This is a genomic window from Parabacteroides sp. KHUB-03 (assembly GCF_056640975.1).
This window is the reverse complement of record NZ_CM153257.1, coordinates 2,677,501-2,908,186: the sequence shown is the minus strand read 5'-3', so window position 1 is coordinate 2,908,186 and position 230,686 is coordinate 2,677,501. Positions and strand designations below refer to the sequence as shown.

General features: G+C 38.7%; 208 protein-coding genes, 6 tRNA genes, 2 rRNA genes, 1 other RNA gene and 4 pseudogenes (2 of these 221 running past the window's edge). 118 read left to right on the top strand and 103 right to left on the bottom strand.

Annotation, left to right across the window (positions count from 1 at the left end; translation table 11 throughout):
• On the top strand, positions 1-958 hold the 3' portion of the coding sequence (locus ACYIB7_RS12545; RefSeq protein WP_480337302.1) for a tyrosine-type recombinase/integrase. 248 nt of this gene lie to the left of the window's left edge; 958 of the gene's 1,206 nt are visible here — the last part of the coding sequence; its start codon lies beyond the left edge, outside the window; its stop codon occupies positions 956-958.
• A gap of 60 nt (positions 959-1,018) precedes the next feature.
• On the opposite strand, the gene mobC is transcribed toward ACYIB7_RS12545, so the two are convergent.
• Genes mobC through ACYIB7_RS12530 form a run of 3 tightly spaced genes read right to left on the bottom strand, consistent with a single transcriptional unit; the run spans position 1,019 to position 4,544 of the window.
• A complete protein-coding gene (gene mobC, locus ACYIB7_RS12540; protein WP_480337301.1) occupies positions 1,019-2,974 on the bottom strand; it encodes a conjugal transfer protein MobC in 1,956 nt (651 codons plus the stop codon).
• A 20-nt stretch (positions 2,975-2,994) separates the two neighbouring features.
• On the bottom strand, positions 2,995-4,191 hold the full coding sequence (gene mobB, locus ACYIB7_RS12535; RefSeq protein ID WP_480337299.1) for a conjugal transfer protein MobB: 1,197 nt from the start codon (positions 4,189-4,191) through the stop codon (positions 2,995-2,997).
• The gene (locus ACYIB7_RS12530; protein ID WP_480337297.1) at positions 4,176-4,544 is read right to left on the bottom strand and encodes a plasmid mobilization protein; all 369 of its coding nucleotides are present in this window, start codon (positions 4,542-4,544) and stop codon (positions 4,176-4,178) included. The genes mobB and ACYIB7_RS12530 overlap by 16 nt, the downstream gene beginning before the upstream one ends.
• 576 nt (positions 4,545-5,120) lie before the next feature.
• Here ACYIB7_RS12530 and ACYIB7_RS12525 point away from each other — a divergent pair.
• From ACYIB7_RS12525 to ACYIB7_RS12420, 22 genes are all read left to right on the top strand, one after another.
• A complete protein-coding gene (locus ACYIB7_RS12525) occupies positions 5,121-5,447 on the top strand; it encodes a hypothetical protein (RefSeq protein WP_480337295.1) in 327 nt (108 codons plus the stop codon).
• A 104-nt stretch (positions 5,448-5,551) separates the two neighbouring features.
• Positions 5,552-5,761, top strand: a complete 210-nt coding sequence (locus tag ACYIB7_RS12520; protein ID WP_480337294.1) for a hypothetical protein — start codon at positions 5,552-5,554, stop codon at positions 5,759-5,761.
• Positions 5,762-5,903: 142 nt separating this feature from the next.
• Positions 5,904-6,704, top strand: coding sequence for a ParA family protein (locus ACYIB7_RS12515; RefSeq protein WP_480337292.1), 801 nt, complete (start codon positions 5,904-5,906; stop codon positions 6,702-6,704).
• Positions 6,670-6,906 (top strand): DUF3408 domain-containing protein, encoded by a 237-nt coding sequence (locus ACYIB7_RS12510; RefSeq protein WP_480337290.1) that lies wholly within the window; start codon positions 6,670-6,672, stop codon positions 6,904-6,906. Before ACYIB7_RS12515 ends, ACYIB7_RS12510 begins: the two co-directional genes overlap by 35 nt.
• Entirely contained in the window at positions 6,857-7,423 is a 567-nt protein-coding gene (locus tag ACYIB7_RS12505) for a hypothetical protein (protein ID WP_480337288.1), read from the top strand. The genes ACYIB7_RS12510 and ACYIB7_RS12505 overlap by 50 nt, the downstream gene beginning before the upstream one ends.
• 13 nt (positions 7,424-7,436) lie before the next feature.
• Positions 7,437-7,775, top strand: a complete 339-nt coding sequence (locus ACYIB7_RS12500; protein ID WP_480337287.1) for a DUF4134 family protein — start codon at positions 7,437-7,439, stop codon at positions 7,773-7,775.
• Positions 7,775-8,119 carry a DUF4133 domain-containing protein gene (locus ACYIB7_RS12495; RefSeq protein ID WP_480337285.1) on the top strand — a complete coding sequence of 115 codons (345 nt, stop codon included), beginning with the start codon at positions 7,775-7,777 and terminating at the stop codon, positions 8,117-8,119. The genes ACYIB7_RS12500 and ACYIB7_RS12495 overlap by 1 nt, the downstream gene beginning before the upstream one ends.
• Positions 8,094-10,625, top strand: coding sequence for a TraG family conjugative transposon ATPase (locus ACYIB7_RS12490; RefSeq protein ID WP_480337283.1), 2,532 nt, complete (start codon positions 8,094-8,096; stop codon positions 10,623-10,625). The genes ACYIB7_RS12495 and ACYIB7_RS12490 overlap by 26 nt, the downstream gene beginning before the upstream one ends.
• Before the next feature lie 11 nt (positions 10,626-10,636).
• Positions 10,637-11,239, top strand: coding sequence for a DUF4141 domain-containing protein (locus ACYIB7_RS12485; protein ID WP_480337282.1), 603 nt, complete (start codon positions 10,637-10,639; stop codon positions 11,237-11,239).
• 17 nt (positions 11,240-11,256) lie between these two features.
• The gene (locus tag ACYIB7_RS12480; RefSeq protein WP_480337280.1) at positions 11,257-12,279 is read left to right on the top strand and encodes a TraJ family protein; all 1,023 of its coding nucleotides are present in this window, start codon (positions 11,257-11,259) and stop codon (positions 12,277-12,279) included.
• Positions 12,279-12,911, top strand: coding sequence for a conjugative transposon protein TraK (gene traK / locus ACYIB7_RS12475; protein ID WP_480337279.1), 633 nt, complete (start codon positions 12,279-12,281; stop codon positions 12,909-12,911). The genes ACYIB7_RS12480 and traK overlap by 1 nt, the downstream gene beginning before the upstream one ends.
• The gene (locus ACYIB7_RS12470; protein WP_480337277.1) at positions 12,908-13,096 is read left to right on the top strand and encodes a hypothetical protein; all 189 of its coding nucleotides are present in this window, start codon (positions 12,908-12,910) and stop codon (positions 13,094-13,096) included. Before traK ends, ACYIB7_RS12470 begins: the two co-directional genes overlap by 4 nt.
• 11 nt (positions 13,097-13,107) lie before the next feature.
• Positions 13,108-14,310, top strand: a complete 1,203-nt coding sequence (gene traM, locus ACYIB7_RS12465; protein ID WP_480337276.1) for a conjugative transposon protein TraM — start codon at positions 13,108-13,110, stop codon at positions 14,308-14,310.
• A 7-nt stretch (positions 14,311-14,317) separates the two neighbouring features.
• On the top strand, positions 14,318-15,181 hold the full coding sequence (gene traN / locus ACYIB7_RS12460) for a conjugative transposon protein TraN (RefSeq protein ID WP_480337274.1): 864 nt from the start codon (positions 14,318-14,320) through the stop codon (positions 15,179-15,181).
• Positions 15,178-15,732: a conjugal transfer protein TraO gene (locus ACYIB7_RS12455; RefSeq protein ID WP_480337273.1), complete on the top strand. Its 555-nt coding sequence runs from the start codon at positions 15,178-15,180 to the stop codon at positions 15,730-15,732. The genes traN and ACYIB7_RS12455 overlap by 4 nt, the downstream gene beginning before the upstream one ends.
• An 8-nt stretch (positions 15,733-15,740) precedes the next feature.
• Positions 15,741-16,151 carry a TraQ conjugal transfer family protein gene (locus ACYIB7_RS12450; RefSeq protein WP_480337271.1) on the top strand — a complete coding sequence of 137 codons (411 nt, stop codon included), beginning with the start codon at positions 15,741-15,743 and terminating at the stop codon, positions 16,149-16,151.
• Positions 16,152-16,242: 91 nt separating this feature from the next.
• The gene (locus ACYIB7_RS12445) at positions 16,243-17,541 is read left to right on the top strand and encodes a hypothetical protein (RefSeq protein ID WP_480337269.1); all 1,299 of its coding nucleotides are present in this window, start codon (positions 16,243-16,245) and stop codon (positions 17,539-17,541) included.
• A gap of 53 nt (positions 17,542-17,594) precedes the next feature.
• Positions 17,595-18,059, top strand: coding sequence for a restriction endonuclease (locus tag ACYIB7_RS12440; protein WP_480337268.1), 465 nt, complete (start codon positions 17,595-17,597; stop codon positions 18,057-18,059).
• A 26-nt stretch (positions 18,060-18,085) separates the two neighbouring features.
• Positions 18,086-18,733, top strand: coding sequence for a DUF3575 domain-containing protein (locus tag ACYIB7_RS12435; RefSeq protein ID WP_480337267.1), 648 nt, complete (start codon positions 18,086-18,088; stop codon positions 18,731-18,733).
• Positions 18,734-18,744: 11 nt separating this feature from the next.
• Positions 18,745-19,638 carry a hypothetical protein gene (locus tag ACYIB7_RS12430; RefSeq protein ID WP_480337266.1) on the top strand — a complete coding sequence of 298 codons (894 nt, stop codon included), beginning with the start codon at positions 18,745-18,747 and terminating at the stop codon, positions 19,636-19,638.
• Positions 19,639-19,681: 43 nt separating this feature from the next.
• Positions 19,682-20,692, top strand: a complete 1,011-nt coding sequence (locus tag ACYIB7_RS12425) for a fimbrillin family protein (RefSeq protein ID WP_480337265.1) — start codon at positions 19,682-19,684, stop codon at positions 20,690-20,692.
• Positions 20,693-20,715: 23 nt separating this feature from the next.
• The gene (locus ACYIB7_RS12420; RefSeq protein WP_480337263.1) at positions 20,716-22,833 is read left to right on the top strand and encodes an InlB B-repeat-containing protein; all 2,118 of its coding nucleotides are present in this window, start codon (positions 20,716-20,718) and stop codon (positions 22,831-22,833) included.
• Positions 22,834-22,984: 151 nt separating this feature from the next.
• Here the strand turns inward: ACYIB7_RS12420 and ACYIB7_RS12415 are convergent, their stop codons facing one another.
• Positions 22,985-23,287, bottom strand: a complete 303-nt coding sequence (locus ACYIB7_RS12415; RefSeq protein WP_480337262.1) for a helix-turn-helix domain-containing protein — start codon at positions 23,285-23,287, stop codon at positions 22,985-22,987.
• The gene (locus ACYIB7_RS12410) at positions 23,253-23,666 is read right to left on the bottom strand and encodes a type II toxin-antitoxin system RelE/ParE family toxin (RefSeq protein ID WP_480337260.1); all 414 of its coding nucleotides are present in this window, start codon (positions 23,664-23,666) and stop codon (positions 23,253-23,255) included. The genes ACYIB7_RS12415 and ACYIB7_RS12410 overlap by 35 nt, the downstream gene beginning before the upstream one ends.
• A 441-nt stretch (positions 23,667-24,107) precedes the next feature.
• Here ACYIB7_RS12410 and ACYIB7_RS12405 point away from each other — a divergent pair, with 441 nt between their 5' ends.
• A complete protein-coding gene (locus ACYIB7_RS12405) occupies positions 24,108-24,284 on the top strand; it encodes a histone H1 (protein WP_480337258.1) in 177 nt (58 codons plus the stop codon).
• 71 nt (positions 24,285-24,355) lie between these two features.
• On the opposite strand, the gene ACYIB7_RS12400 is transcribed toward ACYIB7_RS12405, so the two are convergent.
• The 3 genes from ACYIB7_RS12400 to ACYIB7_RS12390 form a co-directional block, all read right to left on the bottom strand.
• A complete protein-coding gene (locus ACYIB7_RS12400) occupies positions 24,356-24,628 on the bottom strand; it encodes a Txe/YoeB family addiction module toxin (RefSeq protein WP_480337256.1) in 273 nt (90 codons plus the stop codon).
• On the bottom strand, positions 24,616-24,909 hold the full coding sequence (locus tag ACYIB7_RS12395) for a prevent-host-death protein (protein WP_480337255.1): 294 nt from the start codon (positions 24,907-24,909) through the stop codon (positions 24,616-24,618). Before ACYIB7_RS12395 ends, ACYIB7_RS12400 begins: the two co-directional genes overlap by 13 nt.
• Before the next feature lie 134 nt (positions 24,910-25,043).
• The gene (locus tag ACYIB7_RS12390; RefSeq protein WP_480337253.1) at positions 25,044-25,421 is read right to left on the bottom strand and encodes a hypothetical protein; all 378 of its coding nucleotides are present in this window, start codon (positions 25,419-25,421) and stop codon (positions 25,044-25,046) included.
• 425 nt (positions 25,422-25,846) lie between these two features.
• On the opposite strand from ACYIB7_RS12390, the gene ACYIB7_RS12385 reads away from it, so the two are divergent.
• The 5 genes from ACYIB7_RS12385 (at position 25,847) to ACYIB7_RS12365 (ending at position 28,807) form a co-directional block, all read left to right on the top strand.
• A complete protein-coding gene (locus ACYIB7_RS12385; RefSeq protein WP_480337251.1) occupies positions 25,847-26,083 on the top strand; it encodes a hypothetical protein in 237 nt (78 codons plus the stop codon).
• Positions 26,080-26,271: a hypothetical protein gene (locus ACYIB7_RS12380; protein ID WP_480337249.1), complete on the top strand. Its 192-nt coding sequence runs from the start codon at positions 26,080-26,082 to the stop codon at positions 26,269-26,271. Before ACYIB7_RS12385 ends, ACYIB7_RS12380 begins: the two co-directional genes overlap by 4 nt.
• A 104-nt stretch (positions 26,272-26,375) precedes the next feature.
• Positions 26,376-27,527: a DUF6383 domain-containing protein gene (locus tag ACYIB7_RS12375; protein WP_480337248.1), complete on the top strand. Its 1,152-nt coding sequence runs from the start codon at positions 26,376-26,378 to the stop codon at positions 27,525-27,527.
• A gap of 2 nt (positions 27,528-27,529) precedes the next feature.
• The gene (locus ACYIB7_RS12370; RefSeq protein WP_480337247.1) at positions 27,530-28,111 is read left to right on the top strand and encodes an ORF6N domain-containing protein; all 582 of its coding nucleotides are present in this window, start codon (positions 27,530-27,532) and stop codon (positions 28,109-28,111) included.
• Between the two features lie 30 nt (positions 28,112-28,141).
• On the top strand, positions 28,142-28,807 hold the full coding sequence (locus tag ACYIB7_RS12365) for a hypothetical protein (RefSeq protein WP_480337245.1): 666 nt from the start codon (positions 28,142-28,144) through the stop codon (positions 28,805-28,807).
• Between the two features lie 291 nt (positions 28,808-29,098).
• Here ACYIB7_RS12365 and ACYIB7_RS12360 read toward each other — a convergent pair whose 3' ends face one another.
• The 10 genes from ACYIB7_RS12360 to ACYIB7_RS12315 form a co-directional block, all read right to left on the bottom strand.
• On the bottom strand, positions 29,099-29,326 hold the full coding sequence (locus ACYIB7_RS12360; RefSeq protein WP_480337243.1) for a hypothetical protein: 228 nt from the start codon (positions 29,324-29,326) through the stop codon (positions 29,099-29,101).
• A gap of 17 nt (positions 29,327-29,343) precedes the next feature.
• Positions 29,344-29,976 (bottom strand): glycosyltransferase, encoded by a 633-nt coding sequence (locus ACYIB7_RS12355; protein WP_480337241.1) that lies wholly within the window; start codon positions 29,974-29,976, stop codon positions 29,344-29,346.
• 198 nt (positions 29,977-30,174) lie between these two features.
• Positions 30,175-30,567, bottom strand: coding sequence for a hypothetical protein (locus tag ACYIB7_RS12350; RefSeq protein WP_480337239.1), 393 nt, complete (start codon positions 30,565-30,567; stop codon positions 30,175-30,177).
• The gene (locus ACYIB7_RS12345; RefSeq protein WP_480337237.1) at positions 30,560-31,156 is read right to left on the bottom strand and encodes a hypothetical protein; all 597 of its coding nucleotides are present in this window, start codon (positions 31,154-31,156) and stop codon (positions 30,560-30,562) included. Before ACYIB7_RS12345 ends, ACYIB7_RS12350 begins: the two co-directional genes overlap by 8 nt.
• 11 nt (positions 31,157-31,167) lie before the next feature.
• Entirely contained in the window at positions 31,168-31,641 is a 474-nt protein-coding gene (locus tag ACYIB7_RS12340) for an RNA polymerase sigma factor (RefSeq protein WP_480337235.1), read from the bottom strand.
• 292 nt (positions 31,642-31,933) lie between these two features.
• Entirely contained in the window at positions 31,934-32,800 is an 867-nt protein-coding gene (locus ACYIB7_RS12335) for a thiopeptide-type bacteriocin biosynthesis protein (RefSeq protein WP_480337233.1), read from the bottom strand.
• Between the two features lie 2 nt (positions 32,801-32,802).
• Positions 32,803-35,013 carry a lantibiotic dehydratase family protein gene (locus ACYIB7_RS12330; protein ID WP_480337231.1) on the bottom strand — a complete coding sequence of 737 codons (2,211 nt, stop codon included), beginning with the start codon at positions 35,011-35,013 and terminating at the stop codon, positions 32,803-32,805.
• 103 nt (positions 35,014-35,116) lie between these two features.
• On the bottom strand, positions 35,117-36,331 hold the full coding sequence (locus ACYIB7_RS12325) for a lanthionine synthetase C family protein (protein ID WP_480337229.1): 1,215 nt from the start codon (positions 36,329-36,331) through the stop codon (positions 35,117-35,119).
• A gap of 345 nt (positions 36,332-36,676) precedes the next feature.
• A complete protein-coding gene (locus tag ACYIB7_RS12320) occupies positions 36,677-36,913 on the bottom strand; it encodes a hypothetical protein (RefSeq protein WP_480337227.1) in 237 nt (78 codons plus the stop codon).
• 779 nt (positions 36,914-37,692) lie between these two features.
• Entirely contained in the window at positions 37,693-37,824 is a 132-nt protein-coding gene (locus ACYIB7_RS12315; protein ID WP_480337225.1) for a hypothetical protein, read from the bottom strand.
• Positions 37,825-38,457: 633 nt separating this feature from the next.
• Between ACYIB7_RS12315 and ACYIB7_RS12310 the strand changes: the two genes are divergently transcribed.
• The 5 genes from ACYIB7_RS12310 to ACYIB7_RS12290 all read left to right on the top strand — a co-directional run bounded on the left by ACYIB7_RS12310 (position 38,458) and on the right by ACYIB7_RS12290 (position 40,883).
• Positions 38,458-38,694, top strand: a complete 237-nt coding sequence (locus tag ACYIB7_RS12310) for a hypothetical protein (protein WP_480337223.1) — start codon at positions 38,458-38,460, stop codon at positions 38,692-38,694.
• The gene (locus ACYIB7_RS12305) at positions 38,691-38,882 is read left to right on the top strand and encodes a hypothetical protein (protein WP_480337221.1); all 192 of its coding nucleotides are present in this window, start codon (positions 38,691-38,693) and stop codon (positions 38,880-38,882) included. The genes ACYIB7_RS12310 and ACYIB7_RS12305 overlap by 4 nt, the downstream gene beginning before the upstream one ends.
• A 104-nt stretch (positions 38,883-38,986) precedes the next feature.
• On the top strand, positions 38,987-40,186 hold the full coding sequence (locus ACYIB7_RS12300; protein ID WP_480337220.1) for a hypothetical protein: 1,200 nt from the start codon (positions 38,987-38,989) through the stop codon (positions 40,184-40,186).
• A 114-nt stretch (positions 40,187-40,300) separates the two neighbouring features.
• On the top strand, positions 40,301-40,570 hold the full coding sequence (locus tag ACYIB7_RS12295; RefSeq protein ID WP_480337219.1) for a type II toxin-antitoxin system Phd/YefM family antitoxin: 270 nt from the start codon (positions 40,301-40,303) through the stop codon (positions 40,568-40,570).
• Complete coding sequence (locus tag ACYIB7_RS12290; protein WP_480337218.1) at positions 40,545-40,883, top strand: addiction module toxin RelE; 339 nt, start codon at positions 40,545-40,547, stop codon at positions 40,881-40,883. Before ACYIB7_RS12295 ends, ACYIB7_RS12290 begins: the two co-directional genes overlap by 26 nt.
• Positions 40,884-41,094: 211 nt before the next feature.
• On the opposite strand, the pseudogene ACYIB7_RS12285 reads toward ACYIB7_RS12290, so the two are convergent.
• From ACYIB7_RS12285 to ACYIB7_RS12270, 4 genes and pseudogenes are all read right to left on the bottom strand, one after another.
• Positions 41,095-42,152, bottom strand: a pseudogene (locus tag ACYIB7_RS12285) (phage integrase SAM-like domain-containing protein); the annotation flags it as partial.
• Positions 42,153-43,021: 869 nt separating this feature from the next.
• Positions 43,022-43,513, bottom strand: a complete 492-nt coding sequence (locus ACYIB7_RS12280) for a hypothetical protein (RefSeq protein WP_480337217.1) — start codon at positions 43,511-43,513, stop codon at positions 43,022-43,024.
• Positions 43,514-43,765: 252 nt separating this feature from the next.
• Positions 43,766-44,224 (bottom strand): topoisomerase C-terminal repeat-containing protein, encoded by a 459-nt coding sequence (locus ACYIB7_RS12275; protein ID WP_480337216.1) that lies wholly within the window; start codon positions 44,222-44,224, stop codon positions 43,766-43,768.
• Positions 44,225-44,372: 148 nt separating this feature from the next.
• Positions 44,373-47,063, bottom strand: coding sequence for a calcium-translocating P-type ATPase, PMCA-type (locus ACYIB7_RS12270; RefSeq protein ID WP_480337215.1), 2,691 nt, complete (start codon positions 47,061-47,063; stop codon positions 44,373-44,375).
• Between the two features lie 200 nt (positions 47,064-47,263).
• Here ACYIB7_RS12270 and ACYIB7_RS12265 point away from each other — a divergent pair, with 200 nt between their 5' ends.
• The gene (locus ACYIB7_RS12265; protein ID WP_480337214.1) at positions 47,264-47,755 is read left to right on the top strand and encodes a DUF4251 domain-containing protein; all 492 of its coding nucleotides are present in this window, start codon (positions 47,264-47,266) and stop codon (positions 47,753-47,755) included.
• On the opposite strand, the gene mnmL is transcribed toward ACYIB7_RS12265, so the two are convergent.
• A complete protein-coding gene (mnmL, locus tag ACYIB7_RS12260; RefSeq protein WP_103982615.1) occupies positions 47,745-48,677 on the bottom strand; it encodes a tRNA modification radical SAM protein MnmL/YtqA in 933 nt (310 codons plus the stop codon). The two genes, ACYIB7_RS12265 and mnmL, sit on opposite strands and share 11 nt — an antisense overlap.
• A gap of 92 nt (positions 48,678-48,769) precedes the next feature.
• Here mnmL and ACYIB7_RS12255 point away from each other — a divergent pair, with 92 nt between their 5' ends.
• Genes ACYIB7_RS12255 through ACYIB7_RS12245 form a run of 3 tightly spaced genes read left to right on the top strand, consistent with a single transcriptional unit; the run spans position 48,770 to position 52,979 of the window.
• Positions 48,770-50,944 (top strand): S9 family peptidase, encoded by a 2,175-nt coding sequence (locus ACYIB7_RS12255; RefSeq protein ID WP_480337213.1) that lies wholly within the window; start codon positions 48,770-48,772, stop codon positions 50,942-50,944.
• The gene (gene lipA, locus ACYIB7_RS12250; RefSeq protein WP_099464236.1) at positions 50,944-51,789 is read left to right on the top strand and encodes a lipoyl synthase; all 846 of its coding nucleotides are present in this window, start codon (positions 50,944-50,946) and stop codon (positions 51,787-51,789) included. Before ACYIB7_RS12255 ends, lipA begins: the two co-directional genes overlap by 1 nt.
• Positions 51,790-51,848: 59 nt before the next feature.
• On the top strand, positions 51,849-52,979 hold the full coding sequence (locus tag ACYIB7_RS12245) for an NUDIX hydrolase (RefSeq protein WP_099464842.1): 1,131 nt from the start codon (positions 51,849-51,851) through the stop codon (positions 52,977-52,979).
• Positions 52,980-52,990: 11 nt separating this feature from the next.
• On the opposite strand, the gene ACYIB7_RS12240 is transcribed toward ACYIB7_RS12245, so the two are convergent.
• On the bottom strand, positions 52,991-53,485 hold the full coding sequence (locus ACYIB7_RS12240; RefSeq protein WP_099464235.1) for a metallophosphoesterase family protein: 495 nt from the start codon (positions 53,483-53,485) through the stop codon (positions 52,991-52,993).
• A 58-nt stretch (positions 53,486-53,543) separates the two neighbouring features.
• Between ACYIB7_RS12240 and ACYIB7_RS12235 the strand changes: the two genes are divergently transcribed.
• The 3 genes from ACYIB7_RS12235 (at position 53,544) to ACYIB7_RS12225 (ending at position 57,488) form a co-directional block, all read left to right on the top strand.
• Positions 53,544-55,616: an RNA degradosome polyphosphate kinase gene (locus tag ACYIB7_RS12235; protein WP_103982617.1), complete on the top strand. Its 2,073-nt coding sequence runs from the start codon at positions 53,544-53,546 to the stop codon at positions 55,614-55,616.
• A gap of 11 nt (positions 55,617-55,627) precedes the next feature.
• Positions 55,628-56,299 carry a hypothetical protein gene (locus tag ACYIB7_RS12230; protein ID WP_480337212.1) on the top strand — a complete coding sequence of 224 codons (672 nt, stop codon included), beginning with the start codon at positions 55,628-55,630 and terminating at the stop codon, positions 56,297-56,299.
• Between the two features lie 181 nt (positions 56,300-56,480).
• Positions 56,481-57,488 carry a DUF4837 family protein gene (locus tag ACYIB7_RS12225; RefSeq protein WP_103982619.1) on the top strand — a complete coding sequence of 336 codons (1,008 nt, stop codon included), beginning with the start codon at positions 56,481-56,483 and terminating at the stop codon, positions 57,486-57,488.
• Here the strand turns inward: ACYIB7_RS12225 and ACYIB7_RS12220 are convergent.
• The gene (locus ACYIB7_RS12220) at positions 57,478-58,860 is read right to left on the bottom strand and encodes a methyltransferase RsmF C-terminal domain-like protein (RefSeq protein ID WP_480337211.1); all 1,383 of its coding nucleotides are present in this window, start codon (positions 58,858-58,860) and stop codon (positions 57,478-57,480) included. The genes ACYIB7_RS12225 and ACYIB7_RS12220 overlap by 11 nt on opposite strands.
• Positions 58,861-58,912: 52 nt before the next feature.
• Here ACYIB7_RS12220 and ACYIB7_RS12215 point away from each other — a divergent pair, with 52 nt between their 5' ends.
• Positions 58,913-59,617 carry an SAM-dependent methyltransferase gene (locus ACYIB7_RS12215; protein ID WP_103982621.1) on the top strand — a complete coding sequence of 235 codons (705 nt, stop codon included), beginning with the start codon at positions 58,913-58,915 and terminating at the stop codon, positions 59,615-59,617.
• Between the two features lie 12 nt (positions 59,618-59,629).
• The gene (locus ACYIB7_RS12210) at positions 59,630-60,205 is read left to right on the top strand and encodes an acyltransferase (protein WP_099464231.1); all 576 of its coding nucleotides are present in this window, start codon (positions 59,630-59,632) and stop codon (positions 60,203-60,205) included.
• 72 nt (positions 60,206-60,277) lie between these two features.
• On the opposite strand, the gene nadC is transcribed toward ACYIB7_RS12210, so the two are convergent.
• Both nadC and ACYIB7_RS12200 read right to left on the bottom strand, forming a co-directional pair.
• A complete protein-coding gene (gene nadC / locus ACYIB7_RS12205) occupies positions 60,278-61,117 on the bottom strand; it encodes a carboxylating nicotinate-nucleotide diphosphorylase (protein ID WP_103982622.1) in 840 nt (279 codons plus the stop codon).
• Between the two features lie 5 nt (positions 61,118-61,122).
• The gene (locus ACYIB7_RS12200) at positions 61,123-61,494 is read right to left on the bottom strand and encodes a DUF4783 domain-containing protein (protein ID WP_099464229.1); all 372 of its coding nucleotides are present in this window, start codon (positions 61,492-61,494) and stop codon (positions 61,123-61,125) included.
• An 88-nt stretch (positions 61,495-61,582) separates the two neighbouring features.
• On the opposite strand from ACYIB7_RS12200, the gene rlmH reads away from it, so the two are divergent.
• Entirely contained in the window at positions 61,583-62,056 is a 474-nt protein-coding gene (gene rlmH, locus ACYIB7_RS12195) for a 23S rRNA (pseudouridine(1915)-N(3))-methyltransferase RlmH (protein ID WP_480337210.1), read from the top strand.
• Positions 62,057-62,165: 109 nt separating this feature from the next.
• On the opposite strand, the gene aroC is transcribed toward rlmH, so the two are convergent.
• The 3 genes from aroC to ACYIB7_RS12180 form a co-directional block, all read right to left on the bottom strand.
• A complete protein-coding gene (gene aroC / locus ACYIB7_RS12190; protein ID WP_103982624.1) occupies positions 62,166-63,242 on the bottom strand; it encodes a chorismate synthase in 1,077 nt (358 codons plus the stop codon).
• Between the two features lie 97 nt (positions 63,243-63,339).
• Positions 63,340-63,915 carry an FKBP-type peptidyl-prolyl cis-trans isomerase gene (locus ACYIB7_RS12185; RefSeq protein WP_480337209.1) on the bottom strand — a complete coding sequence of 192 codons (576 nt, stop codon included), beginning with the start codon at positions 63,913-63,915 and terminating at the stop codon, positions 63,340-63,342.
• A 305-nt stretch (positions 63,916-64,220) separates the two neighbouring features.
• The gene (locus ACYIB7_RS12180; RefSeq protein WP_103982626.1) at positions 64,221-65,402 is read right to left on the bottom strand and encodes a MalY/PatB family protein; all 1,182 of its coding nucleotides are present in this window, start codon (positions 65,400-65,402) and stop codon (positions 64,221-64,223) included.
• 409 nt (positions 65,403-65,811) lie between these two features.
• Here ACYIB7_RS12180 and ilvD point away from each other — a divergent pair, with 409 nt between their 5' ends.
• Genes ilvD through ilvC form a run of 5 tightly spaced genes read left to right on the top strand, consistent with a single transcriptional unit; the run spans position 65,812 to position 71,758 of the window.
• Positions 65,812-67,647 carry a dihydroxy-acid dehydratase gene (gene ilvD / locus ACYIB7_RS12175; RefSeq protein WP_480338478.1) on the top strand — a complete coding sequence of 612 codons (1,836 nt, stop codon included), beginning with the start codon at positions 65,812-65,814 and terminating at the stop codon, positions 67,645-67,647.
• A 23-nt stretch (positions 67,648-67,670) separates the two neighbouring features.
• Positions 67,671-69,371, top strand: coding sequence for a biosynthetic-type acetolactate synthase large subunit (ilvB, locus tag ACYIB7_RS12170; protein ID WP_099464224.1), 1,701 nt, complete (start codon positions 67,671-67,673; stop codon positions 69,369-69,371).
• A gap of 12 nt (positions 69,372-69,383) precedes the next feature.
• On the top strand, positions 69,384-69,938 hold the full coding sequence (gene ilvN, locus ACYIB7_RS12165) for an acetolactate synthase small subunit (protein WP_099464223.1): 555 nt from the start codon (positions 69,384-69,386) through the stop codon (positions 69,936-69,938).
• Positions 69,939-69,949: 11 nt separating this feature from the next.
• Positions 69,950-70,675 (top strand): acyl-[acyl-carrier-protein] thioesterase, encoded by a 726-nt coding sequence (locus ACYIB7_RS12160; protein WP_480337208.1) that lies wholly within the window; start codon positions 69,950-69,952, stop codon positions 70,673-70,675.
• A 39-nt stretch (positions 70,676-70,714) separates the two neighbouring features.
• Positions 70,715-71,758, top strand: a complete 1,044-nt coding sequence (gene ilvC / locus ACYIB7_RS12155; RefSeq protein ID WP_099464221.1) for a ketol-acid reductoisomerase — start codon at positions 70,715-70,717, stop codon at positions 71,756-71,758.
• A gap of 425 nt (positions 71,759-72,183) precedes the next feature.
• Here ilvC and ACYIB7_RS12150 read toward each other — a convergent pair whose 3' ends face one another.
• On the bottom strand, positions 72,184-73,029 hold the full coding sequence (locus ACYIB7_RS12150) for a DUF134 domain-containing protein (protein ID WP_455628800.1): 846 nt from the start codon (positions 73,027-73,029) through the stop codon (positions 72,184-72,186).
• A 277-nt stretch (positions 73,030-73,306) separates the two neighbouring features.
• On the opposite strand from ACYIB7_RS12150, the gene ACYIB7_RS12145 reads away from it, so the two are divergent.
• From ACYIB7_RS12145 to leuB, 18 genes are all read left to right on the top strand, one after another.
• Positions 73,307-74,413 carry an efflux RND transporter periplasmic adaptor subunit gene (locus tag ACYIB7_RS12145; protein ID WP_103982630.1) on the top strand — a complete coding sequence of 369 codons (1,107 nt, stop codon included), beginning with the start codon at positions 73,307-73,309 and terminating at the stop codon, positions 74,411-74,413.
• Between the two features lie 11 nt (positions 74,414-74,424).
• Positions 74,425-77,619, top strand: a complete 3,195-nt coding sequence (locus tag ACYIB7_RS12140; RefSeq protein WP_103982631.1) for an efflux RND transporter permease subunit — start codon at positions 74,425-74,427, stop codon at positions 77,617-77,619.
• A 3-nt stretch (positions 77,620-77,622) separates the two neighbouring features.
• The gene (locus tag ACYIB7_RS12135) at positions 77,623-78,984 is read left to right on the top strand and encodes an efflux transporter outer membrane subunit (RefSeq protein WP_103982632.1); all 1,362 of its coding nucleotides are present in this window, start codon (positions 77,623-77,625) and stop codon (positions 78,982-78,984) included.
• Positions 78,985-79,357: 373 nt separating this feature from the next.
• A complete protein-coding gene (locus tag ACYIB7_RS12130) occupies positions 79,358-79,909 on the top strand; it encodes an RNA polymerase sigma-70 factor (protein ID WP_158228513.1) in 552 nt (183 codons plus the stop codon).
• A gap of 78 nt (positions 79,910-79,987) precedes the next feature.
• On the top strand, positions 79,988-80,944 hold the full coding sequence (locus ACYIB7_RS12125; protein ID WP_480337207.1) for a FecR family protein: 957 nt from the start codon (positions 79,988-79,990) through the stop codon (positions 80,942-80,944).
• Positions 80,945-81,094: 150 nt separating this feature from the next.
• Positions 81,095-84,526: a TonB-dependent receptor gene (locus ACYIB7_RS12120; RefSeq protein WP_103982634.1), complete on the top strand. Its 3,432-nt coding sequence runs from the start codon at positions 81,095-81,097 to the stop codon at positions 84,524-84,526.
• Positions 84,527-84,543: 17 nt separating this feature from the next.
• Positions 84,544-86,133: a RagB/SusD family nutrient uptake outer membrane protein gene (locus ACYIB7_RS12115; protein WP_234999284.1), complete on the top strand. Its 1,590-nt coding sequence runs from the start codon at positions 84,544-84,546 to the stop codon at positions 86,131-86,133.
• A gap of 18 nt (positions 86,134-86,151) precedes the next feature.
• Entirely contained in the window at positions 86,152-87,555 is a 1,404-nt protein-coding gene (locus tag ACYIB7_RS12110; RefSeq protein WP_103982636.1) for a DUF5018 domain-containing protein, read from the top strand.
• A gap of 115 nt (positions 87,556-87,670) precedes the next feature.
• On the top strand, positions 87,671-89,275 hold the full coding sequence (locus ACYIB7_RS12105; protein ID WP_480337206.1) for a DUF4434 domain-containing protein: 1,605 nt from the start codon (positions 87,671-87,673) through the stop codon (positions 89,273-89,275).
• Positions 89,276-89,403: 128 nt separating this feature from the next.
• Complete coding sequence (locus ACYIB7_RS12100; RefSeq protein WP_103982638.1) at positions 89,404-90,948, top strand: ADP-ribosylglycohydrolase family protein; 1,545 nt, start codon at positions 89,404-89,406, stop codon at positions 90,946-90,948.
• A gap of 64 nt (positions 90,949-91,012) precedes the next feature.
• The gene (locus ACYIB7_RS12095; protein WP_480337204.1) at positions 91,013-92,482 is read left to right on the top strand and encodes a DUF4434 domain-containing protein; all 1,470 of its coding nucleotides are present in this window, start codon (positions 91,013-91,015) and stop codon (positions 92,480-92,482) included.
• A gap of 319 nt (positions 92,483-92,801) precedes the next feature.
• Positions 92,802-94,304 carry a 2-isopropylmalate synthase gene (locus tag ACYIB7_RS12090; protein WP_099464210.1) on the top strand — a complete coding sequence of 501 codons (1,503 nt, stop codon included), beginning with the start codon at positions 92,802-92,804 and terminating at the stop codon, positions 94,302-94,304.
• Between the two features lie 15 nt (positions 94,305-94,319).
• Complete coding sequence (gene leuC, locus ACYIB7_RS12085) at positions 94,320-95,723, top strand: 3-isopropylmalate dehydratase large subunit (RefSeq protein WP_480337202.1); 1,404 nt, start codon at positions 94,320-94,322, stop codon at positions 95,721-95,723.
• Between the two features lie 66 nt (positions 95,724-95,789).
• On the top strand, positions 95,790-96,380 hold the full coding sequence (gene leuD / locus ACYIB7_RS12080) for a 3-isopropylmalate dehydratase small subunit (RefSeq protein WP_480337200.1): 591 nt from the start codon (positions 95,790-95,792) through the stop codon (positions 96,378-96,380).
• The gene (locus ACYIB7_RS12075) at positions 96,377-96,781 is read left to right on the top strand and encodes a GxxExxY protein (protein WP_103982642.1); all 405 of its coding nucleotides are present in this window, start codon (positions 96,377-96,379) and stop codon (positions 96,779-96,781) included. The genes leuD and ACYIB7_RS12075 overlap by 4 nt, the downstream gene beginning before the upstream one ends.
• 57 nt (positions 96,782-96,838) lie before the next feature.
• Positions 96,839-98,350 carry an alpha-isopropylmalate synthase regulatory domain-containing protein gene (locus ACYIB7_RS12070; RefSeq protein WP_200817941.1) on the top strand — a complete coding sequence of 504 codons (1,512 nt, stop codon included), beginning with the start codon at positions 96,839-96,841 and terminating at the stop codon, positions 98,348-98,350.
• A 26-nt stretch (positions 98,351-98,376) separates the two neighbouring features.
• Complete coding sequence (locus ACYIB7_RS12065; RefSeq protein ID WP_099464206.1) at positions 98,377-98,820, top strand: methylglyoxal synthase; 444 nt, start codon at positions 98,377-98,379, stop codon at positions 98,818-98,820.
• A 15-nt stretch (positions 98,821-98,835) separates the two neighbouring features.
• Positions 98,836-99,903: a 3-isopropylmalate dehydrogenase gene (gene leuB, locus ACYIB7_RS12060; RefSeq protein WP_099464205.1), complete on the top strand. Its 1,068-nt coding sequence runs from the start codon at positions 98,836-98,838 to the stop codon at positions 99,901-99,903.
• A gap of 63 nt (positions 99,904-99,966) precedes the next feature.
• Here the strand turns inward: leuB and ACYIB7_RS12055 are convergent, their stop codons facing one another.
• Positions 99,967-100,788, bottom strand: a complete 822-nt coding sequence (locus tag ACYIB7_RS12055; RefSeq protein WP_099464204.1) for a tetratricopeptide repeat protein — start codon at positions 100,786-100,788, stop codon at positions 99,967-99,969.
• A 154-nt stretch (positions 100,789-100,942) separates the two neighbouring features.
• Here ACYIB7_RS12055 and ACYIB7_RS12050 point away from each other — a divergent pair, with 154 nt between their 5' ends.
• From ACYIB7_RS12050 to ACYIB7_RS12040, 3 genes are all read left to right on the top strand, one after another.
• Complete coding sequence (locus ACYIB7_RS12050; protein WP_099464203.1) at positions 100,943-101,788, top strand: mechanosensitive ion channel family protein; 846 nt, start codon at positions 100,943-100,945, stop codon at positions 101,786-101,788.
• Positions 101,789-102,414: 626 nt separating this feature from the next.
• Positions 102,415-105,228: a DUF6383 domain-containing protein gene (locus tag ACYIB7_RS12045; RefSeq protein ID WP_480337197.1), complete on the top strand. Its 2,814-nt coding sequence runs from the start codon at positions 102,415-102,417 to the stop codon at positions 105,226-105,228.
• A gap of 207 nt (positions 105,229-105,435) precedes the next feature.
• Entirely contained in the window at positions 105,436-108,042 is a 2,607-nt protein-coding gene (locus ACYIB7_RS12040) for a DUF6383 domain-containing protein (RefSeq protein ID WP_480337196.1), read from the top strand.
• Between the two features lie 129 nt (positions 108,043-108,171).
• On the opposite strand, the gene ACYIB7_RS12035 is transcribed toward ACYIB7_RS12040, so the two are convergent.
• Positions 108,172-108,999 (bottom strand): hypothetical protein, encoded by an 828-nt coding sequence (locus tag ACYIB7_RS12035; RefSeq protein WP_103982644.1) that lies wholly within the window; start codon positions 108,997-108,999, stop codon positions 108,172-108,174.
• Between the two features lie 93 nt (positions 109,000-109,092).
• Between ACYIB7_RS12035 and ACYIB7_RS12030 the strand changes: the two genes are divergently transcribed.
• Complete coding sequence (locus tag ACYIB7_RS12030; protein WP_099464200.1) at positions 109,093-110,520, top strand: CCA tRNA nucleotidyltransferase; 1,428 nt, start codon at positions 109,093-109,095, stop codon at positions 110,518-110,520.
• 323 nt (positions 110,521-110,843) lie between these two features.
• Here the strand turns inward: ACYIB7_RS12030 and ACYIB7_RS12025 are convergent, their stop codons facing one another.
• Both ACYIB7_RS12025 and ACYIB7_RS12020 read right to left on the bottom strand, forming a co-directional pair.
• Positions 110,844-112,508, bottom strand: a complete 1,665-nt coding sequence (locus ACYIB7_RS12025; RefSeq protein WP_480337193.1) for an Lcl C-terminal domain-containing protein — start codon at positions 112,506-112,508, stop codon at positions 110,844-110,846.
• 483 nt (positions 112,509-112,991) lie between these two features.
• Positions 112,992-115,205: a RelA/SpoT family protein gene (locus tag ACYIB7_RS12020; RefSeq protein WP_103984307.1), complete on the bottom strand. Its 2,214-nt coding sequence runs from the start codon at positions 115,203-115,205 to the stop codon at positions 112,992-112,994.
• A 173-nt stretch (positions 115,206-115,378) separates the two neighbouring features.
• On the opposite strand from ACYIB7_RS12020, the gene ACYIB7_RS12015 reads away from it, so the two are divergent.
• The 4 genes from ACYIB7_RS12015 to ACYIB7_RS12000 all read left to right on the top strand — a co-directional run bounded on the left by ACYIB7_RS12015 (position 115,379) and on the right by ACYIB7_RS12000 (position 120,046).
• Positions 115,379-116,899, top strand: a complete 1,521-nt coding sequence (locus ACYIB7_RS12015) for a DUF4301 family protein (RefSeq protein ID WP_103984306.1) — start codon at positions 115,379-115,381, stop codon at positions 116,897-116,899.
• Positions 116,900-117,176: 277 nt separating this feature from the next.
• Positions 117,177-118,271: a PCMD domain-containing protein gene (locus ACYIB7_RS12010; RefSeq protein WP_480337191.1), complete on the top strand. Its 1,095-nt coding sequence runs from the start codon at positions 117,177-117,179 to the stop codon at positions 118,269-118,271.
• A gap of 11 nt (positions 118,272-118,282) precedes the next feature.
• Positions 118,283-119,065, top strand: coding sequence for a porin family protein (locus ACYIB7_RS12005; RefSeq protein ID WP_099464837.1), 783 nt, complete (start codon positions 118,283-118,285; stop codon positions 119,063-119,065).
• Positions 119,066-119,107: 42 nt separating this feature from the next.
• Positions 119,108-120,046, top strand: a complete 939-nt coding sequence (locus ACYIB7_RS12000) for a sugar phosphate isomerase/epimerase family protein (RefSeq protein WP_103984304.1) — start codon at positions 119,108-119,110, stop codon at positions 120,044-120,046.
• 345 nt (positions 120,047-120,391) lie between these two features.
• Here ACYIB7_RS12000 and ACYIB7_RS11995 read toward each other — a convergent pair.
• Positions 120,392-120,465: transfer RNA gene (locus ACYIB7_RS11995), tRNA-Ala, on the bottom strand.
• A 78-nt stretch (positions 120,466-120,543) separates the two neighbouring features.
• Here ACYIB7_RS11995 and ACYIB7_RS11990 point away from each other — a divergent pair.
• Genes ACYIB7_RS11990 through ACYIB7_RS11980 form a run of 3 tightly spaced genes read left to right on the top strand, consistent with a single transcriptional unit; the run spans position 120,544 to position 123,092 of the window.
• Positions 120,544-120,858, top strand: a complete 315-nt coding sequence (locus ACYIB7_RS11990) for a DUF4286 family protein (protein ID WP_103984303.1) — start codon at positions 120,544-120,546, stop codon at positions 120,856-120,858.
• Positions 120,855-121,415 (top strand): crossover junction endodeoxyribonuclease RuvC, encoded by a 561-nt coding sequence (ruvC, locus tag ACYIB7_RS11985; RefSeq protein ID WP_099464194.1) that lies wholly within the window; start codon positions 120,855-120,857, stop codon positions 121,413-121,415. The genes ACYIB7_RS11990 and ruvC overlap by 4 nt, the downstream gene beginning before the upstream one ends.
• Before the next feature lie 48 nt (positions 121,416-121,463).
• Complete coding sequence (locus tag ACYIB7_RS11980; RefSeq protein WP_480337188.1) at positions 121,464-123,092, top strand: glycoside hydrolase family 172 protein; 1,629 nt, start codon at positions 121,464-121,466, stop codon at positions 123,090-123,092.
• Positions 123,093-123,247: 155 nt separating this feature from the next.
• On the opposite strand, the gene gdhA is transcribed toward ACYIB7_RS11980, so the two are convergent.
• Positions 123,248-124,582: an NADP-specific glutamate dehydrogenase gene (gene gdhA / locus ACYIB7_RS11975; protein ID WP_103984301.1), complete on the bottom strand. Its 1,335-nt coding sequence runs from the start codon at positions 124,580-124,582 to the stop codon at positions 123,248-123,250.
• 386 nt (positions 124,583-124,968) lie between these two features.
• Between gdhA and ACYIB7_RS11970 the strand changes: the two genes are divergently transcribed.
• A complete protein-coding gene (locus ACYIB7_RS11970; protein WP_480337186.1) occupies positions 124,969-127,920 on the top strand; it encodes a PEP/pyruvate-binding domain-containing protein in 2,952 nt (983 codons plus the stop codon).
• Between the two features lie 17 nt (positions 127,921-127,937).
• Here the strand turns inward: ACYIB7_RS11970 and ACYIB7_RS11965 are convergent, their stop codons facing one another.
• From ACYIB7_RS11965 to ACYIB7_RS11910, 12 genes are all read right to left on the bottom strand, one after another.
• Entirely contained in the window at positions 127,938-128,672 is a 735-nt protein-coding gene (locus tag ACYIB7_RS11965) for a nucleotidyltransferase family protein (RefSeq protein WP_480337185.1), read from the bottom strand.
• Complete coding sequence (locus tag ACYIB7_RS11960) at positions 128,669-130,099, bottom strand: RapZ C-terminal domain-containing protein (protein WP_480337183.1); 1,431 nt, start codon at positions 130,097-130,099, stop codon at positions 128,669-128,671. The genes ACYIB7_RS11965 and ACYIB7_RS11960 overlap by 4 nt, the downstream gene beginning before the upstream one ends.
• A gap of 171 nt (positions 130,100-130,270) precedes the next feature.
• A complete protein-coding gene (locus ACYIB7_RS11955) occupies positions 130,271-131,605 on the bottom strand; it encodes an NADP-specific glutamate dehydrogenase (protein ID WP_103984296.1) in 1,335 nt (444 codons plus the stop codon).
• A 163-nt stretch (positions 131,606-131,768) separates the two neighbouring features.
• Entirely contained in the window at positions 131,769-131,951 is a 183-nt protein-coding gene (locus ACYIB7_RS11950; protein ID WP_103984295.1) for a hypothetical protein, read from the bottom strand.
• Positions 131,952-131,965: 14 nt separating this feature from the next.
• Complete coding sequence (locus ACYIB7_RS11945; protein WP_103984294.1) at positions 131,966-132,355, bottom strand: putative signal transducing protein; 390 nt, start codon at positions 132,353-132,355, stop codon at positions 131,966-131,968.
• Between the two features lie 36 nt (positions 132,356-132,391).
• Complete coding sequence (locus ACYIB7_RS11940) at positions 132,392-134,722, bottom strand: TonB-dependent receptor (protein WP_480337181.1); 2,331 nt, start codon at positions 134,720-134,722, stop codon at positions 132,392-132,394.
• A gap of 83 nt (positions 134,723-134,805) precedes the next feature.
• The gene (locus tag ACYIB7_RS11935) at positions 134,806-135,381 is read right to left on the bottom strand and encodes a response regulator transcription factor (RefSeq protein ID WP_480337179.1); all 576 of its coding nucleotides are present in this window, start codon (positions 135,379-135,381) and stop codon (positions 134,806-134,808) included.
• A gap of 14 nt (positions 135,382-135,395) precedes the next feature.
• A complete protein-coding gene (locus ACYIB7_RS11930; RefSeq protein ID WP_200817982.1) occupies positions 135,396-136,073 on the bottom strand; it encodes a helix-turn-helix transcriptional regulator in 678 nt (225 codons plus the stop codon).
• A gap of 27 nt (positions 136,074-136,100) precedes the next feature.
• On the bottom strand, positions 136,101-137,051 hold the full coding sequence (locus tag ACYIB7_RS11925) for a sugar phosphate isomerase/epimerase family protein (RefSeq protein ID WP_103984290.1): 951 nt from the start codon (positions 137,049-137,051) through the stop codon (positions 136,101-136,103).
• A gap of 11 nt (positions 137,052-137,062) precedes the next feature.
• The gene (locus ACYIB7_RS11920; RefSeq protein ID WP_103984289.1) at positions 137,063-138,445 is read right to left on the bottom strand and encodes a Gfo/Idh/MocA family oxidoreductase; all 1,383 of its coding nucleotides are present in this window, start codon (positions 138,443-138,445) and stop codon (positions 137,063-137,065) included.
• A 36-nt stretch (positions 138,446-138,481) separates the two neighbouring features.
• Entirely contained in the window at positions 138,482-140,068 is a 1,587-nt protein-coding gene (locus ACYIB7_RS11915) for an SUMF1/EgtB/PvdO family nonheme iron enzyme (protein WP_103984288.1), read from the bottom strand.
• A gap of 216 nt (positions 140,069-140,284) precedes the next feature.
• Positions 140,285-140,357: transfer RNA gene (locus ACYIB7_RS11910), tRNA-Trp, on the bottom strand.
• Positions 140,358-140,793: 436 nt separating this feature from the next.
• On the opposite strand from ACYIB7_RS11910, the gene ACYIB7_RS11905 reads away from it, so the two are divergent.
• From ACYIB7_RS11905 to ACYIB7_RS11875, 7 genes are all read left to right on the top strand, one after another.
• Complete coding sequence (locus ACYIB7_RS11905) at positions 140,794-141,606, top strand: radical SAM protein (RefSeq protein WP_480337177.1); 813 nt, start codon at positions 140,794-140,796, stop codon at positions 141,604-141,606.
• A gap of 98 nt (positions 141,607-141,704) precedes the next feature.
• Positions 141,705-142,457 carry a helix-turn-helix transcriptional regulator gene (locus ACYIB7_RS11900; RefSeq protein WP_103984286.1) on the top strand — a complete coding sequence of 251 codons (753 nt, stop codon included), beginning with the start codon at positions 141,705-141,707 and terminating at the stop codon, positions 142,455-142,457.
• A 287-nt stretch (positions 142,458-142,744) separates the two neighbouring features.
• Entirely contained in the window at positions 142,745-143,389 is a 645-nt protein-coding gene (locus ACYIB7_RS11895; protein WP_480337175.1) for a galactosyltransferase-related protein, read from the top strand.
• A gap of 101 nt (positions 143,390-143,490) precedes the next feature.
• Positions 143,491-143,727, top strand: a complete 237-nt coding sequence (locus tag ACYIB7_RS11890) for a TIGR04149 family rSAM-modified RiPP (RefSeq protein WP_103984311.1) — start codon at positions 143,491-143,493, stop codon at positions 143,725-143,727.
• Between the two features lie 84 nt (positions 143,728-143,811).
• Positions 143,812-144,924, top strand: a complete 1,113-nt coding sequence (locus ACYIB7_RS11885) for a 6-bladed beta-propeller (protein WP_480338477.1) — start codon at positions 143,812-143,814, stop codon at positions 144,922-144,924.
• Between the two features lie 12 nt (positions 144,925-144,936).
• Positions 144,937-145,353 carry a radical SAM protein gene (locus ACYIB7_RS11880; protein WP_103984282.1) on the top strand — a complete coding sequence of 139 codons (417 nt, stop codon included), beginning with the start codon at positions 144,937-144,939 and terminating at the stop codon, positions 145,351-145,353.
• Between the two features lie 299 nt (positions 145,354-145,652).
• Positions 145,653-146,138, top strand: coding sequence for a hypothetical protein (locus ACYIB7_RS11875; protein WP_103984281.1), 486 nt, complete (start codon positions 145,653-145,655; stop codon positions 146,136-146,138).
• A gap of 56 nt (positions 146,139-146,194) precedes the next feature.
• Here ACYIB7_RS11875 and ACYIB7_RS11870 read toward each other — a convergent pair whose 3' ends face one another.
• From ACYIB7_RS11870 to ACYIB7_RS11860, 3 genes are read right to left on the bottom strand one after another with little or no spacing between them, the layout of a single operon-like run.
• Positions 146,195-146,905, bottom strand: coding sequence for a glycosyltransferase family 32 protein (locus tag ACYIB7_RS11870; RefSeq protein ID WP_103984280.1), 711 nt, complete (start codon positions 146,903-146,905; stop codon positions 146,195-146,197).
• A gap of 6 nt (positions 146,906-146,911) precedes the next feature.
• Positions 146,912-147,760: a glycosyltransferase family protein gene (locus ACYIB7_RS11865; protein ID WP_103984279.1), complete on the bottom strand. Its 849-nt coding sequence runs from the start codon at positions 147,758-147,760 to the stop codon at positions 146,912-146,914.
• Positions 147,750-149,147 (bottom strand): glycosyltransferase, encoded by a 1,398-nt coding sequence (locus ACYIB7_RS11860; RefSeq protein WP_480337172.1) that lies wholly within the window; start codon positions 149,145-149,147, stop codon positions 147,750-147,752. The genes ACYIB7_RS11865 and ACYIB7_RS11860 overlap by 11 nt, the downstream gene beginning before the upstream one ends.
• A gap of 358 nt (positions 149,148-149,505) precedes the next feature.
• On the opposite strand from ACYIB7_RS11860, the gene ACYIB7_RS11855 reads away from it, so the two are divergent.
• The 7 genes and pseudogenes from ACYIB7_RS11855 (at position 149,506) to ACYIB7_RS11825 (ending at position 157,516) form a co-directional block, all read left to right on the top strand.
• Positions 149,506-150,399, top strand: coding sequence for a hypothetical protein (locus ACYIB7_RS11855; protein WP_480337171.1), 894 nt, complete (start codon positions 149,506-149,508; stop codon positions 150,397-150,399).
• Between the two features lie 68 nt (positions 150,400-150,467).
• Positions 150,468-151,748 (top strand): TIGR04157 family glycosyltransferase, encoded by a 1,281-nt coding sequence (locus tag ACYIB7_RS11850; RefSeq protein WP_480337170.1) that lies wholly within the window; start codon positions 150,468-150,470, stop codon positions 151,746-151,748.
• Positions 151,749-151,847: 99 nt separating this feature from the next.
• Complete coding sequence (locus ACYIB7_RS11845) at positions 151,848-152,021, top strand: hypothetical protein (protein ID WP_480337169.1); 174 nt, start codon at positions 151,848-151,850, stop codon at positions 152,019-152,021.
• 209 nt (positions 152,022-152,230) lie between these two features.
• Positions 152,231-153,478 (top strand): 6-bladed beta-propeller, encoded by a 1,248-nt coding sequence (locus ACYIB7_RS11840; RefSeq protein ID WP_480337168.1) that lies wholly within the window; start codon positions 152,231-152,233, stop codon positions 153,476-153,478.
• Between the two features lie 3 nt (positions 153,479-153,481).
• Positions 153,482-153,973, top strand: a complete 492-nt coding sequence (locus tag ACYIB7_RS11835) for a hypothetical protein (protein WP_480337167.1) — start codon at positions 153,482-153,484, stop codon at positions 153,971-153,973.
• Between the two features lie 26 nt (positions 153,974-153,999).
• Positions 154,000-156,200, top strand: a pseudogene (locus ACYIB7_RS11830) (peptidase domain-containing ABC transporter).
• Positions 156,200-157,516 (top strand): HlyD family secretion protein, encoded by a 1,317-nt coding sequence (locus ACYIB7_RS11825; RefSeq protein WP_103984273.1) that lies wholly within the window; start codon positions 156,200-156,202, stop codon positions 157,514-157,516. Before ACYIB7_RS11830 ends, ACYIB7_RS11825 begins: the two are co-directional and overlap by 1 nt.
• Positions 157,517-157,656: 140 nt before the next feature.
• On the opposite strand, the gene ACYIB7_RS11820 is transcribed toward ACYIB7_RS11825, so the two are convergent.
• The 4 genes from ACYIB7_RS11820 to ACYIB7_RS11805 all read right to left on the bottom strand — a co-directional run bounded on the left by ACYIB7_RS11820 (position 157,657) and on the right by ACYIB7_RS11805 (position 160,483).
• Positions 157,657-158,265, bottom strand: a complete 609-nt coding sequence (locus tag ACYIB7_RS11820; protein WP_103984272.1) for a glycosyltransferase family 4 protein — start codon at positions 158,263-158,265, stop codon at positions 157,657-157,659.
• Positions 158,266-158,496: 231 nt separating this feature from the next.
• Positions 158,497-159,717: a 6-bladed beta-propeller gene (locus ACYIB7_RS11815; RefSeq protein WP_480337166.1), complete on the bottom strand. Its 1,221-nt coding sequence runs from the start codon at positions 159,715-159,717 to the stop codon at positions 158,497-158,499.
• A gap of 149 nt (positions 159,718-159,866) precedes the next feature.
• Positions 159,867-160,070 carry a TIGR04149 family rSAM-modified RiPP gene (locus tag ACYIB7_RS11810; protein WP_103984269.1) on the bottom strand — a complete coding sequence of 68 codons (204 nt, stop codon included), beginning with the start codon at positions 160,068-160,070 and terminating at the stop codon, positions 159,867-159,869.
• A gap of 260 nt (positions 160,071-160,330) precedes the next feature.
• A complete protein-coding gene (locus ACYIB7_RS11805) occupies positions 160,331-160,483 on the bottom strand; it encodes a helix-turn-helix transcriptional regulator (RefSeq protein ID WP_480338476.1) in 153 nt (50 codons plus the stop codon).
• A 115-nt stretch (positions 160,484-160,598) separates the two neighbouring features.
• On the opposite strand from ACYIB7_RS11805, the gene ACYIB7_RS11800 reads away from it, so the two are divergent.
• Positions 160,599-161,051, top strand: a complete 453-nt coding sequence (locus ACYIB7_RS11800) for a beta-barrel domain-containing protein (protein ID WP_480337165.1) — start codon at positions 160,599-160,601, stop codon at positions 161,049-161,051.
• A gap of 123 nt (positions 161,052-161,174) precedes the next feature.
• Here ACYIB7_RS11800 and ACYIB7_RS11795 read toward each other — a convergent pair whose 3' ends face one another.
• From ACYIB7_RS11795 to ACYIB7_RS11750, 10 genes are all read right to left on the bottom strand, one after another.
• Complete coding sequence (locus tag ACYIB7_RS11795) at positions 161,175-162,413, bottom strand: TIGR04150 pseudo-rSAM protein (protein ID WP_480337164.1); 1,239 nt, start codon at positions 162,411-162,413, stop codon at positions 161,175-161,177.
• A gap of 14 nt (positions 162,414-162,427) precedes the next feature.
• Positions 162,428-163,675, bottom strand: coding sequence for a radical SAM peptide maturase (locus tag ACYIB7_RS11790; protein ID WP_480337163.1), 1,248 nt, complete (start codon positions 163,673-163,675; stop codon positions 162,428-162,430).
• On the bottom strand, positions 163,675-164,994 hold the full coding sequence (locus tag ACYIB7_RS11785) for a radical SAM/SPASM domain-containing protein (RefSeq protein ID WP_103984264.1): 1,320 nt from the start codon (positions 164,992-164,994) through the stop codon (positions 163,675-163,677). Before ACYIB7_RS11785 ends, ACYIB7_RS11790 begins: the two co-directional genes overlap by 1 nt.
• A 28-nt stretch (positions 164,995-165,022) precedes the next feature.
• On the bottom strand, positions 165,023-166,255 hold the full coding sequence (locus tag ACYIB7_RS11780) for a PDZ domain-containing protein (RefSeq protein WP_480337161.1): 1,233 nt from the start codon (positions 166,253-166,255) through the stop codon (positions 165,023-165,025).
• A 118-nt stretch (positions 166,256-166,373) separates the two neighbouring features.
• Complete coding sequence (locus ACYIB7_RS11775) at positions 166,374-166,625, bottom strand: TIGR04149 family rSAM-modified RiPP (protein ID WP_480337160.1); 252 nt, start codon at positions 166,623-166,625, stop codon at positions 166,374-166,376.
• Positions 166,626-166,858: 233 nt separating this feature from the next.
• A complete protein-coding gene (locus ACYIB7_RS11770; protein WP_480337158.1) occupies positions 166,859-168,091 on the bottom strand; it encodes a PDZ domain-containing protein in 1,233 nt (410 codons plus the stop codon).
• A gap of 118 nt (positions 168,092-168,209) precedes the next feature.
• Positions 168,210-168,461, bottom strand: a complete 252-nt coding sequence (locus ACYIB7_RS11765; RefSeq protein WP_103984263.1) for a TIGR04149 family rSAM-modified RiPP — start codon at positions 168,459-168,461, stop codon at positions 168,210-168,212.
• A 215-nt stretch (positions 168,462-168,676) separates the two neighbouring features.
• Positions 168,677-170,176: a glycosyltransferase family 2 protein gene (locus tag ACYIB7_RS11760; RefSeq protein ID WP_480337156.1), complete on the bottom strand. Its 1,500-nt coding sequence runs from the start codon at positions 170,174-170,176 to the stop codon at positions 168,677-168,679.
• Positions 170,173-171,399: a hypothetical protein gene (locus tag ACYIB7_RS11755; protein ID WP_480337154.1), complete on the bottom strand. Its 1,227-nt coding sequence runs from the start codon at positions 171,397-171,399 to the stop codon at positions 170,173-170,175. The genes ACYIB7_RS11760 and ACYIB7_RS11755 overlap by 4 nt, the downstream gene beginning before the upstream one ends.
• A gap of 281 nt (positions 171,400-171,680) precedes the next feature.
• On the bottom strand, positions 171,681-172,859 hold the full coding sequence (locus ACYIB7_RS11750) for a 6-bladed beta-propeller (RefSeq protein WP_480337153.1): 1,179 nt from the start codon (positions 172,857-172,859) through the stop codon (positions 171,681-171,683).
• Positions 172,860-173,273: 414 nt separating this feature from the next.
• Between ACYIB7_RS11750 and ACYIB7_RS11745 the strand changes: the two genes are divergently transcribed.
• Positions 173,274-174,233 (top strand): glycerophosphodiester phosphodiesterase family protein, encoded by a 960-nt coding sequence (locus ACYIB7_RS11745; protein ID WP_103984261.1) that lies wholly within the window; start codon positions 173,274-173,276, stop codon positions 174,231-174,233.
• Between the two features lie 49 nt (positions 174,234-174,282).
• A complete protein-coding gene (locus ACYIB7_RS11740; protein ID WP_103984256.1) occupies positions 174,283-175,785 on the top strand; it encodes a glutamine synthetase family protein in 1,503 nt (500 codons plus the stop codon).
• A gap of 62 nt (positions 175,786-175,847) precedes the next feature.
• Here ACYIB7_RS11740 and ACYIB7_RS11735 read toward each other — a convergent pair whose 3' ends face one another.
• From ACYIB7_RS11735 to nhaD, 6 genes and pseudogenes are all read right to left on the bottom strand, one after another.
• Positions 175,848-176,438 (bottom strand): uracil-DNA glycosylase family protein, encoded by a 591-nt coding sequence (locus ACYIB7_RS11735; protein ID WP_103984255.1) that lies wholly within the window; start codon positions 176,436-176,438, stop codon positions 175,848-175,850.
• Complete coding sequence (locus ACYIB7_RS11730) at positions 176,422-177,066, bottom strand: hypothetical protein (RefSeq protein ID WP_455628947.1); 645 nt, start codon at positions 177,064-177,066, stop codon at positions 176,422-176,424. Before ACYIB7_RS11730 ends, ACYIB7_RS11735 begins: the two co-directional genes overlap by 17 nt.
• Before the next feature lie 65 nt (positions 177,067-177,131).
• Positions 177,132-177,530: pseudogene (locus ACYIB7_RS11725) on the bottom strand (MgtC/SapB family protein); the annotation flags it as partial.
• A gap of 1 nt (position 177,531) precedes the next feature.
• Positions 177,532-178,362, bottom strand: coding sequence for an N-acetylmuramic acid 6-phosphate etherase (gene murQ, locus ACYIB7_RS11720; protein WP_480337151.1), 831 nt, complete (start codon positions 178,360-178,362; stop codon positions 177,532-177,534).
• A gap of 6 nt (positions 178,363-178,368) precedes the next feature.
• Complete coding sequence (locus ACYIB7_RS11715) at positions 178,369-179,214, bottom strand: ATPase (protein WP_480337149.1); 846 nt, start codon at positions 179,212-179,214, stop codon at positions 178,369-178,371.
• An 11-nt stretch (positions 179,215-179,225) separates the two neighbouring features.
• Positions 179,226-180,656 (bottom strand): sodium:proton antiporter NhaD, encoded by a 1,431-nt coding sequence (nhaD, locus tag ACYIB7_RS11710; protein WP_480337147.1) that lies wholly within the window; start codon positions 180,654-180,656, stop codon positions 179,226-179,228.
• A 129-nt stretch (positions 180,657-180,785) separates the two neighbouring features.
• Here nhaD and ACYIB7_RS11705 point away from each other — a divergent pair, with 129 nt between their 5' ends.
• Together ACYIB7_RS11705 and ACYIB7_RS11700 are read left to right on the top strand one after the other, a co-directional pair.
• Positions 180,786-182,666: an ABC-F family ATP-binding cassette domain-containing protein gene (locus ACYIB7_RS11705; protein ID WP_480337145.1), complete on the top strand. Its 1,881-nt coding sequence runs from the start codon at positions 180,786-180,788 to the stop codon at positions 182,664-182,666.
• 108 nt (positions 182,667-182,774) lie between these two features.
• A complete protein-coding gene (locus ACYIB7_RS11700; RefSeq protein ID WP_480337144.1) occupies positions 182,775-183,953 on the top strand; it encodes an MFS transporter in 1,179 nt (392 codons plus the stop codon).
• 133 nt (positions 183,954-184,086) lie between these two features.
• On the opposite strand, the gene ACYIB7_RS11695 is transcribed toward ACYIB7_RS11700, so the two are convergent.
• Positions 184,087-184,419: a hypothetical protein gene (locus ACYIB7_RS11695; protein WP_099464155.1), complete on the bottom strand. Its 333-nt coding sequence runs from the start codon at positions 184,417-184,419 to the stop codon at positions 184,087-184,089.
• On the bottom strand, positions 184,419-184,724 hold the full coding sequence (locus ACYIB7_RS11690; RefSeq protein ID WP_103984247.1) for an FtsB family cell division protein: 306 nt from the start codon (positions 184,722-184,724) through the stop codon (positions 184,419-184,421). Before ACYIB7_RS11690 ends, ACYIB7_RS11695 begins: the two co-directional genes overlap by 1 nt.
• 71 nt (positions 184,725-184,795) lie before the next feature.
• Here ACYIB7_RS11690 and ACYIB7_RS11685 point away from each other — a divergent pair, with 71 nt between their 5' ends.
• The gene (locus tag ACYIB7_RS11685) at positions 184,796-186,550 is read left to right on the top strand and encodes a DNA polymerase III subunit gamma/tau (protein WP_480337142.1); all 1,755 of its coding nucleotides are present in this window, start codon (positions 184,796-184,798) and stop codon (positions 186,548-186,550) included.
• 161 nt (positions 186,551-186,711) lie between these two features.
• On the opposite strand, the gene ACYIB7_RS11680 is transcribed toward ACYIB7_RS11685, so the two are convergent.
• The 3 genes from ACYIB7_RS11680 to queC all read right to left on the bottom strand — a co-directional run bounded on the left by ACYIB7_RS11680 (position 186,712) and on the right by queC (position 188,715).
• The gene (locus tag ACYIB7_RS11680) at positions 186,712-187,494 is read right to left on the bottom strand and encodes a 3-keto-disaccharide hydrolase (RefSeq protein WP_103984245.1); all 783 of its coding nucleotides are present in this window, start codon (positions 187,492-187,494) and stop codon (positions 186,712-186,714) included.
• An 89-nt stretch (positions 187,495-187,583) separates the two neighbouring features.
• On the bottom strand, positions 187,584-188,051 hold the full coding sequence (queF, locus tag ACYIB7_RS11675) for a preQ(1) synthase (protein WP_103984244.1): 468 nt from the start codon (positions 188,049-188,051) through the stop codon (positions 187,584-187,586).
• A gap of 1 nt (position 188,052) precedes the next feature.
• A complete protein-coding gene (gene queC / locus ACYIB7_RS11670) occupies positions 188,053-188,715 on the bottom strand; it encodes a 7-cyano-7-deazaguanine synthase QueC (protein ID WP_480337139.1) in 663 nt (220 codons plus the stop codon).
• Between the two features lie 116 nt (positions 188,716-188,831).
• Between queC and ACYIB7_RS11665 the strand changes: the two genes are divergently transcribed.
• Positions 188,832-190,016, top strand: coding sequence for an AAA family ATPase (locus ACYIB7_RS11665; protein ID WP_103984243.1), 1,185 nt, complete (start codon positions 188,832-188,834; stop codon positions 190,014-190,016).
• 18 nt (positions 190,017-190,034) lie between these two features.
• Positions 190,035-190,784 carry a nitroreductase family protein gene (locus ACYIB7_RS11660; RefSeq protein WP_099464148.1) on the top strand — a complete coding sequence of 250 codons (750 nt, stop codon included), beginning with the start codon at positions 190,035-190,037 and terminating at the stop codon, positions 190,782-190,784.
• Between the two features lie 6 nt (positions 190,785-190,790).
• On the opposite strand, the pseudogene ACYIB7_RS11655 reads toward ACYIB7_RS11660, so the two are convergent.
• The 5 genes and pseudogenes from ACYIB7_RS11655 to ACYIB7_RS11635 form a co-directional block, all read right to left on the bottom strand.
• Positions 190,791-190,948, bottom strand: a pseudogene (locus tag ACYIB7_RS11655) (ribose-5-phosphate isomerase A); the annotation flags it as partial.
• Positions 190,949-191,074: 126 nt separating this feature from the next.
• Positions 191,075-191,944: a nucleoside phosphorylase gene (locus ACYIB7_RS11650; RefSeq protein ID WP_480337136.1), complete on the bottom strand. Its 870-nt coding sequence runs from the start codon at positions 191,942-191,944 to the stop codon at positions 191,075-191,077.
• A 3-nt stretch (positions 191,945-191,947) separates the two neighbouring features.
• Positions 191,948-192,940, bottom strand: coding sequence for a flotillin-like protein FloA (floA, locus tag ACYIB7_RS11645; protein WP_099464145.1), 993 nt, complete (start codon positions 192,938-192,940; stop codon positions 191,948-191,950).
• 24 nt (positions 192,941-192,964) lie between these two features.
• Complete coding sequence (locus tag ACYIB7_RS11640; RefSeq protein WP_099464144.1) at positions 192,965-193,444, bottom strand: NfeD family protein; 480 nt, start codon at positions 193,442-193,444, stop codon at positions 192,965-192,967.
• Positions 193,445-193,462: 18 nt separating this feature from the next.
• The gene (locus tag ACYIB7_RS11635; protein WP_103984240.1) at positions 193,463-194,902 is read right to left on the bottom strand and encodes a tetratricopeptide repeat protein; all 1,440 of its coding nucleotides are present in this window, start codon (positions 194,900-194,902) and stop codon (positions 193,463-193,465) included.
• Between the two features lie 286 nt (positions 194,903-195,188).
• Here ACYIB7_RS11635 and ACYIB7_RS11630 point away from each other — a divergent pair, with 286 nt between their 5' ends.
• A complete protein-coding gene (locus ACYIB7_RS11630) occupies positions 195,189-195,929 on the top strand; it encodes a tRNA 2-thiocytidine biosynthesis TtcA family protein (RefSeq protein WP_103984260.1) in 741 nt (246 codons plus the stop codon).
• Here ACYIB7_RS11630 and miaA read toward each other — a convergent pair.
• Positions 195,911-196,804 (bottom strand): tRNA (adenosine(37)-N6)-dimethylallyltransferase MiaA, encoded by an 894-nt coding sequence (gene miaA, locus ACYIB7_RS11625; RefSeq protein ID WP_480337133.1) that lies wholly within the window; start codon positions 196,802-196,804, stop codon positions 195,911-195,913. The genes ACYIB7_RS11630 and miaA overlap by 19 nt on opposite strands.
• A 150-nt stretch (positions 196,805-196,954) precedes the next feature.
• Between miaA and ACYIB7_RS11620 the strand changes: the two genes are divergently transcribed.
• Positions 196,955-197,326 carry a DMT family protein gene (locus ACYIB7_RS11620; RefSeq protein WP_099464141.1) on the top strand — a complete coding sequence of 124 codons (372 nt, stop codon included), beginning with the start codon at positions 196,955-196,957 and terminating at the stop codon, positions 197,324-197,326.
• Between the two features lie 39 nt (positions 197,327-197,365).
• A complete protein-coding gene (locus tag ACYIB7_RS11615; protein WP_103984238.1) occupies positions 197,366-198,094 on the top strand; it encodes an SDR family NAD(P)-dependent oxidoreductase in 729 nt (242 codons plus the stop codon).
• Positions 198,095-198,112: 18 nt separating this feature from the next.
• Here the strand turns inward: ACYIB7_RS11615 and ACYIB7_RS11610 are convergent, their stop codons facing one another.
• The 9 genes from ACYIB7_RS11610 to ACYIB7_RS11570 form a co-directional block, all read right to left on the bottom strand.
• Complete coding sequence (locus ACYIB7_RS11610; protein WP_103984237.1) at positions 198,113-198,379, bottom strand: GNAT family N-acetyltransferase; 267 nt, start codon at positions 198,377-198,379, stop codon at positions 198,113-198,115.
• 189 nt (positions 198,380-198,568) lie between these two features.
• On the bottom strand, positions 198,569-199,129 hold the full coding sequence (locus ACYIB7_RS11605; protein WP_099464138.1) for an IS1096 element passenger TnpR family protein: 561 nt from the start codon (positions 199,127-199,129) through the stop codon (positions 198,569-198,571).
• A gap of 141 nt (positions 199,130-199,270) precedes the next feature.
• Entirely contained in the window at positions 199,271-200,056 is a 786-nt protein-coding gene (lpxA, locus tag ACYIB7_RS11600; RefSeq protein ID WP_103984236.1) for an acyl-ACP--UDP-N-acetylglucosamine O-acyltransferase, read from the bottom strand.
• Between the two features lie 11 nt (positions 200,057-200,067).
• Positions 200,068-201,453, bottom strand: a complete 1,386-nt coding sequence (locus ACYIB7_RS11595; RefSeq protein WP_103984235.1) for a bifunctional UDP-3-O-[3-hydroxymyristoyl] N-acetylglucosamine deacetylase/3-hydroxyacyl-ACP dehydratase — start codon at positions 201,451-201,453, stop codon at positions 200,068-200,070.
• A gap of 10 nt (positions 201,454-201,463) precedes the next feature.
• Positions 201,464-202,504, bottom strand: coding sequence for a UDP-3-O-(3-hydroxymyristoyl)glucosamine N-acyltransferase (gene lpxD / locus ACYIB7_RS11590; protein ID WP_103984234.1), 1,041 nt, complete (start codon positions 202,502-202,504; stop codon positions 201,464-201,466).
• A 90-nt stretch (positions 202,505-202,594) separates the two neighbouring features.
• Positions 202,595-203,437: an orotidine-5'-phosphate decarboxylase gene (gene pyrF / locus ACYIB7_RS11585; RefSeq protein WP_103984233.1), complete on the bottom strand. Its 843-nt coding sequence runs from the start codon at positions 203,435-203,437 to the stop codon at positions 202,595-202,597.
• A gap of 39 nt (positions 203,438-203,476) precedes the next feature.
• A complete protein-coding gene (gene prfA, locus ACYIB7_RS11580; RefSeq protein ID WP_099464133.1) occupies positions 203,477-204,586 on the bottom strand; it encodes a peptide chain release factor 1 in 1,110 nt (369 codons plus the stop codon).
• Positions 204,587-204,594: 8 nt separating this feature from the next.
• On the bottom strand, positions 204,595-205,761 hold the full coding sequence (locus tag ACYIB7_RS11575; protein WP_480337129.1) for an AIR synthase related protein: 1,167 nt from the start codon (positions 205,759-205,761) through the stop codon (positions 204,595-204,597).
• Positions 205,762-205,808: 47 nt separating this feature from the next.
• Entirely contained in the window at positions 205,809-206,723 is a 915-nt protein-coding gene (locus ACYIB7_RS11570) for a glucosaminidase domain-containing protein (protein ID WP_103984231.1), read from the bottom strand.
• A 246-nt stretch (positions 206,724-206,969) separates the two neighbouring features.
• Between ACYIB7_RS11570 and cdd the strand changes: the two genes are divergently transcribed.
• Complete coding sequence (gene cdd / locus ACYIB7_RS11565; protein WP_103984230.1) at positions 206,970-207,446, top strand: cytidine deaminase; 477 nt, start codon at positions 206,970-206,972, stop codon at positions 207,444-207,446.
• 2 nt (positions 207,447-207,448) lie between these two features.
• On the opposite strand, the gene ACYIB7_RS11560 is transcribed toward cdd, so the two are convergent.
• The 8 genes from ACYIB7_RS11560 to hisH form a co-directional block, all read right to left on the bottom strand.
• Positions 207,449-208,618, bottom strand: a complete 1,170-nt coding sequence (locus ACYIB7_RS11560; RefSeq protein ID WP_103984229.1) for a glycosyltransferase — start codon at positions 208,616-208,618, stop codon at positions 207,449-207,451.
• A gap of 5 nt (positions 208,619-208,623) precedes the next feature.
• Positions 208,624-209,781 carry a diaminopimelate decarboxylase gene (lysA, locus tag ACYIB7_RS11555; protein WP_103984228.1) on the bottom strand — a complete coding sequence of 386 codons (1,158 nt, stop codon included), beginning with the start codon at positions 209,779-209,781 and terminating at the stop codon, positions 208,624-208,626.
• 65 nt (positions 209,782-209,846) lie between these two features.
• Positions 209,847-211,163, bottom strand: a complete 1,317-nt coding sequence (locus ACYIB7_RS11550) for an aspartate kinase (RefSeq protein WP_103984227.1) — start codon at positions 211,161-211,163, stop codon at positions 209,847-209,849.
• Between the two features lie 117 nt (positions 211,164-211,280).
• Positions 211,281-211,955, bottom strand: a complete 675-nt coding sequence (locus ACYIB7_RS11545) for a cell division ATP-binding protein FtsE (protein ID WP_099464126.1) — start codon at positions 211,953-211,955, stop codon at positions 211,281-211,283.
• Between the two features lie 8 nt (positions 211,956-211,963).
• On the bottom strand, positions 211,964-212,560 hold the full coding sequence (gene hisIE / locus ACYIB7_RS11540) for a bifunctional phosphoribosyl-AMP cyclohydrolase/phosphoribosyl-ATP diphosphatase HisIE (protein WP_103984226.1): 597 nt from the start codon (positions 212,558-212,560) through the stop codon (positions 211,964-211,966).
• A 13-nt stretch (positions 212,561-212,573) separates the two neighbouring features.
• On the bottom strand, positions 212,574-213,329 hold the full coding sequence (gene hisF / locus ACYIB7_RS11535) for an imidazole glycerol phosphate synthase subunit HisF (protein WP_103984225.1): 756 nt from the start codon (positions 213,327-213,329) through the stop codon (positions 212,574-212,576).
• A 15-nt stretch (positions 213,330-213,344) separates the two neighbouring features.
• On the bottom strand, positions 213,345-214,064 hold the full coding sequence (hisA, locus tag ACYIB7_RS11530; RefSeq protein WP_103984224.1) for a 1-(5-phosphoribosyl)-5-[(5-phosphoribosylamino)methylideneamino]imidazole-4-carboxamide isomerase: 720 nt from the start codon (positions 214,062-214,064) through the stop codon (positions 213,345-213,347).
• A gap of 7 nt (positions 214,065-214,071) precedes the next feature.
• The gene (gene hisH, locus ACYIB7_RS11525; RefSeq protein ID WP_103984223.1) at positions 214,072-214,662 is read right to left on the bottom strand and encodes an imidazole glycerol phosphate synthase subunit HisH; all 591 of its coding nucleotides are present in this window, start codon (positions 214,660-214,662) and stop codon (positions 214,072-214,074) included.
• Between the two features lie 296 nt (positions 214,663-214,958).
• On the opposite strand from hisH, the gene ACYIB7_RS11520 reads away from it, so the two are divergent.
• From ACYIB7_RS11520 to ACYIB7_RS11505, 4 genes are all read left to right on the top strand, one after another.
• Positions 214,959-215,032, top strand: a tRNA-Asp gene (locus ACYIB7_RS11520).
• A gap of 31 nt (positions 215,033-215,063) precedes the next feature.
• A tRNA-Asp gene (locus tag ACYIB7_RS11515) sits at positions 215,064-215,137 on the top strand.
• A gap of 412 nt (positions 215,138-215,549) precedes the next feature.
• Positions 215,550-217,196, top strand: coding sequence for a diphosphate--fructose-6-phosphate 1-phosphotransferase (locus ACYIB7_RS11510; RefSeq protein ID WP_103984221.1), 1,647 nt, complete (start codon positions 215,550-215,552; stop codon positions 217,194-217,196).
• 152 nt (positions 217,197-217,348) lie between these two features.
• Positions 217,349-217,948, top strand: coding sequence for a riboflavin synthase (locus ACYIB7_RS11505; protein WP_103984220.1), 600 nt, complete (start codon positions 217,349-217,351; stop codon positions 217,946-217,948).
• A gap of 483 nt (positions 217,949-218,431) precedes the next feature.
• Here the strand turns inward: ACYIB7_RS11505 and ACYIB7_RS11500 are convergent, their stop codons facing one another.
• The 3 genes from ACYIB7_RS11500 to rnpB all read right to left on the bottom strand — a co-directional run bounded on the left by ACYIB7_RS11500 (position 218,432) and on the right by rnpB (position 221,588).
• Complete coding sequence (locus ACYIB7_RS11500; protein ID WP_480337127.1) at positions 218,432-219,844, bottom strand: MATE family efflux transporter; 1,413 nt, start codon at positions 219,842-219,844, stop codon at positions 218,432-218,434.
• A gap of 10 nt (positions 219,845-219,854) precedes the next feature.
• A complete protein-coding gene (locus tag ACYIB7_RS11495) occupies positions 219,855-221,213 on the bottom strand; it encodes a YihY/virulence factor BrkB family protein (RefSeq protein ID WP_103984258.1) in 1,359 nt (452 codons plus the stop codon).
• A gap of 15 nt (positions 221,214-221,228) precedes the next feature.
• Positions 221,229-221,588, bottom strand: an RNA gene (gene rnpB, locus ACYIB7_RS11490) — RNase P RNA component class A.
• A gap of 383 nt (positions 221,589-221,971) precedes the next feature.
• Here rnpB and ACYIB7_RS11485 point away from each other — a divergent pair.
• From ACYIB7_RS11485 to ACYIB7_RS11445, 9 genes are all read left to right on the top strand, one after another.
• Positions 221,972-223,513, top strand: a complete 1,542-nt coding sequence (locus tag ACYIB7_RS11485; protein WP_480337126.1) for a trypsin-like peptidase domain-containing protein — start codon at positions 221,972-221,974, stop codon at positions 223,511-223,513.
• A gap of 140 nt (positions 223,514-223,653) precedes the next feature.
• Positions 223,654-224,514: a sigma-70 family RNA polymerase sigma factor gene (locus ACYIB7_RS11480; protein ID WP_099464115.1), complete on the top strand. Its 861-nt coding sequence runs from the start codon at positions 223,654-223,656 to the stop codon at positions 224,512-224,514.
• Between the two features lie 211 nt (positions 224,515-224,725).
• A complete protein-coding gene (locus ACYIB7_RS11475; RefSeq protein WP_480337125.1) occupies positions 224,726-225,625 on the top strand; it encodes a metallophosphoesterase family protein in 900 nt (299 codons plus the stop codon).
• A gap of 350 nt (positions 225,626-225,975) precedes the next feature.
• Positions 225,976-226,404, top strand: a complete 429-nt coding sequence (locus ACYIB7_RS11470; protein WP_103984217.1) for an HU family DNA-binding protein — start codon at positions 225,976-225,978, stop codon at positions 226,402-226,404.
• 28 nt (positions 226,405-226,432) lie between these two features.
• Positions 226,433-226,858, top strand: a complete 426-nt coding sequence (locus ACYIB7_RS11465; RefSeq protein ID WP_103984216.1) for a D-Ala-D-Ala carboxypeptidase family metallohydrolase — start codon at positions 226,433-226,435, stop codon at positions 226,856-226,858.
• A 463-nt stretch (positions 226,859-227,321) separates the two neighbouring features.
• Positions 227,322-228,849 (top strand): 16S ribosomal RNA (locus ACYIB7_RS11460).
• A 189-nt stretch (positions 228,850-229,038) separates the two neighbouring features.
• Positions 229,039-229,112: transfer RNA gene (locus ACYIB7_RS11455), tRNA-Ile, on the top strand.
• A 22-nt stretch (positions 229,113-229,134) separates the two neighbouring features.
• Positions 229,135-229,211 (top strand) — tRNA-Ala (locus ACYIB7_RS11450).
• Between the two features lie 138 nt (positions 229,212-229,349).
• A 23S ribosomal RNA gene (locus ACYIB7_RS11445) occupies positions 229,350-230,686 on the top strand (it continues 1,542 nt past the right edge of the window).
• Together the 16S and 23S rRNA genes with 2 tRNA genes alongside form the textbook arrangement of a ribosomal RNA operon.

Below are 230,686 nucleotides of genomic sequence, written 5' to 3'. Positions count from 1 at the left end.
TTATACATGCTCCCAACTAAAAGAAAAATTAATAGATAATCCGAGGAATAGCACGCTTATTACAATAAAGGAATATATGGAATATCGCATAGATTCGCTTAAAAAGGAAAAAAGGTTTAGTTATGCGGAAATGAATGTGTATACTTTAAATAAGTTACTGGTTATTATAGGTGATATATCACTTCAAAGTATAACGCCGCAAACTGTTAACAAGTTTGTGAAAGGAATGGCTAATTTAAGTAATGCCACAAAACAAATGAGGTTGAGCCATTTTAAAGCATGTCTGAATGAAGCAATCGGTGAAGGTATAGTTAAATATGAGGTTCATCCATTCGCTTATATAAAGATGCCAAAATCTCCAGCAAAATTATTGGATTTAACTGTGGAAGAGTTTGTTAAAATCAGAGATTATAAGTCATCTAATAAACGACCATTATTAGCAAGAAATTTGCTTCTTCTATCGTTTTATCTTGGAGGTATGAATTTAGCAGATATTGTAGAAGCTAATTTTAAAGATGATAAAGTTTCTTATGTAAGAAGGAAAACTGCAAACAAAAGAATTGGGGAAAAGTTAATTATATTTTCAATACCTAAAGAAGCGAAAGAAATAATTGATTTATACATTCGTCCAAATGGAAAATTAGATTTTGGATATAAATTTACATATAAAAACTTTTTACGTTATGTGAATGGCTGTTTGAAAATATTAAAGGAGGAATTGAAGATGGAATCAAATTTGTCTTTTTACTCAGCAAGAAAGACCTTTTCTCAGTTTGCTTTTGACCTCGGGATAAGGACAGAAGTGATAGAATATTGTATGGGGCAATCCATGAAGGAAAATCGTCCAATTTATAATTACGTAAGAGTTATGCAGCGGCAAGCCGATCTTGCTATTAGAAAAGTAATTGATTATACAATAGATCCAGAGGCTTATGAACTATCAGTTATTACAATATGATTAGATTTTTCCACTGAAAGAAAAATGAGCATTGTTTTTTCTTTCAGTGGAAAAAAGTTATTATGAAGAAATCTTCCAGCGTTTACATTCAGACTCAATGATGTCTAGGACATCTTGCTTGACTCTCATAAAATTGTTCGAAATAGCTTGTGACTCTATATCTTTGTCTTGCCAATCAATAATTGGTGGTATTGGTGTATATTTCCTTTCTTTAGGTTCGGGATCTACTATAATTTCACAATGAAACATTTTCTGTTTAATCGGCTGATCGTAATTATCAGCGATGGCACCAACAAACCAACCTTGCGTAAGGGTGCTGATCTTAGATACAGGAATAAGACTATCCATTTGTGTAGAAATAGAAGTCGATTTATCATTTCTATTAATACTAATGGATTGCCTCTCTTGTAAAATCTTTCCGAATCTTTTACTAAGCATGTCTGCCGTGTCTCCAATAACCTGACCTGAGAAAAGGTTACCGACCGTATTTTCAATAACCTTACTTTCTTTATCTCCATAGTCTCTCCTGAGCTGGGAATAATCCTGAAAGCCTAATAATGTGGCCACTTTGTTACTTCTGGCAGTAGCAATCAAGTTATCCAGCCCCCTAAAGTAAATGGTTGGAAGTTCATCGATAGCTAATAAACATTTGAGTTTGTTCTTTTTATTCACTAGTTTGGAAATACGCAAATTATATAAACCTAAAGCAGCAGAATAAATACTTTGCCTGTCCGGATTGTTGGCAATACACAATATTTTAGGGTCTTCGGGGTTATTAATATCCAAACTGAAATCATCCCCTGTCATGACCCAATATAAAGAAGGTGAAATCATTCTTGATAATGCAATTTTAGCTGACGCGATTTGCCCCATCAATTGGTCAGAAGCATTACCTTTCCATGCATCTATAAATGGAGAAATATAGTTTTCCAATTCCGGGTAATTAGCAAATATCGGGAAAGTCAGTTCATAATCTTTGTTCAGCAGTTCGATGGCATGGGGTAATGTGCAGTATTTCCCATCCTTGTAGATTTTGAGATACCAAATAACTGCTGTTAAAAGATTGATAGCGGATTCAACGAAAAAATCCCCCTGTTTCTGTATCCACGTTTTATTAAGGTTAAGCATTATTGTATATGCACTCTCATAAGCATCTACAATGTCTGTCATTAGAGAAGATTTGATCGGATTACTTCTGTGGCTTTGACTAGGGTTATCTAAATTTATTTGATAATATTGGGGTTTTACCTTATAGCCATCAAGATGTGAAACAAGGTAATTGTATATAATCTTAGAAAGATCAGGATATTTAAAATCATAGCAATAAATAGTATATCCTTTATTAATTGCCTGTTTTAGTATAGGTATTAAAATGGCATAACTTTTACCAGACCCGGGTGTACCAAGAACGCTTATTGCCCTGAATGGGTTTATTATGTTTATATAACCATCATATTCTTTTCCTCTATATTGGAATCGGGTTTTCAGATTAAAAGAATCAGAATTTTCGATGATTTTAATTTCTTGCATGAAAGATTCGTTTTCTTCATTAAAGACGTCTTTCATCAAGTCAACGTTAAGTAATCTATTTATCCATCCTCCGGCAGTGAGTAAAGCGATAAAACCTAGGGACGAAGTAATAATATAAGCTAAAGCATTATGTTCAATATTATTTGACCAGGTTAGAGCTCTTGTGTTCAGAAAAAATAGTATTATTCCGGAAGAACCGGTAATAATTATCTTAGTCCATGTTATTTTTTCACTTTTCACACCTCTTGTTCCTAAGCATGATAAAATAAGTAGTACAAATATGATTATCTTATCCCTTATACAATCATGGAACAGCCCTACTTTTGCTACTTCTTTTAAAAGTTCATTCGTGGAATTACTATAAAGACCTAAACTGTAAAAATATTCATAGCAGAACCAATAACAATGTAATATTAAAGTTGTAACGGCTGCAGCCCGAAAGAAATCTACAATTTTTCCTAATGCCCTTAAATCATCTTCTTGCATTTTATCTAAATTTTATGTGATTAAAACTTTTTTCTTTTTCTCATTTTTCTTTTGAATGCTTCTTCGCTCGCATCATAGTTGTTATAAGGACGTAAAAATGTTCCATCAATTTCATTTTCTTTTGTTGGGGCATCAATGCCTTTGTTCTCTAATTGTTCTGTGATAATGAAATACGGATTATCGAAGAAATTATTCATGACGTTGGCTGAGTATTCCTTTCCCAGATCGGAACCTTTTATTACGGTTTTTGAATGATGGTCAATGTATGTTATTCCGTATGTCCTACCGTCTTTATTTGTATTTAAAACCATATCTATACCTCTGTTTTTAAGAAGGCTTTTTAGTTCTTCCCGGCTTCTTTCTTTACACTGATACATGCATTGAATAGTTACTTTTCTAATAAAATCCAAGTTTCTATTAGTAATTGCTTTTTTATTTCTAAAAAACAACTTTTTCAGTTCGCTATTCTGAAACTTTTTATCCAAATAGGTTGCTTTTAATGGTTTTCCAACTTTACTACCATTATCATCAAGGGCTGAGTACGTTATGCCATCAATCTCTTTAGATTCAATACGTCCCTTGATTTCAGAAATTGATACATTATGAAGTTCAAGAAGTGTTTTAAATTCAGACATACCCTTGAACTTATAATTATTAATCATTCCGAAGATCGTATTTCGTAGCTGTTTCGATAAATCTCCTTTGGTATAATCGACTGGTTTAATAAGAGACTCCTCAAATAGTTGTTTTTTTGTAGGAAGTGATAGATTAAATTTTTTCTCCAATGATCGACAAGTATTCATTGATCGCCTTTTTTCAAATTTATCATTAATCTTATTGCCATTTTCATCAACACAAACAGTGACAATATGGTAATGAATTCTTTCGATATCCTTATGTTTATATAAGATATATGGTTGATTACTGTATCCCATTTTACTTAAATATTCATTTGCAATTTGTTGAGCTTTATTATCGTCAATATTATCTTTCGGATCGGGATTCAGAGATATATGAATCGCTGGATTTTTTGTTCGATTGTTGGCAATAAGTTGTATATCGAAAGACTTTAGGCAATCTGAAACATTGTATTTGTTATCGGGAGAATGAAATATGTCTTTACTGTAAAGCACTTCAGCTTCTCCTTGATCCACTTTGTTCTGATTGTACAATAAAATGCCGTATAGGTTGTCAGAATGACTTATTTTTGCAACCATAATTTGTTTGTTAGTTCTATAATTTGTTTGTTAACTCGGATTAATTCTTTCGTATATTCTTGCAGTTTGTAGGTAAAAGGGATGGCTTTCTTTTCTGTGAAAATACTATTTAATGCTTTAACCGCCTGGTTGTAGTTGTTGCCAATTGCTTTGTATTCGGATTGTAAGCCGACTAATTTTTGAACGTATTTTTGTGTATTTGGGTCTGTTTTTACTATAGAAATAGACCGATTGAAAATAAGAGATTTGACAAATGCTGTTTTATTATTCATATCAGAAGAGTTGAATAAACGCTCAAATTCTATCTGTTCATTATCCGTTAATCTGAGATTAATTCTGTTATTATTACTCATAGTTCTTATTATTTTGTTATTACTGTTTTTATTTCAATTATTTTAGTGGACTACTTTTCAGTTATTATCTACATCAATTATTTCTTTTAGTTGCTTTTTTGTTCTGTTTTTTCTGTTTTGTTTATGTATGTTAAATTCTAAAGAATACGACTTGGGAGTATTGTGTCCTAATTTGTGTATGCAAATTAGGTCTTTGTATGACAAAGACACAACTCGCCAATTGCTGGAGCAATTGAAATCCTTTACTTCGTTTCGGATTGTGATACCACTACCTTATTATTCCTGAAAATTTTCCGAACTAAAGAAAAAATAAAATTCGTTTACACTCCTACTTGACAAAGGTAGATTGAAAAGAAGGTAAGATACAAGGGACAAAACAGCCCTAAAAGGGACAAAACGCCCTATAATTTGCAAAACAAAGAGACATCAGTTTATTTTGTCGACAACGTTACAAAGTGACAAGTAACAGAAGTTACAACGTTACAAAGTGACAAGTAACGGAAGTTACAACGTTACAAAGTGACAAGTAACAGAAGTTTGAAATTACATAATACTAAAATAATAACTAAAATAATTATGAGTAGTTTTTTAGAAAATTCCATCGAAACGGAAATAGCATCATTTACGAATGCAGTTTCAAAGAACTTAAACAAGGATTTAGTACTTAATAATGTAAGTCCGGAAGAGGAGCAGCTCTCTAATTTGAAGAAAAAAAAGTCTTTAAAGAAAAAAAAGTCTTTTATGAATCAGACTGATAGCACAATTCAAATAAGAATATCCATTTCTGTTGAGCAATCTATCCGTGCTACTCTTTTAGATTACTACCAAAAAACAGGTAGTAAAATAAGCATGCGTGAATTCGCTGATCTGGCATTGACCGAATACATTAGAACGTTCAAATAGGTAGGATGAATATCCTATTTATAGGAATCAGAACATGAAAACTTCCATATACGTAGTATTTAGAAGTGTGCGATATTCAGAAGCCTCAAATAAGAATAAACAGAATGAAAACAAAGATTATACATGTTCATTTGATTTTTGAAAGACGGGACTTTTATTTTGGAAGTATATCCGCCGTTTTTTCAATATTAACGGAAGAACGTATTGGAATAAAGAAAAGTACATTGTTACACGCTGGATTAACTGACGGATCTTCAAAGGTCACAGGACGGGCCATTATAAAACAATCTTTTCTGATAAGGAGTAAAAGATAGAATAACTTGTAATAGCAGAAAAGCCGATAGAAATTTGTGTTTTCTATCGGCTTTTTTATCACCAAAAGGGACAAAACGCCCTTTTTTTTGGATTCTCTTGCATATCTCTATTTATTTGTCCTCAAATAAAAAAATGCACGCTATGCACAAACCAATTTATGTAAGTTTTTGTAACCAGAAGGGTGGTGTAGGAAAATCTTCTTTCACCACAATTGCCTCCTGCTATATGTATCATAAGGGATTTAATGTGGCGGTAGTTGATTGCGACTATCCCCAGCATACAATATTCAATTTCCGGAAATGGGAGGTAGAGCAGATAAAGACGAATGATTTTTATAATAGTCAAGCGGAACGACTTTATAAAAGTCTTGAAAAACCGGTTTTCCCTATTTTTTCATCCAAGGCGGAAGATGCTCTTTCTACTGTAGAAAACGTATTGTTAAAATCGAAAGCTGATTTCGATGTTGTTTTCTTCGATCTTCCGGGTACGATTAACAATATCGGTGTCTTGAACATACTAAAAAATTTAGATTACTTTTTCACACCTATGGAGGCGAGTTTACCGGTACTGGAAAGCTCATTGAATTTTGCCTGCGGTATTAAAGATATTCTTGAAAAGAGAGGTATCTATAATGACAATATTCATTTATTCTGGAATAAAGAAGACAGAAGGGAGAGAAACGAATTATATTCCGTTTATGAAGAAAATGTTATCACTCCCCTGGCTTTGCCTTTGCTTAAAACCAGGATACCACTTTCATCCCGGTTTCGTAAACTAATGAACGGAGAAAACCGTCAGTTTCTTATCTCCACCATTTTCCCTCCGTCCCCGTCTTCTATTCGGGATACGAATATAGATATGGACAGCTTTATGAATGAAATCATTGCAATTTTAAAACTTAATTATAATGACACGAGAGCAATACAAAAAGAAGTTTCTTGAAAAAAATCGCGTAAAAGACCCTACTCGTCTTTCTCTTATTGTCTCAAGGGAGACACGAAACAGATTGAAGCAATTATGCAGTGCCTCAGACAATGGCCGGGTAGCAACAGGAAATTTAGTAGAAAAAATTGTAGAGGAACATTGTTCGACACATGAGAGAACTATTCAGGAATTGTATAAACACGATATTCCCGTTTATTGAAAACCTGAAGGAACAGTCCTGCCAGGAGAAATCGCAGTCGGAATTCCGGGTAATGGGAGCCAGCAAAACCGACCTGTCGGTTTACAGAGTAATACAGAATGTTATCGGGGCGAGCCTAACGGATATAAGCCAATTTCTGGATAAGTCGAAAGATCCTGAGCAGGAAGAAGAAACAAACCCGTTTCAAACAGGTGAAGTCGATACTTTCCTCTTAGATGAGAGCGATGCTGAAATAAATCTTGAAAATGAATCTATCGTATTGGAAACGGTAGAGCCATCAATGGATATAAATGACTTTGGAGCATTGGAAGAAAGTTTTAACTCACCTGATTCAGATTTGGAAATAGAGAGTGTAGGACATATGCTTCATGAGATAGAGGGTACAGAGCTCTACCATGCATTATCAGGAAATACCAGCATACGAGAAAGGATCGCTTCCCTGATATCCAGCGTGCAGGAAAAAGAATATTCATCAGATACCTTATTGTCTGATATGTCAGCATTTTTAACAACATAAACATAAATAAGAAATGTCAAGGGTAAAATTAAAAAAAGAATTACAGCGGAAGGGCTGGTTGGTTTGTGCCTTTCTGTTTACTTGTTGGGAAGGGTTTAATGTCCTTTATGCCCAAATGGGAGGTTCGCAAGCTATCTCAGAAGCTACAAGCGAACTGAAGGGCTGGTATGATCCGTTTAAAAAATTCATATGGATTGTCGCCGGTTTGCTCGGGTTAGTCGGAGCTATTAAGGTCTATAATAAATTTAATTCCGCAGATCCGGAATCATCCAAACATGCGGTTGCCTTTGTTGGCAGTGCTGTAGCTTTGTATGTAGGTGAATTATTCATCCGAAAAATGTTTATTGAATAATGGCATATTATCCTACCATACGTGGTGTTGACAAGCCATTAGAATTTGCAGGCGTAAAAGGCCAATACATATATATTGCGGGAGGTGTTATCGTCTTTCTGTTTATAATAGCAGTATTCCTGAGCAATACAAGTGTGAATGTCTTTTTAACGATATTGGTAGTAGGATCTCTACTATTTGGGGCAATCTCCGGTCTGGTCTATATAAGCCAGCATTACGGCGTGCATGGCTTAATGAAATTACAGGTACGTTACCTGTTACCTTGCTTTGTCCGCAATACCCATAAACCAACGGAAATAATTTTAAATCATAAACAAAATGAGGAATATCTCAAAAGGAATTGATATAGGTAAAGCTTTCCCTGTCTATGCGGTAGAAAATGGTTTTATAATCAATAAAGCTGCAGAATATACGGTCGGATTCCGTGTCCTGTTACCAGAAATATTTACAATCTCAGGTGCAGAGTATGAAATGTTCCAAATGTGCTGGGTGAAAGCATTTAAGGTTTTGCCGGATTACTGTGTCATCCATAAACAGGACTGGTTTACGAGTTCTATGTATTCAATTGAAGAAAGAGAAACCGGGGAAAGTTTTTTGACACGTTCATTCGAGCGCAATTTTAATGAACGTCCTTATCTTGACCATACCTGTTACCTTTTCATAACTAAAACACGGAAGGGCAGAAGCCATGTTGAAAGTATAAATTCCCTGCTTTTGCGTGGTAATTTAATACCGGAGGCGGTGGATGAAAAGACGATCCAGGAGTTTGCCGACGCTGTCAGCCAAATGGAACAAATCATAAATGATTGTAGCCTTGTAAAACTGGAACGGTTAACGGAAAGTGAAATTCTGGGAACAGATACTTCGGCAGGTATCTTTGAAAAACACATGCGTTTGGATCAATCCCCGGAACTTAAACCATTGGAGGATATAATCATATCGGATGACGGATTGAAAGTAGGGGATAAGTATGTTTGTTTCCATGAAATCTCTTCCTCTGACGATCTGCCCCAGGAGGTTGGAACCGATTTACGTTATGAGCCGTTTTCAACGGAAATGAGTGATTGTTCTTTGAGCTTTGCTGCCCCATTAGGTCTATTGCTAGGCCGGAACCATATATATAACCAGTATATATTTAAAAATAGTACGTCAGACGATATAAGGGAGTTAGAAGGACGTGCCAAAAAAATGCACTCCTTATCCAATGTGAGCACCCAGAACGTGATAAATGAACAACATATTAGTGAATACCTTGAGAATGCGCTTTCCCACCAGCTTATAACGGTACATGCGCATTACAATATCATCTCCTGGAGTGAATCGCCTCAGGAATTGGGGGTGATACGTAACGAAGTCGGTTCAGCCCTTTCTCAGTTGGGGTGTAAAACAATCCGTCATAATACAATTGATTGTCCTGTATTGTACTGGTCATCCATACCGGGTAATGCCGGTGATTTTCCACGTGAAGAATCTTTCTGTTCTTTTCTTGAAAATGCTACCTGTTTGTTTACAGGGGAGACAAATTATAAGGATAGCCTGTCTCCTTTCGGCATAAAAATGACAGACCGGTTAAGCGGTCGGCCGGTGCATGTTGACCTTTCCGATGAATGGATGCTGAAAGGTATAATTACGAACCGTAACAAGTTTGTACTCGGTCCATCAGGGACGGGGAAGTCTTACTTAATGAACCACCTATTGCACAATTATTGGGTACAACAAAGCCACGAGATAATTGTCGATATGGGTAACAGTTATAAAGGCCTGTGCCAATTGATCAATAATAGAACAAAAGGTAATGATGGCATTTACTTCACTTACACCGAAGATGAACCAATCAGTTTTAATCCATTTTACACTGATGATGGTGTCTATGATATAGAGAAAAGGGATAGTTTGAAAACCCTCATTATTTCATTATGGAAACGTGAGGGCGGTGAACTGAAACCATCGGAAGACGTAGCCGTAGAAAGGGCAATGAGCCTTTATATCGAAAAGATACAAAAACGGGAGGTGAAAGCCTGTTTTAATACTTTCTATGAATTTGTCCGCGATGAATTTGATGTTGCCGGAGATTTGAAGGAACTGCTGGAAAGGGAAAAAGTAGAACCCAAAGCTTTGTTTGATATTGTCGATTTTCTCTATGTGCTGGCACCATTTTATAAGGGTGGTACATATGATTATCTTTTAAATTCAGATAAGGATCTTGACTTACTTAATAAGCGTTTCATTGTATTTGAGATCGATAAGATCAGAGATAATAAAGTCCTGTTCCCCGTAGTGACACTTGTAATCATGGAGGCATATATTAATAAAATGCGCCGTCTTAAAGGGATTCGTAAAGTGTTGGTTTTGGAAGAGGCTTGGAAAGCCATCGCAAAGGAAGGTATGGCAGAATACGTTAAGTACCTCTATAAAACGGTTCGTAAATATTTTGGAGAAATAGTGGTTGTCACCCAGGAAATGGATGATATTATTTCATCGCCTATTGTAAAAGAGTCCATCATCGCCAATGCCGATTGCAAGATACTTCTTGACCAGCGGAAGAATATAAACAAGTTTGATAAGATCCAGGAAGTTCTAGGATTAACAGATAAGGACAAAGAGCAGATATTAAGTATTAACCTTAACTACCAAAAAGGGCGTGGTGATTACCGGGAGGTTTGGTTTGGCTGGGGAGGTACTCATGGTGCAGTATATGCTACCGAGTTAAGTCCTGAAGAACACTTATGTTATTCTACAGAGGAAAAAGAAAAAATGCGGATAGAAGAACGTACGGACAAGTTAGGTGGCAATATCGAATTAGCCTTACGCCAGTTAGCCGAGGAAAAGCGTCAACAGAAAACAACTTAAATTTTAAAAGTATGGAACAAATAAAACGAATATTAATCATTGCATTTATTTTTTCGTTCGTTGGGGTAAAAATGGATGCCCAATGGGTCGTACATGACCCTGCATCGCTTGCACAAAGCATATTGAATTATGCCCAACATTGTAATACGGTAACAAATACGTTGGATGAGATAGCGGAAACAAATAAGATCTTCCAGCAAGGAAAAGAATATTACGAGTCATTACAAAATGTACACCACCTTATCCGGGATGCCCGCAAAGTAAAGGATTGCGTAACGATATCCATTAATGTGATTGATGAATTTAGCAAAACACGGCAAAAAGTAATGTCTGACCCGTACTATTCGGCAACACAGATAAACGTATTCAACCGGCAACAGAGTAATTTGATGTCAGCCGTAGCTAGTGTGATTTCTGATATGAACAATGTCATAACTAATACCGGAATGTCCCTTTCCGACAAAGAACGATTAGACGCAATAGATACATACTACGCCCGTCTGTCTTCCTTGTCAACAAAATCTTACCGGCTTAACCAACAAATGTTGGGGGAGAGTGAGAGTGTAAAGATACGAAAGGAGCAAAAACGCCTGGAAAGGGAACTGCTCAGATGATCAAATTGTAAAATATCATGTTTGAACAATTATTACTAACACTGAAATCCGATATGATGCAGCTCTGCACACAAATGATGGTTGTGGCAAAGGCCTTGGCTGCATTAGGTTGCCTGACGGCTATTGGGATGTCCTGTATAAAATCTATGGCAGACAATCAGCCGATAGACTTTTGGAGTTTCCTGAGGCCTGTTTCGTTGGGATTTTGCATAATGTATTTTGATATATTGGTAGTGGGTGGCCTTGATGGAATCTTGCAACCGATAGCCAAAGCGACATCCCGGTTAGCAGAAAGCCAGGAAACAGAGTTTTATGAAAAAAGCGACAAATTGGAAGATGCCAAGTCAAAATTACCCCCAAACCCACAAGTAGTGTATTATCTGACTAAAGACGAACAGCCTGCAGGAGATGTAAAGACGGAAGAAGATTTGAAAGAGGTACAAATAAAAGACTACGATGAGATAGCACGGAAGGAACTGGCTGCCGATATGGAATATAAAAAGACATGGATAATGGGCGTGTTCGAGTCTATCCTACAAGTGTTTTCGTATGCGGCAAAATTAATTATCAACATAGTCGGTACTTTCTTTTTAATAATTCTGGCAATCCTTGGTCCGTTAGCCTTCGCAGCCGCTTGTTTTCCTCCCCTGGCAAATTCATTTACGAATTGGTTGTCGCATTATATAACCATTTCCCTATGGTTGCCCATCGCGAACCTTTTAACAGCAGCTCTCTCAAAGGCAAATAATTTGCTATGCGATCAACAGTTGGAAGCGTTAAGTGTTTCGGGCACGGCCAATTCCGTTTTGATGCTTGCCATGATGGTTGTCGGTATCTTCGGGTACTTCTCGGTGCCTTCTGTGGCAAACTGGATTGTCCAGGCTGGTGGTTCGGGGTCTTATACCCGTAATTTGACACAACAGGGTAAAAGTTTATCTAAAAGTGCCGGTTCTGCGGTCAGGAGTGGATTAGGCAAACTCTCTCACGTTTACGGGGGAGGTTTTAAGTCAATTGGTGATATAATTAAAAATGGAAAATGATGGAATTTAAAACACTAAAAAATATAGAAACCAGCTTTAAGCAGATCAGGGTGTTTTCGCTAGTCTTTCTGGTTGCATGTACCCTGGTTACTATATATGCAGTTTACAGTGCCTACTCTTTTGCTGAAAACCAACGAAAGAAAATCTACGTCCTGGATCAGAATAGCCAGATATTGGTGGCAGGATTGTCGGAAGATGCCGAACAGAACCGTCCGGCAGAAGCCCGCGCCCATGTAAAGGATTTCCATGAGCTTTTTTTTACACTCTCACCGGATAAGAAAGCTATAGAATACAATATCGAACGTGCCTTGTACCTGTCTGATAAGTCGGCTTATAAATATTATAAGGACTTAATGGAACAGGGATATTACAACCGTCTGATCCGGAATAATATTTCCCAGATTATTAAAGTTGAAAAAATAGATTGCGACTTTAAAGCATATCCTTATAAGGTAACCACTCATGCCCGCCAGATTATTATCCGCGAAAGTAATGTGACCGAACGAAGCCTTGTAACCAGTTGTACACTGATCAACACTAAAACGCGCTCGGATAATAACAGCCATGGTTTTATGATAGAGAATTTTGAAGTGTTGGAAAATAAGGAATTAGGAACCTACGATAGAAAATGAGAAAACTGATAATACCAACATCCCCCAAAGAGCGGATAAAACTCGTGGTTTTGTGCATGTTTATGCTCCTGCTCCTTAGTTATGGCATATTCTATTTAGCGGATGGCATATCAAAACTATCCGTGCCGGAATTAGGCAAGGATCTGGAACCTGTTAAAGAGATGGTAAATAAACAATTAGAATAAGGAGGAAACGTATGGATTTAAAAAAAACAGATAAAAAGAAACTGCGTGAATACCTTGTAAAAGGTAGCATGGTGCTGATCTTCCTATTGGTAATGTATTACGCTTTTTCTTCTGACGATGTGGCAAAGGAAAAGATTGTTTCCGGATTGAACACTGAATTACCTGAAGGTAAATCCGAGCCTTTGGCAGATAAGATGAAAGCGTATGAGAATGCCGCTCTAGATGATTCGAAAGGTGTAAAATCGTTGGATGATTATATGTTCTCATTAAAGACGAAAGGAGAGGGTGAAGCGGATAAAAGCGGAAAGTTTGATGTTGAATTGAAAACGCCTTCAAACGGTATAGAAGATAATTCAGGTCTTGAAACACTGAAAACTCGTTTAAAGAATCAAGATAACGATGCCGTGAGTGATTGGGAATATAACCGGTTGGCAAGGGAAAAAGCGGAGTTGGAGGCAAGAGTGTACCAGCTTGAGAAGAAACAGGAAAGGGAGAGCCATGAAAATAACCAATTGGAATTAATGGAAAAATCCTATGCGATGGCATCAAAATATATGGGGACTTCTGCTCCGGGTACCCCAGCTGTAGCAAATCGGGAAATGGAACAGGCCGATGATGAAACGGTTGATGTAGCCCGTAAGGGTAATGACGTTGTAAGTACCCTGTCAGAGGAATTACTTTTGGATGCTCCTTATAATTATGGGTTTAATACGGCTGTTGGCAGTAGTTACCAGGTCGGTACAAATACCATCAAAGCTGTTGTCAGCGGAGACCAGACGGTAACAGCCGGCCAGCGTGTTAAGTTACGGCTTATCGAGCCTTTGCAAGCCGGGAATATAACGATACCGCGTAACCATGTCATTTCCGGGCTAACGAGTATTCAGGGTGACCGGTTGAATATACAAATAGAAAGCCTGGAGTACTCAGGAAATATTATTCCTGTAAGGATGAAGGTCTACGATACGGATGGTATGCCGGGTATTTATTGTCCCGGCAGCGTTGAACTCGATGCCCTGAAGGAAGGGGCAGCCAATATCGGTTCCGGATTGGGTACTAGTATTTCGTTTGCCCGTAGTGCCGGCCAGCAGATTGCGATGGATGTTACCCGCGGTGTAATGAATGGTGCTTCCCAATACATGTCTAAAAAACTCAGGGCGGTAAAAGTTACATTAAAGTCAAACTACGAAGTTTTATTACTTCCTCAAAAACAATAATTATTCCATGGAAAGAAAAATAATCTTGTTCATAACGGGCTTGCTCTTGTATGCATGCACAATCAAGGCACAACACGATGACTATTACCATATAGAAGTCGGGTTTGTCAAAACGACACACCTTGCATTTCCAAGCAAGGTAAAATATGTAGATCTTGGCAGTAATTACTTGATAGCGGGTAAAGCTGATGAAACAGAGAATGTTGTGCGTGTCAAGGCAGCGTATAAGGATTTCAAGGAGGAAACAAACTTTTCTGTAATTTGCGAGGATGGTAGCTTCTACACATTCCTTGTCACATTCAATGATCATCCTGAAACGCTGTTCTATGAAATGAAACCGATCGTATCAGTGAATGGTAACCGCCCCATCAATCGTGAAAATCTTATCCTCAAAGACATCGAAGGCGAGTCACCTTATATGCTTGAAATGATTATAGGATCAATCTATGCCAAAAATGAACGCCAGATTACCCATTTGGGTGAAAGGTGCAATAAAATAGAAGCTACCCTCCGGGGTATCTACGTGCATAATGACATTATGTATTTCAATATCAATATGAAGAACTTATCAAATGTTTCTTACGATATAGATTATATCAAATTTTCTGTGCAGGATAAGAAGAAGTTGAAAAGGACAGCCAGCCAGATTCAGTCTGTTGACCCGGTAAGGGAATATATGGGTCGTAATATAAAACGGATCAATCCTAAAACAGGCTTCCGGATTGTTTATGCCTTCCAGAAATTTACGATCTCCCCTGATAAGATATTAGTCGTAGAAATAATGGAGAAAAACGGCGGCCGCCATATCCGGTTTACCGTTAAGCATAGTGATATCATATCGGCAACATCAATTAAAAATATCAATCTATGAGAAAATTATTGTTTTTTGGTTTTGTCTTTTTCCTGTTCTCCGGAAATATAGTGGCGCAACGTTATCTTCCCGGCATGAAAGGCATTGAAGCTTCCGGCGGTATTGTTGACGGGACTAAAGGTTACTATACGGGCTTAAATTACTCCAGGTATGATAGCCATTCCAATAGATGGGTAGCCGGGTTAAGTTTTTTAAACCGGGACATACAGGATCAGACAGGTAAAATTCCGGTATCACAATTTACTGCAGAAGGAGGGTATTACATTAATTTTCTATCAGATGTCAGAAAGATATTTTTCTTTTCGGTGGGAATTTCCGCATTGGCCGGTTATGAAACTGTGAATTGGGGGAAGCGTAGCCTTCCTGATGGCGGGATTATCCAGGCAAAGGATAATTTTATCTATGGTGGTGCGGTATCGCTTGAAATAGAAACTTACTTGACGGATCGTTTTGTCCTGTTGCTTTCATGCCGTGAGAGGGGACTATGGGGAAATGATACGGACAAGTTTCATAATCAGATAGGTTTAGGCATCAAATATATCATAAATTAGAATAAGTCATGAAGTATAAAATTTATATTATCAGTTTATTATCATTTATAGCGTTTGTGGGGGTATCCTGCGAACAAAATCTGGAAGTGAAAAGGGACTACGGATTTGAAGTAAATGTAGAGAAGTACCATGAAGAAGTCAGGGAAGGCGAAACCGTGTCATTAAATATCCGTTTGGAGAGAGATGGAAAGTGGGACGGTGCGGAATATTATATCAGTTATTTCCTGCGCCAGGGTGAAGGCGTGGTATCTGATGAAGACTGGAATGTCTTGGAAGAAAATACATACTATAAGGTATCACCTGAAAATTTTGTGATACGTTATACAGCCTCTTCCTCCAACCAACATAAGATTGAATTGCAGGTAAAAGATTCATTTGGAAATGAAAAAGAAACAGTGATCAATCTATCAGGGGAATAATTAACTAACAAGGCTTAAAAAAAGTATGGTTGCACTTGTATAAGACAAGTGTGATAGACCTTTTATGTGCCTGGATATTAAAAAATAAGATATGAGGATTGTTTTTATATTATTGATAATTAATGCATTATTCGTTTCTTGTACTACGCGGAGACAATTAAAATCAGCTAAAGAAACGTCTGTCGATATTGTATTGCCTTCGGATTATACCCGATTCGAAAGTGTCAGTTTCGGAGAAGCCGATACACTATCAACCTATACTGATAAAGAAGGTGTTGAGCATACTATAGGACGGAATACGCTCGATGAGAAAACTGGCGAACAGTTATTGACGGTTGGCTTGCAGGAAATCAAGGTAACCGCCCGTTTTAAGAATGTTGCCGAGCGGAGCGGGTTTGTCCGGGTAGCCTTTAATGTACATGCTCCTTTGGAGCTGTTAAATGATAATTGGGAATTATATCTCTACCCCCGTTCTAAAGTAGTACTTCCCGGCATTACAGTTACCGGCATCAACTTCCGGAAAAAGCAGGACAGCCAATATGCGTATTATAACCATCTCCGTAAAGTGATCTTACCGGAAGATGACCTGTCAGAGTACCTTCACCACCAAGAGTTGGAAAAAGAGATTGCCCGTCATAACCGCCAAATTCTGCGAGAGCTTAAATTATCTTACCGTAGGACGGTTAATAAGGCAAATTATGAGTTACAGACCCGCCAGGATACGGCCATGTTCGTTTCCCGCTTCATGGATAAAAAGAAAGTAAACCGGAATGAATACTTTAAAAGAGTTCTGTCAGAACGTTTCAGTCAGATAGTTAGCTTAAAAAAACGGGATAATATAAAGTCTGATTTTATCGCTGCTCCTGACAGTACATTCGATTATACATATACGGCCGAAATACCTGCAACAGATTTAACCGGACGTATCAGTTTTTCAATGGGTGCTGAAATAAGGACGTTGAATGCAGATACCTATCCGATAAACATAAGTGACAGCCTTTCTTTCGTTGTAAGCTCTCTGCGAAACTTCGTTCAAAATTCACCTTACGGGATGGAAGAAAAATACAGGGAAGGTTTAGAACTATTACGTAATGGCGATTATAAACCATCTCTTGAGTTACTCCGTCCGTATGCGGATGTCAATACCGCTATAGCTTATTTGGCATTGGGATTTGATCAGATAGCCTATAATACGCTTAAAAAACTTCCTGACACAGCCACCAACCTGTATTTGCTTTCTATAGCTGCCTGCCGGCTAAAAAAAGAAAAAGAGGCAGTAGAGCTGTACACAAGATCCTGTAACCTGGATGGTACAAAAAAATGGAGGGGCAATCTTGATCCTGAGATCAGCCGGCTAATAAAAAAATACCAACTCAATCAATTCGATTAATGGAATGGCTGGTTACACTCTCCGTTTTTTTCCTCTTTTTCTCATTATTCTTTTTGAAAAAAGGAAAAGTCAGGAAAAAACAAAAGAAAAATATTGAAACTGCAGAAAAGGTTATCCGGCACTTTTCTGACTTTAAAGGAGAAAACAGGCAAGCCCGGATCATGGGATACCTTAGGAAAATTGATCCTTTTGTTTTCGAAGAACTCCTACTGACATCATTCGAGAAACATGGATACATGATTGAACGTAATGACAGATACACCGGTGATGGAGGCATCGACGGCCGCGTATATCTTTCGGGCGAACTATATCTTCTGCAGGCTAAGAGGTATAAATCTTATGTCAATACCAGGCATCTGTCGGATTTTTTATGTCTGGTGGAACAAACGGAAAAAGCGAAAGGCGGGTATTTCATCCACACTGGTAAAACCGGTAAAGATACCTATAACCGCTATCGGCATACGAATATTGAAATTATCTCCGGTGATAAGCTGTTATCCCTGATTTTAGGAAAGTAAAGAATTGAATATTAAAAAGAAAACAAATGAAAAAGAAACTTATTACAATGCTTCTAATCCTGATCCCGCTATCTGGCTTGATGGCTCAGGAGAACACTCAAAAAAAGGTGATGGCTGCCCCCCTTTATTTGTCCACGATAGACACTACGGAGTGTTATTTCGGAAATCCGAAGCCTTCATTTAAGACAAATTTGCTCGGTTGGGCTATGTTGGTTCCCAATATGGAAGTTGAATTTTATCTTGGAAAGGATTATACCATAAATCATTATTCCATCAATCTGGAAGGCCACTATACCCGGCTATCCTTTAAGGGTGGCTCCCGTACTTATCGTTTTTGGACTTTCTCTCCGGAAGTACGGTACTACCTGGCTGAAGATAACAGTTTCACGGGACATTATTTCGGTCTGTATGCACACGTTGGAGAATACTCTTTGATGATGACTAAAAAAGAAAATGGTTATCAAGGCGATTACATCGGTGCAGGTTTTTCATACGGTTGGATAAAACCTATCAGCCGGCATTTCGATCTGGAGTTGGGAATCTCTGCCGGTTGGGTAAATACGAAATATGATAAATACGGATGGTACGATCCGTGTTATCCCTACAAAAAGACGGTACATAAAAATACATTCATTCCAACCAAGGCAAAAATTGCATTAATCTACAGATATTAAAAAATAAGAAGATGAAAAAGAAACAACTATTAATAACCCTGTTGTCAGTAATCATATTTGGCTTTACAAGCTGTATAGACAGGGATTTATGCTATTACCATGACCATCCTCATACGGGCTTTATTAAGCCTGTGTTTAATTGGAAAACGGCAGAATGGTCAACATCCGAAATACCCACGAAAGGCATGTCTTTTCTTTTTGTTGGGGAAGGGAATGTATACCACCACGATACGATAGGGGTATATAAGCTTTTAACCGGGGGGTATAATTCTATTATTTATAATAGCCAGAATGTAAAAGCTTCTTTCCGTAATGAAAAAGAGATCGGAAAATTGGAGGCTTATACGGATGTACTGGGAGGGACAACCTCAGAACCGGGTGTCATCTTTTGTGATATGGCTTCGGCTACCGTGTATCCTGACGATACAACAAGTATGATCATTGAGCCCAGAGCTGTAGTAAAGGGCATCAACCTGATTGTAAGGGTAGATGGTTTGGATTCTCCTTCGCATATAACAGGTATCAATGGTTTTTTGCAAGGTTGCGCTTCAGGTATTGTCTTGTCGGAAATGGAAAGGCTTAGTCCTTCCGGGGTAATTGTATTTCCATGCAGGAGGATTGCTTCGGGTACAACTGATTTCAGTGCCCGTGTCACCACATTTGGTCCGTTGGAAGAAACAGGAAATATACTATCCCTTGATTTGAACCTGTACTCAGGTGGCACAGTCACTTTCAAATATGATTTATCAGAATACTTTAAGGATGCAGAAGAAAACAATATGGATGTGATAAACTGCACCCTTACGGTACATATAACGCGCCTTGGAGTATCAGCAGGTGACACCGAGGGTGATATTTCCATAGACCAATGGATTTCCGGAACCTGGGATTCCTTAGTACGGTAAGATATTCAACTAACATATTATTAATCATTTAAAAAATTACAAGATGAAAAAGATTTTTTATGCAGTCGTTATTTTTTGTGCAGCACTAGGTACTTCTTCCTGCAGTAATGAAGATGTTGAAAAAGAGACATCCCAGATTCAGCCGGAAGGACAAAAAACACCGTTAAACGTACTCACAGACATTGGAGGGAATACGCGTGGTATTTCTATCGGCCCCGTAAACCTGTTTTCTGACGGTGACCAGATCGGTTTGTTTGCAACCAGAGGTAATTTAGGCGAGAATTACAATGATTTTGCAGGCTACACAAATGTAAACTCAAAACGAACCGGAGGAAAATGGATTCAAGAGCCTAACGTGTATTTAACGGGCGAAGCCTGTACTATTTATGCTTACTATCCTTACAAGAAAACCATTACAGACGGGGCTAATATAGCGATAGAAAGTACTACCCAGACAGATTATATGTATGGTACGCATTCCAATCCCGGTACAGTAATCAACAGTGACAATCCGGACGTATACATAACCATGAAACACGCGTTGGCTTTGGTTCGTTTCAATATCTTCAAGAAGAATTACAACGCAACGGCTCGACTTACAAAAATTGCTATCAAAGGCAATGGCGGTTTCTTATTTAAGACCGGACGTTTGAATTGCCAAACGGGGAAAGTCTCAGTTGTTGACGAAGCGGACGCTTCAGGTATTTATGTACAGGACAATGTAAATGGCCTTGTTCCTTCCATCGGTACAGATATGAATAGTGATGAATCAACATTCCCCGGTATTATGTCATTGCCTACGGGTACAACACTTAGGGATGGTGACCTGACTGCTACATTCACAATTGACGGCAAGGATTACACTTATAAATTCGCATCAGGTACAAATTGGGAAAGTGGCAAGAAGTATACTTATACAATTACATTGAACGGCACTGAAGTTGAGTTTGGCGGCGGTGACGGTAGTGGTTCCGGATCTGGTGCTGGCGGTGGAGATGTCGATATTGACGAATGGACTCAGGGCACGATAACCGGTACAGGAGATTTAAAATAACAAATTAATACTAAATAATAAGCATGCAAACTATTTTTAGTAAATTCTGCATAGTAGCCCTGGGGGCTGCTATGCTATTTTCCACCTTCGCTTGCGAAGGAGATGAAGATCTTCGTGGAAAAACAGGAGAGAATAATAAGGAAAATATATCAGGCTTGGTTGATGATGGTGGAATCCTGATCAGTCCGACAACGGTAATGACGCGGACGGAGTATGAAGGAATGGGTACTACATTTTCGGATGGTGACGAAGTCGGTGTTTATGCCGTTTCACGTAAAGAAAATGAAGTTGGCAGTCTATTGGAGAAAGGGAATTATGCTGATAATGTGCGTTATAAATATGTAGCAGCAAGTAATAGTTTTGTCCCTGTAGATAAGAAGCAAACGATCTATCGTTATCCTGTGGGAGTTTTGGATATATATGTTTACTATCCGTATAATTCAAATATAGTGGATGCAACGGCAATACCTCATTATGTTTTCGGAAACCAGACAACGAAGTCGAATTTTGCAAAAGGGGATATGATGGTGGCCGAATATATCGGTTATAAAGAAGGGTTGGTTTCCCTGCAGTTTAATAAAATGATGGCCTGTTTGGAAGTGATTATCAATAAGCGGACGGAGAATGGGGTAGAAGGGGTAACCCTGAAAGCTTGTAATAACGGCAGTGTCGTAAATATGATTACAAAGAATGTGGAGACAATTGAAAATGCCCAGCCTTTCCGTATGTACCTGTTTTCAGAGACAGATACAGAATATCATTTCAGGTCACACCTTCCGGCTCAGACGATTAAAGAGGGAACATACTTTGTTGATGTTGCATTGAAAGATGGGAAAGTAAAACAGTATAATAATGCCAACGCTTTAACCCTGGCAAAAGGTACATTGACGAAATACGACATTACTTTGCAGTCACGTATAAAAGTATTAGCCGGAACAGGAGGGTCAGTATCAGTTACAAGTCCTGATAAAACAGGAAATGTATATAATGACGGTACAAGCATAGAGGCTTTAGCCCAGCCAATTCCCGGATGGTTATTCAAAGAATGGCAGGAGGCGGGTGCTACTGCTGGTACAGACAACCCTTACACTTTTGTATCGGAAGCCAACCGTACTATCACGGCTATCTTTCAAAGGGGTTACTTTAGTATAGGAGGGGATTTGACTTATACCAATGGTACCCATCCCCGTTTAGGTGGGAATGGATGTAGTGTCACTCCTGTTCGTTCGTATGTTTTCGAAACAAAAGCACAGCTCACAGCTACGCCTGGTAATGGTTTTTCTTTTAGTGGTTGGACGGATGGGAATAGTAGTTCCCAACGTTGGGAAACTGCGGGGCCAACTGATATGATATATACTGCTAAATTCTCTCGTAACAGTTATAGTGTCTCCGGTACTGCCAGTCCTTCAAATGGCGGAACTGTTTCCGGTGGTGGTAGTGTATTATTTGGCGATGCTGCCAGTCTTAGTGCTACTGCTTCATCCGGTTATCATTTTACGGGCTGGAGTAACGGTTCTTCCTCCAGTACGATAACCATAGATGAAGTAAACAGCAATATGAGTTATACGGCTTATTTTGAAGCTGACCCGGTAGCACCACCTACACCTGATCCTGACCCTGAAAATCCCGGAAGCGGTGGAGGGGGGACTGATCCAGACCCTGAACCAGAGAAGCCACCAGTTGTAACACCAGGTGGAGATGTTTTCTGTATCTTTTGTGACATTACTGGTTCCGGAACGGTATCTGGCACTGGATGTGAAAAACCTAACGGAACTTACACATTAACAGCGACTCCTGCTCCTGGTTGGAGTTCCTCCTGGACTACTAAACAAGTAACCATTAATGGAGGGAACGTAAATACCTCTGTTACTTTTACAAAGAATCCTGAACCGGAAAAGAAAACTTATACTGTAACAACAGAAGTTGAAACAGACGGCGGAATTTCAGGCTGTGGTGTTATTGGTGGTGGTACTTATGAAGAAGGAACAACAGTAACATTACGGGCACGTGCCGGCTTCACTGCTGTTTTTGCAGGTTGGTACGAAGGTGGAAGATATTTAGGATCTGATCCAACCCTAACCTTTGTTATTACTTCAAATAGGTCTATTAGGGCTTCATTTCAAAAGAAGCCTGGAAGCTAAGATATAAATGTACTACTTAACTAACTGAACATATTAGTGGCCGCCTGCAATTCTAAAATTAGACGGCCACTTTTATCATAAGTTCTACTCATTTGGCTTAACTCTATAATTCTCATGAATTGTAAATCGCCGAAGATGAATTATTAATTATTTACAAATTCATTGTAAACTCAATCTGGCAATTCAGCGCATTCATAATTCGATAGAATGTTGAAACCTTTGGTTCGGTCTGTCCGCTTTCCACATGGGAAATATAAGATCGGTCAGAACCAATCCGTCTGGCAAGTTCTGCCTGACTTATCTTCGCTTTCTTCCGAGCATCTTCGATTATCTGTCCGGTATAAAAAGCATATGCTTTTTCTTCTGCTTCGATGCGTTGTGGAGTCCCTGGCTTCCCAAACTCAGCATCAAGCACATCGCTATAATTTACTAGTTGATGATTGTTTTCGTGCATAATATTCCTCCTTAATTTTTTCGGCTTTCTCTATTTCAGATACAGGAGTTTTCTGTGTCTTTTTATGAAAGCCATTAAACAATACAACAATATTTCCATTGTCAAATATGAAAAACACCAGGTCTATATTACTGCCGTACTCTGTTCGAAGCTCAAATTCGGCGGACGGTGTGTGCCGAATTCCCGAACCCGACATAACATAGCCTAAAACCTCTTCTTTTAACTGTGGATAAACAAGATACAAGCGTCTGAATTCCCGGAATCGACGTTCATTCAGACCTTTGGCATTCAGTCGTTTTTCCAGCTTCTTCAAAAGTTGCTCACCATAGGCAGCACGGTCTTCACCGTTTTGTTCAAATTCCACGATATAACAGCCCATAAGCCAGTTGCGGGAAGTTAGTGCAAGGTTTACAGAATGTGCTGCCTGTGCTTGCAGCGTGTCCTAAACGGCACTGATATAATTTACTAATGATTCAAAGTTCATATTTTGGTACTTTATGCAAAGTTACTGTTTTTATTATCAAAGTTTTAATTCGGATAGACTATTAGTTACTTCTTCTTCCAGTTTGTCTACTGCACGGGGGATTTCTCCGTATGTTTCAGCCCGCTATGTCCGAGCAAACTGGCTCGTCTGCAGAGCAGAAAATGTACATCCTGCGATTGTGACAGATATGGCAGAGAATAGTCGTCTGACCATAATTAAGCACTACTTTAAAAGCAGCATCAAAAAAAATAACAATCAAGTGGTATCAACTATCTTAGGATTTTGGTTGTTTTGCTTATCTTTGTTACCTAATATATAAACTAATAAAATAAAAAAATGAAAGAATTAATCGAAAAGATCGACGCTGTTTATGCAACTTTTAAAACTGACGCTGCAGCTCAGGCAGAAAACGGAAACAAAGCTGCCGGAACCCGCGCTCGCAAAGCTTCATTGGAAATAGAAAAGTTGATGAAAGAGTTCCGCAAAGTATCTCTGGAGGAATCAAAGAAATAAATAACGGCTTGTAAAAATGAAAAGGGCATCATGATGGATGCCCTTTTTATTTTGGTATATAATTACTTTTTTTATTTATCGTCATAATGTCCATGTGTAGAAACAACTAGCACTTTTATCTCTATGTCATTCACCGAATAAATTAATCGGTGTTTGTCTGTTATTCTCCGTGACCATAGTCCGGATTTACTGTATTTGAGTGCTTCCGGGTGTCCCATTCCTGTTTGCGGGGTTTCTTGCAATTCCAATATAAGTTTTTCCAATTTCTTATATGCTTGTGGCTCTGATTTCTTTAACTTTAATGCTCCTTGTGCTGCTTTAGGAGTAAATTCTATTTGATACATTCTTCAACCCTATTTAGAAAATCATCTAAAGACTCCCCTTTTCGCATAGCTATCGTTTTGCCTTCTTTTGCCTGCTGCATGCCTGTATTTATCTCAGCTATATTTCTGGGATCATCGAAATAGGGATCGTTGGAAGGACTAACGCTTTCGGGGATTATTTCACCTCTTGGCACAAGTTCCAAAAACTGGTTTTTGCGCTTGATTACAACCCGTTGAACTTCGGCCAAGTCAAAGAACTTCTTTTGATTATCCCTGAACTCTCTGCTACTAACTACTATCATAATATTATTCTTTATACATTTGTGTACACATATGTGTACACAAATGTAGTATTTTTATTTGAATCGCAAAAGAATATATAAAAAAAATAGGAAGGGACTGTTTCTAACAAATAGAAGACAGTCCCTTAATGCTGTTATGGAGTTACCTGGCTTGTTTGTTGTGCAGAGAATTTACCTGTTTTCCCGGATTCGTTTTGAGTGAAACTCAAAGTTGCAAATCTGCCGGAAGACGTTGGATTTACCCAGTTAGCCGCAATAATACTTGATTCAGTGTAGGTGAATCCTCCTTTTATCGCAGTAAAACTGGATGTATAACCTACATTCTCACGAACACCAGTAGCAGAGCCATTGATATATTTTTCTTTATATGAAGTAACAGTATAATACACTGGGCCACCTTCACGATAAAGAAGTTTAGTATCACCACTAACATTAAAGGTATATTCCCAAGTAACCGTTTCTGCTTTAGTAAAAGTAACAGAGGTATTTACATTCCCTCCATTAATGATCACCTGTTTCGTAGTCCAGGAGGAAGAATATTAGGCAAACACATCTGGTTATAAATTAATGGGATACTATTATAAAACTCTCTAGGGGGTATAGCAAGGGGGAACAATTATCATAAATATAATTATCTAAGCAACGCGAAAAAATCAACCTTTTTCTTTTGTCAATTCAAAAATAATTCGCATATTTGCATTAGTCAAAAACCCATAGTGAGGGATTCACTAAACCGAAGAGTAACGGATAATGCTCAACTTTTGTTTTGGGCTTTTTTTATGCCCAAATTGTACGATATAGGCGGCTGCCTTTCCCATCACATAGTCTCTTCGGAGTGAACTACTGTGGGTTTTTGACGAAACGGGAAAGTGCAGCCGTTCTTGTACTTCAGTTGGTAAGACTGTATCCTACCAAAAGTCAAAAACCCATAGTAGTTATGAAATCAAATCAATTAACCGTACCTGTAACCGGGAGCCGGAAACGTGTACAAATCTCCAATCCATTTACTTGGCTGAATCTTGCCAAGGTTTATTCGTTTTTATCCTTTGGTGCTATTAAATGCAATGAAAGTGAAGCTAAGTTATGCACCCTTCTGTTGGTCATTTTATATGTTTTTCTTTTGCTTGGAGGCTCTTATGACCTTGCATTAATCCAGGAAGGAGGTATAAGATGAAGGAAGAAATATTAGTATCAGGGGCAGATGTTGTATCGGTCAATGGAGAAATGTATGTATCTATGAAACTATTCTGTGACACAATAAACACATTACATGCTTATCAGGATAAAGCCATTTCCCAACAAAAGAAAAAATCATCACATAGTCCTCTGATTGTTCAAATGCGACCTTTAAAAAAGGCATAATGTTTTTACATTAATTTGCATATATTGAATAAGTAATTTATATTTGCCGTTATACAACTTTAAGTATTTCAGTTATATAACGGCAAAACTAAAAAGGTAAAATTATGAAACGTATTGATCTTCTTGTTATTTACACAATATTCTTATTATTTTCTTTCAGTGGATATCTTCATGCTCAATCTCCGACTACGGATAAAATTCTCATAGAATTTATGAAGCCGGGTGATAAAGATGCAGAAGCAAGAAATTTTCATTTACTTCCTTGGCCGGAAGAAGCGAAGGCGGCAGCTTATAAAGCAGCAGAGATATGGGCTTCTTGTTTAGAAATAACTATACCTATCCAGGTAAAGTTTGGGTGGGCTGATGAACTAAATGTCGCAGCTTATGGAGCTGCGATGTATAATTACCAGTATACTGATGGATACTACTATCCTTTGTCCTTGATAAATCAATTATTAGGTTATGATAAAAACAAAGATGTAGTTGATATAATTTGTGTGTTTAATGCCAATGGTAAATGGTACTATGGATTAGATGCTAATGTTGGAACTGAACCTGATATAAATGATCCAGATATAATTCATATTGAAAAAAGTTTATTAACCACAGCATTACATGAAATATGTCATGGGCTAGGTATAAATACTTCTATGACTTTAAAAGATGGAAAAGGGCAATGGGGAAGCTCTGTATCTAGCAAAGCATATATTTATGACACTTTTATTGGCAATAAAAAAGAGAATCAATTAATAAACACTTCTATATATCCTAATAAATCTGTGAGTTTGGCAGATGCTTTGACGTCAGGTGAAATTTACTGGTTAGGTGAAAACGGAATAAAAGCCAATGAGGGTCTTCCTGTGAAAATATATGCTCCTAAACAATGGCTAAGTGGAACAAGTATATCTCACTTAGAAGAGAAGTATAATAAAGAAAATATTATTGCATTAGGAGCTAATCTTGTTTTTTCCCCTGGCCCAATTGTCCTCGGTATGCTTCAGGATCTAGGTTGGACTTTAAAGGACGTTGCTACAGCTAACGAATCAATAGAAATTGATTCTCCTGTCAAATTATTTACTGCCGGCAATCAGATAACAATAGAAGGTGCTGTAACCGGTGAAAAAATTATTATTGCTGACTTCTCAGGACGCCTAGTTTATTCCGGTATATCTAATGGCGGATCTATGGCTATAGATTTGGCTTCCGGAATGTACGTCGTAAGAGTTGGAAAGGAATCGTTTAAGATTAAGCTATAAAGATGGATCAGTTACAAATTATTCGAAGTAAGATATACGAGATCAGAGGGCAAAAGGTGATGCTAGATTTTGATCTGGCGGAAATGTACGGTACGGAAACCTCACAGTTAAAACGTGCTGTAAGGCGAAATATAGAACGCTTTGAAGGCGAGGATTTTATGTTTGAAGTAACTCGTGAAGAACTTTCAAGATACCAAATTGGCATCTTGAACAAAGGAAGAGGTAGCAACTTTAAATATCTTCCATTTGCTTTCACCGAGTTAGGAGTAGCCATGCTTAGTAGTGTACTTAATTCTAAAACAGCTATTGAGATAAACAGAGGCATCATGCGTGCATTTGTAGCCATACGCCATTTAGTATTGAATCCTCCGGCAAACCCGGTTCAAGAGCTTCAACAAGAAGTAAAGGAACTTAAAGATTATATAGAAGAAGTGTTTGCCGATTACAACGACATCAACGATGATACCCGGATGCAGTTGGAATTAGTCAATCAGACATTGGCAGAGCTGCAGTCAAAAAACAAACAAGATAGTAAACCACGTAATCCAATAAGGTATTTAGCATCCCAACAAAAGAAAAAATGATTTAATCCCATCAAATAAAATATATTTATTATGCCTCAAAGTGAAAGTAGTTGGATAAGTGTTATCACGCCTTATGTAGATGTTATCTCTGAAGATAAAAATCATCGTTATGTTTCTTGGCAGCATTGCTATTCTGCTTTTAACAACATACAAAAAGAAGATGAATCTCAAGATGATCATCTGGCACTTCATTTGGCTTTTTATCTTGCCAGTTGGGGTATGTATAGAGGCTCTAGCGGGCTTCTCTGGAAAGATTATAAAATACATCGTGAAACTATTAAAATCATTAGACAGTACTCATATCTTAGAGAAAAGCCATTTGATATAGAAGAGATAAAGAAATTGTATGATGACCTGGAAAAGGTGTATAAGATTGACTATTTTCGCCTCTCAAAAAATAAACAAAGTCTAATTCCAACGGAAACCCTTATCACTAAAATAATGTTAGGATGTTTAGGGTGTTTTCCTGCCATTGATAGAAACTTTCGATATGGTTATCTAGGAAAAGAAACTAATGTTCTAGGGAAAGATAACTTTAAAGAAATATTAGAGATAGTTAAAAACAAAAATAATGATATTATTCAGTGTCAGGATTATATCTTAAAAAAAATTCAACAACATTATCCTCCTATGAAAATAATTGACATGTATTATTGGCAGACTGGTCTCAATAAATTAAACAATAGAAAAAGATAACTATTCAATATATTTTTCTTTTAATGGAAAAATATAACCTATTGGTAGAATTGAATTGATACATATTCAATTCTACCAATAGGTTATTTACTCTTAAAGGTTATGGTACAGTTTATTTTCCTACTATTACATAAACACTCGGAGTTGACTCGGTTACAGAAAATGATGAACTTGTTCCGGTAGTAGGCTCTAGTACCCTTGCATCATTCATCGGAACCCCTCCACATATTGAAAAAAGAAACATTCAATTGGTCACCAAAGTTGCCGGGGCTTCTGCGTGGATGCCAGAATTTAAAATTCATTGTTTTTATATAGTGTATTATCTATTGTATGGCATAATTGAATCACAGGATGTTCTTCCTGTTTTTCATCTTCAGGATAATAGACTTGCAGGTCGAAAAGTTCCTTAAATTCCGGATCGTTAACCCATGGATAGTTCTTTTCTGTCTCCACCAAATGCCAGACTACCCAGATTTGATCTTCCGGTTTGTCTAAATCACCTTCTACTTCTTGTACCAAATCTGGAAGATAGAATACTACGACATCGGCTTGTTGAAAATTTCAGCTTGATAAAGGACGATGGGACACCACAATTCATCTTCATGCATGATACCTTTCTCAAATCTGGCCTGTATTTTATCTAAAAACTTCTTGTAATATATATAATTACATGCCATAGACGGATAAGCGCCAGCTTCAGATAATTTTATAAATCCATTTTTACCGGAAAGAAGAACATACTGAATATCTTTAGATATCGGATTGAAAGGATTTCCAAGACTATCATCTTGATAGAAAAACAGCATATTACCCATTACCATATCGGCTTGATACCTGATGGCTTCCCTATATAATTCTCCTAACGAATTTTGCTTTACCCAGTCATCGCTATCAATAAAAGCAATATACTCTCCTTGTGCAATTTCCAAACCCGCATTGCGTGCAGCCGAAGCTCCTCCATTTTCCTGATGAATTACTTTAATACGTTTGTCTTGATTGGCATACTGATCGGCTATCGCTCCCGAATCATCAGTTGAACCATCATTAACCAGAATGATTTCAACGGAAATATCCTGATCTATGAGAGATTCAATACATGCCGGCAGGTATTCTTCAACATTATATGCCGGGACAATAACAGACATATTTATATTAGCTTCACAACTCATGTTTACAGATTTAATCAGTTTTATCGGATTGTTTTTTCTTTTTTAGTATGTAAATTCAGTTCTAATTCTCTGTATCTTGCTATGCGCAACTATTATCATTCTTTAATTAGCTCTCTTATCCTGCTTATTTTCTTATTGAAAAATAAAATAGAAAATAATTTGAGTTGAGTCTAAGAGAACAAACCATCAAACAGTTAATTAACAATTATTTTCAAGTTGTGAAATGAGCTGCGCTCTTTGGATAGAAAAAATATTACATTCTTTATCAACATACTTAAGTAAGATAATACCATTTTGTTGAAGTTTTGATTTTAATAAAATATCATTATCCATTTCATAAGATATTTTCAGTATTGTCATAGCTGCCAATTCTATTTTCTCAATTCTATCTGAGTCTTTTTCATATTTATCTATCAATTCTTGTACATTTATATTTATCAAACTCTCTGTAGGAAATCCCAATATTTCTTTTATCAAATGATCGTAAATTGACCAATCTCTCCTTATAAACTCATTTTTCCGTAAAATCGTATTAATAATAAATGAAACAATCTCTTGAATCATTCGGATTAAATAATCTTGTTTAATCATTTTGGGTGTTTTTGGTTAATTTAAGCTCTGATAATTCTTTATTAATATGAATCACATCTTTTACTATATTTACTATATGGTGAAAACTGAAGTAATCCAAAATACTAATAATTAACAATATAACCCCAAGAAGTATATAGCTTAAAAGTGAATTACCACTATAATAGAGAAAACTTATCATATATGGAACAATACTCAGATAGGTCGCTATGGTATATTTATTTTTAAACAACCTATAGTTTAGCATATTTCGAATTTGTTTTTGTAAATTGTCTTCATATAAAATAATATTTAATTTCTTCTGAGATATAATACACATAATTAGATTAAATATTCCTGTAAAAAATGCAGTGATCCATAACCATATAAGAGAATGATATTCTTTATAAATAAGGAAACAGCACACTACCAGCAAATTTATTCCAATTAAAACAATAAACCCTTTTTTTTCATTTCGCAAAAGTTTTTGCAAATGGGTTTCTTTACGATTTGACAATATCTCTATGACTTTTCGTTCATTAATGAAATTATTCTGAACAGTTTTATTGTTTAGCTTTTTCCAGGCCATTTGTAATTCTTCAATTTCCATTGTATAAAGTTTTATTGATTCGACATATTTTTAAGTTTATCTTTGATGCGGCGTATCTTTATAGCTACATTATTACGATTCGTTCCAATAATGTCGGCTATCTCCTCATATGTTTTTTCTTCTAACCATAACATGATATACATTCTATCTTCTTGATTGAGTCTTCGAATGAGCAAATACATGTCTTTGATTAAACAATCTTTTTCGTCATCATCATAAATACCAGTGCATTGCTCTAAAGGTACAAAATTCCAATTTCTCTTTTTCTGGAAATCAGTAATGCATGTATTGAGTGAAACACGGTAAATCCATGTGTTAATTGAACTTTTACCAGCAAAACTCTTATAACTTTTCCATAAATTATAAACTGTCTCTTGATATAGATCATAGATGTCGTCATTGTCCTTTGCGAACATAAGACATACTTTATAAATTGTATGTTTGTTCAACATCAGTTGATCTATAAATTCTTGTTCTATATTCATGTTATTTGATTTAAGTTCTTATTATATTAGTCTATTAAAATATGTAATTAGTTACAGCAATGGCAGATTTTTAAACTAAAAACCTTAATCTACTACTCCAAATTGATATACTTTTCTGATAATATTAAAAATCAGATAGCTCCTACAATTTCCAGACAATAAATTAGTAAAGATTACTAAATTCAACATATATCATTTTTTGAGGAATGAAAAATGATAATAATAGATTAATATAGAAAAGTAATGTTGGATATATTCTATTCATATAATAAGCATACTTTATGCTAGAATTTCAATCATTAGATTTTTTGTATTTAGCAAATCCTACAATGGAATTATAATGCTTAACTAAAAGGTAGTAAATAACACATTCATTCATACGCTGTTTAGTTCTAAATAATCGGTTTACATGCATATGTATAATACTTGACAAAATATTGAATAATGTAGCTGAACTTTCTGAAATTGTTTTTTTTACAAAAAAATCTATATTTGATATGTATATATTTATATCTAATATCCACTTTACTGAAACTATATCGTTTGCATTCAATATTTTCTTTATCAAAACAGAGTTATTTCTATACTTCAACTTCAATTGTTTATTAGTGACTTTATGATTCATATTTAATTCATCACTCAGCCCACAATAAACCTGGTTGCAAAATTCAAATTTATCATTTATTGAAAAATTGTAACTGGATAATATTGAATCTATAAATCTTATTGTGACCAACCATTTTTCCGTGTCGCATTCTTGACTATTAGCTAAATAATATAGTATAAAACCACTATCATAATAGAATAATCTTTCTACGTTGACAATATATAGATTATTATATCTCTCAATTTCTCTTGAATAAGTATCCACAACAACTTTGGAAATAATATGATTATCGACATATTCACACAAAACGTTATTTAAGTTCTTAATAGCTATAGACAAATTGTTAATATCAACAAAATGTAGACGAAGCCTAATATGATAACCTGGATCAGAATATCTTATAAAAAAATAAGAATCAATTATTTCTTCTTTAATCAACTTATTTAACATGGGATATATATCGTTAACTAATATATTTTCTAATGTTTTGGGACCTGAATATATTTTCAGATACAGCCATTCACTACCAATAATAAACTTTCTCTTATTCATATTTACAGAACTTTATGAAGGCATAATATTAATTCATTGACAAATATTTGTTCTCCTCGTTTAACAAGTGGATGTTTTGTATTTGAAAACAAAAACTCTTCTAATAGACAAATCTTCTTTTTTTGTACAAAATCCAAAAACAATTTTACCATAACTTGCTTTGTAAAATCTATTAACAACGTATTATCATATTCAACAATCTCCACCAAATCAGGAATTTTTTTTTTGTTTTTCCAATTTGCAATCTCACGACAATACTCATCAAATGAAGAATTATTTTGTTTTGGAAGATCTGAATAATTTACTCTCCACTTAGCTGGTGATAATATGATGTTTTCATATACAATTCTAGGTAGAAAATGTTTTGTATTAAATGATGATCCCCAATTAAAATTAAGATATTGATTGTTTTGATGTTGGATATTGCATAAAAAGCAATAAATCGGCAGACCTTTTGCATAATTATGAGCAGTTGTCAACCGTGGAAGTATTTCTTTATTGTATTTTTTTGATCGTAATACTATTTTTTGACCATGAGGAACTGATACCATTATGTCATCTATTGAAATCTGTTTAATATCAGTATTATTATCTTTATTTGGATTTGATATATAAGATATTTCATATTCTCTATTGCAAGGATGCATTTGTATATTTCCTATACGATCCTCTGGCAAATGTAATATTTCAGCAAGTATATGATCTTTAAAATAAAACTTTTCATGATCAACCAGTTGCTTTATATATTCTTCAAATTTTGAATCTAAATATCCGAATCTAGATAACAAATTAGCAGACGATGGGCCTCCGCATCCATTTATATATATTATGGGACCGGAATTCTTTTCCCCCAAATCAACAACCTTTATATTGGTATATAAATGACTTGGTAATTGATCAACAATAGAATTATCTAATAATGCAATATCGCTTTCAGTAATATTAATTGAAAGTGATTCTTTTTTAATGCAATCCTCATACTTATTCAATAGAAACTCACTTATAGCATCAATTTCAAATGAATAGTTTAGTTTAGTTGACGAAGATATAAGTAGATCATCAATTAAAGGATTTATATCTCCATGTAGTTCGTTTATATCACCAAATCCTATACCTGATTGAGAATCCAAAGCAACAACTAATTGAATCTCTTCTTCTTCATATCTTTTGTAAAAAGCATCTTTGAATGAAGAAAGAGAATTATTATTTCTAATAGGTGTTAGATGACTTAAGGCAAACAATCCTTTTAATACAGAATTACATATATCAGTTCCAATAAAAGATTTTTTTTTAAAAGATAATAAACAATCTACATGTAAAATATTTTTCGGAAGATAGTGAAGATTACTATCGAATTGTTCTTCTATTTTTTTATATTTTTCTATTTTTTCACCTATTCTCAATTTGTCTGCAGCAATTAGTATATCAATAATATTGTTGATAATATTAAAGTTTTTGTTATCTAAATTCGATTTGTTGATTTTTTCATGAAGTTGACCAATGTAATCTAATCCAGAAATAGAAGGCTCAAGTTCGCTAACTAATATTTGATTGTCGATTAATTCCCAAACAAACTCTTTTGCTTCGAGTAAAGATATTTCATTTGATACAATTCTATTAGCTAATTCATTAATTGTCGAAGAACGTGAATAAGCCATATTTAAAATTAACTTCAAATAATCAGATTCTTCTACTTCTGAAAATGAATATTTTCTTTTATGATTATCTTTATTATATTCTATATATCTGAAATATTTGAAGAATTTATATAAAGTCGTGTTGACATGATATTTTAGCAAATGGCGATTTTTTTCTTCTTTCTCTAGAATATTAATTAATTCACAGAGAGATTCCATATCAACTCTTGAATATGTTTTATAATGACTTTCTTCTTCAAGTTCCACCTGTGATGTATTCTCTTTTTGAATTGGTATTAATTCACAGCCTGCAAATAATCCATATGGGGTGGATCTACAACATGATCTAATAAAATATTTAACAATTGACAGTATTGTTTTTTCAAAATGTTTATTTTTTATATATGCGTCTTCAAATAAACTAGGTGAAGCAATATATATTGCTTCTTTAAATGATTCAATTGATAATAATTTATCAATTGAATTAATAAATGTAATATAATCGAAAGGGAAATAGGGTGTTCGTAAAACTCCTTTTTCAAAAAAAATATAATTGACAGTGTTACTCTTTTTCATGAATTGAATAAATTGAGTGTATGGTTATTGCATATGAAATAAATCTTATTTAAAACATAATAATCTTATATAGATAAATTACTCCAACCATTTTGTTTCTTTGCTATGAAAGCATTAAACATTCATCCCATTTAGGGTTTGCAGAATCAATTGTTGCCAAAAGAGACAGACCAACTCCTGAGAGTCCTGATAGCAGACTAAAATTAGAACTATATTTTCCTGCATCTAAAAATTGAAAGCCAGAAAAAGGTCCATTTTGATTCCCCAACTTTAATGTTTCATTTAACCAATATATTGCTGCATTCTGAAATATTTTTTCATTTGTATATTGGTATAAGCGATTATAAATATGACATAAACCCGCTGTACCATGACAAATACAAGCATCAGTTATAAAATTAGTTTTAAGGTCTTTTCGATTGGTGCTCTTCCTTAATGTTATTAATGCCAAATCGATAAGTGTCTTGTCTCCTAATAATTTTCCAGCTTTATAAAGAGATTGCCCTATTCCTAAATCTCCATAACACCATGCTAATCGGCTTACATTATTTGTTTTATTCTCAACAGTCAACCACTGTGAAAAAGTAGAATATAAATTAACCGGGTTTACATTGTTTTTATAGTACAATATTAATTGGGGGAGTATATTTTTAGCGCAATGCTCAAATAAATGATTCTCAATTAGTTTTGTTAACAATACTAGAATACTTGCCATTCCATGAGCTAATCCTAAATTACATACTGTCTTTTTTTGATTTACATTAATGTATACGTCAGATAGCCACATGATACTTCCATCTGAATTATCAATTTTATTCTTATCCAAAGCTGATAAAAAATTTTTTATTGCAAATTTGCCATTTTCATTATTTTGTGAAATAAAATAATATGCCATGCCTAGTGAGCCATGCAAATAATCAAAATTATTAGCGCTTATATCTTTTTCTAAGAATAAATAAATAAAACTGTCTATTTGTCGTAGATAGATGTCTATATTTGAAGATTCTATCAATCCTTCATTTACAAAAAATCTAATCAACCAAGCAATCCCAGAATATCCATCACAGAATGTCCCTCGTTGGCATTTAATGAAATCATTAAAAACGAGATCGCATTTTTCTTGTAAAATAAGCAAATGTTTCTCCTCTTGGGTAAATTTGTAGTAATATGCGAGAAATAAAAGGCAACCTCCATATCCTCCCAGCAATCCAACAGAATTGCTATCATAGTAATTAATGATTGCCTCATAGATATCATTAATCTTATTTTTTATTATATGTCTCTCGTTTTGTTTTTCGATTAATATTTTCCAAGTCATTGTAATTTATTAATAAAATGAATCTAGATAATTTTAATAAAAAGAACAACAATCGCCATCAAATGCTTATAGTAAACTTCTACTAATATTATCGAAATAATTGAATAAAGAATGGATATTATATCTATTATAGATACAAAGTGAACATTACATCTAAAAACAAGCAGAAAACCAATTTGTTATAAATTTATAAATACAACTAACGTAAATATGTGTAATTAAGTTGATTTAAAATTATAGGAAATTAATTTTCTGCTGTTTGAAAATTAAATATGCCATCGCATTACTGTTTTATAGGTTTTATTTATAGTAATATAAACAACCTAATTAAATAAAGATATACTATCAACATGCATAATTTGTCGTACACAGTCCACAAGAATCCCTAGTACCAGGTTCTGCAGATAGGCAACCCGGGTCAGGACTTTTGGTCGCAGCTGTTACGGTTGTTGTACATGCAATGACCGAGACTATAGAAATTGTCGTTGTTGTCGGATGAGAGTAATCTCCTCCCAGTATGGCTTTTTGATTATCAGGAGTTATTTCATTTAGTTTCAATTTTTTTAGTGTTAACTTCTTCATTTTTTTAGCAGTATTGAGTTAATATTTTTATCAAAACTTTTAAGTATTAAATCTAGTTTAATAGTAAATAGTTACTATTTAGATCATTTGCATAACATCTATAAACTCCAAAGGTGGCATATTTGTCAAATTCATAATGTTTTCACAATCCTTTCCATTGTTATACTTTTCAGTATCTGTAATTATATTACTAGCATAAATGAACTGATTTCAAATAAACCATTTCTAAATAATAAATTGATAATTAAATTTTTCAAACCGGCACGTAACTTTAATTAAAAACCAGTGATTATAACAAAAGGTGGCTCAATCCTTTTATACTACACTTGGTTTATTTACTTTTAATCAATTTGCATTGTGTTTTAGTTATATCGTAAAATATCTTCAATATTTCAAGTTTCATATTTTTGGTTTTAAATATATGAATTAAGTTTGTAAAAAACAAGCACTTCCTGAAAAAAAATCATATTAAAATAATTCAATCACATTAAGGGTGTTTTATGTTATATAACCACGGTATTACTAGTGACGCAAAAGTGTGAGTTTGGTAAATTCGTCAAGCAGTATAATGGAGGATTTATTTAAAGAATTTGAGTTGCTATAATTTTAGTTTTGCCTATTAGTAAATGAATTTTTACATTTTGGTGTGAAAAGAATGTGAACCTTTTTAATATATAGTTTTTTCTTTTAGTGGAAAGATATAACCTATTGGCAGAATTAAATATGTACTAATTAAATTCTACCAATAGGTTATTTACTCTTAAAGGTTATGGTATAGTTTATTTTCCTACTATTACATAAACACTCGGAGTTGATTCGGTTACAGAAAATGAAGAACTTGTTCCGGTAGTAGATTCTAATACCCGTGCATCATTCATCGGAACCCCGCTACATGTAGCTTGTACACTCACAATTTCATAATATCCAAATGGCACTTGTGCGCTTGGGCTTCCTGGTTGGGTTAAAGTGTATATCTCACCTGAACTTGCATAATTTCTAATTGTGATGCTTACAGATGTATTTCCAGAACTACAGCTATATGAATTTTGCACTGTAACGCGCCCTTTTACCTCGGGAACTTCATTCTTTGTAAAAGTAACAGAGGTATTTACGTTCCCTCCATTGATCGTAACTTGTTTAGTAGTCCATGAGGAAGAATATTAGGCAAACACATCTGGTTATAAATTAAGGAGATACTATTATAAAACTCTCTAGGGGGTATAACAAGGGGAAACAATTATCATAAATACAATTATCTAACAACGCGAAAAAAAATCAACCTTTTTCTTTTGTCAATTCAAAAATAATTCGCATATTTGCATTAGTCAAAGTCATCATAGTTTGTCTATGCCGAATGAGTAACGGATAATGCTCAGACATAATTTGTAAGTCAGGGCTTTTTTTATGTCCTTACTTAATTGTATAAAAATATTGGCGGTTGCCTTTCCTTTTACTTAATGCTCTTCGGTGGGCTTATGTGATGACTTTGACGAGTGGAAATGGCAGCCGCTTTTTTTCTGCCTAAAAGTCAAAGTCATCACATTATGAAATCAAATCAATTAACCGTACCTGTAATCGGGAGCCGGAAACGTGTACAAATCTCCAATCCATTTACTTGGCTGAATCTTGCCAAGGTTTATTCGTTCTTATCCTTTGGTGCAATTAAATGCAATGAAAGTGAAGCTAAGTTATGCACCCTTCTGTTGGTCATTTTATATGTTTTTCTTTTGGTTGGAGGCTCTTATGACCTTGCATTAATCCAGGAAGGAGGTATAAGATGAAGGAAGAAATATTAGTATCAGGGGCAGATGTTGTATCGGTCAATGGAGAAATGTATGTATCTATGAAACTATTCTGTGACACAATAAACACATTACATGCTTATCAGGATAAAGTCATTTCCCAACAAAAGAAAAAATCATCACATAGTCCGCTTATTGTTCAAATGCGACCTTTAAAAAAGGCATAATGTTTTTACATTAATTTGCATATATTGAATAAGTAATTTATATTTGCCGTTATACAACTTTAAGTATTTCAGTTATATAACGGCAAAACTAAAAAGGTAAAATTATGAAACGTATTGATCTTCTTGTTATTTACATAATATCTTTGTTTTTTTCTTTCAGTGGATATCTTAATGCCCAATCTCCGACAACAGATAGAATTCTTATAGAATTTATGAAGCCGGGAGATAAAGATGCAGAAGCAAGAGACTATAATATTCTCCCTTGGCCGGAAGAAGCAAAAGCGGCAGCCTATAAAGCAGCAGAGATATGGGCTTCTTATTTAGAAATAACCGTGCCTATTAGAGTAAAGTTTGGGTGGTGTAATAATATACAAAGTAATAGTACCGTAGCCGAAGGAGGTGCAATGTATAATTATCAGTATACTAATGGCTATTACTATCCTTTATCTTTGATAAATCAGTTATTAGGCTACGATAAGAATATAGATATAGCAGACATTATATGTGTTTTTAAATCAAATGTTAATTGGTATTTTGGCTTAGAAGAAAAACAACAATGGTATCCAGACCCTATTGATCCAACAATTGAATATAGTAAAAATAGTATTATTCCTACAATGCTCCATGAAATTTGCCATGGGTTAGGAATAGGAGGAGATAGTTTTGCAATTATTAACAAAAAAGGACAATGGGGAAGTTCGGTATCAGGCAAAGCTAATATCTATGATACTTTTATTGGAGATAATAAAGGCTATCAATTAATAAATACCTCAAAATACTCCAATAATTCTATAGAACTAGCAAATATTTTGACATCAGATGCAGTATATTGGTTAGGGGAAAATGGAACAAAAGCAAATAATGGAGAGCGTGTTAAAATTTATGCTCCTAAAACGTGGAGTTCTTCTAGTATCTCTCATATAGACATTGAGTATTCTAGGACAATTAATGATTTAATGGCATATGGTTTAGGTGGTGTAACAAGTATGAACGGAAAAGATAATTATTATACATTTTCCCCTGGCCCCATAGTCCTCGGTATGCTTCAGGATATAGGTTGGACTTTAAAAGACGTTGTAACAGCGAATGAAGCTATAGAAATTGATTCTCCTGTCAAATTATTTACTGCCGGCAATCAAATAACAATAGAAGGTGCTACAGCTGGGGATAAAGTTATTATTGTTGGCTTCTCAGGACGCCTCGTTTATTCAGGTATATCTAATGGCAGATCTATGTCTATTGATCTTACTTCCGGAATGTACGTTGTAAGAGTTGGAAAGGAATCGTTTAAGATTAAAATGTAAGGAGCTATTTAGAAACAGAACAAACAACAAGTAAATTAATAAAAAATGCGTCCAATTTGGCAACCAATAAATAAAACACTATCTTTGCTACAGAAACAATAAAAGCAAAGAATTATGTTAGTAATCAGCACAAGAGATTTCAGAGCCAACCAAACTAAGTTCTTGGATATGGTCAATAACGGCGAGGACATCATATTGAAGTCAAGGGAAAAGGGCAGTTTTAAACTTGTCCCTGTCAAAGAAGAAGATACCATTATCGACAAACGGGATATAATGGCAGAACTCAAAGGAGCTTTGCAACAGGTCAAAGATCACATGGACGGAAAAATACAACTCAAATCGGCAGAAGCCTTGTTAGATGAGCTTAGAGTTTGTACCCTCTGATTATTTTGCTACGGAACTGAAAAGGCTGGCAAAGCGTTACAGAGGGCTTGCCGATGATTATGAAGCCTTTTTGAACAGTCTAAAAGAAAGTCCCTTGCAAGGGACGGAAATAGCTCCCAATATCCGCAAAATCCGAATGCCCATTACAGCCAAAGGACGGGGCAAATCCGGTGGCGCTCGTGTCATTACCTACAATGCTCTCATTGCAGAACAAGAGGGGAAAATATACTTGCTGCTTATCTACGACAAGGCGGACGCATCGAGCGTAAAGATGAATATCGTTAAACAGATAGTCAAGGATTTAGGGCTATGAATGACATAATACGTTATATAATAAACCACGTAATCCAATAGGTTATTTACTATTAAAGGTTATGGTACAGTTTATTTTCCTACTATTACATAAACACTCGGAGTTGATTCGGTTACGGTAAATGAGGAACTTAACTAATACGAGCATATTTGATTTTGTGGTATTTAGCAAAACAACGTGTAAACAAAGACCTTTGCTGGGATAACATTCATGCTTTCTCCCATTTTTTCATTACTTGCTTTAAGTGTTTTATCGTATAAAGAGTATATATATCCGTCGTTTTGACAGATTGGTGTCCAAGCATTTTTTGGACTGCATCTTTAGGTATATCCAGTTCCAGTGAATTTGTTGCGAAGCTATGCCGTGCAGTGTGAAAGGATATTTTCTTTTTGATTTTAGCAATTTCAGTTATTTTCCGGATATGTTTATTGATCATTTGGTCAGAGATGACATTAAAAACGACATTTTTGAAATCAGGATTTAAAAAACGTTTAGCTTGTGGTATTATTGGGATGTTTACTTGACGTTCTGTTTTATGCATGTTTAGTGATATTGTATTATCATTAATGTTGTTGTATGTTAGGGTTTTCATATCACTTAAACGAAGACCGGTATAGCAACAGAAAAGGAATGCGCGGAGTGATTCTTTTTCATTAGCTGATAGAATGGGAGAGTGGTATATCTTTTCCAGCCTGGCTATTTCTTTTAATGTCAGATGCTCCCTTTGCTTTTGATCGGTGGTTATTTTATAGTTTAAAAAGGGTGATGTTTCAATAATTCCATCTTTTTGTGCCCTGCTTGTAATAGCTTTCATCCATTTAAGAGACTTTGCTATTGTATTCCGTTCATTTTGGCACTTTATAGCTAAATATGTTTCATATTTATGCAGGAAAGGTCTATATCAGAGAAATATAAAGTCCTTTTAAAACGTTTTAAAACGGCTATATGGGATTTGTATCTTTTCAGGGTGGATGGTTTAAGGGTTGTGCTTAGGTTTTTCCATTCTTGTTTTATGTACCCGTAGAAAGACTTGGAAGAATCTTGTTCACCGGTTAAGGCCTTAATGGCGTCATCGAGATTGATATTATGTTTTTTAATAATGCATTCGGTTTCATAGTTTATAATTCTGTTTTTATAGATTGTAAGAAGTTTATTTTTCCTGGAACAATCCGTATCACCTTTTTTCACGACCTGTTTATCTTCATTCCAATTTTTACTGTTTAGTGCAATATTAAGAGATCTTTTTTTGTTTGTCCTGGCATGGATCAATACCAGGTATAATGGATAATCCCCATTTCTTAATTTTCGATCTTTACGTAAAGTGAATTTGTAGCTAAATTTATTCATTTTCTTCTGATTTTATGGAGTAACATTTGGCTAACAAATTACGATAATAAGCAGTAAATATGGAAATGGGTCAAAACCTGTTACCATTAAGGCTTTTCGAAACCTGCTTATAATGAACTATCCTTTTAAGCTTACAAAACAAGAAAAAGACAAAAGTTTATATGTACCTATTTTGGTTTTTGAAATAGATAATGTATTATTTTTACTTAGCTAATATATTTCTAATTGATTGTATTTTAGCCATAAAAAGATTTTACATTCTGATCAAAACCTTAACTACCGGTTCAAATAACTTAACTATACATTTGCGTTATAAAAAGAAAGAGGCGATACTCAATCAAAAAGATGAAGAAAAATGGCTTGACCCTTCGTTAGATAAATCTGGATAGAAAATTTTCTTAAGCCGTTTCCTGCTGATCAGATGGATGCTTACATAATTGACAATGATTTTCTGAAAAAAGATCAGATGACCCTACGATATTGAAAAATAATGACTAATCCTATAAATCTGTTATGACTATTTAGGACTAGTCCCTATTTGATTGGTAGATTACTCTGTCCAAGAAGGATCTCTATCTCCTTTTTGCATAAAAGCAAAATCGTTAATTAGGGAACGCCAAACTCCTGGTTGAGCATTTGCGTCATTCGCAATAGCATAAATTTCAGTCGTGACAACATGAGCATGGCCGAGCAAATACCTAATATAAATGAGATTTATTCTAGCTTAAAGCATACGAAATGGGGTACCCCAATTTTTATGCGTGGGTATAATCCCACTCTAAATTATATAATTATTGATAATCTATTCTTTCTTTTAGAGTAAATTCTTTCCCTGTGTTAGTAGAATTTGCACACCATAGGATTTCATATTTATCACCTGCGATATGCTTTCCTAATATATACACTTGTACTCTATTCGGTATCACCGATGAATCATAGGTAAAAATAGCAGTTAAAGTGTCAGAACCTTTTTTACCACGACTTGCATGATAAAGCATATCGCCATTTAAAGTATTATTTGCAATAGCTTCTGTATACTGAGGGTTACTTCCATTAGCTGGTATAAGTTGAATGCCGTTCAAATATGTAACTATTTGTGTCCAAACCGGGCTGTCATCATCTAACTGGTCTCTTCTTTTTAGAAGAGAATTAGCTTGATTGGCAAACATAGCTTTTGTATTACAAATAAGAGGGGCTGGAGGCACTGCAGGTGCTAATACAAATCCTGTTACAGGTCCTGCGTTTTGATTATAAAATAAAATGTCATTCAAATTTGCTGCCATAATATTAAATACTAATTTTCCTACTCTCTCAAAGGTTTTTCGGAACTCACCTATAAATTAACTATCTCTGTAAGCTTACAGTAGCAAAGATATAGGTAGTATAAAGGAAAAGGTATTGTAATGTTTGAGGTTGGGAATAAGGTTTCTGAATTTAAGAAATAAAGCTTTAAAACGAACGTTCGGATGAATACAGTAATATTATAGCTTAGTAATTGTAATAAATACACGAACATAACCATTTAAAGAAAAAAGTTAGGGCTTTAGGCCTTTTTGTTGTCTGTTTTCCAGATTTTTACCAACTTCTTGTTGTTCTTTTCTTTGTTCAAATTCAAATAATCCTTTTTGCGAATTCCAGAGTAAAGGGGCTTTAAATTTTTCTCCGCTTTTCTTTTCCAGCTCCATCCAAACAGGGTTCCCGTTTTGAAGTTTTTCTTTTTGTTCGGGAGTAAATATTGCTCCCATAAATTGATCCCTGACGGGGAACTCCATGTGGATCGTTCCTTTTTGCTTGTCTAAACAAACAAATGCATCAAATTTATTGCCACTTTTGGAAACCATGTCCTGAAGTAAAACTCTCTCTCCGTTTGCAAGTTTATTTTGTTGCTCTTTAGTCAGTTTTACTTCCTTGATAGTTTTAGGTATTATAAATTCTCCATTTCTCTGTTTTGGGAAATCATATTTAAAACGTGAGGTTTCCTCATTATAAGACACTTCAGCAGAAAATGCGTAGGTCGCCGGTTCAAGTCCGGCTTTCGGCTCATGATTTGTAAGATTTAGAACATAAAAAAGGTAGGCAACTTTTTACAATTAGTTGCCTACCTTTTTCGTTTTAGGTGCTGACCTTTCTGTAGAAATATGCCTACTTCTTTTTGAGGAGGCTCTGAATGAAGCGACATGCTTCTCCGATCCATAGGACAAATGAACTGGAACCGATAATAATTGCCCAATCTTTCCATGAAAGAGGTATGACACTAAACATTTTTCCACCGAAAGTAACGATCAGATATTGCCCTATAACGATAATCAGAGCAACAAATAAAAAGCTTTTACTTTCTTTCAGATTGGCAAAAGCAGAGGTGCCTTCCATGAATGCTTTAGCATTAAACATATTCCAGAATTGCAGCATAACGAAGAAACTGAAGAACCATGATAAATCATGAGGCGTTAATCCATCTTCTGCATGGAAGTATAAAAGCAGTCCTATCAGGATGATGACGAAAGAGATACCGACCCCAAAAATGTTGTAGGCCATTGAACGGGTAATGATGAAATCTCCTCCTTTTCCGCTTTTACGTGGCTTGTCTTGCATTACCTTTTCGTTGGGAGGCAAAGATGCTAAAGCTCCTGCTGCGAATGTGTCCATAATAAGATTAACCCACAACATTTGTGTAATGGTTAATGGAGATTCGGTGCCAAGCAACGAACCTAGTAAAACGATTAGGCAGGCTGCCACGTTAATCGTTAACTGGAATAACAGGAACTTTTGTATATTACGGTATAGAGAACGCCCCCACATAACGGCACGGGTGATACTGCCAAAGGAATTATCTAAGATAGTGATATCGCTGGCTTCTTTGGCTACGGATGTTCCGTCTCCCATGGACAAACCTACCTGGGCTGCTTTTAGTGCAGGAGCGTCATTGGTTCCGTCTCCGGTGACTGCCACTACTGCTCCTTTTTGTTGAAGCAACTGAACAAGACGTTGTTTGTCTGTAGGGCGGGCGCGGCACATGATTTTGAGGTCTAAAACACGATTAAGTGCTTCATCATCACTTAACGCTTCAAAATTAGGTCCGGTAATAATATTGTGTTCGGTGTCGTTTGTTTGCCAAGTGCCTATTTGCCTTCCGATTTCTTTTGCGGTTCCCGGTGTATCTCCGGTAACGATCTTAACGTCAATGCCCGCGTTAAGACAACTTTGCACAGCTGCCGGAACATCCGAACGGACAGGATCGGAGATAGCTACGATTCCTAAGAAAGTAAGATTTGCATTATGAAGTTTGCCATTTGCAAAAACAGATGTTTCCTGTTTGTCGTCTAATACCTGATAAGCGAATCCCAGTGTACGCATGGCTTGGTTTTGATAATTCAGCAGTTGCGTTTCTATGTTGGCTTTACAATCTTCAACCGGCTTAAATGTTCCGTCGGTTGCGACACGCTGACAGTTGGCCAACACTATTTCAGGAGCGCCTTTTACATACAATATTGTCTTGTTGAGTAAAGGTGATTTTACGACAGTGGCCATATATTTTCTCTCCGTAGAGAAGGTCAATTGCTCTATTACGGCTGCATTTTCTCTTAAGTCCAGATAGTTCTGCTGTTGACTGTTTAACCATAGAAGCAGAGCGGCTTCAGTTGGATTACCTAGTGTTTTAACTTTATCGTTGTCCGAGAAATCCAGATAGGCAGTAGAGTTTACAGAGATACCTTCTTTTATTAAATTGCTAATCTCATTGTCTTCAAGTTTCTGGCCTTTCAAATTATAGAAATTAGTTTGATGTACTTGCATCTGGTTTTGCGTTAATGTACCGGTTTTGTCCGTACAGATAACAGTTGTTGCTCCCATCGTTTCGCATGCGTGCATTTTGCGGACAAGATTGTTTGTCTTGAGCATTCGGTTCATACTCAATGCGAGACTTAAGGTAACACTCATTGGCAAACCTTCCGGTACTGAAACTACGATTAACGTAACGGCTACCATAAAAATGTTCAGAATATGGGCTATCAGATCCATAACCGGCATGCCGGATGATGAAAGAAGTAACTTAGCCAATAAAGCAATAAAGGTGAGGGCGGCTATAGAATAACCGGCTTTGCTGATTACTTTGGCTAAACCGGCTAATTGCGTTTGCAGAGGCGTTTCTACACCGCTTTCTATTTGTGATCCTTCATATACTTTGCCATATCCGGTGGCATCTCCTACTTTTTCTACTTTCATTATTCCGTGTCCGTCTATAACGGTAGTTCCACGCATAACTACATTGGACGGATAGGTGGCTTCGTGGTCAAAATCGGCTTCATTGGTTGTTTTGCTGATAATTGGTTCGCCTGTTAGGGTTGACTCATTTATTTGAAGTGAAATAGCTTCCAGCAGGCTTCCGTCGGCTGGTACTTCTTCTCCTGTCTCCAGTACAATGATGTCGCCTACTACAACCTCTTTTTTGGATATCTGGCATATGTTTCCGTCACGGATGGCCTTTACCAAAGTATCGTCATTAACCGTATTTAAAATATCAAATGCCTTGTTTGCTTTCATTTCAAAGAAGAACCCTACGCAACTGGCAAGCATGATAGCGAAAAAGATTCCTATCGGTTCTAAAAAAGCAGTAAAACCTTTAGCCTCCGGCCCCCAGCAGTGTACTCCGGCGATAATCATGGAAAGTATCCAAGCTACAAGTAAAATTTTGATGATGGGGTCGTCAAACTTTTCTAAAAACTGGCTCCATAGTGAAGCTTTTTCAGGAGGTGTTAATATGTTCTCTCCATGCAGCTGTCTGCTTTCTTCAACTTCTTGTTTAGTTAAACCCCGGTACTGATGTTTTTGCTCCATATAATTTATAATACTATTTATTGCTTTTATGGCGATAAAGATAGATAAAGTTGTCGAACTTACACAAGGTGTTTATTTGCCAATACTCATAATCTCCTTTTTTAGATTATTATTAAGTTATTTTATATCTGTTAATTAAACCTTTTGGTTTGACTAATTGTCTTATATATAAAAGCTAGTGGTGTTTAGTGTTTAAGGTTATGAAGAATGTTAGGTTAGTTTTCTTGCTGGGGATTGTCCTGTTAATTGGCGGGCAATCCCTTTTTGCTCAAAGTAATAAAGAGAAAAAGGTGCAAAAAGAGTTGCAGGTGCAAAAAATGATTGACAAGGGTCATTTCAAAATAGATGTAAACCGTTCTATTCCAATGAGTGGAAGATCAGTTAATCTAACTTCTTCTTATTCATTAGAGGTGAAAGGAGATTCAGTGATTTCTTATCTCCCCTATTTTGGACAGGCTTACTCTGTTCCTTATGGTGGAGGAAACGGGTTGCGTTTTGAGAAACCCTTGAGCGAATACAAAGTAACTTATAAAAAGAAGGGAGATGCACAGATAAAATTTAAAGTTCGTACAGATGAAGATAACTATACTTTCAATGTGCAAATTTACCCTAACGGTTCATCAACCATTAATGTAGTACCGGTCAATAAGCAGAGCATTACATTCTATGGAGAAGTTGCATCTATGAAATAGTAGAGATCAAACGGCCTTGCCAAGTGTTTCGTTCGGCAATTCGTTTGTTTACTTTGGCTGTGAATTCAAAGTTCTTTAGTCCCCAATCGGGTGCAATAAGCAGTTCTTTGGGAGACTGAGATACGAACCTCTCTACTACAATAGAGGGGTTTAACCGTTCAATAAAGTCGATTACCAATTCGATGTATTCGTCAACCGTATACAGATGAAATAAGTCGGGATGCTCTGTATACTCTTTAGCCATGCGCGTGTTGCGGATCAGTTGTAATTGATGCAGCTTTAATGTGGTAATGGGCAGTGCAGATAAAATATCGGCATGATGCAATATTTCTTCTCTGCTTTCTCCGGGCAATCCTAAAATAAGATGTACTCCCGTATAGATACCCATGCCGGCTGTACGTCGAATCGTTTCTTCCGATTCCGAATATGTATGTCCGCGATTAATGTGTAACAAGGTCTTATCCAATGTGCTTTCTACTCCATATTCTATCATAACGAATTTGTGGGTGGATAGCCTGGCAAAGTATTCCAGTAATGTGTCTGGCATACAGTCAGGACGTGTACCGATAATAATACCTTCCACTCCGGGATAGCTCAGGGCTTCTTCATACTTCCTGATCAATATTTCCGTTTCGTCATACGTATTAGTGTAGGCTTGGAAATAGGCAAGATATTTCATGCCCGGATATTTACGGGAGAAGAAACGTATGCCTTCTTCAAGTTGTACGGTGACACTTTTTTCAGTATGACAGTATTCTGGGCTGAAAGTCTGGTTGTTGCAGTATGTGCAACCGCCAAAGCCCTTTAACCCGTCCCTGTTTGGACAGGTGAATCCGGCGTTAATAGATATTTTTTGTACTTTATAAGGGAATATTTCCTTTAAAAAGTCTCCGAATTCATTATATGGTTTAGTATTTTTCACACAGCAAAGATATATAAAAACTTCTTATTCATTGCTTTTATGTTAACTTTGCAACTTAATTTAAAGTACAACAATACTACTATAAATAGATAATGAAAAGAATAAGTCTTTGTATATTGCTCTCATTGGTAGCAATGGGAAGTGCTTTTGCTCAGAATGGAAGTAAGCAGTTAGGTTTGAAAGAGATAACGGATGGAAAGTTCCGTCAGGTTACGAATATTGGTGAAATGCGTTCATTGCCGGATGGCGAACACTATACGGCAATGAGTAAAGATAAGAGTATGATCATTAAATATTCTTACCGTACAGGTAATCCGGTAGACACTCTGTTTGATACCGGTAGAGCCCGTGAATGTACGTTTGTAGATTTTGACGGATATACGATCAGTAACACCGGACATCATATTTTGGTCTGGCGTGAAACAGAGCCTATATACCGTCGTTCTTCTAAAGCTGTTGTTTATGATTATGATGTCCGTCGTAATTATTTGAAACCCCTTACGGAGTCTGCCAGTAAACAAATGATCCCCACTTTTTCTCCTGACGGCCGTATGTGTGCCTATGTACGTGATAATAATATCTGGTTGAGAAAGTTTGACTATGATACGGAAGTACAGGTAACGAAGGATGGTGAATTAAATAAAATATTGAATGGTATCACAGACTGGGTATATGAAGAAGAGTTTGCTGTAACGAATCTGATGGCTTGGTCTCCTGATAGTGAATATTTGGCGTATGTTCGCTTTGATGAATCGGAAGTTCCGGAATATTCTATGCAGATGTATGGAGATGGACTATATCCGGGTTATTATAATTATAAATATCCGAAAGCCGGACAGAAGAATTCAAAAGTAAGTGTTCATTCATATAGTATTGAAACGAAAGATACTAAGACACTGAAAGTGCCGGGTGCCGGGGATATTTATATTCCAAGGATCGTCTTTACCAATAATCCTGACCAGTTGGCTGTTATGACATTGAATCGTTGGCAGAATGCTTTCAATATGTATTATATTAACCCGAAGAGCGGCGTTTCACGTTTGGTTCTTCGCGAGGATAATAAAAGCTATATTGATTCGGATCTGATGACATCTATCCAGTTTATGAAAGATGGTTTTGTATATGTCAGCGAACAAGATGGCTATAATCATATTTATCTCTATTCGCCGACAGGTGTTATGCAACGCCAGGTAACGAAAGGTAATTGGGATGTTACTAAATTCCTGGGGATAGATGAAGCAACGAAGACTGTTTATTACCAATCGGCAGAAGAAAGCCCGATTCGCCGTTCTGTTTATAAGATAGATGCAAAAGGGGTGAAGACTAAACTCTCTACAGAGGAAGGAACGAATAATGCTACGTTTAGCGATAATTTTGCTTACTATGTAAATAATTATTCAAATGCCAATACTCCGGCAAAGATCACGGTAAACGAAACTAAAACAAAAAAAACGTTACGCGTGTTACAGGATAATATGGCCTTAAAGAATAAACTTTCTGAATATTCATTTGCCCGGAAGGAGTTTATGACAGTACATACGGCATCAGGTTATGACTTAAATGCTTGGATTGTGAAACCTGCCAATTTTGATTCTTCGAAGAAATATCCGGTAATGATGACACAATATAGTGGCCCGAACTCTCAACAAGTACTAGATCAATATAGTTTTGACTGGGAGTATTATTTGGCAAGCAAAGGCATTGTTGTGGTTTGTGTTGATGGTCGCGGGACTGGTGCCCGCGGGGAAGCATTCCGCAAATGTACATATTTACGTATGGGAGATATCGAATCTCATGATCAGGTCGAAGCTGCCCAAGCATTGGCTAAACTTCCTTATATAGATAAAAATAGAATGTCTATCTGGGGTTGGAGTTTTGGCGGCTATAATACGTTGATGGCTTTGAGTACCGGCAACGGAACTTTTAAGGTGGGTATTGCTGTAGCTCCTCCTACAGACTGGAAATATTATGATTCTGTGTATACGGAACGTTTCATGCGTACCCCTAATGAGAACTTTGAAGGTTATGCGGCGACCTCTCCGCTTCGTAAAGCAAAAGATTTGCAGGGAAAATTATTATTGATACACGGAACAGCAGATGATAATGTTCACTTTATGCAAACAATGGAATATGCCGAAGCATTGGTGCAAGCTGGTAAACAGTTTGATATGCACGTGTATAAAGACCGGAATCATAGCATCATTGGTGGTAATACACGTTATCATTTGTATACCAAAATGTCTAATTATTTATTTGATAACTTGTAATGGCAGAACATTTGAGGAAGCCGGATTGGTTGAAAATCCGGCTCGGAGGAAACGACCAATTCACAAAGACAAAAAACATAGTAGAATCTCATTGTTTACATACAATCTGTACTAGTGGTAAATGTCCGAATATGGGTGAATGCTGGAGTAGAGGAACAGCTACCTTTATGATTGGCGGTGAAATATGTACGCGTTCGTGCAGGTTTTGTAATACGTTAACAGGTAAACCTTTACCTTTGGATTTGAAGGAGCCTGAGAATGTAGCCGAAAGTATCCGTCTGATGGGGTTGAAGCATGCGGTTATCACCTCGGTAGACCGTGATGATTTGTCAGACCTGGGTGCAAAGCATTGGGTGAATACGATTCGTAAGATTAAAGAGATTAATCCTGAAACTACAGTGGAGGTTCTCATTCCCGATTTCCAGGGAAATCTTGAATTGGTGGATATGGTGGTTAATGCTGCTCCTGAAATTATTTCGCATAATATGGAAACTGTGCGGAGAATATCTCCGTTAGTGCGTAGCGCCGCAAAATATGATGTGAGTTTAGCCGTATTATCCCATATTGCAAAGAGCGGGATAACAACCAAAACAGGTATTATGGTTGGATTGGGAGAAAGCTCTGAAGAAGTGTATGAGTTAATGGATGATGTGTTAAAAGCCGGTGTCTCAGTACTGACCATCGGACAATATCTTCAACCCTCGAGAAAGAATATTTCTGTTGTAGAGTATATAACCCCTGAACACTTTGAATCTTATAGATTGACAGCATTAAAAAAAGGTTTTAATAAAGTGGAGAGCGCTCCGCTTGTACGTTCATCTTATCATGCGGAAAAGCATATTTAATTGATGAACTTTTGTGAATGTTGGTTGTTTTATTATAAAGCGGATGAAAGGGGGGGAGAATGAATAAAGTAAAGAAAGGGTTGGATAATCAGGCAATAGGATTATTGCCTCTATTGCTATTTATGTTTCTGGATAATTATTTTTCTTATTTATTATCCTTTATAATAGGTATTACTTTTTGTTTCGTTTGTATCTTTCTTTTCCAAGTGCTGATAAAAGAGCGTGTTTACCAGTTTTTATTATTGCCTTCTGCTGCTACACTAGTATTGTTTTCTGTTTTTCTTTGTTTGAAGCTGGAGCCTGTTTTATATGTCTATTCACCTCTCATTACAGAAGTTATATTGGTTGTAGTTCTCACTATAGTGGGCTTTTCAAAACGTACAATTTTACAAAAAATCAGGGATTCTAAAAAACCGACTTATAAACGGACATTACTTCGTACAACTTTAAATGAATTTTATTTTGTATCCCAGATTGTCCAGAATTTCTATACACTACATTTATTTATTATCTTGCTTTATAGCATTCTTCCGGATTCGATACAAAGTGTGCGTACAGAACGTTTTTTATATAGAGAATTAGGCTTGATTATCGGCGTATGTGTTATTCTTTATGAACAGATTCGTTTGTCTTTGATGAGAGGAAGCCTGAAGAAAGAAATGTGGCTACCTGTATTGAACGAAAAAGGTAAAGTAATAGGTTGTATTGCCAGGTCGGTAAGCCGTGCTTTATCAAAAAAATATTATCATCCGGTTGTCCGTATAGCAGTTATCTATGACGGAATGTTGTATTTGGCAAAGAGAAGTCACGAGGCTTTTATTTCTCCGAATATGTTTGACTATCCATATTATAGTTATGTGTTGTTCAGGCATAGCATAGAAAATACAGTTAAAGAAACTCTTGGTAGTTTAGGTAAAGAGGAAGGTATAACTCCTCGTTTTTTAATCCGTTATACATTTGAAAATGAAAAAGTAAAACATCTTGTTTCATTGTATGTGGTGTGTCTTCGCAAAGAAGATCAATTAAAAATGTGCAAAAAACGAGAAGGTAAATTGTGGACTACGAAACAGATTGAGGAGAATATGAATAAGGGTGTATTCAGTGAAGCCTTTGAAAAAGAATTTCCCTATTTACAGAATACCGTTTTGCTGGCAGAACGTTTTTGTTGCGAAAATCCTGTAAAACAGTAGAACTTTTTCTTTTATCTGTGTCCTAATTCAATAACTTCAAGATCTTTGATCGCTTTGTCTTCTATCATAAAACGGACTAATGTTCTGACTTGATGAAATCCACTCTTTCCCGCTGCTCCGGGATTTATATATAAGCAATTCAGATTTTTATCGAATACCACCTTTAATATATGCGAATGGCCTGCAATAAACAGGTTGGGGCGTGTGTCATATAGTTCTTGTCGAATTTCAGGATTATAGCGTCCCGGATATCCACCGATATGTGTCATCATTACATTCATCCCTTCTGCATTGAAATGGGCAACTTTGGGATATTGCAAACGTGTTGATTGTCCGTCTATATTGCCAAAAACAGCTCTCAATGGTTTTAGTAATGCAAGTTTGGAGGCCAGTATATCTGAACCGATATCGCCTGCATGCCATATTTCATCACACGTTTTAAAGTATTCCGAATATTTGTCATCCCAGTATCCATGCGTATCTGAAAGAAGTCCAACTTTAAGCATAACAATTTCTTTTATCCGACAAAAGTATCTATATTTACGCACCTAAGATAAGAATATTATGGAGAATTCATATAAATACTTTAAACGGGACATTAGTTGGTTATCTTTTAATTACCGTGTCTTGTTGGAGGCAGAAGATGATGCTCTTCCTATTTATGAACGGATTAAGTTCCTTTCTATCTATTCTTCCAACCTTGAAGAATTTTACGAAATACGTGTAGCCGAACACCGTGGTGTTATTATGAAAAAGAATTATACAGAAGAGAGCGGTGCTGAGGCTGAGGAAGTTTTAGCGGGTATTACGAAAGAGGTAAACCGGCAGCAAGGAGAATATTATCGTATATTTTATGATAAAGTCTTGCCGGAACTTAACAGACAGAATATTTATCTTTATCAAGACAGTATACCGGAATCTTTTCATGAAGAATTTGTTCATAATTTTTTTAATGAGGAAATTTTCCCTTTTTTATCTCCGGTAATGATTCAGGCGGGAGATATCCGAACTTTTATACGTGACCGCCGCCTTTATCTTGTGATCCGTATGGTGAAGAAAAGCAAGCGCTTATCTACTCCCGGATATGTCCCTGAATACCATTATGCATTAATGAAGATTCCGTATGCAAAAGTTCCCCGTTTTATAGAGTTGCCAGTACATGAGGGAAAATCATATATCATGTTTATTGATGATATTATACGTGCAAACCTGTCTAGTATATTTCCTGGTTATGTAATTGACAGTTGTTATAGTATTAAAATATCAAGAGACGCAGATATTTATTTGGATAATGAGAAAAGCGGTAATATTGTTAAAGATATCCGGGAAAAAGTAAAGAAACGGAAGATTGGAGCATTAAGCCGTTTTATGTATGATCGGGCGATGCCGGATGATTTCCTGGCTTTTGTTTGTGAAGCTTTTGGAATTACTGCTGACGATTTGGTAGTTGGAGGTCGTTATCTGAATCTACAAGATTTAATAAAGCTGCCTAATCCGAAAGGAAAAGAGCTGGAGCAGCAAATACCGGTTCCGATGCGTGTTTCTTTTCTTGACGAAATGGAGTCTGTGTTTAAAGTCGTCAAAAAGAAAGATGTATTACTTCATTTCCCTTATCAGTCATTTGATTATCTGATACGTTTTTTAATGGAGGCAGCTTTTGACCCGAAGGTGGAGGAAATAAAGATTACCCAATATCGTGTGGCAGAAAACTCTGCTGTTATCAATACATTGATCAGTGCTGCCCAGAATGGAAAAAAAGTTACGGTCTTTGTTGAATTGAAAGCCCGCTTTGATGAAGAAAACAATATGAGTACGGCGGAACGTATGGAGCAGGCGGGCATTCGTATTATTTATAGCATCCCGGGGTTGAAGGTACATGCAAAAGTAGCTGTTATCCTACGTAAGGATAGTGAAGACGGAGGCAAGCGGAAAGACTTTGCTTATCTAAGTACGGGCAATTTTAATGAGAAGACTGCTAAAATCTATTCTGATATGGCATTGCTTACTTCCAAAGCTGAAATAGTACAGGATATAAATAAAGTGTTTGCAATATTAGAAGGTGATGCGTCAGAACCGGTGTTCCGGCATTTATTGGTTGCCCGCTTTAATATGGTATCGGAATTGACTCGTATGATTCAGCAAGAGACAGAACATGTAAAGCAAGGCCGAAAAGGTCGTATCATATTGAAAATGAATGGTCTTCATGATCAGAATATGATTAATGAATTATATAAGGCCAGTGAGAATGGTGTAGAGATAGATTTGATTATTCGAGGTATTTGCTGTTTGGTTCCGGATCAACCGTATAGCCGCAATATCCGGATTACCCGTATTGTCGATATGTTTCTTGAGCATTCCAGAGTTTGGTATTTTTATAATGATGGAGAAGAAAACTTATACTTGACTTCTGCCGATTGGATGCGCCGTAACCTGAATCGCCGCATTGAGACAGCTTTCCCTATATTAGTACCGGAGTTGAAGCAGGAAATAATAGATATTCTGAATATACAGATGCGTGATAACGTAAAGGCTTGCCGGATCGATGAAAATTTATGCAATAACTTTAAACGGGATGATAATCCGCATAAAGTCCGTGCGCAGTTGGCTATTTATGAATACTTGAAAAACCGGTCGTAATTAGTTGAACTATGGATATTTTTTCATCTTGGAACTTTGTCTTGTGGGGAGCTTCTTGCTTAGTAGTTCTGGTCGTTGCTGTATCGGCTTATGCATTGGGAAATTATGTGGGATGCAATAAAGGGAGGATCAGACTTATAAAAGATAAAAGCAAACGTAACAATGCGCTTGCCAATTTATACCGGAAAGAACGTCATAATTATATTCTGCAGATTGATGCCTTAAGAAAAGAGCTTAGTCAACTGACTATAGAATCGGAGTTGTATGTGCAGCGAGAAGCTGAAATCGCCACCTTTGAACAGAAATTAAGAGAGTATGACCGTGCTCTCTGTATGCTCTCATCCGACACCCCGGATACTTTTGCTTCAAATATTGTCCCTTTGTTAGTTCAGTTAAAGGGTGATCCGGTAAGGACAAATCTGTCAAAAGCGGAGTGGAACGAACTGTTGACCGTGTCTGATTTGCTGTTTAACCTCTATCTGACGAAATTAAAGGATAAGTTTTCTATTACTCGCCATGAACAAGAAATATGTTGCCTTATTAAATGGAATTTTTCCCGCAAAGATCAATTGGCTGTATTCAATAATACGGCAGAGGCATTGGCTAAATCTAAGAATCGTTTAAAAAAAAGACTGCAACTGGATGAAAAAGTCGATATAGATCAATATATACGTCTTTATTAATTGTATTTATTTGCCCGGTTGTCCGGATTATAATGAATGATTTACCCTTTGATAGGTTTAATGTGCTTATTATAAGTGTGTTTGTCCTGTTTTGATTTGTCCGGTACAGCGCGTGTTCTTTTTTACTTCTCTCTTCTATATTTGCAGTGTGTTGTTTTAAGTTTATTAATTTGATGTATCTATGAAAACACTATCTGCTTTCGCTGTTTCCTGCTTTATTTTGATAGGAATTAGCTCATGTAACAAACCGAATCCTGCCGCAAACCTGTCTGCCATGATGAAGAAAGCGACAGGCTGGCCTTATGAAGTGCTGGTTGTAATGGATAAAAACGTGTGGAAGGGGGAAGCCGGGCTAATTATCCGGGAAGAGCTGACAATGCCGGTTCCTGCTTTGCCCCAATCTGAGCCTTCTTTGCATGTGAGTTATTCCGAGCCATCCAGTTTTAACAGTTTCCTCAGATACGTGCGCAATATTCTTTTGGTTGATATAAATCCGGATTTATATACAAAAGTTTCTGTGCATGAGATACGTGATAAATGGTCGTCCGGGCAATATATAATCCGGCTAACCGCACCTTCGTCTAGTGTGTTATCCGAATACGTTTTGCTGCATGACAGATCGTTGGTGAACTATTTTGAGCAGGCAGAGCAGAACCGTCGGATCGCAATGCTGAGCAGAACGCATAGTTCGTGGGTGATAAAAAGACTGCAAGATAATTTGGGTGTTTCATTGTTTGTGCCCGAAGAAATGAGTGCGTATAAAGATACCTCAGGTTTCTTTTGGGTATCGAATAATGCAATAAAGGGACGCTCAGACATTGTAGTGTACAGCTTCCCTTATAGCGGATCGGCCGAACCAACTGCCGATTTGTTGATTTCCAAGCGCGATTCCGTGTTGAGGAAAAATGTTCCTGGAGCTTTTCCTGGTTCATATATGACAACTGCCAAATGTTTTCCTCCTGTTTATGAACGGTATGCAAACAGTATGAAAAACTGCTGCGTACTTCGCGGATTGTGGGATATGGAAGGAGACAAAATGGGGGGGCCTTTTGTTTCGTATATTTATCATGATAGGGCCAACAGCCGGATTCTTGTGGCCGAAGGTTTTGTGTTTGCTCCCGAATCAAAGAAAGCCAACCTTATACGGCAACTTGAAGCGTCGCTTCTAACAGTCAGCTTTAAAGAGTAAGCACCTTTTCCGGCAAGTAGCTTGTTCTTATTCTCCACTCTTGTGGATAAAGATTGTTGGCACGGTTGCCCAAGTGTTTTACGAAACCTAGAGGGAATCCTTTATAAGTGACTAATACGTAGCCTTTCTCTATGCTTTCGGGTAGGAGAAGGGCTTCTTTTTTTAGATAGCGTATTGCGTCGTCCCAGCTAAATTCCACAGACGGGAAAGCATCCCGGCGCAACGCTGTGCTAAGTGCCAGTTCTTGCGAAGGAATCAGGTCTTTGCCCTTCAGCTCGCCAAGGCAAACGCCTGCCGAGATAATGTGTAGCCGGTCACATAAAAGCGGATATACATCGGCAACCGATTTCGGTTTCATCAGTATGAAATTTTTGTTCCATCCTGATGAAAATAAATTTTCATACTGAAGAAACTTTTTTGCATATTCCGGAACGGGAGGTTCCGCCTTTCTTTTTTCTTTCTTTTCTTTTGTCTTGAAACGAATTTCTTCTGCTTCACCTTCTGCTTTGCGGAGAACGGCCAGAAAGAACCCCTCGCCTTTGGTTTTATGTGGAAAGAAACGGTAAACCGGATAATTGTATTTAAGGGCACCGGTTATTTGCCATTCTTCCGGTGTTGAGATTGAAAGGGCTTCGGCACCTAATTCTTCTGTAATGTAATATACATTATCTTCATCTTCTTCCGTATTGTATGTGCATGTACTGTAAATCAGTATGCCTCCGGGCTTTAAAGCATTCCATATATCATGGATGATACGTCGGCTCCGTCCGGCACATAAATTAACATTGGCAAGGCTCCACTCGCCTGTACTGTCGGTATCTTTACGGAACATTCCTTCACCGGAACAGGGAACATCTGTTACAATGACATCGAATAGATGGGTAAGCTTGCCTATTTCTTCAGGGTCATTGTTGGTAACAATAACATCGGGTATTCCCCATTTGGCCATGTTTTCTGCAAGGATATTGCTTCTGCTCCGGATAACTTCGTTGCTTACAAGCAAACTGCCTTCCGGCAAAAGGTTGGCAAGATGGGTGGATTTTCCTCCCGGAGCAGCACATAAATCCAAACAACGTACTGGTCCGGCTACATACTGTTTAATGGCTTGTTCCAGAAACATGGATGAGGCTTCCTGCACATAGTAAGCTCCTGCATGAAATAAAGGATCGAAAGTAAAAGATAAACGTTCCGGCAAATAAAAGCCGCTTTTACACCATGCCACAGGTTCGCCGCCGTTGGGTGTATGAGTTCCTTTCTTTTCATTGATACGGATGCTTACGGGTACTTCGGCCTGCAAAGCTGTTTCCAATTTGCTGAATTCGTCGCCTAGCAAGGCACGTGTACGGGTAATAAAATCAATAGGAAGTGACATCTTATTCTGTTTGTTTGCTACAAAAATACTACATTTGCAGAAAACAAACAGTATGCAAGCATCTCTTTTCCTTATACCTGTCACTCTGGGAGAAACGGAACATCGTCGTGTGTTGCCGGAATACAATCGTGAGGTTATATTGCAGATAAAGCATTTTATTGTTGAAAATGTACGTACGGCACGTCGCTTTCTGAAGAAAGTAGAGCCGTCTATAGTGATAGATGAACTGACTTTTTATGAATTGAATAAGCATACTTCTCCTGAACAAGTGACCGGCTATTTGGCCCCGTTGGCAAAAGGAGAGAATATGGGTGTTATATCTGAAGCCGGATGTCCTGCCATTGCAGATCCGGGAGCTGATGTGGTGGCTATTGCTCAACGTAAAAATTATCCGGTTGTGCCGTTGGTTGGTCCTTCTTCTATTTTGATGTCGGTAATGGGTTCCGGCTTTAATGGACAAAGCTTTGCTTTTCACGGTTATTTGCCGATAGAGGCTTCGGAACGGATAAATGCGATCAAGAAACTGGAAGGGCGCATCTATTCGGAGAACCAAACACAACTTTTTATAGAAACTCCATACCGAAATAATAAGTTGGCGGATGAGCTTATCCGTACGTGCCGTCCTTCTACCAAGCTATGTATAGCATCTGATATTACGTGTGAGGATGAATATATCCATACTCGTCCGATTAAAGAATGGGTAGGAAAGGTGCCTGATTTAAGTAAGAAGCCCACAATCTTTTTAATCTATAAATAATATATAGTGCGTATGGCTGCATATCAAGCTCACGAAACTGCTGTAATTGACCCGGGATGTGTTATAGGCGACGGTACATATATTTGGCATTTCTCCCATCTGATGGCGGGATGCAAGATTGGAAAGAATTGTAATATCGGACAGAATGTGGTTGTTTCACCGGATGTTGTATTAGGCAATAATGTAAAGGTGCAGAACAATGTCTCTGTTTATACCGGAGTTGTATGCGATGATGATGTGTTTCTTGGCCCTAGCTGCGTGTTTACAAATGTTACGAACCCACGTAGTGCCGTTTGCCGTAAAGATCAATATAAGAAAACGTATGTTGGCAAAGGTGCAACAATAGGAGCCAATGCAACAATCGTTTGCGGACATGTTATTGGCGCTTATGCTTTGATTGGGGCAGGAAGTGTGGTGACGAAGGATATTCTTCCTTATGCATTGGTTGTAGGTAATCCTTCCAGGCAGGTAGGTTGGGTAAGCGAATATGGCCATCAACTTTCTTTTGATAAGGCTGGCTATGCAACTTGTCCTGAGAGCGGACAAGAATATCAACTTCTGGATAATGAAGTAAAACGGATAAAATAATAAAGCAGGTTATACAATAATGGCGCAAAAGCCATATATAACTTTGCGCCATTAGTTATCTAGGTATATCTTTTAGCAAGCCTTCAAGCTCATGTCCAGGCTTTTTACAGAGTGGGTAAGAGCGCCGACAGAGATATAGTCAACACCACATTCTGCATAGTCGCGTAAGGTGTCGAATGTGATACCGCCGGAAGATTCCAATTCATAGCGACCTGCTACGCGGCGTACAGCTTCCTTTGTATTCTCTATATTGAAGTTGTCAAGCATAATTCTGTCTATTCCACCCACTTTCATGGCTTGTTCCAGCTCATCGAAGTTACGCACTTCAATTTCTATCTTCAGATTTTTGCCTTTTTCTTTTAGGTATTTCTGTGCACGGGTGATAGCTTGTTCGATACCTCCGGCAAAGTCTACATGATTATCTTTCAGCAGAATCATATCAAACAATCCGATACGGTGATTTACGCCTCCTCCGATCTTTACAGCTTCTTTTTCCATCATACGCATACCCGGAGTTGTTTTACGGGTATCCAGTACGCGTGTCTTAGTGCCTTCTAATACTTTTACGTATTTACGGGTTGTTGTTGCTATACCGCTCATACGTTGCATTACGTTCAGCATCAGGCGTTCGGTCTGCAACAGAGATTGTACTTTCCCTTCTACCGTGAATGCTATATCCCCTTTCTTTACTTCTGCTCCATCGTTGATGAAAATAGTCATTTTTAATTCAGGATCGAAGTAGTGAAAGATACGTTTGGCCATTTCCACACCGGCAAGTACACCATCTTCCTTGATGATAAGCTGGCTTTTTCCCATGGCAGTTTCAGGAATGCAGCATAATGTCGTATGATCGCCATCTCCAATGTCTTCGGCGAAAGATAGCTTGATTAAGTCGTCAATTAGTTGATCCATTTATTCTATTCTATTCTGATTGATTGTATAATCGCTTTGTTTTCTTCCGAGCGGTAGGTCACATTTACCCGGTATTCGCCGCTTCCTGTTGAAAGTTTGCCAACGAAAAAACCGCTTTCCTTTTTATCGGCATGATGAACTATCGTGAATCCGGAAGGTTTGTTAGAACTAAAGAATGTGTTCAGTTGTGCAATGGCTTCATTGCTGTTGCATTTCTTTGTAGAATTGGGCAATGCCATATCTACTTCTTTATCCATGGAAGCAGATAGTGATGAGGCATTTCCTCCTTTGAAAGCATTTGATATATTCGTTATATCAGCTGCCTGGATGCTTAATACAGAGAGTATCAAGGCGAGCGTAAGTAAAAATCGTTTCATAGCTTTCCCTTTTTTTGTGAATAATCAGCTGCAAAGGTATGTATTTTTCTCGTAACTTAGCCCCTCTAAATGCGTTAATTGTAAACAGATGAAGATTGCATTGGTTGTGATAGGCAAGACAGATGCCGGCTATTTTGTAGAAGCTATTAATGAATATAAGAACCGCTTGGTACACTATATCCCTTTTGAGATGGAAGTTATTCCTGATATAAAGAATGTAAAGAATCTATCTGAGCCGCAACAAAAAGAAAAAGAAGGCGAGCTGATGTTAAGAGCACTTCAGTCGGGGGATTACCTTGTTTTGCTTGATGAAAAGGGCAAAGAGTTTACCTCAATGCAGTTCTCTTCCTATATAGAGAAAAAAATGCACGCGGTTCCAAAGCGGCTGGTCTTCGTGATAGGTGGCCCTTATGGCTTTAGTGAAGCTGTTTACAAGGCTGCATCCGAAAAGATTTCTTTGAGTAAAATGACTTTCTCGCACCAAATGATTCGTTTAATCTTTGTGGAGCAGATATACAGGGCGATGACTATTCTGAACAACGAACCTTATCATCATGAATAGAATAAGGAACAGGTTCTTTTAATCGGTTCACGGCTGTGGTTTGGTCGGATCACAGCCGTGATCTGTTTAGTTCTTCGTGGAGAAATGAATAAAATGCTTCGGGGCAATTCTAAAATTCATGCGTTTTTTGCAATAACATATAATCAAGTAAGGTAATGGCTGCCATCGATTCGACGATGGGCACTGCGCGTGGAAGTACGCATGGATCGTGGCGTCCGCGGGCTTTCAGTATTGTATCTTCACAATCCTGTGTTACAGTTTCCTGTTCCATCAAAATGGTTGCTACGGATTTGAATGCAACGCGGAAGTATATGTCTTGCCCGTTTGAAATGCCCCCTTGTATTCCTCCTGAATGATTTGTATGTGTATTTATATGGCCGTGATCGTTGAAGAAACGGTCGTTACGTTCGGAGCCTCTGAAAAGTGCAGCATCAAATCCGTCTCCATATTCAAATCCTTTTACAGCATTGATAGTTAGCATTGCATGCCCTAACGCTGCATGTAACTTGCCAAAGACAGGTTCGCCTAATCCTACAGGAGTACCTGTTATTACACACGTGATTACGCCTCCTACTGTGTCTCCTTTTGATTTGATCTCTGCTATAAGTTCTTCCATCTCGGCTGCTTTTTCCGGATCAGGACAACGTACGGCGCTATCTTCTGTCAGGTTAAGATCGTAATCCTGATAAGAACCTTCCAGCTTTATAGAACCAACTTGTGAAGTAAATGCCTGTATCCGGATGTCTCGCTGGCGTAGGGCCAGTTTAGCAATAGCTCCGGCAACACAACGCGCAATTGTTTCGCGGGCGGACGAACGTCCTCCTCCGCGCGGATCACGGATGCCATATTTGGTTTGATAGGTGTAGTCTGCATGAGAGGGACGGTATAAAGACTTCATGTTGTCATAATCGGCCGAGTGTTGATTTTTATTCCAGATAATAAAGCCGATTGGCGTCCCGGTTGTTTTTCCTTCGTATATACCGGAAAAGAATTGTACTTCGTCGTCTTCTTTGCGTGGAGTAGTGATGCGTGACTGTCCTGGTTTTCTTCGGTTTAATTCCTGCTGGATAAAATCCATATCCAGATCAATGCCGGAAGGGCAGCCGTCTATTACGCCTCCGATACCTGCGCCGTGCGATTCGCCGAACGACGTTAGCCTGTATATATTACCAAAAGTGTTGAACATAAGCTTGTGGGTTTTTGCTAAATGAAAAATGGTTAATAGATAATTGTTTGTTGCCAATTAACTATTAACCATTCAATAAATATCGATTCTATAATTATTAGTGGCAACCACCGCAACCGCAGCTGTTGTGGTCTTTGTCTCCACAGTCGCTGCCGCAATCATCGCAGCCGCAATTACATCCGCCTGCAGGAGCTGTCATTGCAGCTACTTCTTCTTCAGAAGGTTCGTGAACATCAAGTACTGTTCCGCTAAAGTGTAAGGTTTCGCCAGCCAGAGGATGATTAAAATCCATTACAATGATATCTTCCTTTACTTCCAGAACAGAACCGTTCATACGATTACCGTTGGAATCCATCATTGGGACTGTGTTACCTTCTTTAATCATTTCAGAGTCAAACTTGCCGTCCACCTCGAAAATGTTTTTCGGAAGATCCAGTACATGCTCTTCTACATATTCGCCGTATGCGTCGGCAGGAGCTATAGAGAAGTTGAAGGTATCACCTACTTCCAGTCCTTTCAAGGCATCTTCGAAAGCGGGAAGTATCATGCCTGTTCCGAATATGAACTTTAAAGGAACTTCGGCTGTTGCTTTTTCCATCAGTTCGCGCTCTTCACCTTCGCCTACGTTCAGGTCGTAAGTAACCGCAACGTACTTATTTGCCGTAATTTTCATATGTAATCTCGTTTTTATAATGTAAAAATACTATTAAGCTGACAAATTTACGGATTATTTCTGACTTATCGGCGTATTTCCCAAAGAAATAGAGGATGCTTTGCCGGATATATCTATTTTTAAGAATATTATAATTACCTTTGCACCGTTTTAATAGCCTATATTTTAGAATAGGCAACATTGTATATGAAGGTAATATGCAATTGTGAGGAAGTACTTGATGATACTATATAATTATTTTCAAGATTTTTCAAAATAAAGTAAGGATTGTATATTTCAGGTATACAATCCTTATTCAGGGTAATTTATTTCTTTTCTTTATTTAGTGCTTTCTTTAATGCATTTAATGATGTTTCCAAGATAGAGCGTGGACAACCAATATTCAAACGCATGTGTCCTTCGCCTCCCGGACCGAATATACTTCCATCGTTTAATGCCAGACCTGCTTTGTTTTGGAATAAATCGACAAGCTCTTCTTGATTAAGTTTTAGTTCCCGGCAGTCTAACCAAATAAGGAAGGAGGCTTGTGGCATGTACATTTTAATCTTGGGTAAGTTTGTTTTGATGAATTCATCTACAAAACGGACGTTTTCCATAATATACATACGCATTTGTTGTAACCATTCAGCACCATATGTATATGCGGCTGTTGTTGCTTCATAAGCAAATATTGTTCCGTCTCCGAATTCTCCGGCTTCGAGAAATTCATAAAACTCTTTGCGTAAACGATCATTGGGGATAATTGCGTATGATGTTACGATTCCTGCAATATTGAATGTCTTACTGGGAGCCATAAATGTGATGCAACATAAAGCCGCATTATCGGATACGGTAGCAAACGGATAGTGTTTATATTGCGGATAAGCCATTTCTGCATGGATTTCGTCGGAGATAACGAGGATATGATGTTTGGCGCATACTTCGGCAAGTTGTACTAATGTCTCTTTTTTCCATACAATACCACCCGGGTTGTGTGGGTTGCACAAGATTAATGCCTTGCATTTTTCATCTATAATAGATTCCAGTTGTTCGAAGTCCATTTCATACGAACCTTCCACCAGTTTTAACGGATTGTAAACAACTTCGCGTTTCATACTTTGCGGAACGATGCGGAACGGATGATATACCGGAGGCTGGATTATGATTTTATCCCCCGGACGGGTAAAGCATTGAAGTGCAAAACTGATGCCTTTTACTATGCCGGGAATATAACTGATCCATTCTTTTTGTATTTTCCAGTTGTGTTTGTAATGTACCCAGTTAATGATACTTTCATAATATTCGTCCGAGCCGTATGTATAACCGAATACCTCATGTTCACAGCGTTTTTTTATGGCCTCGACAATGAAATCGGGTGTGCGGAAATCCATATCTGCTACCCAAAGAGGTATTAACTTTTCATCGCCGAACCGTTCTTTTAGTAAATCATGTTTTATACAATTTGTGCCGCGACGTTCGATTACTTCATCAAAGTTGTACTGTTTCATATTCTATAAAATGTCTGTTTCTTGTCTGTGTTGCCGTCAAAGATACAAATCTTTATAATATAGATATCTATGATATATGAAATGATTGCTTTTAAATCTATTGGAAAAGTCTTTGTGGCGTGTTAAAGTGCAAGTGTAACATATTTTTTCGTTGATAAATGAAAGAAAAAGAAAGAATTTTCTTTTAAATCCTTTGTTGATTCCGATTATTGTTCTACATTTGCTGCGTCAAGTAAAATAAAGACGAAAAGAAAAGATGATGAACAACGTATTGCATATTATTCTCGTGGTGGTCCTTCTAGTCATTAGTAGGTAAGGAGAAAGGTGTGTAAGATGTTGTGAAATCGTGAAGATATTCTTAAGCCTTTCTCCTTATAGAGAAGGGCTTTTTTAATTTATAAAAGATATGATGAAGCATCCGTTAAGAAGTTCATACAGTACCGAAGGCCGCAGAATGGCAGGTGCGCGTGCTTTGTGGCGTGCCAATGGCATGAAAGAAGAACAATTAGGCAAACCTATTATTGCAATAGTTAATTCATTTACACAGTTTGTACCGGGGCATGTACATTTGCATGAAATCGGGCAACTGGTGAAAACGGAAATAGAAAAACTTGGATGTTTTGCTGCCGAATTCAATACGATTGCTATTGACGATGGTATAGCTATGGGGCATGATGGAATGCTTTATTCGCTTCCTTCACGTGATATTATTGCCGACAGTGTTGAATATATGGTGAACGCTCATAAGGCAGATGCTATGGTTTGCATAAGTAATTGCGACAAGATCACTCCGGGAATGTTGATGGCAGCCATGCGGTTGAATATTCCCGCAATCTTTGTGTCTGGTGGTCCGATGGAGGCTGGAAAACTGGACGGCCGTCATCTCGACCTGATTGATGCTATGATAGAGTCTGCGGATACTTCTGTGAGTGACGAACGAATTAAACAAGTGGAGCGCAGTGCATGCCCGACTTGCGGAAGCTGTTCCGGTATGTTTACTGCCAATTCAATGAACTGTCTGAACGAAGCAATAGGTCTGGCTCTTCCAGGCAATGGTACGATTGTTGCTACGCATGCAAATCGTATTCAGCTATTCCGAGATGCTGCTAAACAGATTGTCGAAAATGCTTATAAATATTACCGGGATGGCGATGACTCCGTTTTACCTCGCAGTATAGCTACCCGCCAGGCTTTCCTTAATGCAATGTCTTTGGATATTGCAATGGGTGGTTCTACAAATACGGTGCTTCATCTGCTGGCTGTTGCTCAAGAGGCAGAAGCTGATTTCACTATGGACGATATAGACAAACTTTCCCGTAAGACGCCTTGTTTATGTAAAGTCGCTCCGAATACGCATATCTATCATGTGCAGGATGTAAATCGTGCCGGTGGAATTCTTTCTATTATGAAAGAGTTGATGGAAGGCGGTTTGGTGGATGGCACGGTAAAGCGTGTAGATGGTAAAACATTGGCAGAGGCTGTAGATAGTTTCGGCATTACTTCTCCATGTGTAACAGATGAAGCTATAAAGAAATACAAGAGTGCACCTGCACATAAGTTCAGTATTCGAATGGGCTCACAGGAGTCTTATTATAAAGAATTAGATACCGACCGTGCAAATGGCTGTATCCGTGATGTGGAACATGCTTATTCGAAAGACGGCGGTTTGGCTGTCCTGAAAGGTAACATTGCTCTCGACGGTTGTGTTGTAAAAACAGCCGGGGTGGATGAGAGCATATGGAAGTTCTCAGGTCCGGCAAAAGTATTCGATTCACAGGATGCTGCTTGCGAGGGTATCCTGGGAGGCAAAGTTGTATCAGGAGATGTGGTTGTCATTACCCATGAAGGCCCGAAAGGAGGACCTGGCATGCAGGAGATGCTTTATCCTACTTCTTATATCAAGAGCCGCCATTTGGGTAAAGAATGTGCATTGATTACCGATGGACGTTTTAGTGGCGGAACATCCGGGCTTTCTATCGGACATGTATCTCCCGAGGCTGCTGCCGGAGGTGCTATCGGCTTGGTAAAGGATGGCGATATTATAGAAATAAATATACCCGAACGTATTATTAATGTAAAGGTGAGCGATGCCGAATTGGCCGAACGTCGTAAAGCGGAAGAAGCCCGTGGAGCGAGAGCATTTACTGCTCCTCACCGTCAGCGAGTCGTCTCGAAAGCACTGAAGGCTTATGCTAAGATGGTAAGCTCGGCGGATAAAGGAGGAGTTCGTATAATAGAAGATTAAACACAAGGCTAATATAATTTAATATGGATACACATAAGATAACCGGTTCGGAAGCTTTGCTGAAGGCGCTGATTGCTGAAGGAGTAGATACTATCTTCGGTTATCCGGGCGGACAGGCGATACCTATTTATGATAGTTTATATGATTACAGAGATAAATTAAGACATATACTGGTGCGCCATGAGCAAGGCGCTACGCATGCAGCTCAGGGTTATGCCCGTGTTTCTGGTAAAGTAGGAGTGACATTGGTTACTTCAGGTCCCGGAGCAACCAATACTATTACAGGCATTGCCGATGCGATGATGGATAGTACGCCAATGGTAGTAATTGCCGGACAGGTACCATCACCATTATTGGGAACGGATGCTTTCCAGGAAGTAGATGTCATTGGTATTGCACAACCTATTACCAAATGGGCTTATCAGGTTCGTAAACCCGAAGAAATTGCCTGGGCTGTTTCGCGTGCATTTTATATTGCATCAACCGGCCGTCCTGGCCCGGTTGTGCTTGATATAGCAAAGGATGCTCAGGTTGGTTTACTGGAATATGAATATAAAAAAGTAGATTATATCCGTAGCTACCAACCGGAACCAGATATAAAGAAAGAAAGGATTGAAGAAGCTGCGAGCCTTATCAATAATGCTGAAAAACCATTTTGTCTGGTAGGACAGGGCGTTGTGTTGGGTGGCGCGGAAGAAGAATTGAAAACATTCCTGTTAAAGAATGATATACCGGCAGGTTCAACAGTTCTTGGCTTGTCGGCTTTGCCTTCTGACTTTTCTTTAAATAAAGGAATGCTTGGCATGCATGGAAATGTGGGTCCGAACCGTAAAACGAACGAATGCGATGTGTTAATTGCTATCGGTATGCGTTTTGACGACCGTGTAACCGGGGATTTGAAAACTTATGCTAAACAGGCAAAAATAATTCATCTGGATATCGATAATTCGGAAATAGGAAAGAATGTTCCTGTAGACGTAAAAGTGCTGGGTAATGCTAAACATTCTATACCGATGATTACCGCCTTATTGGAAGAACGTAAACGTCCTGAATGGAATGCCGAATTTGAACCGGATGAAAAGGAAGAATACGAAAAAGTGATCGGCAAGGAACTTTATCCTTCCGAAGGCAAACTGAAGATGGGTGAAGTAGTCCGTAAAGTATCTGAAGCAACGGGCAATGATGCTGTGTTGGTTACAGACGTAGGCCAAAATCAGATGATGGGTGTGCGCTATTTCAAATATAAACAAACCCGCAGTGTAGTAACATCTGGTGGTTTGGGAACAATGGGCTATGGTCTTCCTGCAGCGATTGGTGCGAAACTGGGCGCTCCTGAACGTACGGTTTGTTTTTTTACCGGTGATGGCGGCATCCAGATGACGATTCAGGAGCTGGGGACTATCATGCAGGAAAATCTGAATGTGAAAGTTATTGTTCTTAATAATGATTTCTTAGGTATGGTGCGCCAGTGGCAGGAATTATTCTTCCACGAACGTTATTCAAATACGATAATGAAGAATCCGGATTTTGTTGGGATTGCTAAAGCTTATGGAATAGCCAGCCGTGCTGTTGATAAACGTGAAGAACTGGATGACGCGATTGCCGAAATGCTGAATCATGACGGTGCTTATGTATTGGTTGCCAATGTGGAAACCTGTGGTATGGTCTATCCGATGGTTCCGGCCGGGGGAAGTGTTACGAACATGATTTTAGGAGATAAGTAAGGAAGAACAGTTATGAATATAAAGAAATTATATACCGTTATCATCTTTTCGGAGAATACCGTTGGCCTTTTGAACCAGATTACGATTATCTTTACGCGCCGGCAGCTGAATATAGAGACACTTTCAGTTTCGCCTTCAGCTATTGCCGGTATCCATAAGTTCACAATTACGACTTTTGCCGATGAGGATATGATTGACAAGGTTGTAAAACAGATTGACAAGCGTGTTGATATTCTGAAAGCTTACTATAATACGGATGAAGATCTGGTATATCAGGAAATAGCTCTCTATAAGTTGAGTACCGAGCTTTTTATCAAGATGGGAACGGTGGAAGACCTGATTCGTAAGTATAATGCCCGTATTTTGGAAATGAACGAAGATTGCGTTGTATTGGAAAAGAGTGGTCATTATGATGAGACACAGGCTTTGTTTGAAGAACTTAGCGGGTCTATCGGCGTTTTGCAGTTTATTCGTTCCGGGCGCGTGGCTATCACGAAAAGTAAAGTCGAACGCTTGAGTGATATGTTGGCAGATATGGAACGTAAATTGCAAGGAAGACAACAGTAATAAAGGTAGATATGGAGAAAGTAGGAGTATTTCATTTTGATGCCGAGTCGTACCAAATGGATTTTAGAGGTCGTGTTACGATTCCAATGATAGGTAATTACTTGATTCATGCAGCTTCGGCACATGCGGCAGGACGTGGTTTCGGGTATGACGATATGACGGAGAGGCATACTGCCTGGGTTCTGTCCCGTTTGGCTCTTGAAGTGACTGAATATCCGAAAAATGCCCAATCTATAACGGTTTATACTTGGGTGGATGAGGTAGGCCGACTCTTTACCAGCCGTTGCTTTGAGCTGGCGGATGGTGAAGGAAAAACATTTGGTTTTGCCCGTTCTATCTGGGCGGCTATCGATTTGGAATCGCGTCGTCCTACTTTGTTGGATGTGGAAGGGTTGAGCATATATATATCCGATCGTATTTGTCCAATAGAAAAGCCTGGAAAGATTCTCCCGATAGAGAATAAAACAGAAGGTGTCCCTTACATGGTGAAGTATAGCGACCTGGATATAAACGGACATTTGAATAGCATTAAATATATGGAACATTTACTAGACCTGTTTGACATTAATATGTTCCGCGAAAAAGAGGTAAACCGTTTTGAAATAGCTTATCAGGCAGAAGGCAAATACGGTATGATGCTGGGATTGCATTCTATTGAAACAATCCCTGGTAAGTATGATATGGCTATATGCCATGAAGGCAAGGCTATTTGTCGTGCGGCGGTTACCTGGAAATAGAATTTTTATTAATACATTATATTTTAATAGTAAAAGAAAATGGCAGTAATGAATTTTGGCGGTGTAGACGAAAATGTTGTTACCCGCGAAGAATTTCCGTTGGAAAAGGCAAGAGAAGTGTTGAAAGATGAAGTTATCGCAGTAATTGGTTATGGTGTTCAGGGACCAGGGCAGAGTTTGAACTTACGTGATAACGGATTTAATGTTATCGTTGGACAGCGCAAAGGTAAGACTTATGATAAGGCAGTAGCTGACGGTTGGGTACCGGGAGAAACACTGTTCGACATAGAAGAAGCTTGTGCAAAAGCTACAATTATTCAGGTTCTTCTTTCAGATGCAGCACAGATTGAAGTATGGCCACGTATAAAGAAATACCTGACTCCGGGGAAAGCATTGTACTTTTCTCATGGTTTCGCTATTACGTACAAAGAGCGTACTAATATTATACCTCCTGCAGACGTAGACGTAATTCTGGTTGCTCCGAAAGGTTCGGGAACTTCCCTTCGCCGTATGTTTCTTCAGGGACGTGGGTTGAACTCAAGTTATGCTATCTTCCAAGATGCTACAGGTCGTGCTTTCGACCGTGTTGTGGCTTTGGGTATCGGTGTTGGTTCTGGTTATTTGTTTGAAACGACATTCAAGAAAGAAGTATACTCCGATCTGACAGGTGAACGCGGTACTTTGATGGGAGCTATTCAAGGTTTGCTGCTGGCTCAGTACGAAACGTTGCGTGAACATGGACATGAACCTTCTGAAGCGTTCAATGAAACTGTTGAAGAATTGACTCAATCATTGATGCCTTTGTTTGCTGAAAACGGTATGGACTGGATGTATGCAAACTGTTCAACTACAGCCCAGCGTGGTGCTTTGGATTGGATGGGGCCGTTCCATGATGCAACAAAACCTGTATTTGAAAAGCTATATAGCGAAGTTGCCTGTGGCAACGAAGCCCAGCGCTCTATTGATACAAACAGCAAACCTGATTATCGCGAAGGTTTGGAAAAAGAATTGAAAGCTCTTCGTGAAAGCGAAATGTGGCGTGCAGGTGCTGTAGTACGTAAATTGCGTCCGGAAAATAATTAATTATATTCAGAATTTATGGTGATAAAAAAGGCAGAGAGCATTCTCCGCCTTTTTTATTATCTCCAAAAATAAAAATATTTAGTCCATGAGGGAAAATATTAGGTAAACACATCTGGTTATAAGAAACTGTTTTGAATTTATTGAATACTTTTTTTAAGTATGATTTGACAGTAACTTATCCCTGTTTATCAGTGAAGTTGGTTGGATAATTACTTATAAAAATCATAGTTATGATTTTAACGGATCATAGTTATGACTAAAAAAAGTCATAACTATGAAATGTCATAATTCAAAAATAATCCTCATATATGCATTAGCCAAAGTCATCGCATTATGAAATCAAATCAATTAACCGTACCTGTAACCGGAAGCCTGAAACGCGTACAAATCTCCAATCCATTTACTTGGTTGAATCTTGCCAGGGTTTATTCTTTCTTATCTTTCGGTGCAATTGAGTGCAATGAAAGAGAAGCATGGCATTCATGGTGATGTTCATGGGACGAACAGCCTATGCCGGAATCTGTAATTTTCCCGCGCAGATAGTCAGTGGCAACATCCAGAATATTTCCGGAACAACCTCTCATTACTTTTATATGGTGAGATGTAAGGACGTTCAAAGCTCCTTGTCCCATATTCCCTGCCAGCATTACACTTACACCCATGTTTTCCAATTCTTCTGCGATATTGGATTTACATCCACATCCTTGCGGAGAAGGAATAGTCTCACTGCTTAGAATTTGATTGTCTTGCCCTACTGTCAAAATTGTGTAATACTCACAGTGACCGAAATGGTTATCAACCACATTGCCTTTGGTCGGAATTGCAATTTTCATCATAATCTCATTTTTATTAATGTTAATATTACTTATGTTTGTGTCATCAGAGTGACATACAGGACATTTTATTTTGCGGATTTTAAGTGCAGGATCGATATTATTAAATAAAAAACCGCATACTCCACAACGGAACCATTCACTATCTGTGTACACTACTCCGCCTTTTATCATTATAGCAACACCACGAACCAATGCTTTGGCAATCTTTTGCCTAGCACTGGTATATATCCGACTAAGGGTCGGACGTGATACCCCCATTGAGACGGAAGCCTCTTGTTGGTTTTTCATTTCATAATCACATAATCTTATAGCTTCATATTCTTCGAAATGCAAGAGTATAGTCTCTTTACAACAACTGTTGAAAGCTATCGGCTTAAATCCTGCAACAGAAGGCGTATTGTTGATTTTGCGTATGTTCTTTGGACGTGGTGACATTGTATATTTACTATTTACAATCGCAAAGATAATGAACAAATGTTCAAAATAAAAACAACAACAAAGTACTTTTCATAAATCTGTTTGAGTTATATTTGATCTGTAAATAACTGGACTGTACAGGTTCTTGATATTCGGGCAAGGATAGATATTGATTGGTGGCCTATGTTTCTTAAAACACTTAGTAACTATAAAATTAGAATAATTCTCTAGAGATTCATACAAACAAGATTCGATTTTTATTTCTTACTTTTGCACTCAATTTAATATTCAATATATGGTAAAAGCAAATATGAAAGGAATACAACTGATGGCTATCGTTAGTTGTACAATAGTGTGGATGGCATCCTGTAAACATGCTCCGGATGCGCAGATGAAAGCGTCTTACGCAACGATGAAAGTCTCTACCGCAGATAAAGAGTTGACTACACCCTATTCTGCTACAATTCGTGGTCGTCAAGATATAGATATTTATCCGCAAGTATCGGGTACTATAGAACGACTCTGTGTAACAGAAGGGCAGGCAGTGCGAAAAGGGCAGTTGCTTTTTGTCATAGATCAAATTCCTTATAAAGCAGCTCTGAAAACAGCTCAAGCAAATGTAGAGGTTGCAAAAGCGGCTTTGAACACAGCCGAATTGAATTATAACAGCACAAAAGAACTCTTTGCCCAAAAGGTTGTTTCCGAATTTAATTTGAAAACAAGCCAAAATAATTTTCTAACAGCAAAAGCTCAATTAGCACAGGCGGAGGCACAGGAGTTAAATGCTCGTAATAATCTTTCCTATACTGAAGTTAAAAGTCCGAGTGACGGAGTTATCGGTATGTTGCCTTATCGTGTTGGAGCATTGGTCAGTGCTAGTATTCCCCAACCGTTGACTACAGTTTCCGATAATTCAAACATGTATGTATATTTTTCTATGACTGAAAATCAGCTTTTAGCAATGAGCCGTCAATATAAAAGTATGGATGACGCTTTGGCTAATATGCCGGAAGTCACATTGAAACTGAACGACCAGTCTATTTATGAGCAGAAAGGAAAAATCGAATCTATCAGTGGAGTAATAGATCGGCAGACTGGTACGGTTGGCGTACGTGCTGTATTTCCAAACGAATTCCGTTTGCTTCATAGTGGAGCTTCCGGCAATGTACTTATTCCACAGGCTTATGATGACTGTATCATTATTCCGCAAGGCGCAACAGTGCGTTTGCAAGATAAAACTATTGTTTATAAAGTAGTGGACGGTAAAGCTGTTTCCACATTAATTACCGTTGCCGAAATCAATGACGGTCGTGAATATATTGTACTTGACGGACTGAAAGTCGGTGAAGAAATTATATCCGAAGGAGCCGGATTGGTTCGTGAAGGAACACAAGTTAAATAAAGAATCGAAGTATGAAAGGAAACATATTTATCAAACGGCCTGTTATGGCCATTTCCATCTCTATTCTTATCTTGGCGATTGGATTGATCTCTCTCTTCACTTTACCTGTCGAACAATATCCGGATATTGCTCCGCCTACAGTCCATGTATCGGCAAGTTATACCGGAGCAGATGCCGATGCGGTGATGAATAGTGTCATCATGCCATTGGAAGAAAGTATCAATGGTGTAGAAAATATGATGTACATGACTTCTACTTCTACTAATGCAGGTTCGGCAACTATTGAAGTATATTTCAAACAGGGAACAGATCCTGACATGGCGGCGGTCAATGTGCAGAATCGTGTAACAAAAGCGCAAGGTTTATTACCGGCGGAGGTAACTCGTATAGGTGTCAGCACACAAAAACGGCAAACCAGCTTTTTGCAAATCGATGCTCTTGTAAGTCCTGACGGGCGCTATGATAAAACATTTCTTGGAAATTATCTAGACATCAACGTTATTCCTCGTATCAAACGTATTGAAGGTGTAGGTGATGTTATGGAGCTAGGCGATACTTACAGTATGCGTATCTGGTTGAATCCTGAACGTATGGCCCAATACGGCTTGATACCTTCAGATGTGACTGCCGTGTTGGGAGAGCAGAATATTGAGGCTCCAACCGGTTCGTTAGGCGAGAATTCGAAAAATGTGTTCCAATACACTATGAAATATCGTGGACGTCTGAAAAGTGTGGAAGAATTCCAGAATATCGTTGTACGTGCTCAAGAAGATGGTTCTGTATTACGTCTTAAAGATGTTGCTAAGGTAGAACTAGGGACATTAAGCTATGGTTTCGATAGCCAAATGGACGGTAAGCCTGCCGTTACATTTATGATTTACCAAGTTGCAGGATCCAATGCTACAGAAGTAAATGAACGTATCTCTGCAGAATTAAAAAAGATGGAAGAAGAATTGCCTGCCGGTATGGAATTTATTACAATGATGAGTTCTAACGACTTCCTTTTTGCCTCTATTTATAATGTAGTAGAAACATTGATTGTAGCGATCATACTTGTAATCCTTGTGGTATATTTCTTCCTTCAGGACTTTAAAAGTACATTTATCCCTTCTATTTCGATCATTGTTTCATTAATAGGAACATTTGCCTGTCTGACAGCAGCCGGATTTACCATCAATATATTAACTTTATTTGCCTTGGTGCTTGCTATCGGTACGGTGGTGGATGACGCCATTGTGGTGGTGGAAGCTGTGCAAGCAAAATTCGATGCAGGCTATACATCGCCCTATCAGGCGACAAAAGACGCGATGGGAGATGTAACGATGGCTATTATTTCCTGTACGTGCGTATTTATGGCAGTGTTCGTACCTGTAACTTTTATGGGGGGAACTTCAGGTATCTTCTATACGCAGTTCGGTGTAACAATGGCCACGTCTGTGGGACTTTCCATGATTTGTGCGTTGACACTTTGTCCGGCTCTTTGTGCCATGATGATGCGTCCCAGCGATGGTAATAAAAGTGCTAAAAGTATTAACGGACGGGTACGTGCTGCTTATAATGCCTCGTTCAATGCCGTGTTGGGTAAATATAAAAAAGGTGTTATGTTTTTTATTCATCACCGTTGGATGGTGTGGGCAGGAATGATTGCATCCGTCATTTTATTGGGATGGCTGATCAGCAATACAAAAACAGGTCTTGTTCCACAGGAAGATCAGGGAACTATCATGGCTAATGTCGCTATTGCCCCGGGTAGTACGTTGGAAGAAACAACGAAAGTATTGGATAAAGTAGAAAATATTTTAAAAAACACACCGGAAATTGAACACTACTCCCGCGTAGCTGGTTATGGTTTTTTGGCAGGGCAGGGAACTTCTTACGGTATGGCTATCATTCGTTTGAAGAATTGGAATGAACGTAAAGGCAGTGAACATGTTTCCGATGCGGTAGTAGCACGTTTGAATGCACAATTCGCTCAAATTAAAGAAGCACAGATATTCTGTTTCCAGCCGGGTATGATACCAGGATACGGTTTAGGTAACTCTATTGAGCTGAATTTGCAAGATCGTACGGGTGGGGACATGAGTACGTTCTACAAGAATGCCATGCAGTATATCGGAGCCTTAAACCAACGCCCTGAAATAGCAATGGCTTATACGTCGTATGCCATGAATTTTCCTCAGATAGCAGTAGATGTGGATGCTGCCAAATGTAAACGTGCAGGCATCTCGCCTTCGGCAGTACTTGATGTATTGGGCAGTTATTGTGGTGGATCATACATTTCCAACTATAATCAGTTTGGGAAAGTATATCGAGTGATGTCGCAAGCTTCACCGGAATACCGCCTTGATGAACAGGCCCTAAATAATATGTTCGTACGAAATGGTACGGAAATGGCTCCTATAAGTCAGTTTGTAACTCTAAAAAGAGTACTTGGTCCCGAAGTAGCCAACCGTTTTAACCTTTTTAGCTGTATTACTGTCAATGTGAATCCGGTACCAGGATATTCTACAGGTGAAGTACAGAAAGCTATTGAGGAAGTAGCCTCACAAATGTTACCTACGGGTTACGGTTACGAATATGGTGGTATGGCGCGTGAAGAAGCTAGTAGCGGAGGTTCACAAACGCTCTTTATTTATGCAGTCTGCATCCTGCTCATTTATTTGATTCTGGCTTGCCTATACGAAAGTTTCTTGGTTCCGTGGGCTGTCATTCTTTCTGTGCCGTTTGGTTTGATGGGGTCATTCCTGTTTGCTAAATTATTCGGATTAGAAAACAACATCTATTTGCAGACAGGTGTAATCATGTTGATAGGTCTTTTAGCCAAGACTGCGATTTTGATTACAGAGTTTGCTGTTGAGCGTCGTCGTCAAGGAATGGGAATAATAGAATCTGCATATTCGGCAGCTCAAGCTCGTTTGCGTCCGATTTTGATGACTGTGCTTACAATGATCTTCGGTATGCTTCCGTTGATGTTTTCTACCGGAGCCGGAGCCAATGGTAATAGTTCGTTGGGTACAGGTGTTATCGGAGGTATGGCTATTGGGACATTGGCATTATTGTTCGTTGTACCGGTGTTCTACATAATTTTTGAATATATGCAAGAAAAAATCCGTCCGCCGATGGAAGTAGAAGCCGATATCCAAGTTGCGTTGGAAAAGCAAAAAAGCCAAACCGAACGTAGTGGTTTAAACAATGAAAATAATTAAGATATGAAGAGAATAATCTTGTTAACAGCCGCAATTGCCCTGCTGAGCAGTTGCGGCATATATACCAAATATAAGCCGGTTACAACGACTCCGGATAATTTATACGGAGAAGAGGTAATTACTGATGATACGACAAACTTCGGTAATATGAACTGGAAAGAGCTTTTTACAGATCCGCAATTGCAAACTCTTATCGAGCAAGGCCTGCAAAATAATACAGACCTCTTGTCTGCTCAATTACGGATTGAAGAGGCGGAAGCGGCATTGATGTCGGCAAAACTCGCTTTTTTGCCTTCGTTTGCTCTTGCACCCCAAGGAACATTAAGCAGTTTTGACGGTAGTAAAACGACTAAGACCTACACATTGCCTGTTACAGCCAGTTGGGAGCTAGATATTTTTGGGCGTATGCGTAATGCAAAGCAACAAGCTAAAGCGTTATATGCCCAAAGTAAAGATTATCAGCAAGCCGTACGTACTCAATTGATAGCCGGAATAGCAAATGTATATTATACGCTATTGATGCTGGATGAACAATTAATTATCTCAGAACAAACAGAAGAATCCTGGAAAGAAACAGTAGCTTCTACTCGTGCATTAATGGAAGCCGGTTTGGCAAATGAGGCTTCCACATCTCAAATGGAAGCTGCTTATTATAGTGTACAAACTTCCATACTTGATTTGAAAGAACAAATCAATCAGGTGGAGAATAGCCTTGCATTATTGCTTGCTGAAACTCCACGTCGTTACGAACGTGGTAAATTGGCAGATCAGCAATTTCCAGAAGACGTAGCAGTCGGAGTTCCTATGCAAATGTTGTCAAACCGCCCTGATGTTCGTTCGGCTGAGCGTTCGATGGAACAGGCTTTTTACGCAACCAATCAGGCGCGTTCGGCTTTTTATCCATCTATTGTATTAAACGGAAGTGCCGGATGGACTAATTCGGCAGGAAGTATGATTGTCAATCCTGGTAAATTTCTGGCATCAGCAGTTGGCTCTCTTACACAACCCTTATTTAATAGAGGACAGATAATGGCTCAATACCGTATAGCCAAAGCACAACAGGAAGAAGCAAACCAAATGTTTTTGCAAACTCTCCTGAATGCAGGTAGTGAAGTCAATGATGCTCTAGTTGCTTGCCAGACCAGTAAAGCAAAAATGGATTTGTTTGAAAAGCAAGTTCTTTCTTTACAAAAAGCGCTGGAAAGTACCTCTTTATTAATGGAGCATGGTACGACCACCTATCTGGAAGTGCTGACAGCCCGTCAATCACTATTAAATGCACAATTATCACAAACAGCCAATCATTTTACCAAGATTCAAAGTATAATAAATCTTTATCATGCTTTGGGAGGAGGTAGAGAATAAGGAAGCATTTAAATCCATATATCTAAATTTAAATTATTTTAGCCAAACCTTTTCTATTATTTTTGAGCTTGTTTCAAAAAGGAAATTTCAGTTCCTGATGAAGCAGGCTCTTTTTTCTCATACCCTCTCCATCGATTGGTAGTCCATGAAGAACTATTATCGGTTAATTATGAATTTACAGTGTTTACTTTAAATAATTTTATTATTATTGCAACGAGATTTGATTTTATAAATAAGAATAGTCATTTTAATTATAGCTGTTGATATAAAAAGGCCTTTTTTATTATATTTTAGATATTTGAAACTATAGTTCTTCATGTACTATAGTATATGCCATTTAATTATTTCGAATAAATGTGTTTTTTACAGTGTCATGAATGACGATTTTGTAAATGATGATATTGCTCTTTTAAACCAGGTAAAAGAAGGAAACAAGAGAGCTTTTAGACTTATATTTGATAAGTACTATGTTCCGTTGTGCCGTTTTGTCAATATAAGTTTGGATGATACGTTTGCATCGGAGGAAATTGTACAGGGCTTGTTTGTTTATTTGTGGGATAAACGTGAACAGTTAACAATACAACTAACCTTAAAATCTTATTTGTTTCAAGCGGTAAAGAATAGAACTTTAAATTATTATAGGGATAATCGACATATTGTATTTTGTGATGAGATGCCATATGATGTTGCTTGTGAGAATGAAGAAATAGAATTGCATGAACTTCAGAATATTATACAAGAAGCTATACTATCTTTACCTGAAAAATGTAGTGAAATTTTTCGCCTGAGCCGAGAACAAAATCTTTCCAATGCAGAGATTGCAGAACTAAAGAATTTATCTATTCGCACTGTAGAAACTCATATCTCTAACGCTTTATCGCGTATCCGGCAATATTTAGGGAATAATTATTCATATCTTTGGTAATTGCAAATCAATGTTAAATAAGCGAGGGGGCTTACGTGTTGTACTTTCATAGGGTGACTCTTATATAAAGGGTTTATTATGAAACATGATTTTTGGATAAATATAATAAATAAGCTAAAAAGAGGGGAATCCTTGGATTCATCTCTGCTTTTAAACGATAAGAAGGCTCCTTCAGTGGATTTACAGAAAGATGTAGAGAAAATTTGGAATATGATTCAATATAAAGCTTCTTCTTTTAATCCGGATAAAGAGAAAGCTTGGGAAATCGTAAATAATCATATTTCAGAAAAAGTTAAATGTATAACTATTTCATTTCAATGGATTTATAGATCAGTTGCGGTCGTTATCCTGTTGATAGCTATTTCTTCATTATATATTATTAATCATTCAGACAAGGAATGCCCTGTTGTTTTCCAGTATGCAACATTAAATGGTAAAAGTAAAATAGCACTTCCTGATGGAACTCAAGTTTGGTTAGCTCCTCATTCGGAAATTATTTATGCTAATGATTTTTCTCCGGAAAATCGTAACATAGAAATAAAAGGTAAAGCTTATCTGGAAGTTAAAAAAGATTCCTTGCATCCGTTTTTTGTCAATGTCGATCAATCATTGGTAAAAGTATATGGTACCTCATTTAGTATAAACTCTACAAAAGAAGAATTGGTTGTTAGCCTTTTATCCGGTAAAATATCGTTTCAGAAGACGCCAATAGATAATCCTTTCTGGATAAACCCTGGCGAAGCAGCAGTTTTGGATAAAAGTACGGGTAATGCTTTTATTGAAAATACGGATGCTTATTTCAATGCATTATGGGCACAAGAGAAACTCAAGATTGAAGAAAAAAGTTTGAGTGAAGTCGTGAAGTATTTGAATCAATGGTATGATGTGGATATTGTTCTGGCAGATAATTTGAAGGATAAGTATAAATATACATTTACCATTACTACGGAGCAGTTGGATGAAATTTTGAGAATGATGTCTCGTATAAATCCTATGGAAATAACCTATGACAAGAAAAATGTGAGTATCAAATAGAAAGTTTAATGGAAAAAATGTTGCCTATGAAATAATACTAATATTAATAAAAAAGGGTCGTATAACGACCCTCTCTCTTGAGAAGTTAACGCATAAAACAAGATTTGCAGTTGTGTATTATGCTAGTTTCCTCTTTGATTTTGCAAAGTTATGAATAAACACAGAAATTATTGTTTAAAAAAAGGTTTTTATGGCATTTTATTGTCATTTTTTAGTCTTTTCTCTCCTGTATCTTCCGCTTATGCAAGTAGTAACAACTTGCTGTCACAGGAGATCACAGTTAATCTTAAAAAAGTTACTGTCAAAGAAGTATTACAAGCTATTGAGAAGAAATCAGGCCAGTCATTTATGTATGATGCCAGTATGATAGATCTGGATCGCATTGTCACTGTTGATGTTTTGAATCAGAAACTGGAAGATGTTTTGAATGATATTTTTAAAGGAACGAATATCACTTATGAAGTTTCCGGTAACCAGATTGTTTTGGCTTCTAGAGATTCTCTAAAAGTAAAACAGAGCATATCTACTAAAAAGAAAAAAATAACAGGTGTTGTTCTGGATCCTGCCGGAGTGGCTGTAATTGGAGCAAATGTAGTTGTGAGAGGTTCCAAACAAGGGGTTATTACAGGTATTGATGGAGATTTTTCGATCGAAGTAGTACCGGATGATATATTACAGGTATCTTATATAGGATATGTTTCTCAGGATATCCGTGTAGGAAACAGGAATACTGTTAAAGTTGTTTTGAAGGAAGATACTAAGACTTTGGACGAAGTTGTTGTTGTTGGTTATGGCTCGCAACGTAAAATAAATGTTACGGGTTCTATTGCCCAGATTGAAGCGAAAGACTTGAAAACCGCAACATCCGGGAATTTATCATCTATGTTGCAGGGGCGCTTGCCAGGTTTGATAACCAGACAAGAAGCTGGCCAACCAGGATCCGATGGCGCTTCTTTGTTAGTTCGTGGTTCAAATACCTTAGGAAATAATGATCCTTTGGTTATAGTAGATGGCTTTGAAAGGCCATTTCCAAACATTAATCCGGATGAAGTTGAGTCTATTACTATCCTGAAAGATGCGACATCTGCGGCAGTTTATGGTGTTCGTGCTGCGAATGGTGTTATTTTGGTTACTACTAAACGTGGTTCACAACAAAAGCCAACGATAACTTTTAATACGTCTGCTCAGATAAGCATGAATACAAATTTTCCGAAGTTTCTTAATGGACCGGATTATGCTTATTGGTACGATAAGGCAGAAGAAATGGATGGTGTGCCTAAAGAGGCTCGCCGTTTTTCGGATAGTGATTTAAATAGAATTATAAATGGAGATCCGGAAGAGATATTTGGAAATACAGATTGGTTTGATCTCCTGTTCAAGAAGTCTGCGCCTACATTTACTAATAATGTGTCTTTGAATGGAGGGAATGACCGGTTTAAATATTTTGTTTCACTTGGTGCATTTAATCAAAATGGAATTATAGATCGTACGTCATACGATCGGTATAATGTAAGGGCAAATTTAGATGCAAAGGTGATTGATAACTTAACAGTATCATTTAATATTGCTGCAAATCAATCGACTCAGAAAGAACCTGGATTAAGTGCCGGATTGGGAAATAGTTATGCATCTATTTTTAGTCAGGCATTGTTGGCATATCCTTTTGTTACGGCTTTCAGACCTGATGGTAGTTATGCTGGTAGCCTAAATCCAGATAATGGAAATCAAAACCCATTGGCAGCCCGCGATCTTTCAGGAGAACAGAATAACAGGAGTAATCGGTTTGAAGGGAGTATGAGTATAAAATATGATTTACCTTTCGTAAAGGGGCTTAGCTTTAAGTTGAATTTAGGGTATGACAAGGGATATTCAATGAAAAAGTCTGTTCTTTTACCTTATAAATTGATGGTATATCACATGGGGGATAAGACGTATCATGATGAATGGGGACGTCATTCTCTTAGTGGAGATGCAACGATTAACCAATGGTTTTCTGATTCCTGGCGCTCTACGGTTCAGGCTTCTGCTAATTATGATAATACATTTGGCAAACATGCCGTTGGTGCATTGTTCTTATATGAATATGCTGAAGATAATGGTACTGGAATGTCTGCCGGACGAAAAAGCTTCCCTATTACGGATATTATGGACCTGGATTATGGTGAAATAGTATTGGATGATTTGGTGAAAGGTTCACATTCTAACTTTCGTCGTGCGGGTTATGTTACCCGTTTAAATTATGCTTATGATGAGCGTTATCTTTTTGAGTTTACAGGACGTATTGACGGCTCCGCTCGTTTACCACAGCATAACCGTTGGGGATTTTTTCCCGGAGTAGCTTTGGGGTGGCGTATTTCTAATGAGTCCTTTTTTAAAGAGAATGTATCTTTTGTAGATAATCTTAAGTTGAGGTTATCCGTAGGAAAATTGGGGAATGATAATATTGGAGAAACCGGCGACTATGCTTATATACGTACAATGAGTATGGGAAAAGACCCTGTTGTTATGATTGGAAATGCTTTGGGACGTTATTTGGGTGTAGATCGTGTTCCGAATGATAATATAAAATGGGAAACAACAACTTCTTATAATATAGGTCTGGAAACATCAATGTGGAATGGCCTTTTGGGCGCAGAATTGGATCTTTTTTATATGAAAACAAAAGATATTCTGCAGGCTCAGGGAAGTTTGATGCCTCCTTCTATGGGTGGTTATTTTCCTGCTTATTTGAATTCCGGTATTGTTGATAATCGTGGATTTGAAATAACATTAACACATAGGAATAAAATAGGAGAAGTTAATTATAGTGTACGGGGAAATTTATCATGGGCGAGAAATAAAGTGATAGAAACAACTGAAGACCCGAATGTTCCGGAGTACAGACGATTAACAGGAAAACCTATGAATCAGAAATTCGGATTTATAGCTGAAGGGCTTTTTCAATCACAGGAAGAGATAGATCACAGTGCTGTTTTAGGACCTACTTTGCCGGGTGATATTAAACTGAAGGATGTGAATGGCGATGGACGTATTACGTATGAACAAGATAAAACGTGGATAGGAAGAAGTGCTACGCCAGAAATGATGTTTGGCTTAAATTTGGCTGCAGATTGGAAAGGTTTTGACTTTAATATGTTTTTCCAGGGGGCTGCTCTTTGTGATATTTCTTTGTGCGGGTACTATTCGGATCGTAAATTTTCGGATCATACATTCTACACTCAGCCGTTTTTCTGTGATGGAAACTCTCCTTATTATTTGATAGAAAAGGCTTGGAGACCGGACTATACAAATGCAGAATATCCTCGATTAGGTATTTCACGTCGTTCAAACGGGAGTTCTGAATCTTCCTGGTGGTTGAAGAACGGAGCTTATCTTCGTTTGAAAAATGCTCAGATAGGTTATACGATTCCTCGGATATTAACTCAGAAAATATCTATAGAAAGAGTTCGTTTTTATATTTCTGGTGGAAATTTGTTTACGATAGATGCTTTGCCATATTTGGATCCTGAAATGCCGGATGTGAATCAAGGCTATTATCCACAACAACGTACGGTAGAATTTGGACTTAATTTAACCTTTTAATATAATACGAAATGGATATGCTAAATAAAATAATTATTTATACCGGTTTGTTTGCAATGACATGCTTGGCGAGTTGTAGCCTTGATCCTGAACTGACAAAGTCTTATTCGGATGAAGTGCCTTGGACAAACGAAAAAAATCTGGAATTATATTTGAATAAATTTTATCCTTTGATTGGGCAGACGTATTATACGCCTTATGTGGAAGATGATGCACATTCAGATATTTTGAAAATGAATACTCCGGTTGCGGATGCCAATTTGTTTATTTTTGGTAGCCAGATGGTAACTCCGGATAATAATGCAATGGGCTGCTGGGATTGGGCTTATACGTGGACTCGTGATTGTAATGAATTTCTGGATGGGTTGAAAAAGTATGGATCTAACTTACCGGAAGAAGTAACATTGCGGGCTGAAGCTGAAATCCGTTTTTTTAGAGCTTGGGTCTCTTTTAAGTTGTCAAGAGTGTATGGTGGCAGTTTTATTATTTTCGAACAATTGCCGGATAAGAAAGAAAACTCTCGTAGCTCCGTTGAAGAATGCTGGGATTTTATTGAGAGAGATATAGATTTTGCTATAGAGCATCTACCTGTAAAGGTTGTTTCGGAAAAAGAAAATAATCAAGGAAAATTGACAAAAGGGGCGGCTTTGGCTTTTAAAGCCCGTTATATGCTTTATGCTGAACGATGGAAGAAAGCATCTGATGCAGCAAAGGCTGTAATGGACTTAGGTATTTATGAGTTGGAAGATGATTATGCCAAATTATTTACTTATAAAAGAGCCACGGGAACATCGAAAGAATCTATTCTTGATTTTGGCTACCAATCTCCAAATTTTGGTTATTCATTTGATTATTTTTATTGTCCTCCTGGAGATAAAGGATATGCGCAGGTTAGCCCTACAGAGGAGTTGGTGTCGGCTTATCAGATGGCTGATGGATCTGATTTTAGTTGGAATAATCCTGAACAGGCAAAGAATCCGTATGAAGGGCGTGAAAAGCGTTTTTATGCATCAATTTTATATAATGGAGCTGATTGGAAAGGACGTAAAATAGAAACTTATGTCGGAGGTGTTGATGGATATGCTATTGGCGGTGGTACAACATGTACGGGATATTATATGCGTAAACTGTTTGATGAAGGCCAGAGGAATGGTTTTCAACCCGGAGAATTGACTTATTATGCTATGCGTTATGCAGAAGTTCTTTTGATATACGCTGAGGCTATGGCCCAACAGGATAATTTAAGTGAAGCCTTAATTGCATTGAATCAGGTGCGTCTGCGTGCAGGATTTGATAAACCGGTTACAGCAAGCAGTAAGTCTGAGTTTATGTCTTTATTACGGCATGAAAGGATGATTGAACTGGCTTTTGAAGGACATCGCTATTGGGATTTAAGACGTTGGAAACAGGCTTCTATTGTTCTTAATAACGTTAACTGTCATGGTACGAAAATAACTAGAAATGAAGATGGAACATTTACTTATGATCAGGTAGATTGCGATGGAGGGAAGAAACGTATATTTCCTGAAAAATATTATCGTTTTCCTATACCTCTGACTGAGATTCAGCGTAATCCGGCCTGTGAACAATTTGATGAATGGAAATAATGCTAAAAAGATTATGTTATGAATACCAATAAAATATTGAATACTTTTTATTGCAGTTTGCTCCTGCTCGTAATATTTGGCTGTGAGTCACCGGATATGGATAACGGTGTTACATATAATAAAGGATTGTTAAATTTCTTCGTGAAGATTCCTGGTGGATCTACAGAATATGGTGCAACAATGGTAGGGCCGTATAATGATGGTGATACTTTATATATTAAAGTTCCTACAACGGAGGATTCTCCTTTAGACTTAACGCGCTTGAAACCATTTGCCAACGTGGAAAACAATTGCTATGTAGAACCTGCTATTACAGGTGAAATGGATTTTACTGATCCTCTGAAAATTACGGTTACTGATGGGGAAGGTGTAAAGCGTACGAATATTATTAAAATTCTTCCAACCCCTCCAAAGACAATTTTCAAAAAAATGTGGTTTAAGAATTCTACGGAAATGGGAATTGTCCACCCTTATATTTCTGGTATGGATGCTGCAGGAGATAATATTTATGTGCATGATGCAGATATATGGACCGCTGGAGATGGAGTTAGGGTATATGATAATATCACCGGAAAGTTCAAAAAGATAATACCAGCTCCTACTACATTTACCATGCAGGTGAAAACAGATGATGCGGGACATATTCTTGTAAATCGGTATAATGAAAATAGTGCGGGTTTTATTGTTTATTATTATGATGATGAGAATAGCCCTGCAAAGGAAATTTTGAATTATACGGAAGATGCTGGTTGCCCGGGTTTGTTAGGGCGAAAAATGAGTGTGATAGGGAATCTGAAACAAGGAAAGGGCTATATTTATGCAACAGCTTCTGGTATGACCGATTTCTATTATTGGGAGTTCCGTGATGGTGTTCCGGTAAATACAAAACCAACAATTGTTAAATATGCGAGTGCAAAAGAAGCATGGTCATTTGCTTCAGTAAAGCGTGAGTCACTGGATGAAAATTCGGATCATTATATTACATATTGTATATATGATGGCAGTGATAGTGAAAAACTGGAAAAAGGTAGCCGTTTAGAGGTCTTTCCTCCAAGTATGGATATTATCCGGATGAATCCGAAAAATAACCTATATAAAATATTTGATTTTGATGTGTTTGAGGTAAATGGAGATAAATTTCTGGTGACATTGGAACAAGGTTTCTGGGCTTGGGATGGTGTTGTAATGAAAGTTTTTGAAATTACGGATAAGAATAATCTGACATTAGTACCGGACGATGCAGACTATGCCAAGTTTAAGTTATTGGAAAGTGATGTATATGGTGAAGTGAACTATAATCAATATGGAGATGTTGCAACAATTGTAAATGGTTGTGAGGTGTATATTTATGCTTCTATTGCTTGTGGTGCAGCGGATAAATCAGGTATTATAGCTTATAAAATGACATATTATCCACAATAGGTATTAAAGGTAAAGGGTGTTAATAGCCAACAAAAGGCTGTCTAAAATAAAAAAGGTTTCAGTTCAGGAAACTGAGTTTTTAGACAGCCTTTATTGTTGTTAAAAGTATGATTTTATGAAAAATCTATTATTGATATTTATGTATGCGTGTTTTTCAGCTTGCTCATTTAATCGTGCTCCGGCAGATTTTTTTAACTCCGGAGAATCAAACGATTTATTGAAACAAGTGAAAGCTACTAAATTATTAAATACTTATGATGAAGAAGCTTGTAATGTATATATTATTGAGCCGGGCAGGAATTGTCCGAAGGCGAAAATTAAGAAAACTGTAGATCGAGCAGATAAAATAGAAGGAGACGGTTCTTTCTCTTTAAAGTATAATTTTTCAGGAAAACCTGAAGATGGAGAAAAAGAAAGTGTTCTGTTAGAAGAAGTATGGGCGGACTATCGCCCGGATCTTTCTTTTTGTCCTTTAGGTATATCTATTTGGATAAAAGGAGAAAAAGGTAATATGGATCAACTTCGTATACATTTGATACAAGATGAAACTTTGGTAACTTTGAGGGATGAGAGAGTGCATTTTGTTTATACGAATGATTTCATTTTGAATTGTGGCGACTGGCAAAGATTAGTAATACCTTATTCTTCGTTTAAGTTTTTGAAAGGTAATTCTAAAGACTCATTGAATTTATCTCGATTTGTAGGTTATCGTATCGAAATAGTTAATCAGTCAGGGGAAGCACATTCCGGAGAGGTGAAAATTGATGCTTTAGAACAACTTACTTCATATGAACTTCAAGCCGGAACACCTCAATTCAATAGCTTATTTATCCAATTGACTTCTGGCTATGAAAACGAAGACTGGGATAGAGACTTCAAGGCTTGTAAAGATGTTGATATTGATACATGGATTATTCAATATACGCAGGGTTTTGGCAATCAGAATGATGTTTCATGGTATTTGAATACGAAAGTTCCTTGGAATAAAATACAGTATCCTATAGTGAATAATATGGTTGAAGCCGCGGAAAGGCAGAGGTTTAAGTTGGTCTTTGGACTATTTGGCGGTGATTATAACGGAGATAAAAATATACAGGCAACTTATGATGTATTGTTTGAAAAAAACAAACTGGTTATTGATGAGATTTATGAGATGTTTGGTTCCTGTTCTTGTTTCGCAGGGTGGTATATTACGGAAGAATTTCATGATGGTTCTTTTCCTGATGGATGTTGGCAGAATAATCCTGCAAGGGATTTATTGGCAGACTATTTGCAAAAAGTTGCAGCTTATTGTAAGTCTAAGACGAAAAAATATCCGGTACACATAGCTCCCGCTTTATTCCGGGGAAAACCTGCAGATTTGTGCGGTGAATGGTTCAAAGCTATTTTAAAAAAAACACCGGATATAGATGTACTTTATTTACAAGATATAGGTGGGCGTTGTTTGGTGGATGTTGACGTTGATTTACCTAATTATTTTACTCAAGTTAAAAAAGCTTGTGATGAAACAGGAGTGGAGTTTGGGGTTGATATAGAATCATTTAAAAACTGTTGGTGTCCGGATGTTCCTTATAGGCCGAAAGACTGGGAAGAATTGCAGGATCAATTATTTGTAGCCGGCTTATTTACAACTAAAATTACAAATTTTAGCTGGGCTACTTTTAGACCCGGAGCCGGGGCTTTTGATGAATATAAAAAGTATCTGAAAGGAAAGTGGTGAAATTATTAAATATGGTTTTGGGATTATCAGTTTCAGCAAATAATTCATGGAATTTTCCTTTTATAAACAGATGTCCACTGCTAAAAAATACGTTACTTAGCTCACTCTATTTTAAATCTATTAATTTTATGAAAGCACAATTGTTTGTTGTTGCCGGATGTTTTGCTCTGTCTCTGCTTGGTTGTAATAAAACCGAGAAACAGCCGGAATTGAATTTAACTCTTTCCAAAGAACAACTGTTCGATAAGGTAAAGGGAAGTTGGGCCGGTAAGACTATCGGTTGTACCTATGGCGGGCCTACCGAATTTCGTTATGTGGGGACCATGATTCAAGACTATATTCCTATTCCTTGGAGTAAAGGAGAAGTAAAAAAATGGTATGATACGGCTCCTGGTCTTTACGACGATGTCTATGTAGATCTTACATTCGTTGATGTGATTGATAAATACGGTTCGGATGCACCTGCAGATTCGTTTGCTATGGCTTTCCTTCGCGCCGGTTATCCTTTGGATCATGCCAATCAGATAGCAAGGTATAATTTGCTTAACGGATTAATGCCTCCGGCCTGTGGGCATTGGAAAAATAATCCACATGCCGATTGTATAGATTTTCAGATTGAAGCAGACTTCGCCGGAGTAATGACGCCCGGTATGCCGAATAAAGCTGCAGATATTTGTGACCGTACCGGACATATTATGTCTTATGGAGACGGTTGGTATGGTGGCGTTTTTGTGGCTGCCATGTATTCTTTGGCGTATGTAAGCAATGACATTAATTTCATAGTAGGTGAAGCTTTGAAGACAATACCTCAGGAAAGCGAATTTTATAAATGTATAACAGATGTCATTAATTGGCATAAGCAATATCCGAATGATTGGAAACAGACTTGGTTTGAGATTGAAAAGAAATGGGGTGAAGAAATTTCTTGTCCGGATGGTATTCAGGTTCCTTTTGACATAGAAGCAAAGATGAACTCGGCTTATGTTGCATTAGGTTTATTGTATGGTGAAGGCGATTTCTTTAAGACAATGGATATATCGACACGTGCCGGTCAGGATTCGGATTGCAATCCTTCTACAGCAGCCGGTATCTTGGGTACGATGTTAGGATATAGTAATATTCCGACCTGTTGGACTGAGGCATTGGACCCTGTTGTTGATACTCCTTTCTCTCATACAACAATCTCTTTGAACAAAGCATATGAATTGAGTATGAAACATGCACTTGCCGAGATTGAAAAAAATGGAGGTAAGACAGATGGTGAAATGGTAACAATTGCCTATCAGAAGCCGGAGCCGGTTCGTTTGGAAGTGAGTTTTGAAGGTTTGTATTTGTTGAGTAAAGAAACGTTGAATAAGTCAATTACCGCTTTTGATTCTCTGCATTATAATGGTACGGCTTTAGTGCTGAAAGGTTGGTTGCAAGGTACAGCCCCTGAAGATTATGTGGCAGAAGTTGAAATTTATTTGAACGATAAACTTGTTGATACAAGCAAGATGCCAAAGTTCTTCGATCACCGGAAACGTGAAATTTATTTCAACTACGATCTTCCGAAAGGCGACTACACTGTTAAATGTAAATGGATAAATCCTGTGAAAGGAGCTGACATCTGGATGACGGATGCAATTCTTTATACGGATCAGAAAGTAGTTCATGAGCTGCCTTGTCAATAAGAAATGAGTGGTTCCTGTAAGTATGTGCGGGGATACATGTGTCTTATAGGAAAAAGATTTTAATATGAAAAACATAGTGAAAACGTTACAATGTATTATTATGCTGGTACTGCTTGCGATGGCAGGCTGTACCGGCAGTACCAATAATCAAACTGCAGGTGTATCGAAAGACACCCGTGCCAGTCTGACATTAATACCTCCATCTCCTATTACCAAGAATGTAAAACTTGATATCCGGGGTGCTGTTTGGAATGAATCACCAGCTGACCGGAAGTACAAAATCTCTGTCTATATGGATAATGTAGATAAAGCCTCTTGTTTGCATACTGAAGAAAAGAAAGTTCCTGCAGGAGGAAATACGGGTGTCCGTTTCTGGCTGGATACTGAGAAGTATATAGGTAACCGCAACATTATTCTGGTGGCTGAATCGGGAAATGAAGTGAAGACAATGATTGAACCTCTGACTATTATCGACTCCAAAATACGTTCTACACGCCGGATAGATGGTGGTTGGTTCGAGTTTTATCACTGGTGCGAGAACGAGGGACATTTCTGGAACAAGGATATTATCAAGTTGACAAATGCACAATGGGCAGAAATGATGAAGGGTATGCATGATATAGAGATGGATATTGTGGTAATACAGGAACTTTTCCGTAACCAGAAATATGTAGGTCAGCATGATATGGATAAAACAGGTTATACCGGATTCCCTTACTATGAGTCTAAAGTATATCCGAAGAAAGAAGGTGATTCCTTGTTGAATCATACTAATTTCGGTAAAGAATCTCCTAACTATCCTGCCTGGAAAGATTTAGCTGCAGATAAGCCGTTGGAGTCTGTTTTGGATGAAGCCGACAAACTGAACATGAAAGTATTTCTGGGTGTGGGTGGTTATGCCTGGTTTGATTTCACGCAAGGTTCTTTGGATTGGTCTAAGAAAGTGGCAAAAGAATTATGGGAGATGTACGGACACCATAAGTCCTTCTACGGATGGTATATTTCGAATGAGGTAGGAGGTTATTTGGGTGAGAATGATGAACGCCGGGATGAGTTGGTACATTTCTTTAAAGAGTTTACAGCTTATGCCCGTTCGTTGGCTCCGGATAAACCTGTGATGCTGGCTACCAACTGCCACGATGTTAAGAGCTCGAACGGTTATTACCCGAAACTGCTTGCCAACTTGGATATTCTTTGTCCGTTTGGTTTCCATCGTATGCCGGAAGGAGACTATACAGGAAAAGAAGTCGCAGAAATCCTCCAGAATTATTGTGACGAAGCCGGTAGCCATCTTTGGATGGATATGGAAGTCTTCCTTTTTGGTGAGAAAAATGCGCTTTATCCTCGTCCGATAGATCAGGTGGTGCATGATTTGCTGATGCTTGACAATTTCGAGAAAGTTTGCTGTTATGCCTATACCGGATTGATGAATGCCAGTTGGCAGACTGCTCAACCGGGAGGTGAGCCTACTGTGAAATTGTATAATGACTATATGCAATATCTGGTAACCGGGCGTGATACGATTGGGTATTGATGATTTGATTGTTGTAATAGGGTTTATCTTACGTTTTATAAGTAATATTAATCAAAAAATATCGAATTATATTTTGTGGTTAAAAAAAAGACTGTATCTTTGCATCATTAAACAGAAATAGAAATGACACGGAACATACAAAATAGTCTCATTATTTCTCTATCTATTATTCTACTCTGGGAACGGGATAGGAAGTGAGACTGTATGCTTTGCCGGGCATGATAAATAAATAAAAGAGCCTTTCTCACTTCCTTGTGAGAAGGGCTTTTTTAGTTTTAGCGGACAAACGTAAGATATTAATACATTAAACGATAATAATATGTCAGACAGATTATTCATTTTCGACACAACATTACGGGATGGGGAGCAGGTCCCGGGTTGCCAGTTAAATACAGTAGAAAAGATCCAGGTTGCCAAAGCTCTCGAAATGTTGGGAGTGGATGTGATAGAAGCTGGCTTCCCTGTGTCTAGTCCGGGTGATTTCAAAAGTGTGGTTGAAATATCCAAGGCTGTTACCTGGCCTACTATTTGCGCATTGACCCGTGCCGTTGAAAAAGACATAGAAGTAGCTGCAGAAGCTTTGAAGTTTGCCAAGCGCGGACGTATTCACACAGGTATCGGAACTTCCGATTATCATATCAGATATAAGTTTAACTCCAATCAGGATGAGATACTCGAACGTGCCATTGCCGCTACTAAGTATGCAAAGAAATATGCCGAAGATATTGAATTTTATTGTGAAGATGCCGGACGTACCAGCAATGAATATCTGGCTCGTGTAGTAGAAGCGGTTATCAAAGCAGGAGCTACTGTTGTCAATATACCTGATACAACAGGATACTGCATGCCGGATGAATATGGTGCGAAGATCAAATACCTGATGGAACATGTAGACGGTATTCAAAATGCCATTATCTCTACACATTGCCATAACGATTTAGGCATGGCAACAGCTAACACCGTACAGGGCGTATTGAATGGCGCCCGCCAAGTGGAAGTCACAATCAACGGCATTGGCGAACGTGCGGGAAATACTTCACTGGAAGAGATCGCCATGATTTTTAAAAGCCACAAAGAGCGCGAAATCGTTACCAATATCAATACATCTAAAATATATGGAATAAGCCGCATGGTTTCGAGCCTGATGAATATGCCGGTTCAGCCTAATAAAGCAATAGTAGGCCGTAACGCTTTTGCACATTCATCGGGAATCCATCAGGACGGTGTGCTGAAAAATGTACAGACGTATGAAATCATAGATCCGAAAGATGTTGGTATTGACGATAATGCTATCGTACTGACCGCCCGTAGCGGCCGTGCTGCTTTGAAGAATCGTCTGCATGTTTTAGGAGTGGAACTTGACCAGGAAAAGCTGGATAAAGCGTACGAAGAGTTTCTGAAACTGGCCGATCGCAAGAAAGATATAAATGATGATGACGTGCTGATGCTGGTAGGTAAAGACCGTACGGCTACCCACCGTATCAAACTGGATTATCTGCAAGTAACAAGCGGTGTAGGTGTACAGTCTGTTGCCAGTATCTGTTTGAATATGTCGGGCGTTAAGCGCTATGAGGCGGCAGCCGGGAACGGTCCTGTCGATGCAGGTATCAAAGCGGTGAAAAAAGCTATCAGTAATAGCGATATGACAATACAGGAGTTTCTTATTCAGGCAATAAGTAAAGGTAGCGACGATACCGGAAAAGTTCACATGCAGGTAGAATACAATGGTTCTATTTATTACGGCTTTTCTGCAAATACTGATATTATAGCTGCTTCGGTGGAAGCTTTTGTAGATGCAATTAATAAATTTATCGTAGAATAATAACAGAATCAAGATATGGGCAAGACATTATTTGAAAAGATTTGGGAAAAGCATGTCGTAGACACGCTGCCCGATGGAACCATCCAGTTATATATTGACAGATTGTACTGCCATGAAGTAACCAGCCCGCAGGCATTTGCCGGATTAAAAGCCCGTGGACTGAAACCTTTCCGGCCTGAACAGATTACCTGCATGCCGGATCATAATATTCCGACTCTGAATCAGGATAAACCAATAGACGATCCAGTCTCCAAGAACCAAGTTGATACGCTGGAACAGAATGCGAAGGATTTTAACCTGACCTATTACGGTTTGCAGCATCCTAAAAACGGTATTATCCATGTCGTAGGTCCGGAAAACGGACTTACCCAACCGGGAATGACATTGGTTTGCGGCGACTCGCATACTTCTACCCATGGTGCTTTGGGAGCTATTGCTTTCGGTATCGGAACCAGTGAGGTGGAGATGACACTGGCAACCCAATGTATTATGCAACGCAAACCTAAAACAATGCGTATCTCCATTGACGGAAAACGTAAACCGGGCGTAACGGCTAAGGATTTCGCCCTTTATGTCATAAGTAAGATGACAACCGGAGGTGCTACCGGCTACTTTGTGGAATATGCCGGCGAGGCCATTCGCAATACCACAATGGAGGAACGCCTCACAATCTGTAATCTTTCTATCGAGATGGGTGCCCGTGGTGGTATGATTGCTCCGGATGACGTAACGTTTGCTTATTTGAAAGACCGCGAATTTTCTCCGCGTGGCGAAGCGTGGGAAAAGAGTCTTGCCGAATGGCGTAAACTTTATAGTGATGCCGATGCCAGATTCGATAAAGAGATCGTTTTCCATGCCGGAGATATAGAACCTATGATTACATACGGAACCAATCCGGGCATGGGCATGGGCATTCGTGAAAACATTCCGGCTATGGAAAAAATAGATGAAACCGGTCGTATTTCATATAAAAAATCGTTGGACTATATGGGATTTACTGCTGGAGAACCTGTACTGGGAAAGAAAATAGATTATGTCTTTCTGGGAAGCTGCACGAATGGCCGTATTGAAGATTTCCGTGCTTTTGCATCTTTGGTGAAAGGAAGAAGGAAGGCCGATAATGTAACTGCCTGGCTGGTTCCCGGAAGCTGGATGGTGGAGCGTCAGATACGTGCCGAGGGTATTGACAAAATATTGAACGAGGCAGGTTTCGAACTCCGTCAACCGGGCTGCTCGGCTTGTCTGGCTATGAATGAAGATAAAGTGCCGGCCGGAAAATATGCCGTCTCTACTTCCAACCGTAACTTCGAAGGCCGTCAGGGGCCCGGCGCACGTACGATTTTGGCGGGGCCGCTGGTTGCAGCGGCAGCAGCAGTTACCGGCTGTATAACAGATCCGAGAGATTTGGCAGAAGATTAAATCAAAATATGGGAAATGATTTAATCTTAGGTGAAATAAGATAGTAAAACATAAAAGATAAATATAATGAAAGAGAAAATAAGCATCCTGACATCAACCTGCGTTCCTCTGCCTTTGGAAAATGTGGATACAGACCAGATCATTCCCGCCCGTTTTCTGAAAGCAACCACACGCGAAGGATTCGGCGACAATCTTTTCCGTGACTGGCGGTACGATAAAGCAGGCAACCCTAATCCCGACTTTGTGCTAAACCAGAATACTTATAAGGGGCAGATACTGGTAGCCGGAAAGAACTTTGGTAGCGGATCGAGCCGCGAACATGCCGCATGGGCGATAAGCGGATATGGTTTTCGCGTGGTTGTTAGCAGCTTCTTTGCCGATATATTCAAAAATAACTCTATGAACAACGGCCTTTTGCCGGTTGTTGTATCACCGGAGTTCCTTGCCGAAGTTTTTGCTTCTGTAGGGGCAGATCCTGCAGTGACACTGACGGTAGACTTGCCTCGGCAGACCATTACCAACAATGCCACCGGCCATAGTGAGCACTTCGACATCAATGCTTACAAAAAGGACTGTCTTGTGAATGGCCTGGACGACATCGATTATCTCCTGGCCAACCAGTCTAAAATAGAAGCCTACGAAAGGGCACGCAGATGACGCAGAACACGCAGACTGACGCAGATTTTTTATTTAAAGAAGAGACGGACAAGATAATTGGTGCGTTTTATAAAGTGTATCGTTCTTTAGGATATGGATTTCTGGAACGCGTATACCAGAATGCTCTGTTCTTTGAACTGCATAAACAAGGACTCGATTGTAGAGCGCAATACCCGATTAATGTGTATTATGAGGGTTCTTTGGTGGGAGAGTACGTGGCAGACATTATTGTAAATGGCCATATTATACTGGAATTAAAAGCCGTGAATGAATTATGTTCGGAACATGAATCCCAATTGTTGAATTATCTAAAAGCAACGAAAATGGAAGTTGGTCTTTTATTAAACTTCGGTTTTCGCCCTCAGGTAAAACGTAAAATATTCAGGAACGAAAATAAATAAATCTGCGTTTGTCTGCGTTATCTGCGCAGTCTGCGTCCGGTAAATAGAAACTGATATATGATAGAGATAATGGATACAACTCTCCGGGATGGGGAACAGACGTCGGGCGTTTCTTTTTCGGCACGCGAAAAGCTGAGCATTGCAAAAATGCTGCTTGTCGAACTTGGTGTCAACCGGGTAGAGATTGCTTCCGCCCGTGTTTCGGATGGAGAGTTTGAGGCGGTCAAAGAAATAGCCCACTGGGCGGAACGTGCCGGAAGGCTGGGACAACTTGAAGTGCTGGGCTTTGTTGACGGGACGGTTTCGCTCGACTGGATCGGTTCTGCCGGTTGCCGTGTGATGAATCTGCTTTGCAAAGGTTCTTACAAGCACGTTACCAAGCAACTTCGTAAGACCCCCGAACAGCACATTGCCGATATCCGTTCGGTCGTATCGAATGCTGCCGAAAGGAATATCGATGTAAATATTTATCTGGAAGACTGGTCGAATGGGATAAAGAACTCCCCCGATTATGTATTCCAATTGATAGACGGACTGATGGATTTGCCTATTTGCCGTTTTATGCTGCCTGATACGCTGGGCGTGTTGAATCCGGGTAATACCTTCGAATATTGTAAAATGATGGTGGATCGTTACCCTCAGTTGAAGTTCGACTTCCATGCGCATAACGATTACGATCTGGCAGTGGCGAATGTCTATTCTGCAATTCGTGCCGGCATTCGCGGCATCCATACAACAGTGAACGGTTTGGGCGAACGTGCCGGAAATGCGCCGCTCAGCAGTGTGGTGGCAATGCTTAAAGACCAGTTGGATGAAGTGAGCAGTGTCCGCGAAGAACGTATTAACCATGTGAGCCGTTTGGTCGAGACTTATTCGGGTGTACATATCCCGCTCAATAAACCAATTATAGGCGAGAATGTTTTTACACAATGCGCCGGCGTGCATGCAGACGGGGATAGTAAGAATAATCTGTATTGTAACGAACTGCTTCCCGAACGTTTTGGGCGTGTTCGCGAATATGCATTGGGTAAGACATCCGGCAGGGCAAATATTCGTAAGAATCTTGAAACCCTGGGGATCGATATGGATGAAGAAGCCATGCAGAAGATTACCGAGCGCATCATCGAACTGGGAGATAAGAAAGAGATGGTTACTCCTGAAGACCTTCCGTATATCATTAGTGATGTGTTGCATCATGATGCGATGGCAGATCAGAAGATACGGATATTGAATTATTCTTTATCTTTGGCTCAGGGACTGAAACCGGTTGCAACGTTGAAGATAGAGATTGATGGTGAGGCGTATGAAGAATCGGCTTCCGGCGACGGTCAGTATGACGCTTTTGTACGCGCTTTACGTCGCATTTATGCAAATCTTGGACGGCCGTTTCCGATGCTGACGAACTATTCTGTAACGATTCCACCCGGTGGGCGTACCGATGCTTTTGTGCAGACTGTCATTAGTTGGAATTATGCCGGGGTAGATTTTAAGACACGCGGATTGGATGCAGACCAAACGGAAGCAGCCATCAAAGCAACTCTGAAGATGCTGAATAAAATAGAAGGCTAAATTGTCTAATTAAAATTATAGGTATTATGAAAAGGTTAACTATTGCACTTGTAGCGCACGATAATCGTAAGGCGGATATGGTTGAATGGGCAGTTCACAATGCTACATACCTGTCACATCATCATTTGGTTTGTACCGGAACTACGGGCGGTCTTGTTAAAAAGGCACTTGAAGAAACCGGGGCTATAATCGATATGACACGGATGCATTCCGGTCCTTTGGGGGGTGATGCGGAGATCGCAGCCATGGTAGTTCGCAAAGAAATAGATTTGGCCGTGTTCCTGATTGACGACCTGAATCCACAGCCACATGAAGCAGACATTCAAATGTTGCTTCGCCAATGCCGTGTTCATAATGTACCTATCGCTTGTAACCGTTACAGTGCGGACCTGATGATTACAAGTTCTTTGTGGGATGATGATTCTTATGTTCCTACAGAGCCTAAGTATGAATATTTCAAAAGAGAATAACAAAATACTAACGTAATGAAATTGAATATTGCTGTATTGGCAGGAGACGGGATTGGTCCCGAAATAGTAGAACAAGGCATGAAAGCTGTAAAAGCCGTATGCCGGAAGTTCGGACATGATTTGAGTTATAAGGAGGCATTGGTTGGTGCTTGTGCTATTGATGCGGTAGGTAATCCGTACCCCGATGAAACACACGAACTGTGTATGCAGAGTGATGCGGTTTATTTCGGAGCTATCGGTTCTCCTAAGTATGACAATAATCCGTCTGCAAAGGTTCGTCCGGAGCAGGGCTTGCTGGCTATGCGTAAAAAGCTGGGCTTGTTTGCAAACATTCGTCCGGTGACAACATTCCCTTCCTTGATCCATAAATCGCCCCTTCGTGCCGATCTGGTGGAAGGTGCAGATTTTATGTGTATCCGTGAGCTGACCGGAGGTATGTACTTCGGGCGCCCGCAAGGACGTAGCGAAGATGGCAACACGGCTTATGATACATGTATTTATACTCGCGAAGAGATTGAACGCATTGTACGTCTGGCATATCAGTATGCACAGAAACGCCGTAAAAAAGTAACTGTTGTAGATAAAGCTAATGTTTTGGCTACTTCCCGTTTATGGCGCCAGGTATCACAAGAGATAGAAAAAGAATTTCCGGATGTGGAGACGGAATATATGTTTGTGGATAATGCAGCTATGCGTCTGATCCAATGGCCAAAGAGTTTTGATGTCTTGGTTACTGAAAACATGTTTGGCGACATCCTGACGGATGAAGCCTCTGTTATAACAGGTTCGTTAGGTATGCTTCCTTCGGCTTCCATAGGTGTACATACATCTGTATTTGAACCTATTCACGGTTCATATCCGCAGGCAGCCGGAAAAAATATAGCTAATCCGTTGGCTACTATCCTGAGTGCCGCCCTGATGTTTGAATATGCCTTCAATCTGATGGAAGAAGGAAAAGTGATCCGTGAGGCTGTCGCTGCCTCTATGGATGCCGGTGTGGTGACGGAAGATATTTCACAGAATGGCAAATCATATTCTACCAGTGAAGTAGGAGACTGGATTGCCGAACGAATCAGTAATTAAAAATAGGGATTTGGAAATGGCGGTGTGTCAAAAGTCGGAATTAGTGAACGCACCGCCATTATTTTATTTTGTCATTTTCATTAACTCTTCAATCACAGCCTTATCGTAACCCATATCTAATGCTTTTTGGAAGTCGAGAGCAGCCGGCTCTTTTTCATATTGGGATAGTTTTATCTTACCTCGCAAAACATAAAGTGCAGCACTGGGAGTACTTTCAACAAACACCCGGTTTATATCAGCCATGGCGCGTGCATTCTTCCCCATCATAAAGTAAAGGTCGGCACGGCCTTCGTATAAAATCCAGTCGCGGGGCATTTCATTAATCAGATAGTTGAATATGCGTTCGCTCTCATCATAATTGCCGCGCATTTTTTCAAGGATCGCATGCCCAAGACGGCCGCGTACAGACTTTTCGTTTACTTCCAGGATTTTGTCGAAATCCTGTTCTGCCCAAATGAAGTTTTTTAATTGTATGTAAAGTAATCCCCGGCAATAAAGAGCTTCCTGGTGGGTTGGATCGATAAGCAGAAGGGTTGTGTAATCGTTCAACGCCTTCTCAGTTTCTCCCAATTCGGAATATAAGGAAGCTCGATTTTCCAGAATTCCTATATTTTTAGACTGGCGGCTCAATGCGGCGGAATATGAAGTGAGAGCCTCTTCTAATTTACCTTGCCTGCGTTGAATTGTTCCCAGATTTGAAAGCAGTGCATAGTTGGTAGGATTTCCTGGTTCTAAACGCATTGCCGCTTTCAGACTTTCTTCAGCAGATACTAAATCGTTCTTATCCAGGAAGTCATAGCTTTTTTTTATGTATTCTTCGTATGTTTGGGCGTAGACATTGCCTACAAGTAAGAATAGAGCTGCAAATATGCTAAGGATTCTCATTCTATTATGTTTAATCTGTTATTTGATTTGCCGCAAATCTACATAATAAATTAATCTTTTAGCTGGAATAAAAAAACTTTATACCTTTGCTACAATTTGTAATAATTTTATTCGCTAAGAGTTAAATATAGTATAAGAATTAAATTTAAAGGATATGTTATTATTAGATGCTACAGAAACTGCTACGAAGCTGGAAATTGCTTTGAGGTCTCTTGTTGAACAAGGATCTACTTTGGGCTGGACACTGATAAAAGCTTTTTTGGTTTTTATAGTTGGCCGGTTAGTTATTAATTTGATTAATAAGTTGGTTCGCCGGATATTGAATAAACGTGATATCGACCTTTCTGTTAAGACATTTGTCGGTAGTTTAGTAAATGTTGTTCTTACGATATTGTTAATTATCTCGGTTGTAGGAGCATTGGGAGTACAAACAACATCGTTTGCAGCTTTGCTTGCTTCTGCCGGTGTTGCAGTCGGTATGGCTCTGAGCGGCAATTTGTCAAACTTTGCCGGCGGTTTAATTATTCTTCTTTTTAAACCTTATAAAGTAGGAGACTATATTGAAGCTCAGAATGTCGGGGGAACGGTGAAAGAGATACAAATTTTCCATACGGTTCTGTCTACTGCTGATAATAAGATAATTTATATTCCAAACGGTTCGTTAAGCAGTGGGGTAGTGACAAATTTTAGTCATCAGACAAGCCGCCGTGTAGATTGGACTTTTGGAGTTGAATATGGAAGCGATTTTGAGAAGGTAAAGTCCGTAATAGAATCTGTCTTGGCTAAAGATTCGCGTATATTGTCTGATCCGGCAGCTCCATTTATTGCATTAACGGCATTGGCAGATAGCAGTGTAAATATTGTTGTACGCGTGTGGGTGAAGAGTGCTGATTATTGGGGTGTTTATTTTGATATAAATCAGGCTATTTATGCAACATTTAATGCCGAAGGTATTGGATTCCCATTCCCTCAGCTTACTGTACATCAGGCGAAAGATTGAGGGATATGTACTCGAAATGAATCTTTTTGTTCATAAACCAATAGACTTGGTTAGATCGAATAGATTTTTTCCTATAGATGATCGAAAAGATTTATCTTTGTGTATCAAAGTTTAAAAGATATATAATCGGCAGAAGTAAATCATTCTGTCTGATAAAAGATATTTCAGGGCTTTTATTTTATTACTTTAGTATTATTTGGTTATAAAAGGAACGATTTTAAGCCCGTGGTCTCTTGATTGCGGGCTTTTCATTTTCTCAGAAAGAAATCATCGGGATCATTTTTCAATATCATCCCGATGATTTCAAAAAATGATCCCGATGATTTGGATATAAAGATATGTACATGCGCGTACATTATATTATATATTGGAATATCCGCTTAAATACACCACTGTTGAGTGTTTTGTATAAGGAATCGACAATTTCGTACACACTATGTTGTTTTGTTGATAAGAAAGTATACTAAAAGAGAAAAAAACACAAGAAATGGATTGCAGATATAAAAACAATGCTTACTTTTGTTGGCAAGATTAGATGAATTACATCCCTTGGTATGTTTTGATGTGAGGGATATTTTTAGATTAAAGAACTTATTTACTTAGTATTAATATAAATTATTTGAATTATGAACAAGAGATTTTCTACTCTTTTGGCCATTGCTCTGATGGCCGGTGGATTATCAGCAAGCGCACAGTACGCTCCAGGAAGTGAAATTGCGGCTAAATTGGCTCCTGCTGATAAGTACTATCACATTAAAAGTGGTTCAAGTTATCTTGCTGCTGACAAGCGTGACGGAAAAGACAGTATTAAAGTCATGACTGTTGCTGCTGGTAACTTTACTGAGCCTTTATCTTTGGACTCTGCTATGTGGAAGCTGACTATTGAAGTTCAAAAGACAACAGGTGATTCTGTTTTTACTTTTGAAAATAAAGCTACTACTGCTAAATTGAATTTGCCGGCTAAAGCAGGTAATGCTATTGTAACAGACAAAGACCCTATTACAGAGTGGGGTTGGAAAACTACTGATAACGGTTCTATCCAAGCTAAGATTGGTAGCGATATCTATTCAATGGATCTTGTTGGTGGTGTTGTAAAGATTCAGAAGAATGCATCTGCTACGAACTGGACAGCTACAGAAGTTGCTGATATCCAATTAACAGCAGAAGAATTGAATAATCAGAACAATGGTTATTTCAAGCTGGCATTTGGTAATGACTTGTCTGATAATGTATTCACAAAATACAAAATTAAAGCTGTTGATTTTACAGGTAGTAGTGCAGAAGGTAAATCTGCCGGAAATGCTGCTGCAAGCGATTCAATTATGCTTCAGGTTGTAGAAGGTCCTAAGTGGACAAACGAGAACTACTATGGAACAAAACTTGTAACAGATACATTATTTATCGTTGCAGATACAGTTCAACATAAGACACAAGGTGCAGCTACATGGGATGCTGGTGCAGGTTTTAAATTTGTATTAGACACCTTAGGACACTCGGCGTTTGGTTCTGCTGTTTATGGAACTGTAGCAGGTACACCTGTTGATACAGTTGCTGCTGCTGGCCGTCCTTTAGCAACTTATTTGTTTGCAATTAAAGTGAATACAGGTCGTATTGCTGGTGACTCTTTGATTATCAAAGCTAATACGGCAGATTTAACTAATACTGCTACTACTACAGCAGATAAAACAGCTACGATAGAATCAAATGTAGCTTGGGGTTATCTGGGTAGTGCAGGTACAAAAGTGTTAACAACTTCTCCTGCTGCTAATATAGATGCTCTTCCTTATGTTACTTTAGGTTCTGGAACAAAGGCTGACATCGATGTAACAAAGTCATATTATGTACAAGTTGTGAAAGGTGCTGTTAAAGACAACAATGATAAATATTGGACAGCATTATTGACTGGATCAACTATTCAGTATTCAGATGAAATTTCAGATTTGATTCCTGCTACACAGTGGTCTGTTAAGAAAGATGGTGCCGGTCGTTATCAGTTTATTAATAGAGATAATAAGAATACAACTAATAACAATGCATTTGTTTATGCATTAGACGGTAACTATATCATGCAAAATGGTGATACAGTTAAATTGACAGCTATTAAAGATGAAGTTAAGGCTGACAAGTATCTTGGTTACAAACATTTTACAGCTGATGAATTAGCAAACCTTTCTGTTAAGTTACAGGTTGTGACTCCTCTGGGTTCTAGCGCTTATGTATATGTTGCTTCCGGTGACAGTGCAGTAAATGCTAAGGATATGGAAGAAGCTGATGCAATGAAGTTCAAATTGGTTTCTGCAAATGGTGCAACAGATAGTAAGTTCGGAGCTGACGATTTGCAACGTTCTGCTTATTTGTTGAAAGAACAGTTTGGCGACCAGAGAGTATTAGGTTATAACTGGCATGCTTCCAGCGCAAACGATCCTAAGACTTTCCGTATGATGAAGACAAACCAGACGGTAGACCAGGATTCAGTTGCAGTATTCTTCCGTGCCACAAAGAATGCCGGAGAATATGAATTGATTATGGCTAATGTTAATACTACTGCTCCTGTTAAATATGATGATTTAACAACATCAAAAGATTCTGTAGTATCATTTGCAAGTGCAGGTGTAATGGTTCCTGTAAAATATGGTTCAACAGTTGCCGGTTACTTCAAGATTGTAACTCCTGCTGCTCCTGATTATGTAAATGTAACAAAGAATTCATCTGCTCATATGCAGTTTACTTCTACAGAAAATACATCATTGATGATCGGTATGAACGATAAGTTTGAACCGGTATTGAAATCAGAATCAGAATTGGATGCAGCTTATTCATTGTTCGTAGATACAGCAAAAGTAACAGATCCAAAGAAACCGTTGTTCTATCTTATGACAACAGCAGGTTTGGAACTGAAGTCTGAAACATCTGGTGATGTAATGGCTAACTATCTGAATGTAAATAAAGATGGTAAGTTGGAATTCATCCTTGCAAAACAATATGGTTTGGCAAAAGATACATTGTTGGTTTACAACCGCGAAGATATGACTGCTGATCCTGATACAGTAAAGATGTCTGATAATAAAGCCGTATTTGCATTCCGTGCAACTCCTACAGACGGTGAAATGTTGATTGAAGCAGCAAACGGTCAATGTATGAAACAGGATAATGGTAAATTAGTCCTTGTTTCAGCAGAAAATGCTCTTCCATTCACAACTAAGGTTGTTGATACTCCAACCGGCAACGAATCAACAGAAGCTAACACTATCAGTGTAGTAGCCGGCGAAGGTAACGTAACTGTTTACGGTGCTGCTGGTAAGGCTGTAACTGTATCTAACGTATTAGGTCAGAAGACTACAATAGTTGCAACTTCAGACAGTGAAGTGATTGTTGCTCCTCAGGGTGTTGTAATCGTAGCTGTAGAAGGTGAAGCTGCTGTTAAGGCTGTTGTAAAATAATTGAAAACTAAATAGGTTTATCCTATTCATAGATTCGCCCCACCGGTTTTCCGGTGGGGCTTTTCTGCTTGTGCATATAGCAAACCTTGCATCAATTCTCCTATTTGTTATAAGTCGCTAAATTGCTGTTAACGCAGCTCACATCGAGAACATTTTTGTAAAGCTTCTTGTTTAGAGGTTGATTGTATAAATAAAATCTATATGTATATGAACAAAAAATGTACTCTTTTGGCTGCGGCTGCACTTATGGTTGCAGGCGTATTCACGGCTAATGCGCAAGGTTCTGTGCCTCCTGCCGAATGGACGGCCGGAAACTACTATTATTTACAAGATGGTAGTAACTATTTGGCATTGAGTGGAGACAAGGCTGACTCTGTGATTGTTAAGACTATTGATCTTGCAACTGCAACAAAAGCTTCGATTGACTCGGCTTTATGGCAAATAACGAATGCGGGCACAACAATTGGCGGTACTGCTTACCAGTTTACCAATAAGGCAACCCAAGCCGTGTTGTCTTTTGCTGCTTCTGCAGATGCAGTGCCTAATTTGGCTGCTGGTATTGATAAGTGGTTATTTACAGATGGAGGTGCCATTAAGGCTTCTTACGGAAATAATCAGCTAATGGCGCTATATGTAAATGGTAGTGATTTAGAACTGTCTTCTGCATCTACATCAAACTTTACTGTTGCGCTTCCTCCTGCTTCTTTGAAGCTTAACGCCGAAGAATTAGGTAATGGCTTTTCTGTCTTTCAGTTGATGTTTGACGGTACTTATGGTGGTAACATTTTTGCAGGCCAGGAAATCTTAGCGAAAAACTTGACTGCTGCAGATGAAGGCTATATGACATTGCAATTGCAAAATGACCAGTCTTTCCCGGATGGTACTCCTAAATACTTTGGTGTGGATACAACAAAGACTGTTATAGCTGGAGCTACCGGTGTATTTGGTGCAAACTTTGCATTGGATTCAACTTATGCTCAAAGCAGTTTACATACAGTAGGTAATGCAGACTTCCAGAAGTTTAAATTTACAATTAACCTGAAGAATGATTCTTTGGCTATGTTTGTAAAAGATGCTCCTACTGTAAATGCAAGTCCTATTGGAATATTAGGCGATTCTGCACGTGTTGTGTATGCAAGTGTTGGTTCTACAAAAGTGTTGACTGTCGCAAACTTGGTGGCAACTACGCCTGCTCCTGCACAAGGAACAGCACCTATGATTACTGTTAAAAGAGGTACGCCTTCTACTATTCCTACAGGAACAGGTGTTTACTATCTGAAGAGTGCCGGTTTGAATACTGCAGGTGAGTATTGGGTATCTACTTCTGCTTCTGTTCCTATGATGTCTGCCGATTCTTTGTCTGCATTCCAGGCTAAAGGACAGTGGTATGTATTGGAGAACAATGGTAAATATAGTGTTGGTAGCCGTTATGATGGTACCGATTTCGGAATGAACAAAGAAATCTTCCCGGTACAAGGTATGGCTAATACATATACTATTTCAGGCAGAACCGATTCTATCACATTTGTATATCAGAAAGATATAAACTTTGATGATAAATTCTTAGGTGTTCGTCATTTTACAGTTTCCGAAATTGCAGATAACGGATATCAGTTAAGTGCTGTTGCCGGTTTGGGTGTTGGTAATTTGCCGGTATTTGCAGCAGATTCTATGTTGCGTGCTAAAGCAGGCAGCTCAGAAACTCCAATTGCATTTAAAGTTGCTATTGTACAGGATTCTATACCTAATGTAGGTGAAAATACGGGTGCAACCAGCTTAGGTGATAAGTTGTATACGGCTACTTATAAATTGGCTCAGCAGTTTACTAACGATTCTGTAGCCAACAATGTAGAACCTGACAATACAGGTTTGGTACTGACTTCTACGGCAGGTAAAGCTCTTACATTTACATTTGTAACCGCTTTGGAAGGTGGCAAGTATAAATTGACTACAGGCGCTGATTTCGTATCTTTGGATATCAACAATGCAAATCTGATTTTGTCTGATAAGGTTGCATACTTTGATTTTACTGCCGTAGATGCTCCCGAATATGCTTCATTTGGAAACAATCATAAGCAAATTGGTACAAATGGAAAATATCTGACAATGAATCCGCTGAATTTCTATGCCGAAGTTAAGAACGAAGGCCAGGAAATCTTAAAGGCTGATTATAGTGCCGATAACTTTAGTTTGTGGGTTGAAAAAGCAGACACGGTAATACCTGGTAAGAGCCTGTATTATGTTTCTTCTGCTTTGCATGCTCCGGAAACTGCAACTGCAGACGCAGCTACCCGCTACTACCTGGTTTCATTGCGCGATTCCAATAAGACATTTGTTAATAACAATGTAACTTATTACCGTGCAGGCTTTATAACAAGTGATACGATTAAGACTATGGCCGACAGTCCTGCTTTGTTTGCTTTCAAGACTGCTTCTGATGGTGGTTATCTGCTGGAAAATCAGAAAGAACTGAATCGTACGCTTAGCGGTGCTAATGATTTCCATACTCCGTATGTGGGCGTAGTTAATAATGTAGTTGTAATGTCTAACGTAGGTGCTCCGTTTACTGTGGATAATACATCTGCCCCTACCGGAAATGAAGATGTTGCGGTTTCTGAAATCGTGATTACCGGCGGTACGGATAATGTTACAATTTACAATGCAACAGGCAAGAAGGTTACTTTGACTAATATTTTAGGTCAGGTTATCGCTACTGTAACAGCTACTTCCGACAATTTCACCCTGCCTGCAGGAAAGGGTATCGTAGTTGTATCTGTTGAAGGCGGAAACGCTCAGAAAGTAATCGTGAGATAAATTACCTGTCTCTATAAAATAGTAGAGCCGTATGGAAGCCCTTCGGGAGCTTGCCATACGGCTCTTTTTATGAACAGTTATTCAGATGCTAACTTTATATCAATACGGTCTGCATTTATCTGCAAAGGTTTACGATTTATCCAGCTTGTTCTTTAGGTAGCTCATGCGTTTGTTTGCTTTTTCCGTTTCTTTACGCATGTTCTCAATGTCACTTAATACGGTAGCCAGATTATAAGTCTCCACGATGGCTTTCTTGTCTCCATCGGCTATATAGATGACGTATGGCTTTCCTCCCGTATAATCTACTTTGATCCGTTCTTTTTCGTTTGTAAAGATGAATTTTACAGCATCGATGCCATTATCGCCTTTATAAGTAACCACTTCCGTTGTATTGCCCAGATCCTGGAAACGGTAGTTTACTCCGCCATCGTATGGTATTGAAGCTGTTTCTGCAAACATACCGTCTTTAGTACTGAGCTTAATCCCGGTATGTTCTATCGGGCGGCTGCCGAAATAGACGCTTGCCAGATACATTTCACCTTTTTCGTTTACACCGCAACGGATATAACAACGTTTCAAGTTACGTTCTATCGTTTGCTGTTTCCATATATAGTTGCCTATTTCTTCGTAGACACTGTCTTTCTCGAAAGTGAATTTTTTGGCCAGGCTGTCGGCTTCGTGTTGTTTGACAGGCATCATGCTGTCACAGAAGGCAAGCGTGCGTTCGGCCTCTTTATATTCGATCCGGCGCATTAATGCGAGACTTTCTTTTAGTATTTTATATTCTTTGGGATAGTTGGCGCGTATGCTGTCTATTTCGTTCTTGGCAGAGAACAATTCGTTACGTTCGTACATGGCACGTGCTTTATCCAAATGGGCTTGTGCTTTTTTTTCCGTATCGTTGCATCCTGCTAAAGTGAGAGCAGCTAGTGCTATGCAAACGGCTGTCTTTTTCATCTGTAATTCTCCTTTTGATTTTATTTCAAGTTGCAAACTTACAGAAAATATGTCTGATTATTTGCGTATCTTTGTACCATTTTATTGACATATATGTATATAGAGCAAGAAGATATATTGAAACATATTTCGGCAAAACCGTTCCGCATTATTTCGGAAGCGGCCGATGAATTAGGTGTCGAAGCGTATGTAATAGGTGGTTATGTGAGAGATATTTATCTGAACCGCACGTCTAAAGATATAGATGTCGTTGCTGTTGGCAGCGGAATAGAACTGGCAAAGAGTGTTGCAAAAAAGTTAGGGCGCGGGGCGCACCTGTCTGTGTTTAAGAATTTCGGGACAGCCCAGGTTAAATGTGGCGATTTGGAATTGGAATTTGTTGGTGCACGGAAAGAATCATATAGCCATGACAGCCGTAAACCGGTAGTGGAAGACGGGACACTGGAAGACGACCAGAATAGACGCGACTTTACGATTAATGCTCTAGCCCTTTGCCTGAATAAAGACAGGTATGGAGAGTTGGTTGATCCTTTCGGAGGACTGGATGATATGGACGACTTAACTATCCGTACGCCACTCGACCCGGACATCACCTTTAGCGACGACCCATTGCGGATGATGCGTGCCGTACGTTTTGCTACTCAACTGGGCTTCTTTATTTATCCCGATACATTTGATGCTATTATACGTAATAAAGACAGGATTTCGATAATCTCGAAAGAACGTATAGTGGATGAGCTTAATAAGATAGTGCTCTCTCCAAAGCCTTCTATTGGTTTCGATCTGCTTGACAAGTGCGGGCTTTTACCTCTTATCTTTCCCGAATTATGTGCTTTAAAGGGAGTGGAGACGAAAGAAGGTATCGGACATAAAGACAACTTTGCACATACCTTAATGGTGTTGGACAGATTAAGTAAGACCACGGATAATTTATGGTTGCGATGGAGTGCCATCTTCCATGATATAGCTAAGCCGGCAACAAAGCGGTTCGACAATCGTTTGGGCTGGACATTCCACAACCATAATTTTATAGGCGAACGTATGATTCCGGGTATTTTCAGGAAAATGAAGCTTCCGATGAATGAGAAGATGAAGTATGTCCAGAAAATGGTTAGCCTGCACATGCGTCCTATTGCCTTGGCGGACGACGAGGTGACCGATTCTGCTATCCGCCGTTTGCTTTTTGATGCCGGCGACGATATTGATGATTTAATGAAGCTGTGTGAAGCCGATATAACGAGCAAGAATCCTGAGAAAGTACGCCGCTTTCTGGCAAACTTCCGGTTGGTAAGGGAGAAACTTGCAGAAATAGAAGAGAAAGACCGTGTCCGTAATTTCCAGCCACCGGTATCGGGCGAAGAGATCATGAATACCTTTGGACTTCCGCCTTCGCAGCCGGTAGGAGTGATTAAGGAGGCTATAAAGAATGCTATCCTGGATGGTATTATCCCTAACGAGTACGAAGCCGCCCGTTTATTCATGTTGGAAAGGGCCGAAAAGATGGGGCTTATGCCGCACTAACAGCAACGGAGCGTGTCAAAAGAAGCCATTACCGGACACAGCGAAATACTCCGGATGTTCCCTTGCTATGTAATGGCTTTAGCCTGGTTTTAGTTACCGTCCGCTTCAGCGGACGGCTTAAAGAAGGTTCTCTTTGTTGGCTTTAGCCTAAGTTCGGTTGCCGTCTACTTTAGTGGACGGATTAAAGGATGTACATTCCTGTTGGCTTTAGCCAAATTTCTTTCCGGTTGGGCTAAAGCCCTTGAAAGGGGAGAATCTACTGCCTCCGTCGGTTGAAACCGACGGCAATTGAAACCAGGCTAAAGCCATATTCTATCCATTGATCAGATATCCCGGACACAGCGAACATACCCATTGCCGGTGCTCGTGTAGTAGTAATCGTAATTGCCATAGTTGAAGCCCAGTCCGCAGCGTATGCCGGCACTGCCATTGTAGACCGAACTACTCCAGTAGGTGTAGCTGATGAGGAACGCAGCGAAGCCGCTTGTTGCTTCCAATGCCGCCTTATTCTGATACATACCTTTTAACTCTATAAAAGTAGGAACACGCCAACCTGTACCTAATCCTTTACAATAATCAGTAGCAGGCTGATGAGTAGAAGCACTGCCACGTTCAGTCTTTTCAACCTCGAAAGAATAAGGCGTATTTACAGTAGCGGTAGAAGAAACGCCCATATAATCGGAACCCGTTGTGGAAGAAATGCCACCATCGTAATTGAATGGAGGGTAAGCTGTAAGGTCAGACTGAGCTGACTTATAAGCCGTAGCCAACGGTTGATTAACCGATATCCATACAGAAGCCACGCTGTGCCATATCCGGGGATCGTCATTCTTGTAATATAGGTTGCCACTACTATTCGTTACATAGTTTCTAATAAATTCAAGTGAATTGTTTACGTTTACTGTCAGCGTGTAGTTTGTGTGTCGGCGTAGCGAGAAGTCGCTTACATCGCTGCTTTTGCCCATAAAGACGTCGAAGTGGCATGTGTAGGCATCGTCTGTTGCGAGGGTTTTGCTTCCCGTCAGCGTTACCCTCGCAGCATCGGGTGCTTTCAGCCTGTTTCTTTCGGTGGCGTTAGTAGCCGAGTAGCCGGATTGTACATTCTCTCCTACATACCAGGTTGCGGTGTTTGTGTTTAGGGAGGTGGAGTTTTCTATGCCAACAGGGTTTGTGTTGTTTCCTGTTCCGTCGTAGTTGTTTTTTGTTCCGAAGCACTTTTTTCCTGCGTTTACGAGTTGGATTCCTGTGCGCGGTATGTTTCCTCCGCCTTGTGAGGTATAGGGTATGGAGAAGGTCTGATTCACTACCGTTACTTTCGCCAGCGTGCGGTATAATGAGACAGAAACAACGCCATCAAAAGAACCGGATGATAGATTGGCCGTTGCCGTTCCGGCGTAGGGTACGTCTGCATCCGAACTGATCGTGTTCGTCATCACCAGCGCTTGAAAGGCGGCATAGTTTCCTGTGAAGTTCGCAAAGTTTCCTGTTCCTCCCGTGCTGGCGTAGTTGTTTGTTGCCGCATTGTCGTTTGCTACAATCACCAGTCGGCAACTTGTTGCTGCCGGGTCTGCCACGTTTGTAAAGGTTACTACTTTGTCTGTGTTTGCCGTCATGGTTCCGATGTTGGCTCTGCCGTTGAACGTTCCGTCACTCTTAAAAAGGAGGGCGTAGACGTTCTTCAGCGTTGTTGGCGCTTTGGTGGAAGGCATATCCGCAGAACAACTGTCAGTATCACTCGATACCAGTTCGTAGTAGAAGCCAGCTTGCGCGGCTTCGCTTTCCGGGGCTGCTTCTCGGATCAGCGCTCTCGTCTCCGGTATGGCTTCTACGCCGGTTTTGAGCGTAAGTGTCAGGGTGTGTCCTGCTGTGGGGTCTTTTTCCAGTCCGTCATCGTCGTCGTTGCATGCGGTCAATGCAGGCAGCATTGCCAGCATTATCAGGAAACCGGTCGTAAGGTAGCGGGTTTTGATCGCTTTTGTTTGTTCCATAACTTTGAATTTAAAGAGTTAATATTAGGTTGAAAATTGAGAAATCCGTTCTGTAGAGGCTCTGTAGGTGTACGGAGGTATCACCGGAGCTCCGGCAAGGGTTTTGTAGGGGTACGAAATGGTTGCCGGCGCGTCTGTAATGGTTTTGTAGGCCTACAAAATGGCTGCAGCTACTCCGGTAATGGTTTTGTAGGTGTACGGAGGCTTCGCCGGTGCGTTGGTGATACTTTTGTAGGTGTACGGAGGTTTTCCGTGTGGTACGGACACACGTTTTGGGCAGGCTGCCCTTGCAGCCTGCTATGTTTTGATTGTTTTTTACGTGAAAAAGGCGGGTGGAGGAAAGGTTACGTTTTTTTTGCAAAATTTCCTTCTTCATGAAGAAGGACTGCGGAACATGTATGTTCCGCAGATATATGTCTTATACAAGGAATGTATTTCATCTTGTTTATGAGATGTTGCGGGGGCAAAGATAGGGAATAATCTTTATGAATTAAGCCTGTCTACTGTTTTTACGCCCTTTACTGTTTTTATCTTTTTAGTAAGCATGTTTAAAGATGTGGTATCTTTAACCATGACGGTAAAGTTGCCCTGGAATAATCCGTCTACCGAGTCTATGTTGATGGAACGTAATGTAATTCCGCTTTCTTTTCCGATTACGGAAGTTATGTTGCTTACAATTGTTATATCATCCCGTCCGATAACACGGAGGGTAACAATATAGCCATTGTCACCTTTGCCGCTCCATTTTGCGCGTATAATACGGTAACCGAAACGGCTGAACATTTCCTGTGCGTTAGGGCAATCCAGCCGGTGTATCTTGATTCCTTGCGTAGAAACGAAGCCGAATACTTCATCGCCGTAAATAGGGTTGCAACATTTTGCCAGCTTGTATTCGATACCTGTTAAGTTTTTATCGATGACCAGAACGTCTTTACTCGTCGAAATTTCTTCTACCTCTGTTGTTGTGATGAAATCTTCGGCACTGCGTACTTCTATGTGGTCGTTAACCTCTTTCTCTTTGCGTTCCAATTCAAGGTATTCGTCAATCACTTTATTGGGGTCGAGACGTTCTTCCGCAATTTCTATATAGAAATCGGTAACGGTTTTGAATCCTTTCTTTTTAATGTAACGCATCAGTATGGCTTCTTCCACCTCTATTTTCCGGTTCTTAAAGCGTCGCTGAAGCATTTCCTTGGCAAACTCGGCAGCCTTGACAGCTTCTTCGCGTAAAGCCTGTTTTATTTTAACGCGGGCTTTCGAGGTTACAACAAAATTCAGCCAATCTCTCTTCGGGCTTTGTGCAGGTGAGGTAATAACCGATACCGTATCTCCATTATTCAGAACATATTTTATAGGTACGTTTTTGCCGTTAACTTTAGCCGAAACGCATTTGCTGCCTAACTTGGTATGGATGGCAAAGGCAAAATCCAATATTGTGGCACCTTTGGCTAACTTGATAAGTTCGCCGGTCGGTGTAAATACATATATTTCGTCTTTGTATAAATCCATTTTGAAATCTTGCATCAGGTCTAAAGGATTGCTCTCCTTAGCCTCTAATGCGGCACGTACGGTGGTAAGAAACTCGTCTAATCCGTTTTCCGCTTTTATACCTTTATATTTCCAGTGGGCGGCAAGTCCCCGTTCTGCTATTTCGTCCATACGTCTGGTACGTATCTGCACTTCCACCCACTTGTTTTGTGGTCCCATTACCGTGATATGCAGGCTTTCATATCCATTGGTCTTAGGGATGGATATCCAGTCTTTTAATCGGTTGGGGTTGGGTTGGTACATGTCGGTGACAATGGAGTAGACTTGCCAGCATTCCGAACGTTCTTTCTCTAATGGTGTTTCCAGTACGATCCGGATAGCAAAAAGGTCGTATATGCTTTCGAACTCGATCTTTTGTTTTTTCAGCTTGTTGTTGATGGAATGGATAGACTTGGTACGTCCTTTTATATCGAAAGTTAAACCAAGTTCTTCCAGTTTCTTCTTTATAGGTGCGATAAATTGGGCAATATAGGCATCTCGCGAGCGTTTGGTTTCATTTAATTTTTGCTTGATGAAATCATACTGTTTGCGATCTGTATATTTTAAAGAAAGGTCTTCAAGCTCGCTTTTTATTGAATATAAACCTAGCCGGTGGGCTAAAGGAGCATATAGATAGGATGCTTCGGTGGCTAACCGGATGCGGTCATCTTCTTTTAACTGCTTGCCCAAACGCATTAAGCACAAACGATCGGCAATCATAATCAGGATAACCCTTACATCTTCTGCAAAAGAGAAAAGTAAATGATGGAAATTCTCCGAATTGACGGCCGTGTTGCGTGCATATAAATCGGAAGTCTTTAGCAGGCGGCTGATAATAAGTGTAACGTCCGGATCGAAAGTTTGCTCAACATCTTCTAACGTTATGATTTTTTTTAGTACGGGCCGGTATAGCAGTAAAGCGATGACGGGAGTCCTTTTTAACCCGATCTCCTGGGTTACGATCAAGGCGGTATCTATGTTTCTCAATAAACCGTTGATCCCGTTTTTATCTCTGCCGTAACAATCTAATGCAACAACTCGCTGCATAAGACTTTTCATCTTTCGAATATCTTCTCTTTGCAGGAAAGAATAAAGATTGCGTAATAGTAATCTGTACTTTGAGAAAAACGTTTTTTTCTCTTCTTCGGTAAAGAATGATTGTGTATCCATTGTTGTGTTATTTTTACTGCCCACTTGCGGACAGGCCGTAAAACATGTTGTAAAAGTATCTTTTTTATTGGAATATGAATACTAATCTAGCGGTTATTTTATACATTTGCGATATCCGGAGTCTTTTAAAGGCTGTGGATTCATGATGAATTAATCAATTAAATTTATATACTATGTTAAACGCAAAAGACTTGGAACAGTTGTCGGCCAAAGGAATCAGCGAAAAACAGATTGACGGGCAGTTGGCATGTTTTGTGAAAGGGTTCCCTTTTCTGGAAATAGCTGCTTCCGCTTCCGTTGAAAAAGGAATAATGGTAATTTCTCAGGAGCAGCAGGCCGCTTATATGGATGCTTGGGATGCTTATCTGGCAAAGAATAAGAAGATTGTGAAATTTGTTCCTGCTTCCGGTGCGGCAAGCCGTATGTTTAAGAACTTGTATGAGTTTTTGTCTTCCACTTATGATGAGCCTGCCAATGCATTTGAACGCACGTTTTTTTCCGAAATAAATAAGTTCGCATTTTATGATGCATTAAACAACGTTTGCCTTGCCAATGAAGAAAAAGATATTCCGGCATTGATGAAGGAGGGACGTTATAAAGCGATTGTTTCCAATTTGTTGGAACCTAAAGGATTGAATTATGGCCAGCTTCCTAAAGGTTTGCTTCTTTTCCATTCATATCCCGGAAAAGTCCGTACCGCAATGGAAGAACATTTGTCTGAAGGTGCTATGTATGCGAAGAATAATGCCGGTGAAGTAAATATTCATTTTACTGTTTCTCCGGAACACCAAGCTCTGTTTGAACAGTTGGTTGCCTCTAAAAAGGGAGAATATGAAGAGAAATTCTCCGTTAGATATGACATATCTTTCTCTATCCAAAAACCGAGTACCGACACGGTTGCGGCCGATATGGAGAACAATCCGTTCCGTGATAAGAATGGTAAATTATTGTTCCGTCCGGGCGGACATGGTGCATTGATTGAGAATCTGAATGATGTGGAGGCCGATGTTGTATTTATTAAAAACATAGATAATGTAGTTCCGGATAGTTTTAAATGCTCTACTGTCATTTGGAAAAAAGTTATTGCAGGCGTATTGGTTTCTCTGCAGGAAAAGATATTTAATTATCTGAATCTGATTGAAAGCGGTAAATATAACCATAGTCAGATCGAAGAGATGATTCATTTCTTGCAGGACGATTTATGTATTAAGAATCATGATATTAAATTGCTTGAGGATGCAGAACTTGTATTATATATCCGTAGTAAATTGCTACGTCCGTTGCGTGTCTGCGGAATGGTGAAAAATGTAGGCGAACCAGGCGGAGGTCCCTTCCTTGCCGTTAATCCTGACGGAACAGTTTCTTTGCAAGTCCTGGAAAGCTCCCAGATTGATATGACTGATCCTGCTAAAAAAGCAATGTTTGAGAAAGGGACGCATTTTAACCCTGTTGATTTGGTTTGTGCCGTGAAGAACTATAAAGGCGAAAAATATAATTTGCCTGATTATGTGGATAAGAATACCGGTTTTATATCTTATAAAAGTAAAGACGGGCGTGATCTGAAAGCTTTGGAATTGCCCGGTTTATGGAATGGTGCTATGAGCGATTGGAATACAGTTTTTGTAGAAGTGCCTATCGAAACATTTAATCCGGTGAAGACTGTGAACGATTTATTACGCAGAGAACATCAATAAGAATTATCCCGATCTTTTTTGAAAACCATCCCGATGATTTTGTAAAATCATCGGGATGGTTTGTTTTCCGGTTAACGATCTGCTTTCTTCTTGCATAATGACAAAGTGATTTATACTGTTTTTCATAGTAGCCGGGAGATGGTAATAAAACTATATCCCATTGTAAAAAAAGTTATTAAACCTGATTAAGTCTGATTCTTTTCAAAATATAGACTTACCTTTGCCAATGTTTTTTCAAAAAAATGAGTGTAAAACAGTTGTAAAAAGGATATAGACGATGAAAATACGAAGTGTAATTGCATGCTTTCTTTTGTGTTTGCCTCTATTGTCGTGTATACAAAGTGAGGCTCCGAATGCCGAAGCCGATATACTTACTTGTTCGGTGTCGGGCAATGTTCTGAAGGCAGAACCGGAAATAGAGAATGAAAGTATAACTCTCATTGTTAGAAGTGATGCAGATATAACCAAATTATCCCCTGAGTTTACTTTGACCCCTGGTGCAACAATTAGTCCGGCCAGCGGAACGACTTTTGATTTTACGACTCCGCGTACGTATGTTGTAACTTCGGAAGATAGAAACTGGAATAAGACATATGTTGTACGTTGTATAGTTTCGGGAATTAGTACCGATTATCATTTTGAGACGATTACTTTGGAACCTAAAAATGAGCGTTTCCAGATATTCTATGATCTTTCATCAAGTGGTGATGCTGTAAATTGGGGAAGTGCGAATGCCGGTTATGCTTTAACCGGTGTGCCCAAAAGCCCGACGGATTATCCTACCAGCCAGTTTGCGGACGGATATGTTGGCAAATGTGCAAAACTTGTGACATGTAGTACAGGTAGTCTGGGTAGTTTAGTCGGAATGTATATTGCAGCCGGTAATTTATTTATAGGAACATTTGATGCATCGTCTGCATTAACAAATGCATTAAAAGCAACTCGTTTTGGCAGACCTTTTGAACATGTTCCTACCTATTTAAGCGGGTATTATAAGTATAAACCGGGGGAAGAATTTACTTCTAAAGGAAAACCGGTTCCGGGAAAGGAAGACCAGTGTGATATTTATGCCATTTTTTATGAAACGGATGAAAATGTCCGCTACCTGGACGGCACGAATGCACTTACCAGTCCCAATCTGATTTCTGTTGCCCGGATTTCAAATCAGCAGGCAACCGATGAGTGGACTCATTTCTATATTCCTTTTGTGGCACGCCCGGGCAAGGTTGTGGATAAAGAAAAGCTGAAAAACGGAGGCTACCAGCTGGCCGTTGTATTTTCTTCCAGCATACGGGGAGATTACTTTGAAGGGGCCGTAGGCAGTACCCTATATATTGATGAGGTAGAGGTGATTCATTCTGAAAACGAATAAAAGGAAGTATGATGAAAAAACATATATCTGCAATTTGTGTATTGATGCTACTGTTTGCTGCAACGGTAAACGCGCAGGTCGAGAGAAACGAAGGCATTATATGGTCTTCTCTCCGGGGATTAGAATATGAGGTGAAAGCCGGTTTTAACATTGGCGGTACTGCTCCGGTTCCGTTACCTCGTGAAATACGTTCTATAGACGGCTATAAACCTACTCTTTGCCTGTCGGTTGAAGGCAATGTTATAAAATGGTTCGGCGTAGAGAAAAAGTGGGGAATGATTTTGGGACTCCGCGTTGAAAACAAAGGTATGGAAACAAAGGCTACAGTGAAGAATTATAGTATGGAAATCATAGGGACCGGAGGTGAAAAACTGAAAGGAAACTGGACGGGAGGTGTGCAGACTAAAGTACGTAATACCTATTTCAGTATCCCGGTACTTGCTTCTTACAAATTGAATAACAGAATGAGTTTTTCTGCAGGTCCGTATGTTTCTTTCCTGACAAACGGCGACTTCTCCGGGTATGTTTATGATGGTTATTTACGTGAAATTAATCCGACCGGAACAAAAGTTGAGTTTAAAGATGACAACCGTGCTTCGTATGATTTTTCAGATAATCTGAGAACTTTCCAATGTGGGGTACAAGTTGGTACGAAATGGAGAGCATTTAAGCATCTTGATGTTTGTGCCGATCTGACTTGGGGATTGAGTGATATATTCCAGAAAGATTTCGATACGGTAACTTTTGCTATGTATCCTATTTATTTGAATGTAGGATTTGGTTACGCTTTCTGATATTTTCATAACTTTGTACATACCATAGAAAAATATATTATTATGAGTAACAGACGTGATTTTTTGAAGAATGCATCCCTTTTTACTGCTGCAGGACTATTGGCAGGTAAAGCAGGATCTATGTATGCAGCCACTACTCCGGCTCCTGTAGTTGCCGCAAAGAAAAAGATAGGTTTACAAATATATTCCCTTGCCAGAGAATTGTATGAAGACCTTCCTAAACGTTTGAAGGAAGTAAAAGAAATGGGTTATACCGATCTTGAACTTGCCGGATATAATAAAGGGAAAATAGGGGATGTAGACATGATGGAATTTAAAAAGATGGCAGAAGATGCCGGTCTTAAAATCATCAGTTCCCACGTAAATCCTCCTACAAGGGAGTATACAAAAGAAAATATGTCTCAAATCCTGGAGTATTGGAAACCTACTGCCGAAGACCATGTAAAGCTGGGTTGTAAATATCTGATTCAACCTATGATGCCTAAATGTGCATCCCATGAAGATGCCGCATTAATTTGTGATATATTTAATAAAGGCGGAGAAATTGTAAAAGCTGCAGGTCTTCCGTTTGGCTATCATAATCATAATATGGAATTTCAGCGTGTGGTTAAACCCGGGGAACGTAAGGGAGAAGGCTTTTGGGATAGATCGGGCGATGTCATTTATGATTTGTTCCTTGCAGGGACTGATCCTTCTTTGGTATTTTTCGAGATGGATGTTTACTGGACGGTTATGGGACAAAATGATCCGGTGGAATATATGAAGAAATATGCTGACCGCATTAAAGTTCTGCATATTAAAGACCGTGCTGTGCTGGGTCAGAGTGGTATGATGAATTTTGAAATGATTTTTAAGCAAATGTACGCAAATGGTATTCAGGATTATTTTGTTGAACTGGAACACATGCCGGACGGACGTACACAATTTGCCGGGGTGAAAGATTGTGCCGCTTATCTTAAAAAGGCTCCTTTTGTAAAATGATATATTAAAAATAAAACTGAAACAGGCTGCCTCGAAAAGAGGCAGCCTGTTTCAGTTTGTAGGATATAGAGATTGTATTCTTAGTTTCAACAAGCATTATCCACAATCTGCAAATAAAAATGGGCTGCGTATATCTGTCGTAGTACTTTTGTTATGTGAATCGATAATTAGTATTTGTCTTACAGGAATGAATATTACATTATAACCTATCAGCTATAAAGAATTTTATTGATTACTATTAGTTAAATTGGAAATTAGACAGCGCGTAATACCGTTTGGTTCGAGAGGATAGGACGGTATTCTTTTTATGTTTACGCTAAGGATTAATTAATTCTAGATTTATCGTGGAGCATATCGGACTCGAACCGATCACCTTTAGACTGCCAGTCTAACGCTCTAGCCAGATGAGCTAATGCCCCGGTTATCATTTTCTGAGTGCAAATATAGATGTTTTCCTGATATATCCGTTATCTTTGTGTGATAAATTTAATAGATAAATGATTGTTTATAATACAACTTTTCATATTGAGAGGGATATTCACGAAGAAGGTCTGAAGTATCTTAAGGAAAATTATATTCCGAAGGCTACGGCTAGTGGATTTCTGCAAGCTCCAAGTTTGCGTCGTATTATGCAGACTGCCGAAGATGAAGGGTTTAGTTATTCGGTGCAATTCTTTGTGAAGAATATCGATACATTAAACTATTGGTTGGAAAAGGAAGGACGTGGGCTCCATACGGCGTTGGTCAATCGGTTCGGTCATAAAATTGCAGGTTTTAGTACATTGCTGGAAGATATAGATTGGGAAAGATGACGAAAGACCGCATTATATTAGGTATAGACCCCGGTACTATTGTTATGGGATACGGCGTATTGAAAATTGAAGGTAATAAGCCAAGCATGGAGGCGATGGGTGTTTTGCAATTGGATAAATTTGAAGACCATTATCTTCGTCTTCGTAAAATATTCGAGCGTGTTCTCGGATTGATAGATCAATATCATCCGGATGAGTTGGCCATCGAGGCGCCTTTCTTTGGTAAGAACGTACAGAGCATGCTGAAGCTCGGACGTGCCCAGGGAGTCGCAATGGCTGCTGCCCTGGAACGGGACATTCCTATCTTTGAGTATGCACCCCTGAAGATAAAGATGTCTATTACAGGCAATGGTAATGCAGCAAAAGAACAAGTAGCCGGTATGTTGCAACGCTTTTTGCATATTCCTCAGGAATCGATGCTTCCGCAGATGGATGCAACAGACGGATTGGCGGCGGCCGTTTGTCATTATTTCCAGACCAACAGGCCGGCCCAGGAGAAGAAATATACGGGTTGGAAAGATTTCATTGCAAAGAACCCCGGTAAAGTAAGAGATTGATGTAGATAGAATGACTAATGTAAATAAAATGAACTTAAATCTGTGTTAATGAAAAAGCTTAAAGAACTAGTTGTGTTGGTTGTCTTGTTTGGGACAACAATTCTCAGTTGCGATTCTCCGCACAAAACAGTTACCATGGAATCTCTTTTGGACGAGATGGTTTCCATGGAAGAATTATCGCTTTATCCTGATCCGTATTATACCTGTAGTCAGGTAAGCAGTTATGACCGGCGTTCCGTATCTCCTTCCGATTCTGGGTGGTTTGCCAATAACGACGGCTTCGGTATAGAACGGACTGATACGATAGAGGGACGAATCGAAAAGGTTATGTTTGACGAAAAAGGTCCTGGAGTAATCACCCGTATCTGGATTACAACGTTGAATAAACGCGGGACTTGGCGCTTTTACTTTGATGGAGCAACAGAGCCCGGATGGATTATCCCGGCCTATGACCTAATGCAAATCAATATCCCAGACGTTGTTCCCGGCCTGGTTCAGGCACATACCAGTTATGAACCCGAAGGAAAGGGTGGAAACACATCCTTTTTGCCAATCCCATATTCCGAAAGTTGTAAGATAACATTTGAAGATGAGCGGGGTGTAGATCCTACTCCTAAATATTACGGTATTAACTACCGAACCTATCCGGCAGGAACGAAGGTGGAAACCTTTTCGGCCGAAGTGTTGCAACGGGTAGCCGATAAGATTGCGGAAGTAAACAAACATCTTCAGAATCCGGTTGCTCAAAAAGGAACTATACTGAAAGAACAGAAACGCTTGTCGGCTTCCGATGCTATCAGTATTGCTCTTCCGCAAGGAGAGAATGCAATTTACGATGTGACTTTTACGATCGGAATAGAAGATACGGCACAGTTTGCCCAACTCATGCGTGAAGTTATCTTCAGTGCCGAGTTTGATGGAAAGCAAACCGTTTGGGTTCCTTTGAGCGACTTTTCAGGTGGCGGCATGGGCGCTCCTGCTGTCGATTGCTGGTATTTATATTCTGATGGAAAAGGAAAGATCGTGAGCCGCTGGCTGATGCCGTATAAAGAAAACGAAACGTTGAAACTACAAAATATCTCTTCCTCAGATGTAGATGCTAAGATGGAAGTAAACATCCTGCCACTGGCTTGGGACAAAGATCGTTCGTTGTACTTCCATGCTTCATGGCGGCAAGACACCGGAATCTATATTCATAATAATCCTGACGAGGCTGCCAAGTGTGCTGACTGGAATTTTGCCACGATTCAAGGCAAGGGCGTATATAAAGGTGACCTGCTCTCTCTATTTAACCATGCGCCCCGCTGGTACGGCGAAGGCGATGAAAAGATATGGGTAGATAACGATACATTCCCTTCTCACTTTGGTACAGGAACGGAAGACTATTACAACAGCTCCTGGGCTCCGGTTTATCCTTTTTATACGCCATTTGGTGGTGCACCTAGGGCTGATCTGACCAGTTCGCATGCCTACAATGCTTTTTTGCGTACCCGCAATCTGGATGGTATACCGTTTAAGGAGAAGTTCAGGTTTGATATAGAGATGCTGGGTTGGGACAGCGGCTATGTAGACTATGCCACTACCATTTACTGGTATGGCGATTATAATGCCCGGGCGCAAAGTACTTCCGGCGAAGAGCAAGCAAAGCGCATTTTACCTTCCCCCGTAACAGAATAAGATACTGTTCTTTTCAGAATCCAAAGCCGCCGTGATCTTCTTTTACGGCGGCTTTCTCTTTTCCTTTTATATAAAGAAAGGTATCGAAAACAAAGCTACCGACAGAGTAACCTTCCCTGCCGATAGCTTTTATAAAAGTGTGTTTATACGATTCTCTATACCACGCCTTGTGCCATCATAGCCTTGGCTACCTTCATGAAGCCTGCAATGTTTGCTCCTTTTACGTAATTGATATATTTTCCGTCTTTACCGTGGGCTACACATTGATTATGGATATCACTCATTATCTGGTGCAAACGTGCGTCTACTTCGGCCGCTGTCCAGGAGATATGCATTGCGTTTTGCGTCATTTCCAAGCCCGAAGTGGCAACACCTCCGGCGTTAACCGCCTTGCCGGGAGCAAAGAGTTGTTTATGTTCAATGAACAAATCTACAGCATCGGCAGTACATCCCATGTTGGAAACTTCGGCAACGCAAAGTGTCTTGTTGGCAATTAACTTGCGTGCATCTTCGGCATCCAGTTCATTCTGGGTAGCGCAAGGTAGTGCAATGTCAACTTTCTGTTCCCAGGGCTTTTTACCCGGATAGAATGTAGAACCGGGGAATTGCTCTGCATATGGAGCTACAATGTCATTCCCGGAATTACGAAGTTCGAGCATATATTCGATCTTTTCACCCGAGATGCCTGCAGGGTCGTATATATATCCGTCAGGACCAGATATGGTTACCACTTTACCTCCCAGTTCGGTAGCTTTAGTTGCAGCACCCCATGCCACATTTCCAAAACCGGAAATGGCAATAGTTTTTCCTTTTATATCTATTCCATGTGTTTCTAACATCTGATGAACGAAGTATAAGGCTCCAAAGCCGGTTGCTTCCGGGCGGAGTATAGAGCCTCCGAATTCCATGCCTTTACCTGTAAATGTTCCGGTGTTTTCGCGTGCCAGCTTTTTGTACATGCCGTACATGTAGCCTACCTCGCGTCCGCCTACACCTATATCTCCGGCAGGAACATCGCGGTCGGGTCCCAGGTTGCGCCATAATTCCAAAATGAACGCCTGGCAGAAGCGCATGATTTCTGCGTCACTCTTACCTCTTGGTGCGAAATCTGAACCTCCTTTGCCACCACCCATAGGAAGTGTGGTCAATGCATTCTTAAATGTTTGTTCGAATCCTAAGAATTTAAGGATGGACAAATTTACAGACGGATGAAAACGAATACCTCCTTTATACGGGCCGATGGCGTTGTTGAATTGCACGCGATAACCTAAGTTTACCTGTATTTCGCCCTTATCGTCTACCCAGGGTACACGGAAGGTAAAGATACGGTCGGGTTCAACTAGTCTTTCAATGATTTTAGCCTTTTCAAATTCAGGGTGCTGGTTGTAGACTTCTTCGATGGACAGAAGAACTTCTTTTACTGCTTGTAAATACTCTTTTTCTCCCGGATGCTTTGCTTCCAGTGCCGATAAGATTAATTCAGTCTTCATAGTATATATCTCTTTTAAGATTACATTCTGTATGCAAATGTAAAGAATGCTCCGGAATGACAATGCGTTTTTAATGACTTTTTGATAGTGATTTATATGTTATTGGTGCATGTTTTTGAGTGGATACGGGTAAATGTCGGTTTGTATGGGTTGTGTGCGCTGACATTTTATCAGTAGGATTCTTTTGAAAGAATATGTGGGGCTGATTTGTTTTATCGGGTCAAAACTTTTATTTTCCGTATGGTAACACTATATTCTTGTCCTGATGAAAAAAGACAAAGCATTGTATCTTTTTTTCGTCAGGCATGCTATTCGGGCACAATATTCGGTATGTTTACGGATTTTTCTTTACTTTTGGCTGCATATAATTCTTACAGTATTAAGATATGAGCGGTATACCGGACTTTAAAGATCTTGTGTTTAAAGACACATCTTTTGCTAATCTGATGAATAAGCGTATATATAACGTATTGCTTATTGCTACTAAATATGATGCCTTTATGCTGGAGGATGATGGGCGGGTTGACGAACAAATATTCAATGAATATACTTCGTTGAGTTTACGCTATCCTCCCCGTTTTACTCAGGTAACTACGGAAGCCGAAGCTCTGGCCGAGTTAAGTAATCGTAACTTCGAGTTGATTATCTGTATGCCTAATATGGATAATCGCGATATATTTGCTGCAGCAAAAGAGATAAAAATCCATTATCCTAATATTCCGATCGTAGTTCTTACTCCTTTTTCGAAAGAAGTATCCAAACGCATGGCACAAGAAGACTTGAGAGCGATAGACTATGTGTTTAGCTGGTTGGGTAATTCGGAATTACTTCTTGCAATTATTAAATTGATAGAGGATAAGATGAATGCTCCTGATGATACGGCAGTTGGTGTGCAGATCATCATGTTGGTTGAAGATTCGGTTCGTTTTTATTCGTCTGCGTTGCCTCACTTATATAAGTTTGTATTGGAACAGAGCCAAATGTTTGCCAAAGAAGCTCTGAATGGACACCAACGTACGTTGCGTATGCGTGGCCGTCCTAAAATAAAACTGGCACGTACGTATGAAGAGGCCGTGCGTATATTTAACCAATACCGGGATAATATATTAGGTATCATATCGGATATGAGCTTTATGCACGACGGGGTAAAAGACCCGTATGCCGGTTACAAATTTGGCCAGTATGTAAGAAAAACAGGAATGATTATTCCTTTTGTTCTTGAATCGTCCGAGGCAAGTAATTCTGTGTATGCCAGGGAACTGGGGGCTTCTTTTATCGACAAAAATTCAAAGAGCTATCCGCAGGATTTGAGAAAGAAGATTATGCAGCGCTTCGGTTTTGGCGACTTTGTTATTCTCGATCCCCAAACGAAGGAAGAGATCATGCGTATCACCGACCTGAAAGATTTGCAGCGTAAGGTATTCCAGATACCTGATGATTCATTGGTTTATCATCTTTCGCGTAATCATTTCTCCCGTTTCTTCTATTCAAGGGCTATGTTTCCGCCTGCTGAGGTATTGAAGCATGTAGACGTGAGTGATTATAAAGATATGGACGAAGCTCGCAAGTTGATATTCGACTTGATTGTGCAGTATCGTCGCATGAAGAACTCCGGTGTTGTGGCTATCTATCAGAAAGACCGTTTTGATGAGTATAGTAATTTTGCCCGTATCGGTGACGGTTCGCTGGGAGGAAAGGGTAGAGGACTGGCTTTTATTGGGGCTATGGTGAAGCGTTATCCTAAATTAGAGTATGAAAACTTTTTTGTGACGATTCCGAAAACGGTTGTCATCTGTACCGACATCTTCGACGAGTTTATGGAGACAAACGAATTGTATCCGGTAGCTCTTAGTGATGTTGACGACGAAACAATTTTAAAATATTTCCTTCGTGCCAGCCTGCCTTCACGCCTGATAGAAGACCTGATGGCTTTTTACGACGTGGTAAAAGGACCTATTGCCGTCCGTTCATCCAGCCTGTTAGAAGATTCTCACTATCAACCGTTCGCCGGTATTTATTCTACTTACATGGTTCCGAAGGTAGAAGATCAGTATGAGATGTTGCGTACGTTAAGTGATGCAATAAAGGCTGTTTATGCTTCCGTATTCTATCGTGACAGTAAAGCGTATATGACTGCAACATCCAATCTGATAGATCAGGAGAAGATGGCTATTGTATTGCAAGAGGTTGTTGGCAGCCGGTATAATGACCGCTTCTATCCGACTCTTTCAGGTGTAGCCCGTTCGCTAAACTTCTATCCGATAGGTAATGAGAAGGCCGAGGACGGTATAGCTAACGTGGCGCTAGGCTTGGGGAAATATATTGTAGACGGAGGAATAACGTTGCGTTTTTCTCCGCGCCATCCGCACAATATCTTACAGATGAGTACGATGGATTTTGCATTGCGTGAGACGCAGACTCGTTTTTATGCACTCGACTTAAAGAATCTGGCGGAGAATTTTTCAGTAGACGATGCTTTCAATCTTTTGAAACTGAGCTTGAAAGAAGCCGACGCAGACGGTGCCTTAAAATACATTGTCTCTACATATGATCCGTACGATCAGATTATCCGTGACGGATATTATCCGGGAGGCCGTAAGATCGTATCATTTGTGAATATACTTCAGCATGATGTATTTCCCCTGGCTGAAACGCTTGATAAGTTGTTGCATATCGGACAAGATGAAATGGGTCGCCCTATAGAGATTGAATTTGCCGTTAATATTGATCTGAACGATAGTAGCAGGGCTACTTTCTACCTGTTACAGGTTCGTCCTATTGTGGATAATAAGGAAATTATGGATGAGGATCTTACGGTTGTAAACAATGGAGATACGATTTTGTCATCTACAAGTGTTTTGGGACATGGCATTGTGAATGATGTACAAGATATAATTTATGTGAAGACAGGAGCATTTAATTCGTCGAATAATCAGTTAATTGCTTATGAAATAGAAAAAATGAACCGTCAGTTCGCAGAACAGGAAAAGAATTATGTCCTGGTTGGACCGGGGCGTTGGGGCAGTAGTGATTCATGGTTGGGAATTCCGGTAAAGTGGCCTCATATCAGTAATGCCCGTGTCATTGTAGAATGCGGGCTTGAAAATTACCGGATCGATCCGAGTCAGGGAACCCATTTCTTCCAGAACCTGACTTCATTTGGTGTTGGTTATTTTACAATCAATCCATTCAAAGGTGACGGATGGTTTGACGAAGACTTCCTCAATGCTCAACCGGCGGTTGAGGAGACTGAGTACCTTCGCCATGTATGCTTTGATAATCCTATAGTCATAAAGATGGATGGTAAGAAAAGTCTGGGAGTAGTGATGAAACCGTAAGGATCTTGGAAACCGGCTTATTTGCCGGTTATCCATTTTTCTGCTTTTTCCAGAGTATCCGGCTTACCTACATCTAACAGACGAAGATTTTCCATTTCATATGCGTGGATGTTTGTTTTGGCACAGATTGACAGATAAAAGTTGATGATTGAAAACTTGCCTGTCCATTCTTCCATCCATTCAAATATCTGGGGAGACACAACATGAACACCACTGAATGCATATTCATTATACTGCTTCGGGTCAAAGTCAGGATAATAAGATTTTACTTCTCCCGTATCATGATTACGCCATCCGCAAAGCTTGTTTTCCTTATTAAAAAGAAGATATCGGGAAGTATTTCTTTTGCTTACCAATAATGTTGCTAAAGGATTAGTTTCTAGGTGTTTGTTGTATAAATGGCGTAAATCGACATTAGATAATATATCTACATTATGGATTAAGAACGGTTCGTTTCCTTGCAAGAAGCGGGCAGCTTTTTTTATTCCTCCGCCAGTATCGAGCAGATAATCGCGTTCATCGGATATATTTATCCGGATGCCAAAGTTATTGTTGGCTTCCAGAAAGTCCAGTATCTGTTGTCCGTGATGGTGGATATTAATAACGATTTGATGAAACCCGGCATCTTTTAGCTTCAGTATCACATGTTCCAACATAGGCTTTCCTCCGATGGGGAGTAGAGCTTTTGGGGTAGTATCTGTCAATGGTTTGAGCCTTGTACCCAAACCGGCAGCAAAAATCATTGCTTTCATATTGTTGCGTCAAAGATTTGTTCAATATTCTGTTCTCTGTGTGTAAGATGTATTTTTACTCCGAATTTGGAACTGAGATGTTCGGCCAAATGTTGTGCTGAATATACTGAGCGGTGTTGTCCTCCGGTACATCCGAAACATACCATCAGGTTGGTGAATCCCCGGTCTAAGTAGCGTTTTACGGAAGCGTCCACCATTGTATATGCGTGTTCAAGAAATTCAGTAATTTCTCCATCGTTTTCCAGAAAGTTGATTACTGGCTCGTCCAATCCTGTAAAATGGTTGTAACGTTCATATTTCCCAGGGTTATTAATGGCGCGGCAATCAAATACAAAACCTCCACCATTGCCGGTTGGATCATTCGGTATTCCTTTTTTATAGGCAAAACTTACAATTTTTACTTCAAGTGTGCGTTTCTGCAAATCATCGGAGAACTGTTTCAAGTTGGTTAGTTCTCTTAATATGGAGCTGAGGTATGGATATTCGGGATAATCTTCGCGTAACAGTTGACGCAGGTTATCGATAGCAAACGGTACACTCTGGATGAAATGAGGTTTCTTTTCAAAATAACCTCTAAAACCGTATGCTCCCAGTACTTGTAGTGTACGGAAAAGGACAAAATGCCGTAGCTGACTGAAGAAGTACTTTTCGTCTACGGGAATGTATTTGCGTAAAGCTTGTATGTAATCGTTCAGCAGTTCATTTCTCAGGTCTTCCGGAAATTTGGCTTTTGCCTGCCATAGGAAAGAAGCTACGTCATAATAAACGGGCCCTTTGCGTCCACCTTGGAAGTCGATAAACCAAGGTTCTCCCTCTTTTATCATAACATTACGAGACTGAAAATCCCGGTACATAAAGGTTGCAGAAGAACTTCGAAGTAATACGTCACTCATTTTTAAGAAATCGTCTTCCAGCCGGTCTTCCTGAAATTCCATTCCGGTAGCTTTCAGAAAACAATATTTGAAATAATTCAGATCCCAAAGAATGGAACGCTTGTTGAATTCCGGTTGAGGGTAACATTTTGAGAAGTCGAATCCTTCAGCTCCTGCAAATTGAATGGAGGGTAATATCGTAATTGTTTTTCTTAATAAACTACGTTCACATTCGTCGAATACACTGCTTTTTCTCCCTTTTTCAATGGCATTGAACAATAAAGTGTCTCCTAAATCTTCTTGAAGATAATAGGTTTTGTTTTCTGACCAGCAGCATACATCAGGAACAGGCAATCCTTTTTTTCGGAAATGATCGGCCATGTATATGAACGAACTATTTTCTTCTTGTGATGTTCCGCTTACTCCAATTAGAGTTTTAATTCCTGTTAGTCTGAAATATCGGCGGTTAGAACCGGAAGAAGGTAATTCTGTAATCTCATTTGCTTCATGTCCGGTATAAGTGTAGTAGAGTCTTTTTAGTGCTTCTGTTACCATATCTCTTAAATTATGGCACTAAGGTACTATTTAATTGAGAACTGGGAATTGAAAATCGGAAATTTCTATTTGCGTGGGACTTCAAACCTGCTTTTTCTAACTCGAACAAGAAAGGGACTGACTAACTTTTATCGTTAGCCAGTCCCCTATATAATCATTAATCTTTTGATATTACAGGATTCCTTGTGCCATCATAGCTTTGGCAACTTTCATGAATCCTCCTACGTTTGCACCCTTTACATAGTTTGTGTAACCATCTTGTTGAGTGCCATATCTTACGCATTGTTCGTGGATGTCGTGCATAATCTGTTTTAGCTTAGCATCTACTTCTTCGCTTGTCCAACTCAGTTTCATGGCATTCTGTGTCATTTCCAAACCTGATACAGATACACCACCAGCATTAGCTGCTTTACCCGGAGCATACAGAATCTTAGCTTCCAGGAAGGCATCGATTGCTTCCGGGGTAGAAGGCATGTTTGCTCCTTCCGATACAGCAAAACAACCATTGGCTAAGAGAGCTTTTGCATCATCGCCATTTAATTCGTTCTGAGTTGCACTTGGCATAGCAATATCGCATTTTTCATTCCAAGGGCGACCTCCCTGTACATATTTACATCCGTATTTTTCGGCGTATTCACGTATACGGCCGCGATACAGGTTCTTTAATTCCATGATATAATCCAGTTTTTCACGGTCTATACCATCCGGGTCGTATATATAACCGTCAGAATCGGACATGGTAACGGGTTTTGCACCTAACTCGATCAATTTTTCTACCGTGTATTGAGCAACATTACCTGAACCAGACACAGTAACGACCTTACCTTTGATATCAATGTTTTTAGTTTTCAACATTTCCAGTAAGAAGTAAACATTTCCATAGCCGGTTGCTTCCGGACGAATCAGTGAACCACCGAATTCACGTCCTTTACCTGTGAATGTTCCGGTATTTTCGTGGGCCAGTTTCTTATACATACCATACATGTAAGCAACTTCGCGTCCGCCTACGCCAATATCACCGGCAGGTACGTCTGTGTCCGGACCAATATGGCGCCATAATTCTAAAACGAATGCCTGGCAGAAACGCATGATTTCAGCATTTGATTTGCCTCTCGGGCTGAAATCCGAACCACCTTTACCTCCACCCATAGGAAGTGTAGTAAGTGAGTTCTTGAATGTTTGTTCGAAAGCTAGGAACTTAAGAATAGACTGGTTAACAGAAGCGTGGAAGCGAATACCTCCTTTATATGGGCCGATAGCGTTATTATGCTGGATACGGTAACCCATATTTGTCTGAATTTGTCCCTTGTCATCCATCCATGTTACACGGAATGAGAAGATACGATCAGGAATGCAAAGACGTTCAATCAAATTGCTTTTCTCAAATTCAGGATGTTCGTTATAAGCTTCTTCGATTGTTCCTAATACTTCTGAAACTGCTTGATGATATTCCGGTTCATTCGGAAATCTTCTTTTCAGGTTGTCTAAAACTTCACTTGCCTTCATAAGACTGATTTTTATTTTGAATGTTATACCAATGTTATCCCATCATTGTTGTATTTACAACGACGCAAAGGTAAGTCAAATTTTGATACTGGCAAATATTTGAAAGAAAAAATACTAAAAAAATATCATTTAGATATTTTGGAGGCGTAAAACTGACTAAATGTTATTCGTTTCTGCGCTTTACGTTTTTATAGATAGGAACAAATACTATGATAGCGGATGCTACTAATGTGAATATGATATCAAAGTTTATTGTTTTGCTGTATGCAAGTAATATATAACATAAAACTCCCCATAAGAGTGTTATGCATACAATCTGACTATTTGTGATCTTTCTGCGAGCCATTGCGTACATTTTGTTTAGTTGGAAGATGCCAGAGAACCAAAGTAGATAACAAGCGCGAGGAATATGGCAACTATTACAAATAAAATAATGATTTGTTTTTCGAGTGAATATTTACACAGGAATGGTATATGTTGTGCTAAACCCGCCACTTGTTCAATCGGTTCATCCTCATTTGTTTCTTCTTGGGACACATATCCTCCTTCCTCCATAATTTCTAGAGCACGAGGTAAATCCTTCTCCAGGATTTCCAGTCTGGCGCCACCTATATCTATATAGCCAGCCATAACCTGGCTACTGATTTCATTTCGTAGATAACATTCGATGCCCTCAGCCCGGAGAAGAGATATTAATGTTTGTGCTTCTGCAGGATATGTGAACCTTGCTATTTCCACCATTTTATCCATAACTGTGTCGTTTTGTACAAAGATAGCCGTTTTTCGCTAGAATGCAATAGCTATTTCTGCTCCGATCTGGAATGGTTTACCTTTCTGGACAAACGGACGATCTAATGATTCAAAATAGAATGCGGCATAATCTGTATTTGTAATATTACGGCTCCACAGATTTACATTGACGATTCCTTTACGAACACCAGCTTTAGCATTAAGGGTTCCATAGAAGTTTTGTGTGATATCATTATATTCGGTCCAAAATATTTTACCTGTCCCGCAGAATTGAGCAGAAACAGTAAACTGGTCCAACCAACAGTTTTGTATCAGTTTTGTATATTGGACTCCGATATTTAATGTGTGCCTCGGAGTGTATGGAATGAAATTTCCTTTACAGTCAGTAGAAATAATTTCTGAATTTGCTTTCTTTTCACTGATATAATTGCGGAATGTAGCACGTGTAAAACCATAATTTACATCGGCCGTCAGATTGCCGGTCAGACGGGCACGTAATGATATTTCCGTACCGACGCTCCGTGCTTTTCCTGCGTTTGTCAGAATACGTCCGTTTCCGCTATCAACGAACTTGGTCAGTTGAAGGTCGCGTATATCCATATAGAATAATGTGAATTCGGCACTCAGGCGTCCGTTAATCAATTCGCTGCGGATTCCAGCTTCGTAGTTCCAACTATATTCCGGTTTGTAAGCCGATACTTCATCCAGTGGCAATGGTTCTTTTATAGGAAAAGGCAACATGCTTTCAACAGCTTTCATCATGTCGTATTGCATCTGGCTCTTCATTACATCGGCAGACATTTGCACATTGTATCCTCCTGTTTTATATCCTTTGGCAACCGATAGATAAGTGAATGTAGTAGGAGTGCATTCATATTTAAGGGATACTTTGGGCAATACCTGCCAGAAGTCTTGTGATATGCTTTCGTCTATTTTTGATGTTGGATATGGAAAGAATTTATCTAGTTCCATAGCCGGACTTCCGTTAAAACTGACTCCCATCTTCATCCTGGCTTCCGAGTTGTATGTCATTTTTTGCTTTTCATAATCCAGACGTATGCCTGCCGTAATGGACAAACCTTTTACAAACAGATTATTGTAAGTAGACTGGTGGAATAAAGCTACCCCGTAAGAAGGCGTGTCGAATGATCCGGGAATAAGCAGGTTTTCATCCATTACAACAAGTTGGGGCATTTTGGGGTTTTGTTCTTTCAAATCGTCAAATGTTTTCTGTAAGATATTTTTGATGCCGTCTTCCTTGAAGTTTACAGGCCCTTCCGTATGCAATGCATCATAAAAACCATATAGACCGAAAGACCATTGGTAGTCTTTTTTTGTATTGCTCTTAAAGGCTATTTCCTGACTAACGGCATTTTGTTTTTGTTTCTGATTCAGGGTAAACATGGATAAGGTGTCGAAGTCCTGATCCATTTTCATGTCATCTTTGAAGTACTGATATCCTGTAGTACTGCTAAATACGAATTTGTCGGTTTTATATTCCAAGGAAAGATTGTTATTGACCATTGTCCGTTTATATGAACTGGGATCATTAAAACGTACGGGTTCAATTTTTCCTGTTTCTTTATTGTAAAGTCCGTAGGCAAAAGCGCCCTGATTGGTATAGTCAGCGGATAAGGAGTAAACTATGCGGAAGTTGGGGGTGAAACGGCCTTCCAATTTGATGCGACCACCTGCCACGTCTCCTTTGTCTACACGCTTCCCTGTGTATTCGTTTGTATAGAATCCATCGTTATGGTCGTAGTAAACACCGGCTGTAAATCCTATTGTGTTACTTAATTTTCCATAGTGAGATGCTTTGATTGTATATTGTCCGTAGCTTCCGGCAGCAACAGATAGTTTCTTTCCCTGAAAATCAAAAGGAGAGATGGTATACACATTTATAATGCCTCCCATAGCATTTCTGCCATATAATGTGCCCTGAGGACCACGTAATACTTCGATACGCTGTATATCTGTCAGGTCAAAATCGAATGTACTTTTATCCAGATATGGGACGTTATCTACATAAAGGCCTACGGATTGTCCGCTACTTCGGGCTCCAATTCCACGAATATATATAGCAGAAGTTAGCTTTGCCCCGTAGTCGGGCATATAAAGATTTGGAACGAATGAACTGATATCTTTTAGTGCTTCGATTTGTCTTCCTGCAATTTGTTGAGGAGACAGAATGGAGACAGAACCGGGTAGTGTGCGTAGATTGTTTGTTTCTTTGGTGGATGAAGTAATCACTACGTCATTTAAGTTGTATGTTTTGATAGTGTCGTTGTTGTGTACTTCTTCGGCTGTAACTGTTTGTACAGCCAATAAAGTAAGAACCGCCAGTGCAGACAGGTAGTGTTGTTTCATGCAAATTCCTTTTGTTAGTAATTATTTTGTTTGCAAAGAAAATGGAAAAGAGTGGGATGGGCAATCACTAGATGTAGTGATTTTTAAAATTCTTCTCCGGATACGATTCCATTCATGATAGCATAGAAAGTAAGGCCGGAAACTGTTTTAATGCCAAGTTTTGCAGTGATATTTTTACGGTGGGTGAGTACTGTGTTAAGGCTGATGTTTAATTTATCGGCAATCTCTTTGTTTGTAATACCGTAGGCAATGAGTTGAAGTACATCTGTTTCGCGGGAAGATAATTCTTTGTTGTTGTCGCCGGAAGAAGTATTGGGGGTGTCGGTTACCAGGTATTGTTGTAATTGTTCGATGATTGTTTCTTGTGAAGCTTTTGTCATGAGGTGGTTTAAAGACTGTTGACAGCGCATTTCTTCTATTCCGTCTGTTAAGATGATTGTTTTGCTTCTGCGGGGAAGAAAGAAATCGGTGTTGAATGTAAAGGTTTCAGGTTGTACAAAATAGTAATCAAATAAATCGTTCCCCCCTGCACAGAAAACGTCAAAGGAAGGGAAGATGTTCACTTCCACTGGAGGAAAGTATTCGTTCAGCAAGCTGTAGAGTCCCAGACTTTGCAATGTGTCGGGCAAAATAATTGCTATTTGTTTGTTTCTGTGCATTTTGAAACAAAGCGTTAAATACAGAGTTTCTCCATCGCCGAAACCATTGGCATGAGGATGCGATAGCGTATCCGGTTGTGTTGTTTTATGTCTTTTTCCAGACTACTGACAGCAAAAATTACAGCATAACATAGGTTCTCATCATATTCGCCGGATAAGTGCTTGATCATAATGCTTTTCAAGTCTGCCAGCAATTCTTCGATGGTATCTTCTTCCGGTTGGCTGGAATTTAATAGTAGCTCTTCCTTTGGTCCGGAATGGAGTTTCTCGCTTAATGAAAGACAATAGGGGAACCATACTTGTTCATCTTTTCTGATTCGTGTAGTCAGTTCTTCCTTAAATGAGGAGAAAAACTTACCAATAAGGTTAAGAGTATTGTTACCCGGTGTACTCATGGAGATGAATGAACCGAGATGGCGTTCTATATTGGGTAGTTGGTAACGTTGGTAATATTGATTGGTTTTTGTCAGATAGTCAATAATCTGTGAAGTATGGAAGGTCCGAAGTTTCTTTTCCGGAAAATACTCTTCATTGAGAAAGGTGTTAATGACAGTCAGAAAGAAGTCCGTATCCAGAGTATACTCATTACAAATAGCGCTCACGGACCTGTCCCCCAATCCGAGACGGATCTCGAAACGGTTGATAACAGGAATAAGTGAGGGATGCTCTTGCACCACCTCACTTAATTGCATATTAGGATAAACTAATGCCATATTGTATTAAGCCTGTTCCCATTGTTCGCGTAGCAGTTTTACTGCGGCAGGTACTACCGTTTCACGTTTGCCCTGGCAGCCACATTCAAAACTTACATATTTATCATAGCCAATCATTTTTAAGCCTTTGAAGCCGTTTATATAATTGTCGGCATCCCCATCTTCGCCCGGCATACTACGACGTTTACGGCTGGCCACATGTACATGTTGCAGATAATCTCCTGCACTAATAAAAGCTCCCATGTCCGATGGTTCTTCCCATGTCATGTGCCAGAAGTCGCCCATACAGCGTACACCCGGATTGTTGATGTCGCGACAAATAGATGCCGCATCAGCTACCTGACGGAGATAGAAACATTCTTTGCGGTTTAAAGGTTCAAATATGACCGTTGTTCCGTTTTGAGCGGCAAATGTTCCCATTTCATTAAATTGTTCGCAAAGGAAGTCGCGTGTCTCCATAGTGTGGGGCAACACGGGAACTTGCCCATTAAATGCTGGTACGATGATTACACCTGTCGAACCTAATTCGCCGGCAGCAGTAATAATTTCTTTCATTGTGTCCATGCATTGCTTGCGGATGGCTGGATCAGTAGAAAGGATAAAACCGTCAAAACCGGCACAAATTGCACTGACCTTGATATTGCGTCCGTTCAAAGCGTCTTTGATCTCTTTTACGCGTTCGCCGAGGCCTCTGCCACCGGGTTCGAAACCAACGACCCCTAGTTTCTCCATGTAGTCTAGCTTCTCATTCAAGCTTTCGCCGGGAGCCGTACCCTCCTGGAAAGATATTTTTAGCTCTGCTTTTTTATCATTTAGGCTACATGCCTTTTTTTCACCTGCCAGTGTCGCTGTTTGCTGGCCGGACTTTGATGAACAAGCTGCAATCGTTGTACTACCCACTGCAAGAGCTGCGCCTGATAGGGTAGTCCTTAAAAAGTTTCTTCTGCTGAATGTCATATACTTATCGTTTATTTTTTATCCTGAGGTTTGCCTGGAACAGGAACAGTAAAGCCACTCATATCCATTTTGCCGAGGTTCAAATCTTTCGGGGTATAATCGAGAGCCGAGGCTGTCATCGTTTCCCAGGTTATAGCTTCACCACTGTAGGCCGATTCGCGTCCCATAATGGCTGCCATGTTGGATATGGCTGTTTCCGAAGCTTGTTCGATAAGTTTGCCGGCACGAATCGTATTTATCCAGTTTACATGTTCCAGGGTATAAGGATCACATTGTTTGAAGTTAGCTTTTTCGGCTTCACTATCATATTTCCAGATTACATTACCAGCCAAATCTTTGATCTCCATTGTGCTGCTGTCCCATGAACCGCGTGTACCTTGAATAAATTCGCTTACGTTGTTAGCACAACCATCTATCTGGCGTGACATACTGTGTAGATGGATGCCATTCTCCATGGTAAAGTCGATACTGAAATTGTCATATTGATCGCCTGTAACACGACGTTGACGTGAACCAAAACCTACAGCTTTTACCGGTTTTAGTCCGCTGAACCAAGTAAATACATCTATATTATGTACATGCTGTTCTACAATATGATCGCCCGATAGCCATTTCCAGTTTACCCAATCTTTGATCATATATTCGCAGTCGTTCCAGCCTGGTTGACGATCGCGATACCAGAGCATATTCTGATTCCAGTAAACAGTTCCACCCGTGATTTCGCCGATCAGACCTTCCATGATCTTTTTGTAGGATTCTACGTAGCTGCGTTGGTGGTGACGTTGTGTTCCGGTTACAACGCAAAGGTTCTTGGCTGCTGCTTGTTTAGCCGTAGCCATGATGGTACGATAACCTACAGGGTCTACACATATAGGTTTTTCCAGGAAAGCATGCTTACCTTTTTCAACTGCATATTGGAAATGCACCGGACGGAAAACAGGAGGAGTGGCTATGATCACTACATCCACGCCGCTATCTATTACTTGCTTGTATGCGTCTAATCCAACAAAACGTTTGTCTGCAGGTATGTCGATGCCTTTTTCGTCTTTCAGTTTCTTTGCCAGATTGTCTACTTTTTCCTGGAAAGTATCGCCTAATGCTACGACTGTTACTCCGTTAGCTGCGTTTAGGAAGTTAAATGTTGCACCTGATCCGCGGCCTCCGCAACCGATAATACCGGCTTTCAACTCTTTTCCGTCAGCTGCCATGTCTGGTAATTCGGGAATATAATAGGTTCCTGCCTCTTTCAGAGGTTTCGGTGCATTGGTTTTTTCGCCACCACAAGAGGTTAAAATAACACTTGCTGCACTGCCTGTTCCTACGGCTCCTAGTGCACTTGCAAGTGCAGAGCTTTTAAGGAATGATCTTCTACTGATACTGTTTTCTTTTTTCATGATTTTCTATAAAGTCTTTTAAGATTGATTTTTCTTTTATTTAGCACCTAAAGAGGCGTCCGGTTCACAAACTACGCGGAAACCAATACCACGAATGTCAGAATACCACCAGATACTCTTAGGCTGTTGTGGGTCTGTTTTCAACCAGGCATCGTGTTTTGTATGATCGCGGGCTGCACAACGTACGTCTGCAGCATCAGAGGTATAGTTGCCACCACGTACCACCCATTCTGTACCTTCCGTAACGAGCGGATTTTTTTCATTTACACTGCTCTTACTATATGCTTCCGGATTATATTTATCGGCACAATATTCCATTACATTTCCCAACATATTTTTCAGGCCGAATGCATTCGGTAATACTAAAGCAGGTTCCTGCGTCTTATTACGGCTGTTTTTGCTGTAAATCACGTATGAACTTATACTATCTGTTTTTGCGTCAAAGAACTTACGCCAAAAACCCTGATCGGAGAAATCTTTTGGATTACCTGCAAAGAAATAAGGAGTTTCTGTTCCTCCACGGGCTGCATATTCCCATTCAGCCTCAGTAGGTAGGCGATATTTTTTTCCAGTCTTTTTAGATAGCCATTGGCAGAATGTTTCTGCAGCATAATGGGTCATGGTGATAGCCGGACGGTCGCCTCCTCCCCAACCTTGATCCGGGAAACCGAAAGGAGGAGTAGGTCCGGATATTGCATCTACATTCGGATTACTATTATTAGCATATATTTTTTCGGGTGGTGTACGTCCTTCACTCATGGTATTGCCATAAAATGCCCAGTACTGATCCCAGGTTACTTCCACTTCCGCCATAAAGAACGGGCTTAGCGTTATATTACGAACCGGAGCTTCGTCGGCTTTGTGGAACGGTTCTTTCTCAGTGCTTCCCATTTCAAATGTACCGCCTGGGATCGCGATCATTTTGAATGAAACGGCGGTACCCGGAATTTGTTCGGTATAGTTACTGAATGAGGTCAGTCTGACTGTATCAGTGAAAAACTTGCTTGAATCGCTTGCTGAAACCTTGTCAGCTCCCGGTATGCCTGTCAGTTTGGAGTGAACATAGTTCGGATTATAGTGTCCTGCATCCAGGTGACAACTGATACATTGCAGGTTCAGCTTCTTTTCATTTTCATCATAATAAAGATGGGCAGTTACTCCATCGTTAGAAATACCTTCAGGGAAAAGATTTTGATGGCATTCTTTACATGATTCGTTCGGAATGTATTTTACTGCATGTTCAAGTTCTGATTTGCTGTCCCAATTAAAATCAGCACTATCTTTAGTCAGGTAAGACCATACATCTGTCAATCCTAATTTTGCTTTGGCTGAGTAATGAGCCCACGTGTTGTTCTGTGGCGGAAGATGGCATGCAACACAATGTGTTTTGACTCCACTTCTGTTATTTACGTGTTTCGATAATTTCCAGCTAGTTTCTACATGCGGATGAACATGGCATATCATACATGATTCGTCTGTAGAGAAGTATACTGAAGTTTTATAGGCAGCAATCATTATTCCTGCTCCAAAAAGTATTCCCAACAGTAAGATAAAGCTTTTTCCTTTGAAAAAACTTCTCTTTTTGTCGGAAGAGTAGCGTTTCGCAAATCTATTGTCCGTCATTTGTTTTTATGGTATTCTTAAATTGTAAGTCTTAAATTAGATTTAAAATCGGCAATAAAAGTAGCATATTCATTTATAAAAATGAAAGGGTATGGCTTCTATTTAACGAATTATATCTCGAAATTAGATTTTTTTTATATCGGAAATAAAGGTGCAACATGACAGATACTTTGTAAAACAAAAAACGATAGTAAATTTTTTACTATCGTTAATTTGCACGGAAGGAGAGGCTCGAACTCCCGACACCTGGTTTTGGAGACCAGTGCTCTACCAACTGAGCTACTTCCGTATCGTTGCGGGTGCAAAAGTAGTTTAATATTTTTAATATGCAAGGGGTGTCGTATGTTTTAGGGTAATTTTTATCGGATGAATACCATTTGGCTTTAAATATATCTTATAATTTTCTGTATTTTGTGTTTTGTAATTATTTAATCTATGACATGGAAACGTATTTAGCCTTGAGCTTGTATTTTGAGGGCTTTATGGTGAAAATCAAGTAGACTTATAATCATTAGTTTCTTATCAGGTATTTGTCTGCTTTTTTAACTAATATTAGTGGTGAATTCTGCCATTTAATGGATAAATTGTTGTTAATATTGAATTAAAATTATGATATTTACACACTATGCTCTAGTTATCTAAAGATACATATCTGATTGAGATTTTTATCATAAGGTTAGCCAATGCATATATCTGATTTTATAAATTAATTTATCAATTATCTTATGTCTGATTATCAAAATAAATTAGAAGCCATCAGAACCTCTGGGTTTAGGTTCGAAATACATTTGACAGAACATTGTAATTTGAATTGTAAGGGTTGTTCTCATTTTTCGCCTTTGGCTGATGAAGAGTTTTTAGAAATTGGAGCGTTTGAAAAAGATATGGCGAGAATGGCGCAACTATTTGATAGGAATGATATCCAGATGATAACCCTATTGGGTGGAGAACCTCTGTTACATCCGCAAGTGAATGATTTTATGAGAATCGTTGTGAAATATTTTCCCTATATGCCTTTACAACTGGTGACTAATGGATTGCTATTGCTTAATAAGTCTAAATCATTCTGGGAAACGTGTCGGGCAACAGGTACGTTCATCCGTGTTAGTCATTATCCTATTTCATTGGATTTTTCAGCATTCAAAGAAAAAGCAATGATAGAAGGTGTAGACCTTTTTATCGAGCCGGAAGAAGCTCCTAAAAATTTCCATAAAGATGTTTATGATCTGTCAGGCTTGGCCGATGATCAATTGTCCCACGCGGCCTGCGAAATTTTTGGTTCTTGCTGTCAATTAAATAATGGAAAGTTCTTCCCCTGTAATAATGCAGCCAATTTCCATCATTTAAACCGCTTTTTTAATCTGGGAATTTCAGAGTCCGCTGAAAATTATATCGATATTTACAAAGCACAGTCAAAAGACGAATTTATTAAGTTGATAACATCTCCGATACCCTGCTGCAAATATTGCAATATGAATGCACAGGAATTGGAAATAAAGTGGGGTCGCTCAAAGCGAAGTTTGGACGAATGGACTTAACTAGGCAGTAGCTCTATTATATACGGGCAAAAACAAACTTATCCAACTCTCTTTCATCTGAGTGAAATAGTTTTATAAAACTATAAAAATCAAGCGACATGAAACAAACCAATATTTTCGCAAATGAATGGTCTATTGTATATGATACTTTGTCGAGCATGATAACTGAAGCATTAGTTATTCTTGATTTTGAGCAAAAGAATTTTCGATATATACCAAACCATGACTTGATCTTATGTGGTTACACGCAAGAAACACCAAAAAATCTTGGTTATGATTTTTTCAAAAATATAATTCACCCGAACGATATATCTTTTGGAATAAAGATATATAATATTGTTTTACAGAGTCTGAATAATAATGAATGGCTCGCAGATCAAATCAATTATTTTTCTTTTTTACTCCGAGTGAAAAGTTCTTTATCATCAGACAACAAGTCCAATTATCTGATGACATACGTAAAGTTGAAACCACAATGGTTGAATGAACAACTCCGATATGGAATTTGCATGCTATCCGTTTCCGTTATCCGAAAACAAGATAATCAGCTATGTGCACACTATAAGAATCTGGATCACTCTAATTACTCTTTTAAAACAAAAGAATGGACACATTATCCATTTTCACCATTGAGCAAAAGGCAAAAAGAAATGCTTGTATGGGCCCAACAAGGATTTTCACTAAAAGAAACGGCTGTTAAAATGGGTGTATCTGATAAAACAATAGAAAGCATAAGATGTGCACTTTTTGACAAATTCGGAGTAAACACCATAGAACAAGCTATTCAATATGCTTCCAATCGCAGACTGATCTATCATACTTATTCTGTTCAGTCTGAAACTATCCAATAGGTTTAGTCTCTGGAAAAATGGGATTGTGTATCTTTCTCTTTTTCAAATAAAGAACATGGAAATCAAGATATCTATATAACGAATGGCTTGTCTTCCATATATATTCAAATGAAAAATCCGGAATATAGCTTTGACTATAACCCGCAATTATTCTTTGCCAGAATAAATAATTCGGAGGCATGGCATACACTACAAAATAAAGAATTCTATTTTCGTAAATACAGCCGATTATTTGATGGTTTTCCTGGAGCGCATCTGGTACTGTTACATATAAAAAAATACTTCTTATGAAATACGAATTGAAAGACACTACTTTTATTTTTATTGTCCGGATCGATTCGATAATCCGGTTAGAGAATTTACTGCTTGCTCTGGATATTCTGGAATCCGGTTTTGACACCAATATCCTTGTGGTAGAAGCTTCGTATTATAACAACGGAATACTAAAACGACAGATCAGCAGTACCGTCTCTTATCAATTTATAGAAGATAAAGACCCGATACTTCACCGAACCAAACATCTGAATACAATTCTAAAACAGATAAATACAGATATCATCGGTCTCTGGGAGGCAGATATTATTTTGGAATATTCCCCAATTATAGAAGCGGTACATCAACTCAGAACAGGAAATTGTGATTTTGCATTTCCGTATGACGGCAGATGTTTCGATACTTCCGAGATTCTTAGAAATCATTATTTGCTCCATAGAAATATCGATTTTTTGAAAAAGAATATATCCAAAATGGATTTAATATATTCCAGTTCAAGTAAAGGAAATGCAGTTGGAAGCGTTTTATTCCATCTTACGCATCCTAGAGATCAAAACGGGAAAATCAGGTCAGATTATTATGAAGCCAAAATAATGAATGAATATTATAAAACTTGGAATTCAACAAAAGAAGAACTGACAAATAAACTTCACGAATGAAAAATATAGGGAAATCACCTATTGTATGATATTTTCTATTTGCTCAATTTTGTCGCATATCACGTATCATTCAATGAGTATTAATTTAAAATCCAAAGAACATAAAAAAACTTGAAAAACTAAAATTAAGTCAACTTAGCGAAAACGCGTTAAATGCAAGACAGCAGGACATCTTAAAAGGTGGGGCACAATGCAATTGCACTTGCTCTACTTGTGGTTGTACTAGTTGGGACGGCACAGGTCCCATCACACCAGGACATTCTTCAACTGATATGGGGATGGGGACTATTACTAGAGACAGCACAGCTATGAGAGCGTCATATTTATGTATTGCTTAATAAAATACTATGAAAACAAGACATTTCAGCTTACTAATATCCTTTTTTTTATTGGGAAGCCAAGTAGTAAATTCCCAATCAAAGGTGAGTAACTTGCCTGTATTTGATTTTTCAAAAGATTATCCTCAAAAAAAGATGTGTCTTCAAGACATGGCAGATATTGAATATATACCATTGGAGACAACCGATGATATTTTATTGAGTGGAGCAGCGAAGCTTTCTGCTGTTACCAATAAATATATCCTTGTACACGAACTTCAGTTAGGCGACATATTTCTTTTCGATCGTAGCACCGGAAAACTATACTCCCACTTCAACCACAAAGGTCAAAGTGGCATGGAATATTCATGGATTAAAAACGGGACAATTTTAGATGAAAAAAAAGAGGAAATCTATGTGTGTTCCCAATACATACAAGTTTATTCTTTAAAGGGAGAATACAAACGAACTTTAAAAATAAATGGGTTTGAAAATGATATGCGAATTCTAAACTATGATGACACATCTTTACTTATCTATGACGAAGTAATTATAGAGCCCGGACATGAGAACAAGACTAAAAAAAAACCTTACCGACTTGTGTCCAAAAAAGACGGTAGTTTGATTTCCGTATTAAGTTTAGAGTTCTCGAAAAGATATTCAAACAAAATTGCTCAACATTTAGAGAATAACATGTGGAGATCTTTTGTAATTTCTTACTCTCATAATATGCATTATGGTTCAGATATAATAATTGCAGATATATCATCCGACACACTGTATCAACTATCTCCAAGCAAGGGACTAATTCCTCTATTAACCCGTACCCCATCAATCCACGCCCATGAACCCAGAAATATATGGACTCCTTTTTTAACAACCGACAAATTTATGCTGATAGGTACATTTCTTTTAGATTTTAATCCGAAAGGAGGAGGACCAATTCCTTCGTTTATGCTTGATTTTAGAACCAGAGAAATAAATAAAGCATCTATTTGGGATACAGAATATGAAACGAAATCTTGGAGACAAGGAAGATGGGGTGGGCCAAATGGAACACCTGCCATTGCAAAAAACATGGCTGCCGAACTGATTCAGGCATCATCAGTTATAGATGCTTACAAAGGTAAACGATTGAAAGGTAATGGCGAGAAAGTTGCAAAGAAACTTCTGGAAGATGATAATCCGGTAGTCAGGATTCTTACATTCAAGCAATAAAAAACAAGCATAATGAAAACGATCGGCTTAATAGATGAAAAAGTAATCAAAAACAATTTGATTAATCTCAAAAATATAGTTTTCGAGGTTACTGAAAAATGTAATCTGAAATGCAAATACTGCGGATTATCAGAACGACTATACGAAAAATACGATGTAAGAAAACACCGGGACTTACCATTCAAGAAAGCTCAGTTGATGATAGACTATCTTCTTAGTTTATGGAAAGAAAACTATATAGCAGAAACAAATTCACCACTTATTGTGAGTTTTTATGGAGGTGAACCATTACTAAATATGCCTCTGATAAAAAAAATCATCAATTATATCGAAGAATCGAATATCGTCAGTCGAAAAATTTTCTATGCAATGACGACCAATGCAATGCTACTGGATAAACATATTACCTTGCGAACGTATAGATCATGATTTTGAAGTAGGTTATGTTCATGATAGTTTTGTAGAGTTAGATCATAAATATGTTGCAGAACGACACAATTATTATTTATCAAAAGTGTCAGATCGATGTCTTAATTGCGCTGCCAGTAAATTTTGCTATCAATGTATGTATCATATTGACAACATAAGGAGTCAACATCCAGATTGTCCCAACTTCTATACTCCGGAACTATTCAATAAAGAGAAAGAGCAAAATTTCACTTATCTCCGGGAGCATCCTCATTATTACAACAGAATATTAAACGAAATTAGTTTTACATTGTAGAATTATGAATAAACATTGGTTTACATTATACGGTGATACCTTTTTATGGTTGAAAGACAATACAGGATTAGTCTATAATGCCGGAAATAAAAAAAGATTTCTTTTCCCTGTATCTGATAAAATTAAGGAAATATGCCATCAACTACTGGAAACAGAAAATTTATATACTGTTGGATTAACAGATGAAGCTATCAACGATGATGAAATTAATCAATGGATTCATTCATTAATAGATATGCAGGCCGGATATCTGTCGCTTAACGTAGAGTTTAATAAAAGGCCGGTTTCTTTGAAACCAATTTTAAAAGTTCAGGATAATAGAAAATATTATGAAGAACAGCAAAAACTTGGATTCAAAGGCAAAATTCTTCAAAATCTTCATGAGTTGACATTCTACATGAATGGAAGTGAACAAGGAAATGATGAATACTTTAAACAAGCTATTTATCCGGTCAGGAGCAACGTCCCTCACCTTCAAACTATGAAATAGTATTGAGGCGGCCTAATCTTTGCCATTTTGAAAAACAAGATCGCAAATGAATGGACTTAAACCATGTCACTCGCATATTTCAACCTCCATTGCCCCAAGAAATAGTGTACAGCAAACGCTTTTTCCACTTTATCCTCCATTTCCGGAGTTTCCCTGTTTAGCAATAAAAGAGAAATTTCTCTTGCAGACAAAGGTGTTACTAAATCTGCAGGGAGTAAAGTGATTTCTTCTTTGAAGTCGTATCCTTCATACAAATTATTAATCATCTCGATTCCGGCATTTTGAGTATCGTGCCATGTCATAGTTTGTTTTCTTCCGTTGCCTGAAAGAATAATTTGTTCAATTATCTTTTCAAAAAAAGGATGATGAGGAATGGCTGCCAGCATTGCATTTCCTATTAATTCTTGTTTGCCAAATCGTTCGGCATGCTCCGCCGGTTCAAGAGCCAAACAACAGGAATGTGTTTCCAGAAGGCTGTCCATAGGCTGAATACACTCGTAATCCATGTCAACATACAGGCCGCCTTCGTGATATAAAATCAGATAACGCATAAACTCCCATCTTTGTTTGTTGCAAAGAAATGATTTATAAATCGGAATAAATTCAGGGCAACTATCTTCCAGAAATTTTTGAATAGCTTCATGATCCCATAAACGATAGTTCCATGCAGGATGTTCTTTTTTCCATGATTCCGATACGTCAGACAGAATATCGGGAACACCTGCCGGATTATCATAGATTTGATGGATGATTTTGGGTATTTTCATAATTGTTTATTTGTAGTAATTTAAGAACCTGTCGGCTTCATTGGCAATACAATTAATTTTATTCCCCAGTATAATATCCGAAGATAACTGGAATGTATGCCCGTTTTTTATTTCTCGTTGTAGAGTGTTTGCTATGTCTTGAATATAGCCATACTCTCCATGATTGGATTGTGTATGCGTATTCCAAACTGCAACACTTTTTTCCGATAGTCCCATAGAATACAACCAGTCTCTCCATTTCAGTTCATTGATAAAAAATGTTTCATCTAATGTAAGAAGTTCCATTTTCAAACGAGCCCAAGGTACCCTGCAAATATCTGCAACAATAGCTCCGTGCATGGCTGCCGATATGATTTTCTCCGATGTGGCTATTTCTTCCATTATAAAATCTACTGGTGCATACGGGTCAATTATGTTTACACCTGTTTGTTCAGAAATATACTTCCAATCAACCAGTTGCATTTGCAACATGTGCGGCATCACGGAAACCGGATGTTTTTTAGGAAGCCTGGGTATCATGTCATCCAACAATAAAAGCGAATAGGCTGCATCCGTAATAAACTTTTCTCCACCATATCCCAGAATGTTAGATGAAACAGGTCCTCGCAGAAAGAATACATTCCAATTTTGCTTGTCGTAACGCGGTGCCACTTCCCAAACACCCGACCCAAAAATTGCACACTTATTTTGTTGCCCAACATCAGGTCTGATGATGGTTCCTATTCCGTAGAAGTCAACATCTTTGTATTTCTCCATTTCAAATACAGAGCCAAACAGACGATTGAAAAGAGAAACATTCAATTCGTCACCAAAGTTGCCGGGTCCTCTGTGTGGGTGCCAGAATTTAAGATTCATAGTTTTTATCTAGTTTATTATTTATTGCACGGCATAATTGAATCACAGGATGTTCTTCTTGTTTTTCATCCTCAGGATAATAGACTTGCAGGTCGAAAAGCTCCTTAAATTCCGGATCATTAACCCATGGATAGTTCTTTTCTGTCTCCTCCAAATGCCAGGCTACCCAGATTTGATCTTCCGGTTTGTCTAAATCACCTTCAACCTCTTGTGCTAAATCCGGAAGATAGAACACGACAACATCGGCTTGTTGAAAATAGCGTCGGTCGGTGGTGATAAGCCAGTTTGCCGGAATAACTTCATTTTTTATATGTAAATTTTCACCGCGTACAGCATTGTATATCAACATCAGTTTCTTTCCTGATTTAATTTGATAAGCGACAGATGCCACCCCTTCGGAAGTACACCAATTCGTATATCTTTGTAAGCCTGCTATCGCAAGATCATAATAATATTTACATCTTTTTTGCGGTTCGGGCATCATTTCCCAACAATCCCGCCAAAAACGATCTAAGTGATACTGAGGTACTACGTATGAAGTATCTTTTATCCGGGAAAGAAACATGAATGCTTTAGAATAAATCCAAAATATATTAACATATAACCAATTTTTAAACTCTCCGTCTTCTCCCATAAAATCAAGGTGTCCGGCAAATTCTGTTAAACGATTGCCGACCCGGAACAAGGCTTTCATACGTTGTCGGCGACTCGATGCATGCATGACAGATCCTTCCCTTTGACGGTAATAATAGAAATTAATATCAGTAATCAGGAACTTCTCAGCTTGATAAAAAACGACAGGACTCCACAACTCATCTTCACACATAATACCTTCCTCAAACCTGGCCTGTATTTTATCTAAAAACTTCTTGCAATATATATAATTACATGCCATGGATGAATAAACGTTGGCCTTTGCTAGTTTTACAAATCCATCTTTGCCGGAAAGTAGAATATTACAAATGTCTTTAGGGACAGGATTACTGGGGTTACTTAAGCTACCGTCTTGATAATAAAACAGCATATTGCCCATTACCATATCGGCTTGATGTTTAGTGGCTTCTCTGTATAATTCACCTAACGAATTTTGCTTTACCCAGTCATCACTATCAATAAAAGCGATGTATTCTCCTTGTGCAATTTCCAAACCCGCATTGCGTGCAGCCGAGGCTCCTCCATTTTCCTGATGAATCACTTTAATTCGTTTGTCTTGATTGGCATATTGATCGGCTATCACTCCCGAACCATCAGTTGAACCATCATTAATCAGAATGATTTCAACGGAAATATCCTGATCCAGGAGAGATTCAATACATGCCGGCAGATATTCTTCAACATTATATACCGGAACAACGACAGACATGTTTATGCTAATTTTACAATTCATAATTTTCTAATGGCTTAAGGTATTCAATTCTAAATATCAGCTTTTCGCAAAAGCTTCATGCAAAAGAAGAAGTCATAACTATGATTTTCTAAAGTTATAACTATGATCCGATAAAATTATAACTATGAAATATTGAAGGATTCGTTTACTAAAACTATTTCATAACCATGTATCAAAAAAAATGATCTGTTTTTTTTGTAAAGATAATTAAAAATATTAATTTGGTTAACAAATTATATATTTAAAAATCAAGGATAATTTCTCGAATTTAGACTTATATTTATATTAAAATAACGTATATTTGCCAAGAAGCGTTTATGTGCGTGTTGTTAGTTTTAGATTCATAATATCTATGGTTATGGAACAACCTTTAAATATTTGCCCGCAAATAACGTATGCTATTCAATTATTGTCTACCGGTGATAATCAGGATAAGGCTATTGGAATAATAGAATCTGTTATTTCCGATTATGACACAAAGCAATATCCAAATTTTTCTACAGGTTTAGCAGGTATTGGTGCCGGTATCCAATATATATGTAATACTCAGGCTGAGTTGCTACAGAATCGTATGATTGAAAACATGTATTACAAAGAAAACGCATCTTGCATCTCTGCAAATAAAAACCTGGATGATCTCACCATCTTAATTCCTGTCAGAATTGACAGCACTCAAAGATTGGAAAATTTATATACAATGATCGAATTCTATACATCCCGGACAAATGCACGCTTTATCCTCCTAGAGGCGGGTGAAACTCAATTAGTCAACATTACACATTATAATCATGTAGAGTATATTTTTTGCAAAGACAATAACCGGATTTTTCATCATACGCATTATCGGAATGAGATGATAAAAAGAGCTGGAACTCCAATTGTTGCGATTTGGGATATTGATATAGTCGTACCTCTGGATCAATTGTATGTGGCGGCAGAAGCGATACGTAAGTATGGTAATGTATTATCATATCCGTTTGATGGATGTTGCTATAGCATCCCTGAAGAACTAAGTAGTAAATATCGGGAAAATCCGGATATAAGACTGTTGGAGAATAAGCACCCCGTTTTATCTACCATGTTCGGTATGCTGACTGTTGGAGGCGTCTTTTTGGTAAACCGTAAACAATACATGAGGGCAGGTATATCATCTATGGCATCCCCGCAAAGAAAACTCTTGTTTTGCAAATCAGGAACAAAACTTAAAAGCAAAAAAAGAGTTGATCAGAATTTGCCGGATGAACAGTCCTGATTTACAAAATGAAATAAACACATGGCATTGGTTGGATAATCATAATCAGTAAATAAAAGCGTGTTGGTATGAATCAATTATATCTCTTTGATGAAAAAGGACGGGCTTCTGTTTATGGAATTGGCACGTATATACAGAGTGTGATTTCTGCATGTGCTGTTAGCGACTTTAATATAACAGTGGTGACTTTAAGATCGTATGTGGAGGCAACAACAATGACTACAAATAATGGAGTCCGATATATTGATATACCATTACTGCTTGACTATGCAGGAAAAGAGTTGGATTTGGAACAAAAAGAAAACAGGAAGAGATATTGCCAATATGTGGTATCAGAATTAGAACAGTATGTTTCATCTGCCGATTCCCATATATTCCATTTAAACTACACGCAAGATTATTTTTTGGCAGAATGCTTAAAAGGTAAATGGATGGAAAGTAAAATAATTCTGGCAATTCATTATTTTACTTGGTGTTTCGCCTTGCAGAGCAATATAACCCGGCTTTCAAGTATTATATCCAAAAATGTGAATGACTTGTCTGACTTCGAGAAAGAAGTTATATACTCCGGACAATTTGAACAACAGTTATTTAAATTAGCCGATGAAATAATTTGTTTATCACATTTTGCCAAACAGATTCTAATTGATTATTACGAGATACCAACCTGTAAATTATGGTTAATTAATAATGGTCTTACCGATTATCACACGGTAATGGACAAAATGCAATTACGGGAGAAATATGGTATTCCTGGAAATGAAAAAATGATCCTGTTTGTTGGGCGGCTAGATCATATAAAGGGACTACAATATTTAATAGAGGCATTTAAAAAGATTGTTGCAAGTGCGCAAAGTGTTCATTTGTATATAATTGGCGATGGTTCATTCAAAGAATACCTACCGCTGTGTTATCCTATTTGGAAACGGATTACTTTTTGCGGCAGATTGTTACCTGAACAAGTTGCAGAGTTTTATGAGATGAGTGATATTGGAGTGTTACCTTCTATGCATGAACAATGCAGCTACGTTGCAATAGAGATGATGATGCACAGTTTACCCATAATAGGCACAGATTCGTTGGGGTTGGATGAAATGATAATAGACGGTTTAAATGGATATAAAGTGCATTTACAAGAGAAAAATGACTGCGTCAGTTTTCCAATAGAAGAACTGGTTGCTTTTTTATACAACTTCATACAGTTGCCATCACTGGATAAATATGCGAAACAGAGTAGGATGCTGTATTCACAACGATACACGAACGAAAGCATGAAACAAAACATCAACCAATTATATACATTTTGTATTAAAGGTAAAAAGTCTCCTTTCTACAAAATGCCGAATTAACCCAAAAGACTTGAAAACAATTTTAAAAACGCAAAAAATGAAAAACTCGAAAGTTTAAAGCTGAATGCACTCAGCAAATCCAATCTCAAAGATCGTGAAATGGGACGAATTTATGGTGGTAATTACTGTGCTTCTCATTTGGATAATAAACAAGCCAATACAGAAAGTGGCAAATGTTCTTGTGCATGCTCTGGAGATTATTATGGAAGTACAGGCTTAAATAGCCAAGCTGAATTTTACAAATACACTACTTCATGGGGAACTACTTGCTAACAAATTAAATACTTTGGTCTGTAAAAGACTTGATCAAGTAAGAAAACATCAATTTCTACAAGACCAAAATATTAAGATTTCCTTTAGCGAGATAAATAGAATCAGTATCTTATAGATTGGGGTCTTTATTGATTTTTTACAAACGAGAAGAATTTGATGTAAGATACTGATTTTTCACATTGAATGTTTGTTGTTAAAAACGAAATAATATGAAAAATGCAATCTTCTTATACTTTATATTAGCGCTAATCTCTTGTCAAGACAAAAGTACAAGCTCTGCCGAAAGCGTGGAGCCTGAAGACATGCCTGTTACTATTGAGATAACCAAAGCGTTATTGAACCCGCAAAAAGAAATCTTATTGTCGGAGTTGGCAGATAGTGTCAGTTATATCCCACTGGAAACCAAAGATGAATGCCTGTTACGAAATTATCCTTTTTATTCTTTTAGCCCTCGTTATATCGCTTATCTGAACTATTGTTTTGACTGGTCAGGTAAATTCTTATTTAAAGTCGGGAATTTGGGACAAGGCCCGGGAGAAGAGCCGGCGGAAATAATAAGTAAAATTACGTATTGTGAGGATAATTTTTATACAAAAGGACATAAGGTTATTGAATATGATAGTCTGGGCTTTTTTACAGGCAAGGAACGTTCTTTATATTCTGTGAACAAATCGGAGTTCGTAATAACGAATAAGAATCTGGCTAATACTGTGGCTTTCAATTCATCAAAAGACAAGTTACTATTATACAATTTCCCGGATACGGTTTTTGTGATGAACAAGAATTTGGAGTTCGTATCTAAACATTTTGTGATGCCATGGCATAAAAACAGAGTTTCTCACTTTCTTTCATGGGATGGACCTTATGATCGTTTTATGACTAATTACAAGGAGGATGTTTTGTTTTATAACTATTTCAGAGATACTGTTTTCCAAGTTTCCGGAGCGGAGTTTAGTCCGAGATGGATTATCAAGTTCGACGAATTGAAGCTTCCGGACGATGCCTTGTATAAATTTGAAGAATTGTTTGATATAGCTTTTAAAGATTACCAGGGTGGCCAGCTGGATAATACTCCTTTGGCAAAACTTATGGACCATAAATATTCGGTGTCGAATGTATATGAAAGTAATAATTATGTATTTATAACAGCCGGAGAGATAATCGCTTTTCGTCCATTGAGAAAAGTGCCAGCATCTCCTGCCATTTTAATTTGTTATGACAAAAAGAAGAAAAAAATAAAATCGACCGTAAAAATTAAAGATGATTTGACAGGATATCCGAACTTCTTTATGCGATGCGGACTTGTTGGAGAAAAGATGATCGACTTTTTCTGGCCATACGAACAAGAGGAGTGGCTAAAGGAAAAGGCAAAGACAGACCCTCGGTTCTCCCGGTTTGCAGGGAGAGATTTTTCGGAGGATAATCCGATTGTGATTGTTGTACATTTAAAAAAGTGATCTATGAATTCTACAGTGTATTTCAAGACAAAAAATAATTTTTCATATTATTACGATATGAAGAATTTATGTTTAGTGAATATTCATCCTGTTATAGAAACAATCAGATCTCTGGATGAATCGGAATGTTCAGAAAATAATGAAATGTGCCTTCTTTCGCTATATCCAGACCTATCCCGTGAGGATATCCTTTACTATATAAAGAAATATGAGTTTCTGAAAAGCAATGGCTTTTTTTCTTCTTTGAATACCGAAAAGTATGTAACCGGAAGGATAAATGGAGATGTTTGTTCAAACGTAAATTCAGAACCAATAGGAACTTGTCATGAAACAATACTTAAATCTGTATATCAAGAATTAAAAACCGGCACATTTTGGCGTAAAACCCGTGATAAAGTAGAGCCATGCAATACCTGTATTTATAAATATTTATGTCCATCACCTTCAAACTATGAAATAGCGATCGGCAAAGCAAATTTATGCCGTTTAAAATAAAAAGAGTTTACTATAATCATGCAATTATGATAAAAAAAACATTTCCACACTACCTCCAATTAGATGCTATGGATTGCGGACCTACCTGTCTTCGCATGGTGGCAAAATATTATGGCCGTACCTATTCCCTTCAATCTTTACGGGAAAAATCTTTTATTACCCGCGAAGGAGTATCTATGCTTGGAATCAGCGATGCCGCCGAATCTATAGGCTTTAGGACAAGTGGTGTGAAGATTACTTTGGAACAATTAAAAAAAGAGGTATCCCTTCCATGTATCCTTCATTGGAACCAGCATCATTTTGTTGTTCTTTACAAAGTAAAAAATGATAAATTCTATATTGCAGATCCGGCAAACACATTGGTAACTTATACCGAATCCGAATTTTCCCGTTGCTGGCTCAGTTCTAAAACGGGAGATGAAGATACCGGAACCGCTTTACTTTTGGAGCCGGGGCCATCCTTCTATGAAACAGAAAATGAAAAAGAGGCAGGCAAACATAAATTATCTTTCTTTTTCCGTTACATTTCACCTTATAAGCATGAATTAACGCAGTTGATACTAGGTATGATTGCGGCCAGTATATTTCAACTTATCATGCCTTTCCTGACACAGTCTTTAGTCGATACCGGTATACGGGATTCTAACCTCAACTTTATTACTTTAATATTAATTGCTCAGCTTGTCATTTTTCTTGCCCGATTATCTGTCGATTTTATAAGAAGCTGGATTCTATTGCATGTCAATACACGTGTAAATATTGCATTAATCTCTGATTTTCTGGCTAAATTAATGCGTCTTCCTATCCGTTTTTTTGATACCAAGATGATTGGGGATATTATGCAGCGTATTGGCGATCATAAACGAATCGAGACTTTTATGACCGGTTCATCTATCAGTACGCTTTTCTCTTTTGTCAACTTTATTGTTTTTTCTTTTGTGCTGGCTTATTACACAGCCTTTCTATTCTGGGGCTGTTTTTAGTAGGAAACGGATTGTATATTGTCTGGGTACTGGCTTTCATGCGGTATCGTCGTGAACTTGACATCAAGCGTTTTGCACAGGCTGCCGGGGAGCAAAGTAATCTTTTTCAGCTTATCACCGGAATGCAGGAGATTAAACTTAATAACTGTGAGACTGAAAAACGTTGGCAATGGGAGCGTATACAGGTGAAATTATTTAAGATTAGTATCAAAGGCCTGGCAGTGGAGCAGTATCAGCAGGTAGGAACCGCATTTTTTAGTCAGACAACTAATATTCTGATCTCTTTCCTTGCAGCACGTGAAGTCGTTTCCGGGAATATGACACTTGGTATGATGATGTCTCTTACTTATATTGTCGGACAGCTTTCTTCTCCTATAGACCAGTTTATTGGTTTTGCACGTGCTTTCCAGGATGCTAAAATCAGTTTGGAGCGGCTAGGGGAGATACATCAGAAAGAAGATGAGGATGAGAATGCCGGCATGAAGGTGACTACATTGCCTGAGACGAGAACGTTGACTATAGAGAATCTTAAATTCAGTTATGATGGGGCTGACAGAGATTATGTGCTGGATAATGTAAATCTCACCATACCGGAGAAGAAAGTGACGGCTATTGTCGGTTCCAGTGGAAGCGGAAAAACGACTCTGATTAAGCTCTTACTCGGGTTTTATGAGCCGAACAAAGGAAATATACGCGTAGGAAATATCCCTCTCAATCAAATAAATCCTCATGTCTGGCGGCAAAAAAGCGGAAGTGTGATGCAGGATGGTTTTATCTTTTCCGACACAATTGCACGTAATATTGCAATCGGGACAGACACAATTGATAAAGATAAATTACAGCATGCCGTAACAGTAGCAAATATAAAAGGCTTTATTGATTCCCTCCCTTTGGGATACAATACCAGGATTGGTTCGGAAGGGAATGGTATAAGCCAGGGGCAGCGGCAGCGGATACTTATAGCACGTGCTGTATATAAGAACCCCGAATTTATCTTCCTTGATGAAGCAACGAACGCGCTCGATGCAAATAATGAACGGGAGATAATGGAACAACTCCATAAATTTTATGAAGGAAGAACAGTTGTGGTAGTAGCGCACAGACTTAGCACCGTACGGGATGCGGACAATATTGTTGTTCTTGATAACGGGCGGATTGCAGAAGAAGGCAAACATGAAGAATTGACTGCCCGAAAGGGAATTTATTATACCTTGGTCAAAAATCAATTGGAGATGGGGAACTAATGGAAGAGAATACTAAAAAAAACAGTGTAAAGCAGGTTGATCTTCGTAGCGAAGAGGTTCAGGAAGTCATGGGCAGTATCCCCGCATGGATTGTTCGTTGGGGAATTACTTTGTTGTTTATTGTCACGATGGCAATACTTATCGGCAGTTATTTTTTTCGCTATCCTGATGTAATCACATCCGAAATGACATTAACCGGGCGGTATCCGGCAGTGCAAGTAGTTTCACGTTCTAGCGGAAAGATTAATCAATTAATGGTGGTCGACGGAGTTAGTGTAACAGAAGGAACAGTACTTGCCGTGATTGAAAATCCGGCATCGACAGCAGATATTCTCTTTTTAAAAGAGAACCTGAAACAGTATCCTGATAATCCCGACAGTTTATCTGCTTATTTTCCGAAAGATCGTGATATGGCTTTAGGAGATGTACAGACTACTTATGTATCTTTCCTCAGAAGCCTGCAGGAATACAGGAATTATACAGAACTGAATTACTATCCGCAAAAGATAGCTGCTACGCATAATCAAATTGATAAATATAAGCAATATGCACAGAATCTTAAAAGGCAACTTCTGGTTGTAGAGTCTCGGTATGATATTGCACATCAACAATATGAAAGAGATTCGCTATTATTTTCACGGAAGGTAATTTCTCCTTACGAACAAGAGACAGCCCGGTCTGCTTTGTTACAAAGCCGCCAAATGGTAGAAGATGTAGCCGCTTCATGTGAAAATGCGGCCATCCAGATAGCATCACTCGAAACAACGGTGTTAGATCTTCAATTACAGGAAATGGAAAAAAAGACCCAATTGCAACAGGATTTACAGACAACAGCCGGCGAGTTGGCAAATGCAATTCATACGTGGGAACTGACTTATTGCCTAACCTCCCCAATAGACGGCAAGGTTACGTTTACAAAATATTGGAATGAAAATCAGTATATTCCATTAGGAGACCCTGTTTTTACAGTAGTACCTGCCACCTCCGATTTATTAATGGGAAAAGCTTTATTACCTATAGCACGTTCGGGTAAGGTGAAAGTCGGACAACGAGTGATTGTGCGTTTTTCAAACTATCCGGATCAGGAATTCGGAGTCGTGAACGGAACCGTTAATAGTATTTCTTTAGTTCCTGCGGATAACAATTATACCATTGAAGTTGCTTTCCCCAAAGGACTTACTACCAACTATGGTAAAACCCTTCCTGTCTCACACGAAATGACCGCTACCGCAGAAATCGTAACAGATGATCTTCGTTTGATCGAACGTTTCTTCATGCCGCTGAAGAAGGTGTTTAGGGAAGGGCTGGGGTTGTGATTGGATTGTAAAAAAATGGAATTTTATGGTTTGGTACTGTCTTTTATTAACTCACACTTTGTATTCCATTCAATTATTTGGCATACTACCAAAGTGATTTTTTAAACTTATTGAAATCCAAAGTATTCAAATTTAGGTTTTTATAATAATTTATTATATATTTCTAACATTGTGTTTTTAAAAGTTTGTATCCTGTAATTCTGAAAATATTGTTTATGAGCATTTACAGAATACTTTTCCCTCTGTATATCATCTGAAAGCAAATGAATAATGGCATTTGCTAAAAGCTCAATGGAAACGTCTTCATTTTTATTATCATATAAATCTAATAAATCACCAGATATTCCATCCTCTATAATCTCTGCTAAGCCACTGGTACGATTAGCAATAATAGGTATTCCATACATCGTCATCTCAACAGCGACATAACCAAACTCTTCATAATAAGAAGGAATAACTCCAACATCAGCACATGAGTATATTCTATGCAATGAGTCTAAATCTAAAAAACCAGTAAATGAAATTTTACCGTAAGAAGTTATAGATGGAAATAAAGAATCATAATCTCCTTTTCCAACCAATATCAAATGTACATGTTTAATGGTATTTACTACTCTATCAAAGGCTTTTAAAAGAATTTTTGGATTTTTGTTTTCATCAAAACGGCCAACAAATAAAACAATTTTATCAACAACATCAATGCCTAAAAAGGATCTGACACTTTTTTTATCTAGTGTTGCAGAAAGCAATTTATCATCAACATACGTAAATTGGCCAAATTTACCTTAAGACGATTAGAATCATAATTCAGTATAAAATCTGGGAAAATTTCTTCTGCCAAATTATTTGACTTCATAAAATTATCCTTCTTATTTTTATAACTACCTCTTTCTAGAATATCAGGGTAATATAAAAATTGTTTTTCTTTTTCTGAAAACCAATATCGATTACTATTTTTTGTCCGTATAAACATTTCTCTACTATTTAAATTTTCCTATAAATACTACAGAACATTCATCCTCTTGATCTTTTTTTTGATCAGATATCTCTTTTTCCAAAAATAATATATTAGTTGTCTTTTTATCTATTTTTTTTATCCGATTTTCAATTATACTACTCATATCTAGTATAGCAAATTCAGCTCCATGCATTTGAGTAAATAAACAATAATCATTATAAACTAAATCATCTAAAAGTTGAAATCCATCAACTATACAACCTTTTAATGTTTTTTTATCCACAATAATCTTCCGAGTTTCAAGTTCATCCTGATTAGGAGCTACAGAGCAAGCTTCTTCTATCACATAATAAAATGGTAATTCATGAATCATAATTGACAAATTCTCATCAGCATTAATAACTTTAAATTGGGGAATAAGCCTATTTGATACTATATCATAATGATACAAATATTCATTGGTATTCCTGTATCCAAAGCGGAATAATTCCACATTGTCCGTTCGAAATCTTGTCAACGTAGACTCATCATACGACTCTGAAAGATTTTTGAAATAATCGGCGGATTTTATACCTTGTTTAAGATTCCCATTAAAATCCTGAATCCAAACAAAATAATTCGGAGTACCTACTATTGAATTTGTAACTAAAACAGATTCTTTTTTTGTATCAACCCGAATAGAACTACCATACACAGTCCTTTCTATTAGCTTAATATCAAAAAGATATTTTGCATTAAAATTATATACCAATATTTTATCTGAAGAATAGGGAAGTATATATATCCTGTCATTTTCTTCATCCATGTACGCAGCGTCAATAGCAACATATTCCCCTACACCTTGTCCTATTGTTCCTATATTACAAATAAATGCTCCATTTTTTCTAAATAATTTAAAAGGGGAATAACTACCAGCCGTAACTCCTATATAGTTACTCGTTGTATAAACATTTGATAGACGTTTACTAATTAGAGCATCATCACCATTTTCTAATATAATATATGAAATACTATCAACAAAGAGCGATATCGGTAGTATTTTTTGTTTGGTAACTTTACTTAAATCACAAACAATTATAGTGTCATTATTTTCTATTGTAACTGATGCTACAGCATCCCAATCATCCCCAAGAGAAGTTTTTCCTGTCACAGCTCCTTTGTTACATGAGGCGAATACAGATAAAAACAAATACAATAAAAATATATTTGTTCTTACTATGCCATATTGCGTATTTAACAACATTTCCAACTAGTTAATACAGTAATAGTTGATACATTAAAAAACAACCATATCGGAATTTAAGAACGAAATTACCATACAATTACTATCTTAAATTTAAAAAAAATATAACTAAGACTTATTGTTTATAAACCTTAGTTATATCACGTATTTTAACCAAAAGAACCACTTCCATAACCTCCTGCAGGATGTACAACTCCTGACTGATTTCCTGCATTACCAGTATCCAAGGTGCTTAAAATAACACCACATGTGCAGATACAACAATTCCCCCCTCCTAAAAGTTTGTTCATTTCTCTCTTTTCCAAATCATTGAGACTTAACACAGAAAGCTTCAAAGTACTCACCTTTTTCATAATAAAATCCTCCTATTTTTAATTAAACACTCAATTATAAAAATATCACCAATCATTGAATGGTAATAATAAGCAATATTTTAATACTGTTTGACTAACTCAAAAATATTTTTGTCTTGTGAATAATTATTTGATATGTAAATATTTACAATATTAACACATTTCATGGAATTAAAAATAGCCTAAATAGGCCTATTTTATTTTTCGTTTAAACTACTTTTATAAGTAAAGACTGTCATTAGGGGACAATAATTTATGGGTTAGGTCTTATTCTCTCTTTGGATGTAATATTCGAGATAACAAGCAAATTCGATAGCTTCTTGCATAGAGTGAACCTTTAATTTAGAAAACAACGATTTTATCTGATTTCGTACGGTATATTGGCCTTTGCATAAATCGCTGGCTATCTCCACTGTATTTTTCCCTTGTTTCAAAATAAAGTCACTTGTTTTATATCGATAATTTTTCCAAAACTAATGGATTAAAATGTCTTAAACAAGTAAATTCTGTTTTTATTTACCCCTCCCTTTGAGTTTTCCTTATTGCCTTACCTCCCCAATTGATGGCAAGGTTACGTTTACAAAATATTGGAATGAAAATCAGTATATCCCATTAGGAGACCCTGTTTTTACAGTAGTGCCTGCCACCTCCGATTTATTAATGGGAAAAGCTTTATTACCTATAGCATGTTCGGGTAAGGTGAAAGTCGGACAACGAGTGATTGTGCGTTTTTCAAACTATCCGGATCAGGAATTCGGAGTTGTGAACGGAACCGTTAATAGTATTTCTTTAGTTCCTACGGATAACAATTATACCATTGAAATTGCTTTCCCAAAAGGACTTACTACCAACTATGGTAAAACGCTTCCTGTCTCACACGAAATGACCGCTACCGCAGAAATCGTAACAGACGATCTTCGTTTGATCGAACGTTTTTTCATGCCGCTGAAGAAAGTGTTTCGTGAAGGGCTGGGGTTTTGATTTTTTGTCTTACTTATGAATAATCATTTTTCTTAAAGTTATTATTAAATATTTCCAAATTTTGAAAGTGCTTTTATGTATCACTTTTTGATTTTATAAAGATATATGTGGCTATACAGATCGCTACTTCACATGGCATAAGTTTGACTTTCCAATAACAACCTCATAATTAGAAGGGGAAGGGCAAAGATATTGAAACAAACAGTCTGAGCAAGGCTGACTATCTCTAATTTTCCTCCAAGCTGTATTTTCTATCATTTCTCTGTTCACTATATCAACTAAAGCATCTTTATAGATATTTCCTAAAACAGGACTATTCAGATTTGCGCTTACATCTCCATTCACGGATATTGTTAACGAACCAAAGAAATGTGAATTCATATTTTGGTGTATAAAAATTTGATTGAACGAGGTATTAAACTGCAAAATATCATCCTTACTCATATAGACATATTCTTTAAAGAAGTCCGAATTTGTATCTATATATACTGGATGTATTGAGAAATCATCTATTTTATATTTATCTATTATCTCTTCGGCTTTTGTACACTCATCATATTGAGTAACATAAAAATGAATTTTCATTTGTAAACTATTTAACAGTGATGAGGATAATAACAGTTGCTCTTTTTCCAAAGGAAAAGGTACAATAATATTGTAAATAAAGTTCGGATTCAAATTCACATTATTCACAAAGTCCAAATAATGGCTCCAGATATGAATTTTTCCTTTGAATTGAGTCAATAAAGGTAGTAAAGCTTCATAGTGTGGATACTGAAATATATTACCTCCAAATAAATTCAACTTTCCTATTGGAGCGTATTTAATTTGGGAAAAAATATGCTTTAATGCTGTAACGTCAATAGCCTGACATAGTTCGTTTTCTTTTAAATAGCAACATAATTTTTGTTTAGCAATCTTATTACAGTTACCACAATGATGATGACAAACATTATATAGGTAAATATTCAATTCTGACAAATAAAGTAGAACCATTTCTCCCACATCTCTCTCTTCTGTTTTTTGTAATTTATCAACGTCACATTGAATATTTAGAATAGGCATCATTTGTATAGGCCTTTCGGGAAAATCCATTATATCCTGAATATACCCCATTTCTTTCGCCAAAAAAGAACATAAGAAATCTTTGTACTCAGGTTTTACCAACCTATTACCTTTACAATAAACTGTACCAAGATTTTGTTTTTTATGCAGTTGCTGCAATAAAGCTATTATGGCTTTATTTTCAATCTCTAAAGACTTCCCATTTTTAGTATTATATAACAAAGCTTGTTTGTTCTTGATACAACAGTATACATAAGGAGCAATAACTAACCAATATTTTTTTTCTTTATCAAACATGTTGCATTTTGTTTTTATTCAGTTATGACCTCTTCCATTATTCTATAATAATCTGTCGGGTGCTTACGTAAAAATGCTATTTGATTTGATTTATACATTTCAAATGAATGCTTATCCATATATCCATAGCAAACGGGGGAATCCTCTAGCCCTTTAAGGTTAAAAAGACATTGTATACAAGATGCTGCTTTATGGCACTTCTTACATTGAGGTGCTAATTTGGCATAATAAGCATTATATCTATCAGCTATCATTTCAAAATCAAGCTCAACGCCACTGTCATCCGAAACTTTACCCAATGCAAAATGCTGTCCGATACGCTCACACGGTAAAATTTTACCGTTTACAGTAACGAACATTCTTTTACTAAATGGAAGACAGGTACCTGTAGGAATTTTCTTGTTTGTTCTGCCATATAATAAGTCTGAATAATTTCTAAACACATATCCACTGTATTGGTGAATGAAATGCGTCACTGTTTGATAGGTCGCTGATTTCAAGAACATCTCTTGTTCTATTTCTTCATAATTTTCAGCTTGATGTAAGCTCTCCTCTGAATTGCGATACGTATCCTGAAATAATTTTATTTTATCTGGGCTTACACCCATATTATTCAACTCGCCAATACTTGGTGTTTTATTATAATGTGTCTTAAAAAATTCGTAAATACTACTGACTGAATTCCGATTATGTAAGACTGCATTAAAATTCACTTTGTGTTCGAAATATTCTGGATATTTTTTACGCAATATTTCTATATTCCTAATAATGTCTGAATATACAACCTTACCTGTCTTATTTACCCGATAAGAAGTTGCGTGTTCATCTCCATCTAAACTAATAAGTAAATTAAAACCATGATCTACCAGATAATCCATATACTGATTAAGAAGTAATGCATTAGAAGTCATCGAGAAAACAAAACTACGATTTGAGCAAGGAAGCTTCTCTATATAATCTACTATCGATTTAACAAATGTCATATTCAATAACGGTTCTCCTCCATAAAAACTTATATATGTATATCGCTTAGCAGAAACATTATAATCAGAATTCCAGTAAGAAGTTAAATAATCTATCAATTTTAGAGAAGCAGGTAAACTTATTTTTAAATTCTTACGCTTATCATAGTCATTATATAACTCACCATAGTTGCAATATTTGCAGCATAAGTTACAAGCATCTGTCACCTCAAACGTTAATTGCCGCAGATTGGCTAACTGAAATTTGACATCATCTGCTGTTAAGTACTTATTATCCATTATATTAAATTTCTATTTTTTGCATTTTCTAAGACATAAGAAGACAAATAGTATTCAGGATTGTCATATATACAGGTGGGTTGATTATTATTAATAAGTGCCTCGTAGTTTTTTTGAATACAAGGTCCCATGCAAAGGGGTAATATTCGACATTTCTCACAACATTCATTTTCGAATGTTGCCTTAGCAAACATTTTACTGATTATCCCATCATTCCAACTTATCAATCCATCATTTTGTAAGTTCCCTATCATTAATTTTTCATTATAGTCACGAGCTGTACATTTAAATATTTCACCATTATAATTGATTACATAATGATTAATACTGTCCGCATAGCAACATTTGTAACGAAAAGGGGTATAGGTCCAAATGCGAGATCTGAATCCGGACTTTGTAAATAAGTCTCTTGTTTCTTTCAATAATTTATGCGTTTCATTTGTGCATGAAACCTGCCACACTTTCTGAAAATCAATCATAATACATTTTCTACTATTTTCTGTAAAATCATTTATAATATCTTTTATGTCCTTCAGTGTCTGTCTATCATAATTTATACGTAAACAAATTGCTATATCAGGAATCAATTCTGTTAGCAAATTTATATTATTCATAACATCTCTATATGTACCACGTTTATTGGCATAGCACTTAATAAGATTTTGACGCTGTTCATTTCCATCAATAGATATTTGAATGAAATTAAATTTTGCCTCCTTCATATATTTAATTTTATTTTCATCCAATAAAGTGGCATTAGTTGTGATTTGTTGCTTAAAGTCAACTTGATATTGCTGTGCAAGTGGCAATGCAAAATCTGACACACTCTTTATTATTTCATTAAAATACATCAATGGTTCACCTCCAAACCAATCCAACAGTATTGAATTCGATTTATGTTTAGTTACTAACCAATGAATGTGCTTTAATAAATGATCTACCACTTCATCACTCATCCTGTTTTTGTCGTGTTTTGTTCCGGCATAATCAACCGAACAATACCAACATTTCAGATTACAATCTAAGGTTGGATTTATCGTAAGATGATAATTTCTATTCATATACACACTTCGCCTATTCTGGAGTTTGAGATAGGCCAGTTCATCAAAATCAGATTGCAGAATGAAACCAGACTGTTGGAATGCAGCATATAAGTCCGGGTATTTTTCCTGAAACGTCGGTAAATGCTCCATCAAAGTTTCAATTACAGCATACTCTTTTGCTTCTATTGGCAAAAGAGTATCAGACAGTGTATTATAAAGTATAGTCCCCTCAGGATATTCAATTTCAATGTTGTATCGGCTTACTTTATCATTCATGTTATTTCTTTTTAATTATCTTTATATATCAGAGTTCAAAATTCTCGCTCCTATCCACAATCACTTTTATTTTCAATCGCTTTCCTTGGCGATTGATATCATACATAAGCGTATCTTGCAGTAGTAATTCCTTCTTTTCTTCAGTAGTACATGTTTTAATATCTTTCCCATTAACAGCAATAATTTCATCCCCCTCCTTTAATCCCGCTTTCTTACAATAATTCTCATCATAATCAGCTATTTTATCAATAATAAACTTTCCTTGTTTATTCATGTTGGAAGACATGTGAAAACGTTTGGACAATGGATTGAAAATACGCTGAAAGCTCTTGATTGGCAATAAGCCTAGTTGCTTGTTTTTCAAATCAAAATAGACATTAAATCTTTTGAGAAAGTTCAGTCCTATCAAATATTGACCAGGCATTGAAGTAGGAAAGTCGGCTGTATGAATTCTCAATGAATCCAATTGTACCTGATTGGATAGGGTAGCGTTCACAATAAAGCGCCGGAAATAATAGGGCTCTTGTACCCAGACTGCATCTTGGCGGCTGTTGAAAAAATCAAATTCCGGAACTCCCGAAATCAGAACCACATCCCAATGCATACCGGTGTCTATCAGAAATCTACGGTTAAGCGTCAAAGTATCTCCATCTGAGAAGGTCACTTGCAGGGGTAGGTCAACGTAAACCCGAGAAAGTGGATCTCGTGTCAAAGGAAATGTCTGGCAGTTTTCCGGCATAACGAAGTTTGAGTCAGAATGAATCTCTATATAATTATGTTCAAAATTCAGTTCCCATATATGTGTTGTATCATTTTGTGGAATATGAAACAATCCATCAGAACAATCGCACATAGTTCCTTTCCAATCCCAAACATTCATTCTATTAAACAAAAGACTTGCCTCTCCCACGCGAATAGTCATTGCAGCAGAATAATATGCCGAGGCTAGTGCACTACTACCTTTAGACCATGCCGTTCCTGTTGGTAATATTGCATCTGGCAATGAATGCATAATAGCGGGATGGGTTATACAATAAGAAGAATCTAAATTAAGAATAGTTGCCCCCGTATCAAAGACTAAATTTGTAGTTATACTGTCATTAAAATGTACCGGCAATTCCATCCTTAGAGTTTTCGGATTAATAACAAAAGATACCCGATTGGGGAAACTCTCTTGCATAGGTTTCGTACAACAAACGCTTACCGCTATAAGGGCAATAACGAAGCCGGAGTGACAGATGGCTTTATGGATTTTATTCATATTAGCAGATTATATTGGTTTATACTGCACTACTAGAATAACTTCTATAGTAGTGCAGTGGTTTGTTAATCTCAAATCACACAAGTTTTCCTTACAAGATACCTATGTGCACAGTTTATCAAAAGCAGAAGCTGTTAACTCCACAAGACGAATTTGGTGTAGGTAGACAACAAGGATGAGAGCCGTCCGATGTATATCCACCGGCATTATTAGCGCCACTATTCGCACTTGTGGTAGAACCACCTTGGCCTTCGTACGCACAACTACATTGACAACAACCGGGAGTTCCTCCTCCTAGAATACGGCACATACTTCGTTCATTCAACTCAGCTCTTGCCACTTCATTCAATTTTAACTTCTTTAGTTTCATCTATTAGAATTATTTAGAGTTATACGATTAGAACAAATAACTACTTTTTGCCAATAAAGCCACATGAGTTTTTAGTATAGTCGGTACTTATTGATGCAAAAAATCAATAAATACCTTACGTGCTAATTTTATTTTTCCCTAGTGTCCAAATGTCACCAGAAGGGATAAATAGTGAAACATAAATTGACTTCTTCATAAAATCACTTGATTATAAACGTTCTGTTTTTTATATATCAGAGTTCAAAATTCTCGCTCCTGTCCACAATCACTTTTATTTTCAATCGCTTTCCTTGGCGATTGATATCATACATAAGCGTATCTTGCAGTAGTAATTCCTTCTTTTCTTCAGTAGTACATGTTTTAATATCTTTCCCATTAACAGCAATAATTTCATCCCCCTCCTTTAATCCCGCTTTCTTACAATAATTCTCATCATAATCAGCTATTTTATCAATAATAAACTTCCCTTGTTTATTCATGTTGGAAGACATGTGAAAACGTTTGGACAATGGATTGAAAATACGCTGGAAGCTCTTGATTGGCAATAAGCCTAGTTGTTTGTTTTTCAAATCAAAATAGACATTGAATCTTTTGAGAAAGTTCAGTCCTACCAAATATTGACCAGGCATTGAAGTAGGAAAGTCGGCTGTATGAATTCTCAATGAATCCAATTGTACTTGATTGGATAGTGTAGCACCCACAATAAAACGTCGGGTATAATAGGGCTCTTGTACCCAGACTGCATCTTGGCGGCTGTTGAAAAAATCAAATTCCGGTACTCCGGAAATCAGAACTACATCCCAATACATGGCGGTATCTATCAGATATGTATGATTAAGCGTTAAAGTATCTCCATCTGAGAAGGTCACTTGCAGGGGTAAGTCAACGTAAACCCGAGAAAGTGAACCTCGTGTCAAAGGAAATGTCTGGCAGTTTTCCGGCATAACGAAGTTTGAGTCAGAATGAATCTCTATATAACCATGTTCAAAATTCAGTTCCCATATATGTGTTGTATCATTTTGTGGAATATGAAACAGTCCATCAGAACAACTCATATGCGTAAATCCTTTCCAATCATAAACGTTCATCCTATCAAATAGAAGGCTCGTTTCTCCCACATGAAAAGTCATTGCTGCAGAATAATAGATTGATGCCGGTACACTATATTTAGACCATCCAGTCCCTGTTGGAAATACAGCATCTGGCAATGAATGCATAATGGCGGGATGCGCTATACAAAAAGAAGAATCTAACTCCAAAGCCGTTCCTCCCGTATCAAAAATTAAGTTTGCAGTTACACTGTCATTAAAATGTACCGGCAACTCCATCTTTAGACTTTTAGGGTTAATAACAAAAGATACCCGATTGGGGAAACTCTCTTGCATAGGTTTCGTACAACAAACGCTTACCGCTATAAGGGCAATAACGAAGCCGGAGTGACAGATGGCTTTATGGATTTTATTCATACTGGCAGATTATATGAGGTTATACTGCACTACCAGAGTAACTTCTGTAGTAGTGCAGTGGTTTGTTAATTTCAAATCACACAAGTTTTCCTTACAAGATACCTATGTACACAGTTTATCAAGAGCAGAAGCCGTTAGTTCCGCAAGACCAATGTGGTGGATTTCCACAGCAAGGATTAGAGCCGTCCGATGTATATCCACCGGCATTATTAGCACCACTATTCGCACTTGTGGTAGAACCACCTTGGCCTTCGTACGCACAACTACACTGACAACAACCGGGAGTTCCTCCTCCTAGAATACGGCACATACTTCGTTCATTCAACTCAGCTCTTGCCACTTCATTCAATTTTAACTTCTTTAGTTTCATCTATTAGAATTATTTAGAGTTATACGATTAGAACAAATAACTACTTTTTGCCAATAAAGCCACATGAGCTTTTAGTATAGTCGGTACTTATTGATGCAAAAAATCAATAAATACCTTACGTGCTAATTTTATTTTTCCCTAGTGTCCAAATGTCACCAGAAGGGATAAATGGTGAAACATAAATTGACTTCTTCATAATATTTGAAAAACTAAGATTATATAGACCTGATATCAAATACATTTCCAATGACAAGGAAATTTAATTCAATATCATTAATTCTTCTGGTTTTTATAGATTTCAAGAGAATATCATAATAAAAAAACAGCTCTTGCTTATCTTCTTTTATATAAAACTCATACTTCCTGTTTCTATCTGTTAGATCAAGATATCCCAAATGCAGAAGTAATGTTTTGCTAAAATGCATATTACCAGAATATGGAACTGATTTAAAATGTAAGTGTCGTTTTGCATTAATTTGCATCCGTCCCTTATTCCTGAACATCCTCCATCTAAACCATAATCCATTTTGAGATAATGGATGAGAATCTAACATATCCGTCCGGTACGTCTCCATGCTATCCCACAAATTTGCAATCCAAACCCCTACCGTATCTACATCGTCTCTTTTCATCACCTCCCTCAAATCCACAAACCGGTCATCAAACCGTTCGTCTGCATCTATGAAAATGAACCATTCCGCTTTAAAGAACGAGGCTATGTCCAACAGGATATTGCGGTTTTGTTTGTCATTAAATTCGGTACGCGCTTTTTTCGCTTTGATTAATAGTTTATCCGATTGGGCTATCCGGTAGGTATCGTCCGTACTTTCATCGTCCAGCAAGATGATACCGTCACAATATTTCTCTACACTACGCAAACAATCAGTTATGCGTTCAGATTCGTTGTAAGTAGGGATTAATGCAATCAAAGGATATGACTTTTCAAATATATCATCTGACAGTAGATCAAATTGCGTTAAGGTTAAAAGATAATCCTGGCATTGCTGTTTGGCATAAGGATGTTCTTTCCAGTCATATTCTACCGTATAATTGGTTCCCCAATCAGATTTATTCACATTTATCTCTACAGGCAAAAGTATCTCCGATAATAATTCATTCTGTATGACTGTTTCCTGATAGAAACCTTCTTTCTGAATCGATATAGTTTCCGGGAAAAACAGTTGATGGATGCCAGCTAACTCCAAACGTTTGCGCAAATTGTCATCGGCGTCTCTCCATTCGGCATAATGTTCATCATATCCGCCTACCTTTTCAAAATATTCTTTTTTAGCCATGACGCTTCCATATGGAATCAACTTATCCATATACCGGGTTTGACCGGCAGCATAATGTTCCGGGTAAGAATCCTGCTTTTCGCGTAACTCATAGATTACGTCTGAGCAAAATTCCAATACCGGATACATAATCAAAACGTATTGTTTCGTTGCCTGTCGGATGCCGGCATTAAAATCAGTTGCCGGATTGTGTTGCGAGTGATCTTGCCTATTAATCACTACTTTCCAATTGATAAATGGATAAGTACGGATATAATCCAGTGTCTCTTGCTGTTCGTTCGGCTTATTGATCACCAGCACCACTTCAATACCGTTTCGTTCATAGTAGTTCGATTCAGACGAGAATACCCGTTTAAATTCATCTAACCGGCCACAAAGTGGTATTACGATGCTTAAATCAAAGTCCGGCAACTGTTTCATGGTGAAAAAAGTATTAGTTTCTCTTTCCACAATTCATACAGATTAGACCAAAGTATTCCGGTTTCCTCTTTATTATATCCGTTTCGTTCGGCTAACTCCAGTACAGACAAAGTTCCGTCACACTGTTTCAGCAGGTTGGCCATTTCTATATCTATCTCGCCAAAACACCCGAACCCACGCATCAGATTTTGTTTTCCGTCCGATTCTTCCAAAGCAAACAAAGAGGATAAGCGGGGCTTTAACGAATACCTTTCGCTGCGTTTGTTTATCGATGCAGACAAACTGATTATCCGCTCTGTTTCTTCCAATATTTTTTTATCAATAATAATTTTACCATAATCCGCAAATATCTTTTTTTGAACCTCAAAAAAAGATTTCAGGGAATCAGATGTAAAATACTTTCGAATTTCCACTTCCAACAAATCCAAAGGAACCATTTCTTTGAAGCAAGCACCTTTACGACCTCTAAAAGAAACAGATTGCAAGTGGTCATAGTTGGCAGGCGTCACCATTCCTCCCAGGCCGTAATCTCCTAAAATAACACAGGGTTTACAAAGTGCCATCGCACGCACTGCATCAATACCTGAGGCTACCACCAAATGCGCTCTCCTATAGATGGAAAGCTTGTAAGAGCTAGGTGCGACTATGACAAAAGAAGGCAATGCGTTCTTTAAACATCGATATTCATCTGAAACGATAGTTAGCAGGGCATTTGTTTTATGCAGAAAAGTCAATAATTTAAGGTCACTTTCCTTGATTGTATTTCCGGTTGGACAATAAACAATCCGGCAATACTTCGGTTGTTGTTCGTAAAAGTAGTAATTAGCCATTTTCTTCACCGGATAATTAAAATGAAGCATCATTTCTTCCGGTATACCAAAAGCCGGCAAGGCTGCATCACTCATACTCAGTACTCCATACAGATTTTTAAACGGAGCAATGTAACTATCTAAACGGTTCGTTGTAGCAATAAACAATGCAGGAGATTTACCCAACCGCTTAAGCTGTTTTTTATAGCGTATAAGGCTAAGCGAATTTTGAATGATAATCAGATCGTAAGATTGTCCCTCTTCATAGCTTTGCTCAGAAAACAGGTCTCCCAACAGATGAAGTTGATAATGGGCAGATAACAACTTAACCAGATAGCCGGATATTTCTCTCGAACAAGTATCCAGTCCTTCCTGTGTTCCTATATATAATATTGAAGAGTAGCTTATAGGCATATATGAGAGATCTAAGGTTAAATTATTTTTTCCAAAACTAATGGATTAAAATACCATAAACAAGCCTATTAAGAAAATGTCATTAAAATGTCATTAAATTAAAAACCAATTAGTAGCAGTCATTCAACAGATATAACTATAGTATTGTCGTCCTCTGATATATTACATAAGTTGCTTACATCGCTATTTTTATTTGCTTTAGTTCTTTTTTGATGTTAAGGCTTCTATTCAATTTTATTTATACATTCAAAATATTATATTTTGATCGCCCCTATTTATGTTTATTTCTTATACTTAGCCAACATAATTACCGGGTTTGACTCTTCATTCAATCCGGCTGCAATTTCTTTCAGTTTGCCTTTCAGTTGTCCTTTCCCGTAGGCTTCCACAAGATCGGGGGCTTCTAATATTTGCACAAATGCAATTTCCTTATTCCCAAATGTGATTTCAGAAGTCACGGTTATAGGCTGTTTATTGTCAATATCTGCATTATACATTACATATTCAAATATGGCATTCATCTGTTTGTCATACATTAGGTTAGTTCGTTTATGTCCGGTATTATTTACCCAATCCCATTCGGCCTTTACGGTTTGCATGAAACAGTATTGGTCTGTAAGAACTGCCGGATATAAAAATACACTTGGTTTCATAGATTGTATCGAGGGAGTCCGAATTATAAGAGGTACCATGCTATAGTCGGAAAAAAAATCGTATATCGTATCTGATGAATTTTCCATAAGCATCCAACAGTTGTTACCATGGGGAACTAGTGTACGATTACGAATTGGCATCAAAGAACTTCTGTCGGCAGGAAATAATATCGATGACACTTTCTCTTTATATGGAATTTCAATCTCTTTAATAATACTTCCGTCTTGTTTAGATATAATCAAAAATACATTTTGGTTTTCCTGCCAGTTTTTATCTAAAGCATTGTCACGACATATTAAATGATTTCGGTCGAAATTGTATATTTCCATATGATATTGGCGATTTTCCTTGTGGTTGAAGCTTCGTTTGAAATTCCCGAACAGATCATATACCAATATTTTTTCTGAGAAATGATCATTGACAAAAATTTCATTATTGTCTTCATCTAAAGTTACTCCTAAGAGAAATGTATATTCTTTGGAGCCTTCACCTCGATGATTGATTTTTCTTAAAGCTTTGCCATTTCTGTCAAAAATAAATATATCTCCATCGGAGGATCTTCTCCTATTTCTGACTATTATGATTTCTTTGCTAATTGCATGAAGCCATCCTGTAGTGATAAAATCATCTTTCGTCTCCAACGGAATGTATTCTACATCCATAAAGTCCTGAAGAATTAATTCCTTTTTTGGATAATTTGCTGTAACATCTACTGTAATAAAGTTATCAGTCGATTGGTTATTCCCTTTTCCGCATCCTGCCATTATGAATAGGATCATTGCCGGAATTAAATTTAGTTTTTTCATCTCTGGTAATTTATATATTCAAGGTACTTCATTAAATCGTAAACATATATGATGGGCTTACTTGCTTTTTAGCATTTGCCTGGTACGGTCAACAAAAGAATTATTTCTCCTTTCTGTTAATAAATAAAGTGGATATTGAGTTTTGGATGATTTTTTCAAAGATAATTAAAAAATCTTTGTGTATAAGCATATTACGAAAATTTAATTAAAATGGCATTAAAAAAGAAACTTTGAGAGATTGCTGCCCTTGTTTGAATGTTTATGAAATGACCATGTTTTCGTTGCTGAAAATCATCGGGATCTTTTTATAAAATGATCCCGATGATTTCAAAAAATGATCCCGATGAAATTTTTATTTGATAAAAATCATATCTTTGGTCTGTTGTAAGGCGAATGAATAAAAGCAAGTTTGTTATGAAACCGGAAATTACTGTCATAATATGTGCTTTTGCACTGGTGTGTTCTTCCTGTGTGCTGAATACTCCGAAAAATGATGTGGAATATAATGGCTTGAATACAATTGAAATAGCCAGTGTGAATGATTTAATATCATTTTACCAATATACGGAAGATCGTATTCCGTTGATTAGCGGACATCGTGGCGGCAGGGCAAAAGGTTTTCCAGAAAATAGCCTTGAAACTTTTGCTAATACACTGAGTTATACCCCTGCCACTTTTGAAATAGATCCCCGTTTGACGAAGGACAGTGTGATTGTTTTATTTCATGATGATACATTGGGAAGGACTAGCAATGGAACCGGAAAAGTTTCAGACTATACTTGGGAGGAGCTACAGAAGTTACGCTTAAAAGACCCGGATGGCAATTTGACGGATTGTAGGATTCCTAAACTGGAAGATGCCATCCGTTGGGCTAAAGGTAAGACTGTGCTGATACTGGATAAGAAAGATGTTCCGATGGAACGTACGGCACAACTTATAACCGATATGGAGGCCGAACCTTACGTCATGATAACGGTTCATAATGGTGCTGATGCCCGTTTTTACTACGAGAAAAACCCTGACTTTATGTTTGAAGCCTTTGTTAAAACTAAGGAGGCGTTGCAAGACTATGAAGCAAACGGGATTCCCTGGAATCATATTATGGCATACATTGGTCCGCAGGTAACGCCGGAAAATCTCGAAGTGATGGATATGCTTCATGAGCGTGGAGTTATGTGTATGGTTTCGGCAGCTCCTACGGATGATAAATTGCCAACGGAAGATGACCGGGCGGAAGCTTATCGCCAGATAATCCGGAAAGGTGTGGATATTATAGAGTCGGATCGTCCTATCGAGGTTTCGAATGCTATTTCTTCATTTATCTCGGGAGACAGCAGCAAGGAAAAATTCTTTGGCTTACAGGACACCGAATAAAAGGCATATTATCTTATATCTTAATACTGTAAAAAACAATTGACTAAACATGAACAATGAATTAGAAATGAACTCTAACACATTAGTGGAGTTCCTGCAGAAACCCGCTTCGGAATTTACAAAAGCCGATATGATCCGGTATATCAAGGAAAATGATATACACATGGTGAATTTTATGTATCCGGCAGGTGACGGGCGTTTGAAAACCTTGAATTTTGTTATTAACAATCTTGCTTACCTGGACGCGATATTGACATGTGGCGAACGTGTCGATGGCTCCAGTCTGTTTTCTTTTATTGAGGCCGGAAGCAGCGACTTATATGTTGTACCCCGTTTCCGTACGGCGTTTCTTGATCCTTTCTCGGCTTCGCCTACTCTTACAATGTTATGCTCTTTCTTTAATAAAGACGGCGCTCCGTTGGAAAGTGCACCCGAATATACGTTGCATAAAGCTTGTAAGGCTTTTACCGATGTGACGGGTATGGAGTTTCAGGCAATGGGAGAACTGGAATATTATGTAATTGCGCCGGATGACGAACTTTTCCCGGCCACAGACCAGCGTGGTTATCATGAATCGGGCCCGTATGCCAAGTTCAATCAGTTTCGTACCGAGTGCATGAAATATATTGCGCAAGCCGGCGGACAGATTAAATACGGACATTCGGAAGTCGGGAACTTTACATTGGACGGTATGGTGTATGAGCAAAACGAAATAGAGTTTCTTCCCACGCGTGCCAGCGATGCTGCCGACCAACTGATGATAGCAAAATGGGTTATTCGTAATCTGGCAAATGAATATAGTTACAACATCACTTTTGCACCGAAGATAACTGTTGGAAAAGCAGGGTCGGGTTTGCATATTCACATGCGTATGATGAAGGATGGGAAGAACCGGATGTTGGCAAATGGCATCCTTTCTGAAACGGCACGCAAAGCGATTGCCGGTATGATGGTATTGGCTCCGTCTATTACTGCTTTCGGCAATACAAATCCTACTTCTTACTTCCGTTTGGTTCCCCACCAGGAAGCCCCTACTAATATTTGTTGGGGAGACCGGAACCGTTCCGTTCTTGTTCGTGTACCGTTGGGATGGTCGGCAAAAACGGATATGTGCATGTTGGCTAACCCTTTGGAAGAGGAAAGCCATTATGATACAACTCAAAAGCAGACTGTGGAAATGCGTTCGCCGGATGGGTCGGCCGATTTATATCAATTGCTTGCAGGGTTGGCTGTTGCTTGCCGTCATGGATTTGAAATGGAAAATGCTTTGGAGATCGCAGAGAAGACGTATGTTAATGTAAATATTCACCAGGCCGAGAATGCTGCCCGGCTGGAATCATTGGAGCAGCTACCCGATAGTTGTGCGGCTTCTGCCGACCGCCTGCAACAGCAGCGTGCCATTTTTGAGAAATACAATGTATTCAGCCCGGCAATGATTGATGGTATAATAAAGAAACTGAAGTCATATAATGATGCAACTTTGCGTGCGGATTTACAGAATAATCCCGAAGGAATGAAAGAGCTGGTTAAGGCTTATTTTCATTGCGGATAAGGTAAATAAAAAGGCGGTGTGCCATCTGAGTTCCGTAATAGCTTTTGGGGCACACCTTCTTTTTACAACATTCCCAGTTCGGTAAACATCTTCCGGTAGACTTCTGCTTTTTCTTCCAATGGTTTAGGATAAGCGCGTGAAGAAGAGGGCATACGATACAAACGAAGCGTGCGGCCGGATAATTCAAACTCCGTGTATGTACCGACTTTTGGCTCCTCCATTTCCGGCAATACGGATAATAGTGTTTCCATCGCTTTCTGGCCTGTCACAACAATGGCTTTGCATTCGGGAATACGATTGAGTATTTCTTCAGGATTGAGCGGCTTTACCACTTCCAGAAACTTGTCGGATGCATTGTCTTTCTGACGGATTACTTCCATAGCCGTATCGCCGATACCGACTCCATTTTTCAGGCAGAAATTCTTTGCTTTCTCTTCACTGAACGTTTTTTTTGTTGCCAGAAAATAGTCTTTATCCGCATGGAACAGTAATCCGAGGATACGCCACATATCATTTTGTATGTTCGGATAGTAGAAATTCATCGACCACCTTGCTTTCGGAGGAGGAAAACTGCCTAACATAAGTAAATGTGTATTCGCCGGCAAAAAGAAACCAAGCGGATGTTGTTCTATTGGTTTATTGTCCGCGTCCATTCTTTTTAAGCTCCCGTTTATTGTCTTCTTTAGCTAATAAAACAACGTTATACACAAAGTTGGAAATCCATTGTTCCGAATAGCCTAGTGTTTCTGCATATTTACGGATGCTCCATGCTGTTTTCTGTACGCTGACGTCTTTCCATTCAGACTTGGTAAGAATGTCGTGAATCGTTTTTTGTGTCATATTCTTTAGTAGCTTCTTTACCAGCATGGAAAAACGGAATTTCCATTGCATCAGATTACCAAGCAAGGTAAACAGGTCGTTGTTGAAACCCTGGAATACGAAAAAGTATGTTTTGATATCGTTCTGGGTTTTACAATTCTTTTTTACGGAGGCATCTATTTCTTTGAAGAAAGACTCTTCCAGCCCGTAATCTTGCATTAGTACTTTGCGGACACGTGATTTTTCTGCAACTCCCAGTTTGTTGTTTTGGGTCGGTATCTTCAGCATACGTTTGAACAATGCCATGTCGGGCAAGATGTTCAAATTGGTAATACCGAGGTTGACAGCCATTACGGCTTGATAATATACACGGATAAGAGATACAAATTCTTCAACTGAACCTTTGCCGGTTTCTTCTGCTACGTCGCTATTCTTCCTGAATAATTTAGAGATTATATTCATCACTGTTTATTATATTGATATTTACGGGGACAAATGTAATAAAACTTGCCTTGTCTACCGATAAACTATTCAATTCTCTCGACAGTAACTTCCGGAAATTCTTCCATAAGGGTAAGTAAATGGCTTTCTTCTGTGTTCTTTTTAGCTTTTATTACCATAGTGACAATGTAAGAATCGGTATCTGTATGGTTGAGATGCTTCATCTCATAGGATGAAATAATATGTCCGCGGTCATTTAAAAGGCGGGCTATCTTTTTAATAATATCTTTTTGGTTTGTAGAAAAGACAATCAGCGAACTGCGTAGTCCGATGCTTTTAAAAATGTAACTTAATAATTCCAGCCCGATTAGTGTAAGAATAGTTGCGGCTACGCCTATTGCGTACATACCGGAACCTATGGCTAACCCGATACCGGCTGTAGCCTATATGCCGGCAGCTGTAGTCAGGCTACGTACAAATTGTTTATTATTGGTTTAAGCGCCATTCTCTGTGAAAAGAATCTATAGCCTCTTTTACTGAACCATGTAAAAGAAGAAGGTGTTTCGCCTGTTCATAATCCAGGCTTAGTTCTTCCATGATCATGCGGGTTCCGCGGTCTACCAACTTTTGGTTGGTGAGTTGCATGTTTACCATTCGGTTTCCTTTTACCCTTCCCAATTTTATCATGGTGGAGGTGGTAATCATGTTAAGTACCATTTTTTGTGCTGTTCCGCTTTTCATCCGTGTACTTCCGGTGACAAATTCAGGCCCGACTATCGGCTCGATAGCAATGTCTGCTTCACTGGCCATAGGCGAATCCGGATTACATGAGACCGAAGCTGTCAGGATGCCGCGTGCCCGTGCGTTGCGCAGAGCCCCGATAACATAGGGTGTTGTACCCGAAGCTGCTATACCTATTACAGTATCATTTTGGTTGATATGATAGGCTTCCAATTCTTTCCAGCCTTTTTCCAAATCGTCTTCTGCTGCCTCGACAGGGTTGCGTAGTGCTGTGTCTCCTCCGGCAATTAGTCCGATAACTAAAGTGTTTGGCATTCCGTAAGTGGGTGGAATTTCGGATGCATCCAATACTCCGAGCCGGCCGCTGGTGCCTGCTCCCAAATAGAAAATCCGTCCGCCTTTTTTCATTCGTTCCACAATAGCCGCGACCAGTTTCTCTATTTGCGGAATTTCTTTATTTACTGCAATTGCTACTTTTTGATCTTCCTTGTTAATGTCTTCCAGTATTTCCCGGAGAGACATTTTATCCAGATCATTATATAAAGAATCGGATTCTGTGATTTTTTGGAATGCCATGTTAGTTTATGTATGTGAGTGATAAGAAATCAGTCCGGGCATTGGAGCCTTTTCTATATTTCCTGTCTGCAAATTTAATGATAATGCGGCTTCTTTCAGAATTTCTTTGTAATAGAATGCAATAGATCCTGTGAAATGTATAGGATATTTGTCGAATCCGTCATATTGCATTACATTGCGGATAAAGAAATTGCGGAAACCGGAATATACGATGTTGTAAATGGGTTGTTCGGTTATATTTTCGAGCAGAAACCGGGAAAGTGTTGCCAGGAAACGATTTGGGAAAGGCTGTTTATATACCCTGTCTAAAATTATGGCCGGAGTCAGATCGTATTGTTTCATGAACTTGTCGACTAAATATTCCGGTAATTGACGTTTCAGGCAATCGCCTATAAGAGTTTTCCCTAAAACAGCTCCACTGCCTTCGTCTCCCAGAATAAAACCTAACGGGGAAACATGTTCTACTATTTCTTCTCCGTCAAACAGGCAAGAATTAGAACCTGTACCTAAAATACAGGCTATTCCCGGCTGGGTTTTGCATAGAGAGCGAGCTGCAGCCATCAAATCGCTGTAAACTTCTATAGGTGCAGGTATGTGACGAAGTAAAACATCTGCTATGATCTTGTTTTTCTCAGGAAAAGCACATCCTGCCCCGTAGAAATAAATGGCATCTATTTTGTAGTTTGCAATAGCCGGGCAAAGTGTATCTTTTATTTCTCCTGCAATTTCTTCAGGAGATTGGAAGTATGGATTTGTTCCTGCTGTTAAAACTGTTTGGACGGAAATCCCTTTTATATTGTCCGCAATGCACCATTCTGTTTTTGTGGAACCACTATCGGCTATTAGAATCATAAATGTGATATTTAAAAATTAAAAACGATTCTCTGGATGATATATACGGCAGCTCCGGCCAGATAGCCAAGCAAGGCTATAAATGAAATACGTTTCAGATACCATAAAAAGTTGATACGTTCCAATCCCATAACGACAACTCCTGCAGCCGAACCTATAATCAACATACTTCCTCCTACACCGGCACAGTATGCCAGGAATTGCCAGAACACGCCGTCTTGCACGAAATGAGACATATATACGGGATCGGCAGCTGCTGCAATCATTGTTTCATTCGCTATGGGATACATACCCATTGCTCCGGCAACCAAAGGAACATTGTCGATAACAGCCGATAATGTACCGATAATTAAATTGACAGCATACACATTACCAACAGTTTTGTCCAGCCAGAGGGCAAAGCCGGTAAGTGCTCCGCTACAGCGTAATGCGTCTACAGCTAATAAAATACCGAGGAAGAATAGTAATGTTGAGCCGTCTATACGGTGGACAACTTTGGAAAGACGCAGCTTTAAGTCTTCTTCGATCCGGTTATTCCTGTACATTATTTCGGTATAGAACCATAAAATCCCTACTCCCATAAGGATGCCCATGAAAGGAGGCAGATGTGTCAATGTCTTGAATATCGGGACAAAAAGCAGGCAAAATACGCCTAATATAAGAATGGATAGTTTTTCTTTTGTTTTTAAGAACTTTAGTACCTCTTCATTCGGGTTGTTATCGAAAACATTCGGGGGTGTTACATTTCCGTGAAGGTATTTCATAACAAACAAGACCGGAACCAGAGCAGATACTATACTAGGCAAAATCAGATGCGGAATAGTGGAAGCTGTGGAAATATTTCCTCTTACCCATAACATGATTGTTGTTACATCTCCGATCGGAGACCAAGCTCCTCCGCTGTTGGCAGCGATAATGATAATACTCCCGAATACCCATCTGTCTTTATAATCCCCGATTAATTTGCGTATCAGCATAATCATAACGATGGAAGTAGTCAGGTTATCCAAAACGGCAGACATGAAAAATGTAATAATCGCCACCATGAATAAAAGCTTGCGTTTCTTTGTTGTGATAATACGGTTGGTGATAAACATAAATCCACCGTGTACGTCAATGAGTTCAACCGTAATCATTGCACCAATCAGGAAGATAAGTGTTTCGGCTATTTCTCCGATGCTATCCAGAACCTGATGCTCTACGACAAAATGAATGCATTGTTCTTTAAAAGAGAATAATGAATAAGATGGGTTATTTTGTAAAAATTGTTTGAATTCTTCGACGGATGCATTGGGTATGAAAGAAGGTGCCCCGTATGTATATAATACCCATAAAATGGTTCCGACAAGTAAAGCCGTTCCTGCTTTGTTAATCTTTAGCGGATGCTCCAGGGCAATCAACACATATCCGACCAGGAAGACGATGATCATGTATGTTAACATAATGTATATGTATTAAACGTGTATTTTTTAACGATGCAAAAGTATGAAATTTCTAAATCAATTAACACTCTGTGTATGTAAATGGTTCTGTTTTTATTACTTTTGTCCCAAAAGAAAAAGGTAGATTAGATGTCACAATTAAATATAAACGGGCTGACTAAGAGTTTTGGAGACTTGGTTTTGTTTGAAGATATAACATTTGGTATTGCACAAGGCCAGAAGATTGGTCTTATTGCGAAGAATGGATCCGGAAAAACAACCTTGTTGAATATTATTGCCGGGAAAGAGGACTATGATAGCGGCTCCGTTGTTTTTCGTAATGATTTGAGAGTTGGGTATCTGGAGCAATCTCCTGCTTATCCTTCCGAACTGACTGTTTTGCAGGCTTGTTTCTATTCTTCAAATGAAACCGTTCGCCTGATAGCCGAATATGAACAGGCTATGGCTAGTGATGACCATTCTAATCTGGAAGATATCCTTCTCCGGATGGATAACATGAAGGCGTGGGATTATGAGCAGAAGGCTAAGCAGATTTTAGGGCAACTCAAGATTTACAATTTTGACCAGAAGATAAGTGAGCTTTCCGGAGGCCAGTTGAAACGTGTGGCACTTGCCAACGTACTGATTACCGATCCTGAATTGATTATTTTGGATGAACCTACCAACCACCTTGACCTGGAGATGACCGAATGGCTGGAAGGATATCTGAGCCGTGCCAATATCAGTATATTGATGGTGACTCACGACCGTTATTTTCTGGACCGTGTATGTAGTGAAATTATCGAGATAGACAGGAAACAAATCTACCAATATAAGGGGAACTATAGCTATTATCTGGAAAAACGCCAGGAGCGGATGGAGGCATTGAATGCCGAAGTAGACCGTGCAAGCAACTTGCTTCGTAAAGAATTAGACTGGATGCGCCGTCAGCCGCAAGCGCGCGGAACGAAAGCCAAATATCGTATTGATGCTTTTTATGAACTGGAAAAGAAAGCAAAACAGCAGCATGAAGCCGGTAATGTTAATCTGGATGTGAAAGCTTCGTATATTGGCTCGAAAATATTTGAGGCAGAACATGTAAGTAAAAGTTTTGGTGATCTGAAAATTACGGAAGATTTCAATTACGTTTTTGCCAGATATGAAAAGATGGGTATTGTAGGGAATAACGGAACCGGGAAGTCTACTTTTATTAAAATGCTGATGGGTGAAGTTGAACCGGATAGTGGCCGTTTCGATATTGGCGAAACTGTGCGTTTCGGTTATTATAGTCAGGATGGTTTGCAGTTTGACGAACAAATGAAAGTAATTGACGTAGTACAGGATATTGCTGAATATGTTGACTTGGGTGACGGCCGTAAAATGGGAGTTTCCCAGTTCCTGAATTATTTCCTTTTTGCTCCCGAAAAACAGCATAGCTACGTTTATAAGTTGAGTGGAGGCGAGAAACGCCGTTTATATCTTTGTACGATACTGATGCGGAATCCGAACTTTCTTGTGCTGGATGAGCCAACCAACGACCTCGATATTATTACTTTGAATGTATTGGAAGAATATCTTTCCAATTTCAAAGGTTGTGTGATTGTTGTTTCACACGACCGATATTTTATGGATAAAGTGGTAAGCCATCTGTTAGTATTCCGTGGTAATGCTGATATAAAAGATTTCCCTGGTAATTATACACAATACCGGGAATGGAAAGAAGCGATTGATCTGCAGGAGAAGGAAGCAGCAGCAGCTCGTCAGGCCAAGTTAAGTCCTGTTCAGGAAAAACATAACCGCTCATCTGACGCACCGAAGAAAAAGCTTACATTTAAAGAACGCAAAGAATACGAAGCGCTTGAAGTTGAGATACCTGCCCTTGAAACGGAAAAGGCAGAACTAGAATTGGCTATGAGTAGTGGCTCATTATCAAATGACGAACTGATGGCAAAAGCGGATCGCATTGCCAAAGTAATAGATGAAATTGATGAAAAGACAATGCGTTGGTTGGAACTAAGCGAATTTGCATAATATAGAGAAAGCTTACTTCCTGTTGATTGCGAATAAAGAACCCTTTTATTCATTTGAGTTGGTCTTTTGTTTTCTTACATTTGCTCCCTGTTTGATAATTAGTTGGTGATGGATACAAAGGATACACAGAATCCTGCTTTGTGGAACAGGAATTTCGTACAATGCTGCCTCTCTTATTTTTTGATGAACTTTGCATTTTATATGTTGGTGCCCACGTTGCCGGTTTATCTGGTGGATGAACTGGGAATTGAAGCATCGGAAGTTGGCTTGGTGATGGCTAGCTATACCATTGGCTTAATGTGCGTCCGCCCTTTTTCAGGTTATCTGGTGGATTGTTTTTCGCGGAAACCACTTTATCTTTTTAGTTTTATTGTTTTTGCAGGCTTGTTTGCCGGATATCTGGTAGCAGTTACGATGGCTGGTATTATAGCTGTCCGTTTCCTGCAAGGAGGATTTATGGGGTTGACTTCTGTATCGGGTAATACAATTGCAATAGATGTTATCCCTTCGCAGCGTAGGGGAGAAGGAATGGGATTTTACGGATTGGCTGTAAACCTGGGTATGTCGCTTGCTCCATTGGCTGCTCTTCCTTTGTATGGATGGAAAGGGTTTGATTCTTTGGTTGTAGCGGGGTTAATGATTGCTTTTATTGGTGTATTTTCAGTCAGTCTGATTCGTTATCCGAAACGTGAAAGGGTGTCCCGTCCTTCTTTTTCTTTAGACCGGTTTATCTTGTTAAAAGCTTTGCCGGCAGCTTTTTCGTACATGTTTGTCGCTATTCCTTACGGGATGATTCTTTCCTTTGTGGTCTTATATGGAAAAGAAACAGGAATATCCGATCCCGGGTACTTCTTTATCTTTATGGCTGTCGGGGTTGGTACTTCACGCCTTGTTTCGGGGCGTTTGGTGGATCATGGAAAGATTCACACGGTCTCTGTTTGCTCATTGGTTAGTTTAGTCATATCGTTTATGTTATTTGCCTTGGTTCATAATGAGATTCTCTTTTTTAGTTTAGCATTAACTATCGGTATGGGGTTTGGTATTAGCGTACCGGCTTTCCAATGCCTTTTTGTTAATGTGGCACCTCATCACATGCGGGGAACGGCTACTTCTACATTTCTTACTTCTTTGGATTTAGGAGTGGGTATAGGGATGCTTTCGGCCGGTTTTATTGCTTCGTATACCAATTTGTCGGTTGCTTATCTTAGTGGGGCAGGATGTTGTGTGGCCTCTTTATTGGTCTACCTTTGTTGGGTACGGGATTCCTATGAGAGGAATAAATTGTAAGGTACTTTGTTTTTTTCCCCTGATAAAACTTTTTTTTTCCTATGGTGAAACTTTATTTTCATCGGGATGAAACTTTTTTCCGACACCGATAAAATGAAATGGGAAAACGGATGGTATCTGGAATTATTCCTGTTTACTTTTTCTCCTGTTTAGAAGCAACAAAAGCCGTGTACATTTGTAGAATAGCTGCAATAGTCAGGCAAATAACCCATTCATTACCTCCTTTGAACATTAATCCCGAAGCGAAAATCATTAGTAGTCCAGCAATGATATTGAAGCGGTGTAAACGACGATTCCTGAAGTCCATTTCTTTTGTCTGGATAGTCAGATAGCTGACTGCATAACCGGCTGCGCCAAGAGCAAAAAGATAAGGTGCTGCTATCCAGTGGAAGAAGTGCGATACAGCGCCAATCAGTATAAGAAGACCGGCTATATTAAAAAGAATAGTTCTTACTTGTTGATTCATTATTTATCTTTTATAATATAAACATCTTCATTTGATTTCTTCATGTAATATTCTTCGCGGGCAAACCGTTCCAAACCTTCTTTATCCGTATGAAGATCATTCAGTTTTTTTGTGTTTGTTTCAATCTCTTGCTGATAGTGTTTTATTTCCTTCTCCAAACTACGGATTTTTTCATCGTATGTATAACGCTGGTAAAGGCTGCTGTCGCCGGTTGTGAAAGTAAGCGCCAGAAATACAATGGTAACCAACCAATAGATGTTTATCCACGATAGATATTTATTATAAAACTCTTTTATGCGTGACATGGAATCATAGTTTTTGCAAAGGTAAATGAATTATTTTGTTTATCTTTGTCTTATCAATAAAAAAGCAGACGATGGATAACTATATTGTATCGGCAAGAAAATATCGTCCTTCTACATTCCGGAGTGTAGTCGGGCAGAAATCTCTTACCACTACATTAAGAAATGCAATACAAAGTAACAAACTTGCGCATGCTTATTTATTTTGCGGCCCCCGCGGGGTAGGGAAGACTTCATGTGCTCGTATTTTTGCAAAAACCATAAATTGCCTGAATCCGACACCGGAAGGTGAAGCCTGCAACGAATGTGAATCATGCAAGGCATTTCTTGAACAACGTTCTTATAATATCCATGAGCTGGATGCTGCATCCAACAACTCGGTAGACGATATTCGTGCTTTGATAGACCAGGTACGTATTCCGCCTCCGATAGGAAAATATAAAGTCTTTATTATTGATGAGGTGCATATGTTGAGTTCGGCAGCTTTCAATGCTTTTCTGAAGACATTGGAAGAACCTCCCCACCATGCACTGTTTATATTGGCTACGACAGAAAAGCATAAGGTACTCCCTACCATATTGTCGCGTTGCCAGATATATGATTTTTCGCGTATATCCATTCGCGACATGGTGGAACATTTAGAATATGTAGCTTCATCTGAAGGAGTGAATGCGGAGCCGGAAGCTTTGAATGTGATTGCGCAAAAAGCAGATGGAGGAATGCGCGATGCATTGTCTATATTTGACCAGGTGGTTAGTTTTACAAATGGAAATATTACTTATCAGGCTGTAATTGATAACCTGAATGTGCTGGATTATGAATATTATTTCCGTTTGACGGATGCCTTTCTTTCCGGTAATGTAAGGGCTTCTATGTTGTTGCTTAATGAAATACTGAATAAAGGTTTTGACGGACAAAATATTATTACAGGCCTGGCCGGGCATTTCCGTGATCTGTTGGTGTGCAAAGATGAATCTACTCTGGTCTTATTCGAAGTAGGCGCTTCTATCAGGGAGCGGTATAAAGAAATGGCAAAACGGTGCCCGGATGCATTATTGTTTAAAGCAATCGAACTGGCTAATACGTGTGATTTGAATTATCGTGCCAGCCGGAATAAGCGTCTGCTGCTTGAATTGACATTGATCCAGTTATGCCAGTTAAGTAATCCGGCGCAGGAAGACAGTAAAAAAAAAGGACTGATTGAACCGATACCTTCAAATACAACACTGGTAGCCCAACAGGTACAGGCTTCTGTAGTTACTCCGTCTGTTGCTCCTATACAACAACAGGTCGTGACAACAAAAATGCCTCCTACTATTTCGGCTCCTTCTCAAACTCCACCTCCGGCGACACCCCGCAATAAATCTATTATGCGCCCTCCTGTGGGAATCTCATTAAAAGAAATAGGAGTGGAGAAACCAAAAGAACAGATAGACCAACAAATATCTAATACTTCAAAAGAGCTGGCAAATCCGTTTTCTGAAGAGGAATTGATTCGTAATTGGGATGCTTTTGCTGATACAATAGATAAGAAAGTTTATCTTAAGAACACAATGATAAACTGTAAACCTGTATTACAGGAAAACTATTATTTTGAGGTGGCAGTGCATAATCCGGGACAACGGGAGGAGTTGATAAACGGAGCTATCGATATTTTGTCATTTCTTCGTTTACAATTAAAGAATTCACGTATCCAGATGCGTGTCCGGATTATTGAAACAAATGAAAAGCATCTGGCATATACATCAGTAGAAAAGTTTGAACATCTGTTAAGTATAAATCCGGCTTTATCGAAGTTGAAAGAAGAATTTGATCTGAGATTGGATTAAAGTAAACAACTCTCTCCGGTTTTATTTGACTGTCTGGAATGGATGTAGGAATATACCTGTGACTGCTATCCAGGTTGCGTTGCTATTAGTGAAAACCAGCTTATTCAAAAGTAGGGAAATATAAACAAGAAAGGGCTTTTAAAAGCCCTTTCTTGTTTATATTATAATTCTCTTAGCCAAATGTTGCGGAAACTGATGGGTTCGCTTGGATCGCCATGGCTTTGCAGCCTGATAGGGCCTGCTCCATGTTTAATCACCTTGGGGAATCCGATATATTCGGTTGTTCCTAATATTGTTGTGTTATTCTGAAGGACAATACCGTTTTGTATAACTGTTACGTGAGGAGGGATACGATATGTACCATCTTCCTTAAAAACAGGGGCAGTGTAAATGATGTCGTATACATTCCATTCTCCCGGTTTACGCATAGCATTGGCTAGTGGAGGCGTTTGTTTATAGACACTACCTGTCTGGCCGTTTACATAAGTTTCATTGTTGTAACAATCCAGTACTTGTATTTCGTACATGTCTTGCAGGAAGATTCCGCTATTGCCACGAGCTTGACTGTTTCCGGTAATATTTTCCGGAATACACCATTCGATATGTAACTGAAAGTTCTCAAATTTTTGCTTGGTCAGTATATCGCCGGCGGGTTTGTTTACTGTAAATGTTCCGTTATGTACAGTCCATTGTGCGGGGCCTCCTTTTGAATCTTCCCATGCAGAGAGGTCTTTGCCGTCAAATAATATGATAGCATCAGACGGCGCAGAATTAGTGCAGATGTCGCCTGGTGTAACAATTTTGGGCTGCGGTGTCCAGTATTCGGACATTCCGGGAGTCATCTTTTCCGGTTGAGGATACTGCTTCTGTGCGTTCGCTCCAATAGTAGCCGTACATGCTAAAGTGAAAAGTACGGCTTTGACAGTCATGTTTTTTTTATTCATGGTCTAGAATATTACTTAGGTTTACAGATAATAATTGTCTCACAAACTTACAGTTTTTTTAGTAGAATGAAACTTTATCCAAACAGAATTTACTGGATTCTATGGTTAAAGAGACGTTTTTCTGCTAATTCTTCATACTTTGTTCCCGGACGTCCGTAGTTACAGTATGGATAGATACTTATGCCGCCACGAGGAGTAAAGATACCGGTAATTTCTATGTATTTCGGATCCATTAACCGTATCAGATCTTTCATGATGATATTTACACAATCTTCATGGAATGCCCCATGATTACGAAAACTGAACAGGTAGAGTTTAAGGCTTTTGCTTTCTACCATTTTTATGTCCGGAATATAATCTATATGAATAGTAGCAAAGTCCGGCTGACCGGTGATGGGACATAAACTTGTAAATTCAGGGCAATTGAATTGCACCCAGTAGTCGTTATCCTGATGTTTGTTTGTAAATGCTTCCAGGACTTCGGGGGCATAATCTTGTTTGTATTGTGTTGAACTGCCCAATAAATGCAATTCGTTTTCATTTTGTCTTGTATCCATATTATTGCTTTTTTCTTTGTAAGTATTTATTCAAACCTTCTTTACGTAATTTGCAAGCCGGACAATGTCCACACCCGTCTGCCAAAATGCCATTATAGCAAGTGAGTGTTTGTGTACGGACCAGATTAAATACGCCAAGTTTATCCGATAGCTCCCATACGTCACTTTTGTCCCGCTTCATTAAAGGTGTATGAATAACAAACTGCTCATCCATTGCCAGGTTTAATGTAACATTAAGTGATCTGATAAATGTATCTCTACAATCCGGATATCCACTGAAGTCTGCTTCGGAAACTCCGGTTACGAGGTTAAATATTCCTTTACTTCTTGCCATAATTGCAGCGAATGTGAGGAATACCATGTTTCTTCCCGGCACAAATGTATTGGGATAACTGTCTGACGGTTTATCCTGATCCATTGGAATGGACGTGTCGGTTAGTGAGTTTGGTGCTAATTGGCTGATCAATGATACATCCAGTAAATGGAATGGTATACTTGCTTCGGATGCAATTTTACGGGCAACTTCAATTTCTAAAGAATGTTTTTGTCCGTAGGTAAAACTTACGGCTTCTACTCTTGGAAAGTGCTTCTTTGCCCAGAAAAGGCAGGTTGTGGAATCTTGTCCACCGGAGAAGCATACTAAGGCGGCTTCTTGTTGTTTCATTTTTTCTTGTTTTTAATACGTGGTTAGGCAAGCACACGGCAAGAAGACGTTTCTTGCACTGCAAATTTACATGATTATTTTCAACAATTGCTATCTTTGCAAAAAAAGGTCTGCGTATGAACATGCTCCATTTGAACCATCATGAGTTAATAAAGGGGGTGAATTGCACTTTCCTTCGTTATCTGCATAAACAGATTGATTGGAACAATCGTTTGATTGCCATATTTGGCCAACAAGGTGTTGGTAAGACTACATTGTTATTACAACATATAAAATCTACTTTTGATAACTCGGACACTGCCCTGTATCTGAGCTTGGATAATCTGTGGTTTCAGCGTAACACCCTGTTGGATACGGTTAAGGATTTTTGTAAGGCAGGTGGTACACATTTGTTTTTGGATAATGTTCATTGTTATTCGGAATGGATAAAAGAAGTAAGCATTTTATTTGATGAAAATCCTTCTGTCCATATAATTGTAACAGCTTCAATCCTACAGTCTGTGCCTGTTGTTAAGAAAGAATTAAAACGAGGTGTTGCATGTTATCAAATGCATACGATGTCGTTCCGGGAATTTCTTTCATACGAAAGTATATTGGATATACCTCCTGTTCCATTAGACGATTTATTAAAGAATTATGCTGAGTTCGTGAAGAAGATTAATGCTCAGTTTAACGTTGTCCCCGTTTTTCGTAATTATCTTGAACACGGTTGCTATCCTTTTTACTGGCAGGATCCTGATGCTTTTTATTACCGGTTAGCTGATACGGTTCGTGAAACCTTAGATGTAGACTTGCCAGTTCTTAGAACACTTTATCCGGCGGGTGTAGCCAAAGTTAAACGTTTACTAATGTCTGTTGTCGAGAAAGTGCCGGCACGTATACGCCCTGCAGAAATGTTGAAGGATGTTGGTTTACTTCGTCCGCAAATAGACGATTATATGGGGTATCTGAATGATTGCGGTTTTATTTATATGCCTAAATATATGGCAAGGATAACACCTTTGAATCAGAAAATTTATATGGGAAATACGAATCTGCTGGCTGCCCTTTACGGAAATAAAGATAATCGCCGTAATATGGGGGAGACATTTTTTGTAGACCAATTATCAAATGTCGCCACTTTGGAAATGATAGAGAATGATGATTTCCTTATAAATAACAAATATACTTTTATGGTTGGTGATCCGCTACGTGATTATGAACCTATAAAAAATAAAGAAAATAGTTTTGCTGCAGTATATGGTTTGCCTAAATGTATCACGAATCGTATGCCTGTTTGGGTATTAGGTTTTTTGTATTAATTAAAAAATAAGAGTGTTATGTCAGATAGCATGAAGAATAGAAGAAGTATCCGTAAATATACAGCACAAGATATACCGGATACCTTATTGAATGAACTGCTTGAGGTTGCTGCGCGTGCATCCAATACGGGGAATATGCAATTATACAGCGTTGTTGTAACCCGGGATAAAGCAAATAAAGAAAAACTGTCGCCGCTACATTTTAATCAGCCAATGATAACGGGAGCTCCTGTGGTGTTAACCTTTTGTGCCGATGCAAATCGTTTTGTGAAATGGGCGGAGCAGAGGAAAGCGGAGCCCGGTTTCGATAATATGCAAACGTTTATAGCTTCTACAATAGATGCTATGTTGTTTGCCCAGAGTTTTTGTGATGCTGCAGAAGAGAAAGGTTTAGGTATTTGCTATTTAGGTACAACCGCATATAATGCGGATAAAATTATAGAAGCTTTGTCTCTTCCTCATTTAGTTGTACCAATTGTTACGGTAACAGTTGGTTACCCCGCAGAACCGTTACCTGAGCAAGTGGAACGTTTGCCTTTGTCGGCTGTTGTCCATCAGGAAGCGTATGTCGATTATACACCGGCTTCTATTGATGCTTTTTATAAAGAGAAGGAAAATCTGGAAGTGAACAAACAATATGTAACGATAAACAATAAGGAAACCTTAGCGCAAGTTTTTACTGATATTCGTTATACAAAGAAGAATAATGAATACTTCTCGGAAGTTTTGATGAAAGTGTTGAAAGATCAGGGATTTATTAAAGATTAATGTGATCTATTCTTCTCCCGTTATTACTTGTACGTCATAGTGCATAAAGAGTCCGCTTTCAATGCCCCCCCCGTAATGGCTTTGATAGCGGATTCTATATATCCCGATATTTCACATACATCCAGAATTAAATTGCCATTTTCTGTAATTACCGGGCCATCTTTCATTGGCGACCATTGATGCAATCTTATCCGCGATTTTCAGTTTCTTTTCTTTTCTTTATTACTGATGTTATTTCCCCATTCCAGGGTTTCTAAAATACTGTTTTCCCACTGCATATCCGTAAGAACTTAAATCCTGTCCAGAACTGTCTCTATCAGGTTGAGAATGGAACCTTTGTATTCTGTGTTCATGTCCTGGTTGACACGTCCGGCTATGATGCAACAAACAGTCATAGCTCTATGTCCCATTAATGCGGAAAGTCCGGCAAGCGAGGAACTTTCCATTTCGAAATTCGTAATATGGCTACCGTTGTAATTGAATGTTTCAATTTTTGAGTTTAAATCCGGATCGGCGAGTGGCAGACGGAGCTTACGTCCCTGAGGACCATAAAAACCATTTGCCGCAATTGTTACGCCACGGATGATGTCATTGCGGGTAATTTGTTCAATCAAAGAATGGTCGGCAGAAACAACATAAGGTGTCAGACCCGTTAGTTTCCAATCCAGCTGATTTATTAATTCCTTCTCATAAGCAATGTCACGTATTTTCTCAGAATTGGCATAGAAATAAAGCACACCGTCAAAACCAATCGATTTCTCGGCCGCAACATAAGTGCCTACCGGAGTAAAAGGTTGTAATCCTCCCGACGTTCCTACACGAACCAGTGTTAGTTGGCGGAATTCAGGTTTTATTGTACGTGTTGCAAAATCTATATTAGCAAGTGCATCCAACTCGTTTAGTACGATGTCTATATTATCGGTTCCAATGCCATGAGATACTACTGTAATCCGTTTCCCTTTGTAGGTTCCGGTAATTGTATGAAATTCCCGGCTCGAGACTTCACATTCCTGATTGTCAAAGTAAGAGGCAACCGTTGTAACGCGTGACGGGTCTCCAACAAGCACAATGCGGTCGGCTAGCTGTTCAGGTTTCAGATGCAGATGGAAGGCACTTCCATCTGCATTGATTATTAATTCTGATTCGGGAATTGTTTGCATCTTCTAATCTTTTAATGGTTTGGAAGGAGCACTGCTGGGTTTGGCAATGGCTTCTCTCATAGAAGTATCTGCTTCTATATTTTTCATCTTGTAATAATCCATTACTCCCAGATTTCCGTTACGGAAAGCATCTGCCATAGCTTTTGGAACTTCTGCTTCTGCTTCTATAACTTTAGCACGCGCTTCTTGTGCTTTAGCTTTCATCTCCTGTTCAAGAGCTACTGCCATTGCGCGGCGTTCTTCGGCTTTTGCCTGGGCTATATTCTTATCTGCTTGCGCCTGGTCCATCTGTAAGTAAGCCCCGATATTTTTACCTATATCGATGTCTGCAATATCGATAGACAGGATTTCGAAAGCGGTTCCGGCATCCAGCCCTTTGCGCAATACCAGTTTGGATATGGAATCCGGGTTTTCGAGTACTGTTTTATGACTGTCCGACGAACCGATTGATGATACAATCCCTTCGCCAACGCGGGCAAGGATTGTTTCTTCTCCGGCTCCACCTACCAACTGTTTGATATTAGCACGAACTGTTACACGGGCTTTTGCAATTAACTGGATGCCATCTTTAGCAACGGCTGTAACCGGTGGTGTATCAATTACTTTAGGGTTTACCGACATTTGTACGGCTTGAAACACGTCGCGTCCGGCCAGGTCAATTGCTGTTGCCATCTGGAAGGGTAGGTCGATGTTTGCTTTGGATGCGGAAACAAGGGCATGAACCACTTTTTCTACATGTCCGCCGGCCAGATAGTGTGCTTCCAGTTCGTCACGGGTCAATGTTTTCAGACCTGCTTTATGTGCTTCAATCATAGCACGGGTAATGATGTAAGGAGGCACTTTACGGATTCTCATCAGGAAGAGTTGAATCAGTGAAATGTTTACACCCGATACTTTTGCTGATATCCACAACAGGAATGGTACATAATAGAAAAAGATTGCCAGTAGCAGTACCGCAGCACCCAGCAGAATAAGAGGCAAAAAGGTCATTTCCATATTGTTTAATTTTAAATGTGTAACTTAATTTTGTTCGTCTTTTGGTTTTACAATCACATTGTAACTGTCTACGCGGACAACGATAACCGGAGTATTTTCGTCTAAAAGTTCTTCTTCGGACTTCGCCTCTACATTGATTCCGTTTATACGGGCTTTGCCGATAGGGGCCAGACGGGATAAAGTAATACCTTCATCGCCAGGTTGGATGCCCAGATCTCGACTTGAAGTTAGTTTGGAATTGATGTCTGTCTTTAAAGCTACCCGGCTGAATGAATTAGACCGCATCAGCCATACAAAGGCGATACCGAAAACCAGAATCGATGCTATTAATGATATGTGGCCTATCATCGTCCCGGCTGAATAGGCAAATATAATGCCGCCTGCCGCAAAAATAAATCCACCTATACCGGCTAGTGTAATTCCCGGTAAGAAGAATATTTCCAACAGAATGAGCACTATGGCTACAATCAAAAGGAATGCAATGATGGCAATATCCAGTATCATAATAGTTTGTTAACTGTTTCACCTGTTCTTTTTCAAGAAATTAATTTCTGCATTACGCGCTCTCTTCTCAAGTTCGGCGGGCTGGCTCTGCAATTCGTAAAGTTGATCTTCTGCTTGCAGAATCTGAGGCTTTAATTGATCACGCTTGGCATTGTTGCTGTTGTTCCACGTTGTACGCAGTCTATTCAGTTTATTGTTAATCTCTTTGATCTGTTTATTTAATGTTACTACTTTCGAATAGAGGTTCTTGGCTTCGGGGCTTTTGATGTCATCCATCGTATAATATACGGTGTTGTCGTTTATTACAAATTCGAAGTCTTTTTTAATCTCTACTCTGCCGTCAGGAATTTCCTTATGGGCCAGTTTGATCAGATTTTCGTAATTACTGTCATGTTTCCATGTGCTTTGTATGGAAGTAAGAGTCGCATGTGCCCGTTTAACTTCAATATCGTCGCTTTCTACACGTGAACGGTTGTCATTAGGAATAAATAAATATACACATACCTTGTCTTCCGGTTGATAGCGGTCTGAAACAAACCATCCTAGTCCTTTAGCCTCGTCTATAACCATCATATAATCGTTATAAGGCGAATTGTAGGGCATGCCTAATTGCTCCGGAGTAAGATAGTTGTCCGAACCTAAATTGTAACGGGTTATAAACAGATCATAGCCTCCCAGCGTGCCGTTTCCTTTGGATGCATAGTAAATTGTAACTCCATCGGAAAGAACAAAAGGATAATTGTCGTCTTCATTACTGTTAATATTCATGGGTAGTTGTTTTTCGTCTCCCCATTTGTCAATCAAAAGAGATTGGTTGAACAGGCAATAATGGTTTTCATCCGTGGGATGGGCATAATATATTTTGTCTCCTTTTTGGTTCATGTAAACGGTAGAGTTTACCGGCTCCGAAGTTTCAAAGAAATCTTGAAAATACATCAACTTACCGCTTTCTTCACTTAATGTATAAGCCGAAAGGAAAGCATTTTTGTCTACAACCATGCTATCTATAACCTGGACATCCTCTACTTTGTCCAGCATACGGGATGCCTTTTCTGCTAAATTCAGTTTTGCATCTACGGTTTCTGTCGGTTGTTTCTTTTTGGTCAGAAGGTCTATGTATTCTTCGTATACATCAGATGCTTCGTCAAAGCGGTATGTCTGGTAATAAACGTCTCCTAAGTAACGGTAAGCATCCTGAATTTTTCGTTTAACGGCAACGCTTAGATGCTTTTCTGCTTTGGAAAGCTCTCCTGTTTCAAAGCAGCAAACGCCATACCAATGGTTATATGAAGCATTATTGGGTGCTTGTTTGACTAATTTCTCAAACACAGGCTTGGCTTCTGCATATTTTCCTTCGGTGTATAATCGTTTGGCTTGATCCAGGCTTTGCGCCTGCAAACTTCCGCATAATAAAGCGATACCTATCGTATAAATTACTTTTTTTGATAACCGTTTCATTTCTTCATGTCTTCTAGTGTACACAAAGATAATGGCTTTGCTTATATATTAAAAGCAATCGGTGAAAAAACTTATGTAAATAAAAAAAGTTCCCATCCCGAAGATTTAATTGAATCATAAGTATAAATTATTTGGTTCATAACTTCGATTTATATAATTCATAAGTATGAGCCGATTCGTTTGTCGGTAGGAAATGGCTGTTTTTTTTGTATGAAAAGGGTATAGGATAATGTTGGAGGAAACGGATATTAATGCTTACTTTTGTCTTTTGTATTTACTGTTATATATGGCAAAATTGACGGAAGAGGAATTATTGTTTCGCAAAATAGAGGAAAAGGTTAAGAAGGCTATTTTTGATTATAGCCTGATTCAAGACGGAGACCGAATATTGGTTGGTTTGTCGGGGGGGAAAGATTCGCTGGCTCTAGTGGATTTGCTGGGGCGCCGTTCTAAAATATTCCGTCCTAAGTTCGGGGTAGTGGTCACCCATATTGTAATGTCTACTATCCCGTATCATTCGGATTTAGATTATCTGAAAAGTTGTGCCGATGAACATGGTTTGCCTTTCATTGTGCATGAAACGGGCTTCGATGCTTCTACCGATACGCGTAAGTCGCCTTGTTTCCTTTGTTCGTGGACACGCCGGAAGGCTTTGTTTGATATAGCAAAAGCAAATGGTTGCAATAAAATAGCCTTAGGGCACCATCAAGACGATATCTTGCAAACTTTACTAATGAATATGATTCATCAGGGAGCTTTCGGGACAATGCCGCCTAAACTGAAAATGGACAAATTTGATATGGAAATTATTCGTCCCTTATGTTTGGTAGAAGAGAAAGAATTAATCCGTATTGCAGAATGGAAAGGTTATCGGAAACAAATAAAGAACTGTCCGTATGAATCCGGTTCAAGCCGTTCTGAAATGAAGGATGTTCTTGCACGCCTGGAGGCTATTAATCCCGAAGCCCGCTATAGTATCTGGGCTAGTATGACGAATATCCAGCAAGATTACTTACCACATAAATAAGACAAGATTCCCGCTTCGTTATCCGGATGGAACCAGCGGATTTCTTCATCGCGTTTAAACCAGGTCATCTGTTTACGGGCATAAACGCGTGAGTTGCGTTTAATTTTTTCTACAGCAAAATCTAATGTCCATGCACCGTCCAGATAATTGAAAAGTTCTTTATAGCCTACTGTGTTCAGCGAATTGAGGTGTTTATATGGATATACCCGCCGGGCTTCTTCCAGTAATCCGTCAGCCATCATTTGATCTACACGGAGATTGATCCGGTTGCATAGCTCTTCGCGTTCGCGTGTTAAACCTACTTTTATTATTTTGAACGGACGTTCTTTTCTTATATTCGTACGGAAAGAGGAGTAGGGCTTTCCGGTCATACGGCAAATCTCAACAGCATGAATAACACGCTTATAGTTATTCCGGTCTACTTCTTCATAATGCACAGGATCGGATACTTTCAGCTCTGCCAATATATTGGCTAATCCTTCGCGTTCGAATTGGGCATAAATGGAATTACGTATTTCCGGCGTTACCGTAGGAATATCGTCTATGCCTTTTGTCACAGCATCAATATACATCATAGAACCGCCAGTCATAATAACGGTTGAGGTAGTTTGGTATAAAGAAGGGAGGAGAGATACTACTTCTTCTTCGAAATTACTGGCGCTATAATAGTCGGTCAGTGTTAATGTACCTACCAGATAATGTTTTACCCGTGCCATTTGGGCTGCCGTAGGAGCAGCTGTGCCGATTGGCAGATCGCGGTATAACTGGCGTGAGTCGGCAGAAATGATGGGGGCACGGAAATGTTCGGCAATACGTAGACTGAGTTCTGTTTTGCCCACTCCTGTAGGGCCTAATAATATGATTAATGTGTTCATAGGAGACGATCTGTAAAATATACGCAACCTTTACTGCGTTTTTGCAGCCAAGGGTGGTTCAAAGATACGAATATTTTGAAGAGGAAACGGTTGCCTATTGCAGATTATGTATAATTTTGCGCCTTATTAAGAGTTAATACAGATAACATTATGCAGGGGTTTTATACTATTTTATTGTTGATTGTTTCTAATATTTTTATGACGTGTGCGTGGTACGGGCATTTGAAGATGAAGCAGCAGTTTAGTTGGTTTGAGCATTTGCCATTGATAGGAGTAATCTTATTTAGCTGGATAATTGCCTTTTTTGAGTATTGTTGCCAGGTGCCGGCAAACCGTATCGGCTTCCGCGAGAATGGAGGACCGTTTAATCTGATACAGTTGAAGGTGATACAGGAAGTAATTACACTAATTGTTTTTGTTTGCTTCAGTACGATTGCTTTTAAAGGAGAATCGTTTAAATGGAACCATGCTTTAGCCTGTGTGTTGCTGGTTGCAGCGGTTTATCTGGTATTTAAGAAATGAAATCTTTTTATTCTTAATTAGTAATAATCGGTTTGTCCTATGAAAAGAATTGTCATAGTTGGTGCAACTTCAGGTATTGGAAACGAAGTGGCAAAAGGATATTTGAAGCTGGGATGGCGGATAGGGGTGGCTGGCCGCAGACAGGAGGAACTTGAAAAATTTCAGGCTCTTGCCCCGGAAAAGGTAGAAATACAGGTGTTGGACGTAACCGATGCGGATGCTCCTGAAAAGTTGCAACTACTGATAAATAAGTTGGGGGGAATGGATTTGTTTTTTCTGAGTTCGGGTGTTGGTAGTCAGAATCTGCAACTAGATATACGGATCGAATTAAATACGGCAAAGACAAATGTGGAAGGTTTTATACGTATGGTGACCACTGCTTTTGATTATTTCAGGAAACAAAGCGGAGGACATATTGCTGTAATCAGTTCTATTGCCGGAACAAAAGGTTTGGGATCGGCTCCGGCTTATTCGGCTACGAAACGTTTTCAGAATACCTATATTGAAGCACTGGAACAATTATCCTGTATGGAGAAACTGAATATCCGATTTACCGACGTTCGTCCGGGGTTTGTTGCGACTGCTTTGTTGAAGAATGATAAATACCCGATGCTAATGCATGCGGATAAAGTTGCTTCACATATAATCCGGGCTTTGAATAATAAACGGCATGTTGCAACTATTGATTTCCGGTATGCGGTGCTTGTCTTTTTCTGGAGGATGATTCCCCGTTGGCTTTGGCGTAACTTACCGGTTAGAAATAATTAAGTGTAAAGCCGGCTTTCGTTATTCTTTATATTCAGGATGCCTGTTTAACCAGACAACAGCATAAGAACAGGTTGCCAAAGCTCTCAATCTGTTGCTTCTTGCATAATCGTATGCATGTTTGACTAAAGCGGCAGCAATGCCTCTACCTTCTATCGGACGAGGAACGACTGTATGTAAGATATCGAGACCTCCGTCATATAAGCGGTATTCTACGTAAGCTTTTATTCCGTCTACTTCTGTTTCGAAGCGATGTTTTTCCGGATAATGTACTATCTGGTATTCCATATTTATAGTTTTATGAAGTTTAAAGTTTATATTACAACTATACAATGCCGCTTGTTTTTATAACGGATTAAACAGATGAATTGTTTTTGGGGAGGTCTGATTAATAAGGAACGGGTATATAAAAAGAAAGCATCCGTTTGTAAAGATTATTACAGCAGATGCTTTCTTTTTATGTATTAAGTAATTGTTTTAGAATTTTTCATCATCGTAAGGATTATCCATTGGCCCTTCTCCTAATCCTTCAAAACCTTCTTTATCCAGTTCGTCAATGTCATATTCGGAATCGCCGTAAAAGTCTTCTCCTATTTCGGTACTATTGTTCTTGGTTTCAAATTCATCGAAAGAAATAACTTGGGCGGGTGGCATGCCAATGGACTTGCTGCAAACTGGTTTGTCCAAATCTTTTCCGGGTACTATCTCGCGTAATTCCATAAAGAAAGCGCGCTCTGTCATGTAGTCGAATACGAAAAGCAATTTTTGATGTTCATCTTCCAAAAGTTCTTCCAATGGAGTTTCTTCCATGATATAACTATCTACTTCAGAAGAAGTGTCCATTTCAACTAAAGTGATTTCTGTTTTCTTGCTCCAATCGTCATCGCAAATAAAGAAAGAGCACATCTGGTCTTTTGTATAACCTACGGAATCCAGGATTGCGTTATGTAAATCCAAGAAGGTGGCTTCGGAATCGATCTTGATTTCACGTTTGAAGTCATCAACTTCATCTGATAGGATAAGAAATCTAAATAGCATAATCTTACTTGTTTTTTGATGCTTCAAAAGTAGTAAAAATATCTATTTATCTTTATAAATAGGGTAAAAAATAAGCGACCTCCTTATCTCTTTGTCGGAGATGGGGGAGGTCGCTTATTTTACTTATATCTTCTGGATGAATTATTCGTCTATCGAACCTCTGACGATTCCGCGGCTGGAAGATTTGATGAAATTTAATATCAAATCTCTTTCTTCACTTGGTTCGTATTCGGTCTCAATAGCTTTCAGCGCTTCTGTATTATTTAATCCGCGAGTATATAATGTGCGATAAATATCCTGGATCAGGAATACTTGTTGGTTTGTGAATCCGCGACGACGCAGACCTACAATATTTATACCGCAATATACAATCGGATCGCGTCCGATCAGCGTGTAAGGAGGAATATCTTTACCAATACGTGAACCGCCCTGTACCATAACATGCTTTGAAATCCGGCTGAATTGGTGAACCAGACAACCTCCGCTCACGATGGCAAAGTCATCTATTTCGACTTCACCGGCAACCTGAGTAGAGTTACCAATGATAATATTGTCTTTCAATACGCAGTCGTGGGCAATATGCGAGTATGCCATAATGAGGCAGTTGCTACCTACAATAGTGCTTCCCTTGGAAGCAGTACCGCGGTTTATGGTTACACATTCGCGCAGAGTTGTATTGTCCCCGATTTCGGCAGTTGTAACTTCTCCTTTGAATTTTAAATCCTGAGGAATGCCTGCTACAACGGCACTTGGAAATATATTACAATTTTTACCAATTCTGGCTCCGTTTAATATAACAGCATGAGGATATATATGACAGTTGTCGCCAATAACGACATCTTTTTCAATGATTGCAAACGGATCGATCGTTACATTCTCGCCGATCTTTGCTTCGGGATGAACAACTGCTAGTGAAGATATATTCATTTCTGTATGTATTATTTGTTTTTGACAATTTGTGCCATGAATTCTGCTTCGCAAACCAGTTTGTCGCCAACGAAGATATATCCTTTCATGGTAGAAATACCGCGTCGAATAGGAGCTAACAATTCTAAGCGTAAAATCAAAGTATCACCCGGTACTACTTTCTGACGGAACTTGACACCGTCTATTTTCATGAAGTAAGTGGAGTAGCGTTCGGGTTCATCTACAGAGTTCAGTACTAATAAACCTCCGGTTTGCGCCATTGCTTCAACCAAAAGCACGCCGGGCGTAACAGGCTCTTGTGGGAAATGTCCTTGAAAGAAAGGTTCGTTAGTCGTGATATTCTTTATACCAACTATATAATCACCACCAATCTCAATGATTTTATCAACTAATAAGAATGGATAACGGTGTGGCAATAGTTCGCGGATGCGGTTGATGTCCATTACGGGGGTAGTGTTCGGATCATAAACAGGAGCTTGTACTTCGTTTAGTTTGATATCTTTACGGATCATACGTGCTAGCTGGTTATTGATCTTATGTCCCGGACGGGTTGCTATGATCCGGCCACGGATCGGTTTTCCGATTAGAGCTATATCTCCGATAACATCGATCAACTTATGGCGCGCTGGTTCATTGTCGAATACCAACGGCTTATTATTAATATATCCGAGGTCTTGTACATTCTTGTGAGGAATGTTAAGCATATCAGCCAGTTTGTCGAGGGATTCCTGAGAAACTTTTTGGTCGTAGATAACAATTGCGTTATCTAAATCTCCCCCCTTAATCAGGTTGTTTTTTAATAACATCTCAACTTCGCGTACAAAAACGAAGGTGCGTGATGCTGCAAGTTCGGTAGGAAATTCGCTCAGGTCGTTTAATGTTGCGAATTGGTTTGACAAAACAGGAGAATCGAAAGAGATCAGAACATTAATGCTAAACTTGTCGTCCGGCAGGACAACAAGAGATGAACCGGTTTCTTCATCTTTTACTTCTATTTTGTGCTTTACAATATAGTAATCCTTCGGGGCGTTTTGTTCTGCTACGCCTACTTTCTGGATTTCTTCTGTATAAAAGCGGGAACTTCCGTCTAATATAGGAAATTCGGGTGCGTTTACTTCTATCAGGCAGTTGTCAATACCAAAAGCATAAAGAGCAGCCATAGCATGTTCTACAGTGCTTATCTGGACATTGTTTTTGGAAAGAACAGTACCACGTTGTGTATTTACAACATTTTCTGCCAAAGCATCGATCTCCGGTTGATCCGGAAGATCAACACGTTTAATTTTGTATCCATGATTTTCAGGAGCCGGATTAAATGTAATTTGTATATCTAATCCCGTGTGCAACCCTTTCCCGTGTAAAGAGAAACTTGCTGCAAGCGTCTTTTGTTTATGCATAGAATTTATGTTATTTATTAATTTCTTTCTTGAGTTGTTCTATCTCGCGTTGCAATTGTCCCATAGTACGGTACATATCCGGCAGACGGCTAAAAATAGCACTGGAACGCATAAATGCTTTTGCATTAATAGCGGGTGCACCTAATACGGTTGTAGCTTCTTTTATATCGCTTATAACGCCAGCTTGTGCTCCGAATACCACATTGTCTGCAATATGAATATGACCAGCCAATCCGACTTGTCCTCCAAACATGCAATGCTTGCCGATTTTTACGGAACCTGCAATTCCTACCTGGGAAGCCATTACCGTGTTATCGCCTACTTCAACATTATGTGCTATTTGAACCAAATTGTCCAACTTTACACCCTTGCGAATAATTGTAGAATCCATTACGGCACGGTCGATAGTAGTGTTTGCTCCGATTTCTACATTATCTTCAATAATTACATTGCCTAGTTGGGGTATTTTTTTATAACTTTCACCTTCGGGGGCAAAACCGAATCCATCGGCACCTATCACACAACCAGCGTGCAGGATACAGTTGTTTCCGATAATACAATCTCTGTAGACTGTGATATGAGGATATAATATACAGTTATCACCTATAGTTACATTGTCTCCAACATAAGCATGGGGATAAACCTGACAATTATTGCCCAGTTTTACGTTTTCTCCGATATAAGCAAAATTACCGATATAACATCCTTCTCCTATAGTGGCAGTCGTTGCGATAAATGCAGTTGAGTTTATTCCAGCCTTTGGCTTCTTAGTCTGTTCAACCATATTGAGCAACATGGCTAATCCTGCATAAGCGTTTGCTACTTTCACCAGAGTTGCCTTTACTGGTTCTGTGGGAGTGAAATCATTGTTAACCAAAACAATACTAGCTTCGGTGTTATAGATGTGATGTTCATACTTGGGGTTGGCCAGAAATGATAATGTTCCTGGTTTGCCTTCTTCTATCTTAGAAAAGTTGCTTACTTTCACATCGGGATTCCCCTCTATTGTTCCTCCCAGAAAGCTTGCAATTTGTTGGGCTGAAAACTCCATTATATATTAATATTATTAAGTATATCTGTTGGTTATGTCTGATATTAAGATAAACCGATTTGCAAAAATGGTGAAAAATATTTGTTTTGCCTATGCTTTACAAGGAATTATTCCTTTATCATACAGGTAGCCTGCCATTTCTTTTTGTACGGCTTGCGCTGCTTCGCGGGCGAAAGAAGCAAAATTTTCTGATTTATCTGCATATATGATAGCTCGTGACGAATTTACCAGTAAACCACACATATCATTCATTCCGTATTGTGCAACTTCAGCTAAACTGCCTCCTTGAGCACCAATTCCCGGAACAAGCAGGAAGTGGTTCGGAACCTGTTTGCGGATGTCTAAGAACATTTTGCCTTGCGTTGCACCTACAACATACATCATTTGTTCATCGGTTGCCCATTCTTGAGATTTTTTCAATACTTTTTCAAACAGACGTTCGCCATTAGCATCTTCTGTCAATTGGAAATCATGTGAACCTTTGTTTGAAGTCAATGCCAACAAAATTACCCACGCCTCCGGGTAAATGAGGAATGGTTTTACACTATCTTCTCCCATATAGGGTGCTACAGTGACAGCATCAACTTTGATATGGTCGAAGAAAGAGCGGGCATACATTTCAGAAGTATTTCCAATGTCACCGCGTTTGGCATCCGCAATGATGAATTGATCCGGGTAATTGGTTTTCAAATATGAAACGGTCTTTTCAAAAGCGTTCATTCCTTTTACACCTAAACTCTCATAAAAAGCTAAATTGGGTTTATAGGCTATACTATAGTCGGCTGTTGCATCAATGATTGCTTTGTTGAATGCAAAAATAGGATCTTCCTCTGACAATAAATGCTGAGGAATCTTTTTTATATCAGTGTCTAGTCCAACACAAAGGAAAGACTGTTTCTTTTTAATGTTTTCAAATAACTGTTGTTTGTTCATACCCTTTAAATATCTTCTTTTAAATGATGTATTCCGTGTTTATAATTCTGACTCTTTCAGACGTTCTGCATTTTCTGCTACAATCAGTTGATCGATGCATCCTTGTATGTCTCCATCCATGAAAGCAGACAGATTGTAAATAGTATAATTGATGCGATGATCGGTTATACGTCCTTGCGGATAATTATATGTGCGAATTTTTGCCGAACGGTCGCCTGTAGAGACCATTGTCTTACGCTTACTAGCTATATCATCCAGATATTTCTGGTGTTCTTTGTCGTATATGAATGAGCGAAGACGGGTAAGAGCACGTTCCTTATTTTTCGGTTGGTCGCGTGTCTCTGTACATTCAATCAAAATTTCTTCACTTATACCTGTGTTGGGATTTTTCCATACATATCTTAAACGGACACCGGATTCAACCTTGTTAACATTCTGGCCACCGGCACCTCCTGAACGGAAAGTATCCCATTTGATTTCCCCTTCGTTTATTTCCACATCGAATTCGTCAGCTTCGGGTAATACTGCTACGGTAGCTGCCGATGTGTGTACACGTCCTTGCGTTTCTGTTGCAGGTACGCGTTGTACGCGATGTACTCCGGATTCGTATTTAAGCGTTCCGTATACTTTTTCGCCACTAACAGTGAAAATGATTTCTTTAAATCCTCCCGACGAACCTTCGCTTATGCTGGACACGGATACTTTCCAGCCTTTAGCTTCGCAGTATTTTATATACATCCGGTAAAGATCTCCGGCAAAAAGTGCAGCTTCATCACCGCCCGTTCCCCCACGTATTTCAACAATTGCATTTTTGTCGTCCTGGGGATCGGTAGGAACCAGAAGTAATTTAATCTCTTCTTCTAATTCCGGAATACGTGTGTTACATGCGTCTAACTCTTCACGAGCCATTTCTCTCATTTCAGGGTCTTGCTCGTTGTCCAATATCTCACGCGCTTCCTGGATGCCGTTTAGAGTTTTTACATATACCTCACGTGTATTTACAATCTTTTCAAGGTCGCGGTATTCTTTATTCAGTTTAACGAACCGTTTCATATCGGCAATCACTGCCGGGTCGGTAATTAATGTACCGACTTCTTCAAAACGGCTTACCAATCCGTCTAATTTATCTAATAAATTGCTTTCTGCCATTTAATATATTAATAAACAAAGCGACCTTTTTCGCTTTCAATAATCAATTCATTCTTCGGGGCTTCTTCTACGAAACCTACTATTTGTGCATCGATGCCAAAACTCTTGGAAATGCTGATTACTTCATCTGCATATTCCGGAGCGATGTATATTTCCATGCGGTGCCCCATGTTAAACACTTTATACATTTCACTCCAATCCGTTCCGCTTTGTTCCTGGATGATACGGAATAATGGAGGGATAGGGAACAGGTTGTTTTTTGTTACCCGTTTGTTTTCTACAAAATGCATTACTTTTGTTTGCGCTCCACCCGAGCAGTGAACCATTCCATGGATATGCGGACGTAATTTGTCAAGTAATACCTTGATTACGGGTGCATAAGTCCGGGTAGGGGACAGTACTAATTTTCCTGCATCGATACCTAATTCTTCGATCTGGTCTGTTAATTTTAATTTGCCGGAATAAACAAGCTCTTCCGGTACGGCTGCATCATAACTTTCGGGATATTTTGATGCCAGATATTTAGCAAACACATCATGGCGGGCGGATGTAAGCCCGTTACTACCTGTGCCGCCATTATACTCTTTTTCGTATGTTGCTTGCCCAAAAGAAGCCATACCTACGATTACGTCGCCGCCTTGAATGTTTTTGTTGTCTATTACGTCGGCACGCTTCATTCGGCAAGTTACAGTACTGTCAACAATTATAGTGCGTACTAAATCGCCAACATCGGCAGTTTCGCCTCCGGTAGCATAGCAACCAACACCTAACTCGCGTAATTCTGCCAGTAGCTCGTCTGTTCCGTTTATAATGGCGGAAATTACTTCTCCGGGAATCAATAGTTTATTACGTCCTATTGTAGATGAAACAAGTATATTATCTACAGCTCCCACACAAAGCAGGTCGTCAATATTCATAATTAGTGCATCCTGCGCAATACCTTTCCATACCGAAATGTCTCCGGTCTCTTTCCAGTACATGTAAGCAAGGGATGATTTTGTGCCGGCGCCATCTGCGTGCATAATGTTGCAATATCCGGGATCACCTCCCAGAATGTCCGGTATAATTTTACAGAAAGCTTTTGGGAAAATTCCCTTGTCGATGTTCTTTATTGCGTTGTGAACATCTTCCTTTGAAGCTGATACGCCGCGCAGGTTATAACGTTGGTCACTCATTGTAATACTTTATTTTGAATCGCAAAGGTAATACTTTTTTATGTTACTTATCTAAGTTTTAGCACATCTCCTTCTTCAGGAATATAATCTTTATGCTTTTTATTTAATTTATATAAGCTCTTCAGTTGTATTCCATACCTCTGGGAGATACTGTGCATAGACTCGCCAATTTGTACCACATGGTCATAGCTTGGCTTGTCGGCTTTCTTCTTTTTCTTTTCCAGATAAACGATGTCTCCTTTCTGTAAAGGAAAGTCTTCGGGAACTTCGTTGTATTTTATCAGTTCTTTTGCTTTGAAGCCTAAACTGGCTGCTATCCGGTCGAAGCTGTCGTTGTCTATTGCATATACATAAAGAAGGCCGTTGGTTCGGTAAATTGTTCGTTTAACAGTTGTATAGGATGAACTTTGCGATTGTTTTGATACCCTATTTTTCCCTTTATTGGAGTCAAAGCGGTAAAGTTCATAATCCTCAATTACTTTGATTAGTTTATTTGCATAAGCACGATCTGTTGCGTAGCCGCATTTTTGTAATCCTCTGGCCCAACCTTTATAGTCTTTGATATTTAATTTGAATAAAGAAGCATAGCGTGAACGTTCTGCAAGAAATTTTGAATGATCCGTATAAGAATCTTCTACGCGCTTGTATTTGCGGAAGCATTCGCCTCGCAAATCATCATCATGATATACCCGGCCTCCGCGCCATTCGGCATGGCATTTGATTCCGAAATGATTATTGGAACGTTGAGCTAAATTGCTTTGTCCTGCTCCTGATTCCAATAAACCTTGTGCAAGAGTTATACTTGCGGGAATGCGATATTTACGCTGGTGATCTACAGCCAATCCACTGTATTCTTTAATATATTTCTGATAAGATGCTAGTTTACGTTGCCCACTGGCACCAGTGGCATATAGTGTTATTAACAGTGCAATAAGTCCGCAGACGCGTACAAGAAATTTCATAATTCTTTGTTTCCTTATGAGTAATTATTTTCGCAAAGATAAATACAACGAACCGATTTTACCTCATGTTTTATAAAATAAACGTATCTTTGATCTCACTGTTTCAGCAGATAAATTGTATTTTTAAGTTTGAAAGAAAAAAATCATCCCGATCATTTTTTTTAATCATCCCGATGAAATGAAAAAATGATCGGGATGATTTTCGTTATATATTTTATATATTTGCCAATATAAAGAGTCGGAAGCATGAAGGAAATAATATTTGAAATTCGGGTAACTCAGTTACAAATTGATGAACTGTCTAACGAGTTTCGGAAACTTGCTCAAAAAGCATTAAAAGCTGCAGAAACAGCTTACGCATTTTATTCGCATTTTCAGGTTGGTGCTGCTGCATTGTTGGCAAACGGAGAAATAGTTTGTGGAAGTAATCAGGAAAATGCAGCTTACCCTTCAGGATTGTGTGCAGAACGGGTTGCTTTGTTTTATGCAGGTGCTCAATACCCTGGAATTCCGGTATGTGCTATTGCTGTTGCTGCTATATCCGATGGTAAACAGGTACAGAATATCACACCCTGTGGAGCTTGCCGTCAGGTTTTGCTGGAAGTGGAAAAACGCTATAATTCGCCGGTTAAAATACTCCTTTACAACAAAAGCCATGTTTCTGTAATTGAAAGTGCGAAGGCTTTATTACCTCTTTGTTTTAACGGAGATGAATTACCTTAGTGTTATTTCCCTAAACGAAATGTATAGTCATTTTTTCCTCTGAATATGCGGTAAATACGTACGTATAGATTGAATATCGGTTGTACTATTTCTATGAATGGGAGCCAGCCTGTTAAAGGCTTTTGTTGTAATAATTTGGCAGACTTATGCAGAATCACAGCTTTTGTAATGAAAAGTATTATATAGAGTAGTATTCCCCATATTGTTATTAACCAGTTGCTTTGAATACCAAATATGATGGATGCAATGACAAATGCCAGAAAAAGGAAGAAACTCATTGTCTCCATTCTGTAAAACATAAGGCGTTTACCTTTATAAAACCGTCGGGTTGCTGCCCGCGATACTTTCATTTCCTTCCATATTTTGAAATATTCTATTTTAGCCATTTCAGTGATGCTATCGGCCGAATATTCCACTATTGTATTCTTTTTGCTTGCTGATTCATTGATGAATAAGTCATCATCTCCTGCATGCAGATTTAATGATTTGTAATAGCCTTTATGTTTGAAAAACAGGTCTTTTGTGTACGATAAATTCCTTCCATTTCCCGTATAAGGATGTTGGGCTAAGGCTGATGATATGTATTGGATTCCGCTTAACAGATTGTCGTAAGCTATAAGTTTGTGTAGAAAACCTTTATGATTTCCATAAGCACAGTAACCTAAAACAATGGATGTGGTTGGCTGATATGCTTTTGCCATGGCATGAATCCATCGGTTACTTAACGGATAACAATTTGCTTCGGTAAATAAAAGTATTTCATTTTTAGCTGCTTTTATTCCTACTGTGAGAGCAAGTTTTTTACGGCTCAGGTATTTTACATCCTCGGGGATATAGGTGTGATAAAGGTGTTTATATTCGTTTTCATAGGCTTTCAGGACATTGTCGCTTTCATCTGTAGATCCGTCATTTACGACAATTATCTCATAGTCTGGATAATCTTGCGTGAGAAGTGACGGCAGATATTTCTCCAGGTTTTCGGATTCGTTTTTAGCATAGACAATAACAGATACAGGCGGTTGGCCGCCCGAAGCCAATGGCATTTTATTAGCAGAAGTCCGGATAGGTCTCGCATAAATGACCAAATAGTATAATAATTGTATGGTAAATAATATAGAGACTGCCCCCATAAAAGCAATCTCTATTGTATTGAATACAAATATTTGTTCCATTATATCTATAATGTATCTGAATAATATGCTTTTGGTAATTGTCGACAGTTATATTGAGAAGCCATGACTTCACCGTAAGCTCCTGCAGAGCGTAAAGCGATCAAGTCTCCACGATGTGCTTTGTTCAGTTCTATATCTTTTCCGAATACATCGGATGATTCACAGATAGGTCCAACGACATCGTATATTTCTACTTCTTCATCACTGGAAATATTTTCTATGCGATGGTAGGCTTCGTACATTGCCGGACGGATAAGCTCTGTAAAGCCAGCATCCAGAATTGCAAATTTTTTCGTTTCCCCCTCTTTGACATATAATACTTTTGATATTAATGTACCGCAATTAGCAACAACAGAACGTCCGGGTTCAAAATGAACCTGTTGCCCGGGACGAAGTTGAAGCAATTTTTTGAACACGGCAAAATAGTTGTCGAAAGCAGGAATAGGTAAATGGTTCGGATGGTAGTAATCGATCCCTAAACCTCCTCCAAAGTTTAAATTCGGTATCTGAATACCACGTGCTTCAAATTCTTCTTGTATTTCATTTACGCGAATTACTAAACCACGAAATGCAGATATATCGGTGATTTGTGAACCTATGTGACAATGTATCCCGATTAGTTTAATGTTTTTCAACGAACCGAGCTCACTTAATACATGGCCTAGTTGACTCAGATTTATGCCGAATTTATTCTCTTTCATCCCTGTGGTGATCTTAGCATGCGTATGTGCATCTACTTCCGGATTGATACGTAAGGCTATGGATGCGATCTTGTTTTTAGCAATAGCCAATTCGTTGATGATTTGCAGTTCTGCAGCCGATTCGACATTGAAACAGAAAATATCGTTATCCAGCCCTAAGTTAATCTCCCAATCCGCTTTACCGACTCCGGCATATACAATTTTGTTAGCAGGAAAACCCGCTTCAAGAGCAGCTTTTATTTCGCCGCCACTAACGCAGTCTGCGCCTAATCCGAATTCGGATATAATGGAAAGTATGCGAGGGTTGGCATTGGCTTTTACTGCGTAATGAACGTGATAGCCATATTTGCCTGCTTCGGTAGTTACTATTGAGAGTGTCTCTTTCAGCAACTCGATATCGTAATAATAAAATGGCGTTTGTATCGCCTTGAATTTTTCTACAGGGAATGTTCCTTTGAGCATATATGTAAGAAATTATATAAAGATAAATAAGGGCAGTCTGAAAAGGCTGCCCTTGTTTAAGTTATTTATTTGTTATTGAATAAATGATCGCTTAATGCTTGCAGCGCTCTTTTTTTGTCGGCCGATTTGATAAGGAGCGAAACGTTGTAATTGCTTCCTCCGTATGAAATCATACGAACCGGTATGTCTTTTAATGCGTAAACAATACAAGCTTCAAAACCTACGTTGTCCCATTCTAAGTCTCCAACTACACAAACAATGACCATTTCTTCATCAACTGTTACTGTTCCGTATTTCTTCAGGTCGTCAACAATCTCTTCCAGATGTTTACGGTTGTCGATAGTTACAGAAACACCCACTTCAGATGTCGTAATCATATCAATTGGAGTTTGGTAGTTTTCGAATATTTCGAATACTTTACGTAGAAAACCTGTAGCAAGCAACATACGTCCGCTCTTAATCTTGATGGAAGTGATATTGTCTTTTGCGGCGACAGCTTTAATTCTACCTTTTTCCGTTGTGTTGGAAATTAATGTACCCGGAGCATCGGGTTGCATGGTATTCAATAGACGGACTGGTATATTATTCAATTTTGCCGGTAAAATACAAGTAGGATGGAGTATCTTTGCACCGAAGTATGCTAATTCTGCTGCTTCTTCAAAATGCAAGTGGCGAACAGGTGATGTTCCGTTTACAAAACGCGGATCATTATTGTGCATGCCATCTATGTCAGTCCAAATCTGGATTTCTTCCGCATTAACGGCCGCGCCGATAAGTGATGCGCTATAGTCGCTGCCACCGCGCTGTAAGTTATCGATTTCACCATATGCATTGCGGCAAATATATCCTTGTGTAATGAACAAGTCTGCATCTTCATGGCTACTCAGAAGCTTGTGAAGCCTTTCTTTGATATAAACAGGGTCGGGTTCCGCATTTTTGTCTGTGCGCATATATTCAAGCGCCGGAATTAAAACGGATTTTATACCTTGTTCATTCAAGTATAAATTCATCATTCCGGTAGACATAAGTTCTCCTTGGGCTAATACGACTTTTTCTTCAAATAAAGTAAAAAGATCCTTGGTAAATGTACGGATATAATCGAAATGTGATTTTATAAGTTCTTTGGCTTTCTGCTTATATTCGTCAGTACTATAGAATTCATCAATATGTCCATAGTATTTCTGAGCCAGTCTGTTGATAATTTCATTCGCTCCGTCCGGATTCTTTTTATACAGATATTCGGAGATTTCTACCAATGAGTTGGTTGTACCTGACATGGCAGACAATACAATGATATTACGTTCGCCTGAAATTAGTTTTGCTACATCTTTCATTCTTTCTGCTGACCCCACAGAAGTACCGCCAAACTTTAAAACTTTCATTTTCTTTTTACTGTATTAAATTGTTCGTCTTTTCTATCGAAACCGGATTTATCCGGGATGTATAATTACAGAATACATATTCCTGTATGTAAATACGTTGCAAAGGTAAATAAAAAATTATTCTCCTACATCACTTAGGCACGCATTCTCGCATTTTACGATACGTGCCGGATAGTTGTGTACTAAAGTATAATTATGAGTAGTCATTACTACTGCTGTTCCTTTTTGACAAATATCGTGTAATAACTGTACTATTTGTCCGCTGGTTTCCGGATCCAGATTACCTGTTGGTTCATCTGCTAAAATCAGCTTCGGATCATTTAGTAAAGCGCGCGCTATAACAATACGCTGCTGTTCGCCACCGGATAATTCGTGTGGCATTTTATATCCTTTATCCTGCATACCGACCTGAGTAAGCACTTCTGTAATACGGGAACTGATTTCTGTCTTTTTTTTCCATCCGGTTGCTTTCAGTACGAATTCCAGGTTTTTTGTGACAGAACGGTCGGTTAGCAGTTGAAAATCCTGGAAGACGATGCCCAGTTTTCTGCGAAGGAAAGGGATGTCTTTCCGTTTCATTTTGCAAAGATTGTAATTCATCAGCCAAGCTTCGCCGTGTATGATGGGAATTTCGCAATACAGCGATTTTAGCAAGCTGCTTTTCCCTGATCCCACTTTTCCGATAACGTATACAAATTCTCCATTATGAAGCGTAAAAGATGCATCATGCAAAATTACATTTTCATCCCGGCATATTTCTATACCTTCTAATTTGAGCAGAATTTCTTCCATAATTATTATTAGCCTTTATGTCTTTTCTTTAGCTCACGGGCAAGGTCTTCCAGACGAAGTCCTTTGCTTGTAAGCAATACAATGAGATGATAAACTAAGTCGGCGGCTTCGTATATAAAACCATCTTCTGTTCCGTTTGTTGCTTCGATAACGGTTTCTACAGCTTCTTCACCTACTTTTTGTGCCATGCGGTTTACACCTTTTTGGAATAGTGAGGTTGTATATGAACCTTCCGGCATATCCTGACGGCGGCGTTCGATGAAGTCTTGAAGGTATTTCAGAAACATAATGTCTTCTATGTTCTTTTCTCCGAAACAAGTATCAGCACCTGTATGGCAAACAGGACCGGCAGGAATAGCTTTAATCAGGATCGTATCATTATCGCAATCCACCATCATGTTTACAACCTGTAATGTGTTACCGCTTGTTTCGCCTTTCATCCACAGGCGGTTTTTGGTGCGACTGAAAAATGTAACTTTGCCTGTTTCTTTTGTTTCTTCGTAAGCTTCTTCGTTCATAAAGCCCAACATCAATACTTTGTTTGTGTTAACATCCTGTACAATAGCAGGAATCAGGCCGCCCATTTTTTCAAAATCTAATTTCATTTTCTTATATCGTTTATATTCTTACATTGATTTTTTCGTTCAAAAGATATTGCTTTAAATCGCTAATACTTATTTCGCCGAAATGGAATACACTTGCAGCCAATGCTGCATCTGCTTTTCCTGATGTGAATGCATCGCGGAAATGTTCTTTCTTTCCTGCACCTCCGGATGCAATTATTGGGATATGTAGAGAATCTGCTAATGTAGCCAACGCTTTATTGGCATAACCGTCTTTTACACCGTCGTGTGTCATGCTTGTAAATAGAATTTCTCCGGCTCCGCGGCTTTCTGCTTCTGCAGCCCAAGCAAATAGACTCTTATCAGTTGCAATGCGTCCACCATTCAAATAGCAAATCCAGTTTCCGTTCTCAAAATTCGCATCAATAGCTACTACACACACCTGGCTCCCGAAGTTTTTTGCAATGTCTTCTATAAGGTCAGGATTGCGTAAAGCGGCAGAATTTATAGATACTTTGTCGGCTCCGGCGCTTAATAACCGGTCTACATCTTTCATTTCGTTGATACCTCCACCCACGGTAAATGGTATACTGATGTTTGCTGCTACCTTTTTTACCAGTTCTGTAAAAGTTTTCCGCCCTTCATGCGAGGCTGTGATGTCTAGATATACCAACTCATCCGCTCCGGCACGGCTGTATTGGGCACCCAGTTCAACAGGGTCGCCGGCATCGCGGAAATTGACGAAATTTATTCCTTTGACTGTTTTTCCGTCTTTAATATCCAGGCATGGTACGATTCTTTTTGCAAGCATATATCCTTTCGATGATTAAGTGAATTTAATCAAGTCTTTCAACTGGATTTTACCTTCGTAAATAGCTTTGCCAAAGATAACAGCAGGGATTTTGGCCTCTATTAATTTTTCGATGTCTTCAATAGAGCTAACACCTCCGCTTGCAATAATATAAATGAAAGGTATCATTTCCCGGATCTCTTGATAAAGTTCGATGGAAGGGCCTTGTAGCATACCATCTTTACATATATCCGTGCAGATGGCTTTTGTGATTCCTTTATCATAATAATCTTGTATAAAAGGAATCAATTCTTTATCAGTAGTTTCTTCCCATCCGCTAATTGCAATTTTTTTATCTTTTGCATCTGCTCCCAGAATAATCTTTTCGCTTCCGAATTTTTTAATCCATGAAGTGAAAATTTCCGGTTTTTTTACAGCAATACTTCCTCCTGTAACCATTTGTGCACCGCTTTCGAAAGCAATTTCCAGATCGTCTTCTTGTTTTAATCCTCCTCCGAAATCTATGATTAAAGAGGTACGGCTGGCAATTCGTTCAAGAGTACGATAGTTGATAATCCGTCCTTCACGGGCGCCATCAAGATCAACTACATGAAGACGGCGTATCCCGTGATCTTCAAATATTTTAGCGACCTCCAACGGGTCTTCGTTATATATCTTTTTTGTGCTATAATCTCCTTGAGTCAGACGTACACATTTACCGTCAATCAGGTCGATAGCAGGAATAAGTTCTATCATATTGCTGTTACAATTTTAGGAAGTTATTTAAAATAATTTCGCCAACCGAACCACTTTTCTCCGGATGAAACTGTGTTGCATAATAATTATCTTTGTGCAATGCAGCACTAAAAGGAAGTATATAGTCGGTAGTTGCAGCGGTATAATTGTTTATTGGCACATAGTAACTATGTACAAAATAAACAAATTTGTTTTCCAATCCTGCGTTAAATAATTTACTTTTAACATTGGTAAGTGTATTCCAGCCCATGTGAGGCACTTTGTCTTCATGCTTTCTGGGAGCGAATAGTTTTACTTCCGTATCGAATATACCTAGGCAATTGGCATTTCCTTCTTCCGAATGCCGGCACATTAATTGCATGCCAAGGCAAATGCCAAGCACCGGCTGTTTTAGATTACGGATTAAGCTGTCAAGTTTATGCTCCTTTAAATATTCCATTGTAGTGAAAGCTTCACCAACACCCGGGAAGATAACTTTATCAGCCTTGCAAAGAATTTCCGGATCAGCTGTAATAACGGGAGTAATGCCTAGCCGCTTTAATGCGTAGTCTACAGAGTAAATATTTCCGGCATTATATTTAATAATGGCTACATCCATTCTTGTTACGCTTTTATATTGAGATGCAAAAGTAGCAAATTATCATAACATATTATATATAGTTGATGAAAAGTTGCAAAAAGGGTTTGATTTGTAATAAACTGCCTGTTTGGATAGTGGTTTAAAGATTATGTCTTGCTGATTTTATCTTTATAATGAATTTGAGGTCTTTTTGTATTGATTTTCAGCATAGGTGTAGAAAATGTTTGTAAAATATTTCCTTGGCCTATTGTGTATATGAAAATAATATTTACCTTTGCACCGCAATCGAGAGGGGTTGTCTTTAGGAACATATTGGTGCGTTAGTTCAGTTGGTTAGAATACATGCCTGTCACGCATGGGGTCACGGGTTCGAGTCCCGTACGCACCGCACAATATTTGGAAGTTCCTTTTTTATAATTGGTGCGTTAGTTCAGTTGGTTAGAATACATGCCTGTCACGCATGGGGTCACGGGTTCGAGTCCCGTACGCACCGCGAAAGCGAATAGCAAATTAAAGCAAAGAGACTGTTTAACAAAAAAGTTAGGCAGTCTCTTTTTTCTTACTTATCCTTTCTTTGCTGGTTGTCTGCCATAAGAAATAACCAGGGATATGTATTGTAGATAAATTACGGAAAAAAATACCAGGATTACAGATTAATGGTTTTAAAGTTTCATCCGAATGTTTTTTTGAGTGTGAAAATTAATAGTCGATTTTTTTTACAGACAATATAATAAAAAGATCGGGATCATTTTTAAAAATCATCCCGATCTTTTTGTAAAATCATTAGTATGGGCATGTTCCTTAAAATCGACAAACAGATTGTATGTGAAATTGAAGAAAAAATTCTATATTTGCACCGCTTTTGAAAATGAATCAGATAATTTCTAAATAAATAAGATTAAGAAATGACAAAGAGTGCATTACAAATCGCGAGAGCAGCTTACCAACCAAAGGTACCTGCTGCTTTGAAAAGTGCTGTTAAGGCTGTAGATGGCGAGTATACTCAATCAGTGGCCGATCAGGAAGAAATCAAGAAATTGTTCCCTAACACGTATGGTATGCCTGTCGTTACTTTCGAAAAAAGTAATGAAAAGAAAGCAATGCCGGCTATGAATGTGGGTGTGATCCTTTCCGGAGGTCAGGCTCCTGGCGGTCATAATGTGATTGCCGGTTTGTTTGACGGAATCAAAGCTCATAACGCAACTTCTCGCTTATATGGCTTTATTCTTGGCCCGGGCGGTTTGATTGATCACAAATATATGGAACTTACTGCCGATATTATTGATGAGTATCGTAATACCGGTGGATTTGATATGATTGGTTCCGGCCGTACTAAATTGGAAACGACAGAACAATTTGATAAAGGTCTTGAGATCTTAAAACAATTAGACATTAAGGCTTTGGTTATAATTGGTGGCGACGATTCAAATACAAATGCTTGCGTATTAGCCGAATATTATAAGGCTATCAATGCAGGTGTACAAGTAATTGGTTGTCCGAAAACGATTGATGGCGACCTGAAGAACGAACAGATCGAAACGTCTTTCGGCTTCGATACTGCTTGTAAAGTTTACTCTGAAGTTATTGGTAATATCCAACGTGACTGTAATTCTGCACAGAAATACTGGCACTTTATTAAATTGATGGGACGTTCTGCTTCTCATATTGCATTGGAATGTGCTTTACAGACTCAACCGAATATCTGTATTATTTCGGAAGAGGTAGAAGAAAAGAACATGTCTCTGGATGATATCGTGACTTATATAGCAGAGATTGTTGCAAAGCGTGCTGCCGAGGGAAATAACTTCGGTACGGTTTTGATTCCTGAAGGCTTGATTGAATTTGTTCCGGCTATGAAACGTTTGATTGCAGAATTGAATGACTTCCTTGCTAAGAACGATGTAGAATTTAAGATGATTAAGAAAAGCGAACAACGTGCATATATCATCAGTAAGCTGACAAAAGAAAACTCAGACCTGTATGCTTCTCTTCCTGAAGGCGTAGCCCGTCAGTTGTCTTTGGATCGCGATCCGCACGGAAATGTTCAGGTTTCTTTGATCGAAACAGAAAAATTACTGTCCGAAATGGTTGGTAAGAAATTGGCTGAATGGAAAGCAGAAGGTAAATATGTGGGTAAATTTGCTGCACAACATCACTTTTTCGGTTATGAAGGACGTTGCGCTGCTCCGTCAAATTATGATGCCGACTACTGTTATTCTTTGGGATATACGGCTTCTTGTTTGATTGCTTCGGGTAAGACAGGCTATATGTCATCTGTACGTAACACAACTGCTCCGGCCGACAAATGGATTGCCGGTGGTATTCCTGTTACTATGATGATGAATATGGAACGTCGTCATGGCGAAATGAAACCGGTTATCCAGAAAGCTCTGGTTAAACTGGATGGTGCTCCATTTAAGAAATTTGCAGCCAACCGTGATGAATGGGCTATGACTACCAGCTATGTTTATCCGGGTCCTATCCAGTATTTCGGTCCGACTGAAGTATGCGACGAGCCTACCAAGACTTTGCAACTGGAACAGGCTAAGTAAGAATTTTCTTATTATAACAGAATAGACAAAAAGCTTCCTTTTTTCAGAGGAGGCTTTTTGTCTTTTATATTAATTCCCGGATTGGTTTGAATGTATACGATTTTAATAAGTAAATTCGTATCTTTGCCGTTAAACATTAAAACAATATTCGTATGTTTTCAGGAATAATAGAAGAAACAGCGCGGGTGGTTAACATTGAGCATGATAAGGATAATATACATATTACAATGGAATGCTCTTTTGTCGATGAATTGAAAATAGACCAAAGCGTAGCGCATAATGGAGTATGCCTGACAGTGGTTCGTAAAGAAGGAAATACATTTACTACGACAGCAATGCGGGAGACATTGGAACGTTCTAATCTGGGCTTATTAAAACATGGATCATTGGTGAACTTAGAGAGAAGTATGTTGATGAATGGACGTTTAGATGGTCACATTGTACAGGGACATGTGGATCAGACAGCTGTTTGTACTAATGTGGAAGACGCAAATGGCAGTTGGTATTATACTTTTGAATATCCTTATGATAAAGAAATGGCCAAGCAAGGTTATCTGACAGTAGAAAAAGGCTCTGTGTGTGTGAATGGTGTTAGCCTTACTGTTTGCAATTCAAAAGAGAATGGTTTTCAGGTTGCCATTATCCCTTTTACCCATGATCATACCAATTTCTGCCAGATAGAAAAAGGTACGGTGGTAAATCTTGAGTTCGATATTGTTGGTAAGTATATCAGCAAGATGATAAAGAATTGAATCAAAAGAGTGGCCTGTAAATGCTTGGACACAACGGACCGAGAAGCCGTACGCAAGGTTGTTCTCACCCGTATTGGCATTACTACTGTTGAAGTTCAGTTTAGGAGACTTACCTGACGCATTAAGAGTAGAAGACCAATAGTTGCCGTTGGATGCCAGATTGTTGGAACTACCATTACCGTTATCACGGTAACCAGCAGCAGGCAGAACACAAAGTAACCGGTACAATACTATACGGAATAAATACAATTAAGCAGATAAAACCGTAAAGAGAAACGAATAACTGGCAGGAACACAATAATGATATTTCCTATCCGTAATTTTTGTCCTGTCGGTCGGTTACTGAATTTACAAATCACACTTCCGATAGCCATAACCTTCGGAACTCTGGATATAGCCACTCTTTATAAAAAACAAAGGTAGATAATTTGGAATATTTCTTTTCTCAATAATGCAGAAAAGATAACAGAAGAAAGCATATTCTTAAATACTACTATTTCCTAAATCATTTTTTTCGGGAATTGAGGTCTTATTTATGATGTTCTTACTTTTCCATCGTCCGGTTTTGTAATAAATATAGGTAATAATTGTACCTGTTGTGATACTGAAAGAAATAGCCCACCATATTCCGCTTCTTCCTAATATGGAACTTAACCAGTAGGCTAGTGGAATACGAATAAGCCACAGGCATACAATGCCTACGGCCATCGGAAAGACTGTATCTCCGGCTCCCCGCAAAGTTCCGTTAAATATGTTGAGCATTCCGTGTACGATAAAAAAGGCGCCTACAATCAGCAGGTATTCTTTTCCTATGTCAATAACTGCAGGATCATTTGTAAATGCAAGCATCATCGTATCGCCGAAGAAGAAGATGGAAGCAAAAACAGCTAGACTGAATACTACATTTATCAGCATCGAAAAACGTACCCCCTTCTGGACACGGTCTAATCGTCCGGCTCCGATATTTTGTCCGCAAAAAGCTGCCAGAGCTCCCGATAGGGTTAGTATGGCCTGGGTAATTATGGTGTCTATTTTGCCTGCTGCACCATAGGCTGTAAGCGTATCCGTGCCGAAACTGTTCACAATACCCAGCAAGGCAATAAGGCCGAGAGCTATGGCGCATTGTTGTATGCTGGTAGGCAGACCTATCTTAAGGCCTTTTTTGAACAAGGCACCGTCGAACAATAAATCTTGTTTTTTTATGGAAAGCAACGGATGTTGGTTGTTAACATAGATTAGGGCGGCACACATGCCTATTCCTTGCGAGATAACAGTTGCCCGGGCAGCACCTTCTATTCCCCAGCCGAAGCCGATAATAAAAAGCAGGTCTAATGCTATATTCAGTAGGGTCGAAAGTAAGATGAACAGCATGGGACGGAAAGATTCTCCTACGCCCCGGAGTATGGAAATAATACTATTGAAAGTTACAAACAGGAAAGTTCCTCCTATATAAATGCGGAAATAGACAACAGCCTGTGGTATGACCTCTTCGGGTGTTTTGGTGATTCTGAATACGGGTTCTGCAAAAATCATTCCGGTAATAGACAGTAATATGCCGGCAACAAGCATGAAAATAAAGAAAGAAGAAAAAGCACGTTGTACTTTACCATATTCTTTGGCACCGAAAAATTGCGACACAACGACTGATGTCCCACTGCCTATTCCTATTACAAAAGATATGATAAAGTAATATATGAAGAATGAGGCCGAAACAGCTGCCAGCGCTTCTTTTCCCAGAAAACGGCCTACAATGATGCTGTCGGTTATGTTGTACAGTTGTTGTAATAAATTACCTATGAGTAACGGCAATGCAAAACCTAGGATGACTTTCCATACAGGACCGCGCGTCAGGTCATTCTTGTTTTTTGCTTTAACTGTCAGTTGTTCATTTTCCACTCTTAGCGGTTTATAGGTCTTTAAGCAGAATGTTGTCGTTTGCTTTTATCATATCTTCCCTTGTCTTTAAAAGGGTTTTCCATTCTTTACTGAATAAACAGGATGTGTCTATTTTGAAGTTTTCCGAACCGTATTCATCCATTTTTGTTAGCAGGTAGCTTACGGAAATCTTGTTGACATCAATTGCCGGCTGATAGTAAGCTACGCGGTCATCGTCACCATAATTTACTTCGATGATAATATTTAGCTCCGTCAGGAGGTATAATATTTGTGTCGTTAACCGGATAGGGATTCGGTAAGCATCGGATATTTCATCAGCAGTGTAAGGCTTTTCTCCTTTCACAAACCGCTTGGTAATAAGTGAAGCTATAAGCAGGGTGAGGAAGTCTTTATAGCGGCGACTGATATTTTTACTGTCTCTTTCAAAGCTGAATTTCTTCACATTCTGTGATGCATAAGTTAATTCGGCTCCGAATAAGCAAATCAGCCATGAAAGTTGCAACCATAATAATAATAAGGGTAAGGCCGCAAAACTACCATAGATCGCATTATATTTGCTGACCCAGATCTGTCCGCTTATATATATGAATTGGAAAAACTGAAAAGCGCAACCCGCGATGAATCCGGCAATCAATCCGTTTACGAACCGTACTTTCGTGTTGGGAAGTGAAATGTATAATGCCGTGAACGTTAATGTTGTGATAAGGTAAGGTGCTATATTCAGGATAATTTCCATTAGCGGCGTGAAAAATAAATACTTGCTCAGGAAAGAATTCTGTAGTGTTGATACAAATAGCGAAAGGCCGCTTGAGGTCATCATTAATACCGGTAAAATGATAAACAGGGCCAGATAATCGGATATTTTACGATACCAGGGACGTGATTTTTGTATCTGCCAGATATCATTGAAGGTGTCTTCTATGGAAGAAATCAGGTTGATAACCGTGTACAGTAATAGAATAAAACCGATGCCTATAATAATTCCGCCCTGTGCCTGATCCAGATAACTTTCTACAAATTCGAATGCTTTGTTTAATTCTGTTTCATGCCCCGGAAAATAATCTATTAATTCTTCCCGTACCGTACCCTGAAATCCGAAGCCTTTGGCAACACCTAGTAATACTGCCAGCAATGGAACAATAGAAAGAAGTGTACTATACGTAAGTGCGGATGCTTTTGTTTGCAGATTTTCATTCAGGAATCCGCGAATGGCAAGAATAATGGTTTTGATCGTGTTGATATAAAGCTCTTTCAGGCCGCTTACTTCATTCTCGGTAATCCGCCAGATATCGTAAGTGACAAAACGAATCGTGCGTGTTAGCAATATCTGGATTCGTTCTCCAATAGGCTTTTTATCAGATGTTTTCATAAAGAAAATATTAAAAGATGCAGCCTGCCTGTAAGCCGGGTTCTGTACTTCTGCCAATTGGCGGAAGCGTCTGCCATTTATCTCGTCTTACCGTCACCGGCAAGCTTTAGCGGTCTACCCCCCGGCATCGGACGAGCAATCCTACATGCGCCGGTATACATGACCTTACAACCCATAAGATGTACGGCATTCTGTATTACTACGGAACCCGGTGAGCTTTTACCTCACCTTTTCACCCTTGCCGGACGGATCCGGCGGTTATTTTCTGTTACATTACTTTGCCTTTACAGACAACTTCCCGTTAAGAAGTATGGTGCTCTGTGTTGCCCGGACTTTCCTCCCATCTTGAAGATGAGCGACAGACCGGCAGACTGCAATACTACAAAGATATGGAATTTAGTTGACAGTTGGCTGCAGACGCCAGACAATTATTTTGTATAGTCTTTGATTAGTAACTTTAATCCTTTGATATACAACTTGTGTTGCGGTATTCGTAAGAAATGGAGCATGCTTCCATTTACTGCCAACTTTTCGTTGCCCTGTCTGTTATAATAATAAATGTATGACCATTTGGCAGATTTAAGATTGTTAAAAAGGTACTTTGTAATACACAGTACTGTTAAGCGCAGTTAAGCAACGGATTAGCGCCGTTAAAAGTGATAAAAAAACATTGTGTAATGGAATATCTGCACGTTTTTTGAGTTTAATTTGTCACAAAGAAACTGTTAAATTTAAGTGTTTAATTAAATAATAGAAATATGGAAAAAATGTGGAAGAATATGCTTGGAGTTGTTCTCGTGGCTGCAATAAGCTCGGGAGCTGCAATAGGAACGAGCGCTTACATGATGAAGAGTGAACAGCCCGTTTTTGCTACCGGAGTGGAGAACACGTTTAAGCAACCCCTTCGACTGGCAAATTACAACTCTGTCGCTGCTGAAAATACAGATTTTACAAAAGCTGCCGAAAACACGGTTCATGGCGTAGTCCATATTAAGGCTGTTGCCAATGCGAAAGAACCGGATGGAGGCGGACAATATGTTGATCCTTTTGAATTTTTCTTCGGTAACCGAGGGTTTCAGCGTCCGCAACCACAACCGCGTGTTGGTTCGGGTTCGGGTGTGGTTATCTCGACAGACGGATATATTATAACGAATAACCATGTGATTGAAGGAGCAGATGAATTGGAAGTGACGCTAAACGACAACCGTAAGTTTGCAGCCAAAGTAATTGGTGCCGATCCGTCTACAGACATTGCTTTATTAAAAATTGATGCAAAAGACTTGTCTATTATACCATTCGGTGATTCTGAAAAATTGAAAGTAGGCGAATGGGTATTGGCTGTCGGTAATCCATTTAACTTGACTTCTACGGTAACTGCCGGTATTGTGAGTGCAAAAGGCCGCGGTCTTTCAATGGGTGGCGGAAGCAAGATCGAATCATTTATTCAGACAGATGCAGCAGTAAATCCGGGTAATAGTGGTGGTGCTTTGGTTAATACAAAAGGAGAACTGGTTGGTATCAATACTGCTATTTATTCTCATACAGGAAATTTTGCAGGATATTCATTTGCCGTGCCTATCAGTATTGCCAGTAAAGTAGCAAGCGACTTGAAGCAGTTTGGAACTGTGCAACGAGCTATGTTAGGAGTTAATATCCTGAGCGTATCCGATATTTCCGAGCGCTTGAGTATGCCGAATCTGGATGCGAAAAGTAAGAGTGAACTTGAAGCAATGAAGTCGAAGACTAAAGTGTCGGAAGGTGTTTATATTGCGGGTTTTGGAGAACGCAGTTCTGCTAAAGAAGCCGGTATAGAAATTGGTGACGTGATTATTGCAGTAAATGGTACAAAAGTGAAATCTGCTAATGTATTGCAGGAACAGATCAGTAAATACCGTCCGGGCGATAAGGTGGAGATTCAGGTGGATCGCAATGGCACGGTAAAGATGTTTACGGTTGAACTTCGCAATATGCAAGGTGGTACGCAGATTATCAAAGGTGGTGACAGTACCGAAGTCCTGGGCGCAGCTTTTAAAGTTTTGACGGATAAACAAAAACTGCAGTTGGGTGTTAGTTATGGTATAGAAGTTACAGGACTGACCAAGGGTAAATTGCAGGATGCCGGAATTAAGAAAGGCTTCATTATCATGATTGTCAATAACCAACAGATATCTACCCCGGAAGACTTGGAAAAGATTGTGGAAAGCATACTTCAGGGACGTTCCGAAGATCAGGGATTGTTTATAAAAGGTTTCTATCCGAACGGACGTACGAAGTACTATGCTATAGATCTGGCCGAATAAGATAAACAAATAAGTTAGTCTTATAGGTGTAAAAAGATTGTTAAAGGTTTATAATTGGCTGAATGTGGGGTGCATTCGGCCAATTCTTTCAATAAAATATTATTATCTTTGCACCCCGTATTCTCAATTAAAACAATTGGATGAGACAGTTAAAGATTACAAAGTCCATTACCAATCGCGAAAGTGCTTCGCTGGATAAATATCTTCAAGAAATTGGTCGTGAGGATCTTATCACAGTTGAAGAAGAAGTAGAATTGGCACAGGCAATTAAAAGAGGAGACCGAAGAGCGCTGGAGAAATTAACTCGGGCTAATTTGCGTTTCGTCGTTTCTGTAGCTAAACAATATCAGAACCAGGGGCTAAGTTTGCCCGACCTTATTAATGAAGGTAACCTGGGATTGATAAAAGCTGCTGAGAAATTTGATGAAACCAGAGGATTCAAGTTTATTTCGTATGCTGTTTGGTGGATTCGTCAGTCTATTTTGCAGGCTTTGGCAGAACAGTCAAGAATTGTACGTCTTCCTTTGAACCAGGTAGGCTCACTGAATAAAATCAGTAAAGCTTTTTCTAAGTTCGAACAAGAAAACGAACGCAGACCGTCGCCGGAAGAACTTGCAGAAGAATTGGATATTCCCGTAGATAAGATTTCTGATACTTTGAAAGTATCCGGACGCCATATCTCGGTTGATGCCCCGTTCGTAGAAGGCGAAGATAATAGCCTCTTGGATGTTCTTGTGAACGATGATGCTCCGATTGCTGACCGGTCGTTGATGAACGAATCATTGGCTAAAGAAATTGATAGAGCACTTGCTACATTGACCGAAAGAGAATGTGAGATTATCAAAATGTTTTTCGGTATTGGTTGTCAGGAAATGACATTGGAAGAGATTGGCGACAAATTTGGCCTCACAAGAGAGCGTGTCCGCCAGATCAAGGAAAAAGCAATAAGAAGATTAAGACAAGGAACGCGTAGCAAGCTCCTCAAATCGTATTTAGGTTAACCCCCCGTTGATGAGGTGAACTAGGCTCCATATTCCTTTCGGGAAATGGAGCTTTTTTAATTCCTTTCGGGAGAAATTTTAATTTCTCCCGAAAGGAATTTTGTTTTCATCCGAATGTGTCTATTTTTGCTATATATTTATTATGTTGTTATTTTTGAAGACGGGGTGGCAGATAGTCATTTTTTTGTTTCCTTAAATAGAAGATTATATTATGAATCGGAGAATGTTTTTTAAGAAGTCGTGTGGGGGAATGGCTGTGTTGGCATGTTCAGGGTTTCATTTGCCTGAAGAAAATGAAAAGGTGCGCTTTGGATTGATCACGGATTTGCATTTTGCCCATAAGGAAAAGTGGGAAACGCGCTTTTATGAACAATCCAAACAAAAACTGGAAGAAGCAATACATGTTTTTAATAATGAAAAACTTGACTTTTTAATTGAATTGGGAGATTTGAAGGATCAGGCTATACTTCCAGACAGGGTGCAGACATTGTCTTTTCTGGACGAAATAGAAACAACCTTGCGTACATTTAATAAACCGGTATATCATGTATTGGGTAATCATGATATGGATAGTATCTCCAAGCAGGACTATTTGGAACATACGAGAAATGATGGAAAAGCGCAAGGGAAAACATTCTACTCATTTATCCGGCAAGGTGTTAAGTTTATTGTCCTCGATGCAAACTTTAATGAAGACGGTTCCGATTATGACTGTGGTAATTTTGTTTGGACAAAAGCAATGATTCCGGCCGGCCAGAAAATCTGGTTGAAAAAAGAACTGGAGGAAAGTAAATATCCTGTCGTCGTGTTTGTACATCAATTATTGGATGCCTTTTCGGATATATCAAAAGATGTTTGTGTTAGTAATGCGGATGAGATAGTGGATGTACTTGAACAAAGCCGGAAAGTAATAGCTGTTTTTCAGGGACATCATCATTATGGCCATTATAGCTTTAAAGAAGGTATTCATTATTTTACAATGAAAGGAATGATAGAAGGCAGTTTGCCCGATAATAATAGTTTTGCAGTGGTGGAAATAGATAAAGATTTAAATATTTACCTGGACGGTTTTTATAATTGCGAAGATAAGGTAATGGCTAGAAATTCATAGTTATGATTTTTTCAACTTATAGTTATAACTTTCCAAAATCATAACTATGAGTCTGTTTATTTTTGTAGGGAACGACTTTTATGATCTTGGTGAGATAATACCATAGGGTTGGCCATGAGGTCTGGACGCTACGAAGGAACATATATCCGGTAAAAATAGTATGAATATGTAATAAAAACAGGGAAATCTGTTATGTGCCGATAGTTTGGTGTTTGAAATGGTTCTGGGAAATAATATATTGACTTATAGATTAATGTGCTGAAAAGTACCCCAATGTGGAGGTTCTGGATCATCCTACCTTTGTGTCGTGTTCAATAGGGAACACATACACCTTTTTATAATTAAAAAATATGGCGCAAGGATTTAAGTTAGTGCAACGCCCGTCCAGGCCGGGTGTTCGGGGTTCGGAGAAAAAATTTTATGCTGTTTCGATAAACAATGGCATATCCGGTTTGAAACATCTATGTAAGATGATTGCTGCCCGTAGTACAGTTTCGAGTGCAGATGTCAAAGCTGTTTTGGATAATCTGAATTTTGTAATGGATATGGAATTGCAGGAGGGGCGTATCGTGCAATTGGGTGAACTGGGCAATTTCCGCATGTCTGTGAGTAGTGATGGTGTAACCGATGTTAGGGACTTTGATCAGACAATGCTTCGCAAGCCGAAACTGATCTTTACGCCTGGCAGCGAATTACGTGAAACGAAAAACGCGCTTGAATATACCAGAATTGTCCCGGAAGTCGAAGAAAAGGAGTGCGACCGCCCTCATGTAGAATGAATGTCTGACTAAATCGAAAAATAAAGATATGAATCAACATAGAAAACGTACGGACCGGATTAGTGAACATTTTTGTATGGATGAATTTATCTATAGCCGTGTAGCTGTAGAAAATGGATTGGATAATACGCCTCCTCCAGATGCAGTAAAAGGGATACGGAATCTGGTAGACAAATTGCTGGAACCACTTCGTGCATACCATGGCAAGCCGATACCGATTTGCAGTGGTTATCGGAGTGAAGAGCTGAACCGTCGGGTGAGAGGAGCAAGGGATTCCCAGCACCGGAAGGGAGAAGCTGTGGATATTTATACTTTAGGAAGCAATCTGTTATTGGAAGACTTGAAAGAAAGTAAACTGAATTTTGATCAGGTGATTTTTTACCGCTTGAAAGGCTTTATGCACTTATCGCTTAAATTAAATGGGGAAAATCGCCGGCAGATCATTATTCGATAAAAATATCCTTTATGTTGAATAAGTTATTTAATCTTCTTATTTCCAGTATTTGCATGTAATATGTATATAAAAACATTAAAAAATTCCCTTAAAAAGTTTGGATAGTAAAAAAGGTAATACTACTTTTGTCCCCGCATTCAAGCGAGAGTGGTTGATAACAATATAGGTTTAAGGTAATTTAGGAAGGGGATGAGGTTAGCCGGGCTAAGCAAAATGTCCAACCTCCTGAAAAGTTCGGGAAACTTTTTTCAAAAATTTCTTTTGAAATATTTGTTAGTTTCAAAATAGTCCTTACCTTTGCACCCGCAATCGAAAGAAAGCGCACGAGTTCTTTGAAAGATTTACATACAACAAGTAGTACAAGTATTATACAGACATTAGATGTTTGTTTTATAGAATAATAATACCGTCAATTACTTAATAGATTTAGAGATTCTGAGCAAAAGGTATAAGAAACAAATTAACAACGAAGAGTTTGATCCTGGCTCAGGATGAACGCTAGCGACAGGCTTAACACATGCAAGTCGAGGGGTAGCAGGGGGTAGCAATATCCCGCTGACGACCGGCGCACGGGTGAGTAACGCGTATGCAACTTACCTATCAGAGAGGGATAACCCGGCGAAAGTCGGACTAATACCACATGAAACAGGGATCCCGCATGGGAATATTTGTTAAAGATTTATTGCTGATAGATAGGCATGCGTTCCATTAGATAGTTGGTGGGGTAACGGCCCACCAAGTCTGCGATGGATAGGGGTTCTGAGAGGAAGGTCCCCCACATTGGTACTGAGACACGGACCAAACTCCTACGGGAGGCAGCAGTGAGGAATATTGGTCAATGGGCGAGAGCCTGAACCAGCCAAGTCGCGTGAAGGATGAAGGTTCTATGGATTGTAAACTTCTTTTAGAGGGGAATAAAGTGCGGGACGTGTCCTGTTTTGTATGTACCCTCTGAATAAGCATCGGCTAACTCCGTGCCAGCAGCCGCGGTAATACGGAGGATGCGAGCGTTATCCGGATTTATTGGGTTTAAAGGGTGCGTAGGTGGATGTTTAAGTCAGCGGTGAAAGTTTGTGGCTCAACCATAAAATTGCCGTTGAAACTGGATATCTTGAGTATGTTTGAGGTAGGCGGAATGCGTGGTGTAGCGGTGAAATGCATAGATATCACGCAGAACTCCGATTGCGAAGGCAGCTTACTAAACCAACACTGACACTGAAGCACGAAAGCGTGGGTATCAAACAGGATTAGATACCCTGGTAGTCCACGCAGTAAACGATGATTACTAGGAGTTTGCGATATATTGTAAGCTCTACAGCGAAAGCGTTAAGTAATCCACCTGGGGAGTACGCCGGCAACGGTGAAACTCAAAGGAATTGACGGGGGCCCGCACAAGCGGAGGAACATGTGGTTTAATTCGATGATACGCGAGGAACCTTACCCGGGTTTGAACGTAAGAAGACCGGAGTGGAAACACTCTTTCTAGCAATAGCTTTTTACGAGGTGCTGCATGGTTGTCGTCAGCTCGTGCCGTGAGGTGTCGGCTTAAGTGCCATAACGAGCGCAACCCTTATCACTAGTTACTAACAGGTCAAGCTGAGGACTCTAGTGAGACTGCCAGCGTAAGCTGTGAGGAAGGTGGGGATGACGTCAAATCAGCACGGCCCTTACATCCGGGGCGACACACGTGTTACAATGGCATGGACAAAGGGCAGCTACACAGCGATGTGATGCTAATCCCCAAACCATGTCTCAGTTCGGATCGGAGTCTGCAACTCGACTCCGTGAAGCTGGATTCGCTAGTAATCGCGCATCAGCCATGGCGCGGTGAATACGTTCCCGGGCCTTGTACACACCGCCCGTCAAGCCATGGGAGCCGGGGGTACCTGAAGTCCGTAACCGTTGAGGATCGGCCTAGGGTAAAACTGGTGACTGGGGCTAAGTCGTAACAAGGTAGCCGTACCGGAAGGTGCGGCTGGAACACCTCCTTTCTGGAGCAAAGGGTCTCAAAAATAGAGTAAAGGAATCGGTATAATATTCTTTACTTGTACTACGGTTGCTATGTATTAAGAAATATGATCTTACTCAAAAAAGGAGAAATTATGGATAAGATTCCATGTTTGTCCTTAGGTAGGGAAAGAGAGAAAAATGATGCTGAGAGTAATCGAGGCAAAGTTGACAGTCCTATAGCTCAGTTGGTTAGAGCGCTACACTGATAATGTAGAGGTCGGCAGTTCAACTCTGCCTGGGACTACAAGAAAATCTCAAGAAAAAAGGGGGGATTAGCTCAGCTGGCTAGAGCATCTGCCTTGCACGCAGAGGGTCAACGGTTCGAATCCGTTATTCTCCACCAGGATTGCTGGGACGTCAGTGACGTCAGGCAGTCATAAAGATCTTTGACATGATGGACAAAAGAATAAAGTAAAGTAGAGCAAAGCTGAAGATATATCAGCCCGACGCAGTACTATTCGTAGTACGGTGTCAAAGGTGAAAGAAAGTAAGCAAGGGCAGACGGTGGATGCCTAGGCTCTCGGAGGCGATGAAGGACGTGATAAGCTGCGATAAGCTTGGGGTAGGTGCAAATAACCATTGATCCCAAGATTTCCGAATGGGGCAACCCGTCAGGTTGAAGACCTGTCACCATGTAACCATGGAGCGAACGTGGGGAACTGAAACATCTAAGTACCCATAGGAGAAGAAAACAAAAGTGATTCCGCAAGTAGTGGCGAGCGAACGCGGAAGAGCCCAAACCAATGCTGTTTAGGCAGTATTGGGGTTGTAGGACCACGGCATAGCAAGAAGTTATCGAAATAGAACGTTTTGGAAAGAACGGCCATAGACGGTGAAAGCCCGGTATATGACTCTTTAATGAAGCTTAGTGGTATCCTGAGTAGCGCGGGGCACGAGAAATCCTGTGTGAACCAGCGGGGCCCATCCCGTAAGGCTAAATACTCCCGAGAGACCGATAGTGAACCAGTACCGTGAGGGAAAGGTGAAAAGAACCTCGAACAGAGGAGTGAAATAGTCCCTGAACCCGTCTGCCTACAAGCGGTCGGAGCATCGTAAGATGTGACGGCGTGCCTTTTGCATAATGAACCTACGAGTTACTTTCTCCGGCCAGGTTAAGTGGTTCAGCCACGGAGCCGAAGCGAAAGCGAGTCTTAACAGGGCGGTTTAGTCGGAGGGAGTAGACGCGAAACCAAGTGATCTACCCATGGTCAGGTTGAAGGTTAGGTAACACTAACTGGAGGACCGAATCGTTATACGTTGAAAAGTGTTCGAATGAACTGTGGGTAGGGGTGAAAGGCTAATCAAACTTGGAGATAGCTCGTACTCCCCGAAATGCATTTAGGTGCAGCCTTTGTTAAGTATAGTATGAGGTAGAGCGACTGATTGGATGCGAGGGCTTCACCGCCTATCAAGTCCAGACAAACTCCGAATGCGTACTATATAATTACAAGGAGTGAGGGCGCGGGTGCTAAGGTCCGTGTCCGAGAGGAGAAGAATCCAGACCACCAGCTAAGGTCCCCAAATAACAATTAAGTTGAACTAACGAAGTCAGATTGCAAAGACAGCTAGGATGTTGGCTTGGAAGCAGCCATTCATTTAAAGAGTGCGTAACAGCTCACTAGTCGAGGAGTTTGGCGTGGATAATAATCGGGCATAAATTGTTTACCGAAGCTGTGGAACCAGTAATGGTTGGTAGGGGAGCATTCTAACGGCGTAGAAGATGGAAGGTGACTTCTGTTGGAGCTTTTAGAAAAGCAAATGTAGGTATAAGTAACGATAAGGAGGGCGAGAAACCCTCCCGCCGAAAGACTAAGGTTT

Coding starts and splice junctions, on each gene's coding strand:
- ACYIB7_RS11705 (WP_480337145.1), top strand. CDS start 180,786: ATGTCACAATTAAATATAAACGGGCTGACTAAGAGTTTTGGAGACTTG.
- ACYIB7_RS11660 (WP_099464148.1), top strand. CDS start 190,035: ATGTCAGATAGCATGAAGAATAGAAGAAGTATCCGTAAATATACAGCA.
- ACYIB7_RS12125 (WP_480337207.1), top strand. CDS start 79,988: ATGAAACATGATTTTTGGATAAATATAATAAATAAGCTAAAAAGAGGG.
- ACYIB7_RS12220 (WP_480337211.1), bottom strand. CDS start 58,860: ATGTCACTTCCTATTGATTTTATTACCCGTACACGTGCCTTGCTAGGC.
- leuC (WP_480337202.1), top strand. CDS start 94,320: ATGGGCAAGACATTATTTGAAAAGATTTGGGAAAAGCATGTCGTAGAC.
- ACYIB7_RS12100 (WP_103982638.1), top strand. CDS start 89,404: ATGAAAGCACAATTGTTTGTTGTTGCCGGATGTTTTGCTCTGTCTCTG.
- ACYIB7_RS11950 (WP_103984295.1), bottom strand. CDS start 131,951: ATGGCTCGCAGAAAGATCACAAATAGTCAGATTGTATGCATAACACTC.
- ACYIB7_RS11965 (WP_480337185.1), bottom strand. CDS start 128,672: ATGAAAGCAATGATTTTTGCTGCCGGTTTGGGTACAAGGCTCAAACCA.
- ACYIB7_RS12225 (WP_103982619.1), top strand. CDS start 56,481: ATGAAAACACTATCTGCTTTCGCTGTTTCCTGCTTTATTTTGATAGGA.
- lipA (WP_099464236.1), top strand. CDS start 50,944: ATGGCAGAACATTTGAGGAAGCCGGATTGGTTGAAAATCCGGCTCGGA.
- ACYIB7_RS11955 (WP_103984296.1), bottom strand. CDS start 131,605: ATGAAGGCAAGTGAAGTTTTAGACAACCTGAAAAGAAGATTTCCGAAT.
- ACYIB7_RS11760 (WP_480337156.1), bottom strand. CDS start 170,176: ATGAAACAGTTGCCGGACTTTGATTTAAGCATCGTAATACCACTTTGT.
- ACYIB7_RS11550 (WP_103984227.1), bottom strand. CDS start 211,163: ATGAAAGTTTTAAAGTTTGGCGGTACTTCTGTGGGGTCAGCAGAAAGA.
- gdhA (WP_103984301.1), bottom strand. CDS start 124,582: ATGAAGACTGAATTAATCTTATCGGCACTGGAAGCAAAGCATCCGGGA.
- ACYIB7_RS12520 (WP_480337294.1), top strand. CDS start 5,552: ATGAAAACAAAGATTATACATGTTCATTTGATTTTTGAAAGACGGGAC.
- ACYIB7_RS11475 (WP_480337125.1), top strand. CDS start 224,726: ATGAATCGGAGAATGTTTTTTAAGAAGTCGTGTGGGGGAATGGCTGTG.
- ACYIB7_RS11960 (WP_480337183.1), bottom strand. CDS start 130,099: ATGGTAACAGAAGCACTAAAAAGACTCTACTACACTTATACCGGACAT.
- ACYIB7_RS11930 (WP_200817982.1), bottom strand. CDS start 136,073: ATGCAATTAAGTGAGGTGGTGCAAGAGCATCCCTCACTTATTCCTGTT.
- ACYIB7_RS12030 (WP_099464200.1), top strand. CDS start 109,093: ATGTATATAGAGCAAGAAGATATATTGAAACATATTTCGGCAAAACCG.
- ACYIB7_RS11605 (WP_099464138.1), bottom strand. CDS start 199,129: ATGCTATTTAGATTTCTTATCCTATCAGATGAAGTTGATGACTTCAAA.
- hisF (WP_103984225.1), bottom strand. CDS start 213,329: ATGCTTGCAAAAAGAATCGTACCATGCCTGGATATTAAAGACGGAAAA.
- ACYIB7_RS12020 (WP_103984307.1), bottom strand. CDS start 115,205: ATGGATACACAATCATTCTTTACCGAAGAAGAGAAAAAAACGTTTTTC.
- prfA (WP_099464133.1), bottom strand. CDS start 204,586: ATGGCAGAAAGCAATTTATTAGATAAATTAGACGGATTGGTAAGCCGT.
- mobB (WP_480337299.1), bottom strand. CDS start 4,191: ATGGTTGCAAAAATAAGTCATTCTGACAACCTATACGGCATTTTATTG.
- pyrF (WP_103984233.1), bottom strand. CDS start 203,437: ATGAACAAACAACAGTTATTTGAAAACATTAAAAAGAAACAGTCTTTC.
- ACYIB7_RS12005 (WP_099464837.1), top strand. CDS start 118,283: ATGAAAAAACATATATCTGCAATTTGTGTATTGATGCTACTGTTTGCT.
- ACYIB7_RS12490 (WP_480337283.1), top strand. CDS start 8,094: ATGAGGAATATCTCAAAAGGAATTGATATAGGTAAAGCTTTCCCTGTC.
- ACYIB7_RS11695 (WP_099464155.1), bottom strand. CDS start 184,419: ATGAATCAACAAGTAAGAACTATTCTTTTTAATATAGCCGGTCTTCTT.
- aroC (WP_103982624.1), bottom strand. CDS start 63,242: ATGTTCAACACTTTTGGTAATATATACAGGCTAACGTCGTTCGGCGAA.
- ACYIB7_RS11815 (WP_480337166.1), bottom strand. CDS start 159,717: ATGTTGTTAAATACGCAATATGGCATAGTAAGAACAAATATATTTTTA.
- ACYIB7_RS12280 (WP_480337217.1), bottom strand. CDS start 43,513: ATGGCAGCAAATTTGAATGACATTTTATTTTATAATCAAAACGCAGGA.
- ACYIB7_RS12035 (WP_103982644.1), bottom strand. CDS start 108,999: ATGAAAAAGACAGCCGTTTGCATAGCACTAGCTGCTCTCACTTTAGCA.
- ACYIB7_RS11875 (WP_103984281.1), top strand. CDS start 145,653: ATGAATAAACATTGGTTTACATTATACGGTGATACCTTTTTATGGTTG.
- ACYIB7_RS12345 (WP_480337237.1), bottom strand. CDS start 31,156: ATGGAAATTGAAGAATTACAAATGGCCTGGAAAAAGCTAAACAATAAA.
- ACYIB7_RS12525 (WP_480337295.1), top strand. CDS start 5,121: ATGAGTAGTTTTTTAGAAAATTCCATCGAAACGGAAATAGCATCATTT.
- ACYIB7_RS11615 (WP_103984238.1), top strand. CDS start 197,366: ATGAAAAGAATTGTCATAGTTGGTGCAACTTCAGGTATTGGAAACGAA.
- ACYIB7_RS12355 (WP_480337241.1), bottom strand. CDS start 29,976: ATGAGTTGTGAAGCTAATATAAATATGTCTGTTATTGTCCCGGCATAT.
- hisA (WP_103984224.1), bottom strand. CDS start 214,064: ATGATAGAACTTATTCCTGCTATCGACCTGATTGACGGTAAATGTGTA.
- ACYIB7_RS11570 (WP_103984231.1), bottom strand. CDS start 206,723: ATGAAATTTCTTGTACGCGTCTGCGGACTTATTGCACTGTTAATAACA.
- ACYIB7_RS12365 (WP_480337245.1), top strand. CDS start 28,142: ATGCCTCAAAGTGAAAGTAGTTGGATAAGTGTTATCACGCCTTATGTA.
- floA (WP_099464145.1), bottom strand. CDS start 192,940: ATGGAAATGACCTTTTTGCCTCTTATTCTGCTGGGTGCTGCGGTACTG.
- ACYIB7_RS12065 (WP_099464206.1), top strand. CDS start 98,377: ATGAAAAGGTTAACTATTGCACTTGTAGCGCACGATAATCGTAAGGCG.
- ACYIB7_RS11895 (WP_480337175.1), top strand. CDS start 142,745: ATGAAATACGAATTGAAAGACACTACTTTTATTTTTATTGTCCGGATC.
- ACYIB7_RS12130 (WP_158228513.1), top strand. CDS start 79,358: ATGAATGACGATTTTGTAAATGATGATATTGCTCTTTTAAACCAGGTA.
- cdd (WP_103984230.1), top strand. CDS start 206,970: ATGAAGGAAATAATATTTGAAATTCGGGTAACTCAGTTACAAATTGAT.
- ACYIB7_RS11850 (WP_480337170.1), top strand. CDS start 150,468: ATGAATCAATTATATCTCTTTGATGAAAAAGGACGGGCTTCTGTTTAT.
- hisIE (WP_103984226.1), bottom strand. CDS start 212,560: ATGAAATTAGATTTTGAAAAAATGGGCGGCCTGATTCCTGCTATTGTA.
- ACYIB7_RS12470 (WP_480337277.1), top strand. CDS start 12,908: ATGAGAAAACTGATAATACCAACATCCCCCAAAGAGCGGATAAAACTC.
- ACYIB7_RS11940 (WP_480337181.1), bottom strand. CDS start 134,722: ATGAAACAACACTACCTGTCTGCACTGGCGGTTCTTACTTTATTGGCT.
- ACYIB7_RS12300 (WP_480337220.1), top strand. CDS start 38,987: ATGAAACGTATTGATCTTCTTGTTATTTACATAATATCTTTGTTTTTT.
- queC (WP_480337139.1), bottom strand. CDS start 188,715: ATGAAACAACAAGAAGCCGCCTTAGTATGCTTCTCCGGTGGACAAGAT.
- ACYIB7_RS12045 (WP_480337197.1), top strand. CDS start 102,415: ATGAACAAGAGATTTTCTACTCTTTTGGCCATTGCTCTGATGGCCGGT.
- ACYIB7_RS12270 (WP_480337215.1), bottom strand. CDS start 47,063: ATGGAGCAAAAACATCAGTACCGGGGTTTAACTAAACAAGAAGTTGAA.
- ACYIB7_RS12090 (WP_099464210.1), top strand. CDS start 92,802: ATGTCAGACAGATTATTCATTTTCGACACAACATTACGGGATGGGGAG.
- ACYIB7_RS11900 (WP_103984286.1), top strand. CDS start 141,705: ATGAAACAAACCAATATTTTCGCAAATGAATGGTCTATTGTATATGAT.
- ACYIB7_RS11640 (WP_099464144.1), bottom strand. CDS start 193,444: ATGATACTGGATATTGCCATCATTGCATTCCTTTTGATTGTAGCCATA.
- ACYIB7_RS12180 (WP_103982626.1), bottom strand. CDS start 65,402: ATGAAACAGTACAACTTTGATGAAGTAATCGAACGTCGCGGCACAAAT.
- ACYIB7_RS12485 (WP_480337282.1), top strand. CDS start 10,637: ATGGAACAAATAAAACGAATATTAATCATTGCATTTATTTTTTCGTTC.
- ACYIB7_RS12185 (WP_480337209.1), bottom strand. CDS start 63,915: ATGAAAATTACGGCAAATAAGTACGTTGCGGTTACTTACGACCTGAAC.
- ACYIB7_RS11510 (WP_103984221.1), top strand. CDS start 215,550: ATGACAAAGAGTGCATTACAAATCGCGAGAGCAGCTTACCAACCAAAG.
- ACYIB7_RS12255 (WP_480337213.1), top strand. CDS start 48,770: ATGAAAAGAATAAGTCTTTGTATATTGCTCTCATTGGTAGCAATGGGA.
- ACYIB7_RS11855 (WP_480337171.1), top strand. CDS start 149,506: ATGGAACAACCTTTAAATATTTGCCCGCAAATAACGTATGCTATTCAA.
- ACYIB7_RS11770 (WP_480337158.1), bottom strand. CDS start 168,091: ATGAATAAAATCCATAAAGCCATCTGTCACTCCGGCTTCGTTATTGCC.
- ACYIB7_RS12305 (WP_480337221.1), top strand. CDS start 38,691: ATGAAGGAAGAAATATTAGTATCAGGGGCAGATGTTGTATCGGTCAAT.
- ACYIB7_RS12380 (WP_480337249.1), top strand. CDS start 26,080: ATGAAGGAAGAAATATTAGTATCAGGGGCAGATGTTGTATCGGTCAAT.
- ACYIB7_RS12245 (WP_099464842.1), top strand. CDS start 51,849: ATGAATAAAGTAAAGAAAGGGTTGGATAATCAGGCAATAGGATTATTG.
- ACYIB7_RS11935 (WP_480337179.1), bottom strand. CDS start 135,381: ATGCACAGAAACAAACAAATAGCAATTATTTTGCCCGACACATTGCAA.
- ACYIB7_RS12450 (WP_480337271.1), top strand. CDS start 15,741: ATGAAGTATAAAATTTATATTATCAGTTTATTATCATTTATAGCGTTT.
- ACYIB7_RS11470 (WP_103984217.1), top strand. CDS start 225,976: ATGGCGCAAGGATTTAAGTTAGTGCAACGCCCGTCCAGGCCGGGTGTT.
- ACYIB7_RS12420 (WP_480337263.1), top strand. CDS start 20,716: ATGCAAACTATTTTTAGTAAATTCTGCATAGTAGCCCTGGGGGCTGCT.
- ACYIB7_RS11680 (WP_103984245.1), bottom strand. CDS start 187,494: ATGAATAAAAAAAACATGACTGTCAAAGCCGTACTTTTCACTTTAGCA.
- ACYIB7_RS12140 (WP_103982631.1), top strand. CDS start 74,425: ATGAAAGGAAACATATTTATCAAACGGCCTGTTATGGCCATTTCCATC.
- ilvD (WP_480338478.1), top strand. CDS start 65,812: ATGAAGCATCCGTTAAGAAGTTCATACAGTACCGAAGGCCGCAGAATG.
- ACYIB7_RS11560 (WP_103984229.1), bottom strand. CDS start 208,618: ATGGAACAAATATTTGTATTCAATACAATAGAGATTGCTTTTATGGGG.
- ACYIB7_RS12500 (WP_480337287.1), top strand. CDS start 7,437: ATGTCAAGGGTAAAATTAAAAAAAGAATTACAGCGGAAGGGCTGGTTG.
- ACYIB7_RS11545 (WP_099464126.1), bottom strand. CDS start 211,955: ATGGAAGAAATTCTGCTCAAATTAGAAGGTATAGAAATATGCCGGGAT.
- ACYIB7_RS11765 (WP_103984263.1), bottom strand. CDS start 168,461: ATGAAACTAAAGAAGTTAAAATTGAATGAAGTGGCAAGAGCTGAGTTG.
- lysA (WP_103984228.1), bottom strand. CDS start 209,781: ATGCTCAAAGGAACATTCCCTGTAGAAAAATTCAAGGCGATACAAACG.
- ACYIB7_RS12445 (WP_480337269.1), top strand. CDS start 16,243: ATGAGGATTGTTTTTATATTATTGATAATTAATGCATTATTCGTTTCT.
- ACYIB7_RS11595 (WP_103984235.1), bottom strand. CDS start 201,453: ATGCATAAACAAAAGACGCTTGCAGCAAGTTTCTCTTTACACGGGAAA.
- ACYIB7_RS11810 (WP_103984269.1), bottom strand. CDS start 160,070: ATGAAAAAGGTGAGTACTTTGAAGCTTTCTGTGTTAAGTCTCAATGAT.
- ACYIB7_RS12025 (WP_480337193.1), bottom strand. CDS start 112,508: ATGGAACAAACAAAAGCGATCAAAACCCGCTACCTTACGACCGGTTTC.
- ACYIB7_RS12240 (WP_099464235.1), bottom strand. CDS start 53,485: ATGCTTAAAGTTGGACTTCTTTCAGATACGCATGGATACTGGGATGAC.
- ACYIB7_RS12135 (WP_103982632.1), top strand. CDS start 77,623: ATGAAGAGAATAATCTTGTTAACAGCCGCAATTGCCCTGCTGAGCAGT.
- ACYIB7_RS12395 (WP_480337255.1), bottom strand. CDS start 24,909: ATGATAGTAGTTAGTAGCAGAGAGTTCAGGGATAATCAAAAGAAGTTC.
- ACYIB7_RS11630 (WP_103984260.1), top strand. CDS start 195,189: ATGGCAAAATTGACGGAAGAGGAATTATTGTTTCGCAAAATAGAGGAA.
- ACYIB7_RS11880 (WP_103984282.1), top strand. CDS start 144,937: ATGAAAACGATCGGCTTAATAGATGAAAAAGTAATCAAAAACAATTTG.
- ACYIB7_RS12415 (WP_480337262.1), bottom strand. CDS start 23,287: ATGCACGAAAACAATCATCAACTAGTAAATTATAGCGATGTGCTTGAT.
- ACYIB7_RS11485 (WP_480337126.1), top strand. CDS start 221,972: ATGGAAAAAATGTGGAAGAATATGCTTGGAGTTGTTCTCGTGGCTGCA.
- ACYIB7_RS11505 (WP_103984220.1), top strand. CDS start 217,349: ATGTTTTCAGGAATAATAGAAGAAACAGCGCGGGTGGTTAACATTGAG.
- ilvN (WP_099464223.1), top strand. CDS start 69,384: ATGAATATAAAGAAATTATATACCGTTATCATCTTTTCGGAGAATACC.
- ACYIB7_RS12210 (WP_099464231.1), top strand. CDS start 59,630: ATGGCTGCATATCAAGCTCACGAAACTGCTGTAATTGACCCGGGATGT.
- ACYIB7_RS11685 (WP_480337142.1), top strand. CDS start 184,796: ATGGATAACTATATTGTATCGGCAAGAAAATATCGTCCTTCTACATTC.
- leuB (WP_099464205.1), top strand. CDS start 98,836: ATGAAATTGAATATTGCTGTATTGGCAGGAGACGGGATTGGTCCCGAA.
- lpxD (WP_103984234.1), bottom strand. CDS start 202,504: ATGGAGTTTTCAGCCCAACAAATTGCAAGCTTTCTGGGAGGAACAATA.
- leuD (WP_480337200.1), top strand. CDS start 95,790: ATGAAAGAGAAAATAAGCATCCTGACATCAACCTGCGTTCCTCTGCCT.
- ACYIB7_RS12295 (WP_480337219.1), top strand. CDS start 40,301: ATGTTAGTAATCAGCACAAGAGATTTCAGAGCCAACCAAACTAAGTTC.
- ACYIB7_RS12310 (WP_480337223.1), top strand. CDS start 38,458: ATGAAATCAAATCAATTAACCGTACCTGTAATCGGGAGCCGGAAACGT.
- ACYIB7_RS12110 (WP_103982636.1), top strand. CDS start 86,152: ATGAATACCAATAAAATATTGAATACTTTTTATTGCAGTTTGCTCCTG.
- ACYIB7_RS12105 (WP_480337206.1), top strand. CDS start 87,671: ATGAAAAATCTATTATTGATATTTATGTATGCGTGTTTTTCAGCTTGC.
- ACYIB7_RS12410 (WP_480337260.1), bottom strand. CDS start 23,666: ATGGGCTGTTATATCGTGGAATTTGAACAAAACGGTGAAGACCGTGCT.
- ACYIB7_RS12055 (WP_099464204.1), bottom strand. CDS start 100,788: ATGAGAATCCTTAGCATATTTGCAGCTCTATTCTTACTTGTAGGCAAT.
- ACYIB7_RS11730 (WP_455628947.1), bottom strand. CDS start 177,066: ATGAATATAATCTCTAAATTATTCAGGAAGAATAGCGACGTAGCAGAA.
- ACYIB7_RS11980 (WP_480337188.1), top strand. CDS start 121,464: ATGAAAAAGCTTAAAGAACTAGTTGTGTTGGTTGTCTTGTTTGGGACA.
- ACYIB7_RS12330 (WP_480337231.1), bottom strand. CDS start 35,013: ATGAAAAAGAGTAACACTGTCAATTATATTTTTTTTGAAAAAGGAGTT.
- ACYIB7_RS12340 (WP_480337235.1), bottom strand. CDS start 31,641: ATGAATATAGAACAAGAATTTATAGATCAACTGATGTTGAACAAACAT.
- ACYIB7_RS11480 (WP_099464115.1), top strand. CDS start 223,654: ATGAGACAGTTAAAGATTACAAAGTCCATTACCAATCGCGAAAGTGCT.
- ACYIB7_RS11495 (WP_103984258.1), bottom strand. CDS start 221,213: ATGAAAACATCTGATAAAAAGCCTATTGGAGAACGAATCCAGATATTG.
- ACYIB7_RS12075 (WP_103982642.1), top strand. CDS start 96,377: ATGACGCAGAACACGCAGACTGACGCAGATTTTTTATTTAAAGAAGAG.
- ACYIB7_RS12400 (WP_480337256.1), bottom strand. CDS start 24,628: ATGTATCAAATAGAATTTACTCCTAAAGCAGCACAAGGAGCATTAAAG.
- ilvC (WP_099464221.1), top strand. CDS start 70,715: ATGGCAGTAATGAATTTTGGCGGTGTAGACGAAAATGTTGTTACCCGC.
- ACYIB7_RS12115 (WP_234999284.1), top strand. CDS start 84,544: ATGCTAAATAAAATAATTATTTATACCGGTTTGTTTGCAATGACATGC.
- ACYIB7_RS11465 (WP_103984216.1), top strand. CDS start 226,433: ATGAATCAACATAGAAAACGTACGGACCGGATTAGTGAACATTTTTGT.
- ACYIB7_RS12325 (WP_480337229.1), bottom strand. CDS start 36,331: ATGACTTGGAAAATATTAATCGAAAAACAAAACGAGAGACATATAATA.
- ACYIB7_RS12120 (WP_103982634.1), top strand. CDS start 81,095: ATGAATAAACACAGAAATTATTGTTTAAAAAAAGGTTTTTATGGCATT.
- ACYIB7_RS11845 (WP_480337169.1), top strand. CDS start 151,848: ATGGGACGAATTTATGGTGGTAATTACTGTGCTTCTCATTTGGATAAT.
- ACYIB7_RS12530 (WP_480337297.1), bottom strand. CDS start 4,544: ATGAGTAATAATAACAGAATTAATCTCAGATTAACGGATAATGAACAG.
- ACYIB7_RS11650 (WP_480337136.1), bottom strand. CDS start 191,944: ATGCAAACAATTCCCGAATCAGAATTAATAATCAATGCAGATGGAAGT.
- ACYIB7_RS12515 (WP_480337292.1), top strand. CDS start 5,904: ATGCACAAACCAATTTATGTAAGTTTTTGTAACCAGAAGGGTGGTGTA.
- ACYIB7_RS12000 (WP_103984304.1), top strand. CDS start 119,108: ATGAGTAACAGACGTGATTTTTTGAAGAATGCATCCCTTTTTACTGCT.
- ACYIB7_RS11905 (WP_480337177.1), top strand. CDS start 140,794: ATGTCTGATTATCAAAATAAATTAGAAGCCATCAGAACCTCTGGGTTT.
- nadC (WP_103982622.1), bottom strand. CDS start 61,117: ATGGATCAACTAATTGACGACTTAATCAAGCTATCTTTCGCCGAAGAC.
- traN (WP_480337274.1), top strand. CDS start 14,318: ATGGAAAGAAAAATAATCTTGTTCATAACGGGCTTGCTCTTGTATGCA.
- ACYIB7_RS12425 (WP_480337265.1), top strand. CDS start 19,682: ATGAAAAAGATTTTTTATGCAGTCGTTATTTTTTGTGCAGCACTAGGT.
- ACYIB7_RS11785 (WP_103984264.1), bottom strand. CDS start 164,994: ATGAATGATAAAGTAAGCCGATACAACATTGAAATTGAATATCCTGAG.
- ACYIB7_RS11825 (WP_103984273.1), top strand. CDS start 156,200: ATGGAAGAGAATACTAAAAAAAACAGTGTAAAGCAGGTTGATCTTCGT.
- traK (WP_480337279.1), top strand. CDS start 12,279: ATGGAATTTAAAACACTAAAAAATATAGAAACCAGCTTTAAGCAGATC.
- ACYIB7_RS12405 (WP_480337258.1), top strand. CDS start 24,108: ATGAAAGAATTAATCGAAAAGATCGACGCTGTTTATGCAACTTTTAAA.
- queF (WP_103984244.1), bottom strand. CDS start 188,051: ATGGATACAAGACAAAATGAAAACGAATTGCATTTATTGGGCAGTTCA.
- ACYIB7_RS12150 (WP_455628800.1), bottom strand. CDS start 73,029: ATGTCACCACGTCCAAAGAACATACGCAAAATCAACAATACGCCTTCT.
- ACYIB7_RS12480 (WP_480337280.1), top strand. CDS start 11,257: ATGTTTGAACAATTATTACTAACACTGAAATCCGATATGATGCAGCTC.
- ilvB (WP_099464224.1), top strand. CDS start 67,671: ATGGATACACATAAGATAACCGGTTCGGAAGCTTTGCTGAAGGCGCTG.
- ACYIB7_RS12160 (WP_480337208.1), top strand. CDS start 69,950: ATGGAGAAAGTAGGAGTATTTCATTTTGATGCCGAGTCGTACCAAATG.
- ACYIB7_RS12350 (WP_480337239.1), bottom strand. CDS start 30,567: ATGATTAAACAAGATTATTTAATCCGAATGATTCAAGAGATTGTTTCA.
- ACYIB7_RS12435 (WP_480337267.1), top strand. CDS start 18,086: ATGAAAAAGAAACTTATTACAATGCTTCTAATCCTGATCCCGCTATCT.
- ACYIB7_RS11620 (WP_099464141.1), top strand. CDS start 196,955: ATGCAGGGGTTTTATACTATTTTATTGTTGATTGTTTCTAATATTTTT.
- ACYIB7_RS11990 (WP_103984303.1), top strand. CDS start 120,544: ATGATTGTTTATAATACAACTTTTCATATTGAGAGGGATATTCACGAA.
- ACYIB7_RS11860 (WP_480337172.1), bottom strand. CDS start 149,147: ATGAATTGTAAAATTAGCATAAACATGTCTGTCGTTGTTCCGGTATAT.
- hisH (WP_103984223.1), bottom strand. CDS start 214,662: ATGGATGTAGCCATTATTAAATATAATGCCGGAAATATTTACTCTGTA.
- ACYIB7_RS12265 (WP_480337214.1), top strand. CDS start 47,264: ATGAAGAATGTTAGGTTAGTTTTCTTGCTGGGGATTGTCCTGTTAATT.
- ACYIB7_RS12070 (WP_200817941.1), top strand. CDS start 96,839: ATGATAGAGATAATGGATACAACTCTCCGGGATGGGGAACAGACGTCG.
- ACYIB7_RS11700 (WP_480337144.1), top strand. CDS start 182,775: ATGGATACAAAGGATACACAGAATCCTGCTTTGTGGAACAGGAATTTC.
- ACYIB7_RS11865 (WP_103984279.1), bottom strand. CDS start 147,760: ATGAATCTTAAATTCTGGCACCCACACAGAGGACCCGGCAACTTTGGT.
- ACYIB7_RS11795 (WP_480337164.1), bottom strand. CDS start 162,413: ATGTTTGATAAAGAAAAAAAATATTGGTTAGTTATTGCTCCTTATGTA.
- ACYIB7_RS11575 (WP_480337129.1), bottom strand. CDS start 205,761: ATGAGTGACCAACGTTATAACCTGCGCGGCGTATCAGCTTCAAAGGAA.
- rlmH (WP_480337210.1), top strand. CDS start 61,583: ATGAAGATTGCATTGGTTGTGATAGGCAAGACAGATGCCGGCTATTTT.
- ACYIB7_RS11970 (WP_480337186.1), top strand. CDS start 124,969: ATGAGCGGTATACCGGACTTTAAAGATCTTGTGTTTAAAGACACATCT.
- ACYIB7_RS12015 (WP_103984306.1), top strand. CDS start 115,379: ATGTTAAACGCAAAAGACTTGGAACAGTTGTCGGCCAAAGGAATCAGC.
- ACYIB7_RS12095 (WP_480337204.1), top strand. CDS start 91,013: ATGAAAAACATAGTGAAAACGTTACAATGTATTATTATGCTGGTACTG.
- ACYIB7_RS12320 (WP_480337227.1), bottom strand. CDS start 36,913: ATGAAGAAGTTAACACTAAAAAAATTGAAACTAAATGAAATAACTCCT.
- ACYIB7_RS11945 (WP_103984294.1), bottom strand. CDS start 132,355: ATGGATAAAATGGTGGAAATAGCAAGGTTCACATATCCTGCAGAAGCA.
- ACYIB7_RS11735 (WP_103984255.1), bottom strand. CDS start 176,438: ATGGACGCGGACAATAAACCAATAGAACAACATCCGCTTGGTTTCTTT.
- ACYIB7_RS11790 (WP_480337163.1), bottom strand. CDS start 163,675: ATGGATAATAAGTACTTAACAGCAGATGATGTCAAATTTCAGTTAGCC.
- ACYIB7_RS11690 (WP_103984247.1), bottom strand. CDS start 184,724: ATGTCACGCATAAAAGAGTTTTATAATAAATATCTATCGTGGATAAAC.
- ACYIB7_RS12510 (WP_480337290.1), top strand. CDS start 6,670: ATGACACGAGAGCAATACAAAAAGAAGTTTCTTGAAAAAAATCGCGTA.
- ACYIB7_RS11925 (WP_103984290.1), bottom strand. CDS start 137,051: ATGACATTCAGCAGAAGAAACTTTTTAAGGACTACCCTATCAGGCGCA.
- ACYIB7_RS12375 (WP_480337248.1), top strand. CDS start 26,376: ATGAAACGTATTGATCTTCTTGTTATTTACACAATATTCTTATTATTT.
- ACYIB7_RS11750 (WP_480337153.1), bottom strand. CDS start 172,859: ATGAAAAAACTAAATTTAATTCCGGCAATGATCCTATTCATAATGGCA.
- ACYIB7_RS11915 (WP_103984288.1), bottom strand. CDS start 140,068: ATGACGGACAATAGATTTGCGAAACGCTACTCTTCCGACAAAAAGAGA.
- traM (WP_480337276.1), top strand. CDS start 13,108: ATGGATTTAAAAAAAACAGATAAAAAGAAACTGCGTGAATACCTTGTA.
- ACYIB7_RS12200 (WP_099464229.1), bottom strand. CDS start 61,494: ATGAAACGATTTTTACTTACGCTCGCCTTGATACTCTCTGTATTAAGC.
- ACYIB7_RS12235 (WP_103982617.1), top strand. CDS start 53,544: ATGGAGAATTCATATAAATACTTTAAACGGGACATTAGTTGGTTATCT.
- ACYIB7_RS12370 (WP_480337247.1), top strand. CDS start 27,530: ATGGATCAGTTACAAATTATTCGAAGTAAGATATACGAGATCAGAGGG.
- ACYIB7_RS11740 (WP_103984256.1), top strand. CDS start 174,283: ATGAACAATGAATTAGAAATGAACTCTAACACATTAGTGGAGTTCCTG.
- ruvC (WP_099464194.1), top strand. CDS start 120,855: ATGACGAAAGACCGCATTATATTAGGTATAGACCCCGGTACTATTGTT.
- ACYIB7_RS11665 (WP_103984243.1), top strand. CDS start 188,832: ATGAACATGCTCCATTTGAACCATCATGAGTTAATAAAGGGGGTGAAT.
- ACYIB7_RS11780 (WP_480337161.1), bottom strand. CDS start 166,255: ATGAATAAAATCCATAAAGCCATCTGTCACTCCGGCTTCGTTATTGCC.
- ACYIB7_RS11715 (WP_480337149.1), bottom strand. CDS start 179,214: ATGATTCTAATAGCCGATAGTGGTTCCACAAAAACAGAATGGTGCATT.
- miaA (WP_480337133.1), bottom strand. CDS start 196,804: ATGAACACATTAATCATATTATTAGGCCCTACAGGAGTGGGCAAAACA.
- ACYIB7_RS12455 (WP_480337273.1), top strand. CDS start 15,178: ATGAGAAAATTATTGTTTTTTGGTTTTGTCTTTTTCCTGTTCTCCGGA.
- lpxA (WP_103984236.1), bottom strand. CDS start 200,056: ATGAATATATCTTCACTAGCAGTTGTTCATCCCGAAGCAAAGATCGGC.
- ACYIB7_RS11635 (WP_103984240.1), bottom strand. CDS start 194,902: ATGAAACGGTTATCAAAAAAAGTAATTTATACGATAGGTATCGCTTTA.
- ACYIB7_RS12290 (WP_480337218.1), top strand. CDS start 40,545: ATGAGCTTAGAGTTTGTACCCTCTGATTATTTTGCTACGGAACTGAAA.
- ACYIB7_RS12385 (WP_480337251.1), top strand. CDS start 25,847: ATGAAATCAAATCAATTAACCGTACCTGTAACCGGGAGCCGGAAACGT.
- ACYIB7_RS11775 (WP_480337160.1), bottom strand. CDS start 166,625: ATGAAACTAAAGAAGTTAAAATTGAATGAAGTGGCAAGAGCTGAGTTG.
- ACYIB7_RS11610 (WP_103984237.1), bottom strand. CDS start 198,379: ATGGAATACCAGATAGTACATTATCCGGAAAAACATCGCTTCGAAACA.
- ACYIB7_RS12505 (WP_480337288.1), top strand. CDS start 6,857: ATGAGAGAACTATTCAGGAATTGTATAAACACGATATTCCCGTTTATT.
- ACYIB7_RS12335 (WP_480337233.1), bottom strand. CDS start 32,800: ATGAATAAGAGAAAGTTTATTATTGGTAGTGAATGGCTGTATCTGAAA.
- nhaD (WP_480337147.1), bottom strand. CDS start 180,656: ATGTTAACATACATGATCATCGTCTTCCTGGTCGGATATGTGTTGATT.
- ACYIB7_RS12050 (WP_099464203.1), top strand. CDS start 100,943: ATGTTATTATTAGATGCTACAGAAACTGCTACGAAGCTGGAAATTGCT.
- ACYIB7_RS11755 (WP_480337154.1), bottom strand. CDS start 171,399: ATGCCTATAAGCTACTCTTCAATATTATATATAGGAACACAGGAAGGA.
- ACYIB7_RS12430 (WP_480337266.1), top strand. CDS start 18,745: ATGAAAAAGAAACAACTATTAATAACCCTGTTGTCAGTAATCATATTT.
- ACYIB7_RS12010 (WP_480337191.1), top strand. CDS start 117,177: ATGAAAATACGAAGTGTAATTGCATGCTTTCTTTTGTGTTTGCCTCTA.
- murQ (WP_480337151.1), bottom strand. CDS start 178,362: ATGGCATTCCAAAAAATCACAGAATCCGATTCTTTATATAATGATCTG.
- ACYIB7_RS11840 (WP_480337168.1), top strand. CDS start 152,231: ATGAAAAATGCAATCTTCTTATACTTTATATTAGCGCTAATCTCTTGT.
- ACYIB7_RS12145 (WP_103982630.1), top strand. CDS start 73,307: ATGGTAAAAGCAAATATGAAAGGAATACAACTGATGGCTATCGTTAGT.
- ACYIB7_RS11920 (WP_103984289.1), bottom strand. CDS start 138,445: ATGAAAAAAGAAAACAGTATCAGTAGAAGATCATTCCTTAAAAGCTCT.
- ACYIB7_RS12040 (WP_480337196.1), top strand. CDS start 105,436: ATGAACAAAAAATGTACTCTTTTGGCTGCGGCTGCACTTATGGTTGCA.
- ACYIB7_RS11835 (WP_480337167.1), top strand. CDS start 153,482: ATGAATTCTACAGTGTATTTCAAGACAAAAAATAATTTTTCATATTAT.
- ACYIB7_RS11745 (WP_103984261.1), top strand. CDS start 173,274: ATGAAACCGGAAATTACTGTCATAATATGTGCTTTTGCACTGGTGTGT.
- ACYIB7_RS12230 (WP_480337212.1), top strand. CDS start 55,628: ATGGATATTTTTTCATCTTGGAACTTTGTCTTGTGGGGAGCTTCTTGC.
- ACYIB7_RS12495 (WP_480337285.1), top strand. CDS start 7,775: ATGGCATATTATCCTACCATACGTGGTGTTGACAAGCCATTAGAATTT.
- ACYIB7_RS12215 (WP_103982621.1), top strand. CDS start 58,913: ATGCAAGCATCTCTTTTCCTTATACCTGTCACTCTGGGAGAAACGGAA.
- ACYIB7_RS11870 (WP_103984280.1), bottom strand. CDS start 146,905: ATGAAAATACCCAAAATCATCCATCAAATCTATGATAATCCGGCAGGT.
- mobC (WP_480337301.1), bottom strand. CDS start 2,974: ATGCAAGAAGATGATTTAAGGGCATTAGGAAAAATTGTAGATTTCTTT.